Annotated in this window: 206 protein-coding genes (2 of these 206 only partly in view); 151 read left to right on the top strand and 55 right to left on the bottom strand. The window is 65.1% G+C overall.

Annotated elements, in window-relative coordinates; genetic code table 11:
• The 4 genes in view from ACZ1JV_RS23690 to ACZ1JV_RS23675 are tightly spaced (at most 19 nt apart) and all read left to right on the top strand, a layout consistent with a single transcriptional unit that may run on beyond the window.
• A protein-coding gene (locus ACZ1JV_RS23690) for an FAD/NAD(P)-binding protein (RefSeq protein WP_465150786.1) crosses the window boundary here: on the top strand, positions 1-214 show its 3' portion. Its footprint begins 1,253 nt before the window's first position; the window shows 214 of its 1,467 coding nt (coding positions 1,254-1,467); the start codon falls outside the window, past its left edge; it ends in the stop codon at positions 212-214.
• Positions 211-543, top strand: coding sequence for a hydroxyisourate hydrolase (gene uraH / locus ACZ1JV_RS23685; protein ID WP_465150785.1), 333 nt, complete (start codon positions 211-213; stop codon positions 541-543). Before ACZ1JV_RS23690 ends, uraH begins: the two co-directional genes overlap by 4 nt.
• 19 nt (positions 544-562) lie before the next feature.
• On the top strand, positions 563-1,849 hold the full coding sequence (gene guaD, locus ACZ1JV_RS23680) for a guanine deaminase (RefSeq protein WP_465150784.1): 1,287 nt from the start codon (positions 563-565) through the stop codon (positions 1,847-1,849).
• Positions 1,846-2,862, top strand: coding sequence for an adenosine deaminase (locus tag ACZ1JV_RS23675; protein WP_465150783.1), 1,017 nt, complete (start codon positions 1,846-1,848; stop codon positions 2,860-2,862). The genes guaD and ACZ1JV_RS23675 overlap by 4 nt, the downstream gene beginning before the upstream one ends.
• A gap of 96 nt (positions 2,863-2,958) precedes the next feature.
• On the opposite strand, the gene ACZ1JV_RS23670 is transcribed toward ACZ1JV_RS23675, so the two are convergent.
• Complete coding sequence (locus ACZ1JV_RS23670) at positions 2,959-3,492, bottom strand: phosphoribosyltransferase (RefSeq protein WP_465150782.1); 534 nt, start codon at positions 3,490-3,492, stop codon at positions 2,959-2,961.
• Positions 3,493-3,565: 73 nt separating this feature from the next.
• Positions 3,566-4,492: a LysR family transcriptional regulator gene (locus tag ACZ1JV_RS23665; protein WP_465137352.1), complete on the bottom strand. Its 927-nt coding sequence runs from the start codon at positions 4,490-4,492 to the stop codon at positions 3,566-3,568.
• Positions 4,493-4,740: 248 nt separating this feature from the next.
• Here ACZ1JV_RS23665 and ACZ1JV_RS23660 point away from each other — a divergent pair, with 248 nt between their 5' ends.
• From ACZ1JV_RS23660 to ACZ1JV_RS23645, 4 genes are all read left to right on the top strand, one after another.
• Positions 4,741-5,895, top strand: a complete 1,155-nt coding sequence (locus tag ACZ1JV_RS23660; RefSeq protein WP_465150781.1) for a purine nucleoside permease — start codon at positions 4,741-4,743, stop codon at positions 5,893-5,895.
• A complete protein-coding gene (locus tag ACZ1JV_RS23655) occupies positions 5,892-7,439 on the top strand; it encodes an adenosine deaminase family protein (protein WP_465150780.1) in 1,548 nt (515 codons plus the stop codon). Before ACZ1JV_RS23660 ends, ACZ1JV_RS23655 begins: the two co-directional genes overlap by 4 nt.
• Positions 7,440-7,580: 141 nt before the next feature.
• A complete protein-coding gene (locus ACZ1JV_RS23650; protein ID WP_465150779.1) occupies positions 7,581-10,094 on the top strand; it encodes a TonB-dependent siderophore receptor in 2,514 nt (837 codons plus the stop codon).
• A 66-nt stretch (positions 10,095-10,160) separates the two neighbouring features.
• Positions 10,161-11,267: a purine nucleoside permease gene (locus ACZ1JV_RS23645; protein WP_465150778.1), complete on the top strand. Its 1,107-nt coding sequence runs from the start codon at positions 10,161-10,163 to the stop codon at positions 11,265-11,267.
• Here the strand turns inward: ACZ1JV_RS23645 and ACZ1JV_RS23640 are convergent, their stop codons facing one another.
• Complete coding sequence (locus ACZ1JV_RS23640) at positions 11,268-12,155, bottom strand: LysR family transcriptional regulator (RefSeq protein WP_465150777.1); 888 nt, start codon at positions 12,153-12,155, stop codon at positions 11,268-11,270.
• Between the two features lie 112 nt (positions 12,156-12,267).
• Between ACZ1JV_RS23640 and ACZ1JV_RS23635 the strand changes: the two genes are divergently transcribed.
• Positions 12,268-13,428, top strand: a complete 1,161-nt coding sequence (locus ACZ1JV_RS23635; protein ID WP_465150776.1) for an isovaleryl-CoA dehydrogenase — start codon at positions 12,268-12,270, stop codon at positions 13,426-13,428.
• A 172-nt stretch (positions 13,429-13,600) separates the two neighbouring features.
• Here the strand turns inward: ACZ1JV_RS23635 and ACZ1JV_RS23630 are convergent, their stop codons facing one another.
• The 5 genes from ACZ1JV_RS23630 to ACZ1JV_RS23610 all read right to left on the bottom strand — a co-directional run bounded on the left by ACZ1JV_RS23630 (position 13,601) and on the right by ACZ1JV_RS23610 (position 18,545).
• The gene (locus ACZ1JV_RS23630) at positions 13,601-14,449 is read right to left on the bottom strand and encodes an acyl-CoA thioesterase (protein ID WP_465150775.1); all 849 of its coding nucleotides are present in this window, start codon (positions 14,447-14,449) and stop codon (positions 13,601-13,603) included.
• On the bottom strand, positions 14,442-14,840 hold the full coding sequence (locus tag ACZ1JV_RS23625; RefSeq protein WP_465152637.1) for a MerR family transcriptional regulator: 399 nt from the start codon (positions 14,838-14,840) through the stop codon (positions 14,442-14,444). The genes ACZ1JV_RS23630 and ACZ1JV_RS23625 overlap by 8 nt, the downstream gene beginning before the upstream one ends.
• Positions 14,841-14,923: 83 nt before the next feature.
• Complete coding sequence (locus ACZ1JV_RS23620) at positions 14,924-16,582, bottom strand: long-chain-fatty-acid--CoA ligase (protein ID WP_465152636.1); 1,659 nt, start codon at positions 16,580-16,582, stop codon at positions 14,924-14,926.
• An 86-nt stretch (positions 16,583-16,668) separates the two neighbouring features.
• The gene (locus ACZ1JV_RS23615) at positions 16,669-17,967 is read right to left on the bottom strand and encodes an OmpP1/FadL family transporter (RefSeq protein ID WP_465150774.1); all 1,299 of its coding nucleotides are present in this window, start codon (positions 17,965-17,967) and stop codon (positions 16,669-16,671) included.
• A 131-nt stretch (positions 17,968-18,098) separates the two neighbouring features.
• Positions 18,099-18,545, bottom strand: coding sequence for a DUF2147 domain-containing protein (locus ACZ1JV_RS23610; protein ID WP_465150773.1), 447 nt, complete (start codon positions 18,543-18,545; stop codon positions 18,099-18,101).
• Positions 18,546-18,733: 188 nt separating this feature from the next.
• Here ACZ1JV_RS23610 and ACZ1JV_RS23605 point away from each other — a divergent pair, with 188 nt between their 5' ends.
• The 4 genes from ACZ1JV_RS23605 to ACZ1JV_RS23590 all read left to right on the top strand — a co-directional run bounded on the left by ACZ1JV_RS23605 (position 18,734) and on the right by ACZ1JV_RS23590 (position 26,036).
• Positions 18,734-19,870, top strand: a complete 1,137-nt coding sequence (locus tag ACZ1JV_RS23605) for a thiolase family protein (protein ID WP_465137362.1) — start codon at positions 18,734-18,736, stop codon at positions 19,868-19,870.
• Entirely contained in the window at positions 19,867-22,194 is a 2,328-nt protein-coding gene (locus ACZ1JV_RS23600) for a 3-hydroxyacyl-CoA dehydrogenase/enoyl-CoA hydratase family protein (RefSeq protein WP_465150772.1), read from the top strand. The genes ACZ1JV_RS23605 and ACZ1JV_RS23600 overlap by 4 nt, the downstream gene beginning before the upstream one ends.
• Positions 22,195-22,364: 170 nt before the next feature.
• Positions 22,365-24,155: an acyl-CoA dehydrogenase C-terminal domain-containing protein gene (locus ACZ1JV_RS23595; RefSeq protein ID WP_465150771.1), complete on the top strand. Its 1,791-nt coding sequence runs from the start codon at positions 22,365-22,367 to the stop codon at positions 24,153-24,155.
• A 138-nt stretch (positions 24,156-24,293) separates the two neighbouring features.
• Complete coding sequence (locus ACZ1JV_RS23590) at positions 24,294-26,036, top strand: tannase/feruloyl esterase family alpha/beta hydrolase (RefSeq protein WP_465150770.1); 1,743 nt, start codon at positions 24,294-24,296, stop codon at positions 26,034-26,036.
• A gap of 59 nt (positions 26,037-26,095) precedes the next feature.
• Here ACZ1JV_RS23590 and ACZ1JV_RS23585 read toward each other — a convergent pair whose 3' ends face one another.
• On the bottom strand, positions 26,096-28,366 hold the full coding sequence (locus tag ACZ1JV_RS23585; RefSeq protein WP_465150769.1) for a TonB-dependent receptor: 2,271 nt from the start codon (positions 28,364-28,366) through the stop codon (positions 26,096-26,098).
• A 315-nt stretch (positions 28,367-28,681) separates the two neighbouring features.
• Between ACZ1JV_RS23585 and ACZ1JV_RS23580 the strand changes: the two genes are divergently transcribed.
• The gene (locus ACZ1JV_RS23580; protein ID WP_465150768.1) at positions 28,682-30,553 is read left to right on the top strand and encodes a hypothetical protein; all 1,872 of its coding nucleotides are present in this window, start codon (positions 28,682-28,684) and stop codon (positions 30,551-30,553) included.
• A gap of 225 nt (positions 30,554-30,778) precedes the next feature.
• Here ACZ1JV_RS23580 and ACZ1JV_RS23575 read toward each other — a convergent pair whose 3' ends face one another.
• Entirely contained in the window at positions 30,779-31,528 is a 750-nt protein-coding gene (locus tag ACZ1JV_RS23575) for a dienelactone hydrolase family protein (protein WP_465150767.1), read from the bottom strand.
• 236 nt (positions 31,529-31,764) lie between these two features.
• Positions 31,765-33,012: a LysR family transcriptional regulator gene (locus ACZ1JV_RS23570; RefSeq protein WP_465150766.1), complete on the bottom strand. Its 1,248-nt coding sequence runs from the start codon at positions 33,010-33,012 to the stop codon at positions 31,765-31,767.
• 451 nt (positions 33,013-33,463) lie between these two features.
• Here ACZ1JV_RS23570 and ACZ1JV_RS23565 point away from each other — a divergent pair, with 451 nt between their 5' ends.
• From ACZ1JV_RS23565 to ACZ1JV_RS23525, 9 genes are all read left to right on the top strand, one after another.
• Positions 33,464-34,453, top strand: coding sequence for an ABC transporter substrate-binding protein (locus ACZ1JV_RS23565; RefSeq protein ID WP_465150765.1), 990 nt, complete (start codon positions 33,464-33,466; stop codon positions 34,451-34,453).
• A gap of 193 nt (positions 34,454-34,646) precedes the next feature.
• Positions 34,647-35,672 (top strand): amidohydrolase family protein, encoded by a 1,026-nt coding sequence (locus ACZ1JV_RS23560; RefSeq protein ID WP_465150764.1) that lies wholly within the window; start codon positions 34,647-34,649, stop codon positions 35,670-35,672.
• A 244-nt stretch (positions 35,673-35,916) separates the two neighbouring features.
• The gene (locus ACZ1JV_RS23555) at positions 35,917-36,771 is read left to right on the top strand and encodes an amidohydrolase family protein (RefSeq protein WP_465150763.1); all 855 of its coding nucleotides are present in this window, start codon (positions 35,917-35,919) and stop codon (positions 36,769-36,771) included.
• A 44-nt stretch (positions 36,772-36,815) separates the two neighbouring features.
• Positions 36,816-38,114, top strand: coding sequence for an MFS transporter (locus ACZ1JV_RS23550; protein WP_465137372.1), 1,299 nt, complete (start codon positions 36,816-36,818; stop codon positions 38,112-38,114).
• A 133-nt stretch (positions 38,115-38,247) separates the two neighbouring features.
• Complete coding sequence (locus ACZ1JV_RS23545) at positions 38,248-39,246, top strand: DODA-type extradiol aromatic ring-opening family dioxygenase (RefSeq protein ID WP_465150762.1); 999 nt, start codon at positions 38,248-38,250, stop codon at positions 39,244-39,246.
• 324 nt (positions 39,247-39,570) lie between these two features.
• Positions 39,571-40,428, top strand: a complete 858-nt coding sequence (locus ACZ1JV_RS23540) for an HpcH/HpaI aldolase family protein (RefSeq protein ID WP_465150761.1) — start codon at positions 39,571-39,573, stop codon at positions 40,426-40,428.
• A 2-nt stretch (positions 40,429-40,430) separates the two neighbouring features.
• Entirely contained in the window at positions 40,431-41,984 is a 1,554-nt protein-coding gene (locus ACZ1JV_RS23535) for an acetolactate synthase large subunit (protein ID WP_465150760.1), read from the top strand.
• A 17-nt stretch (positions 41,985-42,001) separates the two neighbouring features.
• Complete coding sequence (locus ACZ1JV_RS23530) at positions 42,002-42,895, top strand: substrate-binding domain-containing protein (protein WP_465150759.1); 894 nt, start codon at positions 42,002-42,004, stop codon at positions 42,893-42,895.
• 53 nt (positions 42,896-42,948) lie between these two features.
• A complete protein-coding gene (locus ACZ1JV_RS23525; RefSeq protein ID WP_465152635.1) occupies positions 42,949-43,656 on the top strand; it encodes a siderophore-interacting protein in 708 nt (235 codons plus the stop codon).
• Positions 43,657-43,873: 217 nt separating this feature from the next.
• Here ACZ1JV_RS23525 and ACZ1JV_RS23520 read toward each other — a convergent pair whose 3' ends face one another.
• Positions 43,874-44,923: a Glu/Leu/Phe/Val family dehydrogenase gene (locus tag ACZ1JV_RS23520; RefSeq protein WP_465152634.1), complete on the bottom strand. Its 1,050-nt coding sequence runs from the start codon at positions 44,921-44,923 to the stop codon at positions 43,874-43,876.
• Positions 44,924-45,055: 132 nt separating this feature from the next.
• On the opposite strand from ACZ1JV_RS23520, the gene ACZ1JV_RS23515 reads away from it, so the two are divergent.
• The 6 genes from ACZ1JV_RS23515 (at position 45,056) to ACZ1JV_RS23490 (ending at position 53,169) form a co-directional block, all read left to right on the top strand.
• Positions 45,056-45,529: an Lrp/AsnC family transcriptional regulator gene (locus tag ACZ1JV_RS23515; protein ID WP_465150758.1), complete on the top strand. Its 474-nt coding sequence runs from the start codon at positions 45,056-45,058 to the stop codon at positions 45,527-45,529.
• Between the two features lie 117 nt (positions 45,530-45,646).
• Positions 45,647-46,267 (top strand): TetR/AcrR family transcriptional regulator, encoded by a 621-nt coding sequence (locus tag ACZ1JV_RS23510; protein ID WP_465150757.1) that lies wholly within the window; start codon positions 45,647-45,649, stop codon positions 46,265-46,267.
• 533 nt (positions 46,268-46,800) lie between these two features.
• On the top strand, positions 46,801-47,217 hold the full coding sequence (locus ACZ1JV_RS23505; RefSeq protein WP_465150756.1) for a hypothetical protein: 417 nt from the start codon (positions 46,801-46,803) through the stop codon (positions 47,215-47,217).
• Positions 47,214-48,497 carry an efflux RND transporter periplasmic adaptor subunit gene (locus tag ACZ1JV_RS23500; RefSeq protein ID WP_465150755.1) on the top strand — a complete coding sequence of 428 codons (1,284 nt, stop codon included), beginning with the start codon at positions 47,214-47,216 and terminating at the stop codon, positions 48,495-48,497. Before ACZ1JV_RS23505 ends, ACZ1JV_RS23500 begins: the two co-directional genes overlap by 4 nt.
• 59 nt (positions 48,498-48,556) lie before the next feature.
• On the top strand, positions 48,557-51,742 hold the full coding sequence (locus ACZ1JV_RS23495; RefSeq protein WP_465150754.1) for an efflux RND transporter permease subunit: 3,186 nt from the start codon (positions 48,557-48,559) through the stop codon (positions 51,740-51,742).
• Positions 51,743-51,759: 17 nt separating this feature from the next.
• Positions 51,760-53,169, top strand: coding sequence for an efflux transporter outer membrane subunit (locus tag ACZ1JV_RS23490; RefSeq protein WP_465150753.1), 1,410 nt, complete (start codon positions 51,760-51,762; stop codon positions 53,167-53,169).
• 76 nt (positions 53,170-53,245) lie between these two features.
• Here the strand turns inward: ACZ1JV_RS23490 and ACZ1JV_RS23485 are convergent, their stop codons facing one another.
• A complete protein-coding gene (locus ACZ1JV_RS23485) occupies positions 53,246-55,684 on the bottom strand; it encodes a TonB-dependent receptor (RefSeq protein WP_465150752.1) in 2,439 nt (812 codons plus the stop codon).
• A gap of 253 nt (positions 55,685-55,937) precedes the next feature.
• Entirely contained in the window at positions 55,938-57,251 is a 1,314-nt protein-coding gene (locus ACZ1JV_RS23480) for an MFS transporter (RefSeq protein ID WP_465150751.1), read from the bottom strand.
• Positions 57,252-57,447: 196 nt separating this feature from the next.
• On the opposite strand from ACZ1JV_RS23480, the gene cyoA reads away from it, so the two are divergent.
• From cyoA to ACZ1JV_RS23395, 17 genes are all read left to right on the top strand, one after another.
• A complete protein-coding gene (cyoA, locus tag ACZ1JV_RS23475) occupies positions 57,448-58,734 on the top strand; it encodes a ubiquinol oxidase subunit II (RefSeq protein WP_465150750.1) in 1,287 nt (428 codons plus the stop codon).
• A gap of 6 nt (positions 58,735-58,740) precedes the next feature.
• On the top strand, positions 58,741-60,747 hold the full coding sequence (gene cyoB, locus ACZ1JV_RS23470; protein ID WP_465150749.1) for a cytochrome o ubiquinol oxidase subunit I: 2,007 nt from the start codon (positions 58,741-58,743) through the stop codon (positions 60,745-60,747).
• 3 nt (positions 60,748-60,750) lie between these two features.
• On the top strand, positions 60,751-61,386 hold the full coding sequence (cyoC, locus tag ACZ1JV_RS23465) for a cytochrome o ubiquinol oxidase subunit III (RefSeq protein ID WP_465150748.1): 636 nt from the start codon (positions 60,751-60,753) through the stop codon (positions 61,384-61,386).
• The gene (cyoD, locus tag ACZ1JV_RS23460; protein WP_395393595.1) at positions 61,386-61,766 is read left to right on the top strand and encodes a cytochrome o ubiquinol oxidase subunit IV; all 381 of its coding nucleotides are present in this window, start codon (positions 61,386-61,388) and stop codon (positions 61,764-61,766) included. The genes cyoC and cyoD overlap by 1 nt, the downstream gene beginning before the upstream one ends.
• Before the next feature lie 22 nt (positions 61,767-61,788).
• Positions 61,789-62,529: an SURF1 family protein gene (locus tag ACZ1JV_RS23455; protein WP_465150747.1), complete on the top strand. Its 741-nt coding sequence runs from the start codon at positions 61,789-61,791 to the stop codon at positions 62,527-62,529.
• A complete protein-coding gene (locus ACZ1JV_RS23450) occupies positions 62,517-63,830 on the top strand; it encodes an ATP-binding protein (protein ID WP_465152633.1) in 1,314 nt (437 codons plus the stop codon). Before ACZ1JV_RS23455 ends, ACZ1JV_RS23450 begins: the two co-directional genes overlap by 13 nt.
• 29 nt (positions 63,831-63,859) lie before the next feature.
• Positions 63,860-64,411, top strand: coding sequence for a response regulator transcription factor (locus ACZ1JV_RS23445; RefSeq protein WP_465150746.1), 552 nt, complete (start codon positions 63,860-63,862; stop codon positions 64,409-64,411).
• 23 nt (positions 64,412-64,434) lie between these two features.
• The gene (locus ACZ1JV_RS23440) at positions 64,435-65,364 is read left to right on the top strand and encodes a LysR family transcriptional regulator (RefSeq protein ID WP_465137393.1); all 930 of its coding nucleotides are present in this window, start codon (positions 64,435-64,437) and stop codon (positions 65,362-65,364) included.
• Between the two features lie 97 nt (positions 65,365-65,461).
• Positions 65,462-66,697, top strand: coding sequence for an amidohydrolase family protein (locus tag ACZ1JV_RS23435; RefSeq protein WP_465150745.1), 1,236 nt, complete (start codon positions 65,462-65,464; stop codon positions 66,695-66,697).
• Positions 66,698-66,713: 16 nt separating this feature from the next.
• Positions 66,714-68,237, top strand: a complete 1,524-nt coding sequence (locus tag ACZ1JV_RS23430) for a bifunctional 3-(3-hydroxy-phenyl)propionate/3-hydroxycinnamic acid hydroxylase (RefSeq protein WP_465150744.1) — start codon at positions 66,714-66,716, stop codon at positions 68,235-68,237.
• Positions 68,234-68,665: a GlcG/HbpS family heme-binding protein gene (locus ACZ1JV_RS23425; protein WP_465150743.1), complete on the top strand. Its 432-nt coding sequence runs from the start codon at positions 68,234-68,236 to the stop codon at positions 68,663-68,665. The genes ACZ1JV_RS23430 and ACZ1JV_RS23425 overlap by 4 nt, the downstream gene beginning before the upstream one ends.
• On the top strand, positions 68,662-69,546 hold the full coding sequence (locus ACZ1JV_RS23420) for a VOC family protein (protein ID WP_465150742.1): 885 nt from the start codon (positions 68,662-68,664) through the stop codon (positions 69,544-69,546). Before ACZ1JV_RS23425 ends, ACZ1JV_RS23420 begins: the two co-directional genes overlap by 4 nt.
• 45 nt (positions 69,547-69,591) lie before the next feature.
• Positions 69,592-70,425 (top strand): fumarylacetoacetate hydrolase family protein, encoded by an 834-nt coding sequence (locus ACZ1JV_RS23415; RefSeq protein ID WP_465150741.1) that lies wholly within the window; start codon positions 69,592-69,594, stop codon positions 70,423-70,425.
• 41 nt (positions 70,426-70,466) lie between these two features.
• Positions 70,467-72,740, top strand: coding sequence for a TonB-dependent receptor (locus ACZ1JV_RS23410; RefSeq protein WP_465150740.1), 2,274 nt, complete (start codon positions 70,467-70,469; stop codon positions 72,738-72,740).
• A complete protein-coding gene (locus tag ACZ1JV_RS23405; protein WP_465150739.1) occupies positions 72,740-73,219 on the top strand; it encodes a hypothetical protein in 480 nt (159 codons plus the stop codon). The genes ACZ1JV_RS23410 and ACZ1JV_RS23405 overlap by 1 nt, the downstream gene beginning before the upstream one ends.
• A complete protein-coding gene (locus tag ACZ1JV_RS23400; RefSeq protein WP_465150738.1) occupies positions 73,216-74,061 on the top strand; it encodes an alpha/beta hydrolase in 846 nt (281 codons plus the stop codon). Before ACZ1JV_RS23405 ends, ACZ1JV_RS23400 begins: the two co-directional genes overlap by 4 nt.
• Positions 74,062-74,072: 11 nt before the next feature.
• Positions 74,073-75,398, top strand: a complete 1,326-nt coding sequence (locus ACZ1JV_RS23395) for a family 1 glycosylhydrolase (protein WP_465150737.1) — start codon at positions 74,073-74,075, stop codon at positions 75,396-75,398.
• 133 nt (positions 75,399-75,531) lie between these two features.
• Here ACZ1JV_RS23395 and ACZ1JV_RS23390 read toward each other — a convergent pair whose 3' ends face one another.
• From ACZ1JV_RS23390 to ACZ1JV_RS23375, 4 genes are all read right to left on the bottom strand, one after another.
• On the bottom strand, positions 75,532-76,305 hold the full coding sequence (locus tag ACZ1JV_RS23390) for a DeoR/GlpR family DNA-binding transcription regulator (protein ID WP_465150736.1): 774 nt from the start codon (positions 76,303-76,305) through the stop codon (positions 75,532-75,534).
• A 70-nt stretch (positions 76,306-76,375) separates the two neighbouring features.
• The gene (gene rhaT, locus ACZ1JV_RS23385; protein ID WP_465150735.1) at positions 76,376-77,452 is read right to left on the bottom strand and encodes an L-rhamnose/proton symporter RhaT; all 1,077 of its coding nucleotides are present in this window, start codon (positions 77,450-77,452) and stop codon (positions 76,376-76,378) included.
• 26 nt (positions 77,453-77,478) lie between these two features.
• Positions 77,479-78,624 (bottom strand): FMN-dependent L-lactate dehydrogenase LldD, encoded by a 1,146-nt coding sequence (gene lldD, locus ACZ1JV_RS23380; RefSeq protein ID WP_465150734.1) that lies wholly within the window; start codon positions 78,622-78,624, stop codon positions 77,479-77,481.
• A complete protein-coding gene (locus tag ACZ1JV_RS23375; protein ID WP_465150733.1) occupies positions 78,624-80,039 on the bottom strand; it encodes an FGGY-family carbohydrate kinase in 1,416 nt (471 codons plus the stop codon). Before ACZ1JV_RS23375 ends, lldD begins: the two co-directional genes overlap by 1 nt.
• A 110-nt stretch (positions 80,040-80,149) precedes the next feature.
• Here ACZ1JV_RS23375 and ACZ1JV_RS23370 point away from each other — a divergent pair, with 110 nt between their 5' ends.
• The 3 genes from ACZ1JV_RS23370 (at position 80,150) to ACZ1JV_RS23360 (ending at position 87,134) form a co-directional block, all read left to right on the top strand.
• A complete protein-coding gene (locus tag ACZ1JV_RS23370; protein WP_465150732.1) occupies positions 80,150-82,273 on the top strand; it encodes a bifunctional rhamnulose-1-phosphate aldolase/short-chain dehydrogenase in 2,124 nt (707 codons plus the stop codon).
• A gap of 81 nt (positions 82,274-82,354) precedes the next feature.
• Positions 82,355-83,647, top strand: a complete 1,293-nt coding sequence (locus ACZ1JV_RS23365; protein WP_465150731.1) for a sugar isomerase — start codon at positions 82,355-82,357, stop codon at positions 83,645-83,647.
• A 97-nt stretch (positions 83,648-83,744) separates the two neighbouring features.
• Positions 83,745-87,134: a glycosyl hydrolase gene (locus ACZ1JV_RS23360; protein WP_465150730.1), complete on the top strand. Its 3,390-nt coding sequence runs from the start codon at positions 83,745-83,747 to the stop codon at positions 87,132-87,134.
• A 161-nt stretch (positions 87,135-87,295) separates the two neighbouring features.
• Here the strand turns inward: ACZ1JV_RS23360 and ACZ1JV_RS23355 are convergent, their stop codons facing one another.
• Together ACZ1JV_RS23355 and ACZ1JV_RS23350 are read right to left on the bottom strand one after the other, a co-directional pair.
• Positions 87,296-88,912, bottom strand: a complete 1,617-nt coding sequence (locus ACZ1JV_RS23355; protein WP_465150729.1) for a SulP family inorganic anion transporter — start codon at positions 88,910-88,912, stop codon at positions 87,296-87,298.
• A gap of 64 nt (positions 88,913-88,976) precedes the next feature.
• Complete coding sequence (locus ACZ1JV_RS23350; protein ID WP_465150728.1) at positions 88,977-89,846, bottom strand: helix-turn-helix domain-containing protein; 870 nt, start codon at positions 89,844-89,846, stop codon at positions 88,977-88,979.
• A 133-nt stretch (positions 89,847-89,979) separates the two neighbouring features.
• Here ACZ1JV_RS23350 and pobA point away from each other — a divergent pair, with 133 nt between their 5' ends.
• Positions 89,980-91,149 (top strand): 4-hydroxybenzoate 3-monooxygenase, encoded by a 1,170-nt coding sequence (pobA, locus tag ACZ1JV_RS23345; protein ID WP_465150727.1) that lies wholly within the window; start codon positions 89,980-89,982, stop codon positions 91,147-91,149.
• Between the two features lie 321 nt (positions 91,150-91,470).
• Here pobA and ACZ1JV_RS23340 read toward each other — a convergent pair whose 3' ends face one another.
• Complete coding sequence (locus ACZ1JV_RS23340) at positions 91,471-91,782, bottom strand: 2Fe-2S iron-sulfur cluster-binding protein (protein ID WP_465150726.1); 312 nt, start codon at positions 91,780-91,782, stop codon at positions 91,471-91,473.
• A gap of 14 nt (positions 91,783-91,796) precedes the next feature.
• Positions 91,797-93,002 (bottom strand): cytochrome P450, encoded by a 1,206-nt coding sequence (locus ACZ1JV_RS23335; RefSeq protein ID WP_465150725.1) that lies wholly within the window; start codon positions 93,000-93,002, stop codon positions 91,797-91,799.
• Between the two features lie 281 nt (positions 93,003-93,283).
• Between ACZ1JV_RS23335 and ACZ1JV_RS23330 the strand changes: the two genes are divergently transcribed.
• From ACZ1JV_RS23330 to mdoH, 4 genes are all read left to right on the top strand, one after another.
• Positions 93,284-94,465, top strand: coding sequence for a TolC family protein (locus tag ACZ1JV_RS23330; protein ID WP_465150724.1), 1,182 nt, complete (start codon positions 93,284-93,286; stop codon positions 94,463-94,465).
• The gene (locus ACZ1JV_RS23325; RefSeq protein ID WP_465150723.1) at positions 94,458-95,675 is read left to right on the top strand and encodes an efflux RND transporter periplasmic adaptor subunit; all 1,218 of its coding nucleotides are present in this window, start codon (positions 94,458-94,460) and stop codon (positions 95,673-95,675) included. The genes ACZ1JV_RS23330 and ACZ1JV_RS23325 overlap by 8 nt, the downstream gene beginning before the upstream one ends.
• A 180-nt stretch (positions 95,676-95,855) precedes the next feature.
• A complete protein-coding gene (locus ACZ1JV_RS23320; protein ID WP_465150722.1) occupies positions 95,856-97,439 on the top strand; it encodes an OpgD/OpgG family glucan biosynthesis protein in 1,584 nt (527 codons plus the stop codon).
• Entirely contained in the window at positions 97,436-99,256 is a 1,821-nt protein-coding gene (gene mdoH, locus ACZ1JV_RS23315) for a glucans biosynthesis glucosyltransferase MdoH (protein ID WP_465150721.1), read from the top strand. Before ACZ1JV_RS23320 ends, mdoH begins: the two co-directional genes overlap by 4 nt.
• A 141-nt stretch (positions 99,257-99,397) precedes the next feature.
• On the opposite strand, the gene ACZ1JV_RS23310 is transcribed toward mdoH, so the two are convergent.
• On the bottom strand, positions 99,398-100,285 hold the full coding sequence (locus ACZ1JV_RS23310) for a LysR substrate-binding domain-containing protein (RefSeq protein ID WP_465150720.1): 888 nt from the start codon (positions 100,283-100,285) through the stop codon (positions 99,398-99,400).
• Between the two features lie 96 nt (positions 100,286-100,381).
• On the opposite strand from ACZ1JV_RS23310, the gene ACZ1JV_RS23305 reads away from it, so the two are divergent.
• From ACZ1JV_RS23305 to ACZ1JV_RS23295, 3 genes are read left to right on the top strand one after another with little or no spacing between them, the layout of a single operon-like run.
• Positions 100,382-101,494 carry an S-(hydroxymethyl)glutathione dehydrogenase/class III alcohol dehydrogenase gene (locus tag ACZ1JV_RS23305; RefSeq protein ID WP_465150719.1) on the top strand — a complete coding sequence of 371 codons (1,113 nt, stop codon included), beginning with the start codon at positions 100,382-100,384 and terminating at the stop codon, positions 101,492-101,494.
• Positions 101,494-102,327, top strand: coding sequence for an S-formylglutathione hydrolase (fghA, locus tag ACZ1JV_RS23300; RefSeq protein WP_465150718.1), 834 nt, complete (start codon positions 101,494-101,496; stop codon positions 102,325-102,327). The genes ACZ1JV_RS23305 and fghA overlap by 1 nt, the downstream gene beginning before the upstream one ends.
• Positions 102,324-102,737, top strand: coding sequence for a ketosteroid isomerase-related protein (locus tag ACZ1JV_RS23295; RefSeq protein WP_465150717.1), 414 nt, complete (start codon positions 102,324-102,326; stop codon positions 102,735-102,737). The genes fghA and ACZ1JV_RS23295 overlap by 4 nt, the downstream gene beginning before the upstream one ends.
• Positions 102,738-103,065: 328 nt before the next feature.
• Here ACZ1JV_RS23295 and ACZ1JV_RS23290 read toward each other — a convergent pair whose 3' ends face one another.
• The 4 genes from ACZ1JV_RS23290 to ACZ1JV_RS23275 are packed head-to-tail and all read right to left on the bottom strand — an operon-like array spanning position 103,066 to position 108,966.
• On the bottom strand, positions 103,066-104,604 hold the full coding sequence (locus tag ACZ1JV_RS23290; RefSeq protein WP_465150716.1) for a DcaP family trimeric outer membrane transporter: 1,539 nt from the start codon (positions 104,602-104,604) through the stop codon (positions 103,066-103,068).
• A 15-nt stretch (positions 104,605-104,619) separates the two neighbouring features.
• Positions 104,620-104,976 carry a GNAT family N-acetyltransferase gene (locus ACZ1JV_RS23285; protein ID WP_465150715.1) on the bottom strand — a complete coding sequence of 119 codons (357 nt, stop codon included), beginning with the start codon at positions 104,974-104,976 and terminating at the stop codon, positions 104,620-104,622.
• Positions 104,901-106,652, bottom strand: coding sequence for an arginine/agmatine antiporter (gene adiC, locus ACZ1JV_RS23280; RefSeq protein WP_465150714.1), 1,752 nt, complete (start codon positions 106,650-106,652; stop codon positions 104,901-104,903). The genes ACZ1JV_RS23285 and adiC overlap by 76 nt, the downstream gene beginning before the upstream one ends.
• Positions 106,653-106,665: 13 nt before the next feature.
• Complete coding sequence (locus ACZ1JV_RS23275) at positions 106,666-108,966, bottom strand: Orn/Lys/Arg family decarboxylase (RefSeq protein ID WP_465150713.1); 2,301 nt, start codon at positions 108,964-108,966, stop codon at positions 106,666-106,668.
• A gap of 397 nt (positions 108,967-109,363) precedes the next feature.
• Here ACZ1JV_RS23275 and ACZ1JV_RS23270 point away from each other — a divergent pair, with 397 nt between their 5' ends.
• The 4 genes from ACZ1JV_RS23270 to ACZ1JV_RS23255 are packed head-to-tail and all read left to right on the top strand — an operon-like array spanning position 109,364 to position 114,100.
• A complete protein-coding gene (locus ACZ1JV_RS23270) occupies positions 109,364-110,863 on the top strand; it encodes a TolC family protein (protein WP_465150712.1) in 1,500 nt (499 codons plus the stop codon).
• Positions 110,860-111,873 (top strand): HlyD family secretion protein, encoded by a 1,014-nt coding sequence (locus ACZ1JV_RS23265; RefSeq protein WP_465150711.1) that lies wholly within the window; start codon positions 110,860-110,862, stop codon positions 111,871-111,873. Before ACZ1JV_RS23270 ends, ACZ1JV_RS23265 begins: the two co-directional genes overlap by 4 nt.
• A complete protein-coding gene (locus tag ACZ1JV_RS23260; protein ID WP_465150710.1) occupies positions 111,873-113,003 on the top strand; it encodes an ABC transporter permease in 1,131 nt (376 codons plus the stop codon). Before ACZ1JV_RS23265 ends, ACZ1JV_RS23260 begins: the two co-directional genes overlap by 1 nt.
• Positions 113,000-114,100, top strand: a complete 1,101-nt coding sequence (locus tag ACZ1JV_RS23255; protein WP_465150709.1) for an ABC transporter permease — start codon at positions 113,000-113,002, stop codon at positions 114,098-114,100. The genes ACZ1JV_RS23260 and ACZ1JV_RS23255 overlap by 4 nt, the downstream gene beginning before the upstream one ends.
• Position 114,101: 1 nt before the next feature.
• Here the strand turns inward: ACZ1JV_RS23255 and ACZ1JV_RS23250 are convergent, their stop codons facing one another.
• Both ACZ1JV_RS23250 and ligK read right to left on the bottom strand, forming a co-directional pair.
• A complete protein-coding gene (locus ACZ1JV_RS23250) occupies positions 114,102-114,977 on the bottom strand; it encodes an amidohydrolase family protein (protein WP_465150708.1) in 876 nt (291 codons plus the stop codon).
• Positions 114,970-115,644: a 4-carboxy-4-hydroxy-2-oxoadipate aldolase/oxaloacetate decarboxylase gene (gene ligK / locus ACZ1JV_RS23245; RefSeq protein WP_465137432.1), complete on the bottom strand. Its 675-nt coding sequence runs from the start codon at positions 115,642-115,644 to the stop codon at positions 114,970-114,972. The genes ACZ1JV_RS23250 and ligK overlap by 8 nt, the downstream gene beginning before the upstream one ends.
• 141 nt (positions 115,645-115,785) lie before the next feature.
• Between ligK and ACZ1JV_RS23240 the strand changes: the two genes are divergently transcribed.
• The 14 genes from ACZ1JV_RS23240 (at position 115,786) to ACZ1JV_RS23175 (ending at position 128,143) form a co-directional block, all read left to right on the top strand.
• A complete protein-coding gene (locus tag ACZ1JV_RS23240) occupies positions 115,786-116,940 on the top strand; it encodes a LysR family transcriptional regulator (RefSeq protein WP_465150707.1) in 1,155 nt (384 codons plus the stop codon).
• A gap of 128 nt (positions 116,941-117,068) precedes the next feature.
• Positions 117,069-117,815 (top strand): hypothetical protein, encoded by a 747-nt coding sequence (locus tag ACZ1JV_RS23235; RefSeq protein ID WP_465150706.1) that lies wholly within the window; start codon positions 117,069-117,071, stop codon positions 117,813-117,815.
• Positions 117,812-118,330 (top strand): type II toxin-antitoxin system VapC family toxin, encoded by a 519-nt coding sequence (locus ACZ1JV_RS23230; RefSeq protein ID WP_465150705.1) that lies wholly within the window; start codon positions 117,812-117,814, stop codon positions 118,328-118,330. The genes ACZ1JV_RS23235 and ACZ1JV_RS23230 overlap by 4 nt, the downstream gene beginning before the upstream one ends.
• Positions 118,331-118,459: 129 nt before the next feature.
• Positions 118,460-119,323 (top strand): NAD(P)-dependent oxidoreductase, encoded by an 864-nt coding sequence (locus tag ACZ1JV_RS23225; RefSeq protein ID WP_465150704.1) that lies wholly within the window; start codon positions 118,460-118,462, stop codon positions 119,321-119,323.
• 2 nt (positions 119,324-119,325) lie between these two features.
• Positions 119,326-120,351 carry an amidohydrolase family protein gene (locus tag ACZ1JV_RS23220; protein WP_465150703.1) on the top strand — a complete coding sequence of 342 codons (1,026 nt, stop codon included), beginning with the start codon at positions 119,326-119,328 and terminating at the stop codon, positions 120,349-120,351.
• Between the two features lie 38 nt (positions 120,352-120,389).
• Complete coding sequence (gene ligA / locus ACZ1JV_RS23215) at positions 120,390-120,800, top strand: protocatechuate 4,5-dioxygenase subunit alpha (protein ID WP_465152632.1); 411 nt, start codon at positions 120,390-120,392, stop codon at positions 120,798-120,800.
• 1 nt (position 120,801) lies between these two features.
• Positions 120,802-121,701 carry a class III extradiol dioxygenase subunit beta gene (locus ACZ1JV_RS23210; protein ID WP_465150702.1) on the top strand — a complete coding sequence of 300 codons (900 nt, stop codon included), beginning with the start codon at positions 120,802-120,804 and terminating at the stop codon, positions 121,699-121,701.
• A 69-nt stretch (positions 121,702-121,770) separates the two neighbouring features.
• On the top strand, positions 121,771-122,727 hold the full coding sequence (locus ACZ1JV_RS23205) for a Gfo/Idh/MocA family oxidoreductase (RefSeq protein ID WP_465150701.1): 957 nt from the start codon (positions 121,771-121,773) through the stop codon (positions 122,725-122,727).
• Positions 122,727-123,716, top strand: a complete 990-nt coding sequence (locus ACZ1JV_RS23200; RefSeq protein WP_465150700.1) for an aldo/keto reductase — start codon at positions 122,727-122,729, stop codon at positions 123,714-123,716. Before ACZ1JV_RS23205 ends, ACZ1JV_RS23200 begins: the two co-directional genes overlap by 1 nt.
• A 162-nt stretch (positions 123,717-123,878) precedes the next feature.
• Positions 123,879-124,775: a formate/nitrite transporter family protein gene (locus ACZ1JV_RS23195; RefSeq protein ID WP_465150699.1), complete on the top strand. Its 897-nt coding sequence runs from the start codon at positions 123,879-123,881 to the stop codon at positions 124,773-124,775.
• Positions 124,776-124,810: 35 nt separating this feature from the next.
• Positions 124,811-125,647, top strand: coding sequence for a formate dehydrogenase accessory sulfurtransferase FdhD (fdhD, locus tag ACZ1JV_RS23190; RefSeq protein ID WP_465150698.1), 837 nt, complete (start codon positions 124,811-124,813; stop codon positions 125,645-125,647).
• 93 nt (positions 125,648-125,740) lie between these two features.
• Positions 125,741-126,958: a toxic anion resistance protein gene (locus ACZ1JV_RS23185; RefSeq protein WP_465150697.1), complete on the top strand. Its 1,218-nt coding sequence runs from the start codon at positions 125,741-125,743 to the stop codon at positions 126,956-126,958.
• A gap of 18 nt (positions 126,959-126,976) precedes the next feature.
• The gene (locus tag ACZ1JV_RS23180) at positions 126,977-127,702 is read left to right on the top strand and encodes a hypothetical protein (protein WP_465150696.1); all 726 of its coding nucleotides are present in this window, start codon (positions 126,977-126,979) and stop codon (positions 127,700-127,702) included.
• A 72-nt stretch (positions 127,703-127,774) separates the two neighbouring features.
• Entirely contained in the window at positions 127,775-128,143 is a 369-nt protein-coding gene (locus ACZ1JV_RS23175; protein WP_465150695.1) for an EthD domain-containing protein, read from the top strand.
• A gap of 142 nt (positions 128,144-128,285) precedes the next feature.
• Here ACZ1JV_RS23175 and ACZ1JV_RS23170 read toward each other — a convergent pair whose 3' ends face one another.
• Positions 128,286-129,077, bottom strand: a complete 792-nt coding sequence (locus ACZ1JV_RS23170; RefSeq protein ID WP_465150694.1) for an SDR family oxidoreductase — start codon at positions 129,075-129,077, stop codon at positions 128,286-128,288.
• Positions 129,078-129,272: 195 nt separating this feature from the next.
• Between ACZ1JV_RS23170 and ACZ1JV_RS23165 the strand changes: the two genes are divergently transcribed.
• Genes ACZ1JV_RS23165 through ACZ1JV_RS23150 form a run of 4 tightly spaced genes read left to right on the top strand, consistent with a single transcriptional unit; the run spans position 129,273 to position 134,060 of the window.
• Positions 129,273-129,986 carry a CoxG family protein gene (locus ACZ1JV_RS23165; protein ID WP_465150693.1) on the top strand — a complete coding sequence of 238 codons (714 nt, stop codon included), beginning with the start codon at positions 129,273-129,275 and terminating at the stop codon, positions 129,984-129,986.
• Positions 129,983-130,852: an FAD binding domain-containing protein gene (locus tag ACZ1JV_RS23160; protein WP_465150692.1), complete on the top strand. Its 870-nt coding sequence runs from the start codon at positions 129,983-129,985 to the stop codon at positions 130,850-130,852. The genes ACZ1JV_RS23165 and ACZ1JV_RS23160 overlap by 4 nt, the downstream gene beginning before the upstream one ends.
• Positions 130,849-131,340, top strand: coding sequence for a (2Fe-2S)-binding protein (locus ACZ1JV_RS23155; protein WP_465150691.1), 492 nt, complete (start codon positions 130,849-130,851; stop codon positions 131,338-131,340). Before ACZ1JV_RS23160 ends, ACZ1JV_RS23155 begins: the two co-directional genes overlap by 4 nt.
• Positions 131,337-134,060, top strand: a complete 2,724-nt coding sequence (locus ACZ1JV_RS23150) for a xanthine dehydrogenase family protein molybdopterin-binding subunit (protein ID WP_465150690.1) — start codon at positions 131,337-131,339, stop codon at positions 134,058-134,060. The genes ACZ1JV_RS23155 and ACZ1JV_RS23150 overlap by 4 nt, the downstream gene beginning before the upstream one ends.
• A gap of 224 nt (positions 134,061-134,284) precedes the next feature.
• Here ACZ1JV_RS23150 and ACZ1JV_RS23145 read toward each other — a convergent pair whose 3' ends face one another.
• From ACZ1JV_RS23145 to corA, 3 genes are all read right to left on the bottom strand, one after another.
• The gene (locus ACZ1JV_RS23145; protein ID WP_465150689.1) at positions 134,285-135,103 is read right to left on the bottom strand and encodes a ferredoxin--NADP reductase; all 819 of its coding nucleotides are present in this window, start codon (positions 135,101-135,103) and stop codon (positions 134,285-134,287) included.
• 2 nt (positions 135,104-135,105) lie between these two features.
• A complete protein-coding gene (locus ACZ1JV_RS23140; protein WP_465150688.1) occupies positions 135,106-135,489 on the bottom strand; it encodes a hypothetical protein in 384 nt (127 codons plus the stop codon).
• 320 nt (positions 135,490-135,809) lie between these two features.
• The gene (corA, locus tag ACZ1JV_RS23135; protein WP_465150687.1) at positions 135,810-136,775 is read right to left on the bottom strand and encodes a magnesium/cobalt transporter CorA; all 966 of its coding nucleotides are present in this window, start codon (positions 136,773-136,775) and stop codon (positions 135,810-135,812) included.
• 275 nt (positions 136,776-137,050) lie between these two features.
• Between corA and ACZ1JV_RS23130 the strand changes: the two genes are divergently transcribed.
• A complete protein-coding gene (locus ACZ1JV_RS23130; protein WP_465150686.1) occupies positions 137,051-137,392 on the top strand; it encodes a hypothetical protein in 342 nt (113 codons plus the stop codon).
• Between the two features lie 120 nt (positions 137,393-137,512).
• Here the strand turns inward: ACZ1JV_RS23130 and mprF are convergent, their stop codons facing one another.
• Genes mprF through ACZ1JV_RS23115 form a run of 3 tightly spaced genes read right to left on the bottom strand, consistent with a single transcriptional unit; the run spans position 137,513 to position 141,340 of the window.
• Complete coding sequence (gene mprF, locus ACZ1JV_RS23125; RefSeq protein ID WP_465150685.1) at positions 137,513-140,095, bottom strand: bifunctional lysylphosphatidylglycerol flippase/synthetase MprF; 2,583 nt, start codon at positions 140,093-140,095, stop codon at positions 137,513-137,515.
• A 31-nt stretch (positions 140,096-140,126) separates the two neighbouring features.
• Complete coding sequence (locus ACZ1JV_RS23120; RefSeq protein WP_465150684.1) at positions 140,127-140,564, bottom strand: DUF2147 domain-containing protein; 438 nt, start codon at positions 140,562-140,564, stop codon at positions 140,127-140,129.
• A complete protein-coding gene (locus tag ACZ1JV_RS23115) occupies positions 140,561-141,340 on the bottom strand; it encodes an AcvB/VirJ family lysyl-phosphatidylglycerol hydrolase (protein WP_465150683.1) in 780 nt (259 codons plus the stop codon). The genes ACZ1JV_RS23120 and ACZ1JV_RS23115 overlap by 4 nt, the downstream gene beginning before the upstream one ends.
• A gap of 182 nt (positions 141,341-141,522) precedes the next feature.
• Between ACZ1JV_RS23115 and ACZ1JV_RS23110 the strand changes: the two genes are divergently transcribed.
• The 3 genes from ACZ1JV_RS23110 to ACZ1JV_RS23100 are packed head-to-tail and all read left to right on the top strand — an operon-like array spanning position 141,523 to position 144,102.
• Positions 141,523-141,990, top strand: a complete 468-nt coding sequence (locus ACZ1JV_RS23110) for a PDZ domain-containing protein (protein WP_465137456.1) — start codon at positions 141,523-141,525, stop codon at positions 141,988-141,990.
• A gap of 43 nt (positions 141,991-142,033) precedes the next feature.
• Positions 142,034-142,720 (top strand): winged helix-turn-helix domain-containing protein, encoded by a 687-nt coding sequence (locus ACZ1JV_RS23105; RefSeq protein WP_465137457.1) that lies wholly within the window; start codon positions 142,034-142,036, stop codon positions 142,718-142,720.
• Positions 142,717-144,102, top strand: a complete 1,386-nt coding sequence (locus tag ACZ1JV_RS23100; RefSeq protein WP_465150682.1) for a sensor histidine kinase — start codon at positions 142,717-142,719, stop codon at positions 144,100-144,102. The genes ACZ1JV_RS23105 and ACZ1JV_RS23100 overlap by 4 nt, the downstream gene beginning before the upstream one ends.
• A 67-nt stretch (positions 144,103-144,169) precedes the next feature.
• Here the strand turns inward: ACZ1JV_RS23100 and ACZ1JV_RS23095 are convergent, their stop codons facing one another.
• From ACZ1JV_RS23095 to ACZ1JV_RS23085, 3 genes are all read right to left on the bottom strand, one after another.
• Positions 144,170-144,781: a hypothetical protein gene (locus ACZ1JV_RS23095; protein ID WP_465150681.1), complete on the bottom strand. Its 612-nt coding sequence runs from the start codon at positions 144,779-144,781 to the stop codon at positions 144,170-144,172.
• Between the two features lie 199 nt (positions 144,782-144,980).
• A complete protein-coding gene (locus ACZ1JV_RS23090; RefSeq protein WP_465150680.1) occupies positions 144,981-145,448 on the bottom strand; it encodes a lyase in 468 nt (155 codons plus the stop codon).
• A 185-nt stretch (positions 145,449-145,633) separates the two neighbouring features.
• Positions 145,634-146,272 carry a GNAT family N-acetyltransferase gene (locus ACZ1JV_RS23085; protein WP_465150679.1) on the bottom strand — a complete coding sequence of 213 codons (639 nt, stop codon included), beginning with the start codon at positions 146,270-146,272 and terminating at the stop codon, positions 145,634-145,636.
• Between the two features lie 124 nt (positions 146,273-146,396).
• Here ACZ1JV_RS23085 and tenA point away from each other — a divergent pair, with 124 nt between their 5' ends.
• Entirely contained in the window at positions 146,397-147,059 is a 663-nt protein-coding gene (gene tenA / locus ACZ1JV_RS23080) for a thiaminase II (protein WP_465150678.1), read from the top strand.
• Positions 147,060-147,125: 66 nt separating this feature from the next.
• Here tenA and ACZ1JV_RS23075 read toward each other — a convergent pair whose 3' ends face one another.
• Positions 147,126-150,521: a glycosyltransferase gene (locus ACZ1JV_RS23075; RefSeq protein WP_465150677.1), complete on the bottom strand. Its 3,396-nt coding sequence runs from the start codon at positions 150,519-150,521 to the stop codon at positions 147,126-147,128.
• Positions 150,522-151,070: 549 nt separating this feature from the next.
• Here ACZ1JV_RS23075 and ACZ1JV_RS23070 point away from each other — a divergent pair.
• The 4 genes from ACZ1JV_RS23070 (at position 151,071) to ACZ1JV_RS23055 (ending at position 157,067) form a co-directional block, all read left to right on the top strand.
• On the top strand, positions 151,071-153,332 hold the full coding sequence (locus ACZ1JV_RS23070; protein WP_465150676.1) for a S9 family peptidase: 2,262 nt from the start codon (positions 151,071-151,073) through the stop codon (positions 153,330-153,332).
• A 152-nt stretch (positions 153,333-153,484) separates the two neighbouring features.
• A complete protein-coding gene (locus ACZ1JV_RS23065; RefSeq protein WP_465150675.1) occupies positions 153,485-155,065 on the top strand; it encodes a toll/interleukin-1 receptor domain-containing protein in 1,581 nt (526 codons plus the stop codon).
• An 18-nt stretch (positions 155,066-155,083) separates the two neighbouring features.
• Entirely contained in the window at positions 155,084-155,560 is a 477-nt protein-coding gene (locus ACZ1JV_RS23060) for a nucleotide synthetase (protein WP_465150674.1), read from the top strand.
• 31 nt (positions 155,561-155,591) lie between these two features.
• Positions 155,592-157,067 (top strand): TRAFs-binding domain-containing protein, encoded by a 1,476-nt coding sequence (locus ACZ1JV_RS23055; protein WP_465150673.1) that lies wholly within the window; start codon positions 155,592-155,594, stop codon positions 157,065-157,067.
• Between the two features lie 13 nt (positions 157,068-157,080).
• Here the strand turns inward: ACZ1JV_RS23055 and ACZ1JV_RS23050 are convergent, their stop codons facing one another.
• The 3 genes from ACZ1JV_RS23050 to ACZ1JV_RS23040 form a co-directional block, all read right to left on the bottom strand.
• Positions 157,081-157,734, bottom strand: coding sequence for a Crp/Fnr family transcriptional regulator (locus ACZ1JV_RS23050; RefSeq protein ID WP_465135985.1), 654 nt, complete (start codon positions 157,732-157,734; stop codon positions 157,081-157,083).
• 345 nt (positions 157,735-158,079) lie between these two features.
• Positions 158,080-159,306, bottom strand: coding sequence for an NAD(P)/FAD-dependent oxidoreductase (locus ACZ1JV_RS23045; protein ID WP_465150672.1), 1,227 nt, complete (start codon positions 159,304-159,306; stop codon positions 158,080-158,082).
• 70 nt (positions 159,307-159,376) lie between these two features.
• On the bottom strand, positions 159,377-160,300 hold the full coding sequence (locus ACZ1JV_RS23040) for a LysR family transcriptional regulator (RefSeq protein ID WP_465150671.1): 924 nt from the start codon (positions 160,298-160,300) through the stop codon (positions 159,377-159,379).
• A 110-nt stretch (positions 160,301-160,410) separates the two neighbouring features.
• Here ACZ1JV_RS23040 and ACZ1JV_RS23035 point away from each other — a divergent pair, with 110 nt between their 5' ends.
• The 13 genes from ACZ1JV_RS23035 (at position 160,411) to ACZ1JV_RS22975 (ending at position 175,169) form a co-directional block, all read left to right on the top strand.
• Entirely contained in the window at positions 160,411-161,568 is a 1,158-nt protein-coding gene (locus ACZ1JV_RS23035) for a muconate/chloromuconate family cycloisomerase (protein WP_465150670.1), read from the top strand.
• Positions 161,569-161,571: 3 nt separating this feature from the next.
• Positions 161,572-161,862: a muconolactone Delta-isomerase gene (gene catC, locus ACZ1JV_RS23030; RefSeq protein WP_313442975.1), complete on the top strand. Its 291-nt coding sequence runs from the start codon at positions 161,572-161,574 to the stop codon at positions 161,860-161,862.
• Between the two features lie 40 nt (positions 161,863-161,902).
• Positions 161,903-162,823: a dioxygenase family protein gene (locus ACZ1JV_RS23025; protein WP_465150669.1), complete on the top strand. Its 921-nt coding sequence runs from the start codon at positions 161,903-161,905 to the stop codon at positions 162,821-162,823.
• Positions 162,824-162,850: 27 nt separating this feature from the next.
• Entirely contained in the window at positions 162,851-164,209 is a 1,359-nt protein-coding gene (locus ACZ1JV_RS23020) for an SRPBCC family protein (RefSeq protein WP_465150668.1), read from the top strand.
• Positions 164,206-164,730 carry a benzoate 1,2-dioxygenase small subunit gene (benB, locus tag ACZ1JV_RS23015; RefSeq protein WP_465150667.1) on the top strand — a complete coding sequence of 175 codons (525 nt, stop codon included), beginning with the start codon at positions 164,206-164,208 and terminating at the stop codon, positions 164,728-164,730. Before ACZ1JV_RS23020 ends, benB begins: the two co-directional genes overlap by 4 nt.
• 163 nt (positions 164,731-164,893) lie before the next feature.
• Positions 164,894-165,679 (top strand): benzoate diol dehydrogenase BenD, encoded by a 786-nt coding sequence (benD, locus tag ACZ1JV_RS23010; RefSeq protein WP_465150666.1) that lies wholly within the window; start codon positions 164,894-164,896, stop codon positions 165,677-165,679.
• 13 nt (positions 165,680-165,692) lie between these two features.
• On the top strand, positions 165,693-166,400 hold the full coding sequence (locus tag ACZ1JV_RS23005; protein ID WP_465150665.1) for a CoA transferase subunit A: 708 nt from the start codon (positions 165,693-165,695) through the stop codon (positions 166,398-166,400).
• Complete coding sequence (locus ACZ1JV_RS23000; protein WP_465150664.1) at positions 166,400-167,053, top strand: 3-oxoacid CoA-transferase subunit B; 654 nt, start codon at positions 166,400-166,402, stop codon at positions 167,051-167,053. Before ACZ1JV_RS23005 ends, ACZ1JV_RS23000 begins: the two co-directional genes overlap by 1 nt.
• Positions 167,053-167,829, top strand: a complete 777-nt coding sequence (pcaD, locus tag ACZ1JV_RS22995; RefSeq protein WP_465150663.1) for a 3-oxoadipate enol-lactonase — start codon at positions 167,053-167,055, stop codon at positions 167,827-167,829. The genes ACZ1JV_RS23000 and pcaD overlap by 1 nt, the downstream gene beginning before the upstream one ends.
• A 6-nt stretch (positions 167,830-167,835) precedes the next feature.
• Entirely contained in the window at positions 167,836-169,041 is a 1,206-nt protein-coding gene (pcaF, locus tag ACZ1JV_RS22990) for a 3-oxoadipyl-CoA thiolase (RefSeq protein WP_465150662.1), read from the top strand.
• A gap of 297 nt (positions 169,042-169,338) precedes the next feature.
• Positions 169,339-172,533, top strand: a complete 3,195-nt coding sequence (locus ACZ1JV_RS22985) for an efflux RND transporter permease subunit (protein WP_465150661.1) — start codon at positions 169,339-169,341, stop codon at positions 172,531-172,533.
• On the top strand, positions 172,526-173,752 hold the full coding sequence (locus ACZ1JV_RS22980) for an efflux RND transporter periplasmic adaptor subunit (RefSeq protein WP_465150660.1): 1,227 nt from the start codon (positions 172,526-172,528) through the stop codon (positions 173,750-173,752). The genes ACZ1JV_RS22985 and ACZ1JV_RS22980 overlap by 8 nt, the downstream gene beginning before the upstream one ends.
• Complete coding sequence (locus ACZ1JV_RS22975; protein ID WP_465150659.1) at positions 173,745-175,169, top strand: efflux transporter outer membrane subunit; 1,425 nt, start codon at positions 173,745-173,747, stop codon at positions 175,167-175,169. Before ACZ1JV_RS22980 ends, ACZ1JV_RS22975 begins: the two co-directional genes overlap by 8 nt.
• A gap of 133 nt (positions 175,170-175,302) precedes the next feature.
• Here ACZ1JV_RS22975 and ACZ1JV_RS22970 read toward each other — a convergent pair whose 3' ends face one another.
• Entirely contained in the window at positions 175,303-175,995 is a 693-nt protein-coding gene (locus tag ACZ1JV_RS22970; RefSeq protein ID WP_465150658.1) for a TetR/AcrR family transcriptional regulator, read from the bottom strand.
• Between the two features lie 85 nt (positions 175,996-176,080).
• Between ACZ1JV_RS22970 and ACZ1JV_RS22965 the strand changes: the two genes are divergently transcribed.
• The gene (locus tag ACZ1JV_RS22965; RefSeq protein WP_465150657.1) at positions 176,081-176,743 is read left to right on the top strand and encodes an O-methyltransferase; all 663 of its coding nucleotides are present in this window, start codon (positions 176,081-176,083) and stop codon (positions 176,741-176,743) included.
• A gap of 39 nt (positions 176,744-176,782) precedes the next feature.
• Here ACZ1JV_RS22965 and fumC read toward each other — a convergent pair whose 3' ends face one another.
• Positions 176,783-178,162 (bottom strand): class II fumarate hydratase, encoded by a 1,380-nt coding sequence (gene fumC / locus ACZ1JV_RS22960; protein WP_465150656.1) that lies wholly within the window; start codon positions 178,160-178,162, stop codon positions 176,783-176,785.
• Positions 178,163-178,411: 249 nt separating this feature from the next.
• On the opposite strand from fumC, the gene ACZ1JV_RS22955 reads away from it, so the two are divergent.
• Positions 178,412-179,569 carry a hypothetical protein gene (locus ACZ1JV_RS22955; RefSeq protein WP_465150655.1) on the top strand — a complete coding sequence of 386 codons (1,158 nt, stop codon included), beginning with the start codon at positions 178,412-178,414 and terminating at the stop codon, positions 179,567-179,569.
• A 9-nt stretch (positions 179,570-179,578) separates the two neighbouring features.
• Here the strand turns inward: ACZ1JV_RS22955 and ACZ1JV_RS22950 are convergent, their stop codons facing one another.
• Positions 179,579-180,097 carry a hypothetical protein gene (locus ACZ1JV_RS22950; protein WP_465150654.1) on the bottom strand — a complete coding sequence of 173 codons (519 nt, stop codon included), beginning with the start codon at positions 180,095-180,097 and terminating at the stop codon, positions 179,579-179,581.
• A 168-nt stretch (positions 180,098-180,265) separates the two neighbouring features.
• Here ACZ1JV_RS22950 and ACZ1JV_RS22945 point away from each other — a divergent pair, with 168 nt between their 5' ends.
• Both ACZ1JV_RS22945 and ACZ1JV_RS22940 read left to right on the top strand, forming a co-directional pair.
• Positions 180,266-181,447 carry a lactonase family protein gene (locus ACZ1JV_RS22945; protein WP_465150653.1) on the top strand — a complete coding sequence of 394 codons (1,182 nt, stop codon included), beginning with the start codon at positions 180,266-180,268 and terminating at the stop codon, positions 181,445-181,447.
• Between the two features lie 18 nt (positions 181,448-181,465).
• Entirely contained in the window at positions 181,466-181,831 is a 366-nt protein-coding gene (locus ACZ1JV_RS22940) for a glutathione S-transferase N-terminal domain-containing protein (RefSeq protein WP_465150652.1), read from the top strand.
• A gap of 258 nt (positions 181,832-182,089) precedes the next feature.
• Here ACZ1JV_RS22940 and ACZ1JV_RS22935 read toward each other — a convergent pair whose 3' ends face one another.
• The 3 genes from ACZ1JV_RS22935 to ACZ1JV_RS22925 all read right to left on the bottom strand — a co-directional run bounded on the left by ACZ1JV_RS22935 (position 182,090) and on the right by ACZ1JV_RS22925 (position 184,669).
• Entirely contained in the window at positions 182,090-182,764 is a 675-nt protein-coding gene (locus tag ACZ1JV_RS22935) for a cytochrome b/b6 domain-containing protein (protein ID WP_465150651.1), read from the bottom strand.
• Positions 182,761-183,270 carry a c-type cytochrome gene (locus ACZ1JV_RS22930; protein ID WP_465135961.1) on the bottom strand — a complete coding sequence of 170 codons (510 nt, stop codon included), beginning with the start codon at positions 183,268-183,270 and terminating at the stop codon, positions 182,761-182,763. Before ACZ1JV_RS22930 ends, ACZ1JV_RS22935 begins: the two co-directional genes overlap by 4 nt.
• Before the next feature lie 325 nt (positions 183,271-183,595).
• Positions 183,596-184,669, bottom strand: coding sequence for a 4-oxalomesaconate tautomerase (locus tag ACZ1JV_RS22925; RefSeq protein ID WP_465150650.1), 1,074 nt, complete (start codon positions 184,667-184,669; stop codon positions 183,596-183,598).
• A gap of 457 nt (positions 184,670-185,126) precedes the next feature.
• Between ACZ1JV_RS22925 and ACZ1JV_RS22920 the strand changes: the two genes are divergently transcribed.
• The 5 genes from ACZ1JV_RS22920 to ACZ1JV_RS22900 all read left to right on the top strand — a co-directional run bounded on the left by ACZ1JV_RS22920 (position 185,127) and on the right by ACZ1JV_RS22900 (position 192,684).
• The gene (locus ACZ1JV_RS22920; protein ID WP_465150649.1) at positions 185,127-187,604 is read left to right on the top strand and encodes a PhoX family protein; all 2,478 of its coding nucleotides are present in this window, start codon (positions 185,127-185,129) and stop codon (positions 187,602-187,604) included.
• A 446-nt stretch (positions 187,605-188,050) separates the two neighbouring features.
• Positions 188,051-188,932, top strand: a complete 882-nt coding sequence (locus ACZ1JV_RS22915; protein WP_465150648.1) for an OmpA family protein — start codon at positions 188,051-188,053, stop codon at positions 188,930-188,932.
• Between the two features lie 195 nt (positions 188,933-189,127).
• On the top strand, positions 189,128-190,624 hold the full coding sequence (locus ACZ1JV_RS22910; RefSeq protein WP_465150647.1) for a hypothetical protein: 1,497 nt from the start codon (positions 189,128-189,130) through the stop codon (positions 190,622-190,624).
• A 68-nt stretch (positions 190,625-190,692) separates the two neighbouring features.
• Positions 190,693-191,157 (top strand): hypothetical protein, encoded by a 465-nt coding sequence (locus tag ACZ1JV_RS22905; RefSeq protein WP_465150646.1) that lies wholly within the window; start codon positions 190,693-190,695, stop codon positions 191,155-191,157.
• Between the two features lie 156 nt (positions 191,158-191,313).
• Positions 191,314-192,684: an aromatic ring-hydroxylating oxygenase subunit alpha gene (locus ACZ1JV_RS22900; protein WP_465152631.1), complete on the top strand. Its 1,371-nt coding sequence runs from the start codon at positions 191,314-191,316 to the stop codon at positions 192,682-192,684.
• A 62-nt stretch (positions 192,685-192,746) separates the two neighbouring features.
• Here the strand turns inward: ACZ1JV_RS22900 and ACZ1JV_RS22895 are convergent, their stop codons facing one another.
• Entirely contained in the window at positions 192,747-193,172 is a 426-nt protein-coding gene (locus tag ACZ1JV_RS22895; RefSeq protein ID WP_465150645.1) for a VOC family protein, read from the bottom strand.
• 361 nt (positions 193,173-193,533) lie between these two features.
• Here ACZ1JV_RS22895 and ACZ1JV_RS22890 point away from each other — a divergent pair, with 361 nt between their 5' ends.
• Positions 193,534-193,932 (top strand): hypothetical protein, encoded by a 399-nt coding sequence (locus ACZ1JV_RS22890; protein ID WP_465150644.1) that lies wholly within the window; start codon positions 193,534-193,536, stop codon positions 193,930-193,932.
• 87 nt (positions 193,933-194,019) lie between these two features.
• Here ACZ1JV_RS22890 and ACZ1JV_RS22885 read toward each other — a convergent pair whose 3' ends face one another.
• A complete protein-coding gene (locus tag ACZ1JV_RS22885; protein ID WP_465150643.1) occupies positions 194,020-194,403 on the bottom strand; it encodes a hypothetical protein in 384 nt (127 codons plus the stop codon).
• 150 nt (positions 194,404-194,553) lie between these two features.
• Positions 194,554-195,528, bottom strand: a complete 975-nt coding sequence (locus ACZ1JV_RS22880) for a DUF1254 domain-containing protein (protein ID WP_465150642.1) — start codon at positions 195,526-195,528, stop codon at positions 194,554-194,556.
• Between the two features lie 286 nt (positions 195,529-195,814).
• Between ACZ1JV_RS22880 and ACZ1JV_RS22875 the strand changes: the two genes are divergently transcribed.
• The 4 genes from ACZ1JV_RS22875 to ACZ1JV_RS22860 are packed head-to-tail and all read left to right on the top strand — an operon-like array spanning position 195,815 to position 200,004.
• A complete protein-coding gene (locus ACZ1JV_RS22875; protein WP_465150641.1) occupies positions 195,815-196,366 on the top strand; it encodes a Csu type fimbrial protein in 552 nt (183 codons plus the stop codon).
• On the top strand, positions 196,366-197,100 hold the full coding sequence (locus ACZ1JV_RS22870; RefSeq protein WP_465150640.1) for a fimbrial biogenesis chaperone: 735 nt from the start codon (positions 196,366-196,368) through the stop codon (positions 197,098-197,100). The genes ACZ1JV_RS22875 and ACZ1JV_RS22870 overlap by 1 nt, the downstream gene beginning before the upstream one ends.
• Before the next feature lie 22 nt (positions 197,101-197,122).
• A complete protein-coding gene (locus ACZ1JV_RS22865) occupies positions 197,123-199,510 on the top strand; it encodes a fimbria/pilus outer membrane usher protein (RefSeq protein ID WP_465150639.1) in 2,388 nt (795 codons plus the stop codon).
• The gene (locus tag ACZ1JV_RS22860) at positions 199,507-200,004 is read left to right on the top strand and encodes a Csu type fimbrial protein (protein WP_465150638.1); all 498 of its coding nucleotides are present in this window, start codon (positions 199,507-199,509) and stop codon (positions 200,002-200,004) included. The genes ACZ1JV_RS22865 and ACZ1JV_RS22860 overlap by 4 nt, the downstream gene beginning before the upstream one ends.
• Positions 200,005-200,020: 16 nt before the next feature.
• Here the strand turns inward: ACZ1JV_RS22860 and ACZ1JV_RS22855 are convergent, their stop codons facing one another.
• Positions 200,021-200,611, bottom strand: a complete 591-nt coding sequence (locus ACZ1JV_RS22855; RefSeq protein WP_465150637.1) for a hypothetical protein — start codon at positions 200,609-200,611, stop codon at positions 200,021-200,023.
• Between the two features lie 469 nt (positions 200,612-201,080).
• Positions 201,081-201,461, bottom strand: coding sequence for an endonuclease domain-containing protein (locus ACZ1JV_RS22850; RefSeq protein WP_465150636.1), 381 nt, complete (start codon positions 201,459-201,461; stop codon positions 201,081-201,083).
• A gap of 659 nt (positions 201,462-202,120) precedes the next feature.
• Between ACZ1JV_RS22850 and rpsL the strand changes: the two genes are divergently transcribed.
• The 4 genes from rpsL (at position 202,121) to tuf (ending at position 206,641) form a co-directional block, all read left to right on the top strand.
• Positions 202,121-202,492 carry a 30S ribosomal protein S12 gene (gene rpsL, locus ACZ1JV_RS22845; protein WP_395390960.1) on the top strand — a complete coding sequence of 124 codons (372 nt, stop codon included), beginning with the start codon at positions 202,121-202,123 and terminating at the stop codon, positions 202,490-202,492.
• 195 nt (positions 202,493-202,687) lie between these two features.
• Complete coding sequence (gene rpsG, locus ACZ1JV_RS22840; RefSeq protein ID WP_379486881.1) at positions 202,688-203,158, top strand: 30S ribosomal protein S7; 471 nt, start codon at positions 202,688-202,690, stop codon at positions 203,156-203,158.
• Between the two features lie 117 nt (positions 203,159-203,275).
• Positions 203,276-205,360 carry an elongation factor G gene (gene fusA, locus ACZ1JV_RS22835; RefSeq protein ID WP_465135946.1) on the top strand — a complete coding sequence of 695 codons (2,085 nt, stop codon included), beginning with the start codon at positions 203,276-203,278 and terminating at the stop codon, positions 205,358-205,360.
• A gap of 90 nt (positions 205,361-205,450) precedes the next feature.
• On the top strand, positions 205,451-206,641 hold the full coding sequence (gene tuf, locus ACZ1JV_RS22830; RefSeq protein WP_465135945.1) for an elongation factor Tu: 1,191 nt from the start codon (positions 205,451-205,453) through the stop codon (positions 206,639-206,641).
• A 199-nt stretch (positions 206,642-206,840) separates the two neighbouring features.
• On the opposite strand, the gene ACZ1JV_RS22825 is transcribed toward tuf, so the two are convergent.
• Positions 206,841-207,341, bottom strand: a complete 501-nt coding sequence (locus ACZ1JV_RS22825; RefSeq protein ID WP_465150635.1) for a hypothetical protein — start codon at positions 207,339-207,341, stop codon at positions 206,841-206,843.
• Between the two features lie 213 nt (positions 207,342-207,554).
• Here ACZ1JV_RS22825 and rpsJ point away from each other — a divergent pair, with 213 nt between their 5' ends.
• The 32 genes from rpsJ to ACZ1JV_RS22665 form a co-directional block, all read left to right on the top strand.
• Complete coding sequence (gene rpsJ / locus ACZ1JV_RS22820; RefSeq protein ID WP_007011873.1) at positions 207,555-207,866, top strand: 30S ribosomal protein S10; 312 nt, start codon at positions 207,555-207,557, stop codon at positions 207,864-207,866.
• 347 nt (positions 207,867-208,213) lie between these two features.
• A complete protein-coding gene (gene rplC, locus ACZ1JV_RS22815; protein ID WP_465150634.1) occupies positions 208,214-208,969 on the top strand; it encodes a 50S ribosomal protein L3 in 756 nt (251 codons plus the stop codon).
• Positions 208,970-208,971: 2 nt separating this feature from the next.
• On the top strand, positions 208,972-209,598 hold the full coding sequence (gene rplD / locus ACZ1JV_RS22810) for a 50S ribosomal protein L4 (protein ID WP_465135943.1): 627 nt from the start codon (positions 208,972-208,974) through the stop codon (positions 209,596-209,598).
• Complete coding sequence (locus tag ACZ1JV_RS22805) at positions 209,591-209,902, top strand: 50S ribosomal protein L23 (RefSeq protein ID WP_465135942.1); 312 nt, start codon at positions 209,591-209,593, stop codon at positions 209,900-209,902. Before rplD ends, ACZ1JV_RS22805 begins: the two co-directional genes overlap by 8 nt.
• Positions 209,903-209,907: 5 nt before the next feature.
• Complete coding sequence (gene rplB / locus ACZ1JV_RS22800) at positions 209,908-210,744, top strand: 50S ribosomal protein L2 (protein ID WP_465135941.1); 837 nt, start codon at positions 209,908-209,910, stop codon at positions 210,742-210,744.
• A gap of 6 nt (positions 210,745-210,750) precedes the next feature.
• The gene (gene rpsS / locus ACZ1JV_RS22795) at positions 210,751-211,032 is read left to right on the top strand and encodes a 30S ribosomal protein S19 (protein WP_142635109.1); all 282 of its coding nucleotides are present in this window, start codon (positions 210,751-210,753) and stop codon (positions 211,030-211,032) included.
• Positions 211,029-211,406, top strand: coding sequence for a 50S ribosomal protein L22 (gene rplV / locus ACZ1JV_RS22790; protein ID WP_132386855.1), 378 nt, complete (start codon positions 211,029-211,031; stop codon positions 211,404-211,406). The genes rpsS and rplV overlap by 4 nt, the downstream gene beginning before the upstream one ends.
• 3 nt (positions 211,407-211,409) lie before the next feature.
• On the top strand, positions 211,410-212,105 hold the full coding sequence (rpsC, locus tag ACZ1JV_RS22785; protein ID WP_142635107.1) for a 30S ribosomal protein S3: 696 nt from the start codon (positions 211,410-211,412) through the stop codon (positions 212,103-212,105).
• Between the two features lie 22 nt (positions 212,106-212,127).
• Complete coding sequence (gene rplP, locus ACZ1JV_RS22780) at positions 212,128-212,562, top strand: 50S ribosomal protein L16 (RefSeq protein WP_465135940.1); 435 nt, start codon at positions 212,128-212,130, stop codon at positions 212,560-212,562.
• A 12-nt stretch (positions 212,563-212,574) separates the two neighbouring features.
• The gene (gene rpmC / locus ACZ1JV_RS22775) at positions 212,575-212,775 is read left to right on the top strand and encodes a 50S ribosomal protein L29 (protein ID WP_465135939.1); all 201 of its coding nucleotides are present in this window, start codon (positions 212,575-212,577) and stop codon (positions 212,773-212,775) included.
• Positions 212,776-212,787: 12 nt separating this feature from the next.
• Positions 212,788-213,057, top strand: coding sequence for a 30S ribosomal protein S17 (gene rpsQ, locus ACZ1JV_RS22770; protein ID WP_021233437.1), 270 nt, complete (start codon positions 212,788-212,790; stop codon positions 213,055-213,057).
• A 204-nt stretch (positions 213,058-213,261) separates the two neighbouring features.
• Positions 213,262-213,630: a 50S ribosomal protein L14 gene (gene rplN / locus ACZ1JV_RS22765; RefSeq protein ID WP_395331271.1), complete on the top strand. Its 369-nt coding sequence runs from the start codon at positions 213,262-213,264 to the stop codon at positions 213,628-213,630.
• The gene (gene rplX / locus ACZ1JV_RS22760; protein ID WP_465150633.1) at positions 213,630-213,947 is read left to right on the top strand and encodes a 50S ribosomal protein L24; all 318 of its coding nucleotides are present in this window, start codon (positions 213,630-213,632) and stop codon (positions 213,945-213,947) included. The genes rplN and rplX overlap by 1 nt, the downstream gene beginning before the upstream one ends.
• On the top strand, positions 213,940-214,521 hold the full coding sequence (rplE, locus tag ACZ1JV_RS22755) for a 50S ribosomal protein L5 (protein WP_142635097.1): 582 nt from the start codon (positions 213,940-213,942) through the stop codon (positions 214,519-214,521). Before rplX ends, rplE begins: the two co-directional genes overlap by 8 nt.
• A 26-nt stretch (positions 214,522-214,547) precedes the next feature.
• Complete coding sequence (gene rpsN, locus ACZ1JV_RS22750) at positions 214,548-214,853, top strand: 30S ribosomal protein S14 (protein WP_086490047.1); 306 nt, start codon at positions 214,548-214,550, stop codon at positions 214,851-214,853.
• A gap of 12 nt (positions 214,854-214,865) precedes the next feature.
• The gene (rpsH, locus tag ACZ1JV_RS22745; RefSeq protein WP_465135938.1) at positions 214,866-215,261 is read left to right on the top strand and encodes a 30S ribosomal protein S8; all 396 of its coding nucleotides are present in this window, start codon (positions 214,866-214,868) and stop codon (positions 215,259-215,261) included.
• Positions 215,261-215,794 carry a 50S ribosomal protein L6 gene (rplF, locus tag ACZ1JV_RS22740; protein ID WP_465135937.1) on the top strand — a complete coding sequence of 178 codons (534 nt, stop codon included), beginning with the start codon at positions 215,261-215,263 and terminating at the stop codon, positions 215,792-215,794. Before rpsH ends, rplF begins: the two co-directional genes overlap by 1 nt.
• On the top strand, positions 215,794-216,132 hold the full coding sequence (rplR, locus tag ACZ1JV_RS22735; protein WP_465135936.1) for a 50S ribosomal protein L18: 339 nt from the start codon (positions 215,794-215,796) through the stop codon (positions 216,130-216,132). The genes rplF and rplR overlap by 1 nt, the downstream gene beginning before the upstream one ends.
• Positions 216,133-216,134: 2 nt before the next feature.
• Positions 216,135-216,839, top strand: coding sequence for a 30S ribosomal protein S5 (gene rpsE, locus ACZ1JV_RS22730; RefSeq protein ID WP_465135935.1), 705 nt, complete (start codon positions 216,135-216,137; stop codon positions 216,837-216,839).
• Between the two features lie 6 nt (positions 216,840-216,845).
• On the top strand, positions 216,846-217,022 hold the full coding sequence (gene rpmD / locus ACZ1JV_RS22725; protein WP_395331284.1) for a 50S ribosomal protein L30: 177 nt from the start codon (positions 216,846-216,848) through the stop codon (positions 217,020-217,022).
• A gap of 150 nt (positions 217,023-217,172) precedes the next feature.
• Positions 217,173-218,720, top strand: a complete 1,548-nt coding sequence (locus ACZ1JV_RS22720) for a hypothetical protein (RefSeq protein ID WP_465150632.1) — start codon at positions 217,173-217,175, stop codon at positions 218,718-218,720.
• Positions 218,721-218,835: 115 nt separating this feature from the next.
• Positions 218,836-220,209 (top strand): hypothetical protein, encoded by a 1,374-nt coding sequence (locus tag ACZ1JV_RS22715; protein WP_465150631.1) that lies wholly within the window; start codon positions 218,836-218,838, stop codon positions 220,207-220,209.
• A 153-nt stretch (positions 220,210-220,362) separates the two neighbouring features.
• Positions 220,363-220,842: a 50S ribosomal protein L15 gene (gene rplO / locus ACZ1JV_RS22710; protein ID WP_465135932.1), complete on the top strand. Its 480-nt coding sequence runs from the start codon at positions 220,363-220,365 to the stop codon at positions 220,840-220,842.
• A gap of 237 nt (positions 220,843-221,079) precedes the next feature.
• Positions 221,080-222,447 carry a preprotein translocase subunit SecY gene (gene secY, locus ACZ1JV_RS22705; RefSeq protein WP_465150630.1) on the top strand — a complete coding sequence of 456 codons (1,368 nt, stop codon included), beginning with the start codon at positions 221,080-221,082 and terminating at the stop codon, positions 222,445-222,447.
• A 35-nt stretch (positions 222,448-222,482) separates the two neighbouring features.
• Positions 222,483-223,130: an adenylate kinase gene (locus tag ACZ1JV_RS22700; RefSeq protein ID WP_465150629.1), complete on the top strand. Its 648-nt coding sequence runs from the start codon at positions 222,483-222,485 to the stop codon at positions 223,128-223,130.
• 105 nt (positions 223,131-223,235) lie between these two features.
• A complete protein-coding gene (locus tag ACZ1JV_RS22695; protein ID WP_465150628.1) occupies positions 223,236-223,928 on the top strand; it encodes an SRPBCC family protein in 693 nt (230 codons plus the stop codon).
• A 398-nt stretch (positions 223,929-224,326) separates the two neighbouring features.
• Positions 224,327-224,695: a 30S ribosomal protein S13 gene (rpsM, locus tag ACZ1JV_RS22690; protein WP_142635077.1), complete on the top strand. Its 369-nt coding sequence runs from the start codon at positions 224,327-224,329 to the stop codon at positions 224,693-224,695.
• Between the two features lie 51 nt (positions 224,696-224,746).
• Complete coding sequence (gene rpsK / locus ACZ1JV_RS22685) at positions 224,747-225,136, top strand: 30S ribosomal protein S11 (RefSeq protein ID WP_007011846.1); 390 nt, start codon at positions 224,747-224,749, stop codon at positions 225,134-225,136.
• A gap of 105 nt (positions 225,137-225,241) precedes the next feature.
• Complete coding sequence (locus tag ACZ1JV_RS22680) at positions 225,242-226,309, top strand: DNA-directed RNA polymerase subunit alpha (RefSeq protein WP_465150627.1); 1,068 nt, start codon at positions 225,242-225,244, stop codon at positions 226,307-226,309.
• Between the two features lie 144 nt (positions 226,310-226,453).
• Positions 226,454-226,849: a diacylglycerol kinase family protein gene (locus ACZ1JV_RS22675; RefSeq protein WP_465148395.1), complete on the top strand. Its 396-nt coding sequence runs from the start codon at positions 226,454-226,456 to the stop codon at positions 226,847-226,849.
• Between the two features lie 148 nt (positions 226,850-226,997).
• The gene (gene rplQ / locus ACZ1JV_RS22670) at positions 226,998-227,420 is read left to right on the top strand and encodes a 50S ribosomal protein L17 (protein WP_465135926.1); all 423 of its coding nucleotides are present in this window, start codon (positions 226,998-227,000) and stop codon (positions 227,418-227,420) included.
• 237 nt (positions 227,421-227,657) lie between these two features.
• Positions 227,658-228,010, top strand: the 5' end (the start) of a protein-coding gene (locus ACZ1JV_RS22665) for a prolyl oligopeptidase family serine peptidase (RefSeq protein ID WP_465150626.1). The gene runs 1,813 nt beyond the window's last position; the window shows 353 of its 2,166 coding nt (coding positions 1-353); the start codon lies at positions 227,658-227,660; its stop codon lies off the right edge, out of view.

The following is a 228,010-nucleotide window of genomic DNA, read 5'->3' as shown; positions in this document are numbered from 1 at the left end:
CGTCAGCCTTGGCCTCTCCGCATCGGCGCTGTCGGGCTTGCAGAACGCGCTGCCAAGATTGGTGCGGGGCGTGGCGGACCAACTTTTCCTGGACGATCGAGAGGCTCTGGTGGCCGATTTCCTGACTTACGACGAACACGAATTCCTCGGAAACTGGACGCCGGACGGGCAGGGGCCAGGGCAGGGGCCAGCGCAGGGAATGGCCGCCGCATGAGCAGCCTTTCCACCCACGTGCTCGATACCGCCCACGGCTGCCCGGCACAGGGCATCGCGCTGGAACTGACCGATGCGGCGGGCACGGTGCTGTTCGCCGGCGTGACCAATGGCGATGGCCGCTGCCCCGGCATTCCGGCGCTCGATCCGGGCACTTATGCGCTGACTTTCGCCGTTGCCGACTACTTCCGGGCCAAGGGGGCGGCGCTGTCGGACCCGCCGTTCATCGATCGGGTGCCGATCCACTTCGGCGTGGCCGAGGCGGGCGGGCATTATCACGTGCCGCTGCTGGTATCGCCCTTCGGCTATTCGACGTACCGAGGCAGTTGATGTTCAAGAGGTTTTCCGCATGATCCGCGCCTTTCGCGGCGAATTCCTGTCCGTATCCCGTGACCCCCGCACCGACCCAGAAGCGGTTCGGCATGAAGCCGACGGCCTGCTGGTGGTGGAAGACGGCGTCGTCATTGCGCGCGGGGCTTACGCCGATCTTGCCGGGCGCCATGGCGATGTGCCGGTGGAAACCCTGCCCGGCCTGATCGTGCCGGGCTTCGTCGATTCGCATATCCACTATCCGCAGACGGACCGCATCGCCTCGCACGGCGAGCAACTGCTGGACTGGCTGGAACGGCACATCTTCCCCGCCGAAAAGGCCTTCGTCGACAAGGCCCACGCGGATGCGGTCGCGGGGTTCTTCCTCGACGAATTGCTCAAGAACGGCACTACCAGTGCGCTGGTCTTCCCCACCGTGCACGAACAGTCCGTCGATGCGCTGTTCGAGGCGGCCCTGGCGCGGGACATGCGCGTGATTTCCGGCAAAGTGCTGATGGACCTTGGGCCGGAAGGGCTGAAGGATACCGTCGCCTCCGGCCGGGCGGAGAGCGAGGCGCTGATCCGCCGTTGGCGCGGTCGCGGGCGGCTGGGCTATGCCGTTACGCCCCGGTTTGCGTTGGCCTCCAGCGATGCGCAGCTTGCGGACGCCGGCGCGCTATTGGCCGACCATCCCGATGTGCTGATGCACACCCACCTTGCCGAGAACCTACGCGAATGCGCCGAAGTGGAGGCGCGCTTTACCGAGGCGGCGGACTATCTCGACGCCTACGACCGGTTCGGCCTCGTCACCGATCGGTCGGTCTTCGCGCATGGCGTCCACTTGTCCGACCGGTCCTGCGCGCGGCTGCACGAAAGCGGCGCGGGCATTGCCGTCTGCCCCAGTTCCAACCTGTTTTTGGGTTCCGGCTTCTTCGATTTCGGGCAGGCGGATCGCCATGGCTTGCGGCTGGGGCTGGGCACCGATGTGGGCGCGGGGACGACGTTCTCGCTGCTGCACACGCAGGGCATCGCCTATCAGGCGGCGCTGTTAAAGGGAGAGCGGCTGGACCCGTTCCGCGCGCTCTGGCTGGCGACGGCTGGCAGCGCGGGGCTGCTGCATATCGATGACCGCGTGGGCAGTCTGGAAGTGGGGCAGGAGGCCGATTTCGTAGTGCTCGACCCGACTGCGACACCGCTGCTGGCGCGGCGCACGCACGGCGCCACTCTTGCCGAACGGCTGTTTGCGTTGCAGGTGCTGGGGGACGACCGCGCGGTTGCGCGCACTTATCTGCTGGGCCGCTGCGCCTGGAACAGGGACAAGACATGACCGACCTCGACCATTTCATCGCCGGCCTGCCCAAGGCGGAGCTTCACCTCCACATCGAAGGCAGCCTTGAGCCCGAACTGATGTTCGCGCTGGCCGAACGCAATGGCGTGGCGATCCCCTTCGCCACCGTGGAGGAAGTGCGGGCGGCCTACGATTTCTCGAACCTTCAGGACTTTCTGGACATCTACTACGCCGGCGCGAACGTGCTGCTGAAGCGGCAGGATTTCCACGATCTGGCCATGGCCTACTTCGCCCGCGCGGCGGCGGACGGCGTGCTCCATGCGGAAATCATGTTCGATCCGCAGACCCACACCGATCGCGGCGTGGCGTTTTCGGAAGTGATCGAGGGGCTGCTCTCCGCGATGGCGGCGGCGGAGGCCGAATATGGCCTGACCAGCAGCCTGATCCTCTCGTTCCTGCGCCACCTTTCCGAAGAGGCCGCCTTCGCCACGCTGGGCGAGGCGGAACCCTGGCTGGATCGGATCGAGGCGGTGGGGCTGGATTCCTCCGAAGTGGGCCACCCGCCCGAAAAGTTCGCCCGTGTCTTCGCCGCCGCGCGCGACAAGGGGCTGAAGATCACCGCCCATGCCGGTGAGGAAGGCCCGCCCGAATATGTGCATCAGGCACTAGACCTACTGGGCGTCCACCGCATCGACCACGGCAATCGCGCGCTGGAGGATCCGGCGCTGATCGAACGGCTGGTGCGCGAAGGGATGACGCTGACGGTCTGCCCGCTGTCCAATCACAAGCTCTGCGTGGTGGACGATCTGGCCGATCATCCGATCGACGCGATGCTGGCGCACGGGTTGAAGGCCACGATCAATTCGGACGATCCGGCTTATTTCGGCGGCTATGTGGCGGACAATTACCGCGCCGTGGCCAAGGCGCGCGGGCTGGACCGCGATGCGCTGGCGCTGCTGGCGCGGAACAGCTTTACCGGATCGTTTCTGCCGGCAGAGGTTGTGGCGGTGCATTTGGAACGGATCGACGCCTACATGGCGGCGAAGGCTTGACGCGGTACGTCGGGTGCCCGGCCGAACGCTGAACCAGCACCTTGTCGCCCCCGCGAAGGCGGGGATGACGAGGTTTTGATTGGGGAGGCTGGCCCTTCAGGCCAGCCGTTCGGGAACCGATCGCGCTTCCTCGATAATCGCATCGCGCGTGCCCACCGATTCCCACGGGAACACGAACCAGCGCTTGTCCTCGGCGCGGTCGATCATGTCGACCCAGAGGTCCACTTCCACCTTGGAGCTTTTGTTGTTGATCAGCACCGCGAAGTGCAGGTTTTCCTGCACGCCGCCGTTGCTGGCCAGCAGTCCGCGAATGTATTCGATGGTGCCACCGGAATCGTTGATGTCATCGATGAACAGCAGCCGCGTGCCCGCCGCGCTCATCGCCGCGACTTTGGCCAGCAGTTCGTCCGCGAAGCCGGGGACTTTGGCCGAATGGTCGATCGACAGCATCGGCAGGTCAAGCTGCTGCGACATGTAGACCGCCGGCACCAGCCCGCCGCGGCCGATGCCGATCACGAAGTCCGGCTGCCATTCGCGTTCCTGCACCTTGCGCGAAAGCTGGCGGACCTTGGCCAGAAAATCCTCGTAGTATTCGAGGAAGTGGAGCTGCGGCTCGGCGTGATCGGACATCTATCGAATTCCTGGAAGAAGGGAGTTGAAGCGGAAATTATCGGGTTCGCGCGGTGCGATCAATCCGCAGGGCTTATGCGGGTGCGACGGAGGCCGCATAGCTGAGCTGGGCGAAGCTGTTCTCGATCTCGCCCAGCACCATCGCTGCGGCATAGGAGGGCGTGCGGGCGGAGGCGGTGCAGAGCGCCAGCGTCATCGGCCGCAGCAGCGGGTCGGAAATGCGGGTGAAGTTCAGCAGGCCGCGCTGCACTTCAGTGGCGACGTCCAGCGAGGTGAGCACGCCCACGCCCACGCCGCGCATCACCAGAGAGGTGATCATCTGGATATTGTCGCTGGTCACCTTGCGTTCGGGCACGACGCCGGTGGCGCCTTCCAGCACGGCGATCTGCTGGCACACCGCCAGCGGTTCGGCCGGCGCGATCAGCGGCTCGCCGGCGCAGACGGAAAAGCGCGCCTCACGCTTGTCGCCCAGCGGATGGCCGGGCGGGGTCAGGAAGCCCAGCACCACTTCGACGAAGGCGCGCACGGTGAGGTCGCGGTAGGAATGCGGTTCGAACAGGATGCCGAAATCCACCTCACCCTCGGCAATGGCGCGGCGGACGTGCTCGTTGCCGATCACTTTCACGCCGATGGAAATGCCGGGATAGCGCTGCTGGATCGCGTGGATCATGTCAGGCACGTAACCCTTGGCCAGCGCGTCGATCACGGCGATGTCGACATGGCCGCGCTTCAGCCCGCGCAGGTCCTCGATCCGCGCGCGCAGGCTGGTCATGCCCTGCTGCCACTGGCTGCCCGAGGCCATCATCATCTCGCCCGCCGCCGTCAGCCGCAGGCCGGTGGGCAGGCGTTCGAACAGCGGCAGGCCCAGTTCCGCCTCCACGTTCAGAATCTGCCGATCGATCGCCGAGGCGGAGACATTCAGCTCGTCCGCCGCCTTGCGGATCGAGCCCAGCCGGCCAACGGCCATGAAATAGCGAAGAAAACGCGAAAACGCCGGCATGTGACCCTATACCTGCTCTAATTTTTGCAACGCTGCGTGGAAATCATTGCGTTTGCTCGCACCAAGTCAAGCCCTTACGCATTGGGAAACGTCGAAAGGTGCGACACGGCCAGCCCTCTGCATGGCGCGGTTTTCCGCGCCTTAGGCGGCGGCCGAACAGTGTGCCGTCGGCACGGGGGCGCAATTTCCATAAAGGGTTTCCCAACACCCTGGCCGGGGTCGCGCCCCCTCATGGGGTTCAGGGGTTCATGAGCACGATTCAATCGATTGCGTCCCGCTGGGGACGATGGCTGGCGCCTGCGCTTGCGACGCTTGCCGTGTCCACCACGGCGCAGGCTGCGGAGCCCGCCATTCCCGCACTGCCCAAAGTCGCGCCGATCCCGGTGAAGGTGGTGGTCGTCGCGAACTTCGAACCCGGCGCCGATACCGGCGATGCGCCCGGCGAATTCCAGCTTTGGGCGGAACGCGAACATCTCGATGAAAAGATCGCGGTGCGCGGCGTGCTCCACCCGCTGCTGCGCAACAAGGACGGACTCTACGGCATCGTTTGGGGCAGCGCCGGTTCCATGTTGAGCGGCGTGGGTGAGCAACTGACCGCGCTGACGCTCGATCCGCGTTTCGATTTTTCAAAGACTTACTGGCTGTTCACCGGCATTTCGGGCGTCGATCCCGAAGTCGCATCGGTGGGCAGCGTCGCATGGTCACGCTGGGTGGTTTCGGGCGATACCCTGCGTGAGTTCGACGACCGCGCGGTGCCCAAGGGCTGGCCCTATGGCCTTTTCGCGATTGGCGCGAAGGCACCGAACCAGCTTCCCGACAAACCGGACAGCTTTGCCGGGATGACCGATGCCGGCGCTCTGTCGATGTCCGCGCCGCTCAATCGGGGACTGGAAAGCTGGGCTTTCACGATGACGAAGGACGTGGCGATCCCGGACAGTCCCGAACTCGCCAAGGCGCGCGCGGCGTGGAGCGGCTATCCCAACGCGCAGAAGCCGCCCTTCGTGCTGCAGGGCGAGACGCTGGGCACGGTGCGATACTGGCACGGGCCGGAACGCACGCAGTGGGCGCGCGATTGGGTGAAGTTGTGGACTGGTGGCAAGGGCCGGTTCGTCATGACCAACATGGAAAGCCAGTCGATGCAGGGCGCCATGCTCAACGCGGCGGCGCAGGGGCTGGTGGATCTCAATCGTGTGCTGGTGCTGCGCAGTGCCAGCAATCCCTCGATGCCGCCGCCGGGCGTGGATGCGCTGGCCAGCGTCGGGGATGAGGGGCCGGGGCAAGTGGCCGCCTACGAAGCGAACTACCGCGTCGGCGCGCCTGTGGTGCACGAATTGCTGGCGCATTGGGAACGGTACAAGGACGCCATTCCCGGAGGCGCCGCCCCAGGAAGTGCAGGCAAGTGAAGCGGCTTGTCGCCTCGATACTCTTGGCCGGATCGGTACTGGCGTCTGCCTCGGTGGCGCGGGCCGATGCCGCCGGGGAGGCCCGCGCGGCGACGGTGATGGGCCAGCTTTCCGGCAATGCCGCGATGCTGCGCACGTTCCTTCAGGCGATGCCTAAGGGCGGCGACCTGCACAACCATCTGGGCGGCACGCCTTCGGCCGAGGACTGGCTGGGCTGGGCCGGCAGCAAGGGGTTCTGCGCCACCGCCGATCTCGCGCTCGTCCCGCCGCCTTGCGCCGATGCCGACAAGATCACCCGCATCGCCAGTGACCGGCCGTTCGATTACGCCAGGCTGGTTGACCACCTCGGCACGCGCGGCTGGCAGCACGGTGTGGGTGCGGACGCGGTTTCCGGCCATACCCAGTTCTTCATCAGCTTCGAGCGTTTCGGCCCGGCCGCGCGCGGATCGATGGCGCAGGCGATGATGGTGGCTCTGCGCACGACGGCGGGCGACCACGCGCTTTACCTTGAGCTGATGCACAATCCCGAGGTCATGATGGCATCGATCCTCGCCGCGCCGGACGCGCCGCTGGACGAGGCCGGGCTGGCGGCGCGCTATGCCACGGAAGTGAAGGCGCTGGCCCCGGTGATAGCGCAGGCCCGCGCCGAACTGGACCGCGACGAAGCCACCGTGCGCAAGGGCCTTGCTTGCGGCACTCCTGCCGCCGATCCGGCTTGCGGCGTGGCGCTGCACTACCTCGCCAGTGGGTTCCGCGCGCTGCCGCCGGCGCAAGTGTTCCGCTCGCTGATCCTCTCCTTCGCGCTGGCCGATGCGGATCCGCGCTATGTCGGCATCAACCTCGTTCAGCCCGAGGACTGGCCGATTTCACTGCGCGACTACGACCTGCACATGGCGATGGTGCGCTTCCTGGTGGCGAAATACCCGCGCGTCCATCGCACGCTCCACGCGGGGGAATTGGCCTTCGGGCAAGTGCCGCCCGCCGCGATGAAGAACCATATGCGCAAGGCTATCGACGCCGGGGCGGAGCGCATCGGCCACGGCAGCGGCATTGCCTATGAGGACGACGCCACCGCCACTTTGCACCGCATGGCTGCTGAGCATGTCGCGGTGGAGGTCAACCTCACCAGCAACGATGTGATCCTGGGCGTGACGGGCGGCGAGCATCCGATCAATCTCTACCGTCGCTTCGGCGTGCCGGTGACGCTCTCCACCGACGATCAGGGCATCCTGCGCACCGATCTGACCAACGAATACCTGCGTGCGGTGCGCGAGCAGGGGCTGACTTACGCCGACCTCAAGAAAGTGGCGCGCGACAGTCTGGAGTTCGGTTTCATGCCCGGCGCCAGCCTGTGGCGCGATCGCCGCTCGGGCGAGCGGGCAGTGCCATGTGCATCGGGCTTTGCCGCGCCGGCCTGCCGCGCACTGATCGCGGGCAGCGAGAAGGCCCGGCTGGAAGCCGAACTCGAAACCCGGTTCGACCGGTTCGAGGCGCAGGCGAACGACTGGAATCCAACGCCGAAAACGGCGGGAACTACCGAATAAGAACAAGCGAGTGGGTGCCCGGCGCGCCACGCAAGGACGCGCCGCAACAAGAACAGCCCTTTGGGAGAGGAGGGACACACAAAAGCAATTCCGGCCCGCATCAGGGGTGCGCGGCGCTGGGGTTCAGGGGGTTTCGGCACGATGACCGCAACGAACAACAATGAGGTGCTTTTCCGCTCGGCCATGAAGTTCAGCCCGAAGAGGATCAGGGGGCGACGGGGGGCCATTCTTGGCCTGACCGCCGCGCTGCTGTGCGGATCGGCAATCGCTTCGCCCGCTTTTGCCGCCGATGCGCCGGCGGCCGATCCCGCGCCGGCGCCGGCCGAGGAACCGGCCCAGGACATCATCGTCACCGGATCGCTGGGCGCGCTTCCCGTGGCCGACGTCGGATCGGTATTCGGTTTCGACAAGACGCTGACCGAAACGCCGCGATCGGCATCGACGATCAGCAGCGAACAGATCGAACGCTTCGGCATCAGCGACATCTACGATCTGGTCGCGCAGGCGCCGGGTACGTTCACCAACTCGTTCTTCGGGGTCGGCGGTGCGCTCGACATTCGCGGAACCCCGGGCGAAGTCTACTTCCGCGGCATGCGTCGTCTGGACAACCCGGGCAACTACCCGACGCCGATCGGCGCGTCTGACCGCATCGACATCGTGCGCGGCCCTGCCTCGCCGATCTATGGCCCGTCGAAGACCGGCGGCTACATGAACTTCGTGCCCAAGTCCGCGCGCGTGGCGGGCGGTTCCTATCTCTCCGAACCCGAAGGCGAAGTGACCTTTACCGGCGGGTCTTGGGAGAAGGCCGATCTGAAGGCCGAAATCCGTGGGCCTGGCAAGCTGGGCAGCCAGGAATTCGGCTATAGCCTGTTCGCCGAAGTCGAGGATTCGGGCAGCTACTACCGCAACATCTCCACCAAGAACACGGTGCTCCAGGCCGCCTTCGATACCGATTTCACGCCCAACTTGCGGCTGGAATTCGGCGGCATGTACCAGAACTACAAGGGCGTGCAGAATGGCGGCTGGAACCGCCTGACGCAGGATCTGGTCGATAACGGCACCTATATCACCGGTGCCGCGCAGGCGGTCGATGCCAACGGTGATGGCCAGATTTCCGCCGGTGAGTTCAACGCCATCGGCAGCTTCGGCCCGTTCGGCGTTCCGGCAGCCTCGTTCACCGATGCCACGTTCAAGGATAATTACCCGTGGCTGGCGCTGACCAACACCGGCACCACGAAGCTCAGCCGCAAGGACGTGCTGGCAGGCAAGGACGACCGGCTCGATACCCGCTCCACCACGCTTTACGCCGACCTGATCTGGGACGGTGAGGACGACCTGCAGATCAAGAACCAGGCGTTCTACGACAGCTATGAGAACATCAACGAGAACGCTTACGGCTTCGCGCAATTCCACGATTCCTGGGTGTTCGAGGACAAGATCGTTCTCGCCAAGAAATTCACCACCGATATCGGCAAGTTCGCGTTCCAGGTCTCGCCCTCGATCCGCTACACCAAGTTCAAGCACGGTGACGATTTCGACTACGAATACTTCCACCGCGTCGACTTGACGGTGGGATACAATGCCTTGTCCGATCGCCTGCTCGCCACGGAATGCCCGTTCAGCACCGAGCCCGGCTACACGGCGGCGGACTGCGGTTATTCGAACTACGTCAGCGGCCACTACACCGACTATGCGATGGCCGGCCTTGCCGACCTGGACTTCGACTTCGGTCTCGATATCACGCTGGGCGGCCGGTACGACTACATCAAGGCCAAGTCGACCTACGATCCCACCAAGATGCTGGTCGCCCCGGCGCTGGTTTCGGCCAGCAACAGCAAGGGCGCATGGTCGTGGTCGGCCTCCGCCAACTACAAGCTGCCCTATGGCATCATCCCTTATGCGACCATCGCCCGCCAATCGACGGTGATCGCCGGGCAGGGCGCCGAACTCTACGCGGGCGACGTGGCGGCCGGCACCTTCGTCTCTGCCTCGAAGCTCTACGAAGGCGGTATCAAGGGCAGCTTCCTCGAAGACCGGCTCTATGCGGCGCTGTCGGTCTACAAGCAGAAGCGTACCGATTATAACATCCAGTCGATCACCGTGAACCAGTCGGTGGAGACCAAGGGGCTTGAGGCCGAGGCGCGCTGGTCGGTGAACAAGCACCTGCTGGTGACCGGCGGCTACACCCGCACCAAAGTCTACAACCTGACCGCGATCGAGGATGGTTCGCTATTCAGCTTCTTCGGTATCGAGGATCTGGTGAACGTCTCCGACCCGACGCTGTACCTCGGCGGTCAGCCGATCGGCCTCGTGCTGGTGGACAGCAAGGAGAAGTCACGCCGCGCCGGTATCCCGACCAACCTCTACTCGCTGACGGCGACCTATGCCTTCGACATGGGCCTCGCGCTCAGTGCCAGCGCGGTGAAGGTGGATTCGGTCTATTCCGGCCAGTCGCAGGCGGTGAAGCTGCCGGCCTATACCAAGGTCGACCTCTCGGCTTCGTATGAGACCGGGCCGTGGCTGTTCCGCGTGGTGGTGAAGAACGCCACCAACGAACGCTACTTCCGCGCCAACTTCACCGAACTGTTCGGTTCCACCATCGTGCTGCCGGAAACCCCGCGCAGCTGGCAGGGCTCGATCGTCTACAAGTTCTGATTTTTCCTCTTCCGGGGGCGCTTCCCTACTGGCGCCCCCGGTACCTTTCTGCAGGCGCCGCTTTTGATGATGTTTTCGAAGACTTTTTGCGTGTTCGCCGCCGTTGCCGCCGCCTCCCTGGCCGCGCCGGCGCTTGCCGCTCCCGCCGTTCCCGACATTTCCGCTTGCCTGCCCGGCAAGCCCTGCGCCGCGCCGCTGCTGGTGAAAGTGGTGGTCGTCTCGCTGTTCGAGATCGGCAAGGACGAAGGCGATACGGCGGGCGAATTCCAGCTCTGGAAGGAGCGCGCGCACCTTACCCAGCGCATTCCTTTCCCGCAGTCGTTTCATGACCTCTACTACAACCCGGAAACGCAGGTTCTGGGCATGGTGACCGGCGTCGGCACCGCGCGCTCGACCGCTGCGACGATGGCGCTGGGCCTCGATCCGCGCTTCGATCTGTCCAAGGCATACTGGCTGGTGGCGGGCATTGCCGGGATCGATCCGCAGGACGCCTCGATCGGTTCGGCGGCATGGGCGCGCTATGTGGTCGACGGCGATCTGGCGCACGAGATCGACGCGCGCGAAATCCCCAAGGACTGGAAGAGCGGCTACTTCCCACGCCACCTGAAGGGGCCGAACGACAAGACTACGCCGATCGATACCTCGGGCGGTGAAGTTTATGAGATCAACCCCAAGCTGGTCGGCTGGGCGTTCAATCTGACCAAGGATGCGACGTTGCCCGACAGCGACGCGATCCGCACCGAACGCATGCGCTTCACCGGCTATCCCAATGCGCAGAAGCCGCCTTTCGTGCTGGAGGGGGAGACGCTTTCGGCGATGACCTTCTGGCACGGCAAGCTGCTGACCGACTGGGCCAACGACTGGGTCCACTACTGGACGCAGGGCAAGGGCGAGTTCGTGACGTCCGCCATGGAAGATACCGGCGTGCTTCAGGCGATGACTTATCTCGACCGGATCGGGCGGGCGCAGAAGGACCGCGTGCTCGTGCTGCGTGCAGGTTCCAACTACACCATGCCGCCGCCGGGCGTGGATGCGGCGTCTTACCTCCTGCGTGAGAACGAGGGCTATGCCGGGCTCGAAGCCTCTGTGGAGAGCCTTTACGTGGTCGGCTCCAAGGTGGTCGATACGTGGTTGAAGAATTGGGACACGTACAAGGACACGCCGCCGGAGTGATCAGGAACCGGGAAGGTTGGCGGCGATCGTCTCCAGTATCGCCGCCAGCTTTTCCGCTTCTTCCGCGCTTCCGGGATGGGCCGGAGCGCGGACGAAACCCAGGCGCCGCGTCAGGCCGAAATCCCTCACTTCGGCCGTCGCCGTCCCTTTCGGGGCCAGCGAGCGCGGCGCCACTGTTATGCCAAGGCCCGCGGCGACCATGCGCAGGCAGCGATCTTCGTTCTCGCTGCGCAGGGCAAAGCGCGGGCGCACGCCGGCATCGGTGAAGAAGCGGCTGGTGCGCTGCAGCGCCTCGCAAGAGCGGCGGGCGATCATGATCTCGCTCGCCAGTTCGCCGGCCGCGATCTCGGCAGTTCCGGCCAGCGGGTGGTGGCCTGCCATCACCACGACATAGGGCTCTTCCAGCAGGGGCGTGACCTCTGGCCCGACTTCGCCCTTGCCCAGCAGGGTGAGCGCCAGCTGGATCTTGCCGCTGGCCAATTGGCTGCGCAGATCGTGATCGTCGCCCTCCACCAGTTCCACGCCGTAGTGCTCCGCCAACTGCCCGGCCACGGCCTGCAGCATCGGGCCGGACACGGTGGGGATCACCCCCAGCTTCAGGTCGGGCCACTGTTGCAGGACGGGGTATTGCGACGATTTGGCGAACTGGTCGGCGCGGCGGAAGCCGGCTTCCAGGTCGCGGGCGATGGGCAGGAAGGCACCGCCCGGCTCGGTAAGGCGGACATGGCGCCGGTCGCGCACGAAGAGCGGTGATCCGACCAGACGCTCCAGTTCGGCGATGCTGGTGGAGACGGTGGGCTGGGTCACGTGCAGCCGCGCCGCCGCCTGCTTGAAGCTGCCGGAATCGGCGACGGCCAGAAAGTGCCGGATGTGGGCGCGCTTTATCATTGGTAAAATCTATTCAACGGCCGTGGAAGTTTCAATTTGTTTGCATCGGGGCGTTCCAGTAGTTTGCGTGCAAAGGCCGCACCGACGCGCCGTGGAATTTTGGGAAGACGACATGAAAGCCACCCCCGACTTCGATTTCGCGCTGGGTGAAAGCGCCGAGATGATCCGCGAAAGCGTTGCCCGCTTCGCCGATGAACAGATCGCGCCGCTGGCCGCCCGGATCGATGCGGAAGACTGGTTCCCCCGCGACCTTTGGCCCGCCATGGGCGAACTCGGCCTCCATGGCCTGACGGTCGAGGAAGAATGGGGCGGCACCGGGCTCGGCTATCTGGAGCATGTGATCGCGGTGGAGGAAGTCAGCCGCGCTTCGGCCTCGGTCGGCCTGTCCTACGGCGCGCATTCGAACCTTTGCGTCAACCAGATCCGCCGTTGGGGCAATGATGCCCAGAAGGCGAAGTATCTGCCCAAGCTGGTTTCGGGCGAGCATGTGGGCAGTCTGGCCATGTCCGAAGTCGGCGCCGGGTCGGACGTCGTCAGCATGAAGCTGCGCGCCGATGCCGTAGAGGGCGGTTTCCGTCTCAACGGCACCAAGTTCTGGATCACCAACGGCACCTGTGCCGATGTGCTGGTGGTCTATGCCAAGACCGATGCCGAAGCCGGATCGAAGGGCATCACCGCCTTCCTGATCGAGAAGGACATGCCCGGTTTCTCCATCGGGCAGAAGATCGACAAGATGGGCATGCGCGGCTCGCCCACGTGCGAACTGGTGTTCGACGATTGCTTCGTGCCGGCGGAAAACGTGATGGGCCCGCTGAACGGCGGCGTGAAAGTGCTGATGAGCGGCCTCGATTACGAGCGCGTGGTGCTTGCCGGCCTCCAGATCGGCATCATGCAGGCCTGCCTCGATACCGTGATCCCCTATGTGCGGGAACGTCGCCAGTTCGGTACCGCCATCGGCACGTTCCAGTTGATGCAGGCCAAAGTGGCGGACATGTACGTGGCGCTGCAATCCGCGCGGGCCTATGTCTATGCCGTGGCGCGTGCTTGCGATGCCGGGCAGACCACGCGTTTCGACGCGGCCGGGGCGATCCTGCTGGCCAGCGAGAACGCCTTCCGCGTCTCTGGCGAGGCGGTGCAGGCGCTGGGCGGGGCGGGCTATACCAAGGACTGGCCGGTCGAGCGCTATCTGCGCGATGCCAAGCTGCTGGATATCGGCGCCGGCACGAACGAGATCCGGCGGATGCTGATCGGGCGGGAACTGATCGGGGCCTGAGTTCGCTTCTTCCCAGACCTGTCTCAATACACCCTCGTCATCCCCGCGAAGGCGGGGATCCCGCTTATTGTTGCGCACGAGGCAAGAAGGAAGCGGGGCCCCCGCCTTCGCGGGGGCGACGAGTGGTTTTTTAAAAGTAGTGGCGGGTAGGGGAAGGTTGCCCCTACCGCGCTCAATCCTGCGGCTTCACCCGAAGCAGGCCTTCCTGCGCCACACTCGCCACCAGCGTCCCGCCGCGCGAGTAGATCGCGCCGCGTGCGAAGCCGCGGGCGTGGCCGGACCAGGGGCTATCCATCGCGTAGAGCAGCCAGTCGTCGATCGGCGGGGTCTGGTGGAACCAGATCGCGTGATCGAGGCTGGCGCCGGAGACGCCCGGCGAGAAGAAGCCCATGCCGTGCGGCATCAGCGCGGTGGAGATCAGCGCGAAGTCGCTGGCATAGGCCAGCACCACGCGCTGCATCACCGCATCCTTGCCCATCGGCGCGGCCATGCGGAACCATTGGCAGCGCAGCGGCAGGTCGCCTTGAGGTAGCGGGGGGCAGGGGCGGATGTCGAAGGCGGCCAGGCGTTCCAGCAGGAAGCCGGGAAGCTTCTGTCCGGCAGCGGCTAGCGCGGTCTTGAAGTCTGGGCACTGTTCGGGCGCGGGCACGCCCGGCATCGGCACTGCGTGGGCCAGCCCCTCTTCGGGACGGTGGAACGAGGCGGCCAAGTTCAGGATCGGCTTGCCGCCCTGCATCGCGACGACGCGGCGGTTGGAGAAGCTGTTGCCGTCGAAATCGGGCAGCACGCGGTAGATGATCGGCCGCCCGGCGTCGCCCGCGCGCAGGAAATAGGCGTGGAGCGAGTGCGCCTGCCGGTCCGGTTCGATCCCGCGCGCGGCGGCGGCGAGCGCCTGCGCCACCACTTGCCCGCCATAGACGCGGCCCGGCTGCTGCGACACGGCGGCGCCGCGAAAGATGCCGGTATCGATTTCCTCTACGGAGAGCAGACCGATCAGGTCTGCGACGGCGGCGTCACTCACCGGCTGGCTTCTTCACGGGCTTGACCGGGGTGCCTTCCAGCCAGGCGAGCGACTGGCGTTCGATGGAGAGCATTTCCTCCAGCGTCTGGTCGATCGCGGTGCGCTGCTGGCGCAGTTCGTCGATGCGGTCGCGGATGCGCGAGAGCAGGGTGCGGATCTGCTCCTGATGCTCCGGGTCGACGTCGTAGAGGTCAAGGAACTCCTTGATCTCGCGGATCGAGAAACCCAGCCGCTTGCCGCGCAGGATCAGCTGCATCCGGCCCATCTCGCGCTTCGAATAGATGCGCGTGGTGCCGGCGCGGTGCGGGGCGATCAGGCCCTTGTCTTCGTAGAAGCGCAAGGTGCGCATCGTCACGCCCAGTTGCGTGGCGGCTTCCTGAATGCCCAGCATGTCGGCGGCCAGCATATCGGCGGGGCGACCGCTTTCGCCTGCGCCCTGCGGCCCGTCCCCGTCCAGCGCTGCCCCCATGCCGTTCATATCGCCTGTTCCGGGGCCGGATCCGAAGCGGCGCGCTTGGCGGCCTCTTCCTCGACCAGTTCCTTCTTGGAAAGCTTGCCGACCAGCGTCTTGGGCAAAGTATCGCGGAATTCGATGGCGCTGGGCATTTCGATCTTGTTCAGCCGTTCGCGCAGGAATTCCATCAGTGTCGCCTCATCGAGCACGTCGCCCGGATGCAGCGCGACGAAGGCCTTGGGGCTCTGGCCGCGATAGGCGTCGGGAACGCCGATCACAATCGCCTCATGCACCAGCGGATGCTCGTAGAGCGCATCTTCGATCACGCGCGGATAGACGTTATAGCCACCGCACAGGATCATGTCCTTGATGCGGTCTACCAGGAACAGATAGCCGTCATCGTCCAGATAGCCGATGTCGCCGGTGCGCAGGGCACCGAAGATGAAGGTCTTTTCCGATTCCTCGGGCCGGTTCCAGTAGCCGGACATGACCTGCGGGCCGCGCGCGCAGACTTCGCCGCGCTCACCGGGGCCAAGGACCTTATGCGTGTTGTCCGGGTCGCGGATCTCCAGCACGGTGCCGGGGAAGGCGGGGCCGCAGGAATTGTCCTTCACCAGGCCTTCCAGCGGGTTGCAGGCGATGATGGGCGAGGCTTCGGAGAGGCCGTAGCCTTCCACCACGCGCACGCCGGTGCGCTGTTCGAAGCGCTGGCGCACTTCCAGCGGCAGCGGCGCACCGCCGGAAATGCAGACGCGCACCTGATCGAACTCGCCATGGAGTTCCTGCTTGTTCAGCGCGGTGTAGAGCGTCGGCACGCCGAAGAACTGCGTGGGCTTGGTGCGCTTGGCGGTCGCCAGGAACGACTTCATCTCGAAGCGCGGCAGCAGGATCATCTCGGCAGCGGTGTCGACCGAGTAGTTCAGCACCGTGGTCAGCGCGAAGACGTGGAATAGGGGGAGGACACCCAGCGTGCGTTCCTGCTGTTCGGGCATGTGGCCGACATGGGCGATCATCTGCGCGGAGTTCGCCGCGAGGTTCGCGTGGGTCAGCATCGCGCCCTTGGGCACGCCGGTGGTGCCGCCGGTGTACTGCAGCACGGCAAGGTCGGAAGGCGAGCGCTCCACGGGATCGGGATCGGCATTGCGCGCGATCAGATCGGCAAAGCGCAGGAAGCGCAGGTCGTGCGGCTCATGCGCGATGTCCTTGCGCTTCAGCAGGCGATAGGCGCGCCCCTTGAACTTGGGCAGGGCATCGGCGATCGGGCAGACCACCACGCGCTTCAGCGCGCCGCCGCAGCTGGTGGAGCCGACCAACGGCTCGATCTTCGGCAGCGACAGCGCCAGGTCGGAGGCGATGATGATTTCGGCGCCCGAATCCTTCACCAGATGCGCCATCTCGCGCTCGGTGTAGAGCGGGTTGAAGTTCACCACGATCCCGCCGATGCGCAGGATCGCGAAGTAGCAGACCACGTAATAGGGCGTGTTCGGCAGGCAGAGCCCGACGCGCGTGCCCTTTACGACGCCAAGGTCCTGAAGGCCCCGCGCGGCACGCCGCGCGAGGTCTCCGACTTCGGCATAGGACCACTTGCGGCCCATGAAGTCGATCGCCGGCCAGGCGCCGTGGGCTTCCACGGCGTGGTCCAGCAGATCGGTAAGCAAACGCGGCGAGATTGGCGGCATTTCATCCGCAACGTGGGAGGAGAGGGGCGTTTCCAAAATACCTCCATTCACGGGAGAGTTGTCGTCAATCGTCGCCGCAGTGCTCATTAGAAGCTCACCCGTGCGCCGAGCGAGAAGACCATCGCATAGGCGTCCTGAAGCGAACCGTTGGTCAGGATCGGGGTCTGCACCGCGGTACCGGCATAGGCGGCGGTGATGCGGTCGATCGGGGCATCCTTGAACGTGATGTACGAGGCGGCCGCGTCGATCGCGATCTTGCTGGTCATGTTGTAGGTGGTACCGGCCGAGAAGTTCCAGCGGTTGCTGTCCGGAACGCGCGCGTCACGGTTGCCGTCGCTGGTCGGGGTTTCGCCGTACTGCACGCCGCCGCGCACCGTCCACTTCGGGCTGACGTCGTAATCAAGGCCGACCGCGTAGGAGAAGCCGTCCTTGTAGTTTTCGGGAAGCGACTGGTTGATCGGCGCGCCAAGGGTGATCGCGTCGAACTTGCTCCAGCCATAGGCCACGACCTGGCCGTTCACCGTCAGCTGCTTGGTGGCCTTCACGCGGGCCGACATGATCGCCTGCCAAGGGGTGGAGAACTCTGCAGTGGCGTCCAGCGAACGGTTCTGCGCGGCGAGCGGGCCGAGCAGGCCGTCGATGGTCAGCGAACCGTCAAGCTTGTGCTTGATGGCCGACTTGTAGGCGACGCCGATCGAGGCGGGGCCGTTGTGGTACTGGGCGCCGACCGACCAGCCCACATCCCAGCCGCTGCCCTTCAGCTGCTGGTGACCATCGGCCAGAAGCGGCGAAAGGTTGGGCAGGTAGTTGCCGAGCGTGGCGTCGACATGTTCGACGTTCACCGCCGCGCCGACATAGAGGCCTTCCACCGGCTGGAAAGCGACGCTGGGCTGGATGTCGATGGTGCGCAGCTTGGTCTTGTCCGCAGAATAGCGGGCCCAGCTGTCGGCATCGTAGTTGGTGGTGAACGAATAGGGCGAAGTGACGGTCAAGCCGAAGGCGACCTTGCCGAAGCCATAGGCGATAGAGCCCGAGGGCAGCACGCCGTTATCGATCGGGTTCTTGGCAACCGGGTTGCCGCCCACCGAAGTGGCTGCCTGGCCGGGGCGCTTGATCAGCGTGCCATCGTCCACGACCTTGCCCTTGGGGATGATCACGCTGGCATGCACCGATGCCTGGCCGCCTTCGAGGCCGCCGATCGATGCCGGGTTCCACCAGAGCGAATCGACGCCGGTATCGGCGGCTTCACCCGAAAAAGCGCGGCCCTGTGCGCGCACCGACTGTTCCTGCAGATAGAAAGCCTGGGCATGGGCAGCGCCGGCAGCGCCGAGTGCCATGGCCGACGCGGTGCCCGCCAGCAGGATACGGCCCGAAATCTTTTTCATTTTCATCTCCCTAAATCTTGTCCCTGAATGTTCTCGATGATCGGACTACCGCGCATCAGGGGGCGTGCGGGCAGTCTCTTCCCCTGTCAGAATCGGTCACTCCGGAAATGGCTCCCGGTACTTGCCGAATTTCAGGGAATACGCTTCCAGGTCTGCGTCTTGCACAGCGGCCAGACGATGCAGCCCTTCAGCTTGAGCGTGTTGGCGTCCACCGGCGTGATCGTCGCCTTGTAGGTGCCGCCATCTTCGGGATTGTAGATCTGGCCTTCAACCCACTCGTTGCCCTGGCGCTTGAACCCGCCAACCATCTGCATGCCCTTGAGCTTGCGACTGCGCTGGCTGGTGTCCTTGTTGTTCACGTCGCGGATGTCGGGATTGGCCTTGATGCCATCCGAATCGACGATGTGTCCGCAGACCGATTCGCCGCAGCGGCTGAGTTCGATGACGCCGTGCTTGGAAGGGGTCAGCCACTTGCCGACAACCTGATCGGCACTGGCCGCCAGAACGGGACTAGCGCCCAGAATTACGGGCATGACGGCGGCAACCAGTGCCGTCCCCACGGGTTTCCAAAGTCTCATGTGCGACCTTTCCATCAACTCTCCATCGAGCACCTTCTGTACCCCAGGGTTTGCGCCCATAAGGTGAGGTGTCGCATTCTCGTAACCGAAAATTTGCTTGACGTATAGGGAAAGAATTGCACCCTTAGGGAAGAACGGTGACGCCCCCCGATCGGTGGTGGGGCGTGAGGCTCCGACGGAGAGAATGCATGAAGAGTGTCGTGATCGCGGGTTATGCCCGCTCGCCCTTCCATCTGGCCAACAAGGGTGCGCTGGCCCGCGTCCGTCCCGACGATCTTGCGGCGCAGGTGATTCGCGGCCTGATCTCCAAGACCGGCGTCGAAGCTGCTGATATCGAAGACGTTGTCGTCGGTTGCGCGTTCCCGGAAGGCGAGCAGGGCTTCAACATCGCGCGCCTCGTGGCACTGCTGGCGGACCTGCCGATCTCGGTCGGCGGCATGACCGTGAACCGGTTCTGCGGCTCCTCGATGAGCTCGATCCACTATGCCATGGGCCAGATCGCCATCGGCGCGGGCGAAGTCTTCGTCTGCGCGGGCGTCGAATCGATGAGCCGCGTACCGATGATGGGCTTCAATCCGCTGCCGAACCCGGAACTGGCCAAGCGCAGCGCTGCCTACATGTCGATGGGCGAAACGGCCGAGAACGTCGCCACCAAGTACCAGATTTCGCGCGCCGAACAGGAAGCGCTTGCCGTCTCCAGCCAGCAGAAGGCTTCGGCTGCACGTGACGCCGGCAAGCTGACCGACGAAATCGTGCCGATCCAGACCAAGGCCGGCCTCGTCAGCGAAGACGGCACCATCCGCGGCGAAACCACCGCAGAGGGCCTTGCCGGCCTGAAGCCCGCATTCGATGCGGCCGGTTCGGTGACTGCCGGCACGTCCTCTCCGCTGACCGACGGCGCCAGCGCCGTGCTCGTCACCACCGAGGATTATGCCCGCGCCCACGGCTTGCCGATCCTCGCCCGCATCAAGTCGGTCGCGATTTCGGGCTGCGCGCCGGAAACCATGGGCCTTGGCCCGATCATTTCCAGCCAGAAGGCGCTTGAGCGCGCGGGCATCGCTGCCGGCGATCTCGACGTGGTGGAACTGAACGAAGCCTTCGCCTCGCAGGCGCTGGCTTGCATCAAGGACCTCGGCCTCGACGTGGCCAAGGTGAACATCGACGGCGGCGCGATCGCCATCGGCCACCCGCTGGGCGCCACCGGCGCGCGCATCGTTGGCAAGGCGGCTTCGCTGCTGAAGCGCGAAGGCGGCAAGTATGCGCTCGCCAGCCAGTGCATCGGCGGCGGTCAGGGCATCGCGACGATCCTGGAGTCGGTGGAATGAGCGACAACACGATCAAAAAGGTCTGCGTGATCGGCGCCGGCACCATGGGTGCCGGGATCGCCGCTCAGGTCGCCAATGCCGGCGTGCCGGTGCTGCTGCTCGACATCGTTCCCAAGGACGCCACCAACCGTAACGTGGTGGCCGAAGGCGCTGTGGCGAAGATGCTCAAGACCGAGCCTGCGCCGTTCATGAGCAAGTCGGCCGCCAAGCTGGTCGAGACCGGCAACATCGAAGATCACCTCGACAAGGTTGCCGAGTGCGACTGGGTGATCGAGGCGGTGATCGAGCGTCTGGATATCAAGCAGGGCCTCTACGCCAAGCTGGAAGCGGTGAAGCGTGACGGCACCGCCGTTTCGTCGAACACCTCGACGATCCCGCTCGCCAATCTGGTCGAAGGGCGTTCGGACGCGTTCAAGCGCGACTTCCTGATCACGCACTTCTTCAACCCGCCGCGCTACATGCGCCTGCTGGAGATCGTCACCGGTCCGGCGACCGACGCGGCCGTTGCCGCCAAGGTCGAACGGTTCGCCGACGTGTCGCTGGGCAAGACGGTGGTCACGGCCAAGGATACGCCGGGCTTCATCGCGAACCGTATCGGCACTTACTGGATCCAGCTTGGCCTCAACGCCGCGTTCGACATGGGGATCACCGTCGAACTGGCTGACGCCATTGCCGGAAAGCCGATGGGCGTGCCCAAGACCGGCATCTTCGGCCTTGTCGATCTGGTCGGCATCGATCTGATGCCGCACTTGCAGGCCAGCCTCACCTCGACGCTGCCCGCAGGCGACCTCTATCACGGCATCGCCCGCGACATTCCGCTCATCAACAAGATGATCGGCGAAGGCTATACCGGCCGCAAGGGCAAGGGCGGGTTCTATCGCCTCAACAAGGAGGCCGGTCGCCGCAAGGAAACCATCGACCTCCAGACCGGCGAATACCGCCCGACGATCACCGCACAGGGCCCGCGAGGCGCGGCTGCCAAGGGTGATCTCAAGGCACTGGTCGAAAGCAAGGGCGATATCGGCGCCTACGCCTGGGCCGTGCTCGGTGCCACGCTGGCCTATGCCGCCAGCCTCGTGCCCTCGGCCGCGGATGACGTCGTTGCCGTCGATGATGCGATGAAGCTGGGCTACAACTGGAAGGCCGGCCCGTTCGAGATGATCGACAAGCTGGGCGCCAAGTACCTTGCCGAACGTCTTGCCGCCGAAGGCAAGGCCGTGCCGGAGATTCTGACCGTGGCGGGAGACCGCACGTTCTACCGGATCGAGAACGGCAAGCGCCAGTTCCTCGGCCTCGACGGCGAATACCGAGACATCGTTCGCCCCGAAGGCGTGATGCGCCTTGCCGACGTGAAGCTTTCGTCCAAGCCGATCCTCAAGAACGCCTCGGCGGCGCTCTGGGACATTGGCGATGGCGTCGTCTGCCTTGAATTCACCGGCAAGATGAACGCGCTCGACGGCGAAGTCATGAAGCTGATCGGGCAGGCCATCCCGCTGGTGGCGGCGCAGTACAAGGCGCTTGTCGTCTACAACGATGCCGATACCTTCTCGGCGGGCGCCAACCTCGGCCTCGCACTCTTTGCGGTGAACATCGCGGCGTGGGGTGAGATCGAGAAGCTCGTTGCCGGTGGCCAGCTCGCCTACAAGGGCCTGAAGTACGCCCCGTTCCCCGTCGTCGGCGCGCCTGCCGGCATGGCGCTGGGCGGCGGCTGCGAGATCCTGCTGCATTGCGACGCGATCCAGGCCTATGCCGAACTTTACTGCGGTCTTGTGGAATGCGGTGTCGGCCTCGTTCCGGGCTGGGGCGGCAATGGCGAGATGATCGACCGCTGGCGCAAGGCCCCCGGCATGCCCAAGGGTCCGATGCCGGCGGTGGCCAAGGTGTTCGAGATGGTCTCGACCGCGCAAGTCTCCAAGTCTGCCCAGCAGGCGCGCGAGATGATGATCCTGCGCAAGGATGACGGTATCTCGATGAACCGCGATCGCCTGCTTTACGATGCCAAGCAGAAGGCGCTGTCGCTGGTGGAAGGTTACACCCCGCCCGAAGCGCCCGAGTTCAAGCTGCCCGGCGCCGGTGGCCGCACGGCGCTTGGCCTTGCGGTGGAAGGCTTCCACAAGCGCGGCATGGCGACCGACTACGACGTGGTCGTCTCCGGTGTGCTGGCCGATGTGCTGACCGGCGGCGAGTTCGACCTCGTTGACACGGTGAGCGAGGGCGAACTGCTCAAGCTGGAACGCGATGCCTTCATGGGCCGCCTGCGCGACGACCGCTCGGTCGCCCGCGTCGAGCATATGCTCGAAACCGGCAAGCCGCTTCGCAACTGATAGAACTGAGAAAGGATCGCGACGTCGCCTAAACCCACTCGTCGTCCCCGCGTAGGCGGGGACCCCGCTTTTTTCTTCTGGCGGTGTGCATGCCGCAAGAAGCGGGATCCCCGCCTGCGCGGGAATGACGGGTAAAATGGAACGACGTCTCGACCCGCGAGGAGAGTGACATGCAAGTCTACGAAGCGCCCCTGCGCGACATGAAGTTCGTGCTCCACGAACTCCACAACGATGACGGCTTCGGCAATCTCGAAGCCCTGGCCGAATTCACGCCTGATCTGGTGGACGCGGTGCTGGAAGAGGCCGCAAAGGTGGCGCAGGAAGTGCTGCTGCCGCTGAACCGCAGCGGCGACATCGAGGGCTGCACGCTGGAAAACGGCGTGGTCCGCACCCCCAAGGGCTTCAAGGAAGCCTACGACATGTTCCGCGAAGGCGGCTGGTGCGCGCTGGCGTCCGACCCCGAATGGGGCGGTCAGGGCCTGCCCGAAGCGCTGAACAAGTTGACCGAGGAGATGATCTGCTCCTCCAACCTGTCGTTCAGCCTCTATCCCGGCCTCACCCACGGCGCGACCACCGCGATCGAGGGCTATGCCAGCGACGCGCTGAAGCAGGCCTACCTGCCCAAGATGGTCGAGGGTACGTGGTCGGGCACGATGTGCCTTACCGAACCGCACTGCGGCACCGACCTTGGCATGCTGCGCACCAAGGCCGTGCCTCAGGGTGACGACAGCTACAAGATCTCCGGCGCGAAGATCTTCATTTCGGCAGGCGAGCACGACCTGACCGAGAACATCATCCACCTCGTCCTCGCGCGGCTTCCCGATGCGCCGGAAGGGGTGAAGGGGATCAGCCTGTTCCTGGTGCCGAAGTACCTGCCGAAGGAAGACGGCACGCCCGGCCCGTCCAACGGCGTTTCGGTTGCGGCGATCGAGCACAAGATGGGCCTCAAGGCTTCCGCCACCTGCCAGCTCAACTTCGACGATTCGATCGGCTGGCTGGTCGGCACCGCGAACAAGGGCATGGAAGCCATGTTCAAGATGATGAACACCGAACGCGTTTCGGTGGGCATTCAGGGCCTTGGCGTGGGTGAAGCTGCCTATCAGTCGGCCGTGTGGTACGCCAAGGAGCGCGTGCAGGGCCGCTCGCTTTCGGGCGTGAAGAACCCCAAGGGCCCGGCCGATCCGATCATCGTCCACCCCGACGTGCGCCGCATGCTGATGACCGCGCGTGCCTACAACGAAGGCAGCCGCGCCGTCGGTGCATGGGTCAGCCGCGCGCTCGATGCCGAAAAGCACGCGACCGATCCGGCCGTGAAGGCCCGCGCGGAAGACTTCATCGCGCTGATGACCCCGGTGGTGAAGGCGCTCTTCACCGACTGCGGTTATGAAAGCGCCAATCTGGCCGTGCAGGTCTATGGCGGCCACGGCTACATCGCCGAAAGCGGCGTGGAACAGTTCGTGCGCGATGCCCGCATCGCCATGATCTACGAAGGCACCAACGGCATTCAGGCGCTCGACCTCGTTGGCCGCAAGATGCCTGCGCACGCTGGCCGCTATCTCCGCTCGTTCTTCCACCCCGTCTCGGACTTCATCGAGGCGAACAAGGCGGACGAGACTTTCGGCAAGATGATCGAGGGGCTGGAAAAGGCCTTCGGCGCGCTGCAGCTTTCGACCGGCACGATTGCCCAGAAGGGCATGAAGGATCCCGAGGAAGCCGGCGCCGCCGCCACCGACTACCTGCGTCTGCTGGGCCTTGTCGCCATGGGCTACACCTTTGCCAAGGCGGCACTGATCGCCAAGGCCAAGCTGGATGAAGGCACCGAGGACGCGGCGTTCTACACCGCCAAGATCGCCACTGCGCGGTTCTTCTTCGACCGTCTGCTGCCGCAGGCGACCGCCGCGTTCCTGGCGATCAAGTCGGGCAAGGCGTCGATGATGGCGCTGGAAGTCGACATGTTCTGATTCAGGTCAGGTCCGGCAGCGGCGCGAAGTTCGCTGAATTTTCGGTTGCTGTCGGCCGGCTAATTTCATTTAAGTCTCCCAACGGGGGGACGGGATGCCCAGGCGTCCCGTCCCCTTCGTCGTTGTGTGGGAGACACCATGGCGCGCGTGTGGGATCGAATGGTTGGCCTGCTGGCTGGCCTGTTTGCCGTTTTGGCGCTGGCAAGCTGTTCGGGCATGGGCGATGCGCCTGCGGCCACGACTCGCAATCGCGGCCCGGCCGATCTGGCCGCCGTGGCTCCGGTCGTCACTTGCGCCTCGCTGACCGGCACGGACATGACCGCGATCGGCGGCGCCGGCAGCCGGATTACCGAGGCCACCGAAACCACCAGCGACGGTATCGGCGTCTGCTCCGTGAAGGGCACGCTGGCCCCGGCGGTCAATTTCCATGTGCTGCTGCCGCTGAAGACCTGGACGCAGCGCTACCTGCAAGTCGGCTGCGGCGGTCTGTGCGGCACGATCACGCTGCGCTCCGGCGCGTCGGACGGGTGCAAGGTGCTGAACGATGGCGGCTTCGTCATGGCGGCTACCGACATGGGCCATTCGATGGCCGAAAGCGACGGCGCCTGGGGGCTGGACCCGCAGCGCCGCGCCGATTTCGCATGGCGCGCACAGCACATCACGTCGCAAGCCGCCAAGGCGTTGATCCGCACGTTCTACGGGCAGGAAGTGCGCTATTCCTACTTCAACGGCTGTTCGGACGGCGGGCGAGAGGCGCTGATGGAGGCGCAGCGCTTCCCCGACGATTTCGACGGCGTGATCGCCGGCGCCCCGGCCATGCTCTTCACGGTGCAGAACACGCTCTATCACGGCTGGATGGCGCGTTCGAACATGGATGCGGCGGGCAATCCGATCCTGCTGGCGGACCGTCTGCCGATCCTGCACAAGGCGGTGATCGCCGCGTGTGACCGCAACGATGGTGTGGTGGACGGCCTGATCTCGCTGCCCGCAGCTTGCCGTTTCGATATGGACAGCGTGACCTGCGGACCGGGCGCGACCGATACCGCCAACTGCCTGACCCAGGCGGAGGCCGATGTCGCCCGCAAGTTCTATGAAGGCCCGCGCGATCCCAAGACTCATGCGTTCCTGACCGCTGGACAGCCGCTTTACGGCTCCGAGCTGGAATGGCCCGGCGTCTTCGTGCCCGGGCAGGGCGGCACGATGATGAGCCCGATGGTGGTGCCGCCGGTCATGCGCTACCTCGCCTTCGCAGAGCCGCGACCCGATACGACGCTGGCCGATCTGGAATTCACGCGCGATACGCTGGCTGCGCTCTATGCCCGCCACCACTTGTTCGATGCGACGAACCCCGATCTCGGCGCCTTTGCGGCCAAGGGCCACAAGCTGATCCTCTGGCACGGCCTTGCCGACCAGCACATCGCGCCTGCCGTGACGGTTTCGTATCAGAAGGCGATGCTCTCGACGATGGGCGGGCGGGCGGTCAACGGGTTCGAGCGGCTCTACCTGCTGCCCGGCGTCGGCCACTGTGGCGGCGGCGAAGGGCTGGCAAGCATCGATCTGCTGACCGCGATGATGGTCTGGGTGGAAAGCGGACACGCGCCGGAAGCACTGATGACCGGCACCACCCGCCACCGCAGCAACTTCGGCCAGCCGCAGGGCATTGCCGGGCAGCCCGCCGCTGCCGCACCTGCCGAACCGGCATCGGACCGGCCGGAAATGACGCGCCCGGTCTATCCCTGGCCCGCAGTTGCCAGCCACACCGGGCTTGCCAGCTATACCGACGCCGCCAGCTGGACACGCAGCGCATCCACGCATGTGGTGGCGACGCGCGACTGGCAGGGCACCGATCTTTTCGCGCCTTACGTTTTCGTCGATCAGTAACAAAAATGGCCGGAGTCCTGGGACTCCGGCCAAGAGGGTGGATCGAATAGCGGGCTCGATCAGAAATCGAAGCCTGCGGTGACACCGTAAGTACGCGGCGCGGCGTAAGTGCCGTTGTCGCCGCTGTTGGTGGCGCCGATCTGGCTCCAGTAGAAGGCGTTGGTCAGGTTCTTGCCCCAGAGGCGCACGAACAGGTTGTCGTTCGTGGAGTGCCAGGTGAGCGAGGCGTCTGCCGTATTGTACGAACCCTGCTTCACGCGCTCGTCCGGCGAACCGACGAAGCCAGAGTTGTAGTAGTAGTTGCCCGCCAGCGTGAAGCGGCCGATCCCGGTTTCCAGATCGTAGGAACCGCCCAGGCTGGCCGTGAAGGTGGGCGTGTTCTGCAGCTTGTTGCCGGTGGCGCTGCCGATCAGCAGGCAGTTGCCGCCCAGCTGCGTGAACGGGTTGCCCAGCGTGCCCAGGCAGGACTGGCCCGGCGGGATCGTGAAGCCGGCAGGCAGCGGATAGGGCGTCGTGATCACGGCCGTATCGAAGTCGGTATAGCGGGCGTGGGTCCAGTTCAGACCGCCGAACAGGCGGAACGCGCTGGTAACGCGCCAGGTCAGGTCGGCGTCGAGGCCGTAAATCTCCGCCGCATTGGCATTGTAGACCGTCTGCGCGCCGGAGATGACCTGCATCACCTGGATGTTCTTCTCGTCATAGTAATAGCCGGCAAGGTTCAGGCGTACTTTGCGGTCGAACAGGTCGGACTTGATGCCCACTTCAAAGGCATCGACCTGCTCGGGCTTCAGCAGCACGATCGGCGTGGACTGGGTGATGTAGGTACCGCCACGGAAGCCGCGGTTGTAGCTGGCATAGGCCAGCAACTCCGGCGAGAAGCGGTGATCGAGCGACAGGCGCCAGGTCAGCTTGTTGAAAGTGTGGCTTTCCGACGGGATCGTGGTGATGGTGGTTACGCCCGAGGGCGGGACATTGCCGTTGAACTGCGTCACCGTGGCATCCAGCGAGCGATGATCGCTGGTAAAGCGCAGGCCCGCCGTCAGGTTGGTGCTTTCGCCGAAGGTGTAGGTGCCTTCCGCGAAGCCGGCGTAGGAGTCCAGCTTGACCGAGTTGTCGTCCTGCGAATAGCCGTTGTTGCCGAAGGTGAAGATGCCGGTGGTGCGCGATGCGTCGTTGCCGGCGTTGTCGTGCATGTAGAAGCCGCCCAGCACCCACTTGAACGGGCCGCCGTCCTTCGAGATCAGGTTCACTTCCTGGGTGAACTGCTTGTCGAACTGGTGATTGTCCACGATGATGCGCGGCGCAGTGGTGCCGTCCGGGTCGAAGTTGTAGCTGAACTTCGAATGGCGATAGGCGGTGATGGATTTCAGCGTGGCGAAGCCCACGTCCTGCTCGATCGTCAGGCTGGTGCCCCAGGCGCGGGTGGACATCTTGGGATCGACATCGGCCAGGATGTCGCGGTGCGGATCGCCGCCCAGCGCGGTGATCGCGGCAGGCACGTTCACGCCCAGCGCGTTGAGGCCGAAGTTGCGGAACGCCGGCGCGGCGGCGTCACGGCCGTTGAAATCGCCCGACAGTAGCACCTTGGTGCCCTCTGTCGGCTGCCACAGTAGCTTGCCGCGGCCGCCCCACGACTTCGAAGTCTGGATGTCGTTGCCGGTGTAGAGGTTCTTGCCGAACCCGTCCTGCTGATTGTCGTACTGACCCGAAAGGCTGATCGCGACCGTCTTGGTCAACCCGCCCGAAACATAGGCGGCGGTGTGGATCGTGTCGTAGTTGCCGTAGCCGATTTCGGCTTTGCCGTTCCAGTCGAAGTCCGGACCCAGCGTGGTGGTCTGGATCAGGCCGCCGGTGGCGTTGCGGCCGAACAGCGTGCCCTGCGGCCCCTTCAGCACGGCCACCTGATCGGTGTCGTACATCGACTGGAGAATGCCGAAAGAGGCGCCGTAGTATACGCCGTCGACATAGACCGCGACCGGGTTTTCGATGCTGGGGCCCTGGCCGGTGGCGCCGATGCCGCGAATGCGCGGCAGGCCGATGCCGCCGGTGCCGGTGGTGATGTTGAGCGCGGGGACGGCGGCCTTGAGGTCCAGCGTGCTCTGCACGCCCGCGCTGCGCAGCTGTTCGTTACTCAGCGCGGTGATCGCGATCGGCACGTCCTGGGCCGACTGGTCGCGCTTCTGGGCGGTGACGATGATCTCCTCTACGCCGCCGCTGTTGGCCTGATCGCCGGTGGCCTGCGCAAGGGCAAGCTGCGGCAGCAGCGCCATGGCGGCCGCTCCCCCAAGCAGCATATGGCGCAGGTTTACGGATGTGGTCTGATGTCTCATCGCTTCCTCCCAGTTCCCGGCCTCATCCGTGCCGGTGCGATATATCCCCTCCGCTCCTGCGGGCCGTCGTTTTATCTTGGCGCGTGCAAGGCTTGCCTGCTGGGCAGTAGCGGTATGCCGTCGATGTAGTTCGGGAAGCGTGCAAGGTGGCTATAGGCACTTGCGCCGCGCCGATAACTTCAACGACAGCCATGATGCAATGCCCGGGGCGCTGTCCTATTGAGAGCCTCTGCACAGGAACCGGGCCGTTCAGCCCGCGCCAGGAATTGCGAAGCCCCCAAACGGCAACCTGGGACATGCAGGGAGAGTTCGAAAGTGAAACGTAGAGATTTTCTGGCCGCGGTTCCGGCCTCTGTGCTGCTCAGCCAGGTCGGTATCGCCAAGCCGGTGCCCACCAAGAAGGGCGTGATGATGATGAACCGCATCGCGCCTTCGGTGTCCGAACTGTACGTCGCCGGCCTTGACGGCACGGGTGAGCGCAAGGTGCTGGCGGAAAGCACTTACGACTACAACGCGCACCTTTCGCGCGACGGTTCGCGCATAGCCTTCACCTCTGAACGTCTGGGGGATGGCAATTCCAGCCTGTTCGTTGCCAAGGGTGACGGTACGGGCGCCAAGGCGATCGCGGGTGGCTCCAGCGTGGACGATGCCGCCGCCATCTCGCCGGACGGCAAGTGGCTGGCCTTCGTTTCGACCCGCAACGGCTACAAGGCCAATGTCTGGGTGATGGACCTTGCGAACGGCAAGGTGAAGCAGCTGACCGGCGTGGGCGACGTGAAGGGCAATCCGGACAGCCCGGACTGCTATTTCCGCCCCGCCTGGTCGCCAGACGGCAAGTGGATCGCCTTTTCCAGCGACACCAACACCAGCTGGCGCGGCCATGACGAGAATCGCGGGTGGGAACACACGCAGGAACTGGCGATCTACAAGATCCGTCCGGACGGCACGGGCTTTGCCAAAGTCTCCTCGCGCAAGAACTGGTGTCAGGGTTCGCCTTCGTGGTCACCCGATGGCACGCGCATCGTCTTCTACGAACTGACCACCGAGGCCACCTGGGGCGCGCGTCGCCCCGAATGGATCGGCCGCGTGGATTCGCAGATCGTCTCGGTCGACGTGGAGACCGGCGCGCGCATCGAACATACGCGCGGTGCCAATCTCAAGGTCTCGCCCCAGTACGTGACGCAGGACGAGATCGGTTACGTCGTGAAGGGCGGCCCGGACGAGGGGATTGCCTATACTTCGGGTCGTCCTGGCTTCAAGCGCAAGGGCCTGCGTTCCCCGCACTGGACCGCCGATGGCAACTCGGTGATGTATGAAGTGCAGGAATTCCGCCCGGTCCGCCCGCTGGACAAGCCGCTCTTCAGCTGGGACGCGGACTACGACTATCGCTTCATGGACGTGTTCCCGATCCTCTCCAATCAGGGGATGCTGGCCTTTACGGAGAAGCAGACCGGCTTCTCTTCCATCGTCACCTGCAAGCCCGACGGGTCGCAACGTCGCGTGGTGTTCGACAATACCAAGTCCGGTCTCAATGTGGAGATGGTGAAAAAGGGCCTTGCCGGTGCCTTCCAGCCCTGCTGGTCGCCCGATGGCGAGTGGCTGGCCTTCGGCGTCGGCACCTGGTTCGCCGAACGCAGCTATGCCAAGGCGGTGGTCGTGCGCGTGCGCAAGGACGGCAGCGACCTTGAAGTGCTGACCGACGGCACCGTGCATTCCGGCTTCCCCAGCTTCTCGCACGACGGCAAGGAACTGGTGTTCCGCGTCTGGGGCCAGAGCGAGGAACGCGGCCTGCGCGTGATGAACCTGGAAACCAAGCAGGTGCGCGTGTTGACCGAACAGCTGGACAACCTGCCGGGCTGGTCGCCCGATGGCCAGCGCATCGTCTTCACCCGCAAGGTGGATGACAAGGACTATCAGGTCTGCACCATCCGCCCGGACGGTTCGGACTACCGCGAACTCACCACCAGCAAGGCCAGCGATGGCCACGCCGTGTGGTCGCCGGACGGACGCATCATGTGGTCCGGCTCCGAACACGGCTTCCGGGATGAGGCCGCGCTCTACGACAATACCTTCCAGCAATATGGCCAGATCTACATCATGGACGCGGACGGCGGGAACAAGCGCCTGCTGACAGACAGTAAGTGGGAGGACTCGATGCCTCTTTACATTGACAAGTCTTTGATCTGAAAAGCTCTCTCCCCCTCTGACGGGGTGAACCTTGAGGGAGGATGGCCACTGGCCGTCCTCCCTTTTTTCGTGGCGGGGCGGACTGGTTTCCGCTCTTCCCTCGTGACGCCCACTTTCGTCATTGCGAGCGTAGCGAAGCAATCCAGAGCGGCGCCAACCGCCCCTGGATTGCTTCGCTACGCTCGCAATGACGAAAGGCGGGTTGAGGGCGGTGGAGCCGAACCTTCAGTTCTGTTTGAACACGCCGTCAAGGAACGGCACCAGCGTCTGCCAGTGGTGTTCGGCCTCGGCGGGATCGTGGACGGCGGTGTCGCGCGGCACCCAGCCGTGTTTGGCGGGATACGTCTCGACCACGTGATCGACGCCGGCTTCGGCAAGCGCGGCGGTGAGGATGGCCTTCTGATCCTCGGTGAAATTGGCATCCTCGATAGCGCCGCCGATGTAGACTTTCGCCCTGATCTGCGGGGCGAGGAGGTGGGGGCTACCCGGCTTGTCATTGGCGAGCCCGCCGCCGTGATAGCTGGCGATGGCGGCGATCCGGTTGGGGAAAGTGGCCGCCGCGATCAGGGCAAGGCGACCGCCCATGCAATAGCCGACCACGCCGATGGGGCCGCTCGCCGCTTCGGGTACTGCATCGATGGCGGCGATCAGGGCCTGGGTATCGGCCATGACTGCCTTGGGCGTCGCGGTGGCCATGAATGTCTCGCGATGGGCTTCGCGCAGGGTGGGGTTGGTGAAGACCACTTTGGGATCGACTGGTGCGTAGGGACCGGCGCGGTAGAACAAGTCGGGGAGGAACACCGCGTAGCCAGACGCCGCTAGGCGCGCGGCGATTTCATGGACGGAGGGGCGGATGCCGGGGCCGTCCATGTAGAGGATCACGGCTGGGAAGGGGCCGCCGGTTTCTGGATAGTGCAGGGTTACGGGGCAGGTGCCGTCGGGCGTCGGGACGGTCAGTTCGCGGGTTAGGGTCATCGCTTGTCTCCTTTGACGAGCGATTTGACCATGCGCGGCGTGGGTGGGTGATTGGAGTTCGGTTAGGTTCTATCGAAAGGGCGTCGCGGGCTCAGTTCCTCCCCTGCAAGGGGAGGGGGACCACCCGAAGGGTGGTGGAGGGGTGTCAGCCTCTCAGCGGCGTACTACCGAACCGGTTACACCCCTCCGTCAGCGCTACGCGCTGCCACCTCCCCTTGCAGGGGAGGACAGCAACCTCACCCCACCTGCCGCAGCGGGGTCGGCGGGGCGCAGACATGCGCGCGGATCACGTCGATGAAGGCGGATTGCACCGGCGTGGGCATCCAGTCCTCACGCGTAGTGATCCCGATGGCGGGCACCGCCTCGATCTGCCCGCAATGGAGCGTGCGCAGGCCTTCCTCATGCGTCAGCTCGTAGGTGGTCATCAGCGTCAAGCGGTCCGACCGCTTAAGCAAGTGGCGAATGATCGGCAGCGCGCACGTGGCAACATGGGTTTGCGGGCCCTTGGTGCCTTCGAAGATCCGGTCGAAGCAGGCGCGGCGGCTGGAGCCGGGGGTGCCGGTGATCCAGTCGTAGGCCATCAGTTCCTCGACCGAGACTTTGCCCGCACGGGCGAGCGGGTGGCCGGCACGCGCCACCACGGCATAAGGCGTTTCGATCAGCGGCTCGCAGACCAGGCCCGGCGCCACTTCCTCGGGCAGCAGGCCGACCACGAAATCGACTTCGCCCGCGCGCAGGCACTTGGTCATTTCGACCGCACTTTCGTTCATGATCCGGATGTCGGCGCTGGGGTACTTTTCCAGGAACTGGTCCAGCACCGATGCCAGCAGCACGCTGCCGCCGAAAGGCATGGCGCCGATCACGATGGGGGTGCTGGTGCCGTCCAGCGCGGCGTCGATTTCCGCGACGCCCCATTCGATTTCCTGCAGCGCCAGCTTGATCATCTGGCCCAGCTTGATCCCCTGCGGGCTGACCAGCATCCCGGCGGCGGTGCGATAGAACAACGAGACGCGCAGGTTCCCCTGCAAATCGCGCGCGGCGCGCTGGAGCGAGGCGGCGGAAATGTCGAAGCTCTCGCTCGCCTGTTCGAACGATCCGTGTTCCATCACGCCGACCAAGGTGCGCAGTTGCGACCGGGTGAGGCGATTGACGATGGCGCGGGCGCCGTCGGCATTCACGGCGGCGCCGATCTCGATCACGGCGCGCTCGGTCTGTTCGAAGAAGCGCTTCACGCGGGCATGGAACACCATGCCGAATTCGTTGAGGTAACTGCCGCTGGCGCGCCGGTCGACCAGAGTGGCGCCAAGCTGCGCTTCCATCTTGGCCAGCGCCTGCGTGACGGCGGGCTGCGACAGGCTGCATGCTTCCGACGCGCGGCGCACCGACTTGAGATCGCCGATCGCCTCGAACAGGCGAAGCTGGCGGAAGCTCAGGCTCTGGGCGCGCTCGGCACCCGGGGTCTTGTGACTCGTTTCGTTGGCCATGTTCAGGTCCTCTCTCCACTCCGGACCTAGCGCAAAATTTATCGGGTCTGCAACGGGCCGGGCTATCACCCCAGCCTTCGCGGTTGCGACATGATGTGGCGATGGTGGGCGATCGGTCGATTTTGGACTTGGCGAAAAAGCACAGTAATACAGCCATTTTATCCACGAATTGCCATCGTCATGGCGGAGTCCGCACTGCGTCATCCTGCGACAGTCCTGCCTGCGAACCTATTGCGCGCGGCGCTGGATTTATAGGGCTGCCGGCATAAATTCTATCACTTGGCGGGCCGTGAAAGCGGTGAGCCTCTATAAATTGTGCGCTCGTGCCGACCGGTTCGGATGGGGGCTGCGTTGACTTGGGACCGGGCCGGGCGCTTTTCGCGGGTCAACCGGCATCGGACGTTGAGCAGACGTCGATAGCCATGTTTACTCATCCCTGAGGAGAGCGACCTTGAGCCAGAAAGTCCGCCTGAAGTTGGCGATTGCCGACCATCCGCACACCGCCGCGATCCGCGACGGCAGTATCGAGATCGAAGGCGTCGATGCCGAATTCGTGACGGTGAAGCCGCAGATCGGTGCGTTCCGCCGCATGGTCCGCGATCTTGAGTTCGACGTCTGCGAACTGGCGCCCACCACCTACATCATCGCCCGCGCCTATGGCCGCCCGTTCAAGGCGCTGCCGATCTTCGTGGTCCGCCGCTTCCACCACGGCGGCATGCTGGTGAAGCCGGATTCGGGCATCCGCCACCCCAAGGACCTTGAAGGCAAGAAAGTCGGCGTGCGCGCCTATTCGGTGACCACCGGCGTGTGGATCCGTCAGGTCTTCATCGACGAATACGGCATGGACAACGACAAGGTCACCTGGATCGTCGACGACGAGGAACACGTGACGCAGCTGCAGCTGCCCGCCAATGTGCAGCACACCCCCGAAGGCGTGTCGCTGGCGGACATGATGGCCAGCGACCAGATTCAGGCCGGCGTCGAAGCTGCTGCCGGCATCGGCCGCACTGGGGCGCCGACCGGCGGCTGGCAGGAAGTCGATACCAGCATGTATGTCGACCTGATCCCCAATGCCGCCGAGGCCGAGGCGGAATATTATGCCCGCACCGGCGTCTATCCGATGCACGGCACCATCGTCGTCAAGGACGAGATTCTGGAGCAGCACCCGTGGATCGCGCGTTCGCTGAACGATGCCTTCACCCGCGCCAAGGACGAGTGGCTGGCCAAGCTCAACTCGGGCGAGGCGACCGGCAAGGGCGCGGACAAGTACCGCGCGCTGCAGGACATCGTCGGCGCCGACCCTCTGCCCTATGGCATCGAAGAAAACCGCGCGACCATTGAGGCGCTGGAGCAGACCGCCTTCAGGCAGGGCCTGACGCCGCGCCGCATGACGATGGAAGAGCTGTTCGTCGATCCCGCCAAGGCGCCGGTTCGCGTTTGATAGCGTAGAGTTGCAACCATAAACCCTCGTCGTCCCCGCGAAGGCGGGGACCCCGCTTGTCCTTCCGGCCTCGCGCTGTGGGGCAGAAAGGAAGCTGGGCCCCCGCCTTCGCGGGGGCGACGGGGTGAGGTTGGCACTGAGATTTTGGACTCGATCCTTTGCCGGTCGGGCAGAAAATTCCACGGAGAATCCCATGATTATCGACTGTCACGGTCACTTCACGACGGTCCCCAAGCACTTCCGCGAATGGCGCAGTGCGCAAGTCGCGGCGGCGGACGACGTGGCGAATGCGCCGCTCGTTGCCGACGCGCATGTCAGCGACGACCAGATCCGCGAAGGCATCGAGGGCGGCCAGCTCAAGCTCCAGCAGGAGCGCGGCAGCGACCTCACCCTGTTCTCGCCGATCGCTGGTCTGATGAGCCACCACCTCGGCAACGAGCGCACCAGCCTTGAGTGGGCGAGCGTTTCCAACGACCTCGTCCACCGCGTTACCGAGATGTATCCGGACAACTTCGTGCCGGTTGCCATGCTGCCGCAGAGCTCGGGCGCCCCGCCGAAGAACTCGATCCCCGAGCTTCGCCGCGTGGTGGAGGAACTGGGCTTCGTGGGCGTCAACGTGAACCCCGATCCCACCGGCGGATACTGGACCGGCAAGCCCTTCACCGACAAGGAATGGTATCCGCTGTTCGAGGCGATGTGCGACCTGGACGTGCCGGGCATGGTCCACGTTGCCGCATCGTGCAATCCGAACTTCCACGGCACCGGCGCGCACTATCTGAACGCCGATACCTCGGTGTTCATGCAGATCCTGCAGAGCGATCTGTTCAAGGACTTTCCGACGCTGCGCCTTGTGATTCCGCATGGCGGCGGCGCGGTGCCATACCACTGGGGCCGCTATCGCGGCATGTCGCTGGAGATGATGGACCGCCCGCTGGAAGGGCTGTTGGGCAACATCTACTTCGACACCTGCGTCTATCACCATCCCGGCGTCGAGCTTCTGACCAAGGTGGTGCCGACTTCGAACGTGCTGTTCGGTTCGGAAATGATCGGCGCGGTGCGTGGCACCGATCCGAACACCGGCCACTATTTCGACGACACCAAGCGCTACGTCGATGCCTGCGAGGCGCTGTCGGATGACGACCGTTTCGCGATCTACGAAGGCAATGCCCGCAAGGTCTATCCGCGCCTCGACGCGCGGCTGAAGGCCAAGGGGCTTTAACAATACCGTCGTCCCGGACTTGATCCGGGACCGCTGGCAATTCTTTAGGCGCTTGCTCGCGAGCAAGGTGCGGTTCGGCCAGCGATCCCGGATCGAGTCCGGGATGACGAATTTGGCAGCGGCGGAAGTTATGCCTCACGGCTGACAATCAACTCCCGCCGCCGCCGCCCACCCCGCACATTGACAGCAACCAGAACAGAGCCCCGGCAGCGCGATGCACGCTTCCGGCAGCGGAGACAGGTGCATGACGTCCAAGTTTGTCGATATCCATCCCCACGTCATTTCCGACGACGAGGGCGCCTATCCGCCCGCACCGCTGTTCGGAAAGCGGTCTGACTGGTCGCAGGAGCGGCCGAGCACCGTAGAGACGCTGATCGCCTCGATGGATGAAGCCGGCGTTGCCAAGGCTGCCGTCGTCCATTCGTCCACCACCTATGGTTTCGATAACAGCTACGTGGTCGACGCCTGCAACCGCTATGCGGACCGGCTGATCGCGGTGGGTTCGGTGGACGTGCTGGCACCCGACGCCGTCGACACCATCCGCTCGTGGGTGGACAAGGGCCTCAAGGGCCTGCGCGTCTTCACCGGCGGGTCGACCAAGGAATTCGATCCCAGCGAACTCGACGATCCGCGTGCCTATCCGGCGTGGGAACTGCTGGGCGAACTGGGCCTCACCATGTGCATCCAGACCGGCCCGGTCGGCCTTGCCGCGGTGACCGCGCTGGCGGGGCGCTTCCCGAATGTGCCGATCATCCTCGACCATCTCGGCCGTCCCGATGTGACCGACGGCGCGCCTTATGCGAATGCACAGAGCCTGTTCGACCTTGCGCCGATCGAGAGCATCTATCTGAAGCTGACGCCGCGCATCATGGGCGATTCGACGAAGGGTGATGCCACGCCCGAGACGCTGTTCCCCAAGCTGGTGGAGGTGTTCGGCGCGCAGCGTCTGGCCTGGGGTTCGAACTACCCGACCTCGCCCGGCACGCTGGCCGAGATCAAGGCGACTGCAGAAAGCCGCCTGGCTTCGCTGACGGATGCCGACCGCGAATGGATCTTCGCTAAGACGGCGCAGAAACTCTACCCCGCTCTGGACGACTAAGCGCCAGACGCGACAATAGGTGACATAAAGTGGAGAGAGACGAGATGGACAAGGCACTGGAACGGGGCGGGGCAGGCAGGGCGGCGAATACAGCCGCACCGGCAAGCGCGGCCGCCTGGGCGGTGCTGCTGCTGCTGGCGCTGGGCGTGATGATCGCCTTCGTCGACCGCACCAGCATCTCGTCGGCTCTCGCCGATGCGCCGTTCATCCAGCACTTCGGCATGACCGACATCGACCGGGGCTGGGTGAACGCGGCGTTCTTCTGGTCTTACGGCCTGATCCAGATACCCGCCGGATGGCTGGTCGACCGATACGGCGTCAAGACGCCCTACACGATCTGCTTCGTGCTGTGGTGCCTGGCGACGGCGGTGACGGGCCTGATCTCGACGCTATTCGCGCTGGTTCTGATGCGCGTCATCGTCGGCGCGGCGGAGGCGGTGGTGATGCCCGCCAGCTATCGCTGGATCCGCAACAACTTCAAGGAAGGGCAGAGCGGCACCGCCGTCGGTATCTTCGCGATGGGCAACAAGTTCGGCCCCGCCATCGGCGCGCCGATCGCGGCATGGCTGATTACTGCCTACGACTGGCGCGTGATGTTCATCGCCACCGGCGCCGTCGGCCTGATCTGGCTGCTGCCGTGGATGTTCCTCGTCAAGAACGACCTGCCGCGCCGGGAAGATATGGCGGCGATCAAGCGCAAGGCGTCGTCCGTCACTTTCGCCAGTATCCTGTCCAGCCCGCTGGTCTGGGGCACTCTAGTGGTGAACTTCTGCTACGGTTACTTCACCTTCTTCTGCATGACCTGGATGCCCAGCTATCTGGTCGAGGAACGCGGGCTGAGCCTTGAGAAGTCCGGCCTGTTCACCTTCTTCAGCTTTGCCGGCATCGCCATCGTTGCGGTCATTGCCGGATGGCTGGCGGACAAGATGATCGCGCGCGGCGGGGATCCGGTGTTCGTGCGCAAGGCCTTCGTGATCGCCGGTTTCATCGGCGCCTGCACCGTGCTTTTGGGCGCCAAGGCGGACTCGCTGAACGCGGCGCTGTTCTGGAACGTGTTCTCGCTCTCATTCCTGGGCCTTGCCACCGCCAACAACCTTGCGCTCTGCCGCCTGACTCTGATCCCGGCGCCTGCCGTGGGCCTTGTCACCGGCGTGCAGCAGGTGGCGACCAGCCTTGCCGGCGGCGTCGCGGCGAGCCTTTCGGGCTGGTTGCTCCATGTCTCGGGCAGCTACGATCTGCCGATGATGGTGATCTTCGTCTTCCTGGTGATCGGCGCGCTGACCACCTGGCTGGTGCTGCGCCCGGAGTGGGCGCCGAAGATTTCGCTCGCAGCAGGCGAGTGAGCTACGCTCCGGGTGATGCTTTCCCGTGGGGGCGGGTTGCATCACCCGGAGCGTAGATTGGATTGGCCGCGTGGGCGGCGGCTCCCTAGTGCTGCGACAGGTTCGCAACAGATTTTGACTGAAAGAGGATGCAATGGCGCAGATCGTATTCGGCATGGCCGTTCCGCACAGCGGGATGCTGGGTCAGGCCCCCGAGGACTGGCTGAACAACGGCGATCGCGACCGCAAGAACCCGGAACTCTGGTATCAGGGTCGCACCTGGACCTACCCGGAACTGGAGGCTGAACGCGGCGCCGCTTTTGCCCCGTTCCTGACGCTTGAGGAACGCACCGAGCGTGCCACCCGCTGCCGCGCCGCGCTGGACGAGATGGCGGAGGCGTACAAGCGCGCCAAGGTCGATGTCGCTATCGTGCTGGGCAAGGATCAGAAGGAAATCTGGCCCGACCAGTCGCCCTCGATCACCATCTACACCGGCGAAGACGTGCACAACGGCCCGCCGCAGCGCCCGGTCTATGCGCCCGACCATCATGTCGTGCATCAGGCCTATCCGGACTTTGCGACCTATCTGATCAAGACGTTCCAGGAGCACAGCTTCGACCTCAACGATCTGCAGAAGTGGCCGCAGAACACCTGGATGGAATCGCGGCAGGGCTACGCGCCGGACTATCCGGTGGTCCCGCACGCCTACAGCTTCGTCTATCACCAGATCATGGGCGACGACGTGCCGCGCCATGTGCCGGTGCTGTTCAACCTGTTCTACCCGCCGACGCAGCCTTCGATGGCGCGCTGCATCGAATTCGGCCGCGTGCTGCGCGAGGCGATCGAGGCCTGGCCGGAAGACGTGCGCGTGGCGGTGATCGCCAGCGGCGGCCTGTCGCACTTCGTCAACGACGAGGAGTTCGATCGCGACGTGATGGAGAAGCTGGCGAGCTACGATTACGAGGGCCTCGCGGCGATCCCGGACGGCTACTACCAGTCGGGCACGAGCGAGGTGAAGATCTACTCGATCGTGATGATGGCTCTCCAGCACACGGGGGCGAAGATGACTCTGGTGGACTACGTGCCCTGCTGGCGCACGGAGGCCGGCACGGGCGAGGGCATGGGCTTCATGTACTGGCAGCCGGAGGAGTAGAGCCGGCGTGATCAGTACTCCCTCCATTGCGTACTGATCACTGTTCCATCGTCGCCCCCGCGAAGGCGGGGGCCCCGCTTGCTTCTGCGACCTCTCGTGTGGCGCAAGATAAGCGGGATCCCCGCCTTCGCGGGGATGACGGACTAATTTGTTGAGCCGTGGGTGATATTTCTCGCGGTCGGACGGGAGAGTGAGGGATCTCTCCCGGGCAGGTTCCAAAACGGAACTGCCGGTTTTTCGATGGCGGCGGTCGCCGGATCAATCGCGCGATGCCGCCCGGGACGAGGTACGGGCAGAGCAAGCCCGAAAGGAAAGATCCAAGCAATGACCCAGACGCGCCTCAACGGCATCATCCGCGCTCTCGAAGCCGGCAAGCCCGCTTTCACCTGCTTCTCGAAGGTCGACAAGCTGACCGCGCAGGAACTGACCGATGCCCCCTATGACGGCGTGGTCTTCGAGATGGAGCACAATCCCTACGACGTCGCGGCGCTGGGCGATGCTCTCCAGTACATGCTCAACCGCAAGAAGATCGCCGAAAGCGGCTCGGTCGCACCGTCGGTCACGCCCATCGCGCGCATCCCGGCGAACGGCGGCGAGATGAACCAGTTCCAGGCCAAGCAGGTGCTGGATCGCGGCGTCTACGGCGTGATCACCCCGCACGTCTCGACCGTGGAGCAGGCCTACAACATGGTCGCTTCCGCCCGCTATGCGAAGCCGACTGGCGCCGCGCTCTACGAGCCCAAGGGCATTCGCGGCGACGGCCCGGCCACGGCCGCGCGCTATTGGGGCCTGTCGCAGCCGGAATACTACGCCAAGGCCGATGTCTGGCCGCTGGCGCCGCATGGCGAGCTGCTGGTGGGCATGATGTGCGAGAGCCCCGAGGCGATCGAGAACCTCGACGACATTCTCGCCAATGTTCCCGGCATCGGCCTCGTGCTGATCGGTGAGGGCGATCTTTCGCAGGCGCTTGGCTACCCGCGCCAGTACGATCACCCCGAAGTGGTCAGCGCGATGAACAAGATCGTCGAGGTCTGCAAGAAGCACAACGTCGTCGTCGGCAACCCGCACACCAATGCCAAGAATGTCGAGCGGCTGATCGGCGAAGGCTACCGCTTCCTGATGTCCGCGCCGACGCGCAGCTACGGCGTGGTCGGTCAGGGCCGCGAACTGGCGGGGTACTGACCATGGCCAATGGCGCAGAAACCCTCGTCAACACGCTGGTCGACAATGGTGTGGAGGTTTGCTTCGCGAACCCCGGCACTTCGGAAATGCACTTCCTGGCGGCGCTCGACAATCCGCGCATGAAGTCCGTGCTGTGCCTTTACGAAGGCGTCTGCACCGGTGCGGCGGATGGCTGGTATCGGATGAAGGACGTGCCGGCATCGACCCTGCTGCATCTGGGGCCGGGCCTCGCCAACGGCCTGTCCAACATCCATAACTCCAAGCGCGCCTCGTCCGGTATGGTCAACATCGTCGGCGAGCATTCGGCATCGCACCTGAAGTACGATCCGCCGCTGACCTCCGACATTGAGGGGCTGGCCCGTCCGCTCAGCCACTGGGTGCGCCGTGCCGAATCCGCGACGACCATCGCCTGGGACACGGCCACTGCCTGCGCCAAGGCCAGCGAGCATCCCGGCCAGATCGCCACGCTGATCCTGCCCGGCGACACCGCGTGGAAGGACGCGGGCACCCCGGTCGTGCCGCAGGGCCTGACCCGCGCCCGCCCCGCGCCCGATCAGGCGCGCGTGGATGAAGTGGCCAAAGTGCTCCGCTCGGGCGAACCCACTTTGCTGATCCTCGGCAACAAGGCGACGCGCGGCCGTGCGCTGGACCTTGCCGGCGTGGTTGCGGCCGGAACCGGTTGCCGCCTCGGCTCGCAGTTCTTCACCGCACGGATCGAGCGCGGCGCGGGGCGCACGCCGCTGGAGCGCATTCCTTACGCGGTGCCGCTGGGGCAGGCCTTCCTCAAGGACTTCAAGCACATTGTCACGCTGGAGACCAAGGAGCCGGTCGCGTTCTTCGCCTATCCGGACAAGCCCAGCCTGCTGAAGGCGCCGGGCACCGTGGTCCACTCGCTGGTAGTGGATGATGAGGACAGCGCGCTCGGCCTCGAAATGCTGATCGACGCGCTGGGCCTGAAGGGTACCGCGCCGCTGGTGCAGGAACGGATCGAGGCAGCGGCGCCCACCGGCGCGCTCAATCCCGAAAGCATCGCGCAGGCCCTGTCCGCCGCGCTGCCGGACAACGCGATCCTCGTCGACGAATCGCTGACCACCGGCCGCCAGACCATGGGCCTGACGATGGGCGCGCGTCCGCACGACCTGATCAACAACATGGGCGGTTCGATCGGTTACGGCACTCCCGTCGCCACCGGCGCCGCGATGGCCTGTCCGGATCGGCGGACCTTCTGCATGGTGGGCGATGGCTCGGCCATGTACACGATCCAGTCGCTCTGGACGCAGGCCCGCGAAGGGCTGCCGATCACCACGATCATCTTCGCGAACAACCAGTACGCGATCCTCAAGGCCGAATACACGAACATGGGGGCGGGCCAGCAGCCCGGCCCGCAGGCCATGGCGATGATCGATATCGACCGTCCGACCATCGACTGGGTCGCCATGGCGAAGTCCATGGGCGTGCCCGGCGTGCAGGTCGACAATGCCGAGGACTTCCACAAGGCGATGGCCCGCTCCACCGAGATGGACGGCCCCTGCCTGATCGAAGTCAAGCTCTACTGATCGGGAGAAGGAAAACCATGACCATGACCGAAGTGCTGACGTTAAAGGCCAACGTACAGGACTATCCGCAGACCAAGGCGCTGAAGGACGGGCGCGTCTCGTCCGATATCGTTGCCCTCGATTTCTGCGGGCCGGAAAAGGCGCACAACGGCTTCAAGGCCATGCTGCGAGAGAATGCCTTCGATTGCGGCGAACTGGCGATCGTCACCTGCCTTCAGGCGAAGATCTACGGCAAGCCGTTCGTACTGCTGCCGGTGCCGATCTCGGGCCGTTTCCAGCACCACTGCGCAGGCTTCAACCGTGAACTCGGCCATCTCGATCCCAAGGATATCGAGGGCAAGCAGGTCGGCGTGCGCACCTATGCGCAGACCACCGGCCTTTGGGTGCGCGGCGTGCTTCAGCATGAGTACGGCGTCGATCTCGACAAGGTGACGTGGATGACCGTGGGCGACGGCCACCTCCTTGAATACACCGATCCGGCGAACTGCGTGCGCCTGCCCCAGGGTTCGGACATCGGCCAGATGATGCTGGACGGTGAGCTGGGGGCCACGCTTCAGGGCGTCGATCTGCCCAAGGATCCGCGCGTGGAACGGTTGATCCCCGATCCCTTCAACGCCGCCAAGGACTGGTTCGCGCGCGAAGGCGTGGTGCCGATCAACCACATGTTCGTGGTGCATCAGGACCTGACGAAGACCCGCCCCGACGTGGTGCGCGAACTCTACCGCATGGTGGTGGAAAGCCGCGATCTTACCGAAGGCGGCCTGCCCGATCCGTTCCCGCCGGTCGGCCTTGAGGCCAATCGCAAGGGGATCGAGCTTGCCATCGACTGGGCCTTCGAGCAGAAGATCATCCCCCACAAGATCACTGTCGACGAGCTTTTCGACGACGTGACGGCAAGCCTCGGAGCCTGACCCTGAGCGAAGAACAGCAAGCCCGCCATTCGGTTCAACGCGTTCGCCGGGAAATCCGGCGGCGCAGCCTTACGGTCAGCCGGGTCGAGCCTTTGGGCTCGGCCATGCTGCGGGTCTGGCTGGAGGGGGACGATCTCGCCGATTTCGAAAGCGGATCGCCCGATGATCATATCAAACTGTTCTTCGCCGTCGAAGGCGCTGGCCCTGACGAAAAGCCGGAGATGCGCGACTACACGCCGCGCCTGTTCGATACGGCCGCGCGCACGCTCGCCATCGATTTCGCGCTGCATGAACCCGCTGGTCCTGCCACGGCATGGGCCAAGGCGGCCATGCCCGGTGACGTGCTCAATATCGGCGGTCCGCGCGGTTCGGCGGTAGTGACCGACGATTTCGACTGGTATCTGCTGATCGGCGACGAGACGGCGATCCCGCAGTTCTCCCGCCGGATCGAGGAACTGCGTCCCGGTATCCCCGTCACCGCGCTGGTTTCGGTTGCCCCGGGGATCGAGCGTGCGCCGGTTCCCGAGCGGGAAGGGCTGAACTGGGTCTGGGTAGAACACGATGGCCACGGCGAAGACGCCGCGCCGCTGCTCGCCGCGCTGGGCGATGCCGGGCTGCCGGAAGGCGAGGGCTATGCGTGGATCGCGGCGGAAGCGGCAGTGGCGCAGGCCATTCGCGCCAAGTTGACCGACGAGATGGGCCATCCGTTGGGCTGGCTGCGCTCGTCCGGTTATTGGACGGTAGGCGAAGCGCAGGGCTGAGCGACGGTCTGGCCAACGCACGGCCCCGGCTAACCCCCAACCTCACACCACTTACTCCGTCATCCCCGCGAAGGCGGGGATCCCGCTTGTTCTTGGCGGCGGGGAGAAAGGAAGCGGGGCCCCCGCCTTCGCGAGGGCGACGAAGCGTGTTCGGGGAGGTTGGCCTAAAGGCCAAAGGTGCTGGGGCAGGGCACATGGCCCCGCCCCAAACTCAATATTACGCTTCGACCAGACGGCCGCGAGCGACCAGCTTCTGCGCCATTTCGTCGGCGACGACATGGCTCGGACGGCCTTCGCTTTCGGCGGTGGCGAGGATTTCGCCCAGACGCTCGGCGATCAGGTCGATGCGGCCGCCAACCTGGTCTTCGGTCTCACCGAGGTATTCGGCCACCACGTTGATGATGCCGCCAGCGTTGACCACATAGTCCGGCGCATAGGCGATGCCGCGCGCGGCCAGACGCTCGCCGTCCTGCTCGGTCGCCAGCTGGTTGTTAGCGCCACCGCAGATCAGGCGGGCGCGTAGCACGGGGATGCTGACTTCGTTCAGCACCGCGCCCAGCGCGCAGGGGGCGAAGATTTCGGCTTCGGCAGCCAGGATCTCGTCGGCGGAGACGACACGGCCACCGAACTTGACGGCAAGCGCTTCGGCGCGGGCCGGATCGGCATCGGCGAGCACCAGCTTGGCGCCAGCTTCATGCAGCAGTTCGGCCAAGTGCGAACCGACATTGCCGGTGCCCTGAAGCGCCACGGTCAGCCCGCGCACGTCCGAACCGAAGGTCACGCGCGAGGCGGCCTGCATCGACTTGAAGATGCCCAGCGCGGTCCAGGGCGAAGGGTCGCCACCGGCAAAGCCCGGCTTCTTGTCGAGCCCGGCCACGTGGCGGGTTTCCTCGGCAATGGCGCGCATGTCGGCGATGGTGGTGCCCACGTCTTCCGCCGTCACGTACTGGCCGCCCAGCTTTTCGACCGCGCGGCCGAAGGCGCGGAACATGGCGGCGCGATCGAACACGCCTTCGGGACGCTGAAGCACGGCCTTGCCGCCGCCGAAGGGCAGGCCGGCAATGGCGTTCTTGTAGGTCATGCCGCGGGCAAGGCGCAGGGCGTCGGTCGCCAGCGCATCCTGATCGGCATAGCTCCAGAAACGGCAGCCGCCAGCCGCCGGGCCAAGCGACGTGGAATGAATGGCAATCACGCCCTTCGCGCCGCTTTCGGGGTCGTCGATTACCACGAACTGTTCGCCCAGTTCGCAATCCACCGTGTTCACCATCTCGTCTTCGTCCTCACTTTGGGGGAGCATCGGAAATAGCAGTGTTTGGCCTGATAAAAATTGCGATTTTGGCGCCACTGGCGCTATGTATGGCGTTATCTATTCGCTGATCGTGAAATTTTGGAATTGAATATGTCAGGCGGGCTCGACGAGTACGAAAAGAAGATCCTTGCGATTCTCCAGGTGGACGCCTCCCGATCCTCGGCCGATATCGCACAGGAAGTCGGCCTGTCGCAGGCGCCGTGCTGGCGCCGCATCCAGCGGTTGAAGGACGAAGGCTACATCCGCAGTGAAGTCTGCGTGCTCGATCGGCGCAAGATCGGCCTGCGCGCGCAAGTCTTCGCGCAAGTGAAGCTGACCGCGCATGGTCGCGCCAACTTGTCGCAATTCGCCGATGCCATGAACGCCTTTCCCGAAGTGCTCGATTGCTTCGTGCTGATGGGCGCGGTTGATTTCATGCTGCGCATCGTCACCGAGGATATCGAGGCCTACGAACGGTTTTTCTTCGAGAAACTGTCGCAGGTTCCCGGCGTACAGGAAGTGAACTCGATGGTCGCGCTGTCGGAGATCAAGTTCACCACCGCGCTCCCGCTCGACCATCTGTGACGAAAAATTACAGGGGCATTTTGACCGGGGATTGCGGGGATTATCGGCGGCTATGACTTATCATAGCTCGCAACGCCTCTGGACGCCGGGGGTGTGGATAACTATATACCGACCGGTATGAAATGCTCCGATTCCATTGTCGCCCCCCGTGGTCGCCCGCGTGAATTCGATCCCGAACAGGCCCTTACATCGGCTCTGCGCGTGTTCTGGGAGCGTGGCTACGAAGGCGCGTCGATGGCCGAACTGACCGAGGCGATGGGCATCACCAAGCCCAGCCTCTATGCTTGTTTCGGGAATAAGGAGGCGCTTTTCAAGAAGGCGCTGGATCTCTACGAGCGCGACAAGCTGGCCTATGTGGGCAAGGCGCTGGAAGCGCCGACCGCGCGCGGCGTGGCAGAGCGTTTGCTGAACGGGGCTATCACGACTCACTGCGGCGGCAGCGGTAATGACCCGAACGGGTGCCTCAGCGTGATTTCCACGGTGGCCTGCACGATGGAGGATGCCTCGATCCGCGATTTCGTGGTTGCCCGCCGCGTCGCTACCGAGGAAGCGCTGATCGAACGTTTCGCTCGCGCCAAGGGTGAGGGCGATCTGCCTGAAATCGTTGATCCCCGCGCGCTGGCCCACTGCCTGACGACCGTGCTTCAGGGCATGTCGGTGAAGGCGCAGGGCGGGTCCTGCACGCAGGAAGCGAAGGCCGTGGTGGATACGTTCCTGGCCATGTGGCCGGGCAAGTAAAGGTCGTTTGAAAATCCGTCGCAGACGGATTTTGGCGGCGCCGGCCCTCTCCCCCACCCGACCTCCCACGAGTGTACCCTGATGGGAGGTCGGGTGGGGGAGGGGGCCGGCGCCGCCACGAAATGCGCTGAAAGCGCATTTCCAAACCAGGGCGCGAATTTTTTCATTCACCCGCCATTCACGCCCTTGAAATTGCTGCGTTGCACCTAATTTTACCGAGCGGTACAGAAAACTGCTTGACGATTTCTGTACCGCTATATATACCAATCGGTACAGAACGAGGGCATAGCCGACTCGCCGTTTAGACGGGAGCACGGGGCCGGAGTTCCTCCCCGGCGCCGCCCGACCCCCCGCGGGCGGTTCCATTGAAAATGACAAGGCGGTCCACGCGGCGGAACCCTGTTTCCGTGCGGTGTCGGGCTGCATCCCAATGACTTTCCGGTGCCCCTTGCGCCGGAGCCCGCCGGCGCGCGCCCTTACCTCCCCCTCCTGTCCCGGGGGCGCGCGCCGGTTTCTTTCCAGGGAGCACAGACATGGCCTTCATCGATTTCTCCGATGCAGCGCACCCGGCGCTGCCCGTCGCAAATTCAAACGTGGTTCCGATTCCGGCCGCCCGCGCAACCGACGCGGAAGGTGGCCTGCTGAGCCGCCTCGAACGCCGCGTCGTCGAACTGGCGCGCGAGGATGGGCTTGCCAGCCTGATCCCGCAGCGCCCGCGCCGCTGGTTGACCCGCCTGATCTTCGGCCCGACGCCGCCCTCCAAGATGCTCGCCAACGAGCAGCTTGAAGCGCTGCGCCAGCTGGCCGTGCAGGCCTGGCACCACGGTTATACCCTGCCGCTCTCGGCGATCCGTGACGCGCAGGCTGCGGGTCACAGCGAAGCCAAGGTCGGCGCCGTCATCGATTTTATCGGGCGCCTGCGCGCCCCGGTCCGGAGGCTTGCTGCGTGAATTTCCCCGTAAAACTGGAAGAACCGGCCACGGTGTCGTCGCCCATTGGCGACACCGGCCGCAAGCGAGGAAGCGGTCGCCAATTGGCGATCGGTGCCATCGCTCTCGTCGCGGTGGCGGGGCTGGGGTGGAAGGTGTTCCACGAAGCCCCCGCCGATGCCGCGCCCATGCCGCCCGCCATCGTGCAGGCCGCCAATCCGCTGGTGAAGGACGTGACCGAGTGGGACGACTACGTCGGCCGCTTCGCCCCCAGCAAGACCGTTGAAGTGCGTCCGCGCGTCTCGGGCGCGGTGACGCAGATCCTGTTCCGCGATGGCGACTATGTGCAGGCCGGACAGGCGCTGTTCGTCGTCGATCCGCGCCCCTACCGCGCCGCTCTTTCGGAAGCGCAGGCGGACGTCGCTTCGGCCCAGAGCGCACTGGCGCTGGCCCGTTCCGACTATGCCCGCGTTGCCGGCCTGAAGGGTGACGAGGCCATGGCCGCCAGTGAGGTGGACCAGCTCAGCGCCAAGGTTCGCGCCGCCAGTGCGCAGCTTGCCGCCGCGCAGGCCCGCGTCACCCAGCGCGCGCTTGATGTCGAATTCTCTACCGTGCGCGCCCCGATTTCGGGCCGCATCTCGGACCGCCGGGTGGACGTGGGCAACCTCGTCTCTGGCGAGAACGGCACCGGCGCCAGCCTGCTGACCACGATCAACGCGGTCAGCCCGATCTACTTCACCTTCGATGCGTCCGAAGCGCTGTTCCTCAAGACCCAGCGCGAAAAGGCCGAGCACAAGGATGCGGCGAACGTGCAGGTTCGCCTGCAGGATGAGGCCGAGTATCGTTGGAACGGCAAGCTGGACTTCACCGATAACGGGCTGGACCCGCGTTCGGGCACGATCCGCGTGCGCGCCGTGCTGGATAACAAGGACGGGTTCCTGACGCCGGGCATGTTCGGCAACATGCGTCTGGCCGAAGGCGGCACGGTCAAGGCCATGTTGGTGCCCGACGATGCGATCCAGTCCGACCAGGCCCGCAAGGTGGTGCTGACGGTCGGCAAGGACGGCACCGTCGCCGCCAAGCCGGTGGAACTCGGCCCGCTGGTCGATGGCCTGCGGGTGATCCGTGCGGGCCTTGCCCCCAGCGACCGCGTCATCATTTCCAACTATCAGGCTGCCGTTGCCGGCGCCAAGGTCAATACCCGTCGCGGCCAGATTGCGCCCGACACGAAAGCAGCCAGTGCCGCTGCCGCTTCCGGTCCTGAAACGCCCGCCGCGGCGCAGGCCACTATCGCCCATTGATCCACCCATCCGGGGGGCGGTCCATACCGTGACCGCTCCCCCCAGAGGGGCACATTCCCATGCGATTTTCCCGGTTCTTCATTGACCGGCCGATCTTCGCGGGCGTCATCGCGGTGCTCATCACCGTGGTGGGTGCGCTTGCGTTCTTCGGCCTGCCGGTCAGCCAGTATCCCGACATCGTCCCGCCGACGGTGACGGTGACCGCCCAATATCCCGGCGCTTCCGCCGAAACCGTTGCCGATACCGTGGCTGCTCCCATCGAGCAGGAGATCAACGGCGTCGACAACATGCTCTACATGAGTTCGCAGTCCACCGGTGACGGCAAGGTGACGATCACCGTTACCTTCAAGATCGGTGCCGACCTCGATGCCGCGCAGGTTCTGGTGCAGAACCGCGTCGCCGTGGCCGAACCGCGCCTTCCCGAAGCGGTGCGTGCCATGGGCGTGGTCACTCGCAAGACCTCGCCAGACTTCCTGATGGTGGTGAACCTGCAATCGCCCGATGGCTCGCTGAACCGCGACTATCTCTCGAACTATGCGCTGACGCAAGTGAAGGACCGCCTTGCGCGCCTTGACGGCGTGGGCGACGTGCAGCTGTTCGGCTCGCGCGATTACGGCATGCGCATCTGGATCGATCCCAACAAGGCCGCCGCCATGAACCTGACGGCGGGTGAGATCGTGGACGCGCTGAAGGCGCAGAACGTGCAGGTTTCGTCCGGCTCGATCGGCGCGCCGCCGTTCGATCGCGGCAATGCCTATCAGGTCGGCGTCGAAATGCAGGGCCGCCTGAACACGCCCGAACAGTTCGCCGATATCGTCGTGCGGACCGATGCCGATGGCCGTCAGGTCCGCGTGCGCGACGTCGCGCGTGTCGAGCTGGGCGCGCAGGACTACACCACCAACACCTACCTTTCGGGCAAGCCCACCGTCGTGATCGCGGTGCTGCAGCGCCCGGGATCGAACGCGCTCGACGCTGCCAAGGCCGTGCGCGCCGAGATGGACGATGTCGCCAAGTCCTTCCCCAAGGGCCTGGAATATTCGGTGATCTACAACCCGACCGAATTCATCGGCCAGTCGATCGACGCGGTCTATCACACGCTGTTCGAGGCGGTGATCCTGGTCGTGCTCGTGATCCTCGTCTTCCTCCAGAACTGGCGCGCGGCGGTGATTCCGATCATCGCGATCCCCGTGTCGCTGGTCGGCACCGCGATCATGCTCGCGGCGGTCGGCTACTCGCTCAACAACCTCTCCCTGTTCGGCCTCGTCCTCGCCATCGGTATCGTCGTCGACGACGCCATCGTCGTGGTCGAGAACGTCGAACGCTATATCGAAGAAGGCATGAAGCCGATCGAGGCCGCCCGGCGCTCGATGGACGAAGTGACCGGCGCGCTGATCGCCATCGTCCTGGTGCTCTGCGCGGTGTTCGTGCCGACGCTGTTCATCACCGGCATGTCGGGGCAGTTCTACAAGCAGTTCGCCGTCACCATCACCACGGCGACCGCGATCTCGCTGCTGCTCTCGCTCACGCTTTCGCCTGCTCTCGCCGCGCTGCTGCTGAAGGACAAGCACGGCCTCCCGGCCAATGCCCCGCGCTGGAAGCAGGTGCTGCAAGGCGCGGCGGACAAGTTCAACCACGGCTTCGACCGGATGAGCGATCGCTATGCCGCGCTGACGCTCAGGCTGGTGAAGGCGCCGGTGAAGATGATGGCGACTTATGCCGCCCTGATCGCCGCCACCGTGGGCATGTTCTGGGCAACGCCGACCGGCTTCATCCCGCAGCAGGATCAGGGCTACTTCCTGGCCGCGATCTTCCTGCCGCCGGGCTCCTCGCTCAGCCGCACAGATGAAGTGTCGCAGGACGTTGCCAAGCGTCTGCTGCCGATCAAGGGTCTGCGCGGTGCGGTGATGTTTGCGGGTTTCCACGGCCCGTCACAGACCGCAGCCCCCGATGCCGCCGCCATCTACTTCCCCTTCAAGAGCTTCGAGGAGCGCAAGCAACTCGGCGTCACCTACGAAGGGATCATGGCGCAGGCGCAGGAGGCCATGAAGGGTTACGACAAGGCGCAGGTCCTGCTGATTCCGCCGCCGACCATCAACGGCATCGTCCCCCCGGGCGGTTACCGCATGATCGTGGAGGACAAGGAAGGCCGCGGTCTGGGTGAACTCCAGAAGGCAGCCGGCGCCCTGATCGCGCAGGCCAACCAGCAGCCGCAGCTCCAGCAGGTCTACACCCTGTTCAGCATGAACACCCCGCGTGTCTATGCCGACGTGGACCGCCGCAAGGCCGACATGCTGGGTGTCTCTCCGTCGAAGATTTTCGAAGCGATGCAGGTCTACCTCGGTTCGTCCTACATCAACGACTTCAACCTCTTGGGCCGTACCTATCGCGTCACCGCGCAGGCCGATGCGCCCTATCGCGGATCGACGGCGGATATCGCCAACCTCAAGGCCCGTTCGGACTCGGGTGCGATGGTGCCGGTCGGCTCGGTCGCGACTTTCAAGGACGAGACCGGACCCTACCGCGTGGTGCGCTACAACCTGCACCCGGCGGTGGAAATCGACGGCAGCTATGGCAAGGGCTACTCCTCGGGCCAGTCGCTGGCGACGATGGAGAAGGTGGCGGACGAAACGCTCCCCTCGGGCTACGGCCATGAGTGGACGGGTATCGCCTATCAGCAGGCCACCGCGGGCAACACGGCCGGAATCGTCTTCGGCATGGCGGTGCTGTTCGTCTTCCTGGTCTTGGCTGCCCAGTACGAGAGCCTGACCCTGCCGCTGTCGATCATCCTGATCGTGCCGATGTGCCTGTTCGCGGCCATGCTGGGTGTGAACTTGCGCGGGATGGACAACAACATCCTCACGCAGATCGGTCTGGTCGTGCTGATTGCACTGGCGGCCAAGAACGCGATCCTTGTGGTCGAATTCGCCAAGCAGGCCGAGGATGAGCGGGGCTACTCGCCGGTGGAAGCAGCCGTCTATGCGGCCCGCACCCGCCTGCGCCCGATCCTGATGACCTCGTTCGCCTTCATCCTCGGCGCCGTGCCGCTGGTGATCGCGAACGGTGCAGGCGCCGAGCTTCGCCAGGCGCTGGGCACGGCGGTGTTCTTCGGGATGGCTGGCGTTACCGCCTTCGGCCTGCTGTTCACGCCCACCTTCTACGTCGTCTGCCGCAAGCTCGCGGCGGCCCTGCGGCGCAAGCCAAAGGAACCGCACCATGAGAGCCACGCGGTGATCCCGGCGGAATGAAAGGACGGATGATGTCCATGAATATCAATACCTTGGTCGCGGCTCTTCTTGCCGCGACCAGCCTCTCGGCCTGCGCCGTCGGACCCGACTATGTCGCGCCGACGCCGCCGGCCACGGCGAACGCGCCCTTCGCGGGCGTCCAGTCCGCCGAAGTGACCAATGCATGGCCGGACGACAACTGGTGGCGGCTCTACAAGGACCCGGTGCTGGACGGTCTGGTGGCCGATGCACTGGCCGCCAATACCGACGTGCGCGTGGCGGTGGCCCGGATCGAGAAGGCACGCGCGAACTTGCGCGGTTCGAAGTCCGACGCGCTGCCGCAGACCGGGATCGATGCCAGCGGCACCTATGGCCGCGTCTCGGAAAGCCAGGTGCTACCGGGCTATGATCGCGAAGGGCGCCGCGTCGATGGGGAGCTTTCGGTCAATTACGAGCTGGACCTGTTCGGCCGGGTGAAGCGCGGGATCGAGGCGTCGCGCGCCGATCTCGCCGCCGCGCAGGAGGATGCCGATGCGGTGCGGGTGACGGTCGTTGCCGATACCGTGCGCGCCTATGTCGATGCCACCAGCTCGGCCGAGCAGATCGCGGTGGCGCAGGATACCGTGGCGCTGCTCGACAAGTCGGAGCGGATCACCAACGCCCGCTTCGAGCGCGGCCTCAACCAGAAGCTGGACGTGATCCGCGTCACCCAGCTGCGAGAGCAGCAGGCGGCGGCGATCCCCAGCCTGCAAGCCGCGCGTGATGCGGCGCTGTTCCGGCTGGCGACGCTGACCGGGCGCACGCCGCAGGACCTGCCGGCTGCAGTGCGCGATCGGACGACCACGCCCGATGTCGGCCAGCCGATCCCAGTGGGGGACGGCGCCACCTTGCTGGCGCGCCGTCCGGATGTGAAGGCGGCCGAGCGCCGTCTGGCCGGCGATACTGCACGGATCGGGGTGGCGACGGCGGACCTCTATCCCCGGATTACCTTGGGCGGTTCGGTGGGCACCACGGCGGTGGGCGCGACCGATATCTTCGGTGGCGGTCCGCTGCGCTGGTTGATCGGTCCGATGATCTCCTGGGCCTTCCCCAATCAGGAAGCGATCCGCGCGCGGATCGGCGGGGCGCGGGCCGATGCCAAGGCGGACCTTGCGACCTTCGACGGTACTGTGCTGACCGCCTTGCAGGAAACCGAGACGGCGCTTTCCGCCTATCGCAACGCGCTGCTGCGCAAGGACCGGCTCGCCTCGGCCCGCGATGCGGCCAAGCGCGCGGCGGATGTCAGCATGGCGCGGCAGAGCAGGGGGCAGATCGACTCGCTCGACGTGCTCGACGCGCAGCGCACGCTGGCCAGCGCCGATGCCGACTATGCGGCGGCAACGCGTGCGGTGGCCTTCGCGCAAGTGGACCTGTTCCGCGCGCTGGGCGGAAACTGGCAGGAAACCTGATCCAAAGAGATGGGGCCAAAAAGAAAGGGCGGCAAGGCTGATGCCTTGCCGCCCTTTTTCGTGTGCGTGGCAGCTATCAGCGCGAGCCGAAAGCGTAGCGCACGTTGATGCCGAATTCGCGCGGGATCGTGGTGGTCACGCCCGTGTAGGTGCTGGTGTAGGTCGCACCGGTCGGGCCGGTCGTGATCGGACGGCCGGTGGTCGGGTCGAACTGACCCGCGAAGCCAAGCTGCTGATACGAGGTATACAGCGGCGTGGTGCGCGTGAGCGTTTCGACTGTGTTGAAGATGTTCTTGGCGTAGAGGCCGATTTCCCAGGCACCATCGTCCGCGCGCAGGCCGGCGAAGAGGTTCACCAGCGCATAGTCCGGCACATCGTCGTAGATGTTGGTCGGATCGCCCTTCGACTTGCCATAGTAGGTCAGCAACCCGCGGACGTAGGCGCTGCCGCCCTTGATGACGCCGAAGCTATACTCGCTCTGTACCGTGGCGTTGAACGGCGCCTGGAAACCGGAACGCTGGTTGACCTGGCACGACGCGATGTTGTTCGTGCCGACGGCGGCCTGCATCTGGGCCAGGGTAGGCGCGCTGGTGACCGCGTCCGGCACACCGTCGCCATTGAGATCGTTACACGGCACCGTGCCGTTCTTGATCTTGCCGATCGAATAGCTGGCCTGGGCGCTGAGATCCCAACCCTTCAGAATGGTGTAGGACACATCGCCTTCCACACCGTTTACTTCGACCGGGACAGCGCCCACGAAGTTGAAGTTGCTGACCTGCTGCGCCGTGCCGGTTACCGCTCCGGTGGTCGCATCGCGCACGGCCACGGTGTTGATGTAGAACACGCCCGAGCCGGGTGCACGGTAGGGGTAGTTCTTGAACTTCTGGTGGTAGCCGGAGAGGTTGAAGCGGAGCTGGCCGTCGAGCATCGTCGACTTGAGGCCGATTTCATACGACTTCGAGGTTTCCGCCGGCAGGTGCAGGAACGAGTTTTCCAGGGCGGAAGGCGCGATGTTGAAGTCACCCACAACGTCGATACCCGGACGCCAGGAACTGCCGGTAGAGGCATAGACCATGAAGTCGTGCGAGAAGTTGTACTTCAGCGATCCGCTGTAGATCCACTTCTTCTCCTTCTGCGGGCGATCGGAAATGACATTGCCGCCCACGGTCAGGATGTTGTTGTTGTTGTAGTCGATATGGCGCACGCCGCCGGCGACTTCGAAGTTGCCGAAGTGCCCGGTCAGGTTGCCGAAGAACGACTGTTCGTGCGACTTGCCTTCGCTGCGCACCGGCGTCTGGACGATGGTGGCGATGCCGCCTCCGAAAGCCACCGGCAGGCGCACGACGGTCGGGCTGTTGAGCGACGTGTCCGGGTGGTTGCGGTTGTCGAAGAAGCCGACGACATAGTCGAACATGTCGAACAGGCGTTCGTCGTTCTGCAGGCGGACTTCATGCGAGGTCGAGGTCGAGAACGTGTCCGTGACCTGGTTGATGTCGCCGGGGAAGAAGTTGCCATCGTCGATGTTGTCGGTCGAATGGATCTTCTGGGTGTAGTGCTGGCCTTGATAGATCAGGCGCTGGCCCCACTGGCTGGCTTCGGCGCGCCAGTTGTAGATGTCGAAGCCCTGGCGGATGATGCGGGGGTCTTCCTGGATCGACAGGCGATCCTTGGTCGAGATGAAGCGCGGGCTGGGCGTCGCGTTGGGGTTGACCTCGGAGAACGAGGCGACCTGGTCGTAGGTGCGGCCCTGAACGTCGATGCGCTGGTACGTGCCTTCGAAGCGCAGCCAGTCGGTCGGCGTGACGAGGGCGGAGATGCGGCCGCTCTTGGTACGCCAGAACGGATCGGGATTGTTGTAGATCGAACGGACGCGGTCGCCCTCGTTCTCATCCCAGACGCCAGCGGCGCGGATCGCGGCAATGCCTTCGATCACGGGCACGTTCAGCGCGCCCTTGAAGTTGAGCGTGCCGATGTTGTTGGCGGTCATGTCCATGACGCCGCCGAACGAATAGAGATCGGGCTTCTTGGTGGTGACGGTGATCGAGCCCGACGGGGATGCACGGCCGCGCAGGGTGCCCTGCGGGCCACGCAGCACTTCGACCTGACCGATGTCGTACATCTGCTGCAGCACGACGCCGGCCGTGGTCGGCGCGTCGTTCATGTAGAATTCGACGGTCGGGTTGTTGCCGCTGGCGTTCACGTCGAAGTTGATGCCGCGCATCGTGGCGTTGCCGCCGATGCCGTTGGCATTGGTGGTCAGTGAAAGACCCGGAGCCAGCGTCTGCACTTCCTTGAAGTCGCGCATGTTGAGCTTGGAGAGGTCATCCGCCGTTACGGTGTCGATCACCGCCGGCACGTCCTGCACGTCTTCGTCGCGGCGACGTGCGGTAACGATGATGACGTTGGTAGCCTCGTTGGCAGTAGCTTCCGGCTGCTGTTGTTCCTGAGCCAGGGCCGGGGAACTGACCCCCAGAAGCCCGACCGAAGCCAGCAGAAGCTGCTTGTAAGCGCGCATGAATTCTCCCTCCATTTTATATCGATTTTTCTTGCGCGTATGGGTGCTAGGCGGGACACTTCATTGTCAAATGAAATGCCTTCATTTTTACCAAACTACGGCAGGGCGTTATTTGAACAGGTGGTCAAATCCGGACAAGTGGCGGAAATTTCCGGTTTTCCCCTCTATGAAACAGGGTGGATCAGACTGATCGGGGGCAAAAAAAGGGGCGCCGGAGCGCCCCTTTTCCGAATCTGCAGAGAATCTCCTGCCGTCAGTTGCGGCTGGCCAGTCCCTTGTTCAGCCAGAGCGCTGCCAGCGTGGCGAGCGCGCCCGAGAGCAGGTAGCCGCCCGAGGCGATCAGGCCGAAGTTGGCCGAGAGCAGCAGTGCGGCCAGCGGCGCGAAGCCGGCGCCGAACAGCCAGGCAAGATCGCTGGTGAGCGCGGAGCCGACATAGCGGTGCTCGCTGGCGAAGCCCGAGGCGACGACACCCGACGACTGGCCGAACGAGAGGCCGAGCAGGATGAAGCCCAGGATCATGAAGGTGATCTCGCCAAGCGGGCCGGCATCCAGCAGCTGCGGTGCGAAGCCCGAGAACACGGCGATGCCGACGGCGCAAGTGCCGAGCAGGTTGCGGCGGCCATAACGGTCCGCAATCACGCCCGAAGCGACGATCGCGACGACGCCGAACGCGGCGGCCACAGCTTCGATCAGCAGAAAGCCGGTGGGCGAATCGTTGGTGAACAGGAACACCCACGAAAGCGGGAACACGGTGTCCATGTGGAACAGCGCGAAGCTGGCGAGCGGGGCGAGGGCGCCGACGAGGATCGTACGCCATTCGCTGCGGATCGTCGCCGAAACGCTGACGGCCTGGAGGTCGCGGGTGGAGAACAGGGTCTCGAACTCGTCGGTGACGACGATGCGCAGGCGGGCGAACAGGGCGACGACGTTGATCGCGAACGCCACGAAGAACGGATAGCGCCAGCCCCAGTCCAGGAAGTCGGCCGCAGGCAGTTCGCGGATCATGTAGGCGAACAGCAGGCTGGCGACGATCAGGCCGATCGGCGCGCCCAGCTGCGGGATCATGGCGTACCAGCCGCGCTTGTTCTCAGGCGCGTTGAGCGCGAGCAGCGAGGCGAGGCCGTCCCAGGTGCCGCCGAGCGCGAAGCCCTGGCCCAGGCGGAACAGCATCAGCAGCCAGATCGAGGTGGCGCCGGCCGAGGCATAGGAGGGCAGGAACGCGATCGCCGCGGTCGATCCGCCCAGCATGAACAGCGCGATCGTCAGCTTGGTGCCGCGGCCATAGGCCCGGTCGATCACCATGAAGATCAGCGAGCCGAACGGACGGGCGACGAACGCCAGCGCGAAGATCGCGAAGGAATAGATCGTGCCGGTCAGCGCATCGACGAAGGGGAAGAACAGCTTCGGGAAGACCAGCACCGAGGCGATGGCATAGACGAAGAAGTCGAAGAATTCCGAGGTTCGGCCGATGATGACGCCGATGGCGATCTCACCGGGGGAGGGCTGGTGATGCTCCTTGAACGTCGGCAGGCCCAGGGCGTCTCTGGACTGGGGTGTGCTGGTCATTTCGATTCTGCGGCCTTCGTCTCGGGTCCGGTCGCGACCCACGCGGAACGCGCAAGGCCGGTCGCGGACGAATCAAAGCGGACGCGCGAAAACGCCCGTGTTCATTGTGGGGCCCTATCGGCATTGATTGGCGTCAAGGGGATTGGACAAAATGTCCTATGTTCGCACTCGCGGCATCGGCTTAGGCGCTCCACCCATGCGCCCACCCGAGTCCAGACCGAAGCCGCGGCACATGCCCGCGCTCGCCAAGATCGCTGCCGCCCTGTCCCTGACGGGTGCGCTGTCCGCCTGCAATGCCGTCGTGCTGCACCCGTCCGGGGATGTCGCGCAGCAGCAGGGTGACCTCGTCGTCGCCTCTACCCTGCTGATGCTGCTGATCATCGTCCCCGTGCTGGCGCTCACCGGCTGGTTCGCCTGGCACTATCGTGCCGCGAACCGGACCGCGAAGTACGACCCGCACTGGGATCACTCGACCCAGCTTGAACTGCTGATCTGGGCAGCGCCGCTGCTCATCATCATCTGCCTTGGTGCGCTCACCTGGGTAAGCACCCACCTTCTCGATCCCTACCGCACCATCGGCCGCATCGACGCCAAGACCCCGGTCGCCGCCGATGTGAAGCCGCTGGAAGTCGAAGTCGTCGCGCTCGACTGGAAGTGGCTCTTCATCTATCCGGAGCAGGGCATCGCGACGGTGAACGAGCTGGTCGTGCCCACCGGCCGCCCGCTGCAGTTCAAGATCACGTCGTCGAGCGTGATGAACTCGTTCTACGTGCCTGAGATGGCCGGCCAGATCTACGCCATGCCCGGCATGGAAACGCGCCTGCACGCAGTGATGAACCGCGCCGGCGATTCGGTGGGCTTCTCGGCCAACTATTCGGGCGCCGGCTTCTCGCACATGCGCTTCGCCACCCATGCGGTTTCCGATGCGGACTTCACAAATTGGGTGAAGAACGTGCAGACCGCCACTCCGCAGGGCGGGGCCGCCGGTTCGGACGATGCCAATGCCGGCACGCTCGACCGCACCGCCTATCTCCAGCTCGAAAAGCCGAGCGAGAAGGTGCCCGTCACCCGCTTCGCCGCCGTTTCGCCCGACCTTTATAACGCCATCCTCAACATGTGCGTTCAGCCGGGTAAGATGTGCGCCAGCGAAATGATGGCCATCGACGCGCGCGGCGGCCTGGGCAAGGCGGGCATCCGCAATGTCGAGATGCTGTCCTACGACCGCGGCGGCCGCGAAGCCGTTGCCGCCGTCAACCCTTCCGCCGCTGTCCAGCGCGAACTCGCCTGGGTCCGTGCGCTGTGCCGCCAGAACCCCGGTTCCGCCCCCGATCACTCGGTGAAGGCGCCGGCTTCGATGAAGACGCTTTCGGGCGCCGGCATTTCGGAGCCGCAGGAAGCCGTGCCTTTCCTTTCGCGGGATAAGGAAGCGCTTGCCGCTCCCATCTCCATGCCCGCGCATTCCTCCCAGATTTCCCGGAACTGACAGAACATGGAAGCCGTAGACCATTCGCACTGGAGCCCGTTATTGGGCCGCCTGTGGTGGGACGCCCTGCCACAGGAACCGATCGTGCTCGCCACTTTCGTCGTCGTCGCCCTTGGCGGCGCGGCGCTGGTGGCCGGCCTCACCTATTTCAAGCTCTGGGGTTATCTCTGGAAGGAATGGTTCACCAGCGTGGACCACAAGAAGATCGGGATCATGTACATGATCCTGGGCCTCATCATGTTCCTGCGCGGCTTTGCCGACGCGGTCATGATGCGCATCCAGCAGTCGATCGCCTTCAACGGCAGTGAGGGGTACCTTACCGCCCACCACTACGACCAGGTCTTCACCGCCCACGGCGTGATCATGATCTTCTTCGTGGCGATGCCTTTCGTCACGGGCCTCATGAACTACATCGTGCCGCTGCAGATCGGCGCACGCGACGTCAGCTTCCCGTTCCTGAACAACTTCAGCTTCTGGATGACGACGGCGGGCGCGGTGCTGGTCATGGCCTCGCTGTTCATCGGTGAGTTCGCGCAGACCGGCTGGCTGGCCTATCCGCCGCTGTCCAACCTGGCGTACAGCCCGTGGGTCGGCGTCGACTACTATATCTGGGCACTGCAGATCGCCGGTGTCGGTACGCTGCTTTCGGGCGTCAACCTGATCGCGACCATCGTCAAGCTGCGCGCGCCGGGCATGACCATGATGCGCATGCCGATCTTCACCTGGACCGCACTCTGCACCAACATCCTGATCGTTGCCGCCTTCCCGGTGCTGACGGCGGTGATGGCGATGCTCTCGGTCGACCGTTACCTGGGCTTCAACTTCTTCTCGAATGACTTCGGCGGCTCGCCGATGATGTACGTCAACCTGATCTGGATCTGGGGCCACCCCGAGGTCTACATCCTCATCCTGCCGCTGTTCGGCGTCTTCTCCGAAGTCACCGCCACCTTCTGCGGCAAGCGCCTGTTCGGCTATTCGTCGATGGTCTACGCGACGCTGGTCATCACCATCCTTTCGTACCTCGTCTGGCTGCACCACTTCTTCACGATGGGTTCGGGCGCGAGCGTCAACTCGTTCTTCGGCATCACCACGATGGTGATCTCGATCCCGACCGGCGCGAAGCTGTTCAACTGGCTGTTCACGATGTACCGTGGCCGCATCCGGTTCGAACTGCCGATGATGTGGACGGTCGCCTTCATGATGACCTTCACCATCGGCGGCATGACCGGCGTTCTGCTCGCGGTGCCGCCGGCCGACTTCGTCCTCCACAACTCGCTGTTCCTGATCGCCCACTTCCACAACGTCATCATCGGCGGCGTGCTGTTCGGCATCTTCGCGGCGATCAACTTCTGGTGGCCCAAGGCCTTCGGCTTCAAGCTCAACCAGTTCTGGGGCAAGGTCAGCTTCTGGCTGTGGGTTCCGGGCTTCTGGTTCGCCTTCATGCCGCTCTACATCCTGGGCCTGATGGGCGTTACCCGCCGTATGCGCGTGTTCGATGATCCGTCGCTGCAGCCGTTCTTCATCGTTGCCGCCTTCGGCGCTCTGATGATCGCGGGCGGTATCGGTGCCATGCTCGTCCAGTTCGCCGTGTCGATCTGGAAGCGTGAGGAACTGAAGGACGAAACGGGCGATCCGTGGGACGGCCGTACCCTTGAGTGGTCGACCAGCTCGCCGCCGCCGGAATACAACTTCGCCTTCACCCCGATCGTGCACGACATCGATGCCTGGGACGACATGAAGCGTTGCGGCGTGGAACGTCCGACCGCCGGCTTCCGTCCGATCCACATGCCCAAGGGCACCGGCACCGGCATCATCCTTGCCGGCCTGTCGACCGCGCTTGGCTTCGCGATGATCTGGTACATCTGGTGGCTCGCGGCCGTGTCGTTCCTCGGCGTGATCGGTTACGCGATCTTCCATACCTTCAACTACAAGCGCGATTTCCACATCCCGGTCGAATCGGTCGAAGCGACCGAGGCCGAGCGGACGCGCCAGCTCGCTGCAGCAGGAGCTTGATCGATGACTGCGACTGCTGAAGTGAAACTCACCCAGCCCCAGCTTCAGGCCGCGTTCTACGACCTGAACGAGCATGACCATCCTGAAGGCGGCAGCACCATGCTGGGCTTCTGGATGTACCTGATGAGCGACTGTCTCATCTTCGCCATGCTGTTCGCCGCCTTCGGCGTGCTGGGCGGCAACTTTGCGGCGGGCCCGGGGCCGAAGGATCTCTTCGACCTCAAGCTCGTTGCCGTGAACACCGCGATGCTGTTGTTCTCGTCGATCACCTACGGCTTCGCCATGCTGGCCATGGAGAAGAACAAGGTCGGCGCGACGCAGCTCTGGCTGCTCGTCACCGCCGTGTTCGGCGCGGCGTTCCTGTCGATCGAACTCTATGAGTTCCATCACATGATCGCCGAGGGCGCGACGCCGATGCGTTCGGGCTTCCTCACCGCGTTCTTCTCGCTGGTGGGCACCCACGGCCTTCACGTCACCTTCGGCCTGATCTGGCTGTTCACGCTGGTCGTCCAGGTCGGCACCAAGGGCCTGATCCCGGCGAACAAGCGCCGCCTCATGTGCCTTTCGCTGTTCTGGCACTTCCTCGACGTCATCTGGATCGGCGTCTTTACCTTCGTCTATCTCATGGGAATGCTGTGATGAGCGACCACGTCCACCCCAACGAGCACGTCGACGACGTGCACGCCAGCGGCCATGGCACGATGCGCGATTATGTGATCGGCTTCCTGCTCTCGGTCGTCCTCACCGCCATCCCGTTCTGGCTGGTGATGACCGGCGCCATCGCCGACAAGTCGACCACCGCACTGGTCATCATGGCCTTCGCGATGGTGCAGATCGTCGTCCACATGATCTACTTCCTGCACATGAACACCAAGTCGGAGAACGGCTGGACGGTCATGGCGCTGATCTTCACGATCGTGCTCCTGGTGATCACGCTCTCCGGTTCGCTGTGGGTCATGTACCACCTGAACCACAACATGATGCCGATGAACGCGCACGACATGGGCCAGCTGCCCTGATCGTCACGGTTTCAAACGTATCATGCACAAGATGATCGAAACCAACGAAGCGCGGCGGCCCTGGGGGCTCGCCGCGTTTCTGTTGTTGGCCATGGCGGCGTTCGTGGCGCTGGGCGTCTGGCAGGTGCAGCGCCTGCAGTGGAAGCACGCGCTGATCGCCCGCGTCGATGCGCGCGTCCACACCGCACCGATCCCGCTGCCCGCCGACGACAAGCTGGCGCGGGTGAAGGGGTCGGACCTCGACTATCTGCGCGTTTCGCTTCAGGGTCGGTATCAGGGGGAGGCGACCGCGCTGGTGCGGGCCGCCACCGATCTGGGCACCGGGTACTGGACGATGACGCCTCTGCGGCTTGAGGATGGACGGCAGGTTTGGGTGAACCGCGGCTTCGTGCCGGCGGGCACGACTGCCAAAGTCGCCGCCGCGACCACGCCGGAGGGCCCGGTTTCCGTCACCGGCCTGCTGCGTTCGGACGAGCCGAAGGGCAGCCTTCTCCAGTCCAACCAGCCGCAGGTCGATCGCTGGTACTCGCGCGACGTCAACGCCATGGCGCAGGCGCGGGGCATCGGCGCGGTCGTGCCGGCCTTCGTCGATGTGCAGGTGGAGCAGGCGAACCGTCCCAAAGGCCTGACACCGGTACCGGGGCTGACCCAGATCCACTTCCCCGACAACCATCTCAGCTATGCGCTGACGTGGTTCGCAATGGCGGCGATGTCGGCCATGGCGCTGGTCTTCGTCTGGCGCCGCCGCCGATGGAACGGCTGATCGATCTGTTCGCGCCGAGGGGGCTTCCGGGAAGTTCCGCCAGCCGCGCGAATATCGTCCTGCTCACGCAATTGCGCTGGACCGCGGTGATCGGCCAACTGGTTACCATCGTCGTCGTCCAGCAGGTGCTGGGCGTGAAACTGTCATTGGCGCCGCTGCTGCTGGCGCCGCTGCTGCTGATCGTCGTCAATCTGGTTTCCGCCAGCGTGGTGCTGCGAAGGCAGTCGTTCTCGCAGGGGGAGCTGTTCTCGGCGCTGATGATCGATGTCGTAGCGCTGTGCTGGCAGCTCTACCATTCGGGCGGGGCGACCAATCCCTTCACCTTCCTGTTCCTGCTGCAGATCGTCATCGCCGCGGTCATTCTGGACCTCCGGTGGAGTTCGCTGGTGGCGGTCAATGCCTGCCTCTGCGTGCTGCTGCTGACGTTCTACTACCAGCCGCTGCGCCTGCCGGTGCAGCACGTGGGCGACCCGTTCCAGCTCTATATCTACGGCAGCCTGCTGTGCTTCGTGCTGGCGGCGGTGCTGCTGATCGTCTTCGTCGCCCGCCTCGACCTCACGCGGCGTGAGAGTGATGCCAAGCTGGCCGCGCTGCGCCAGCAGGCGGCGGAGGAAGACCATATCATCCGCTTGGGCCTGCTCGCCTCCGGCGCGGCGCATGAACTGGGCACGCCGCTATCGTCGATCTCCGTCATCCTCGGCGACTGGACGCACGAGCCTGCCATCGCCGAAGACCCCGATCTTTCGGCCGACCTTGTCGACGTCCGCCGCGAACTCGATCGCTGCAAGACCATCGTCAGCGGCATCCTGATGTCGGCGGGCGAAATGCGTGGCGTCGCACCCGCCGTCACCACCTTGCGCGGCTTCATCGGCGAGATTCTGGAAGAATGGCGCCCGCGCATGCCCGGCGAATTGCGCTTCCTCGATTCCATCGATGAGGACCGCTCGATCGTCTCCGATCCGGGCCTCAGGCAAGTGATCGGCAACGTCATCGACAATGCCGTGGAAGTCTCGCCCGACTTGGTGGTGATCGAGGCATGGGTGGAATCCGGCCGTCTCGTCCTCACCGTCAGCGACCGTGGTCCCGGCTTCGATCCGGACATCCTGCCGCGCGTCGGCCAGCCCTATGCCTCCACCAAGGGGCGTGACGGCGGCGGGCTGGGGCTGTTCCTGGTGGTCAACGTGATCCGCAAGCTGGGCGGCAAAGTCGCGGTCGACAATCTGCCCGATCGCGGCGCAAGGGTGCAACTTGCGATTCCCCTTGCTACACTGGCCTATGAGCCCAGAAAGGGCGACGAATAAGCCGGGGCCCCCTTTTGACCGAGCCAGCCATGACCGAGAGTGCCGCGAGTGACGCGGAGAGTGCCACACTGCTGATCGTCGAGGATGACCCCACCTTCGCGCGCACCCTGCGCCGTTCGTTCGAACGGCGCGGCTATCTCGTCAGTTCCGCCGCCAGCCCGGAAGAAGCGGAAGGGCTCTGCGCCGCGGCCGATTTCGACTATGCCGTGGTGGACCTGAAGCTGGGCGCCTCGTCCGGCCTTTCGGTGGTGCAGACGCTGCACGCGCGCTCGCCCGAGACGCGGATCGTGGTGCTGACCGGCTATGCCTCGATCGCGACGGCAGTGGAGGCGATCAAGCTGGGCGCCTCCCACTACCTCGCCAAACCGTCCAACACCGACGATATCGAGGCGGCTTTCGCTAGCGTCGATGGCGATGCCAGCGTGCCGGTGGACGGGCGCAAGAGTTCGATCAAGACGCTGGAGTGGGAATATATCCACCGCACCTTGGTCGAATGCGAATTCAACATTTCCGAAGCGGCGCGCCGTCTGGGCCTCCATCGCCGCACTTTGGCGCGCAAGCTCGAAAAGCGTCAGGTCTAGGCCGGAACGGGGAGGGGCGACTCATGGCAGACCATTCCGCGCCCAGAAAGGCGCGTCTACCTGCGGTCGATCCGCGCGCGCTGCTGACCTTTCGCGCGGTCTGCGAAACCGGCTCGATCAGTGCGGCGGCGCGGGCGCTGAACCTGTCGCAGCCTTCGGTCTCCAACACCATCGCCTTGCTCGAAAGCCGCCTTGGCACTGTGCTGTTCGAGCGCGGGCGCGGCGGCATCGTGCTGACGCGCGAGGGGCTGGTGCTGCAGCGCCGCTCCGAGGCGCTGGCGACGCTGCTGGCCGATGCGGTGAGCGATGTCGAACATGCCCGCCACCGCATCTCCGGCCCCTTGCGCATCGGCGGCACCCCCGGGGCGTTGCTGACGCTGCTGCCCGGCGCGATCATGCGGATGGAAGCGGCCGTGGGCGATTTTGCGCTCAGCGTCGTCGAGCGGCCCGATGCCGAGCTGCACGAGATGCTGCGGCAGGGTGAGATCGAACTCGCCATGGTGACGACGCGCATCGAGTCCATTCCCGAAGGCATGGTGGAAGTGACGGCGGCGCGCGATCCTTTCGCGTTGATCGTCGGCCGCCATCACGCCGCGCTGGGCGACCGTGTTTCGCTGCGCGAGGTCGAGGGGCTGCCATGGGTCCTGCCCGAAGCGCGCGGCGCGTTCCGCCGTCAGGTCGATGCGCTGTTCATCGCGGCGGGCGTTTCGGTGCCGCGCATCACTATCCGCTGCGACTCGCTGCTGACCACTCGCGCCATCGTCCGCGATACCGACCGTGTGACCGTGCTGCCGCGCACCGTCGCGCTGGACGGCACTTCGGACGGCTCGATCCGCGCCATCGCCATTGCCGAGGCCGTGTTCGAACGCAGCGTCGGCGTGCTGCGGATGGAAGGCGGCGCCCTTTCCCCGCTGGGCGAGGCGATGCTGGCGGCGCTTCCACCCGTTCCATAGTTTTTGACTATGGTGATCCGAAATATCATTATTTTACTTTGGATGCGCTGACCCGCTAAATCGCTCTCAACTCGAAAGACAAAAACGGGAGAGAGCGATGCGGACCCTGATCCGCGATGTATCCATCTTCGACGGTAGCGGCAGCGCTCTCCAGACCGGCTCGGTGCTGGTGGACGGCGAGCGGATTGTCCGTGTCGCCTATGGCGCCGATGCGCTGGCGGGTGAAATCGCCGACGTGACCATCGACGGGCGCGGCAAGACGCTGATGCCGGGTCTGGTAGACGCGCACACGCATCTCACCTGGGGCTCTTCGGTCGAGAAGATCTACCACCAGTTCATTCTACCGCCCGACGAACTGAAGGTCGCGGCCTGGCGCAATGCGCGCGTGCTGCTCGATCATGGCTTCACCTCGATCTACTCGGCCGGCGCGCTGGGCGACATGATCGAGCCGGAACTGGCGCAGGCCATTGCGGCGGGCGAGACGCCGGGGCCGCGCATGGTGCCCTCCACGCTCGAACGCAGCCCGGAAGGCGACGAAGGCGTCGAGACCGGCGACGTGTTCAACGGCCGCGGGCCCGATGCGATGCGCAAGTTCGTGTCCTACTGCAAAGACGAGGGCGTCCAGTCGATCAAGCTGGTCGTCTCCGGCGAGGATGCGCTGAAGCCCGGATCTGCGATGCAGGTGCTCTACACCCGCGAGGAAATGCTGGCGGCCGGAGAGGCGACCCGCGAGGCAGGCATGTGGATCGCCACGCACGCCTATTCGCCCGAAGCCATCGGCCTTGCCCTCGATGCCGGTGCGCGCATTCTCTACCACTGCTCGTTCGCGGACGCGGCGACGGTCGATCGGATGGCGGCAGACAAGGACAAGTTCTTCTACGCGCCCGGTCCCGGCGTTTCGGTGGCGGCGATCGAGGCCAACCCGCCGCCGCATGTCGACATGACGCATATGAAGGCCAGCGCGCATGAGCGCATGGGCCTTGAAGGCAAGCTGGTGCCCGAACTGAAGGCGCGCGGCGTGCGGATCCTGACCGGCGGCGACTACGGCTTTCCGTTCAATCCGCATGGCCGCAATGCCCGCGATCTGGAGCATTTCGTCCAGTACTTCGGCTTCACCCCCGCCGAGGCCCTGCGCTCCGCCACCCAGTACGGCGGCGAGTTGATGGGCCTTGAGGTCGGACTGGTGAAAGAGGGCTGGCTGGCCGACCTGCTGCTGGTCGATGGCGATCCCACGGCGAATGTCGCGGTGCTGCAGGACAAGGACCGGCTGACGATGATCATGAAGGGCGGGGCGTTCCACAAGGCGCCCGCCGAGATCGAAACGACGGGTTAAATCAGGGGCTAAATCGATGTCGCACGACGTGGTTGTCGTAGGCTGCGGCCCTGTGGGCGCGCTGGCCGCGAACCTTCTCGGCCTGAAAGGGCTCAAGGTACTGGTTCTCGAACGGGAACTGGAACACTATCCGCTGCCGCGCGCGGTTCATCTCGATCACGAGATGATGCGGCTGTTCCAGTCCGCCGGGGTGATCGATCGGGTGCAGGGCGACATGATCGCCACCGACGGCCACCTGCATGTCGGCGCCGACCATGGCGTGATCCGCTACATGGGCACCGTGGGCAAGCCGCGCCCGTTCGGGTGGGCCAACGATTACTTCTTCTACCAGCCCGAACTCGAAGCGCACTTGCGCGAGGGCTTTGCGGCGATGCCGAATGTCGAGCTCTCGCTGGGCGCCAGCTTCACCGGACTAACGCAGGACGCCGAGGGCGTTACGGTCGAGTATCTCGACGGAGCCGAAACCCGCACTGCGCAGGCCCGCTGGGTCATCGCCTGCGACGGCGCGCGCAGCACGGTGCGCAAGGCATTGGGCGTCGCGCTGGACGATCTCGATTTCGAAGAGCCCTGGCTCGTCGTCGATGCCGAAGTGGAAGGGCCGGTCGCGTTTCCGCCGCTTTCGGGTGTGCCGGAGGGCGCCGATCTCCAGCGCCTTTCGGTGATGATGTGCGATCCCTCGCGTCCCGCCACCGTGGTCCCCGGCCGCCGCGACCATCGCCGCTGGGAGTTCATGCTGCTCCCCGGCGAGGACGACACCGCGATGTCGGCGCCGGAAAAGGTGGCCGAACTGGTCGGCGCGTGGATGGCCGATGTGCCGCACCGGATCGTGCGCGCCGCCACCTATCGCTTCCACGGCCTCGTCGCGCATCAGTGGCAGGTCGGCAACGTCTTCCTGGCCGGAGACGCCGCGCACCAGACGCCGCCGTTCTTCGGGCAGGGCATGTGCCATGGCCTGCGCGATGTCGCCAATCTGGCGTGGAAGATGGATGCGGTGGCCAACCACGGCGCCGAGCCTTCCGTGTTGGGCACCTACCAGCGGGAGCGCGATCCGCATGTCCGCGCGGTGATCGGCGCCGCCGTCGCGGCCGGTCGCTACATCTGCGAACTCGATCCCGCAGCGGCTGCCGCCCGGGATGCCCGCATCCGCGAGGAAGCGCGCCAGAAGGCCGGCGAGACCGCGCATGACCTGATCCCTGCCATCGCCGAGGGCGTGGTTCTTGGCGAAACCTCCGGCGCGGGCGTTCGCTTCGTGCAGCCGGTGCTGGCCGATGGCCGCAAGCTCGATGACCTGACCGGCGGCGACTGGCGCCTCTTCGTCCGTGACGATGCCGTGCCGGGCCGTACCGAGGGCGTCACGCGTATCTCCGCCGGCACCCTGCCGGACAATGGCGCGGTCACCGCATGGCTCGACGAACACGGCGTGGATGCCGTGCTGATCCGCCCCGACCACTACGTCTTCGGCACCGCCAGCCACAGCGCCGAAGACCTCCTCGCCGCCCGCGCGGCGCAGCTTTTCAGCCATCAGGAGCTTGCCGCATGACTCTCACGCTGGCTCAGGCCCAGACCATAATCACCGGTACCCTCGCCGAAGCGCGGGCCCGCAATGCCAAGCAATTGGCGGTGATCGTGCTCGACGCGGGTGCGCATCCGGTCGCCTTCGCCCGCGAGGACGGGGCGAGCCTCTACCGTTTCGACATTGCCAAGGCCAAGGCCGAGGGCGCCGTGGGCATGGACGCGGATACCGCCGTTCTGGCCGAGCGGGCCAAGGGCAACCCGACTTTCTTTCAAAGTGTCACCGCTGCCGTCGGCGGCCGCATCGCGTTCTCTCCCGGGGGTGTAGTGATCCGCGATGCCGCCGGCACCCTGATCGGCGCCGTGGGCGTCAGCGGTGACACCGGCGAGTGCGATGCCGATTGCGCTCGCGCCGGCATCCGCGCCGCGGGTCTTCTTCAGGAGCCAGAAGCATGAAACTGCGCAGCATCGAACTGGCGCTGCCCGATCCGGCCGCCGCCGCCACATTCATGACCGAAATCTGGGGCATGGCTGCTGCCGAGGTTCAGGGCGACACGCATTACCTGCGCGGCTCCGGCCCGTTTCCCTACCTCGTCGCGTTCGAGGAGTCGGAAGACGAATTCGTTCGCTCGACCACCTTCGTCTGCACGGGCGAGGAACTGGAAGCGCTGAAGGCGCGCATCGCCGCCTCGGGCTGGACTGCAAGCCTGACGGTCAGCCACGATCTTGGCGGCGGGCACGGCCTGCTGGTCGAACTGCCCGAAGGCACGATCCTGCGCTTTCTGGTGGACGCAACCGAAGTCGAACCCATCACCGGGCGCGACCTGCCGGTGAAGCTGACCCACGTGGTGTTCAACGCTGCCGATGCCGAAGCCTGCGGCCACGCAGTGGAGGACATTCTCGGCTTCCTCGTTTCCGACCGTACCAAGGGCATGGTCTTCGTGCGCTGCAACGACAGCCACCACTCCACCGCCTTCGCCCGCGCCGGTTTTGCCTCACTCAACCATGTCGCCTTCGAGATGGAGGACATCGACGCGGTGATGCGCGGCATCGGTCGTCTGCGCGATCACGCAATGGTTCCCGCATGGGGCCCCGGCCGCCACGGCCCGGGCGCAAACGTCTACGCCTACTTCATCGCCCCGTTCGGCCCGGTGATCGAGTTCTCGACCGCCGTCGAAAAGGTGCCGGAGGACTACAAGGCCGGGGCTCCGGAAGACTGGACCTGGCCGCCGAACCGCATCGACCAGTGGGGCATCTCGGATAAGGATTTCGACGGTCTTCGCCGTGCCGAAGAACGCTTCCGTTTCCGCCGCGACTGGGAAGCCGCGCCGCTCTGACCATTTGACCGCCGCCGCGCCGTCGCGGGGCAGGGGAGACTACGCATGAACCGCTATATCAGCTTCGAACGTCCCGATGGCACCAAGAGCTTCGGCCGCCTCGAAGGGGACAAGGTGATCGATCTGGGCAAGGCCGGCGCTGACGCATGGCTGAAGGACGTGCTGGCCGATGACCTTGCCGCGCTGCCCGCCATCGGTGAGTTCGCCTTTGCCGCAGTTAAGCTGCTGCCGGTCGTTCCGAACCCCGAAAAGATCCTCTGCGTCGGCCTCAACTACGCCACCCACGTGGCCGAGACCGGCCGCGAGCAGAAGGAACACCCGGCGATCTTCACCCGCTGGGCCGACAGCCTGATCGCCGATGGCGAGGCCATGGTCCGCCCGCCCGAAAGCGAGCGCTTCGACTACGAGGGCGAACTGGCCGTCATCATCGGCAAGGGCGGCCGCCGCATCGCGCCGGAGAACGCATGGGAGCACATCGCCGGCTTCGCGCCGTTCAACGACGGGTCTATCCGCGACTGGCAGCGCCACAACATCCAGTTCACCCCCGGCAAGACCTGGCCCGGCACCGGCGGCTTCGGCCCGTCGATGGTGGTCGCCTCCGATGTGGAAGACCTGTCCTCGCAGCGCGTGCAGACCCGCGTGAACGGCGAACTGGTGCAGGATCAGCCGGTGTCGGACATGATTTGGGATATCCCCACGGTCATCGCCTACTGCTCCACCTTCACCGATCTGAAGCCCGGCGACGTGATCGCCAGCGGCACCCCCGGCGGCGTCGGCGATAAGCGCAAGCCCCCGCTCTACCTCAAGGCCGGAGACACGGTGGAAGTGTCCATCGGCGTGATCGGCACGCTCACCAACCCCGTCATCGACGAATCCTGACCCCATCCAAGCGACATAAGAACACAAGGGAGAGAGACATCATGAACACCATTCACAAGGCGCTGCTGCTCTCGGGAATAGCCGTGGGTGCCCTCGGCACGCCCGCCATGGCGCAGGACGCCGCGAATACGACCGCTCCTCAGGCGGCGCCGCAAGCTGCCGACACCGGCGAGATCATCGTCACCGCCCAGCGCCGCGCGGAGAAGGTGACAGAGGTTCCGATCTCGATCACTGTTGCCAGCGCCGCGCAGCTGGAGCGGCAGCAGGTCAACACCGTGAACGACCTTGCCCGCATCGCGCCGAGCCTCGAAATCCAGCAGGCACCCGGCCAGAACACCGGCGGCGGCGGCTCTATCCGCGGCATCGGCACGCAGACTTTCTCGCCCGGTGCGGTGGCCTCTGTCGGCGTCGTCGTCGATCAGGTCAGCCAGGGCAATGCCAATATCTCCGACCTGTTCGACATCGCCCGCGTCGAAGTGCTGAAGGGCCCGCAGGGCACGCTGTTCGGCCTGACGACCTCTGCCGGCGTCATCAACATCACCACCAACAAGCCCGATTTTACCCAGTTCTCCGCCCGTCTGCGCACCGAGCTTTCGGACGCCGGCACTGCTGGTTCGAAGTACGGCAATCAGGTGATTCAGGGCCTCGTCAACGTGCCGATTGCCGCCAATGCCGGCCTGCGCGTCTCCGGCGTTGCCAACTTGCGGCAGGGCGTGAACCGCAATGCCACGACCGGCGATCTTAACGACACCAACCGCTACAGCGTGCGCGGCCGCTTTCTGTGGGAGCCGACCGACCGCGTTACCGTGAACCTGAACGGCGACTACGCGCATAGCAGCATCGAGAACGGCGGCGATTTCTTCACTTTCGTGAAGACCGGAGGCCCGGGGCCGTTCCTCGGCGGGGCCGGATACGATTCCGTGGGCATCACCGATCGCCTTGCGTCCTGCGGTGTGACCCCGGGCGTTGGCAACCGCAACTACTGCACCGATGAAAGCTACACCGGAAAGGCAGAGAATTACGGCGGATCGCTGCAGGTCGATTACGCTGCCGATCCCTTCACGCTGACCGCGATCACCGCCTATCGCAAGTCGACCGAGACCGGTCTTGGTGCCTCCTCTAACGTGTTCCGCGCCGATCCGCTGGAACTGCAGGTCCACAACGATGCGGTGAATCGCGATCTGAGCCTGTTCACGCAGGAATTCCGCATCAGTTCGGCAGCGGGGCAGCCCATCGAATATACCGTGGGCGCCTTCTATTCGAACCAGAAGCAGACCCGCGATCCAGAGACGGTGGACGTTACGCTGATCCCGGTGCCGGGCGTCACCATTCCCATCGTTTCCACTACCACGCCGCAGTTGACGATCCGCGATGAATCGCTGGCCTTCTTCGGGCAGGCGACCGGCCATGTCACCGACCAGTTCCGCCTGATCGGCGGCGTACGCTACACCACCGACAGGCTCTCCCTCGATACGTTCGACACCACCGGCATCATCACGGACAAGACCGTGCTAAACACCGAAAAGTGGTCCTGGCGCCTTGGCGCGCAGTACGATCTCACCTCGCGGGCGATGGCCTATGCCACCGTGTCGCGCGGGTTCAAGGGCGGCCAGATCGCGGTGCCGACCGGCGCCACGCCCTATGTGGTGCTGCCCGAAATCCCGACTTCGTATGAGGCCGGCGTCAAGGCCACGCTGTTAGGTTCCTGGGTGGCCGATCTCAGCGTGTTCTACATGAAGATCGACAACTTCCAGGCGCAGCAGTGCACGGTGGATGCTAACGCGATCATCTCGTGCGATCAGAAGAACATCAACGGCGTGAAGACGCGCGGTGCCGAGATCAACTTCTTCGGCAACGTGACCCACAACTTCTCGCTCAACACCGGCTTCATCTTTGCCAAGGCGACCTATCCGAACAGCTTCATCGGTACGGACGGCACCGATATCGGCGGCAGCCAGCTGGCCTATTCGCCGCGCTACAAGTTCACGCTGTCCGGCCAGTACGACATTCCGCTGGGTGAACGTTTCGGCGGCTTCGTCTCAGTGGACACGGTCTGGAAATCGCGCATCCGCTATGAGGCGAACTCGGTGGAGGACACCACCTACAGGCCGCACTGGATGGTCGGCGGGCGCATCGGCGTGAAGACGGCGGACGATCGCTACAGCGTCGCGGTCTTCGTGCGCAACGCCTTCAACGTGCACGAGCCCAGCCTGATGCAGAGCGACTTCCCGTACAACGGCGTGTCCAACATCGGCGCGATCTACGGCCCGCAGTCGTACCGCAATGTCGGCATCAGCCTGGACGCCAAGTTCTGATGCCTTCCACGCTGAACCGCCTGCTTCGACAGGAGCAGGCGGTGAGTGCGGCGATCAACGCGGTTCTCAGTGCTGCGTTCTTCGCTCTGGTGTTCGGGCTTTCGGAAAGGACTTTGGCGACCGGTGCGCCGGATCGCTTCGCGCTCGATTTCCTGCCACAAGGACTGATGGTTTCGCTGATGGCATCGCTGGTTCCCGCGCTTCTGATGCGCGCGAAGTTGCGCAAGGCAGGCCTGATCGGCGCGGATGCGGGGCCGGACGCCGGCGAGATCGCGCGCACCGTGTCTTTCGGCGTGCTGGCCGGCCTTGGCAGTGCGGCATTGCTGGCGGCGCTGGCACAGTTCGGTCCGTTCGGGAGCGTGCCCAGCCATCCGGCGCTCGTTTTCAAGATCGTCTATGGCGCGGCGCTGGGCCTCGTTTGCACGCGCTATGCGCTCGCCGCGTTGTACGCCAGCAGGATCGAAAGGCAGGGGGCATGAGCGATGTGATCCGAGACATCGGCACCCGGCTCGGCCCGGATGTGGTTGCGGCGATGCGCGATCTCTACGATGCCGAACAGGCGGCGCTGGCCGAGGCCATGGCTCCGGTCGCGCTGGACTGCGCCTATGGGCCGGACGTGCGCAACCGGCTGGACCTCTATCGGCAGGGTGAGGCGGCGGAACTGTGCCCGGTCGTTCTTTTCGTCCATGGCGGCGGCTTCCTGCTCGGCGATAAGGGCGGCCCGGAAAGCTGGGCCAATGCCCATGTCGGCCGCTGGGCGGCGGCGAACGGCATGGTGGGCGCGGTGATGAATTATCGCCTTGCACCCCAGCACATGTGGCCATCGGGAGCGGAAGACGTGGGCCTTGCGGTCGATTGGCTGCGCGCCACTGTCGCCGGCCATGGCGGCGATCCGGACCGGATCTTCCTGCTCGGCACATCGGCGGGGGCGGTCCACGTCTCGGCCTTTCTGAACGCGCGGGAGGATCATGCTGATCTGGTGCGCGGGGCGGCACTGCTCTCCGGGCTCTACGGCGTAACCCCGCTGGATGAGCGGGACATGCGCTATTACGGCCCGCAGGACTGCTATGCCCTGCGCATGCCGCTGACGGCGGTGATGGAAACGCGCCTGCCGCTGTTCATGGCCAGTGCGGAGTTCGATCCGCCACGCTTCCAGACCGAATGGGCTAGCATGTTGCAGGGCCGCCTGGGCCGCCACGGCCGCCTGCCGCGCGCGCATTATGCCAGCGGGCACAACCACTATTCGATGGCGATGCATCTGGGCACGGCGGACCGCCGCCTGTCCGACGAATTGCTCTCCTTCTTCGCAGACCATTCCTGAGGGGCTCCACGATGACCGATGCTTTCAGTCTGAACCGCCGCGGCGTGCTTGCCGCCGGCGCCATGCTCGCCGCTGCGCCGATGGCCGCCCGTGCCGCCGCCAAGCGCCTCAATCCGGCATTCCCGAAAGGCTTCCTTTGGGGTGCCGCCACCGCGCCGCACCAGGTCGAGGGCAACAACACCGCTTCCGACCTCTGGTTCATCGAAAACCAGCAGCCGACCATCTTCGCAGAGCCTTCTGGCGATGCCTGCAATAGCCTGGACCTTTGGGCGACCGACCTGGACATCGTGAAGTCGCTGGGGCTCACATCTTACCGTTTCGGCGCCGAATGGTCGCGGATAGAGCCGGAGAAGGGCCTGTTCTCACAGGCTATGCTCGATCACTACAAGCGCATCGTCGAAGGCTGCCACGCGCGCGGCCTTGCCCCGCTGGTGACGTTCAACCACTTCACCGCGCCGCGCTGGTTCAGCGCGCAGGGCGGCTGGACCAACCCGGAAGCGCCGCAGCTTTTCGCGCGCTATTGCGACAAGCTGGCCCGTGCCATCGGTGCCGATATCGCCATGGCCATGACGCTCAATGAGCCGAACCTGCTGCTGATCCTCAAGAACATGCTGCCGCCGCCGGTGTGGGACATGCAGAAGAAGACGCTGGACGTGGCCGCCAAGCGCCTCGGCGTCGAGAAGTTCGTCTGCGCCAACGTCGCGGGCGCAGAGGACATTCCTGCGCTCGAACAGGGCCTGCTCGCTGGGCACAAGGCTGCTCGTGCCGCGATCAAGGCGGTGCGCGGCGACCTGCCCGTGGGCTTCACGCTTTCGGTGCTGGACGATCAGGCCGCCGGCAAGAACTCGATGCGCGACAAGGTCCGCGCCGAACTCTACGGCGCATGGCTGGATGTCGCCAAGGGGGACGACTTCATCGGCGTGCAGAACTACGAACGCGCCGTCTGGAACGACAAGGGTCGCCTGCCGACGCCTGCGGACGGCGATCACAACTGGTCCGGTACCGAAGTCTGGGCACCGTCACTGGCCGGCGCGGTGCGCTATGTCCACGCCGAGACCAAAGTTCCGGTGCTGGTTTCCGAACACGGCGTCGGCACCGAAGACGACAGCCTGCGCGCCCGCTTCATTCCGGCGGCGCTGGAAGGGCTGAAGCAGGCGATGGACGATGGCGTGCCGGTGCTCGGCTATATGCACTGGTCGTTGATGGACAACTTCGAGTGGATATTTGGCTACAAGCCGCGCTTCGGCCTGTGCAGCGTGGATCGCACGACGTTCGCCCGCACGCCGAAGCCGAGTGCTTCGGTGCTGGGCGGGATTGCCAAGCGCAATTCGTTGTAAGGGGAACCGGTTCCTCCCCTGCAAGGGGAGGGGGACCATGCGAAGCATGGTGGAGGGGTATCCGCGCCGGCGGTGACACCCCTCCGTCAGCGCTTCGCGCTGCCACCTCCCCTTGCAGGGGAGGATTGTGGCCTCACGCCACCACAACCCGAACCCCGGCTTCCCTGAGCCGCTCGGCCATATCCTCGGGAATGCCGGCGTCGGTGACCACCACGTCCACCTCGTCCAGCCCGCAGACGATCGCGCCGGAGGAGGAGCGGAACTTGGAACTGTCGACGAGGAGGATCACTTCCTCGGCCCGGTCCATGAAGCGGCGCTCGGCGGCGACGAGGATCACGTCCTGCTGCATCACCCCCTGCGGCCCGACGGCGGCGGCGCCCATGAACAGCTTGGGTGCGTGGAAGCGCGGCATCGAATCTTCGCCAGCCGGGGCAAGCACGATGTTCTGTTCGCGGAAAACCGTGCCCGATGGCAGCAATACGCGCGTGCCCGGCTGAGTCAGCAGGGCCTGCACGATGTGCAGCGAATTGGTCAGCACCTGACAGTCCAGCCCGTCCAGATGCGTGCACATCTGCAAGGTGGTGGTACCGCCGTCGAGCATGATCGCCTCACCCGGCTGGCAGAGCGCGGCGGCGGCCTTGCCGATCGCCTGCTTGGCGGGAAGCTGCTGGGTGATCGACTGTTCGAACGGCGTGCCGGCAAGGCCCGGCTGGCGGTCAGCGCGTTCCTCCGGCAGCTTGGCGCCGCCGTGTACGCGCAGCAGCTGGCCTTCCTCCTCCAGTCGCGAGAGGTCGCGCCGGATCGTCGCCGGTGAGGCGGCAAGCTGCGCTTCCAGATCGCGATAAGTCACGAAGCCGGTGGGCCGCAGGGCTTCGAGGATCAGTCTTTCACGCTCGGTCGAATGCATCGTTACCCTGTCGCCAAAGAGGGGGCGGCCTCTCGGCAACCCCCATGCCGCCAATTTCGCTCAAAATCCATCAAATCGATCCACCGGCATCGAGCATGTTGCCTGCGCCGATCACGATCGTTGCACCCAGCAGCATGCCGATGCCGGTCAGCACCATGGTCCGCGTGCGGGTGCTGGCGCCGCGCCATTCCTTCAGCGCAAAGCCCCAGAGCGTGGAGAACAGGATGATCGACGCCATGTGCAGCGTCCAGGATGAGAAGCCGTAGCGGCCCATCTGGCTCTCCCCCATCGTGTAGAAGAAGAACTGGAAGTACCATAGCGTCCCGCCCAGCGCGGCCAGCAGATAGTTGGCCAGCAGCGGCGCGCGGGCGTTACCGCCTTCCGCGTTGCTGGCGCCGAAGAACTGCCCGAAGCTGCGGTTGCGGCGGATCAGCAGGGCGCACCAGATCAGGTTGGTGGTGAGCCCACCCGCCAGCACCACGCAGAGCACCGGCAGACCCTGGCTCAGCGGATCGGTTCCGGCGGCGAGGGTAAGGTCGCGGATCGGCTGGCCGGCGTCGAGACCCCAAGCGAAGCAACCCGACATCACGCCGGAAAATACCGCGATCAGCAGGCCCTTGCGCAAGTTGAACTCGGCGACGCCTTCCGATGCCGCTCCGCCCAGATCCTTGTCCTTCGAATGCCCCGCCCGTGCGACGACGACGATGGCCACCAGCGTGATCAGGATGCCCAGCAGGGTCAGTTGGCCGCTGGTGCGGCTGGCGATTTCACCGATGGTGCCGTGGAAGATCGGCGGCCCCATCGTTCCGATCACCGTGGTCAGGCCCAGTGCCACCGCCATGCCCAGCGAGAGGCCGAGGTAGCGCATGGTCAGCCCGAAGGTCAGCCCGCCGAAGCCCCACATCACGCCCCAGAACCAGCACCACAGTAGCGTGGAAGTCGGCGTGGCGGAGAGCACGCCCAGCAGGTCCTCGGTCCGCAGCGAGGCGAAGACCCACGGCGCGATCAGCCACGAGAAGATGCCCCCGGCCAGCCAGAAAATCTCCCAGGACCACAGCTTGATCCGCTTGTAGGGCACGTAGAAACTTGCCGAGGCAAAGCCGCCCAGCCAGTGAAACACGACGCCGAGCGCCGGATTGCCTCCCATCGGTGTGTTATCCTCTCGTCTTGTCGTTATGTGTCAGCAAGGCAGCTGCGGTTGATCTCGGAGATTTTCGTGGTGCCGGTCAGTGCCATGGCGACGCGCATCTCGGCCTCGATCAATTTGAGCATCTTGGTCACGCCCGCTTCGCCGCCGGCGCCCAGCGCCCAGGCCCATGCACGGCCCAGAAGCACGCCCTTCGCGCCCAGCGCCAGCATGCGCACGACGTCGAGGCCGGAGCGGATGCCGCCATCGGCCAGCACCGTCATCCGGTCTCCCACCGCATCGGCAATCGGCGGCAGTGCGCGGGCGCTGGACAGCACGCCGTCCAGCTGGCGGCCGCCGTGGTTGGAAACGACCAGCCCGTCCGCGCCCAGCGCGGCGGCCTCCTTGGCGTCCTCCGGATCGAGAATGCCCTTGATAACCAGCGGACCTTTCCATTCGGAGCGGATGAAATCGAGGTCGCGCCAGTTGATCGAGGGATCGAAATTGTTGCGCATCCAGGCGAAGAAATCCTCGATCCCGGTCTTGCCCTGCAGCACTGGCGCGACATTGCCCAAAGTGTGCGGGCGGCCGTTGATGCCGACGTCCCAGGCCCAGTCGGGCTTCACGGCGGCCTGGGCGAAGCGCCACGCCGCGCCTTTCAGGCCGCCGGTGCCGGCTAGGCCGGTGTGATAGTCGCGGTAACGGCTGCCGGGCACGGGCATGTCCACCGTGAAGACCAGTGTGGAGCAGCCGGCCTCCACCGCCTTCGCCAGCAGGTCCTTCATGAAGGCGCGGTCGCGGATCATGTAGAGCTGGAACCAGAACGGCTTGGCTGCAGCCGCCGCCACTTCGCCGATGGTGCAGGCGCCCACGGTGGAGAGCGTGAAAGGAATGCCCGCCTTGTCCGCCGCACGCACTGCCTGACATTCGCCGCGCCGCGCATTGAGCCCGGCCAGACCGATGGGGGCAAGGGCGACGGGCAGGGCCAGCTTCTGGCCGAACAGTTCGGTCGAGAGGTCCAGCGCGGAAACGTCGCGCAGCACACGCTGGCGCAGGGCAAGGCCGGCAAGGTCCGACACGTTGCGGCGCAGCGTTTCCTCGGCATAGGAGCCGCCGTCGATATACTCGAACAGGAAGCGCGGCAGGCGGCGGCGCGCGGCCTCGCGGAAATCGGGGATCGAGGCAGTGATCATCAGGCAGGTTCCCGCAGGTGTTCGCGCCACTTCGCGCGGTAGGCTTCAAGGCGGCCTTCCAGCGGCTCGACGCGCCGAAGGCCGCCTTGCGCCTGCAGCAGCGGGTTGATCAGCCGCAAGGCACCGAACGAGACGTCGTTATGGGCATTGGCGACATAGACCTTGGTGTCCGGCCGCAGCGCGGCGAGGGCGCGCACGAAGACTTCGGCATCGGCGAAGCGCCCTTCGATCAACAGGCGCTCCTTCGATCCGATCAGATCCAGCGAGGTATCCGCGACCATCGCCGCGTAGAGGCAGATCGCGGCGCGGCGGGCATACCAGGTGCCGGCCCATTCCTCCGGCCGGTTCATCCACTCGGCCTTGCCGTCGGGGAAGGGGCCGAAGCCGGGGGCGAGTGTGGGCAGCATCATCGTGCCGCGTTCCAGCAGGGCGGGCACGGCCTCCATCAGCTTTGGCTGGTCGGGCCGGATATCGACGCGGCGGGTGTCGATCTGGATCACCGATTCGATCTCGCGCCCGCCCATGAAGCGGGCGGAGGGCACCGGCCAGCCATAGGCATCGACATTGACCAGCGTGTCGCGCGCCTCGGGCAAGGCGGAAATCGCGAACGGCTCTGCCGCAAGGCGCATGGCGATGAACCATGTGCCGGTGGAAAGGATCGTCGCTTCCTGCCGGGCGATCTCGGCAAACCCGCGCGCGGCGAGCAGGGCGGCGTTCGAATCGTGCAGGCCCGCCAGCACTTTGGCGCTGGCCGGAAGCCCGGTTTCGGCGGCGATTTCAGGGCGTAGGGTGCCGACGACATCGCTGGCCTTGGCAAGCGGCGCAAAGCGTTCCGCCCAGCCTAGCCGCTCCGCCATCGGCGAAAAGCGCGCATCTGCCGGGCACCAGAGGTCGCTGTGGCAGCCAAGGCTGGTCACTTCGCTGGCAAGCCCGCCGGAGAGGAACCACGCCCAATACTGTGCCCAAGGCACCAGCGTCGCGCGTTCCATGGCCTCGGGATGACGCTGCGCCATCCAGTAGACTTGCGCGCCAAGGTTCAGGCCATCGGGCAGGGCGGGCGATCCGGTCAGCACGAATCGGTCCCGCTCCTTGCGGTAGGCCGCCATGACGTCAGCGGGGACCTGTTGTTCGTAGTCGAGCGGGGGGAACAGCAGGCCCTCTTCATCAAGCGCGGCGAAGCCCGCGCCGTGGGCGACCGGGATCAGCGCTTCCACCGGATGGCCGGACCAGCCGCGCAGCGTGGCGCGCAGCCATTGGCCAATTCCTGCGGCATCCAGGCAGCGCACGCCGTCGACTTCGCAAGGCATGTTGGGCCGCACCTGACGGTCGATCATGCGCCCGTCGCGCGTCCACAGCGTCAGCTTGCTGAGCGTCTTGCCAATATCGACGACAATGAAAGTGCCGCTTCCTGCCATTCTCTCTGCCCGTTTGTCGCCATGCTTGAACATGGTGTTGTTTGATTGGATTTGATCGTTTAGTATCGAATCAGATTGAACCTGAAAAGAGGTTTCGTTAGAGGATGCCCATGGACACTATCGCACCGGCCAAACCGGCGGCTCTCAGCGCCGCGCTTCCCTTCTCGGTCCCCTCCAGCCGCTGGGACGACTCGGTTGCAGCCACGCTCTCCCCCGCTGAATTGCTGCTCTACCGTTCGAACCTGCTCGGTTCGGACCTGACCGTCACCAATTTCGGCGGCGGCAATACCTCCGCCAAGCTGGAAGAGATCGACCCGCTGACCGGCGAGACGGTGGAAGTGCTGTGGGTGAAGGGTTCGGGCGGTGACATCGGTTCGATGAAGCTGGACGGGTTCGCCACGCTCTACCAGCACAAGCTGCTTGGCCTTGAAAAGCACTACGGCGGGCCGGACGATGACGACAAGATGGTCGGCTTCCTGCCGCACTGCACGTTCAACCTGAACGGCCGCGCTGCCTCCATCGATACGCCGCTGCACTCGCTGCTGCCGTTCGCGCATGTCGATCACGTCCACCCCGATGCGATCATCGCGCTGGCTGCCAGCTCGGGCGGCGAGGCGGCGACGAAGGAAATCTGGGGCGGCAAGATCGGCTGGCTCGGCTGGAAGCGCCCCGGCTACACGCTGGGCGTGATGCTGCGCGACTATGTGGCGGCCAACCCCGGCGTCGAGGGCGTCATGCTCGCCGGTCACGGTATCATCTGCTGGGCGGACAGCGCCAAGTCCTGCTACGAACATACCGTAGAGCTGATCGCCGATGCGGCGAACTACCTCAACGCGAAGCTTTCCGAAAAACCTGCTTTCGGTGGTGCGGTCCATTCCTCCTCCTCGGACCGCGCGGCCATTGCTGCCGACCTTATGCCCCGCCTTCGCAGTCAGATGACCGGGGCGCGGCGTAAGGTCGGCCATTTTTCGGACGATGCCGAAGCGCTGGAATTCGTGAACTCGGCCGAGTTCGAGCGGCTTGCCGCCCTCGGCACCTCGTGCCCCGATCACTTCCTGCGCACCAAGATCGCTCCCCTGACGCTCGATCCCGCGCGTCTTCAGGACGATGCCTACCTGGCGCAGAAGATTGCCGATTATCGCGACATGTACGCAGCCTATTACACGCGCTGCAAGCGGGCTAACTCGCCGGCGATGCGCGATGCCAACCCGGTGGTCGTGCTGGTGCCGGGCGTGGGCCGCATCACTTTCGCCACCGACAAGACCACCGCGCGCCTTGCCGGGGAATTCTATGGCAACGCCATCAACGTGATGCGCGGCGCCGAGGCGATTGGCGATTACATCGCGCTCGACGAGCAGGAAGCGTTCGACATCGAATACTGGCTGCTTGAGGAAGCCAAGCTCCAGCGCATGCCCGCGCCCAAGCCGCTGGTCGGCCGCGTGGCGCTGGTGACGGGCGGTGCGGGCGGCATCGGCGCCGCCACCGCCGCGCGCCTGATGGCGGACGGCGCCTGCGTGCTCCTGGCCGACCGCGATGCGGGTGCCGTGGAGGAAGTCCGCGCCGGTTTCGCCAAGCAGTTCGGCAAGGACGTTGTCCACGCCGCCGTCTGCGACGTGACCGACGAAGCGCAAGTCTCCGAGGCCTTCGCCGTGGCGGCGCGGGAATTCGGCGGGCTCGATATCCTGGTCGCCAATGCCGGTATCGCCTCCTCGGCCCCGATCGAGGAGACCACGATCGAACTGTGGAACCGCAATTACGACGTGCTGGCGCAGGGCTACTTCCTCACCAGCCGCGCCGCATGGCCGCTGCTGAAGGGCATGAAGGAGCAGGGCGGCACTTCGGTGGTGTTCATCGGTTCGAAGAACGGCGTGGCGGCGGCCACCAATGCCTCCGCCTATGCCTCTGCCAAGGCGGCGGCGAACCACCTTGCGCGCTGTCTGGCGCTGGAAGGCGCGCCGCACGGTATTCGCGTCAACGTGGTCAACCCCGATGCGGTCATCAAGGGCAGCAAGATCTGGGACGGCGACTGGCGCAAGGAACGCGCGGGCGCCCACGGCATCGATACCGGCAAGGAACTGGAAGAGCACTACCGCAACCGCTCGATGCTGAAGCGCGACGTGCTGCCTTCGGACATTGCCGAGGCGGTCTATTTCCTGGCCGGCGACCAGTCGGCGAAATCCACCGGCAACATGATCAATGTCGATGCGGGTAACGCGCAGGCGTTCACGCGCTAAGAGGTCTATTCGGGGAATGTGCGAACCGGCGCATTCCCCTTTTCCGGTACTGCGGTGCCGGATGCGGAAGAGGATACAAGAATGAGCAGACTGCCGATTTCCGAAGAGCTGATCGCCGAAGCCAACGCCCGCGCGGCGGATGCGCTGGAGGACGAATACGCCTCGCTCGGTCGCAAGCTGGAACGTTCGGGCATCGCCATCGATGCGATCAAGGACAAAGTCGCCGGTTTCTCGGTCGCCGTACCTTCGTGGGGCGCGGGCCGGGGCGGCACCCGTTTCGCCAAGTTCCCGCTGGCAGGCGAGCCGACCACCATTCACGAAAAGCTGGAAGACTGCGCCGTCATCAACCAGCTTTCGCGCCTGACCCCGCGCGTCTCGCCGCATTTCCCGTGGGACAAAGTGAGCGATTACAAGGCGCTGCGTGAGGAGGCCGCCAGCCTTGGCCTCGGTTTCGATGCGGTGAATTCCAACACGTTCCAGGACCAGAAGGATCAGGCGCATACCTACGCCACCGGTTCGCTTTCCTCGACCATCGAGGCCACGCGTCAGCAGGCGGTGGAACACAACATCGAATGCATCGAGATCGGCAAGCAGCTCGGCTCCACCGACCTGACGGTGTGGGTGGGGGACGGCACCAACTTCCCCGGCCAGCAGGACCTTGGTCGCAGCCTCGACCGCTATCTGGATGCCGCCGCGCAAGTCTATGCCGCGCTGCCGGATGACTGGCGGATGCTGCTGGAACACAAGATGTTCGAACCGGCATTCTACTCCACCGTCATCAGCGACTGGGGTTCCTCGATCCTCGCCGCGCAGGAACTGGGCCCCAAGGCCAAGTGCCTCGTCGACCTTGGCCACCATGCGCCGAACGTGAATATCGAGCAGATCGTGGCCCGCCTCCACCGCTTCGGCAAGCTGGGCGGCTTCCACTTCAACGACAGCAAGTACGGCGACGACGATCTCGATTCCGGTTCGATCAACCCGCACCAGCTTTTCCTGGTGTTCAACGAACTGGTCGAGGCGGAACTGGCGCCGCGTGACGGTTTCCGCCCCGCCTACATGATCGACCAGTCGCACAACGTCACCGATCCGATCGAGTCCATGCTCTCGTCCGCCGAAGCCATCGGCTCCTGCTATGCCAAGGCGTTGCTGGTGGACCGTGAGGCGCTGCATCTGGCGCAGGAAGCCAACGACACGATGATGGCCTTCCAGGCGCTGCGCCGGGCCTACAACGTCGATGTCGCCCCGATCCTCGCCAAGGCGCGCGTGGAGGCGGGCGGCGCGGCGGACGTGCTGGGCGTCTACCGCGAAAGCCGCTGGCGCGACCGCAAGGCGCAGGAACGCAAGGCCGTGGGCCTGGGCGCCGGGATCGTCTGATCCGCCTCGATACCTGAACTGCCGCCGGGAAGGGCAAAAGCCCTCCCGGCATCGCCACTGCGCGAAAAATCACAACCATCTGGATCCGGGAGGGACTATGCCGATCCACACGCTGCGTACTCTGCTGTGCGTTGCCACCGCACTTGTTGCCGTTCCCGCCATCGCGCAAGAGCAGGCGCCTGCTTCTGCCGATACCGCTGCTGCGCCGCTGGAAGACCAGTTCCGCGATCCGCCCAATTCCGCCCGCCCGCGCGTCTGGTGGCACTGGATGAACGGCAATATCTCGAAGGACGGCATCGCCAAGGACATGGCGTGGATGAAGCGCGTCGGCATCGGCGGGCTTCAGAACTTCGATGCCAATCTGCAGACGCCGCAAGTGGTCGATCACCGCCTCGTCTACATGACGCCCGAGTGGAAGGACGCCTTCCGCTTCGCCGCGCATGAGGCGGACCGGCAGGGACTGGAACTGGCCATCGCGGCCTCGCCCGGCTGGTCCGAAACCGGCGGGCCCTGGGTCAAGCCCGAGGATGGCCTGAAAAAGCTGGTCTGGAGCGAGACGGAAGTCACCGGCGGCAAGCGCTTCGCTGGCAAGCTCACCGCACCGCCGGTCTCGACCGGGCCCTATCAGGACCTGCCGATGGGCAGGAGCATCGAGGAGATGATCTCCGGCAAGAAGGGTGAGGAGCCACCGCAGCACTATCAGGATGTGGCCGTGCTGGCGGTGCCGATGGCGACCCCCGCGCTGGTGATGCCGCGCGCGACGATGGCGGATGGCACCGCGATCGACGGTCAGGCCATCGGCGACGGCAACCTCAACACCGGGATCGATGTGCCGCACGGCTCCCCGGACAATCCCAGCGCGATCCTGCTTTCCTACGCCAAGCCGCAGACGATCCGCTCCGCCTCGATCTTCCTGCCTGGCGCGCGGCAGATGTTCGGCGGGCCTTCGGTCGCGCCCAGCCTCGAAGCCAGCGACGACGGCAAGACCTGGCGCAAGGTGGCCGATTTCCATGTCGAGCAGGTGCCCACCACCATCGCTTTCGCGCCGGTCACCGCGCGCCAGTTCCGCGTGGTGCTGACGCCGCTTTCGCCGTCGATGTCCAACATGGGTGCGCCCGCACCGGGCATCGCCATGGACTTCGGTGCGATGATGGGCGGGGCCGCGAAAATGCCGTTCCGGCTGGTGGACCTGCGGCTTTCGGGCGAGGCGGTGATCGATCAGTCGCAGCTTAAGGCCGGCTATGCCACCGTGCATGACTACTATGCGCTGGCCAATCCGGCCGACGGCGCCAAGGGCCCCGATGCGGCGAAAGTGATCGACCTTACCGGCAAGATGCGCGCAGACGGCACGCTCGACTGGACGCCGCCTGCCGGCAACTGGCGCGTGATCCGCATGGGCTATTCGCTGCTGGGCACCACCAACCATCCCGCACCGCCCGAGGCGACCGGGCTTGAGGTGGACAAGTTCGATGGCGACGCGGTGCGCCGCTACCTCGATCACTACCTCGGCATGTACAAGGATGCCGCCGGGGCGGACATGGTGGGCCAGCGCGGCGTGCGCGCATTGCTGACCGACTCGATCGAAGTCGGCGCCGCCAACTGGACGCCGAAGATGGTGGAGCAGTTCAAGCGCCTGCGCGGTTACGATCCCACGCCGTGGCTGCCCGCGATCACCGGCACCCTGATCGGCAGCCGCGAGGACAGCGACCGCTTCCTCTACGACTATCGCCGCACTCTGGCGGACCTGATGGCCAGCGAACACTACGGCACCGTTGCCAAGGTGGCGCATGAGAATGGCCTGAAAGTCTATGGAGAGGCGCTGGAGGACCATCGTCCCTCGCTGGGCGACGACATGACCATGCGCAGCCACACCGATGTGCCGATGGCGGCGATGTGGACCCACTCGCGCGAGCAGGGGGCGAACCCCAGCTATCTGGCCGACATCAAGGGCGCGGCTTCGGTCGCGCACCTCTACGGGCAGAATCTGGTGGCAGCGGAATCGATGACCGCGGCGCTCAATCCGTGGAACTTCGCGCCGAAGGACCTGAAGCGGATCATCGATCTGGAGTTCATCACCGGCGTCAACCGGCCGGTGGTGCACACATCGGTCCACGTGCCGGTGGATGACAAGAAGCCGGGCCTCTCGCTGTTCATCTTCGGCCAGTATTTCAACCGGATGGAAAGCTGGGGCGAGATGGCCAAGCCCTGGGTGGACTACATCTCGCGCTCCTCACTGCTGCTTCAGGAAGGGCGGAACGTGGCCGATGTGGCCTATTTTTATGGCGAGGAAGCGCCGCTGACCGGGCTTTACGGCGATAAGCCGGTGGCCGATGCGCCGGTTTCGCATGCCTACGATTTCCTCAGCTACGATGCGCTGACCGGGCTGCTGTCCAATGACGGAAACGAAGTCGTCGCACCCAGTGGTGCACGCTATCGGGCGATCTACCTTGGCGGATCCTCGCAGCGCATGACGCTGGGGGCGCTCAAGAAGCTGGCGGCGCTGGTCGAAGGCGGTGCGACGGTGATTGGCAATGCGCCGGTCTCGACGCCCAGCCGAATGGCTGCGCAGGACGCGGAATGGTCCGCGCTGGTGGCGAAGCTCTGGCCGGGCAGCGGCGATGCGACGGTTGGCAAGGGCCGCGTGATTGCGGGCAAAGACGTGGAAAGCGCGCTGGCGACCATGAGCGTCGCGCCGGACTTCCGCTTCACCGGGGCGGCGGCAGGGGCGAAAATCCCCTTCGTCCACCGTCGCGACGGGCAGGGGGAGATCTACTACCTCTCCAACCCGCAGGCGACGCCGCAGACGATCGAGGCGCACTTCCGCGTCACCGGCAAGGTGCCCGAACTGTGGCACCCCGAAACCGGCAGTGCCGAGCCGGTCAGCTACCGGATCGAGAATGGCGAGACGGTGGTGCCGCTGTCGCTGGTGACGGACGATGCCGTCTTCGTGGTGTTCCGCAAGGCGGCCACGCAGCAGAGCCTGACCCTGCCGGCCAAGCCGGTGCAAAAGCTGGCCTCGCTAGACGATGGCTGGACGGTGCGCTTCCAGGCCGATCGCGGCGCGCCTGCCTCTGCGCAGATGGCGAAACTGGCGCCGCTTAACGAAAGCAGCGATCCGGGCGTGAAGTACTTTTCCGGCGAGGCGACTTATGCGCGCAGCTTCACGCTGCCGAAGGGGGCCAAGGCGGGGCAGCCGCTGTGGCTCGATCTTGGGCAGGTGGGCGATCTGGCCGAAGTGCGGGTGAATGGCCAACTGGTCGGCGCGGTCTGGCATGCGCCTTACCGGATCGACATCGGCAAGGCGGTGAAGAAGGGCGCCAATACCATCGAGGTGAAGGTGGCCGATCTTTGGGTGAACCGCCTGATCGGCGATGCCCAGCCGGGCGCCAAGCCGATCACCTGGAGTGCGATGCCGACTTACAAGGCGGATGCGCCTTTGCGGCCCACGGGTCTGATCGGGCCGGTGGTGCTGGAAGGCGGGAAGTAGACCCGGCAGACGGTCCCTTAAAACACCACGTCGTCTCCGCGTAGGCGGGGACCCCGCTTTCTTGCGTGTCGGCGATAGGCTGAAGAAGAAAGCGGGACCCCCGCCTACGCGGGGGCGACGTGTTTTTGTTTTGAGCTATCGGTTGGTCTTTGAGGTATCACTCAATCTGAGCCTAAACCCGAAACCTCCGCCGCGCGCCGCGCCGCCTGCGCCACGCTGAACGTGGACCCTTCCGCCAGCACATCGCATCCCGCCGCCGCCAGCACATCACGCACCCGGTCATGCGCGCGGGCGAGGATCACGTGCTTGCCGGCTTTCTCCAAAGCTTGCGTGAACTCGGCGACAACCTCGATGGCGGTGCTGTCGAGATCGTTGCTCTCCTCAAGGCTGAGCACCACCACTCGCGCGGCGCTGGCCCGAGCGCGGCGGGCGATCGTGCCCAGCACCGTCTCGGCATTGGCGAAGACGAGTTGGCCGTTGGGCCGGAAAATCACGACGCCCGGCAGCCGATGCGCCTGCGTATGGCGCGTGAGATCGACGAACTCATGCCCGTCGCCCAGCTGGCCCAGTTCGCTGATCGACGGGTTCGCCAGTTCGTACAGCATGTGCATGATGGATAGCACCACCGCCAGCAACATGCCGTTGAGCACGCCCAAAGTCAGCACGCCCAGAACGGCGGCCAGCGCGATCCAGTGGTCGCGGCGGATGCGGAACAGGCGCAGCAGCGGCCCCGGCGAAAGCGCGTGGGTCAGCGCGGCGATGACGATGGCCGCCAGCATCGGCTGCGGAATGCGCGCGATCCAGCCGGAAGCGAACAGCGCCATCGCCAGCAGCGCAAGGCTGGCCGCCGTCGCCGCCCAGCGGCTGGATGCGCCGGCTGCCTCGTTGGCGGATCCGGCCGAGAAACCCGCGCCCACCGGCATTCCCTGCACCAATGCGGAGGCGAGGTTGGCGGTGCCGATGGCGGCCAGTTCGCGATCGGCCGAAAGCGCGTCGCCATGGCGCAGGGCCAGCGTGCGCATGGTGCCCCAGCTTTCGGCAAAGAGGATCAGCGCAATCGGCGCGGCAAGCTGGATAAGGTGCGAGAGCGTGGTGGTGGAGAACGGCCATGCGCTGTCCGGCCATTCCAGCCCGACCGGTCCGGCGATGGCGATGCCATGAGCGGGCAGGTCAACTGCGGCCCCTAGCGCGACGGCAGCGACCAATACGATCAACGCGCCGGGAATCTGCGGCATCCGGCGCAGCGCCAGCAGCACCGCCAAAGTCGCCATGCCGAGCAGGCAACTGAGCACGTGCCACTGCGTCACCCGCCCTGCGAGACCGGTTAGAACCGTGAAGATCGTGCCCGATGGCACCGAGATGCCCGCTATCGCCGGCAACTGCCGCACGATGATGGTGATCGCGAGCCCGAAAGCAAAACCCCGCAGCACCGGGCGCGAGACGAAGCTGGCAAGGCTCCCCAGCCGCAGCAGCGACAGCAGCAGGAAGATCAGCCCGGTCATGCCCACCAGCACCGTCGCCAGCCCCTCCCGCGCGGGGCCGGTGGCGGAGAGGCTGGCGAGCGTCGCGGCAAGGATCGCGGCGGCGGAGGAGGTGGGGGAAACCACGGCGAAGCGGCTGCGCCCCACCAGCACATAGGCCAGTCCCCCGGCAATCGCCGCCGCCAGCGCGCGGCCGGGCGCAAGGCCGGCGATCTCCGCATAGGCGACGCTTTCCGGCAGGATCAGCCCGGCCATGGCCAGCCCGGTCAGTCCATCGCGCCAGACGGGTTTGCTCATCGCGGGAATGCGCCTTTCATCTCTCTCGGACATCCATCTTAACCCGATGCAGAAGCGGAATAAATCAGGCTTCTGCCGTGTGGCCGTGGGTGGATTTGTCCAGATGCGGCCGGTGCCCGGTCATCCGCAGGTAGAAGCGCGAGAAGTACGAAGGGTCCGAAAAGCCCAATTCGTTGGACACTTGCACCACGCTAGCATTGGCGAAGCAGAGCAGCCGCTGCGCCTCCAGCGCCAGCCGGGCGTGCAGCATGTCTTGCGGAGTGCAATCCAGGCGCGCGCGGGTGAGGCGGGTCAAAGTGCGCGTGGTCATGCCCAGCCGCTCCGCATACCAGCCCACCGGCAACTGGTCGCGAAAGTGCAGTTCGACCAGATGGCGCAAATGCGAAATGCGCTGGTCGCCGCTGCCGTCGTCCGCTGCTTCTTCCTCTGGCAGCAGAGAGCGCAGCAGCGCCTCCGCCATCGACAGGAACAGCGCATTCGGCCGTCGCCAGTCCTGCGGGATGGCGAGCATCTCGGCGCAGAGAAATTCGATCCGCCCCAATATTTCCAGCGGCGTCGATGCGAAACGGCCGTGGGTCGCGGCGTGGAGCAGTGGATCGCCCGCTCCGCTGCGCCGCTCCGCAAAACCGCTGCTGAGCATCAGCACATAGCCGACCGTCTCGGGCCGAAAGCGGAAACCGTGGATGCTGCCGGCGGGGATGACGATGTGGCAGGGCGCTTCCAGAGTCTCGGTCGTATCGTCGATGGTGAGCGTCACCTGTCCCTTCGATACCAGCATGACCTGCACGCCGCGGACATGGCGATGCGGGGCAATTTCCCAGTCGTGCAAGGAACTTCGCGCCGCAATCGTCTCGATATGTCCGAATTCCGCTAGGCTTTCGGCGATCTCCTCACCGTAGAGGACGTAGCTGGGAACGGGGCGAGAGGTGGGCATGACCGACTCGGGTTTGTCCTGAAAGTACCTGAACAATGGCCGTCCGGTGCATTCCGCCAGAACCGCCGCGGTGTCAATCCAAGGGCAAGTATTGCGGTGGCCCCAGCGGCGCACCCGATCGGGAGAAGGATCTATGCGTACCCAAGTCGCCATCATCGGCGCAGGCCCTGCCGGCCTGCTTCTCGGCCACATGCTGCGTGCCGACGGGATCGACTGCGTCGTCCTCGAACGCCAGACCGGTGACTACGTCCTCTCGCGCATCCGCGCCGGCGTGCTGGAACAGGGCACCGTCGCGCTGATGGAGCGGCTGGGCCTCGATGCCCGCATGAAGGAAGAGGGGCTGCCGCACGATGGCTTCAATCTTGCCGACGGCGAACGCCTGATCCGCATCGACATCAAGGCGCTGACCGGCAAGCAGGTCATGGTCTACGGCCAGACCGAACTGACGCGCGACCTGATGGAAGCGAGCGAGGCACGCGGTCTTGAAGTGATTTATCAGGCCGCCGACGTTGCCCTGCATGACATCGAAAGCGACGCGCCCTACGTCACCTATACCAAGGACGGCGCCGAGCACCGCATCGACGCACGCTTCATCGTCGGCTGCGATGGCTTCCACGGCCCCTCGCGTCAGGCGATCCCCGCCAGCGTCGGCCAGACCTTCGAACGCGTCTATCCCTTCGGCTGGCTGGGCATCCTTGCCGATGTGCCGCCGTGCAATCACGAACTGATCTACGCGCACCACGAACGCGGCTTCGCGCTCGCCTCGCAGCGCAGCCACACGCGCAGCCGCTACTACATCGACGTGCCGCTGACCGAGAAGCTGGAAGACTGGAGCGACGACCGGATCTGGGACGAACTGGCGATCCGCCTCGGCCCCGATGCCGCCGCCAACATTACGCGCGGGCCTTCTATCGAGAAGTCGATCGCGCCGCTGCGCTCCTTCGTGTTCGAACCGATGCGCCATGGCAGCCTGCTGCTCTGCGGTGATGCCGCGCACATCGTGCCGCCCACCGGCGCCAAGGGCCTGAACCTCGCCGCCAGCGACGTCTACTACGCCCACGAAGCGCTGACCGGCTTCTTCAGGAACGCTGATAACGACGCGATTCCGGCCTATTCGACCAAGGCCCTGCGCCGCGTCTGGGCAGCTGAGCGTTTCAGCTGGTCGCTGACCAAGCTGATGCACCGCTTCCCCGAAGACGGGGCGTTCGAGCGCCGGATGCAGCTGGCCGAGCTGGACTACATCGCGTCGAGCGAGCACGCGCGGCGGGTGATTGCCGAGAATTATGTGGGGCTGCCGGTTTAAGGGGGCCGGTTTTGACGCGGTAGCGTCCCGGTTCTGAAGACCATGCTCTACGCTCACACCTAACGCTCGTCGCCCCCGCGCAGGCGGGGGCCCCGCTTTTCTTCTGCGACGTTGCGCGAAGGAAGCGGGATCCCCGCCTTCGCGGGGATGACGAAAAGGGGGCAGGCAGTGGTGGATCGGTTGTTTCGGCAACCCAAACCTTCCTCGTCATTGCGAGCGCAGCGAAGCAATCCAGGGCAGCACCACGCCGCTCTGGATTGCTTCGCTGCGCTCGCAATGACGAGGGATGCGTGAGGCCGGGCGGGCTAAACCCGCAACGTATCAACTCTGCGAAGCAGGCGTTTCCACAACCAGCCCCTCAAACGCCTCCGTCACCTGAAGCTGGCACGAAAGCCGCACACGCGGATGCTCGTCGCCTGATGCCTCGATCACCGGCCCTTCGTAGTCCCCCAGTGCCCCCAGCCGTTCGAACCACTCGGGCGTCAGATGCACGCGGCACGTGCCGCAATAGCAGTTCCCCCCGCAGACCGCCTCGATAGCCTCGATCCCTTGCGCGACGGCGTTCTCCATCAAGGACATGCCCGCGCTCGCCTCGATTTCGCGCACGGTCCCCCCGGCGTCGATGAACCTCACACACACCATAAGCGTCAGGCCGGATCGCAGGCGACGAGCGCGCCGCGCAGTTCGTAGCCCTGGATGAAGCTGTTCCAGATTATCCGAGGCTCCGAAACCAGGCGGATGCCGGGCAGGCGGAACATCCGGTCCAGGAAGATGCGCGTCTCATGCAGCGCCACTTGCGCGCCGGGGCAGCGGTGCGGGCCGTCGCCGAAACTCATGTAGGGCCCGACGACTTTCATCCGCTTCGCCCGGTCAGGATCGAGCTCGAAGGGACAGGGGCCGGTGATCGCTTCATCGACATTGGCCTCCCGGATGGAGATGCAGACCACTTCGCCTTCCGCCATCATCCCCGGCTGATCCTCCACCGCGCGGCGATGGAGCATCGAAGCGACCGGCTCCAGCCGCAGGATTTCCTCCAGTATCGCGGATTGATCCGCCTCGCTGCCCGACAGGTAGCGTTCGCGTAGGTCCGGTTTGTCGAACAGGTGCCAGGCGGCCATGACGATGAATTCGCGCGTGGTCATCATCCCGGCCCCGCCGTAGCTGAGGCATTCCATGATCATGCCCTTGCGCGAGTAATTCTCGCCCACCATGAACGAGATCACGTCCTCGCGCGGTTGCTTGCGGCGTGCCTCGATCGCCGGAACCATGTCCTTGCGGTAGAACTTGCCGACGCGCAGCAGCATCTTGGCATTGAAGATCAGGTTGCCCAGCCGGCCGGGGCGGCGCTCCAGCGAACTGTCCAGCACGGCCTTCACCCGCTTTGCGAGGTTGCGATTGCTGTCGCTGTTCGTCAGGCCGACGATTTCCGCCGTAACGTCCACCGCCATCTGGAAGCTCAGTTCGTCCAGCGGCAGCGGCTTGCCTTCGCGCAGCCGGGCGACGAGTTCGTCCATCGTGCGGTGCATCACCGCCTGATGGCGGGTGACGATGGTCTTGGGCGCGAACAGCCCGGCCACGGCGGCGCGGCGCTTGCGGTGCAGATCGCCGTCGAGGAAGAAGAAGGAGACTTCGTCCGGGTTGGCGATGTCGGTGTCTTCGGCATGGGCGCCGGCCTGCTTTACCTTGGGCGATCGCAGGACGTCGCGCCCCATGGCGAACGAGCCGACCACGCGCGAACCGGCCTGCGGGGTCAGGTTTGCCTCGGCAATGCGGGCGCTCTTGCGGTCATCCCGCCCTGCGTAAGGGCACGTTTTGGCACTATCGGCCAGTCCGGGTGCGATTTCGGCGTTCATGGCCGCTCTCCTTCCGACAACCCTACTTCTCCCCGTGCGTTTGTACTTGCACGCGCCCGTCTCCGGGGCGCCGATCAGAGGATATGATACGCAATGGATCAAAAGTTAGCCAGCGGCAAATCGGCTTGTGCGGGTGGCATCGGTGGTACCGTCATGCCTGCGCCGGTGATCCGTTTTTGTCCCCGGCTGCAAGAACTTGTGGCCTTCGCACGCGCAGTATGATTGCCTCTCGGGACTTTGCTGCTATCGCTGCGCGCGTGCGAAATGTTGGAGCATCGAACTTGAGGCGCCTGCCCCTGGCCGTTTCCTTAGCCCTGTCGTGCGCGCTTGCGGCGTGCACGGGCCAGGAAGCGCCGGCCGCGCAACTGCCGGCCGCGCCGGAGCCTGCGGTAGAGGCGCCTGCTGACGGCGATTGGTGGAAGAATGCCAGCGACCCGCTGCTGGCCGATCTGATCGCGCGCGGCATTGCCGCCGACCACGATCTGGCTTGCCGCGCCGCGCGGTTGAATGCGCAGATGCAGGAAGATGCCTCCGCCGATCGCCGCCTGACCGGAAAGATGCGCAAGCTGGTGGGCGCCGATCAGGGGCTCTCGCGCGCGGCAGCGCTGCGGGCGGACTCCTATGCCTATGCTCAGGCCCGCGCCGACCGCGCGGCCACCGTGGCGCTGGCCTATGTCGAAGTGCGGCGGCTGCAGAAAGTGCTGGTCCTGCGTACCGAGCGGCTGGACCAGTTCCGCGACAATGCCGCGATTGCCGAATTCCGCCGTCAGGCCGGGCTCGTCACGGCGATAGACGGCGGCATCGGCAGCAGCATGGCCGGCGTCGCCGATGCCGATCTGGCCGCGACGCGCGCCCGTTTCGATCGCGCGCGCGCCGAACTGGCGCGCATGACCGGGATGGAAGACGCCGCCCTGCTTTCCCTGCTGGGTGAGACCGGCGACGTGCCGGATCTGGGCCGCGATCCACCGGGCGTTGCCGATGAGGGGCCGCTTCACCGGGCGGACCTGCTGGCGCTGCGCTATCGCCTGCTGGCCCGGATCGAGCAGGAGAAGATGACCCAGGCCGATATCGATGCGGCGGAGGCGAAACCGGCGGATCCGGCCACGCCGCCACTGCTACGCGAAGGTCTGACCGAACTGGACAAGGCCGAACTGGACGCGCGGGCAGAGATCGGCCGCACGCGTCAGGCGCTCGTCGCGCTCGATACGCGCGAACCGGCGCTGGCGCAGAGTGCGGAACGTTCGCGCCGGGCGGTGCAGGATGCGCGCTCCGCCTATCGCGCCGGCATGGGCGATTTCGCGACGCTCTATGTGTCGGAGGCATCGGCGCTTTCGGTCGAGGAAGCGCGGCTGGGCCTGCGTGCCGAACGCGCGTCGGGCATGATCCGCCTGCATCTCCAGCGCGGCGATGGCTGGTCGGCCGCCGACCTTGCGCCAGCGGCGGGAGATGCCAGCTGTGACTGAGAGCGATGAGGTCGCCCTCGACAGTTTTCTGGGTTTCGGCGCCCGGCGCGGGCGCACGCACCTCTTGCGCATCGCCCTGCTGGCGGCTGCGGTGGTGGCGCTGATCCTGCTGCTGGTGCGCTTTCTGGGCGGCAGCGATACGCCCTACTACACCGCGCTGGTGGAGCAGGGGAGCATTACCCCGCTGCTGTCCGAACGCGGCACGGTGCATGGCAGCGGCGAAGTGGCGCTGGCCGCCGCGCTGGACGGCACCGTGACGGCGGAGGGCGTTCCGGCGGGCGGCAAAGTGGAGAAGGGTCAGGTCCTTGCCACCATCGATGCCGAACCGCTGCGCAGCACACTTACTGCCGACCGCGCACTGGTGGCCGCGGCCGAGGCGGATCTTGCTGCCGCACGCGGCGCGCGGGATGAGGCGACGGCGAAGCTTGCCCGGTTCGAGGATGTGTGGCGCCGGTCCGGCCACCGCGTGCCCGCGATCAACGAACTGGAAGCCGCACGCGCCGCAGCGGAACGCACCTCGCGCGAAGTTGCCGCCGCGCAGGCGCGGGTTTCAGCCGCGCGCAGCAGCCTGAAGGCGGACAGCGAGAAACTGGCCGCCGCCGTGGTGACCGCGCCCTTTGCCGGCTATGTGGTCGAACGCAATATCCGCACCGGGCAGCGCGTGCGCGTGGGCATGAAGCTGTTCACACTGGCCGCCAGCGGCGAGACGCTGGAGATCGAGATTCCGCTGGCCCGTGCAGGCAATGCCGGGCTGGAGGCAGGCACCGTGGCGCAAGTGCGGCTGGATGCCATGCCGGACGAAGCGCAGCAGGCCACGCTGGCCCGCATCCTGACCGACCGCGCCGACGCGCCCGGATCGCGCCGCGCTGTCTTCACGCTGGAAAACCCCACCGAGGCGATCCGCCCGGGCATGGGGGCGACAGTGGAAGTGGCTCTGCCGGAACGGAAAAACGTGCTGCTGGTGCCAGACGCGGCGCTGACTTTCGAGCCGGGTAGCCCGGGGGCCGGCAATGGTGAGGCTCGTCCGGGGGGCAACTCGACTGGTCGCAATCAGCCGCGCATCTATCTCGTCTCGGGCGACGGAGAGCCGCGCCGCGTCTATGTTTCGGCCGGCGCTGGCGACGGCAAGCGCACGGAAGTCTTCGCCAACGACCTTCGGCCCGGTGCCGAAGTCATCGTTGGATGGCGCAACCAGCCGCAGAAGCCATGAAACCCTACGGACCACGTCGGCACCAGCCGGTCATGGCCCGTTCATTCGCATTTGCATAATGTCTCCGACATTCGGGCCGCGCGTCCGGAATCGGATTGAACTGGAAGAAGGACCCTTACGACGCACTGCAGCGCAACTTTGCGATCGCCGGTGCGTATAGAGCCCATGACACGAAGCAACATGAGGGAAACGGGCCCGCAGACGGGCAACCCGGTCGCTGCCGAGCGCGGCTCCGCACTAGGCCGCCGCGAATTTTCGGCCATGCTGGCCTCGATAGCCGGGATTTTCGCGATTCCGCGTCTGGCGGAAGCTGCGGTGGCAGCGGGCCGCGCCCCAAATCTCGGGCCGAATTTCGGACCTTCGCAGCCATTTTCTTGGGATAATCTGGTCAACAATGCCCAGAGTGCGGCGGCGCGTCCGTGGGCGGCACCGGCGGCCTCTGCCCATGCTGCGGCAGACTTCGACACGGCGGTGAAGCTGACTTACGGCAACGCGCAGTCGCTGGCCGGCGATGTGCGCCTGTTCCCCACCAGCCGCGGCGTCGCGCCGCAGGCCGTGAAGATCCACCTCGTCGAAAATGGCGCAGCCCGCCAGCTGATCGACACGAGGGGTTTCTTCGTCGGCAACAACCGCGCCGATCCGGCGGGTTTTCGGGTGATGACGGCCGACCAGCATTCGGACTGGCTGGCGTTTCTGGGTGCGTCCTACTTCCGCGCATCCGGTTCGCGCGATCAATACGGGCTTTCGGCGCGCGGTGTCTCGATCGACACGGCCATGCCCAAGGCAGAGGAATTTCCTGCCTTCACAGAGTTCTGGATAGAGAAGCTGGGGCCGGAACGGGTGCGCATCCACGCCGCCCTTGATGGGCCTAGCGTGACCGGCGCTTATGCGTTCGACTGCACGCACGGTGTTTCAGGCGGCAAGCAGGCCGTCACCCAGGACGTGCGCGCCAGCCTGTTCCTGCGCCGCGATGTCGAGCGGCTGGGCTTGGCGCCGATCACCAGCATGTTCTGGTACGACCAGTCCGACCCCGCCAAGCGCGGTGACTGGCGCCCGGAAATCCACGATTCCGACGGTCTTGCCATCCACGCCGGCAATGGTGAGCGGATGTGGGTGCCGCTGAGCAATCCGCATCTCACCCGCACCAACGCCATGCGGGCGGACGGTGTGAAGGGCTTCGGCCTGTTGCAGCGCGATCAGCGCTTCGATCACTATCAGGACGACGGGGCGTTCTACGACCGTCGCCCCTCGCTCTGGGTGGAGCCGCAGGGAGATTGGGGCAAGGGCGCCGTCATGCTCTATCAGATGACCACCAATACCGAGACGGTCGACAATATCGCGGCCTTCTGGCTTTCGGACGAGGCGGCCAAGGCCGGGCAGCGGCGCGATCTGGCCTACAAGCTGACCTGGACGTCCGACGATCCCAGCCAGACCGCCTCCGCCCGCTGCGTCGATTCGTGGCAGGGCGCGGCGGGCAAGCCGGGGGACAGCAATGTCCCGAAGGACGCGCGCAAGTTCGTGTTCGATTTCGAAGGCCCCGCGCTGAAGGGGCTGACCCGCGACAGCGGCGTTACCGCCGTGACCGGGCTGCCCGCCGCTGCCGTGGTGGCATCGGCCGCCTATCCGGTGGTGGGCGAGCAGAACCGCTGGCGCGTCACGCTGGACTTGCGCCCATCGGCCATGCCGTCTCCCGAAGTCAGGGTCTACCTATCTCGCGGAGGACAGGCGCTTAGTGAGACCGTGATTCAGGGAGTGCAGGCATGAATCGCAAGCTTTCCCCGCTTCCGCCGGAAGCGCCGCTGGCGATGCCGGTGCAGGACCTTTACGGCATCGCGCCCGGCTCCATCGCCGTGCGCACCAGCCCCCACGGGATGCAGGTGAAGCGCCTGCTGCTGCTGGTGGTCACCGCCGTGATCGCGCTGGCCGCGTCGAGCGAGGTGCGCTTCGCATTGTCCCGCGATGGACTGAGCGTGCTGGATGTGGTGCTGCTGCTGTTCTTCGTGCCGCTGTTCGCGTGGATCTCGTTCGGCTTCGTCACCTCGGCAATCGGTTTTCTGCAGCTGATCACCGGCAAGCACCCCGGCTTTACCGCCGTGCCCAGCCCGGCCTCTTCGCTGCGCCATCGCACTGCGGTGCTGATGCCGGTCTACAACGAGAGCGTGGAAGCCACCTTCGGCCGCGTGCGCGCTATGGCTGCATCCATCGCGGCGTCGGGCGGCGCCGAGTGGATCGACTTCTTCGTGCTCAGCGATTCCAACGCCTTCCACGGCAAGCGCGAGGAAGCGGCCTGGCGCGAAGTGGCCGCCGAAGCGCCGATCAACGTCTATTACCGCCGGCGTGAGAAGAACATCGCGCGCAAGCCTGGCAACATCGCCGAATGGGTGCAGCGCTTCGGCGCGGCTTACGAGAACATGCTGATCCTTGACGCCGACTCGCTGATGAGCGGCGATGCCATCATCGGCATGGCGGCAATCATGGAGGAACGTCCCTCCATCGGCCTGCTCCAGACCGTACCGATGATCATCAATGCGCAGACGCTGTTCCAGCGCTGGATGCGTTTCGCCAGCGAGGCTTACGGGCCGATTGCTTCGGCTGGACTGCTCTGGTGGTCGGGCGCGGAGGCGAACTTCTGGGGCCACAACGCCATCGTGCGCACGCGTGCCTTTGCCGAGTCCTGCGGTCTGCCCGAACTGCCGGGCAAGCCGCCGTTCGGCGGGCACATCCTCAGCCACGACATGTTCGAATCCGCGCTGCTGCGGCGCCGGGGCTGGGCCGTCCACATGGTGATGATCGACGGCAGCTATGAGGAATTTCCGCCCACCATCGTCGATCACGCGATCCGCGACCGGCGCTGGATGCAGGGCAATCTCCAGCATTTGCGCCTGCTCGATGCATCGGGCCTGCACTGGACCAGCCGCCTGCATTTGCTGATCGGTGCCTCGGCCTATCTGACCTCGCCGGGCTGGCTGCTGCTGTTGATCACCGCGATCGCGCAGGCGGCCATGGCGCGGGGCGGACAGGGCTTCGTGGGGGCGACCCCGCCAAGCGTTTTGGGGCTGACCGTGCTGCTGCTGTTCGGCCCCAAGGCGATGGGTACGCTCTGGGTGCTGGCCGACCAGACCCGCCGCCGCGCGTTCGGCGGCTGGGGCGGCGCGTTGCGTTCGGTCGCGCTGGAGGTGCCGCTGGCCATCCTGCTGGCGCCGGTGACCATGGTCATGCAGGTGAAGGCGCTGTTCGGGCTGGCGCTGGGCATTCCCGTGCACTGGAACACGCAAGACCGCGACGCCCGGCGCATTGGCGTGCGGGAGGTTCTGCCGGACCTGAAGGAACACATCGCGCTGGGTCTGGCCTTCGCCGCGACGGTGTTCATCGATCCGATGACGGCGCTGTGGCTTTCGCCGCTGACGCTGGGCTTGCTTGCCTCGCCCTGGCTGATCAGCCTGACCTCACGCGCGACCGTGGGTTCGCAGGCAGAGGCGGGCGGCTTCTTCACCGTGCCCGCGCCGACGATCGTTGCCGCTGACGAGCACCGTCTGCTCAACGACGACGAGGCCGACGACGCTCCGCTGGCGATTGGGTGAGCTGGCTGACTTACGCACCCTGACCTAAACTCTTCGTCCCCGCGTAGGCGGGGACCCCGCTTTTTCTTGCGGTGTAGCGAAAAGGTTAGCGGGGCCCCCGCTTACGCGGGGGCGACGGAGTGTTGCTGGAGGATGTTGGGCCTAGGCGCTCGCCTCCGCCAGCCGCGCGGGCAGTGCGGCGCGCAGATGTGCCACCAGCGCGCCGACTTTGGGTGAGAGATGCCGGCGCTGCGGATAGACCGCCCAGATCGGCTCCTCTTCCGGCGCCAGTTCCGCCAGAACCGGCTCCAGCCGTCCCGCCGCGACGTGGTCGCCAAGGTAGAAGGCGGGCAATTGGCATAGGCCCATGCCCGCCAGCGCAGCTTCCAGCAGGGCATTGCCGCTGTTGCAGCGCCAGCGGCCTTGCGGGCGGAAGGTCTTGCCCCCGATGAAATGCCACTGCGCTGCCGAACCGACGAGGCATTCGTGGTGCCGAAGGTCCGCCAGATCCTGCGGCCGCCCATGCGCGTCCAGGTACGCGGGCGAGGCCAGCGTCACCAGCGCGCGGCTCGCCACGCGCGTCGCCACCAGCCGGCTATCGTCGAGATGTCCGGTGCGGATCGCCAGATCGTACCCCGCCGCGATCAGGTCCACGAGCGCGTTGTCGAGGTCCAGCGTGACCGAAATCGCCGGATAGGCCTGCGACAGTTCGCGCACCAGCGGCGCCACGAACTTCTCGCCGAGCGCGTAGGAACAGGTAACGCGCAAGTGTCCGCGCGGCTCGCCTTGCGAGGTGATGGCGGCAATCGCCTCGTCCCGTTCCTCGATCAGGCGGCGGCAGGTTTCGAGGAAGATCTGGCCGGTTTCCGTCAGCCGCAGGGTCCGCGTCGTGCGCAGCATCAGCTGGACCTGCAGCCGCGTTTCCAGTCGCGCCAGCGCCCGGCTCATATGTGTGACGCTGGCCCCATAGGCCTCTGCTGCCAGCGTGAAGCTGCCGTGGCGCGCCACCATCACGAACTCCTCGATCCCGTCCCACTGGCCGAGCATCATTTTCCCCATATGGTGATAATACTTTTCAGAACGGGCGCTTTATCACAGAACTCGCCGGTCCTACAAAGCGCGCCAGCAGTTCAAGGAGCATACCCAATGAAGACCCGCGCCGCCGTTGCCTTCGAGGCGAAGAAGCCGCTCGAAATCGTCGAACTCGATCTTGAAGGCCCCAAGGCGGGCGAAGTCCTGGTCGAGATCATGGCCACCGGCATCTGCCACACCGATGCCTACACGCTGGACGGTTTCGACAGCGAAGGCATCTTCCCTTCGGTGCTCGGCCACGAAGGCGCGGGCATCGTGCGCGAAGTGGGCGCGGGCGTCACCTCGGTGGTGCCGGGCGACCATGTGATCCCGCTCTACACCCCGGAATGCCGCCAGTGTAAGTCGTGCCTTTCGGGCAAGACCAACCTCTGCACCGCGATCCGCGCCACGCAGGGCAAGGGCCTGATGCCGGACGGCACCACGCGCTTTTCCTACAAGGGCCAGCCGATCTACCACTACATGGGCTGCTCGACCTTCTCGAACTTCACCGTTCTGCCCGAGATCGCCGTCGCCAAGATCCGTGAAGACGCGCCGTTCCAGTCCTCGTGCTACATCGGTTGCGGCGTCACCACCGGCGTCGGCGCGGTCATCAACACTGCCAAGGTGCAAGTGGGTGACAACGTGGTGGTCTTCGGCCTCGGCGGCATCGGCCTCAACGTGATCCAGGGCGCGCGCCTTGCCGGGGCGAACAAGATCATCGGCGTGGACATCAACCCGGACCGTGAGGAATGGGGCCGCCGCTTCGGCATGACCGACTTCCTCAACACCAAGGGCATGAGCCGCGAGGACATCGTGGCGAAGATCGTGCTGATGACTGACGGCGGCGCGGACTATACTTTCGACGCCACCGGCAATACCGAAGTGATGCGTACCGCTCTGGAAGCCTGCCATCGCGGCTGGGGCACCTCGATCATCATCGGCGTGGCCGAAGCGGGCAAGACCATCGAGACGCGCCCGTTCCAGCTCGTGACGGGCCGCAACTGGCGCGGCACCGCGTTCGGCGGCGCCAAGGGCCGTACCGATGTGCCGAAGATCGTCGACATGTACATGACCGGCAAGATCGAGATCGACCCGATGATCACCCACGTCATGGGTCTGGAAGAGATCAACACTGCGTTCGACCTGATGCATGAGGGCAAGTCGATCCGTTCGGTCGTCGTCTACTGATGGAGACGGTCTCCACCAACCGGGCTTTCGGCGGGGTGCAGGGTGTCTACACCCACGCCTCCGCCGAAACCGGCACACCGATGACCTTTTCGGTCTTCGTGCCGGATCATGCTCCGGGCACGAAGCTGCCGGTGCTGTGGTATCTCTCGGGCCTGACCTGCACCCACGCCAATGTCACCGAAAAGGGTGAGTTCCGCCGCGCCTGCGCCGAGCATGGCGTGATCTTCGTCGCGCCGGATACAAGCCCGCGCGGCGACGATGTGCCGGACGACGAAGGCTACGACTTCGGCAAGGGCGCGGGCTTCTACGTCGATGCGACGCAGGAACCGTGGAGTGCGAACTTCCGCATGCGCTCCTACATCGAGACCGAGCTTCCCGCCGTGATCGCCGAGCACTTCCCCGCCGACATGGCGCGGCAGGGCATTACCGGCCACTCGATGGGCGGCCACGGCGCGCTGACGATCGCGCTGCGCGATCCCAGCCGGTTCCGCTCGGTCAGCGCCTTTGCGCCGATCGTATCGCCGCTGAACTGCCCCTGGGGCGAGAAGGCACTGACGGGCTACATCGGTGCGGACCGCTCGGCATGGCGTGAGTACGACGCCTGCGCGCTGATCGAGGACGGCGCGCGCCTGCCGGACCTGCTGGTGGATCAGGGCACGGCGGACGGCTTCCTCGAAGGCCAGCTCAAGACGCATCTGCTGGAAGAGGCTTGCGCCAAGGCCGGTCAACCTGCGACGATCCGGATGCAGGAGGGTTACGACCACTCCTACTACTTCATCTCCAGCTTCATGGCGGACCATGTGGGCTGGCATGCGGAGAGGCTGAAGGCATGAGCGCACACGACAGCATCGCCCTGATCGCGAACTACTACGACGCATTCAATCGCCGCGACGCGGAGGCGATGCTGGCGTTGTTGGCGGAGAATGTCGTCCACGAACCTAGTCAGGGGCAGCCGCGTCATGGCAAGGCGGCCTTTGCCGAGTTCATCGCGCATATGAACCGCTGCTATCGCGAACATGTGCACGAGCCGGTCGTGCTGGCCACGCCGGATGGTTCGCATGCCTCGGCCGAGTTCCGGCTGACCGGCGAATATATCGAGACGGACGATGGACTGCCGGCGGCTTCGGGGCAGGCCTATGCCTTGCGGGTGGGGGCGTTCTTCGATGTCGATCAAGGGCTGATCGCGCGGGTTTCGAACCACTACAACCTTGCCGACTGGATCGCGCAAGTGGAGCGGGGGTGAGCGCTGTAAACCAAGGCGATTTTGAAGGGCTCTTTTCAAGCAGAACCCGTCGCCCCCGCGAAGGCGGGGGCCCCGCTTTTCTTTGCGACGGTGGCGCGAAGGAAGAAGGAAGCGGGATCCCCGCCTTCGCGGGGATGACGCGTTTGTTTTGGCGAATGAGGGTTTGCCGAACTGGCACCCAACTCCTCCCCTGCAAGGGGAGGGGGACCGCCCGAAGGGTGGTGGAGGGGTGATATGCTCTCGGTCGCGCGCGACTGGGCCGGTTACACCCCTCCGTCAGCCCTGACGGGCTGCCACCTCCCCTTACAGGGGAGGATCTGGGTACCCTCTACCGCACGAAATCGTACTTGATTGACGCCTGGATTCGGCTCGCATTGCGCGAGGAACCGTCCTGTCGCTCCAGCCGGCCCCACAGGCCTTCCAGCCCCACCGAGAACGAGGTAGCCGGCGCCCAGATCACGTTCGCCGCGCCGTATTCGCTGCTGGAGAAGTCATCCGCTGCCAACAACCCACCGTCGCGGATGCCGAGCGCGCCGAACACGAAGTTGGAGCGCACTTTGTCCGTCCAGTAATGCGTATAGGCACCGAAGCCGCCGATGTGTTCGATCAGCCGTAGCGACCCGTCGGCACGCAGCGCGGCGTCGAGGCCGTAGCCATTGATGTCGTTGACGTAGTGCGTCGCGCCTTTGCCCCAGGTGCCGCCCAGCGCGATCGAATCCTGCCCGAAAGTCGTGAGCGAGCCGGAGGCGGAAAGCGCGAAGCCGGTGGCGTCCGCGCCGTTGCGCTCACCCTCGGCCGGGTCCGATACGCGGTAGCCGATGCGGCGGACCACGCCGCCCAGCTGCAGGTGGCCCTTGGCATCCTCGTACCGGGCGACCAGCACCACATCGGGAATGGTTTCCGCCGTGCTCTGGTTGTCGGCCAGCGTCAGGTCGGAATCGGGCTGCTCCAGCGAGAGCGTGAGGTGGGTGTTGGTGGCCACCTTGAACGACTGGCGCACCGATGCCGTGCGCAGGAACACCGCGCCGCCGGGGCCCCAGTTGTCCAGCGTATCGGGCAGGGCATCGGCATCGACCAGCGCCGAATAGCCGAAGCCGCCGTAGGTATTGCCCACCTGCCCATAGGCATGGTTGAGGTGGAACTGATAGCTGGATCCGTCGCCGTAGAAGTCGTTCTCGACATAGAAACGCAGGTTGCCCAGTGCGGACGGGCGGCGCACTTCCAGACTGAAGCGGGTGGCGCGGGCGCTGACGTCGGCGCGGTTGCGGCCGTGCGTGTCGAAGGGGATTTCGGGGACGGCGAACTCGTCCCGGTCGCCGCCGGCGGTCTTCGGATCGTAGATCAGGTCCACTTTGGCGAAGCCGCCGATGCGCACGGCGGTTTCGGTGCCGGGGATCGGGATGAAGCCCTTGAGGTCGGGGTCGTTCGGCGGGCTCTGGTTGTTGGGGCGCGAGGCGCCGGTAATGCGGTCGCCAATGGTGTCGCGGCCCGGCAGGGGGGAGGCAGTGACGCCAAGGTTGTTGGCGGCGCTGGCGACTTGCGCACTGTCGAGATGGGCCGGTGGTGCGGGCGGTGTTTCGAGCGGGGCGGCGGGCGTGCGGTCGGATGCGGTGATGGTGCCGGGAGCGGTGGCTGCGGCGGCGGGTGCGGAGACTGCCGCAGGGGCAGCTTGCGCCGGGGACGTGCCCGTTTGCTTCATCGCCGCAATCTCGGCCTTCAGCGCCTCTACCGTGGCCCTGAGGTCGGCCACTTCGCCGCGCAGTGCGGCGACGTCCTGCGCGTTATCCTGCGCCTTTGCAGGCAGGGCGGCGGTCGCAGAGACTGCCGCGCAGGCCAGAGCAAGGCTCCGGCCGGAAGAGTGGATCATGCATTACCCCCTTCATCAGACAGGGCGCACGAGCATCCTCGCTTCGGGGCCGTAGCCCTTGGCGGGATCGAGCAGCCCGTCGCCGAGCAGGCCGAAGCCCTGCTTTTCCCAGAAGCCGTGGGCGTCCCCAACGGCGATCAGCACCACGCGGGAAAGCCCGCGCGCCTTGGCCTCGTCCACCGCGATCCGCACCGCCTCGCCCGCAAAACCCCGCCCGCGCGTGGAGGCGCCAAGGGCGAGGTCGTGCAGGAAATAGCAGTCGAACGGTTCGGCAAGGCCGGCCATCGGCGTGTCTATCACCGGCGGCCGATCCTGCCGGCCGGGGTGGGAGACGAGGTAGCCGGCAACCTTTCCGTCATCCCCTTCCAGCACGTGGCAGCCGGAAGGGTAATGCCGGAAGCAGGCGGCGAAGACTTGCGCGTTCTCGGGGTAATCGAGGTGGACGATGTCCGCCACGTCCGCCACGTGAGCCACGTCGTCTTCGCGCATTTCCCGCCAGTGCATCGTCTTGCCGTTCCTTTAGTTCGCGCCTGCCCCCAGTTCGTACCAGACGGCGCCATCTGCTGCGCGGTCTCCCCGGCCTCCGCCGGCGCCTGTTCGCGCGAGTGGAGGTCGAGATCGTTGTGCCGGCCGACCGATAGCCAGAACATCACGATCAGGGCAACGACAGTGACGACGAGCGCCAGGTAGCGCACCCAGACCGGGGCCACGCCGCCGGGGTGGATGTGCTTCTCCTCAAGATCGCGCTTGCGGGTGATGGAGGCGGAATAGAACACGATGGTGGCGATCACGAAGATCAGCGACCAGCGCGTCTGCTCGCCATCCGAACCGACCAGCGCGATCATGCAGTAGACCGCACCGGCAAGGCCCGCCGCTACGAAGAAGGTGTATTGGCCGTGCGGCATCTTGCCGTAGCCCAGCACCTTAATCGCGATGCAGGAGTAAATGTAGGGCAGCAGTGTCATGATGACGGCGATCGAGGCGATCTTGCCGAATTGCTGGCTGGCCGTGGGCGACATCGTGGCGAGCACTTGCACGCTCATGATGACGGCCACGATCACCAGGCCGAGCGAGGGCACGCCGCGCTTGTTCACTTTGGCGAAAATGCCGGGGAACAGCCCGTCGTCCGCCGCCGCCTTGGCCGACTGGCCGACCAGCAGGGTCCATCCCGCCAGCGAGCCGAGGCAGCCCACCGCCGCGCAGAGCGCCACGGTGCTGCCGGCAAAGTCGCCGAGGGCAAGGCGCGCTGCGTCCGCGAACGGCGCGGAGGAGGCGATCAGTTCCTTGTTGGGGATCATGCCCATGATCACCGAGGAACTGAGCACATAGGCCACCGAAGCCAGCACCACACCGCCCACGGTCGCGATCGGCACGTTGCGGGAGGGGTTGGCGACGACGCCGGCCGAAACCGAGGCACTCTCCACGCCGATGAAGGCCCAGAGCGTGAAAGTCAGCGTGGCCATCACCGCGTTCGGGCTGGACTGGCCCGAGACGTTCCAGGCGGACGAGAAGATCTCCGGCTTGAACCAGAACCAGCCGAACAGCGCCATGCCGAAGATCGGCACCAGCGCGAACACCGTGGTGAAGCTCTGGAGCCGCCCGACGACCTTGGGGCCGAGGATATTGGCATAGGCGAAGAACCAGATGATCGCGATCGATCCGAAGGCCATGACGATCGGGATCTTCAGCGCCGGGAAGAAGTGCGAGAGATAGCCCAGCCCCGCGACGGCCAGCGCCACGTTGCCGACCACGTTGGCCAGCCAGTAGATCAGGTTGGTCTGGTACCCCATGTAGTCGCCATAGGCCTTGCGGGCATAGGCGTAGGGCCCGCCTGCCGCCGGATCGATGGCGGACAGCTTGGCGAAAACCAGCGCCAGCGCAACGGCGCCCACCACGGTCAGAAGCCAGCCGATCAGCGCGATGGAGCCGATGGCCGAAAGGTTGGCGGGCAGCATGAACACGCCCGATCCCATCATGTTGCCCGCCACCATCAAGGTGGCGGGAACGAGTCCGATCTTGCCGCTGTCGTCGGCCGCTGCTGTTGCCATCACCGGTCTCCCTTTACGACTTCTTGGCTGAGTTCTTGACCACCAGGACGTTGTAGACGCCGTCCTCCGCCTCCACCCCGTGGGTATCGTGGCCGAACCCGGGGAAGCGCAGGTCGAAATGCTCCAGCGCGCGCAAGTAACCGATCAGCGCGCCCTTGGCGGGGCCGGCGTTCTCGCCCGGCATCAGCAGCGGAATACCCGGCGGATAGGGCACGATGCCGGTGGCCAGCGTGCGCCCGGCCAGGCCGTCCAGCGTCACCTTCTCGATATTGCCGCGCACCAGTTCCTCGTAGGCGGAAACCGGGCTCATGTCGGGGGTGGGCAGGATGCCGAAGGCTTCGGACATGGTGGCGGTGGTCTTGAGGTCACCCATTGCCGCGAACATCAGGTCCGCCAGTTCGCGCAGGCCCATGCCGGAATAACGCTCCGGATAGTCGGCCACGAGCGAAGGGATCGTGCGTTCCAGCGAGACGTTGGCGTCGTAGTCCTGGCGGAAGTCCAGCAGGGCGTTGACCAGCGTGCCCCACTTGCCCTTGGTCACGCCCAGCGAGAACAGGAACAGCACGGTGAAGTCCGTGGTCTTCTCCACCACGATCCCCCGAGCACCGAGGTAGGCGGTCAGGATGCTGGCCGGAATGCCAACGGCACGCAGCGAACCGTCCGGGTCCATGCCGGGCGTCAGCACCGAAACCTTGATCGGATCGAGCATGCAATAGCCCGGCTCGATATCGCCGAAGCCATGCCATTCGGCGTTGGGCACCAGCTGCCAGCAGGTGGGATCGGTGGCCAGATGCTCGGGATCGCATTCGTGGAACGGCACCGTACGGCCGCGCGCGTCATGCACTTCGTCGGGCTGCCAGATGTCGAAGAACCAGGCGTTGTCGTCCGCGCTTTCGGCATTGAGGCGGGCGATCATCTGGCGGAAAGCCACCGCCTCGCGGATCGACACATCGGTCAGATGCTCGCCCGAAGAGTCCATCATCGCTGCAGATACATCGTTGGACGCGATGATCGGATAGCAGGGCGAGGTGGAGGCATGCATCATGAACGCCTCGTTGAAGCGGGCATGATCGATCGGATTGCGGCCGTCGCGCACGTGGATCATCGAGGCTTGCGACAGTGCGGCGAGCAGCTTGTGCGTCGATTGCGTGGCGAAGACCGATGGCTTCGACTTGTCGCGCGTTTCCGGATCGCCGTGCATGCCGAAGCGTTCGCGGTAGATCGGGTTGAAGCGGGCATAGCCGTACCACGCCTCGTCGAAATGCAGGCGGTCCACAGTGTCGCCCAGCAGTTCCTCGACACGGGCGACGTTGTAGCAGAGGCCGTCGTAAGTCGAATTGGTGATCACCGCGTGGACGGGCTTGGCCCCCTCCGGTGCCAGCGGATTGTCGGCCACCAGCAGGCGGAGGTGCGCGGGCGTCAGATGCTCGGGCGGGATCGGGCCGATGATGCCCAGCGCATTGCGCTTGGGCATCAGGTAGCACGGGATCGCGCCCGAAAGCGTCATCGCGTGCTCGACCGACTTGTGGCAGTTGCGGTCGCACAGCGCCACCTGATCGCGGGTGACCGAGGCCATCAGGATCACGCGGTTCGATGTGGAGGAACCGTTGGTGACGTAATAGGTGCGGTCCGCCCCGAAGACGCCCGCCGCATAACGTTCACCCGCGCCGATCGGCCCTGAGTGGTCGAGCAGCGAGCCGAGATCGCCGACCGAGATCGACAGGTCCGACCGGAACAGGCTTTCCCCGAAGAATTCGAAGAAGGCGCGGCCGGCGGGGGAGGTGAGGAAGGCGGTGCCGCCGGTATGGCCGGGGGTGTGCCAGGAATATTCGTACGTCTGCGCGAACTTCACCAGCGCGCCGAACATCGGCGGCAGCACGGTGGAGCGATAGCGCTCGATCGCGGCGCGGATGCGGCCGCCGATGAAATCGGTGGTGTCTTCCAGCAGCCAGACGAAATCGTCCGCCTTGGTCATCGCGTCCACCGGGATTACCGATGCGGCCGAGCGGTCGGCCAGCAGGAAGATCGGCACATCGGCATTGAATTCGCGCATGGCGTCCAGCACGCGGTGCGCCTCCGCATGGTTTTCATCGGTGCCCAGGTCCCAGTCGAGCAGCAGGCACTGGATCGAGGGATCGGTGGAGACGACGGCCACCGCATCCTCCACATGGTCCGAGACGATCACCTCGATCTCGCGGCGGTCCAGTTCCTCCACCAGCGCGGTCAGCGCGCGGCCGGGGGCGGAAACATCCTCGAAATCCTCGCGCACCAGCAGCGCGCGCATGGCCAGCCTCAGGCTCGAACGTGATACCATTGGATTGGGCTCCTCAATCTTGCGATCCGGGCCTTCGGGAATGATGAGGGCGAACGATTACGATGCACGGGCACGACAAGGCGCGCTCGACACCCTCCGGATCGAAGAATTTAAACAGTATTGTGTGAAAACGTCATCGTGCATTCGCCAAGTAGCGATTGCCTATTGAAGTCCATCTGTTCGGAGACGTGTCAAAGTCGGGCACCTCCATGCGTTCGCGATACTTCGCGATTCGGTTCCCCCAACCACCGGCGGAACATTGAACGAAATGTCTTTCGGTTCAAGGGGAAATGTGCAAACCATTGCCTAGAACATTCTCCGGTGGAATAGGATGGTCGCCTCGGGAATTCGTAATCGAACCGTCATTGTTGGGGCAGGACTACTTTCGCTTCTGGCGATGAACCCTTCCGAACTACATGCGCAGAACGCGGATGGAGCGGGTGCTGTTGGGCAGGATGCTTCGGTTAATTTTGATCCCAATTATCCCAATGCTGCTGCACTCAGTTTCGATGCAGCGCGGCGGCGGCTCGATCAGGTCTCTTCGGCGCTCGGTGCAGCGTCGGACGATGTGAAGGCGGCCGAATCCATGGCCCATTCGCTGAAGGCGCTGAACCGGCCGCTGGTCTCCACTTCGGTCTCGGTGATCACCTATCAGAAGACGCTGTCGGTCGACCTCACCGGCCAGAAGGACAGCTTCAGCAATTCCGCCAACGAGTACCTGAGCGGCCTGCCCGGCCAGTTTCCGGCAGAGTTCGCCGGCATCGTCGAACAGGTGACGGGCCGGGTCAGTCAGGCGCTACCGGGGCTGCTCTCCGCGATCCCGGACGAACTGGACTATACCGCGCGCCAGACGGTGATCCGCCCGAACGTAACGGCGGTGATGCCGCTCTATTCGGGCGGGGCGATCCCGGCGATCCAGCACGGCGCGGAGGCAGGCGCGGAACTGGCGCGGGCCAAGCAGGCGGGCGCGCAGGACCTGTCGCAAGTGCGGCTGGTGCAGGCCTATTTCGGGCAGCAACTGGCCGCCGCGCTGCTCACCTCCGCCACGCAGACGCGCGATGCCTTCGACACGCATCTGTCGAACGCGCAGGCGCTGTTCCGCGAAGGGGTGATCCCGCGATCGCGCGTGCTGGAAGTGCAAGTGGCGCGCGATGCCGCCCAGCGCGCGGTCGAACGCGCGACGATGGAGCAGGCGAACGCGGCGGACACGCTGGCCCGTCTGCTCGACGCTTCAGGGGGCGTGCAGCCGACGACGCCGCTGTTCGTGAACCGCAATCCGCTTGAACCGCTGCCGGGCTTCCTCGCCAGCGCCACCTCCGAAGGCCAGCCGCAGATGCGCGTGGCCGCCGCCGCCGAACATCTCGCCGATTCCGGCGTGGACCTAGCCAAGTCGCGGATGCGGCCGCAGGCCTATGCTTTCGGATCGTACAACTTCAACCGCAGCGATGCGATCCCGATCGACCCGGACTGGATCGCGGGGGTGGGCGTGCGCTTCACCCTGCTTTCCAACATCGACCGCAAGGACACGCTGGACGCCGCCCGCGCCCGCCAGCGCTCCGCCGCGCAATCGGCGGACGACACCAAGAAGACCATCGAGATCGAGACCAGCCGCGCGTACAATCTGGTCGAAACCGCGCGGCGGTCATTCCTGCTGCTGGACAGCAATATCAAGGCGGCTGAGGAGAACCTGCGCGTCCACGAAGTGGGCTTTCGCGAGGGGGAGGATACCGCCAGCCAGTTGATCGACGCACGCACGGCGCTGTCCGTCGCGCAGACGCAGCGGATCGCCACGGCTTACGAATATGTGATTGCGCTCAGTGCCTTGCTGGTCGCCAGCAATCGCGGCACCGACTTTCCCGCCTATGTCCTCCGCCCCGACAGGATAACCGCTCCATGACCGAAGACGCTGGCGAGCTGGCGCGCACATCGCCCGTGAAGAGCCGCCTGCTGGTCGGCGGGCTGGTGCTGCTGGGCGTGGTGCTGGCACTGGGCCTCTGGGTCGCGGCAAGGCCCGCGCCGGAACAGTTGCAGGGCATGGTCGATGCGGACGAAGTGAACGTTGCCACCAAGGCGCTGGCGCGGGTGGATACGCTGCTGGCGGAAGAGGGCGATCCGATCCGCAAGGGCACCATGATGGCCACGCTCTCCAGCCCGGAGATCGATGGCGGCAGACAGCAGGCCGAAGGCGCGCTGAAAGGGGCGGAGGCCATGCGCGATCTGGCCGACAACGGGCTGCGCAAGGAAGACGTCGCTTCGCTGAAGGCGGTGTGGCAGGCGGCGCAAGCGGGCGCGGATCTGGCTGCCGTTACCGCGCGGCGGGCGGACAGCCTCTATGCCGAAGGTGTGATCGCCGCCCAGCGCCGGGACGAGGCCCATGCCGCCCGCGATGCCAGCGCGAAACAGGCCGAAGCGGCGAAGCTTCAGTATCTGAAGGCCCAGTCCGGTGCGCGGGTGGAGGAAAAGGCCGCCGCCGCCGCGCAAGTGCAGGTGGCGCAGGGCGGCGTTTCCATCGCCGATGCCCTGACCACCGAAAAGCGCCTTGTCGCCCCCATCGACGGTGAAGTGACGCGCAAGCTGGCCGAGCCGGGCGAGATCGTCGGCCCCGCCGTGCCGGTGTTCCAGATCATCGACGTGGCCCACCCGTGGGTCTCGCTGAACTTGCGCGAAGACCAGTTCCACGGCCTCGCCAAGGGCAAGGTGATGAAGGGCACGGTGCCGGCGCTGGGTGGCAAGACTGCCTCGTTCCGCGTCAGCTACATCAGCCCGCAAGGCGATTTCGCCACATGGCGGGCGACGCGGCAAAGTTCCGGCTTCGACGTGCGCAGTTTCGAAATCCGCCTGCGCCCCACTGCGCCGGTGGAGGGGCTGCGGCCGGGCATGAGCGTGCTGTTCGACTGGCCCCAATAATGGGCTTCATCGCTGCCCTGCGGCGTGAGCTTGCGCATCTGGCGCGCGACCGTTGGGATCTTGGCATGCTCACGCTGTTCCCGGCTTGCGCGATCACGATAGTCGCCGCCATGCTGATCGCCGCCGTGCCGCGCGGACTGCCGGTGGCGGTGCTGGACCAGAGCAACGGCAGCGTCAGCCGCGCGATCGTCCGCGCCGTGTCCGCCTCGCCCGCCGTGACCATCGCCGCGCGCCCCACATCGATGGCGGAGGCGGAAAGGCTGGCGCGCGCCGGGCAGGTCTGGGCGATTCTGGCGATCCCAGATGGCGTCGACAAGGGCCTCACGCGCGTCGACACCCCCGCGATCCAGATCTTCTACAACGCCTCCTTCCTCACCATCGGCGGCAGCGCTGAATCTGCGCTTCAGTCGGCGGTGAGCGCGGTGCTGGCGGAAAAGGGGCTGGACGCCTTGCGCGCGCGCGGGCTGCCGGCGATCCGCATCACGCCGCCCGCCGTGCAGGCGACCGTGCTGTTCAACCCGCAGACCAGCTTCGAATGGTACTTGCAGGCACTGATACAGCCCGCCGTGCTGCACCTCCTGACCGCCTGCGTGGTGGTGATGGCGATGGGGCGGGAGCTTCAGGGCAAATCGCTTGCCACATGGAAGCGGGAAACGAGGGGAGGGCTCGCGGCGCTGCTGGGCAAGCTGACGCCCTACCTCACCGCGCTGACGTTCTGGGGGGCGGTCTGGCTGATCTGGCTCTGCGGCGTGCGCGGGTGGACGATGAATGGCAGCCTGCTGCTGACCCTGTTCGCGCAAGCCCTGCTGTTCGCGGGCACGGCGGCGATCTCGCTGCTGCTGGTGATCGGCGTGCGCAAGGCCAGCTTCGCCTTCTCCGCCAGCGCGCTCTATGCCGGATCGGCGCTGGCCTATTCGGGTGGCACGCTGCCGCTGGATGGCGGCTCCGGTTTTGCCCGCAACTGGAGTGCGGCGCTGCCCTTCACGCACTACCTGCGGTTGCAGATGGACCAGTTCCTCGGCGCGCCGCTCTCGGTCGCGCTGCCGCAACTGGGTGTGCTGTCGCTCTATCTCGTGGTGCCGTTGGCGCTGGTCCTGCTGCTGCTTCGGCGGCCGGAGGTGGCAGCGTGACGTTTGGGCAGGGATTCCTCGGCGTGTTCCGCGAGGTCATTTCCACTTTCGCGCTGGCCTCGATCATCGTGCTCGCGGTGGTGCTCTACGGCTTCTATTACCCCGCGCCCTATGCCCACCAGACCGCCACGCAATTGCCCGTCGTGCTGGTGGATGAGGAGAACTCCACGCTCACCCGCGCGCTGGCGCGCAAGCTGTCCGACACCCGCGAAGTCCGCATCGTTGCGGAGGTCCAGTCCACCGACGAGGCGGAGCGCATGGTGCGACACCGTGAGGCGGATGGCATCCTGATCGTCTCGAAAGGCTTTACCCGCAGCCTGCTGACCGGCGCGCCCGGCGGCGGCATCGGCATATTCGTCAACGGCACCTACCTGATCCGCGCGCGCGATATCGGCAGCGGCGTGCAGGCGGCGATCATGGCGGTGGCGATGGAGCAACTGGGCCCCGTGGCGCAGGGCCTGCACTTGCGCGCGCCGGTGGAAGTGGTGGAGCGCCCGCTGTTCAACACGCGAGAGGGCTATGCCGATTACGTGTTCCCGGCGGTGGCGGCGATCATCCTGCAACAGACGCTGCTGTTCGGCACCGCCATGCTTGCCGCCGACCGCCGCAAACGGGGGGAGAGGCACTGGTCCGCGCCGGGCTTCCTGGGCACATGGAGCGGGCTGGCGCTGATCGGCTGCTTCGGCGCGACGTTCTACTTCGGCTGGATCTTCTGGTTTCAGGACGTGCCGAGGGCGGGCAACCTTGCCGGACTGGCACTGGCCGTGCCGCTGTTCGCCTTCGCGGTGACGGGGCTGGGCCTGATGCTGGGCAGCGTGTTCGACAGTGCCGAGCGCGCGCTTCAGGTGTTGATCCCCACCTCGATCGTGCTGTTCTTTCTGGCGGGGGCGGCCTGGCCGCTATCCTCGATGCCGCGCTGGGTTTCCGCGCTGGCGCACTTGTCGCCCGCGACATGCGGCGCGCAGGCCTTTGTGCGCCTGAACGAGATGGGTGCGCCCTTGCGCGATGTCGTGGGATATCTCGCCGGACTTGCGGCTTTGGCCGCGATCTACGGCGCGATCGCCGCGCGGCGCTTGTGTGCGCCGCGCGGCGAATAGCTCAGAGTTCTTCCGGCCAGTAAAGCCGCATCGGGTTGGTCACGAGCAGCTTGCGCTGAAGTTCCGCCGTGGGCGCGATGCGGGGGATCATGTCGACGAGGTGGCCGTCGTCGGGCACGTTGTCCTGCATGTTCGGGTGCGGCCAGTCGGTGCCCCAGATCACGCGGTCCTGATAATCCGCCACCAGCGGCGCCACCGCTTCGGCGAACTTGTCCCACGGGTCATTCGTCGGGTCGAGGCGGTCCGGGCAGGTGGCCTTGAACCAGATGTCGTCCCGGCTGTCGAGCAAGCTGCGGAACGCCTTCATGTCCACGCCGTCCGGGCCCTGCGTCACGTCCGGGCGGCCCATGTGGTCGATCACGACCGGCACCGGGATCGCGGCGATGAAGGCACGCATTTCCTCAAGGATATCCGCCTCGAAGTAGATCACCACGTGCCAGCCTTCGGGCAGGCGGCTGGCGACTTCGAGGAACTTGTCCTTCGGCGCATCGTCGACAAGCCGCTTCAGGAAGTTGAAGCGGATGCCGCGAATGCCGCCTTCATGCAGCTTGGCAAGGTCCGCGTCCGAGATCGCCGGATCGACCACGGCCACACCGCGTGCTTTTCCGTCCGACTTGGCGATGGCGTCCAGCGTCGCCGCATTGTCGGTGCCGTGGCAGCTGGCCTGCACGATCACGTTGCGGGCAAAACCCAGATGATCGCGCAGCGCGAACAGCATGTCCGGACCGGCGTCTTCGGGCAGGTACTTCGCCTTGGCGCTGAACGGGAACTCGGCCATCGGGCCGAAGACGTGGCAATGCGCGTCTACCGCGCCGGCGGGCGGCGTGTAGAGCGGTTTGCTGGGGCTGGCGTGCCAGGAGGTGATCCGGTCAGACATACTTCAGACCTTCCTTCTCCAGTCGCTCCCGCATCTTGTACATGTCGAGGCCGAGCACGCCGGCGGCCAGCTTCTCGCGCTTTTCGCCTTCGTTGGCTTCGCGGGCTTGGGCTGCGGCGAGCACTTCGGCAGCCTTTTCGCGCGGCACTACCACCACGCCGTCATCGTCCGCCACGATCACGTCGCCCGGGCGCACCGCGGCATTGGCGCAGACGACCGGGACGTTGACCGAACCGATGGTGTTCTTGACGGTGCCCTGCGCGCAGACGGCCTTGGACCAGACGGGGAATTCCATCTCGGTCAGGTCGCGAACGTCGCGCACGCCGGCATCGATGATGAGGCCGCGGCAACCGCGGGCGATGGCGCTGGTGGCCAGCAGGTCGCCGAAGTAGCCGTCCTCGCACGGGCTGGTGGGGGCGAGCAGCAGCACGTCGCCTTCCTTCAGTTGTTCGATGGCGACGTGGACCATCCAGTTGTCACCCGGAGGCGAGCTGATGGTCACGGCCGAACCGGCGATGCGGGCGCCGGCGTAGATCGGGCGCATGTAGCTGGCGAGAAGGCCGGTGCGGCCCTGTGCTTCGTGGACGGTGGCGACGCCGCACTTGGCGAGGCCGTCGATCACTGCGGGATCGGCGCGTTCGATGTTCTGGACGACGATGCCACTCATGATCTGCTCTCCTTCGATCTTTGGGTTCCGGCGCGCGGGGATCGTCTGGGCCGGATGGGGCGACGATGTCTTGGGCCTGTGGCCGTTCAAGGGGAAAGAGAAACTTTGGACACGTGATAGGATTTGGCTAATAACCCTGCCATGGATATCTGGAGTCTCAACCTTCGGCACTTGCGGGCTGTCGCAAAAATCGCGGAATTGGGCACGGTCAACGCCGCTGCCCTGGCTGTGAACCTCAGTCAGCCAGCCATAACACAGGCGTTGGCCCGCCTCGAGTCGCAGATCGGCCTGCCGCTGTTCGAGCGCCGTCATGACGGCATGGTGCCGACCAAGGCCGGAGAAATTCTCGCCCCCCGCATCGATGCCGCGCTGGGCCATGTGAACAGCCCCCACGTCACCATGTCGCGCCTGCGCGCGCTGCTGGCGCTGGTGGAGACGGGCTCCTACGCCGGGGCAGGGCAGGAGACCGGGCTGTCGCTCCCCTCGATCCACCGCGCGGTCAACGACCTGTCGCTGGCGCTGCGCCGCCCGCTGGTGGTGCGCCGGGGCAAGTTCGTCATCACCACGGAGGCGGGAACCCAGCTCGCCCGCGAGTTCCGCCTTGCCAAAGTGGAGCTGGAGGCGGGCCTGTCCGAAGTCGCCGCGCTGCGCGGGGTGGAGACGCGGCATATCGCGGTGGGCGCCATGCCGCTCTCCCGCGCGCGCATCCTGCCCGCCGCCGTGGCGCGCTTCCTTGCCCGCCGGCCGCATGTGAAGCTGACGATCGTGGAGGGCTCGCGCTCCGAACTGGTGGAGCCCTTGCGCGGCGGCGTGCTGGACCTGATGGTCGGCGCCTTGCGCGATCCGCTGGTGGAGCCGGACCTCGTCCAGCGCCCGCTGTTCGAGGATCGCCCCGCCGTCTATGGCCGCAAGGGTCATCCGCTGGAAGGCACCGACCCCACGCCGGCGGACCTCGCGCGCTATCCCTTTACGCTGCCGCCGAAAGGCACGCCGCTGCGCGATTCCTTCGAACGCTATTTCGAGGCGAACGGCCTGCCGCATCCCAAGGTGCCGGTGGAATCGGGATCGGTGATGATGATCCGCCAAGTGATGATGGGCGGCGATTTCCTCACAGTGCTGTCGCCCGATCAGGTGACGGTGGAACTGGAGGCCGGCTGGCTCTGCGAACTGGCGCGCCTGCCGGAGAACTTCACCCGCCTGATCGGCATGACCACCCGTTCATCGCTACGCCCGACCGAAGTGCAGGCGGAATTTATCGCGGACCTTGAGTGGGCGGCGAAGCGGGTGGGGGATTAGAGGCGTCCGCTGATGTTGGGAGCTTAAGCGGCTGCCTGAGAGTTGAGTATCGTGCTCCCGTTGAGTTCATGCATAATTGACGGATTCATGCTTATTCTATACTCGGACCGCCGCAAGGTGTGAGATCAATGACCGACCAATACGTCTTCCACATCAGCGATAGCTATACGCCTGAGACAATACCTATGGAGCGGCTGGCCGAGTATATGGCGGCCCTAGCCAAGCTTCTCGGTGAGGCCGCAAGCGTTCACTTCACCGAAGTATTTGATGCTTCGACTGCGCTACGAGCGGATGTCGATAGTCCTGCTCAGCCCAAGGTACATGAGCGAATTAGTGGCTTGCGGACCGGTGATCCCGCGCCTGATGTAGCCAAAGCCTTCAATGTTCTAGATGAAATGCTCCGTAAGGATAATGCGTTTGGCTCTCTAACGGATGGTGACCGTCCCGATGGAGTGGTGATCCCGTTTCCGGGGAAAAGGAAGCCACAACCAGCTCCGTTCGGCCCGTTCCGACAGGAAGGAAGTCTTGATGGGCGCGTCCACCGGATTGGCGGAAAGGATGCGACGAAGCACGTGGCAATTGGTGATGGCAGTCGGGAGTTTAACCTCACGACCAACGAGGCGCTTGCCTTGGAGCTGAGGCATCATCTTTTTGGCGAGACCCTACGTTTCCACGGTACTGGCACTTGGTATCGGCAAGCTGATGGCGAATGGGATCTGCGGTCATTTAAAGTCACTAGTTTCGAGATTTTGCAAGATCCCCCCCTTCAGGATGTGATCGCACGTCTGAGAAGTGTGCCAAGCGAACTACGAAAACTTGATGATCCATCGAAGCAATTGCTGGAAGATCGTTACGGCTCGGAGGTTAAGCATTGAGAGTCGCGATTGATGCCAGCGTTCTTGCCTTTCTATTCGATGATTCTGCTTCTGCTCCAATCGGTGCGGATGGAAAAATGGTCAGTGATTGCCAGGCGCGAGTAGAGTATCTGATTGCAGAGCTTCAGCAGGCCAAGGCGACGCTAATCGTACCAACTCCAGCTCTTTCAGAAGTGCTGGTATATGCTGGTGAGGCTGCGTCGACTTGGCTTGGCGAGCTTGCGGGGCTTCGTAGTGTTCGGATTGCTCCGTTTGATACACTTGCTGCGGTAGAATGCGCTGCGTTGGCTCGCGACCGTCAGGCCCAAGGGCGTCCGGTAGATATCAGCAAGCGCAAGGCCAAATTTGACGAGCAGATCGTCGCGATTGCGCTCGTCGAGCGTGCGGACGAAATCCTTTCCGATGATGACCATATACGTCGTCTGGTCGGCAAAAAAATAATTGTGCGCGGCATCGCAGATCTAAGTTTGCCGCCGCAAGATCCGCAATTGGGGTTGGACTTGAAGCCTCGGTAAAATCTCACCGAAGCAGCTGGCCGATAACTTTGAAAAGTCCGCTTCCCTGTTAGGACAAATTACACCAAGCTTATAGCTGAAAGCCGCTTCCGATTGGCCCATTCCCTGCCGTGCGGGCAGGGTGGCGTAATGGATAGATCGATCGCCCTTATCGGGTTCGGAGAAGCCGGATCGACGTTCGCGGGAGCTGGAGACTGGTCGGCGCAGGCTCGTGCCTTCGACATTCTTCCCGCGCGTCGTGACGACATGGCCGAACTTGGCATCACCGCTTGCGACAGCGCCGCCGAAGCGCTTGCGGGCGCGTCGCTGGTGCTCTCGCTTGTCACCGCAGATGCCGCGCCGCTGGTGGCGGAAGCCGTCGCGCCGCTGCTCGGCGAGGGTGCGTTGTTCTGCGATATGAACTCGGTCGCGCCGGGCACCAAGCGGGCCGCCGCCAAGGCCATTGCCGCCGGTAAGGGGCGTTACGTCGATGTGGCCGTGCTCGCACCCGTGAACCCCGCACGGATGAAGGTTCCGCTGCTGGTTTCCGGCCCCGATGCCGCGGAGGCCGAAGCGGCGCTGACGGCGGTGGGCTTCACCAATGTGGGTGTCGTCGGCGATGCGGTGGGCCGGGCTTCAGCGATCAAGCTGGTGCGCTCGGTCATGGTCAAGGGGCTTGAGGCGCTGACGGCCGAGATGATGATGGCCGCCCATGCCGAAGGCGTGGCGGACGAGGTGCTGTCCTCGCTCGACGCCAGTGAGAAGACCATTCCCTGGGCGGAGCGCGCGGACTACAATCTTGACCGTATGTTGGTCCACGGCCGCCGCCGCGCCGCCGAGATGGACGAGGCTGCGGAAATGCTGCGCTCGCTGGGCATTCCGCCGCTCATGACCGAAAACACCGTCGCCTGGCAGCAGGCGCTGGGCGCGCTGGGCATCGTGCCGCCGCCCGAAGGATTCGAAGCCAAGCTTGCGGCAGCCGTCGCGGCAGGCGTACTCAAGGGAGAGAATTGAGCATGTCGCTCATCATCGACTGTCACGGACATTATACCGTCCTGCCCAAGGCGCATGACGCCTGGCGCGAAGCCCAGATCGCTGCGTTCAAGGCGGGTGAAGCTGCGCCGCCCTACCCGGAAATCTCGGACGCCGAGATCCGTCAGACCATCGAGGACAACCAGCTTCGCCTCATCAAGGAGCGCGGCGCTGATCTTACCGTGTTCAGCCCGCGCGCCAGCGCCATGGCGCACCATGTCGGCGATCAGGCGGTGTCAGAGGCATGGGCGGTCCACTGCAACAATCTTATCGCCCGCGTGGTCCACATGTTCCCCGAGACGTTCGTGGGCGTGTGCATGCTGCCGCAGAGCCCCAAGGCGGACCTTTCCGCCTCGGTGAAGGAACTGCGCCGCTGCGTCGAGGAACTGGGCTTCATCGGCTGCAACCTCAATCCCGATCCGGGCGGCGGCCACTTCGAGCATCCGCCGCTGACCGACGAATACTGGTTCCCGATCTACGAGGCGATGTGCGAGCTGGACGTTCCGGCGATGATCCACGTCTCGGGTTCGTGCAACCCGGCGATGCATGCCACCGGCGGCTTCTATATCGCGGCGGACACCGTGGCCTTCATGCAGCTGATGCAGGGTGACCTCTTCGCCCGGTTCCCCAAGCTGCGCTTCATCATCCCGCATGGCGGCGGCGCGGTGCCGTATCACTGGGGCCGCTATCGCGGTCTGGCGGACATGCTGAAGAAGCCTTCGCTTGACGAATACATCATGAACAACGTGTTCTTCGACACTTGCGTCTATCACCAGCCGGGCATCAACCTGCTGGCCGACGTGATCGACAACAAGAACATCCTGTTCGGCTCCGAAATGGTCGGCGCGGTGCGCGGGATCGACCCGCAGACCGGCTTCTACTTCGACGACACCAAGCGCTATGTCGACGCGCTCGACATCTCCGATGAGGAGCGCCACGCGATCTTCGAAGGCAATGTGCGCAAGGTCTTCCCGCGCCTTGACGCCAAGCTCAAGGAACGTGGCCTGTGACCGATAAAAATCCTTGCGAGAACGGCCCCTTTCAGAAAATTGGCGGTCCGATCGACATCCACGCCTATCTCGGTGAGTTCGACGATATTCCGGGCACGCGCGTCTACACCGCGAAGCGTGCACGGCAGGGCTATCACCTGAACCAGTTCGCGATGAGCCTGATGAAGGCCGAAAACCGCGAGCGCTGGAAGGCGGACGAGCGTGCCTATCTCGACGAATGGCCGATGACCGAGGACCAGAAGCTGGCCGTTCTCGCCCGCGACTACAACCGCCTGCTCGATCTGGGCGGCAACATCTACTTCCTCGCCAAGGTCTTCTCGACCGATGGCCTGAGCTTCCTTCAGGCCGTCTCGACGATGACCGGCATGTCGGTGGAGGATTATCAGGCGATGATGATCGCCGGCGGTCGCTCGCCCGAAGGCCAGCGGTCGATCAAGGAGCACCGCTAAGATGGCCCGCATTACGCACGGCATCGCCTGCAGCCACATCCCGGCGCTGGGCGTCGCGTCCGACTTCGACAAGTGGGAAGATCCCTACTGGAAGCCGATCCAGGAAGGCTTCGCGCCCACCCAGAAGTGGGAAGCGGAGAACCTGCCGGACGTCGTGATCCTGGTCTACAACGATCACGCCTCGGCCTTCGACATGAAGATCATCCCGACTTTCGCGATCGGCTGCGGTGAAAGCTACAAGCCGGCGGACGAGGGCTGGGGCCCGCGCGCGGTGCCCGATGTGGAAGGCCATCCGGACCTTGCCTGGCACATCGCCCAGAGCCTGATCCTCGACGAGTTCGACATGACCATCATCAACGAGATGGACGTCGATCACGGCCTTACCGTTCCGCTGTCGATGGTGTTCGGCAAGCCTGCGAAGTGGCCGGTGAAGGTGATCCCGCTCGCGGTCAACGTCGTCACTTATCCGCCGCCGTCGGGCAACCGCTGCTGGGCGCTGGGCGAGGCGATCGCGCGTGCCGTCGAAAGCTTCCCCGAAGACCTGAACGTGCAGGTCTGGGGCACCGGCGGCATGAGCCACCAGCTTCAGGGCCCGCGCGCGGGCCTGATCAATGCCGAGTGGGACAACATGTTCCTCGACAAGCTTTCGGGCGACACGCAGGAACTGCGGTGCATTCCGCATATCGAATACCTGCGCGAAACCGGCAGCGAAGGCATCGAGATGGTCATGTGGCTGATCATGCGCGGCGCGCTGGGCAAGGAAACCCGCGAACTACTGCGTTTTTACCACGTGCCCGCCAGCAACACGGCGGTCGGCCATATCGTGCTGGAGCCGGTGAACGGCGATGTGCCGCCCTCGGCCACCGTCGAAGGCGCGGCTTCGCAACACCTCGTCGACTGATCGATTCCGCGTGCCGGTGGTTGACGCCGGCACGCTCCTTCCCTTGATAGAGTTTCCAAGGAGATTCCCATGCGTATTGCCCTCGTCGGCGCCGGCGCTTTCGGTGAAAAGCACCTCGACGGCCTCAAGAACATCGACGGCGTAGAGATCGCCTCGGTCATCAGCCGCTCAGCCGAGCAGGCTGCCGAAGTCGCCGCCAAGTATGGCGCGCCGCACTCCGGCACCGATCTGGCCGAAGTGCTGGCCATGCCCGATGTCGATGCCGTGATCCTCTGCACCCCCACGCAGATGCACGCCGAACAGGCCATCGCCTGCATGAACGCCGGCAAGCACGTTCAGGTCGAGATTCCGCTGTCGGACACCTGGGCCGATGCCGAAGCCGTGGTGGCGAAGCAGAAGGAAACGGGCCTGGTCTGCATGGTCGGCCACACCCGCCGCTTCAATCCTTCGCACCAGTACGTGCACAACAAGATCACCGCGGGTGAGTTCAACGTCCAGCAGATGGACGTGCAGACCTACTTCTTCCGCCGCAAGAACATGAACGCCAAGGGCCAGCCGCGCTCGTGGACGGACCACCTGCTGTGGCATCACGCCGCGCACACGATCGACCTGTTCGCCTATCAGTCGGGCAAGATCGTCGCCGCCAACGTGCTGCAGGGCCCGAAGCATCCGGAACTCGGCATCGCCATGGACATGTCGATCCAGCTGAAGGCAGAGACCGGCGCGATCTGCACGCTCTCGCTCTCGTTCAACAACAACGGTCCGCTCGGCACCTTCTTCCGCTATATCGGCGATAGCGAGACCTACATCGCGCGTTACGACGATCTGGTGAACGGCCGTGAAGAGCCGATCGACCTTACCGGCGTTACCGTGTCGAACAACGGCATCGAGCTGCAGGACCGCGAATTCGTCGCTGCCATCCGCGAAGGGCGTGAGCCTAACTCGTCGGTCGGCAAGGTGCTCGATTGCTACCGCGTGATCGGTGAACTGGCCGAGAGCCTCGAAGCACAGGATGGTTGGTCCTGATGACGAAACGCTTCCTCGCGGGCCGTCCGGTCCACTCCGTCGGTCTCGGTTGCATGAATGTGGCCTGGGCTTACGGCAATCCGCCGTCTCGCGAGGAGGCGGTCGCGCTGTTCCGCCATGCCTTGGATGCGGGCTGCGATCACTTCGACACCGCCAACATCTACGGCATGGGTCTCAGCGAAGAGATCCTCAGCGAAGCGATCATGGACCGGCGCAGCGAGTTCCTGCTGGCCTCCAAGACCGGCATCCTGATCGACGGCGCCCGCCGCGGCATCGACTGCGCGCCGGAGAGCATCACCGCTTCGCTTGACGCCAGCCTGAAGCGGCTCGGCACCGATCACATCGATCTGTTCTACATGCACCGCTTCGATCCGAAGGTGCCGATTGCCGACTCGGTGGGCGCCATGGTGCGCGCGATCGAGGCTGGCAAGATCGGCGCCTATGGCGTGTCCGAATGGTCTACCGCGCATATCCGTGAGGCGCACGCGGTGCACCCCGTGGCGGCGGTCCAGACCGAATATTCGCTCTGGACGCGCAACGTCGAACTGGGCGTACTGGACGCTACGCGCGAACTCGGGATCGCGCTCGTCGCCTTCTCGCCGGTCGCGCGCGGGGCGCTGGGCGGCGAACTGACCGATGTGAACACGCTCACCGAGAAGGACCTGCGCCGCAATTTCCCGCGCTTCATCGGCGAGAACTGGGCGCATAACCTCGCACTGATCGAGGAGTTCAACGCACTCGCCTCGTCGATCCGCGTCACGCCTGCTCAATTGGCGCTGGCCTGGGTTCTCGCGCAGGCCGAGCATGTCCACGCAATCCCCGGCACCCGTTCGATTGCTCACTTCGACGACAACCACGCGGCCACCGCGCTGGAAATCGACGCGGGCATTCTGGAGAAGGCGGGCGAACTGATGAACCAACAGACCATCGCCGGTCATCGCTATCCGGACATGATCAAGCCGACCATTGACACCGAGGACTACGTCTGAGGCGTTCGATCTAATCGCTCTGGATTGCTTCGCTTCGCTCGCAATGACGAAGCAAGGGGCGCCTTACGCTCCCCCTTCGTCATTGCGAGGAGCGTAGCGACGAAGCAATCCAGGGTAATAAAGCGCCACGGAACATCCCCCCTCCGGGTCGGTTCTGTGGGCATGGAAGATGCCCGAACCGACCCCGAGCCGGCTGAAGAACTGGCCCACGACGACCCCGATCGCCGCAAGAGCGACCGCGAGATCGAGCGGGACGAGGCCGGCCTGACCCGCCACGAACGCGGGCAGATCAAGGACAATCTGCGGCTTTCCGCCCGCACCGTGTTCTCGGTGATCCGGCGAGAGGGCGAGGAGGAACTGCACCGCCCGGCGATGTCGCTCTGGTGGTCGGGCATTGCCGCCGGGATCGGCATTTCCACCTCGATTTTCGCGCAGGGCCTGCTTCACAATGCGTTCGAAACCCATCCGCAGCGCGAACTGATTGCCGCCTTCGGCTATGCGATGGGCTTCGTGCTGGTGGTGCTTTCACGCCTGCAACTCTTTACCGAGAATACGCTGACGGCAGTGCTGCCGCTGCTCGCCGGGCCGAATGGGGAGCGGCTGTGGCGCACCGCGCGGCTCTGGGGCGTGGTGCTCGCGGCCAATCTCTTCGGCACGTTCCTGACCGCGCTCTTGATCGACATTCTGGTCGACCCCGGGCACCCCACGCTGGCCGGAATGCTGGCCGTCTCCAGCAAGGCGGCGGAGGCGAGCGGCACGGTGGCCATGCTGGACGGCATTCCCGCCGGCTTCTTCATCGCCGCCTTCGTCTGGATGCTGCCCAGTTCGAAGGGCTTCGAGATCTTCGTCGTCGCGCTGTTCACCTGGCTGATCGCGGCGGGCGGTTTCACCCATGTCGTCGCGGGGTCCACCGAGATGTTCCTGCTGGCGCTTCACGGCGAAATGGCGATGATCGAGGCTTTCACCTTGCATCTGCTACCCACGCTCGCGGGCAATGTGCTGGGCGGCACCGGACTGTTCGCGCTGCTGGCCTATGCGCAGATCAAGGCGGAAATCTGAATGACCCGAGCAACGGGCTGGGCTACGTCGGGCATATGAACGGTGCCGAACTCATCCCCGTTTCCCGCAGCCACTACCGCGCCGGGCACGAGGCGGGCGAGCGCCTTGCCGTCCCGGTCGAAGCCCCCATCGCCATAGAGACCAACGGCATCGCCTATGCCGTGATGATGGCCACCCCCATTGAGATTGAGGATTTCGTCACCGGCTTCCTGATGGCCGAAGGGCTGGCGGCGGCGGGCGAGATCGGCGAAGTCGCCGTCCACACGGTAGAAAACGGCGATTGGGGAACCGGCTACGTCGCTCGCGTAAATCTCCCGCCCGGACGCCTTTCGATGATCGTCGAACGTGCGCGGCGGCGTACGGGGGACAGTTCCTGCGGCATCTGCGGGATCGAGGGTGTCGAAGCCGCCTTGCGCCCATTACCACCCCTCTCACGCCAAAGTGCGGCGAGCCCGGAGGCGATCCGGCGCGGTCTCGATGCGCTGGATGCCGCGCAATGGCTGGGCCGCGAAACCCGCGCCACGCATGCTGCGGCGTTCTGCGACGAGGAGGGGGCCTTGGTGGCGATGCGCGAGGACGTCGGCCGCCACAACGCGCTCGACAAACTGGTGGGCGCGCTGGCGCGCAGCGGCATCGATCCGGCGCAAGGCTTCGTCGTCATGACATCGCGCTGTTCTTACGAACTGGTCGAGAAAACCGCGCGCGCGGGCATTCCGCTGCTGGTGACGATCTCCGCCCCCACCGATCTGGCCGTGCGGCGGGCGCAGGCGGCAGGGCTTTCGCTCTGCGTCGTCGCGCGCGACGATGCCATGCTGGTGGTGGGCGATACCCAGCCTTCCGACGAAGATGCCACGCCGCTCGTCGAACCGTAACGCGGGCCGTTCCTGTTTTGCTTGTAGTTTTTTCGGCCCAACCTAGATTCGTGTGAGACGACACCATTTCTTGAAGGACGGGGATTTTCTTCCATGGCCACTACGACCGATCAGGCGACCGCGGGCGAGCTGAAGCTGACGCCTCCCGATCCGGTGCCGGTGGTCCAGCCCGAACGGGCGGCTGGCCTTGTGCCGGTGGGCGATGAGCAGAAGTCGAAGCTGCAAGTGCGCGTCGACGAATTCGTTGAGGATCTCGTCACGCAGGACGTGAATTCGCCCGAATTCGGCCGCCGCGTCGATCAGATCACCAATATGGGCCGTAAGGAAATCTCGGAAGCGTCGGGCCAGTCCAATCGCTTCCTCGACCGGCCGGTGCGCGCGATGGACAAGGATGCCGGCGTCGGTGCCGACCTTGCCGAACTGCGCCGCACGGTGGAAGACCTCGACCCCTCGACCAAGGGCGATCTGCTGTCGCGCCGCAAGATCTTCGGGATCATCCCGATGGGCAACAAGCTGCGCAATTACTTCGACAGCTACTCGAGCGCGCAGGGCCACATCAGCGCGATCCTCGCCCGCCTGCAGGGCGGCAAGGACGAACTGCTGATGGACAACGCCGCCATCGATGTGGAGCGCCAGAACCTTTGGGCGGCGATGGGCAAGCTCGAACAGATGATCTTCATGTCGAAGGCGCTGGACGAGACGCTGGAGCAGAAGGCGAACGACCTTGACCATACGGACCCAGCCAAGGCCAAGGCCGTGCGGGAGTCTGCGCTGTTCTACGTGCGCCAGCGCACGCAGGACCTGCTGACGCAGATGGCGGTTTCGGTGCAGGGCTACCTCGCGCTCGATCTGGTCAAGAAGAACAATGTCGAGCTGATCAAGGGCGTCGATCGCGCCTCCACCACCACGGTCGGCGCGCTGCGCACGGCGGTGACGGTGGCGCAGGCGATGGCCAACCAGAAGCTGGTGCTGGACCAGATCACCGCGCTCAACACCACGACTGCGAAGATTATCGACGGAACCGGCCAGATGCTGAAGGACAATACCGCGCGCATCCATCAGCAGGCGGCGAACTCCACGATCCCGCTGGAAACGCTCAGCCGCGCGTTCCAGAACATCTATGACACGATGGATTCGATCGACACCTTCAAGATGCAGGCGCTCGATTCGATGAAGCAGACGGTGCAGTCGCTGGAAGGCGAAGTCACCAAGTCCAAGGCCTATATCGCCCGCGCCCAAGGGCAGGCCGAAGGGGCCGCAGCGCTGGGCGATACGAAGGCGGCCAAGGCGCTGCTGGAGGCGCTGGACTGAGCCTGATAGATTAGCACGATGCCAGACCCCACCTCGCGCGCGGTTTCGACGCGCAATGCCATTAACCAGGAGATCATCCGCGCCGCCCGCCGCCAGCGGGCCGCGCGGCTCTACACCGCGCGCCGCGAACGCTGGGCATTCCGCTGGCGTCGTATCCGGCGGGCGTTTCTGGCGGTGGCGGGCATCTTCATCGTCGCGCTGACCGCGGGGCTTATCCTTGGCGGGCTCTCCTTCGCGACCACGGTGCTGACCACGCTGCTGGCTTTCGCGGTGTTCTGCTTCCTGTCGATCTACCCTTCGAGCCCGCGCCTCAATGCCGGCGATTTGGGCAACGCGACCCTGCCGGAACTGGCGGGATCGACCGAAATCTGGCTGGAAAACCGCCGCCGCGCACTGCCCAGCGCCGCCGTGGACGCGGTGGACATGATCGGCGTCCGCCTCGAACAGATCGCCCCGCAATTGGCCTCGCTTCAGGAAAACGGCCCCGCCGCGCATGAAGTGCGCAAGCTGCTGTCCGAACATCTGCCCTCGCTGGTGGACAGCTACACGCGCATCCCCGCCGAACTGCGCAACAAGCCCCACGCAGGCGGCACGACCCCGTCGCAGCAATTGGTCGAAGGGCTGGACGTGATCGCCGGCCAGATCGAAGCGATGAGCCTGGATCTCTCGCGCAACGACCTTGACGCGCTGGCCACGCGCGGCCGCTTTCTGGAAGCCAAGTACATCGATTCCCGCGACGAATAGCGGCCATCGCTCCAGCGGTTGGGGCGGGCAGGGGGCGGGTGTTACCGCTGCCCTCCAACCGGGAGAGAAGGCATGGCGGGTACGGTGTTCAAGATTCTGCTGTTCATGAAGCGCCGGCCAGACCTGACGCCGCAGCAGTTCCGCGACTACTACGAAACGCGCCATGCGCCTTTGGCGGAGCGCTATTCGCAGGGCCTTTCGCGTTATGTGCGGCGCTATCTGGAGCCGCAGGTCCATCCGGAGACGGGCGCTTTCACCGATGGGCCGGACGTCATCACCGAACTTTGGTTCGAGGACGAGGCGACCTTTCGCGGCACCTTGCGCTATATCACCACCAGCCTGATGCCCGAGGAGATCGTGGCGGACGAGGCGAACTTGTTCGATCGAGGCTCGTTCCGGATTGCCACGGTCGTGGAATGCGAGAGCGACCTAGGAACCTGACGCTGGCTAAAAGATCCTCCCCCACCGGGGGAAGTGGCAGCACGAAGTGCTGACGGAGGGGGCTTTCGGCAGCGTTGCGCTTACCCCCTCCACCACCCTGCGGGCGGTCCCCCTCCCCCGGTGGGGGAGGAACTGCGCCGGCTCAAATCCCCAACCGGCCCAGAATTCCGCCGTCCACCTTGATATCGCACCCGCTGATATACGAAGCCCCCGGCGAGCACAGGAATTCCGCCACCGAGGCGATCTCGTCCCCCACGCCAAGCCGACCGGCGGGCGTCATGGTGATCATCTGGCGCATCTGTTCGCTTTCCTGCTGCTCGGCGCGGCTCATCGGGGTGTCGATAAAGCCCGGCGCGATCGAGCAGATGCGCAGGCCCCGCGCGCCATAAGCTGCGGCTTCACGCCCGACGAGGCCGATCACCGCGCGCTTGGACAGGGTATAGCCCATGCCCGGATCGGTAGCGAAACGCTCCACGCCGTCGCTGCCCTTGCCGGCCAGCAGGTCCTGCACCGCCTCCACCATCACCGGATCGCGGAGCAGATAGCCCGACATCGAGGATATCAGCACCGCGCAGCCGCCCTCTTCGAAACGGGGCAGCAGCGCGGCGACAAGGCGTTCGGTGGCGAAGTAATTGACTTCGAGAATGCGCAGCGGATCGGCCATCGTCGGCGACAGGCCGGCGGTGTGCACCAGCGCATGTAGCGCCGCGTCGCCCAGCGCGTCGATCAGGTCCTGCGGGAAGGAGGGCGCGGAAATATCGCCCGCCAGTGTCGTCACGGTCGCTCCGCCCGCGCGCAGTTCTGCCGCAAAGGCCCCCAGCTTTTCGGCGCCGACATCGCAGAGCAGCAGCGGTCGGCCCTGCGCGGCGAAGCGCTTTGCCGTGGGGATGCCCATGCCGCCGGCCGCGCCGGTGATGATGACGGTTGCGCTCATGCCTCTCCTCCTGCCTCGCCTTTCGCGGGATTTGCGGGGAGTCGTAGTGGCAGCGCCGGTGGACCGCCAGCGAGGGTAACAGTCATCGCCCGGGGGAATAAGATACAGCGATGCTCATAACTCTTGCGCAGGGCGGCAAGATCGCGTTCACTCCGCGGCCGAAGACATAAGACGGCCGAGCGGGGAGAGCGCGGGATGCAGATGACGGGCGAGCAGCGGGTTGCGGCGCCGCGCCAGCGGGTGTGGGAGGCGCTGAACGATCCCGCCGTGCTCGCGCAGTGCATTCCGGGCTGCCAGTCGCTCGACCGTGATGGAGACAACCGCTTCGTGGCGGCGGCGGAAGTGAAGATCGGCCCCATCGGCGCGCGGTTCAAGGGCGCGGTGGAACTGTCCGATCTGGACGCGCCGAATGGCTACACGATCACCGGTTCGGGCAACGGAGGTGTTGCCGGAACCGCGAAAGGCGGGGCGAAAGTAAGGTTGAGCGATGCAGCGGACGGGGGGACGCTGGTCGCTTACGAGGTCGATGCGGAAGTCGGCGGGCGCATGGCCCAGCTTGGCGGACCGATCATCGATGCCACTGCGAAGAACCTGGCCGGCAAGTTCTTCGCAAAGTTCGGTGAGGTGGTTGCTTCCGGGGGGAAAGCAAGCGCCTTGACCGAACAAGGGGCGACGGCACCGGTCGTAGCGGTCGGGGGACCTGCGGCCGGTGCCGTTCCTGTTTCCGTTTCGACGGGATCGGCGCCAGGCGGCCTGTGGGGCTGGGTGGCGGCGCTGGTGCTGGCCGTGCTCTCCGGGTTTATCCTGGGCCAGCGGCATATGCCGGCCGAATTGCTGGTGCTGCTGGCGCTGCTGATCGTCACTGCGGCCGCCGCGTTCGAGGCAGGCCGCAGGGGAGCCCGGCGATGAAGCCCGCGCCTTTCGATTACGAGCGCCCCGCCAGCGTAGCGGAGGCCTGCCGTATCCTCTCCGAAGCGGGCGGCGGTGCGACGGTGATCGCCGGTGGGCAGACACTGATGCCGCTGCTGAACTTGCGGATGAGCCAGCCCTTCATCCTTGTCGACATCAGCCGGATCGCGGCCTTGCAGGGCATCACCCGCGTGGAAGGCGGCACGCGCGTCGGCCCGATGACGCGGCAGGCCGATGCCTTGGCCGATCCCGTGCCGGCGGCGCATCTGCCGGCGCTGGTCACGGCGCTGGGCCATGTCGGTCACCATCAGACCCGTAATCGGGGCACTGTGGGCGGCTCCATCGCGCTGGGCGAACCGGCGGCGGAAATGCCCGCGACGGCGATGGCACTGGGCGCGATGCTGGAACTGACCTCAGTGCGGGGGACGCGCACCTTGCCCGCCAGCGAATTCTACATCGGCCCTTACATGACCGCGCTGGAGCCGGACGAACTGCTGACCGGGATCATCTATCCCGACTGGCCGGACGGGCATGTTGTGCTGTTCCGCGAAGTGGCGCAGCGGCCGGGCGACTTTGCGCTGGTCGGCATGGTCGGCGCGGCGGTGGTGGAGGGCGACACGATAACCCGTATCGGCCTCGCATGGTTCGGCATGGGGCCGACGCCGATGCGGATGCAGCAGGTGGAGGCGGCTCTGACCGGCGCTTCTCTCTCCGGCCTCGATCCGCGCGCCATGGCCGATCTTGCGGTGGCAGACACAGCGCCGTTCGACGATCACCACGCCAGCGCCGAATATCGCCGCACCGTCGGCCGCCGCATTTTCGCGCGGACCTTGCGCGAAGCACTGCAATTGAGGGAGGCTGCATGAGCGAGCACGTCCTTGCATTGACGCTCAACGGCCAGCGCCGCGACGCGGTGGTGGAGGCGCGCACCAGCCTTGCCGATTACCTGCGGCTCGATGCCGGGTGCACCGGTGTCCACCTCGGTTGCGAGCACGGCGTCTGCGGCGCCTGCACGGTCATGGTGGACGGGCGCGCGGTGCGATCCTGCCTGATGCTGGCAGTTCAGGCGGATGGCAGCACGGTCACCACGGTGGAAGGCCTCGCTGCGCCGGATGGCACGTTCCATCCGGTCCAGCAGGCCATGCGAGAGGCGCACGGGCTGCAATGCGGGTTCTGCACCCCCGGCGTGCTGATGACTTTCGCCGCGCTCACTGGAGGCGAGGCTAAGGCGAGCGAGGACTCGCTGGTTTCGGCGATGAGCGGCCACATCTGCCGTTGCACCGGCTATCAGGGTATCCGCCGCGCCGCCAAGGCACTGGCCGAAGGTTCCGTTGGTAGTGGAGCGGCCGAATGAACGCCCCCGGTTCCAACCTTGGCGCCACCCGCTGGATCGGCAAGCGCGTCCCCCGCAAGGAAGACCCGCGCCTGCTGACCGGACGCGGCCAGTTCGTCGACGACGTAACGCTACCCGGAATGCTGCATGTTGCCTTCGCGCGCAGCCCGATCGCGCGTGGGCGGATCGTCTCGATAGACACTGCGATCGCGCGCGAGATGCCCGGGGTCCATGCCGTGCTGACCATGGCGGACCTGGCCGCGCGGCCGATCAAGATGCTCTCGTTCTTCTTTACCGAGGGCGAGATTGCCAACACGCCGCTGGCCGACGGCCACGTGTCCTACGCAGGCGAGCCGGTGGTGCTGGTCGCCGCCGAAACCCGCGCGCAGGCGGAAGACGCGGCCTCGCTGATCGAGATCGAGTACGAGGAACTCGACCCGGTCGTCACCATCGCGCAGGCCAAGGCAGCCGGGCCGATCCATCCCGGCATGGACAGCAATGTCGCGGCCGAAATCGGGGACGAGGAGATCGAGGACGAGTTGGAGGACACGCTCGCCGGATCGGCCCTGCGCCTCAGCCATCGGATCGTCCACCAGCGCATCTCGCAATCGCCGATGGAAACGCGCGGCGTGCTCGCCTCGCGCGATGGACCGGAGGAACTGACGCTCTGGATCACCTGCCAGAGCCCGCATCTGGTGGCGCGCTGGGTCAGTCTGGCGCTTGGTCTGCCCGATACTGCGATCCGGGTGATTGCCAAGGATGTGGGCGGGGCTTTCGGCCTCAAAAACCATCCGTGGAAGGAAGAGAGCGCGGTGATCGTTGCCGCGCTGCTGCTGGGCAAGCCGCTCAAGTGGATCGAGGACCGGTACGAGGCGCTGACCGCCTCCAATCAGGCGCGCGAGGCGGAAATGACCTTGCAAGCCGGGTTCGACGCGGAAGGGCGGCTGACCGGATCGCACGGCATCTATGACTGCAACAACGGCGCGTTCCCGCAGGGCGCGGACAGCAATATCGCCGTGCATATGTTCGTCTGGGCGGCCTATCGCGTGCCCGCCTATGCCTTCGTTTCGCGCGGGTGGTACACCAATACCAATGGGCTGGCGGCCTATCGCGGGCCCTGGGCGATGGAATCGCTGGCGCGCGAGATCCTGCTGGACCGGGCGGCGCGGCAACTGGGTATCGATCCGATCGAGATCCGGCGGCGTAATCTGGTCTATCTGACGGACCAGCCCACCGTCACCTCGATGGGCATCCCGCTGGACGATATCACCCCCGGCGAGTGCCTCGAAAAGCTGCTCGACCATTTCGATATCGCGGCATTTCGGCGCGAACAGGCGGCGGCGCGGGCGGAAGGGCGCTATCTGGGCGTCGGGATCGCTTCCTATGTCGAGCCGACCGGATCGGCCGGGTCGATGGCGCCGATGACGGGCGAACTCGCGCAAGTCCGGATCGAGCCGACCGGCAAAGTCACCGCCACGCTCTCCACCCATTCGCAGGGCCACGGCACGGCGACGACGATGGCCCAGTGCATCGCCGACCGTCTGGGCGTCCGTTACGAGGACGTGACCGTGTTCGAGGGCGATTCCACGCGCGGCGGCTTCGGCCCCGGCGCGGCGGGCAGCCGGCAGGGGGTGATCGCCGGCGGCGCGGCAATCCGCTGTTCGGAAATGCTGGCGGACAAAGTGCGCACGCTGGCCGCGCACTTGCTCAACGCCAGCATCGAAAGCGTGGTGATCGACGATGGCACGGTGCGCGTGGAAGGCGCGCCGGAAATGGCACGCCCGCTCTCGGAGATCGCCGCGATTGCCTATGGCGAGCCGGACCGCTTGCCGCCCGGTTTCGAAAGCGGGCTGGAAATGCAGTTCCGCTATCAGCCGCCGCCGATGACCTTCACCAGCGCCACGCATCTGGCCGTGGTGGAAGTGGATTCGGAGACCGGCTTCGTGAAGATCCTGCGCTGGATATCCTCGGAGGATTGCGGGACGGTGATCAATCCGGCCGTGGTTGAGGGGCAGATCTCCGGCGGTCTGGCGCAGGCCATCGGCATGGTCCTGCTGGAAGAGATGCCGTACGACGCGCGCGGCAATCCGCAGGCGGCGACGTTCAAGGACTACATGCTGCCATCGATCAGCGATGTGCCGATGTTCGAATTCGTCCATGCCAACACCCCGTCCAAGACCATCGGCGGCATGCGCGGCGTGGGGGAGGGCGGGGCGATCATCGGCCCGCCGACTTTGGTGAACGCCATTGCCGACGCGCTCACGCCCTTCGGCGAACTGGGCGACGTGGTGCTGCCGCTGACGCCGGCGCGCATCCTCGACGTGATCGAACAGCGCGACGTTTCGGGCGTCCATGCGCCGGAGCCGGTGAAGGTTGACCCGGTGGTTGCGGAGCCAGTCGCAGCGGCACCGGAGCCGGTGGCGGAAGCGCCTGCCGCGTCTTCAGCTGGACCGGAGGGCGACTGGAATATGGTGCTGAAGACGCCGATGGGCCCGCAGGCGATGGTGGCGCACTTCGATATCGAGGGCACGGCGCTCAGCGGCTATCTCTCCGCGCCGGAGGGGCGTCAGGATTTTGCCGGGGGCACCGTGGAGGGCAAGCGGCTGCGCTTCGATCTCAAGGTCGAGAAGCCGATGAAGATCACGCTGAAGTACGATCTGGAGATCGGCGGCGATACCATCACCGGCAAGTGCAAGATGGGCATGTTCGGCTCGGCCAAGGTGACCGGCGAGCGGGCTTAGCGCTTTCGCATTCCACCGACGGCGCCAACCAAACCATCCCGTCATCCCCGCGAAGGCGGGGATCCCGCTGATCTTGCGGCAAAACGAGAGGTTGCAGAAGAAAGCGGGGCCCCCGCCTTCGCGGGGGCGACGGGGGTTTTGGGTGGAATGTGGGGCGCGGAGAGCACAAAAGAAAAGGGGCGCATCGCTGCGCCCCTTTTTCCGTATTCCATCGGTCGATCCGATCAGTCGACGAACGCGCGTTCGATCACGAAGTCGCCCGGCTTGTTGTTCGACCCTTCCTCGAAGCCCATGGCTTCCAGGCTGTGTTCGAACTCGCGGATCATCGCCATCGAACCGCAGAGCATGATGCGGTCGGTCTCGGGATCGAGCTTGGCCGGGCCGCGCAACTGCGGGATGAACAGGCGGCCATCGTCGATCAGGTTGCCGATGCGGCCCTGCGTGTGGAAGTCCTCACGCGTGACGGTAGGCAGATAGTGGAACTGCAGCAGCGCTTCGTCGGCGATCAGCGGATCGTCGGCCAGCTGGCTTTCCAGTTCGGTGCGGAAGGCCAGATCGCTGACGCGGCGGACCGAGTGGACCAGCAGGATCTGCTCGAAACGCTCATAGATGTCCGGATCGCGGGCCAGGCTGAGGAACGGCGCAAGGCCGGTGCCGGTCGAGAACAGGAACAGGCGCTTGCCCGGGCGCAGCGCGTCGGCGACGAGCGTGCCCACCGGCTTGCGGCCGAGGTAGATCTGGTCACCCGGCTGGATCTTCTGCAGGCGCGAGGTCAGCGGACCGTCCTGCACCTTGATCGACAGGAATTCCAGTTCCTCGGCATAAGCCGGGCTGGCGATCGAATAGGCGCGCAGCAGCGGCTTGCCGTTGTCGCCCGGCAGGCCGATCATGATGAACTCGCCCGAACGGAAGCGGAAGGTCGAGGGGCGGGTGATCTTGAAGCTGAAGAGGTGGTCGTTCCAGTGATGGACCGACAGCACTTCCTCAACCGTCAGTGCGCCGGTGGGGGTCAGGGTCGCCGTATCGGCGGCGCTATCGCTCATTACTATCGAATCCTTCGGAAAAAATGCTGTGTCCGGGAAATACTGTCGGCGGCGGTCTTCTTGGGGCGGCTGACCCTGCATTGCAGGGTGTGAAGTCGCCGCGTGGACCGTGTGGTCCGCAGGCCGAACAGGATCGCCTCGTCCTCGCCAATGATGCGCCCATCCATCGGCGTGAGTCGAAACCGTTCGCGCGAATGACCTGTCATTGGCGGCATGGCAAGGCGAAAATGGCCGGCCTCCGGAGTGCGCGGCCCGCGCCGAACCTTAGGGAAAGCGCGGATTGCATCGCCTGTACTGCCAGAGATGACGCGCCCGCGCGCCGTCGCGAGCGCGAGACGCCCGGAATTGCGTGGGTTTGGCGCCGGCTGTCCGGCAAATGCAGGCATGGCTCACTCCTTGGCTGACCTCGTTATAGCTAATGATAACGAGTTGCAATAATGGAGCGAGGATTTCTAACAGGCCGGCAAGTTGGGGTTTCGGGGGCGGGGCTGGCAGTGTTTCGGATAGGTGAATCGGATTTCGGAACTTCGCCCAGATCCGCGTGTTTATCTTATGTGTCCCCTGATGGCTCCGGGCAGGTCGGTCTGCTCGGAGCCATTTCGTTTAGAGCAGTTTTCAACCCGACTGCGCCGGGTTGACTGCTCTAAGTTTTTGGTTTGGCGCATTTTCCGAGTCATCAGGTGATTCCACCTGATTAGAAAATGCTCTACAGCCACCTGGTGTGCTTGAACCAGCTGAACAGGCCGCCGCACAGCACCGCGATCACGCCCAAGACGATGAAATAGCCATAGCGGGTGTGCAGTTCGGGCATGTTCTCGAAATTCATGCCGTAGATGCCGGCGATGGCGGTCGGCACTGCCAGGATCGCCGCCCAGGATGCGAGCTGACGGGTGATCTCGCTCTGGCGCTGTGATTCCAGCAGGTGGCTGACTTCGAAGACCGAGGTGAGCACTTCGCGCAAGTTCGCCACCATCGATTCCACCCGCCGGACATGGTCGAACACGTCGCTGAAATAGGGCTTCACCGCCGCATCCAGGAACGGCATGTCGAGGTGGACCAGCTTGCTGCACACTTCGCCCATCGGCCCCAGCACGCGCTGGAAGCGGATCAGTTCGCGGCGCAGCGCGAAGAGGCGCATCACCTGCTCGCGATCGAGAAATGCGTCGAGCGCCTGCCGTTCGATCTCCAGCACTTCCTCCTCGATGGTCTCGACGATCGGCAGGTAGCCATCGACGATGAAGTCGAGGATCGCGTGCAGCACATAGTCCACCCCGTGCTGCAGCAGCGTCGGCGCCGCCTCCAGCTGGGCGCGCAGCGTGGTGTGCGCGCGGGCGGAGCCGTGGCGAACGGAAATCACGTGATGCGGGCCCACGAACATCGAGGTTTCACCGTAGACGATCGTGTCGTTTTCCAGATGCGCGGTGCGGGCAACGACGAACAGCTGATCGCCATAGACGTCCACCTTGGGCAGCTGATGCGCCTTCAGCGCGTCTTCCACCGCCAGCGGGTGCAGGCCGTAGGTCTTCTGGACGGCCCGCAGTTCGGCCTCGCTGGGTTCGTAGAGGCCGATCCACACGAAGTCCCCGTCCTGCCGCATGGGCGGGCAGCTTTCGAGCGACACGGGCTCGGCAGAGCGGCCGTTGTGGTAGAGCTGGGCGGCGATGACGGTCATTTCTGGTCCCGGTTGAGGGGCTTGGGGCGTGACATTAGCGACAGGTCACGGTGCGGGACAACTGTCTGTGCGGTGGGCGAAGTGGAGAAGTTCTTTGTTCGGAATGGGGGAGGTGATGAAAGCTCAGCCCCGGCCCCTCCATCTTGCGGGAGAGGGGCGAAACTTGCGAAGTGTAGCGGTGTGAGTCCCAGCGGTGTGGGGGAACGCTACGGCTGCTAAAGCCTCCCTAGCCGCTGTTACCCGATATGATATTATGCGGTCTCGGAGGTTGGCGCATGGCCCTGGTCATTATTGCTGTTCTCTTTGCTTTGGCGCTTTTCGGTCTGGCGCGATCGGCAAACGTTCGGTTTCGTCTTGAAGATCGATTGCCGATGCAGTGGTGGCTGGACGGTAACGTGACGTGGTCAGCGCCGCGGCCAGTGGCCCTTGCGTTTATTCCGACGTTGGCAATCTGCGTGCTTCTGAGTTTTGTAGTTTTGTCACTCTGCGTGCAGCCCAGGCTTGGCCAAGAAGGCATGGTGGTTCCGACACTCATCGGGATTGGCGCTTTATTCGTTGTCATCCAGCTCCTTCACGTCTGGATGATCGACAAGACGCTCCGCAGGAACGGCAGCTAACCATCCTCGTCATCCCCGCGAAGGCGGGGATCCCGCTTCCTCTCCGGCCTCGCAAAGACAAGCGGGGCCCCCGCCTCCGCGGGGGCGACGGGAGTATTTGGGTTGGTCGTTGGGACGACCTTACGAACCGGTCTTCCTCTGCCCTCCGCGCAGTCTCCCCACACTTCGTCCGTCGCCGATCAGCGCTTGCAGGTCCAGCAGCGCGCGGCCGGTTGCGACGCCGCCGTTGCAGGCGATGAAGCGCGGTTCCCATACCGGAGAGAACTTCTCCTTGTAGTTGCGCAGGCCCTCGAAGCCGTAGAACGCGGCGCCGTGGCGGAACAGCATCCCGGCCGCGCGGGCCCATGTCGGGGCGAGGCGGCGGGCCTCGATGCCCGATAGCGGGGCAAGGCCGAGGTTGAACCATGCATAGCCCTCCTGCCGGCCCCAGAGCATCAGGCGGGTGAACAGGAAGTCCATGCAGCCATAGGGCACTTCGGCGCGGTGGCGCATGAGGTCTACCGAAAGTTCCTCGCGCCCCGCCGTCTTCCAGAGGTTGGCGAAAGCGACGATCGTGCCCTGCTTGCGCACCACGGCAATGTCGCAGCGGGCGATATAGGCCTCGTCGAAGCGGCCGACGCTGAAGGCTTTCTCTCGCTGGCCCTTGGCGTGGAGCCACTCGTCGGAGACCATGCGCAGTTCGCCCATGATCGCGGGCACGCGGGCGGCGGGAACGATGGCGAATTCCGCGCCCTCGCGCTCGGCGCGGCGCATGGCGTGGCGCAGCGGGCGGGCGCCGGGGCCGTCCAGCGAGAAGTGGGCGAGGTCCACGCGCGCTTCCTCTCCGTACTTCATCAGTTGCAGGCCCATGTCGATGGCGATGGGCAGCACGGCGGGGGTCACCTGATAGAGCAGCACGCGGCCCTGATTGGCGTCCGCCCGTTCGCGCAGGCGCCAGAGCAGGTCGGGCCAGTCGGCCTCATCGCCCACCGGATCACCCATGACGATCCACGAATGGCCGCGCACCTGATACATCAGCAGGCTGCGGCTGTCCGGCCCGGCCAGGAACAGCTTGTCTCCGGTCAGCGCCAGCATCGATTCCGAACGGACGGCGTGGGTCAACGCCTCGTCCACGTCCACCGGCGCCTCGTCGGGCCGTGCGCAGTGGCTGGACGGGCGCAGCAGGGCCAGCACGACGAAGGCGCCCGTCGCCACCGCCACCGCGAAGCTGGCGCGCATGTAGCGGGAGGCATCGCCCGACCATGCGAACTTCCACCAGAGGCTGCCGCGATAGGCGGGGAAGGTCTGGGTGAAATAGCCGATCACGATCACCAGTGTGATCGTCGCCACCATGGCGAGGATCCAGTTGGCGCTCATCACATCGGTGGTGAGCGCGGTGCGCCGCCAGAAGCCCTTGCGTGCCAATTGCAGAACGCCGGCGACGGCCAGCAGGGTCATCGCCTCTTCGTAGTCCAGGCCCTTGACCAGCGAGAACACCGCGCCTGCCACCAGCAGCGCGCGGGTCAGGATGAAGGCGGCGTCCAGCCGGCGGTAGAGCGCCGGGGCCAGCACCAGCAGCAAAGTGCCGACAAGGCTGGCGGCGATCTGGCTGGCTTCGACGAAGGGTAGCGGAACGATACCACGGATGGCGGCCATGCGCTCCGGCAAGGCAGGCGTCGCGCCCGAAAGCAGCAGCACGCCGCCGCCGAGAAAGACGAGCAGCGCGATCACGCGTGGGGCGAGCGCGGTCAGCATCGTCTCGCCCGCTTTCAGGGCAAGGCCGGCAGGACGCTTCCAGCGGGCATGTTCGTGATGCAGCAGCAGAACCAGCGCACCGGCCAGCGGCAGCAGGTAGTAGACGATGCGGTAGACCAGCAGAGCGGAGAGCAGCATCCCCGGCGGCACTTGCGGGCAGAGCGCGACCACGGTCGCCTCGAACACGCCCAGCCCGCCGGGAACGTGGCTTACCAGCGCGACGACGATGGCGAGTACATAGGCCAGCAGCAACGGCGCATAGAGCGCGGGGGCAGCATGGGGAAGCAGCACGAACAGCGCGGCGCAGGCGGCGCCGATATCGGCCAGCGCCACCGTGGTCATGCGCGCCATGCCGGCGGGGCCGGGCAGGTGCCAGCGCCTGCCGATCAGCGCGACGATCCCCAGCAGCGCCAGCAGACCGGCGCCGGTGGCGTGCTGCATCGCCAGCGGCAGGACATGGCCTGCCACCACCAGCGGGCGCTGATGCACCAGCAGCGCCAGCGCGGCGGAGGCCAGCACGCCGGCCCAGAACGTGACCCCGGCGATGGCGGTCACGCGGGCGACATCGCCCGTCGTCAGCCCGCGCGCGCCATAGACGCGCAGGCGCGCGGCGGCGCCGGTGATGATGCCGAAGCCCAGATTGTGGCTGACGGTATAGCTGGTGAAAGAGGCCAGCGCCGCTGTGCGCCAGGGCAGCGGTTTGCCGATCGCGCGCAGGGCCATGACGTCATAGATGGTCAGCAGCAGGTAGCTTGCGGCCGTGAAGCCCAGCGCTGCCGCCAGCCGCCACGCGGGCAGGGCGCGGGCATCGCGCAATACGGCGTGAAGGTCCAGCCGGGTCGCCATGTGGTGCAGGCAGATCCCGGCCAGCAGCAGCACCAGCGCCGCCAGCGCCAGTTGTGCGGGAACCGCCAGCTTATGAGCCAGCGGTTTCAGGTGCGTCAGGCGTTTCTGCAATGGCATGGTCATCGTTGTCGCATCCCCGTTCCCCCCGGATCGCTTATCGTCTCGTCCAGACCTGGGACTTGCAGAGCAGTCCATGCAGGATGCAGCCGCTGATCTTCAGGTGGCCGTCATCGGGCTGGTGAATGCGCGAGAAGAAGGTGGAGCCCATGTCGGGCACGAAGACCTGCCCCTGCCAGTTGCCGGCATCCTGACGGCGATAGCCTTGCAGCAGCTGGGTGCCGACAAGGTGCTGCACCCCGGCATCCGACGCGTCGGCCAGCGCTTGTCCGCCTACCCATGTCACCGTGCCGCAGAGCAGTGCGCCGCAGGGCGCGACCGAGACTTCCACGTCGCCCGCCGGATTGAGCCAGCGGCCAAACGGATTGAGCGTGGCGGGTTGTGCCACCGTCGGCACGGCCCCGGCGGGAGCGACTGTCGCCAGTGCAAGACCCAGAAGAAGGGTGCGGAAGGGGGCGGTCATGCGGCGGGTCATGAAGTGGACTCCGGGAAATTCAGGCTCTTGGCGGTTTGGAAATGGCCGGCGATCACGGTGCGCAGGGTCGTGAACAGCCGGTCGGCGTCGTGTTCGAGGTAGTGGTCGCCGGGCAGGGCAAGCTGGGTAAGGTGGGGAAGGTGCAGCAGCGGGCAGAGGCTGTCGGTCTCCTGCGCGCCGCGGATGCAGACCACGGGCACCCAGTCCAGCTTGCGTGCGGTGACGATGGCGGGCGCGTCGGGCGTGGTCTTGTCCAGCCATTCCAGCGGGGATACGCGCAGGAACACCGTGCGTGTCGGCACCGTCAGCACCACCAGCGCAACGTGGGCGCGCAAGTCTGCCGGCAGGTTCTCCAGACCGACATGGACCATGTCTGCTCCGAACGACTGGCCCAGCACGACAACCTTGTCGACATGGCCCAGCGCCATCGCATCGCGGATCGCCTGCGCCATCATCGCGGTCACTTCGGCGGGGGTGCGGCGCACGCGGAAATAGTTCAGCGAATTTACCGAGACGGTGGCGACGCCGTGTTCGGCAAGGCCCTGTGCCACTGGGGCGCCCATGCCGGCACGCGGGCCCATGTCGCCCGAAATCAGCACGGCGGCATAGTCCTTGCGGGCATCGCCGCCTGCGGGAAGCTGGCGGAACGGGCTGGCGTCGAAAGCGCCCAGCCATGCCAGCCAGCCGATCACGCCCAGCACGATCACCACGATCGCGACAAGCGCGTAACGCCCTTTCCTTCGGCTCTTTCGCTGAAATGTTGCAGCCCTGTTCATGCTGCCTCCCTGCGCCCACGGTCCTTGCCGCAGCGTGGAGCGAACATGGAATTTCCTTAATGTGACAATCGCCGCTGGCACTGCGATACGTAAGGGCAAGGGTGTGCTTGAGCCGCCGGCTTTCGCGTATCGACCATCGTGTATCGACTATCGCGTGCCGGAGGCGTGGATTTTTCCGTTCGATGACCGAAGCTGACGACACCCATAGAGATTCCGACGCCAAGAACCGCGTGTTGGACCTCCTGCCGATGCTGGGGGCGCTGCTGGTCGTGACCGGCGCGCTGACCTGGGGCGACCTTTGGGCGCAGCACCATTTCGGGCTGGGCGGCCCCGATGCCGTATCCGTGCAGGACAACACCGCGCGGGACGAGGCGAGCCACCGCGTGCTGGACTTCACCGCCGACGATCTGCCTGATGGAAAGCCGGGGCTGGTGATCACCTCCGTCCGCTCGGACGGCTATGCCGAACATGCCGGGCTGGTGGTGGGCGATCGTATCGTCCATGTCGATGGCCGGCAGCCGACCTCGTTCTCGTCGCTGGCGGAGGAGTTGTCTGAGCGCGGGCGGCAGCCTATGCATCTGGATGTGGTGCATCTGGGGGCGGTCCGCAGGATCGACCTTGCCGGTACGCCGCAGTCCGGCAATCCCTGATCTGCCGGAGCGTTCAATGCTGGCGGAGGCGGGAAAGCAAGGCATGGGGCACAAGCTGCTGGTGGTCGAGGATGACGAGGCCACTGCCATCTACATCGTCAAGGGTTTTGCCGAGGAAGGCTTCGTGGTCGACCGGGCCGGCAACGGGCGTGACGCGCTGTTCCTTGCCAGCGACGGCACGTACGATGCGATCGTGCTGGACCGGATGATCCCGCAGATGGATGGCATGTCGGTCCTCGGGGCCTTGCGCGCGGGCGGGATCGAGACGCCGGTGATCGTGCTTTCGGCGCTGGGATCGACCGACGACCGCGTGACCGGGCTGACCTCCGGCGCGGACGACTATCTCACCAAGCCTTTCGCCTTCGCCGAACTGCTGGCCCGCGTGCGCCTGCTGGTGAAGCGCGGCGTCAGCCAGCCGGCGGTGGAGACGCGGCTGACTTGCGGCGATCTGGAAATGGACCTGCTGGCCCGCAAGGTGAAGCGCGGCAGCCGCGCCATCGATCTGCAGCCGCGCGAATTCCGCCTGCTGGAATACTTCCTGCGCCATGTCGACGAAGTGGTGACGCGTACGATGCTGCTCGAAGCGGTGTGGGACTATCACTTCGACCCAGGCACCAATGTGATCGACGTGCACGTCAGCCGTTTGCGCCGCAAGCTGGATGAAGACGGGGCGAGCCCGCTGCTGCACACCGTGCGCGGGGCCGGGTATCGGCTGGGCGTTTCGGCTTGAGGGAAAAGGTCCGGCGGCGCGTGGCGCGGCTGCTGCGCTCCACCTCGTTTCGCCTGTTCGTTCCGGTGGTGCTGTTCCAGCTGGTCGCCACCGGCGGCGTGCTGGCCTTCGTATGGATTTCCAGCCAGCAGAGCGTGCATGACGAACAGCACGCACTGGTGGAGGATTTGCGCGACGACCTGCTCGCCGCCTTCGAGGATGGCGGGCTGGCAGGCCTGCGCACTACCATAGACACCCGCTTGCGCGCCGAAGGGCGGCGCGCGCCGGTAATGCTGCTCACCGCGCCGGACGGTCAGCGCGTGACCGGCAATCTGGACGCGCTGCCGCCCCGCGGAGACCAGCGGGGCGACTGGTTTTCGACCACGCTCTACCGCAGCGACTATCCCCAGCCCGAGCAGATGATGCTCACCGAAGTGCGCCTGCCCGATGGATCGATGCTGCTCGCGGGCGTCGAAACCGGGCGCGACCTAAGGCTTCAGCGCAGTTTTGAACAGGCCCTGTTCGCGGCGCTGTTCCTGGCTCTGCCATTGACGATGCTGGTGGCGGTGCTGACCTCGCGGCTGGTGGGGCGGCGCGTGCACGACATGGCGCAGACCGCGCACCGCGTCGGCAGCGGCGCTTTCGACGCGCGCGTGCCGCTGGACGGTTCGGGCGATGCCTTCGATGAACTGGCGGGCGAGATCAACGTGATGCTCGCCCGCATCGAAACGCTGGTGGGCGAATTGCGCGTGGTGGCCGAAGGGCTGGCGCACGACTTGCGCTCGCCCGTCACCCGCCTGCGCGCCGCGCTGGAACAGGCGGCGGTGGAGGCGCACGACCCGGCAGCGGAAGCGGCGATGAACCGCGCACTGGCCGAAGCCGATACGCTGACCCGCATCCTGACGACCGCGCTGCAGATCGGCAGGGCGGAGGCCGGCATCGGCCGCGAACGCTTCGAGCAGACGGCATTGGCCCCGTTCCTGGAAGACCTTGCAACGCTTTACGAGCCTTATGCGGAGGACGAAGGCTTCACCCTCTCTGCCGAGGCGCCGGAGGGACTGACCTGCCTGCTCCACCGCGAACTTATGGTGCAGGCGCTGGGCAATCTGGTCGACAACGCGGTGAAATATGCCGAGGGCGGCAGCCGGATCACGCTGTTCGGTCACCGGCAGGAAGGCCAGATGGTGCTGGGCGTGCGCGACGACGGCCCGGGCATCGCGGAAGCACAACGCGAAGCCGCCCTCCAACGCTTCGGCCGCCTCGACCCCACGCGCGCAGTGGCGGGATCGGGGCTGGGTCTTGCCTTGGTGGAAGCGGTCGCCAAACTGCACGATGGCCGGGTCGAACTTGCCGATGCCTTGGGCGGAGGGCTGGAAGTGCGGCTAGTGCTGGGCGCGGGTTAATCGTTTTGGGCGGAAAGCAGCCAGTCCGCATCCGCCGACAAAGCGGACGCAGAAATGCTTGTGACAATCATTTCAAGTCAGTGAGAGGGTAGAGTAACTTCTCATTTCCAAGTGCGTGGATCATGTCCCGCTTAGATGACCAATAGGCTTCCACGCTATCGACCGTAGTATGAGGTTCGGTGCGAAAGGCACCGTCATTATTCCACCCCCCTAATTCAAGCGCAGACAAGATATGGCAAGCTCCTCGGACGGCCCAAATCAGGTATTCTTTCCATTCCTGTGAGAAATGGCCGAGAACACTGAAATGAGGATCTGGGGAATCCGGGCATGCGCGACTGGCGCCACTAGAATAGTCTGAAAACCAATGTATCCAAAATGTAAGGCCAAGCCACAAATCATGGGCTAGGGGCTCTCCTGGATGGCGAACTAGAGCGAAATCATCAGTCGGAGACCAGCCGGCGGGGAAACTATGGCTGAGCGGCCACCCGTCGACGATAACCGACACTTCCATGACGCCTAACCGCGAAAGCATGTCGCAAGGTGCATTGTGATTGTTGTCACCAAGGTGATCGACGATCCGCACCCTATCTACTTCGTTGTCGCACATACCCCATTCAATTCGCGCGAGTTGTCGCGCGAGGGCTTCGTAATGCTCATTGAGGATGGTTTCCAATTGCATCGGAAACTTATGCCGCGAATTCGATTAATTCTCTCTGAGTAGGTCTTAGATTTCTCGACGCCTACGATTCCAATTTTGAGGAAAGGAGGCGGCGATGGGGAGCCGATGGTGAACGTCATACCTCCACCAAACCCGATGCCAGCGTTGCGGGGGTTTAATCCGAAACCGGCCTGACCGGACCCGCCGACCTTGCGGACGCTCACTGGCCAGCTTCGCAGGCCGCAATGGCCTCTGCCAGCACATTATCGGTCCAGTCATTCTCAGAGCGTAACGCAAACCTCTTCAACGACTCCACCAGGGATGGGTGCGCTATAATCGCCGCTGCCTCGAATATGTTTATCATGGCACGTGGACGCGCAAGCGCGCGCTGGACGTAAGGAAGTGCAAGATCCTTGTCCTTCTGGGCCAGCCCACGGATCGCCTCTGCGCTAACCCGTTCCACGGGGTCATCGGCGCCAGCGATTAAAGCAGCTCTGATAGCAGGAGTATCAACGTCGAGATCCCTAATAATCAGCACTGCACAGTCTCGGTTCGTCTCGTCCTCGTCAGCAACGAAGCCGATCACACGACGCAGGTTTGCTTCCGCAAATTCACTTCCAACCAACGGTACTTCGCCGTTCAATACTTGGACGAGAAATGGTGATGAGGGCTCGTAGGCAGCTTGCATTTGACCGTGTTAATCCGAATTCCGTTTATGTCCGCTCCCCCATAATTCCTGCCATCCAAATCCGCTCAGGCTGAGCTTGTCGAAGCCCCGAGGAGCGGCGCCAGGTTCCCATGCTTCGACAGGCTCAGCATGGGCGAGGGTGGTACCGGGCGGGGGGCGGGAAAACCGGAGGTCTTCGCCTCTGATCAGCCTGGTATTGCTGCCGTCGAAAACGGGGAAAGCACGCTCCAGCCCAGCGTTTCGTAAAGCTCGCGGCCTTCCTCCGTCGCGACGAGAAGTTGGGGCAGGGCGGTATCTCTCCGTTGCGCCCTCAGTGCGTTCATGACCGCATTACCCAACCCCTTCCGCTGGTGTTCGGGGGCGGTTTCGATCCGGTCGTAGATGAACACGCCTGCGGCTTCGACCCCGTGGCCGCTCGCTGCCGGATCGCCGTCCGGGGCCAGTACGCGCAACGAGATCGCCGCACCGTTCCGCTCGGTTTCCAGACGGTAGCCGGCGGGCAAGGGCCTTGGAGTGCCGCTCGCTTCGCGCCAGACCATGAAATAGCCTTGCGGTTGAAGCTGCCACCCCGCCGGCAGCGCTGCCATCAGTTCGTCGGCAGGGCCGCTCAGTTTGATCGGGTGGCGCGGCAGCGCCACTTCGCGGCCGATTTCGCGCAGCCCTTCGCAGAGGCTGGTGAAGACCCAGCGCCGCGTCTCGGCGGGAAGGCCGGTGTCCACCCGCAATCCGCCTCGGTCGGCAACGGGCAGGGGCAGCCCCCGGCCTACGGATCGCGCCGAAAGCCACGCGGCGACCAGTGAGGGGAGGTTGGAATCGTTCGACATTTTTCCAGACTATCAGAGGCCTGCATCCCGTCCATCGCAATGTCTACGCCGCGCGATTGACGGCTTTTCATCCGCTTCCTAAGCGCGGCGGGTTCGTCATTTGCCGCCGAAGGAAGTCCGCGCCATGAGCTTTTGCGACACGATCTGGGAAGAACTCACCTCGCTGCGCCGGGCGATCCTGGACCATCCGTTTCTGACCGAGCTGGCCGAGGGCACGCTGGAGGGCGAGAGTTTCCGTCACTACATCGTGCAGGACAGTCTCTATCTGGCCGAATATGCCCGTGTGCTGGCGCTGGCTGCAGCACGGGCGCCTTCGGCGGCCGGGCGGCTGGAATTTTCGGACGGCGCGAAAGTGGCGGTGCAGGTGGAGGAGGCGCTGCATCAGGCCTTTTTCGCGCAGTTCGGCGTCACCCCTGAAATGGCGCACGGCAGTGCGCCGTCGCCCGAATGCCTGGCCTATACCAGCTATCTTTCCGCGTTGGCGGCGACGCGCAGCTATGAGGAACTGATCGCCGGAATCCTGCCGTGCTTCTGGATCTACTGGGAAGTCGGCTGCCATGTGAAACCGCGCGCCGCCTCGCCCAATCCCTATGCCGCGTGGATCGAGACTTATGCCGCGCCTTCGTTCGGAGAGGCGACGGACCGTGTGCGCGCGCTGGTCGATGCGGCGGCGGAGGCGGCCACCCCGGCCACGCGTGAGGCGATGGCGACGGCCTTCCGCTATGCCGCCCGCTACGAATGGATGTTCTGGGATTCCGCCTATCGCCGGGCCGGCTGGCCGATCTGATCGCCGCATAAGAAAAGGGGCCCTCCGCTCTGGCGAAGGGCCCCTTCCTGGTCGGGAGGCCGAGGGTTAGCCTGCCGTTTCAAGTTCGGGACGGGTGTCCGTCGCGGCCAACGGAACCGCGGGGCTGGCGGCCGGGGTTGCTCCAGCCGGCATGGCATTGACGCGGCCGGTGCGTTCCAGCTTGCCCCAGCCGATGCCCTTGCCGGCAAAGGCGGCGCCCACCGCGCGGATCACCACGCTGTACATCAGCTGACGATAGATGAAGCGCTGGGCCAGCAGCAGGAACGGACGGAACCGCTCCTTGCGCGGGTCAAGCCGATAGGCAACCCAGCCGCAGGCAAGGTCCACCAAGGTGAAGCCCAGCCAATAGGCGCCCATGCGCAGCACATCGGTCTGCGTCTGGGCCCAGCCATGCTGCGAGATGCGCAGCGCGGTGCCGCCGATCGAGATCAGCAGGGCCAGGTCGATCGCGGGGGAGATCACCGCGAAGACGATCTGGAACAGCCAGGCCTGCGGCATGCCGATGAAGGCCAGGCCCGAGGGACGGCCCTTCCTCAGCGTGCCGCGATGCTTCCACAGGCACTGCAGCGTGCCGAACGACCAGCGGAAGCGCTGCTTGGAAAGCGCGTGGAAGCTTTCCGGCGCCTCGGTCCAGGCCACGGCCTCTTCGTCGTAGGCGACCTTCCAGCCCTTGCGCTGGATGGCGATGGTCAGGTCCTGATCTTCCGCCAGCGTGTCTTCGGGATAGCCGCCGACTTCGTCCAGCGCTTCCCGGCGCCATGCACCGACCGCGCCGGGCACGACCATGATGGCATCGAGCTTGGTCAGCGCGCGGCGTTCGAGGTTCTGCGCGGTGACATATTCCACGCCCTGCCAGCGGGTGACGAGGTTGACGCGGTTGCCCACCTTGGCATTGCCGGCCACCGCGCCGATGGCGGGATCGGCGAACCAGCGCACGAGGCGGGAAATCGTCTCCGGCTCGAACTGGGTATCGGCGTCCAGCGCGACCACGATCTCGCCCCGCGCCTGTTTTAGCGCGCGGTTGAGTGCGGCGGCCTTGCCCCCGTTCACCAGCGTCAGCAGTTCGACGCGCGGGTTGTCGGCGAAGGCATCGGCGATGATCGCGCTGGTGCGGTCCTTCGAACCGTCGTCCGCCACGATCACCTGCAAGTGGCGATAGTCGCTTTCCAGCACGCGCCGCACGGAGGCTTCGATCACCCGCTCCTCGTTATAGGCGGGGATGATCACGGTCACGAGCGGATCGCAGGTATCGGCCGGCGCCGCCATCGGCTGCGGGCGGCGCAGCATGGTGGCGAGCGAGGCCAGTCCGATGGAGCGCAGCACGCCCAGCGAGATCGCGAAGAAGAAGGTCCAGTTCAGCGCCGCCAGAATGCCCGCCAGCACCGCGAAGAGGGCGACGTCGGCACGCACGGCGGCAAGGTCCACGCCGTCCACCTTGGGCATGACCTGATCGTGGGTCAGACCGGCCAGCTTGGAGGTCGGCACGAAGGTATAGCCGTCCTGGCGCAGCCGCTGGATGATGATCGGCAGGGCTTCCACGGTCTGCGAACGGTCGCCGCCGCCATCGTGCAGCAGGATCACGTTTTCGCTGCGGTCGGGCGAGGCCGATTCCACCTGTTCGATGGTGCTGTCGATGATGTGCTGGACGCCGGGGCGCTTCCAGTCGTCCGGATCGACGTGCAGGCCGACCACGGTGTAGCCGTGCTGCTGCGCGACGACGACGGGGCCGAGTTCGTCGGCCGTCGTCGGCTCGGCGTCTCCGAAGTAGGGCGCGCGGAACAGGCGGATCGAGTGGCCGGTGGTCGCCTCGATCAGGCGCTGGGTGGCGTTCAGTTCCAGCCCGATCCCTGTGGCGGCTTCTTCCGCCATGTTGGGGTGGGTGTAGCTGTGGTTGCCGATCTCGTCGCCATCGTCGGCGATGCGCTTCACGAGGTCGCGATTGGTCAGCGCGTTCTCACCCACCATGAAGAAGGTGCCGGGGACGTGGTTCTGTTCCAGGATCGCGAGGATCTTCGGCGTCCAGGTCGGGTCCGGGCCATCGTCGAAAGTCAGCGAGACCTGCTTGTTGAGGGCGCCGGTGCGCTTCACGACATAGGGGGTGGGCAGAACCTGATAGGTTTCGGCCGAGACCATGCCGCTGGTCTTGTCGAAGCTGACGGCGCGGGTGCCGTCCTGCGGCGTGGCGGTGACGCGCAGGATTTCGCCCTGGCCTTCCACGTCGACATTGGCGGCCTGCACCAGCGGCTTCAGGTTGGGCAGCTGGCCACCGGTGTGCCACGCCTTGACCGCGCTCCAGAAGCCGGGGTCTTCCGAACCCAGGCGCCAGAGGGCGATGTCGCCCACGCCCAGGCGCGAGAGGATCTTCATCTGGTTCCACGAAGCGGCGGCGTCCAGCATCCACACGTCATGGCGGCTGCCGTCGACGAAGGAGTAACCGGCATTGCCGCTCATCGGATCGTATTGCGGCGTGGTGCTGCTGTCATGCGCGGAGAGCCAGGCTTCTTCGACCGTCAGGCTGTCTGCCTTGCCGTCGTGCCAGTCATAGGCGTATTCGCCCAGCGCCACGATCGCCTTGCCGCGCGGCAGGCCGGCGAGCGCGCCCTGCAGCTTCTGCACGAACCACGGGTTCGAGGCGATCGGGCCGGGGGTGCCGCCCTGCCAGTGTTCGTCATAGGCCATCAGCACCAGACGGTCCGCCACTTGCGCGAAGGCGCGGGTGGACCAGTCCGGGTTGTCGATCGGCATGGTGACCGAGACGAGGCGGTGCTTGGGCGCAATCTGCGCGCGCAGTTCGCTCAGGAACACACGCAGGCTGGGCAGGCTGGCGGCGGGCATCGTTTCGAAGTCGACCATCACGCCGGCGGCGTTGGTCTTGTCGAGATAGGCGACCGTCTGCGCTTCCAGCGCATGGCGGCGCGCGGGGTTGGCCAGCAGCGCGGCGGTCTGCGGGCCCTGCCATTCGCCGTCCTGCGTGTTCTGCAGCACCGGCATCACCAGCGGGCGGTGCAGCGCGGTGGCCATGATGCGGTCGAAACGGGCGTCCGCCTCGATCTTCAGAGCGCCCTTGTCGTCTACCGAGAGATTGGCCGGGGCCACCCAGTCCAGCCGGTCGATATGGCGTTCCAGCGAGGTGGCGCTGTCATCGTTCCACGGGGTGTAGAAGCCCACGGTGATCGGCTTTGCCGCCGGGGTCGGTGCGGGGGTGGCGGGGCCGAACAGGAACTTGCGTGCGCGGCGGGTCAGGTGCCCGATCTGCGCGCGGAAGGGCAGGGGCTGTGCGTGCTCGTAAGCGATCGGCAGCGGCGGCGGCGCCGGCACGGTGGCCACGGTGGTTGCGAACACGGCCGAGGCGGCCAGCGCCACCAGCAGCATGAGCAGCCCGAACCTGCGGACACGGACACGGCGGTTTCCGGTGGGGTCGAAGAAGATCGGTGCAGACACGGCCAGTCTCGCAAGTGCCCCCTCGAAAGGGGACCGGGCGGCTAAGGGGAGCCGCCCGGTTTCAGGGTTTTTCGGGGGTGCGATCCGGGAACCAGGGGCAATGACGAGGGTGCGACTGTCAGACTGTGGTTCCCGGATCGCATGGTCCTTTTGCCCGTCCGGGGATGGAGCGGCGGTGGAGGCGAGGTTACAAAAGATTCATGTGATGGTTTCGCAGCGGATTTTTGCATCCATCACTGGCTCACCAAATCCCGTCATCCCCGCCCTTCGGCTGGCCGGCAGGCCGGCCGCTCAGGGTAAACTGCCCGAAGGGCATGCGGGGATCCCGCTTTTCTTGCGGCGGGGCGGAAAGGAAGCGGGGCCCCCGCCTTCGCGGGGGCGACGAGGTGTTGGTCGAGTGGGAAGCGATGCTGCGTCCTTCATGGGTGCAATTCCGCCTCGGCCCCGCTATCGCTGCTGCGTTCCCCCTCGGGTCGTCCGCATCTGAGGGTTCTCGCGTCGCGCCGCCGGTTCTCGGTCGGTCAGGACGAAACCACGGAGAGATACCCAGTGACCACGCGTTTGACGTTCCGGGCGGGGCTGGCCAGCCTGCTGCTGGCGACGACCGCTTTCGCCCCTTCCGTCGCCTATTCGGCAGAGCCTGCAAAGAGTGCGCCCGCCATGCAGAACACCCTTACGTTCGAACGCGTCTTCGCCAGCCCCTCGCTGGACGGTCCGGCCCCGCGCGAAGTAAAGATTTCGCCCGATGGCCGCTGGCTGACCTTGCTGCGCAACCGCACCGAGGATCGCGAGCGCTACGACCTCTGGGGCTACGACCGTCAGACGGGCGAATGGCGGATGCTGGTCGATTCGCTCAAGCTCGGCTCGGGCCGCGAACTCTCCGAGGCTGAGAAGATGCAGCGCGAACGCAAGCGCGTGGGCAGCCTGAAGGGTATCGTCAGCTATAGCTGGACCAAGGACGGCAAGGCGATCCTCGTCCCGCTCGATGGCGACCTCTGGCTCGCCACGCTCGACGGTTCGATCCGCCGCCTGACCGACTCGCCCGAGGACGAGCTGAACGCCGCGCTCAGCCCGCGCGGCCGCTACCTCTCGTTCGTGCGCGACCAGCGGCTCTGGGTTGGCACGCTGTCGGGCGATGCGAAGGCCGTGACGCCTGAGGAATCCGCCAAGACCGTCCACTGGGGCGAGGCGGAATTCGTCGCGCAGGAAGAAATGGACCGCTTCGCCGGCTACTGGTGGAGCCCGGAGGAAAGCCGCATCGCCGTCGAACGCTTCGATGAAGCCCCGGTGGGCGTCGTCACCCGCGCCGCTATCGGCGCGGAGGGCACCAAGACTTTCGAGCAGCGCTATCCCGCCGCCGGCACGCCCAATGCGCTGGTCTCGCTGCACCTGATGAACCCGGACGGTTCGGGGCTGGTGAAGGTGGACCTCGGCAGCGATCCCGACATCTACCTTGCCCGCGTGGACTGGGCGCCCGATGGCCGCACGCTCTACGTCCAGCGCGAGGACCGCGCGCAGAGCCGGATCGACATGCTTGCGGTCGATCCGCAGACTGGCAAGAGCCGCGTGCTCTTCACCGAGAACGCGCCGAAGGGAAGCTGGGTAAACCTTTCCAGCAATTACCGTTTCCTGAAGGACGGCAGCCTGATCTGGTGGTCCGAACGGGACGGTTTCGGCCACCTCTATCGTTTCAAGGACGGCAAGTTCAGCCAGCTGACTTCGGGCCGCTGGGTCGTCACCGGCCTTGTCGGCGTGGATGAAGGAAAGGGGCGCATCTACTTCACCGGCACCAAGGACAGCGTGCTGGCCCCGCAGCTTTACGCGCTCGATCTCACCAAGCCGGGTGCGCCGGAGCGCCTGACCGATACCGGCTTTGCCAATGCCGCCGTCGCCAGCGCCGATGCGACGACGTTCTACATCACCCGTTCCTCCTCCACGCAGCCCTCGCAGAGCTATGTCGCCGATGCCGCCGGCAAGCGTTTGGCCTGGGTCGAGGAAAACCGCGTGGAGGGCACGCATCCTTACGCGCCCTACATGGCCGCGCACCGCGAAACCACGTTCGGCACGGTCAAGGCCGATGACGGGTCGGACCTGCACTGGCTGATGATCACGCCGAAGATGGAGCCGGGCAAGCGCTATCCGGTGTTCTTCGAACACTACGGCGGCCCCCACGCGCAGACGGTCTCGAAGGGCTGGCTGGGCGCGCTGCCGCAGGCGATCGTGGCGAAGGGCTACATCTACTTCCGCCTCGACAACCGGGGCAGCGCCAATCGCGGCGTCGCCTTCGAAAGCCAGATCCGCAATGCCATGGGCACGGTGGAAGTGGCCGACCAGCGCGCGGGCGCGAAATACCTGAAGACGCTGCCTTTCGTCGATCCGGCCAAGATCGCGACTTATGGCTGGTCCTACGGCGGCTACATGACGCTGAAGATGCTGGAAACCGATCCCGGCCTCTACGCCGCGGGCATTTCCGGCGCGCCGGTGACGAAGTGGGAACTCTACGACACCAGTTATACCGAGCGTTACCTGGGTGATCCGCGCAAACAGCCCGAGGTCTACCGCGCGGCAGATGCGGTGGACAATGCGCCGAAGATCGCCGATCCGCTGCTGCTGATCCACGGCATGGCGGACGACAACGTGGTGTTCGAAAACAGCACCGCGCTGATTGCCAAGATGCAGACCTCGTCCACCCCGTTCGAAATGATGCTCTATCCGGGGCAGACGCATTCGGCCGTGCGCGGCAGCACCGCGCGACACGTGTGGGAGACGATCTTCGCCTTCCTCGGCCGGCACGGCGTGAAGCCGGACTAACAATTGGCGGTCCGCGCGGGCTGACTGGCCCGTGCGGACCGCTACCTTGCGGACACGCAACGGTTATTTGCGCAGACGAATGCATCTGATAGGGGATTCGCGACTCCGGATGGGCCCGGAGGGGCAATCTGCAGGGGCGCAGGCGCAAGGCAATGGTTAACGAGGGCATCGTTACAGCGGCCGAGCCGCGCAGTTATCGGGCCTTCCTGAGCTATAGCCACGCCAACGAACGCTTTGCCGGCAAACTGCACCGCTGGCTGGAATCCTATCGCATTCCCGCGCGCCTCGTCGGCAAGACCTCGTCGCGCGGGACGGTGCCCAAGCGGCTGACGCCGATCTTCCGCGATCGCGCCGAACTGGCGGCGGCCAGCAGCCTGGATCACGAAGTGCGCACCGCGCTTTCGCAATCCGAGGCCTTGCTGGTGCTGTGCTCCCCGGCGGCGCGCGCTTCGCGCTGGGTCGATGCGGAAATCGCGCTGTTCCGCAGCCTCTACCCCGACCGGCCGGTGATCGCCGCGCTGGTGGAGGGGGAGCCGGCCGACAGTTTCCCGCAAGCGCTGCTCCAGCCCGATGCGAACGGCGTGGTGCACGAACCGATCGCCGCCGATTTCCGGGCCATGGCGGACGGGCCGAAACTGGCACGGCTGAAGATCGTGGCCGGACTGACCGGCGTGGCGCTGGACCAGATCATCCAGCGCGATGCGCAGCGCCAGTTGCGCCGCGTGATTGCCATCACGCTCCTGACCGTGCTGCTGACGCTATCGATGGCGCTGATGCTGATCTTCGCCGTGCGCGCGCAGATGGAAGCGCAACGCCAGAGGCAGCAGGCAGAAGGACTGATCGAATTCATGCTGACGGACCTGCGGCAAAAGCTCGAAGGCGTCGGCCGACTCGATGTGCTCCAGACCGTGAACCAGCGGGCGCTGGCCTATTATGCCGACCAGCCGAACCTGAAGGATCTGCCGGCCGATTCGCTCGACCGGCGCGCCCGCATTCTCCATGCCATGGGCGAGGACGATCAGAAGCGCGGCGACGCGGCCGGGGCGCTGGCCAAGTTCCGCGAGGCGCACCGTGTGACCGGGGCGTTGATGGACGCCGAACCTACCGATCCTTCGCGCGTCTATGCCCATGCGCAGAGCGAATACTGGCTCGGCTACGTGGACTTCATCGCGTATCGCTACGATGCCGCGCTGGCGCATTTTACGGCCTATCGTGATCTTGCCCGCCGACTGGTGAAACTGCGGCCCGAGGATCGCAGCTACTTGCGCGAACTCGGCTATGCACAAGGTAACATCTGCTCGGTCGCGGTGACGCGCAAACGCGCGCAGGACAGCGTCTCGGAATGCGGCAAGGCATTGGCGACGATGGAGCAGGTGGGCCGCATGGCGCCCGGTGATGCCGGCGTGCAGCAGGATATCGCCAATCGCCACGGCTGGCTGGCGGACGCGCTGCGCGTGGGCGGGCATGACCGCCAGGCGCTGGACCAGCGCAAGAAGCAGGCGGAGATCGTCCGCAACCTGCTGCGCGAAGATCCGAAGAACGCCAGTTTCCTGGAGGACTGGATGCTCGTCCGCTATTCCACCTCGCAGCTGCTGCACGCGATGGGCGAACAGCACGAAGCGGAAGCGATGAGCGACGAGGCCCGGGCGGATGTAGACCGGTTGATCGCATCCGACCCTGAGAATAACGATTGGCGTATTTGGCGGCGTAAGTTCGATCAACCGTTCAACTGAGTGCAAAGGGGAAGCATCATGTCGACAGTGAACTATACCGAATACGGCCTGGCGCCGTGGATCGATTTCGAAGGCGTGGACAGCACCTGGGCGGCGAAGGACGAGGTGGTTTTCGTCGTCAAGTTCACCGGCACCGAATGCGGGAAAATATCTCTCGAATACTCGCAGGATTATATCCCCATCAAGCGCGACACGAACGTCTGCATCAAGCTTGAGGGGGATCAGATCTGGTTCTCGAAGGAATTCGAGGGGATCACGATGAAGGAATCGCTCGCCTCATTCTACGGCAGCCTAGAATATTTCGACTACGACGACACGACCGAACGCTACAAGACGGTGCGGTTCAAGGCACGTGCCAACAAGGGCGGTAAGTACAACACCTGCCATCGTTTCAACATTAACATTGACCTGCACCAGAAGGCGGCGGATCATACCGATCGGTGGATCGGATTGACCATCGATCCCGATATCAAGAACCCGCCGCCCCATGCCTGACCGCGAATAACTCCTGCAAGGCGGCGCTTCCGTGATCCTTCCTCTTCTTGTCCGTATTCGGCAGATCGCACGATCGGGCGACGTGCTGCGTGCATGGCGCCTGTTCGAAGGCGCGGGCCTGCTAGAATCGCGGGATAGCGAGGCGCTGAGCCTCAAGGGAAGGCTGCTGAAGGATCGCGGCTTGCGCAGTCTTGGGCCTGATCGCAGCGAACTGCTCGATCAGGCGCAGGACGCCTACATGCGCGCCGCCGGCGGGCGGCGCGCCACCTATCCGCTGATCAATGCGGCGACCATCGCCTTGCTCAATGGCAAGCCGGATGAGGCGCAGACATTAGCCCGGCAGGTGCTGGACCTGCTGGAAAGCGGCGATTACGAGCCCGAGACTCGCTACTGGCTGGGCGCCACCGCGGCGGAGGCCAAGCTGCTGCTGGGCGATGCCCGCGCTGCGCGATTGGCTTTGGAAGAGGCGGTGAAAGCCGCGCCGGACGCCTGGGAAGACCAGGCCGCCACCTTGCGCCAGTTCCAGCAGATCCTCGAATGGACCGGGGCTCCGTTCGGCGTGTTCGATCACTTGCGCCCGCCGGCCAGCCTCTATTTCAGCGGCATCATCGGTTTGCCGGAGGATGCCGATCGTGTGCGGCAGGAGATCGGCTCCATGCTCGATCGCGTGAAGCCGGGCGTAGTGTTCGGCGCGCTGGCGGCGGGATCGGATATTCTCATCGCCGAAATGGCGATTGCCGCAGGCGCGCAGCTCCATGTGGTGCTGCCCACCCATGTCGAGGCGTTCCGCGAGATTTCGGTCGCGCATTTCGGCGAGGATTGGGGCGAGCGCTTCGACCGCCTGCTCGATGCCGCCGAAGTGATCGACATTCTGGAAGGGCCGGGCCGGCTTTCCGGCGCGGCGGTGCATCTGGCCGCACAAGTGGCGATGGGCCTGGCGATCCGCCGCGCGCGCGTGCTGGCGACAGAGGCGTTGGCCTTCCACGTGGGCCGCGCGTTCGACGAACTTTCCCCACCCGAAGTCGAATGGCGGCGGCAGGGGCGGATGCTGCACGAACTGGTGCTGGACGAATCGCTGCCCGCGCGCGGCGCCGATTTCGATCCGGCGGTGAACCGCGCGGTGCTGGCGATTGCCGGCACGGTGCCCAAGGTCTGCGATCTGACGTTCGTGACCCGGCAGACCACGTTCGAGGGTTTTTCGCTGCTGCAGTTCGACGATCCGGTGGCGGCAATGGACCAAGCTGCCGCGATCCTGCGGGTGGCGCCGGAAAGCCGGCTGGGTCTCGATTACCGCCCGGTCTGCCCCGAGAAGGGCCTTGTCGAGATTGCCGATCCGGCGATCGTGCTGGCCCGTTCGGCCAACGAGGGCAGCGTCTGCGCGCATTGGCCGCAGATCGCGGTGCTGGAACTGCTGGCCCCGCGCTATCGGTTCGAAACGGCGGGTGAAGTCGTCACCCCGCTCGGGGATTTCCCGATCGGGCTGTTCTGTCAGGATTCGCAGGGCTGACGGCCCACCCCTTTCAGCAGACCAATTCCATCAACATGCGCGGGGAGTGGATCACCAGTTCGCGGTCGTCGCGGCTGATGATGCCGCGGCGGATCAGCGCCGCGATCGCGCGCGAGGCGGTTTCGCGCGTGGTGTTCGCCGAAAGCGCCAGCATCGTCACCTTGGGGGGCGGGGCGATCCGCTCCGCACTGCCGGCCAGCGAGAGCAGTTCGGCATAGACGCGGCCGGCCGCCGAGTAGGTAGTGCGCGCCATCATCCGGTCCAGCGCGCGGTCGAGCTGGCGGGCCAGCAGCCGGGCCATGCCGGCGCCGACTTGCGCGTCTTCCGCCACCAGATCGGCCACCCGCGCGGCATCGGCGCGCAGCAGGGTGGTGTCCATCAGGCAGGCGATTTCGGCGCGGTGGATGGTGGGGGAGGGGTAGGCGCCGAAAAATTCGCCGGGGCCGTACTGCGCCAGTTGCTGGCGCTGACCCTCCAGCCCGAAAGCCTCTATCCGCATCCCGCCTTCGATCACCAGCCAGCAGTGGTGCGACTCTTCGCCCTGCCGCGCCAGAATCTCCTTGGCGGCGACTTTCTGGGGGGCAAGCAGACGCGCGAGCTTCTCGGCCGCGGGGCGGTCGCACCGGAAGATCGTGCCGATGATCTCGATTTTCTCGTCGGAATCCAAAAACGCTGCCCCTGTCGTGCGGCCTTGCGGCCGAACCCATTCCATCGCGCTTAACCGATTTTGCCCGGAAGGCGGAAGCCTGTGATTCCCTTCGCGGCGTGATTTCGGTCACGCGGTTTGGATTTTGCCTCCGCTAGTAAGAGTGCGCGACCCGAAGGCGGCTCTGAAAGGAGCAGCCACATTACTTGGCCCGGAAGACCAGCTCTTCCGGGCCTTTTTTCTGGAATTTCGGGATGTTGCCCGGTGCCGGGCAAGGGCGCGGGCCATATCCGCCGCGAATCGGCAGTGGCGCGCGGAAAGGCGAAAACGGCGGATGCATCGCAGCCCCGCCGTTTTCCCTCTCGATCAGATCAGTTCCTTCAGCGGCGTGCCGGCATCGGCCAATGCCGCGACATCCGGCGAAGCGCCGGCTTCCACCAGCTTGCGGCCCTGCACATAGTCCTTGACCATGTTCACGCAGTCCAGCGCGACCACTTTGCCCTGCTTCAGGTAGACTACCGAGAACGACCGCGCGGCGGTGTCGCCACGGATCACCGTCTGGTCGAAGCCCACGTTGATGCCGGCGGTCTGCAGTCGCAGGTCATACTGGTTGGACCAGAACCACGGGAACGCCTTGTAGGGCTTCTCGTCACCGCAGATCGCCTTGGCCACGCAAGTCGCCATGTCGTTGGCGTTCTGCACCGATTCCACGCGCATCACGTTGCCGCCGGCGAAGTCGCAGGCGAAGGAGGCGCAGTCGCCAATGGCGTAGACGTCGGGCAGCGAGGTGCGGCAATATTCGTCCACGTCCACGCCGTTGGCACCCGCCGCGCCCGCCAGGATCAGCGGGCCCACGGCCGGCACGATGCCGATGCCGACGATCACGGCTTCGGCCGGAACCACTTCGCCATCCGCCAGCTTCACGCCCGTCACGCGGTGGCCGTCGCCCTCAAGACATTCGACGGCAACGCCGGTTCGCAGATCGACGCCGTGGTCGCGGTGTTCGTTCTGGTAGAATTCGGACAGTTCCTCACCCGCCACGCGGGCCAGCACGCGCGGCAGCGCTTCCAGCAGGGTGACGTTGAGCTTCATCTTCGACAGCACCGCCGCCGCTTCCAGCCCGATGTAGCCGCCGCCGATCACGACGATGTTCTTCGTGCCGGCATCGACTTCGGCCATCAGCGTGTCGCAATCCTCACGGGTGCGCACGGCGTGGACGCCGGCGAGTTCGGCCCCGGTGCAGGAGAGGCGGCGGGGATCGCCGCCGGTCGCCCAGACCAGCTTGCCGTAGCCGTAAGTCTCTCCGTTCGAGAGCGTCAGTTCATGGGTGGAGGGATCGACCGCCGTGACTTCGGTGCCCAGCTTGAAGGTCACGTCCTTCTCGGCCCAGAACGTGGGAGGGCGGATGTAGAGGCGATCGAAGGTCTTTTCGCGCGCGAAATATTCCTTGGAGAGCGGCGGGCGCTCGTAAGGATATTCCGGCTCGCGGCCGATCACGGTGATGGTTCCGGTGAAACCGTTCTGGCGCAGGGCGATGGCGCACTGCGCACCGCCGTGGCCGGCTCCTACGATAACGACGTCTGCCTTGCTCATGAGCCGATCCGTTCGGGCAATTTCATCTCTCCGTCAATGTCTGGTGTGGAAGAATCTTGCTTGCAGGTGATCAAAGAGCCGCCTCCAGCGCCGGGGACACATCGTATCCCCATTCGCGGTACTTGCGGGCGATCACCGCGATCATCTGCTGCAATTCGGCCGAGTGATCGCCGGCACGGTGGCTCATGATGATGGGGGACGTCACCGGCTCCGCCAGTTCGCGATAGGCGACATCGTGGCTGCGCGCGCGGTGGACCGATTCGGGTACGATGGCCACGCCTTCCTCGGCCGCGACCAGGCCGATGGCGATCTGCAATTCGCGCGCCTCATGGATCACGCGCGGCTCGATCGAATGGTCGCGCAGCAGCGAGAGCACCTGATCGGCATAGCTGGGCCGGGGGGAGCGGGGATAGATGATCAGCGGCTCATCGGCGATGTCGTGCAGCGAGACCGGCCCGTCGCCCTGCGCCAGCCGGTGGGTGAAGGGGAAGGCGGCGACCAGCTTCTCATGCCGCAGCACTGTGCGGCGGACCGAGGGATCGTCGAAGCGGATGCGGCCGAAGCCGACATCGATGCGGCCTTCCTTCAGCGCGGCGATCTGGTCCAGCGTGGTGCTTTCCACCAGCACCAGTTCCACGTCCTGCGCCTCCTTGCGGAATTCGCGGATCAGTTCGGGCAGGCGGGCATAGATCGTGGAGGAGACGAAGCCGACCACGAAGCGCCGCCGCTCGCTGCCGACGGCGGCCTTCACCATCGATTCCATGTCCTCCATCCGCGCCAGCATCTGCAGCGCCTGATCGTGGACCAGCTGGCCCACCGGCGTCAGCTTCAGCGGGCGCTGCGCCCGGTCGAGCAGCGGCGCGCCCACTTGCGCCTCAAGCTGCTGGATGGCGCGGCTGAGGGGCGGCTGGGCGATGTGGAGCCGCTCTGCGGCCCGGTTGAAATTGCCTTCGTCGGCAACCGCGACGAAGTACCTCAGCAGGCGAAGGTCCATGATCGAAATACCTGTCAGGTATCGAAGCGCAACCACATCGGTCTTTGATGCGACTCGGCCTCATCCCTAATTTGTTGCCGAAACCCTAAGCATACCGGAGAGGTTCTGCAATGGCTGCGCTCGATCGCGCTGATACCTTAATCGTCGATGTACCGACGATCCGCCCGCATGTGCTGGCCATGGCCACGATGCATTCGCAGGCGATGGTGATCGTCCGCCTGACGGACAGCGACGGCGTCGAAGGCATTGGCGAGGGCACCACGATCGGCGGCCTCAGCTATGGCGAGGAAAGCCCGGAAAGCATCAAATCCGCCATCGACACTTATATCGTCCCGGTCCTGAAGACCTGCGACATCGCCCATGTCGGCGCGACGATGGCGAAGGTGGCCAAGTGCGTGCGCGGCAACCACTTCGCCAAGTGCGCGGTGGAAACGGCGCTGCTGGACATGGCGGGCAAGCGGCTGGGCGTGCCGGTTTCCGAACTGATCGGCGGCGGCCGCGTGCGGGATGACATGCCGGTGGCCTGGACCCTGGCCAGCGGCGACACCGCGCGCGACATTGCCGAGGGCGAGGAAATGCTGTCCCTGCGCCGCCACCGCATCTTCAAGCTGAAGATCGGCAAGCGCGATGTGCGGGCGGACGTCGCCCACGTGGGCGCGATCTGCAAGGCACTGGGGGACCGCGCCAGCGTGCGCGTGGACGTGAACCAGAACTGGAGCGAGGCGCAGGCCAAGCTGGGCATGGCGATGCTGCAGGATGTCGGCTGCGATCTGGTGGAACAGCCCATCGCCGGGGACGATATTGCGGCGATGACCCGCCTTGCCACCACGCAGGCGGTGCCGCTGATGGCGGACGAGGCGCTGCACGGCCCGCGCACCGCGCTGCGGATTGCCTCTGCCGGGGCGGCGGGCGTCTTCGCGCTGAAGATCGCGCAGTCGGGCGGCCTTTTCGCCACTGCCGAAGTGGCCGCCATCGGCACCGCGGCGGGTATCGGCCTCTATGGTGGCACGATGCTGGAAGGCGGCGTGGGCACGGCGGCTTCGGCCCATGTCTTCGCCACCGTTCCCGAGCTGGCCTGGGGCACCGAACTGTTCGGCCCGCTGCTGCAGACCGAGGAAATCCTCACGCAGCCGCTCGGCTACGGCGATTTTTCTCTGAAAGTGCCGACCGGCCCCGGTCTCGGCATCGCGCTCGATCCCGACAAGATCGCCTTCTTCCGGCGCGACCGTTCAGGTCCCCGCCTTCACGCCGTAAACGCAGGAGCCTGAGCCATGCTGTTCATGGTCGAAATGGACGTAAACATCCCGCTGGATTTCGACGCGGAAGAAGCCGCGAAGATCAAGGCCGCCGAAAAGGCGTACTTCCAGAAGCTCCAGCAGGCGGGCACCTGGCGCCATATCTGGCGCAAAGTCGGGCTCTATTCCAACGTCTCGATCTTCGATGTCGAGAGCAATGCGGCGCTGCATGACACGCTGATGGCCCTGCCGCTCTACCCCTTCATGACCATGAAGGTCACGCCGCTCGCCCGGCACCCATCCTCCATCCATGACGACGATCGCTGATCGCCGGAGCCACTGAATACAGTCCTTGGGAGAGAATAAAATGGACGTCAGCTTCGTAAAGACCCCGGAAATCCAGCAGCTGCTCGACCGCGCCGCCGGCGTGAACGAGAGCGGCGGTAGCCTGCGCCTGAAGGCGATCATGCGTGACCTCACTGAATCGGTGATGGAGCTGATCGTCCGCCACGACATTTCCGAAAGCGAGTTCTGGCTCGCCATGAAGTACCTTTCGGACAGCGCGGGCGAGATCGGCCTGATCGTGCCGGGCACCGGCCTTGAACACTTCCTGGACCTCTACATGGATGCCAAGGATGCCGAGGCCGGCCTGACCGGCGGCACCCCGCGCACCATCGAAGGGCCGCTCTACGTTGCCGGCGCGCCGCTGGTGGAAGGCAATGCGAACCTTTCCGTCGACGAGGACGAGGGCACCACGGTCCTGCACATGACCGGCAGCGTCACCGGCCCGGATGGCGAGGCGGTGGAGAACGCGATCGTCCACGTCTGGCACGCCAATTCGAAGGGTTGGTATTCGCACTTCGACCCGACCGGCGAACAGACCCCGTTCAACAACCGCCGCCGCATCAAGCTGGGCAAGGACGGGCGCTATGCGTTCCATTCCAAGCAGCCGAGCGGCTATTCGGTGCCGCCGGGCGGATCGACCGACCAGCTGATGCAGGCGCTGGGCCGCCACGGCAATCGCCCCGCCCACGTCCACTTCTTCATCGAGGCGCCGGGCTATCGCACGCTGACGACGCAGATCAACTTCGGCGACGATCCCTTCGCGGCCGACGATTTCGCCTTCGGCACCCGCGAGGGTCTGCTGCCGGTGCCCAGCCGCCAGGGCGACAGCGCCTACATCCAGTTCGACTTCCAGATGCAGCGCGCCGCCGATGCGGATGACGAGCACTTTTCGAGCCGCACGCGCGCCGAGGCCGAACCGCAGAAGCAGACCGAAACGGCCTGACCACACAAGAATACGGGAGACAGGATCATGTACGAACGCCTCATGCACCGGGTCTCGACCGCCGTGGTCGATGACGTCGAAACCGGAGAGTTCCGCTGCCGCCGGGACGTCTTCACCGATCCGGCGCTGTTCGAACTGGAAATGAAGTACATCTTCGAAAGCAACTGGGTCTATCTGGCCCACGAAAGCCAGCTTCCCAGCAAGAACGATTACTTCACGACGTTCATCGGGCGCACGCCCGTGATCCTGACCCGTGCCAAGGACGGCGCGATCAACGGCGTGGTCAATGCCTGCGCGCATCGCGGCGCCAAGCTGTGCCGCCGCAAGCGGGGCAACCAGCCGCTGTTCGTCTGCCCGTTCCACGGCTGGAGCTTCAAGCCCGACGGCAAGCTGCTGCGCGCCAAGGATGCCAGCACCGGCGCCTATCCGGAAAGCTTCGACCACGAAGGCTCGCACGATCTGACGCGCCTGCGCGTCGAGAGCTATCGCGGCTTCGTGTTCGGTTCGCTGAACCACGATGTGCTGCCGCTCGAAGATCATCTTGGCGAAGCGAAAGTCATCATCGACCAGATGGTCGATCAGGCGCCCGAAGGGCTGGAAGTGCTGACCGGCAATTCCACCTACACTTTCGACGGCAACTGGAAGATGCAGATGGAGAACGGCTGCGACGGCTATCACGTCAGCTCCGTTCATGAAAATTACCAGTCCACCATGGGCCGCCGGGCCGAGGGCGGCACCAAGGCGGTGGACGCCAACGGCTGGTCGAAGGCGCCCGCCAGCGGCGTCTACGGCTTCGAGCATGGCCACATCCTGCTCTGGACGCAGGTCATCAATCCCGAAGTGCGGCCGATCTGGAACCACAAGCCGGAACTCGATGCCCGGCTGGGCGAGGAACGGGCAAAGTTCATCATCGAACAGACTCGCAATCTGGCGCTCTATCCGAACGTGTTCCTGATGGACCAGTTCTCGACGCAGATCCGCGTCGTCCGCCCGATCGACGTGCACACCACCGAAGTGACGATCTACTGCTACGCCCCCAAGGGCGAGAGCGCCGAGGACCGCGCCCACCGCATCCGCCAGTACGAGGATTTCTTCAACGTCACCGGCATGGGCACGCCCGACGATCTGGAGGAATTCCGCAGCTGCCAGAAGGCTTACGAAGGTGCGGGCGAGCTGTGGAACGACCTCAGCCGTGGGGCCAAGCGCTGGATCCACGGGCCGGACGCCAATGCCGCTGCCATGGGCATGAACCCGTTGCTCTCCAGCGAGCGCAGCGAGGACGAGGGCCTGTTCGTGCGCCAGCATGAGTTCTGGGCGCAGATCATGCTGGACGGTCTGGCGAAGGACGCGGCCAATCAGCCGCCGATGATGGAGGCGGCAGAATGAGCACGCTCGACATGACTCGCGCTACCGAATCTGGGGCGCTGTCCTACCGCGAGATCTGCGCCTTCCTCTACCGCGAGGCGCGGCTGCTGGACGATCGCCGGTTCGACGAATGGCTGGAATGCTATTCAGAAAGCGCCGAATACTGGATGCCCGCGTGGACCGACGACGATGAACTCTGCACCGACCCGCAGACCGAAATCTCGCTGATCTACTACGCCAACCGGAAGGGGCTGGAAGACCGCGTCTACCGCCTGAACACGGAACGCTCCTCCGCCTCGACCCCGGAGCCGCGCTCGGCACACTTCATCGCCAATGTGGAAGTGCTGGACAGCCGCGAGGGGCAGGTGGACTTGCGCTACAACTGGCACACGATGAGCCACCGCTACCAGCAGACGCAGCAGTTCTTCGGAACCACGTTCCTGACGCTGGATACCTCTGGCGATGCGCCCTTGATCCTGAAGAAGAAGATCGTCCTGAAGGACGACTACATTCATCAGGTCATCGACATCTACCACGTGTGATGGGGGCGGGCATGTCCGTTGACGCAGGCGACCCCCAACCCTCGTCATTGCGAGGAGGCGAAGCCGACGCGGCAATCCAGAGCGGCGTGGGCCAGAGCCGCGCAGAGCCGCCCCTGGATTGCTTCGCTACGCTCGCAATGACGAAGGACGCGGAGGCCCGGCCATGATCTTCGCAGGACGTTTCGCAGGCAAGGTCATGGTCGTGACCGGCGCGGCGCAGGGCATCGGCGCCGGTGTCGCCAGTCGCGCTGCCGCCGAGGGAGCCAGCGTGGTGCTGGTGGACCGCGCCGAATTCGTGACCGAGGTGGAACAGGCCATCGTGACGGCGGGCGGCAAAGCAGTCTCCGTCTGCTGCGACCTTGAGACTTACGAAGGTGCGGCCATGGCGATGGCCAAGGCGGTAGAGGCATTCGGGCGGATCGACATCCTGATCAACAATGTCGGCGGCGCGATCCGGATGCGGCCCTATGCCGAATTCGAGCCCGCGCAGATCGATGCGGAAATCCGCCGCTCGCTGATGCCCACGCTTTACTGCTGCCACGCGGTGCTGCCGACCATGCTGGGGCAGGGGGCGGGCACCATCGTCAACCTCTCGTCCAACGCCACGCGCGGCATTCGCCGGGTGCCCTATTCGGCGGCCAAGGGCGGGATCAACGGCCTGACCCAGAGCCTCGCCATGGAATATGCGGAAAGCGGCATTCGTGTCGTCGCGACGGCACCGGGCGGCACGAGCGCTCCCCCCCGCCGTGTCGCCCGCAACGCCGAAGGCGACAACGCGCAGGAGCAGGCGTGGATGGCGGAAGCGGTGGAGCAGGTGACCTCCTCCGCCTTCCTGAAGCGCTACGGAACCCTTGAGGAGCAGATCGCCCCGATCCTGTTCCTCGCCTCGGACGAGGCCAGCTACGTGACCGGCACGGTACTTCCGGTTGCCGGTGGCGACCTCGGCTAAACGGAGACACTCGATGTCGAAAATCTACGATAGCCCCGCCGCCGCCCTTGAAGGACTGCTGTTCGACGGCATGACGATCATGTCGGGCGGTTTCGGCCTCTCGGGCAATCCCGAGAGCCTGATCCCGGAGATCCGCGCGGCGGGTGTGAAGGACCTGACGGTCATTTCCAACAACGCCGGCGCGGATGGGTTCGGGCTGTGGATGCTGCTGGAAAGCCGGCAGGTGCGCAAGATGATCTCGTCCTACGTGGGGGAGAACAAGCTGTTCGAAAGCCAGTACCTCTCGGGCGAACTGGAACTGGAACTGAACCCGCAGGGCACGCTGGCCGAACGCATTCGCGCGGGCGGGGCGGGCATTCCGGCGTTCTACACCAAGACGGGCGTGGGCACCGTGGTTGCCGAAGGCAAGCCGGTGGACGTGTTCGAGGGCGAGGAATACGTGCGCGAAACCTGGCTGCGCGCGGACCTGTCGATCATCAAGGCCTGGCGCGCGGACGAGGAGGGCAACCTGATGTTCCGCAAGACCGCGCGCAACTTCAACCCGAACATGGCCACCGCCGGTAAGGTCACCGTTGCCGAAGTGGAAGAGATCGTGCCCGCCGGTACGTTCGATCCCGACTGCATCCACACCCCCGGCATCTATGTCGACCGCGTGGTGCTCTCCACCATCAACGAGAAGCGCATCGAAAAGCGCACTGTGCGCGAAAGGGAGGCCGTCTGATGAGCTGGACCCGCGATGAAATGGCCGCCCGCGCCGCAAAGGAACTGCGCGACGGGTACTATGTGAACCTGGGCATCGGCATCCCCACGCTGGTCGCGAACCATGTGCCGGCCGGCATCAAGGTCACGCTGCAGAGCGAGAACGGCATGCTCGGCATCGGCCCGTTCCCGTATGACGAAGATGTCGATCCTGACCTGATTAACGCCGGCAAGCAGACGATCACCGCGCTGCCCACCAGCAGCTTCTTCTCCAGTGCGGACAGCTTCGCGATGATCCGCGGCGGCCATATCGACATGGCCGTGCTGGGCGCGATGGAAGTTTCGGCCGATGGCGACCTCGCCAACTGGACGATCCCGGGCAAGATGGTGAAGGGTATGGGCGGGGCGATGGACCTTGTCGCCGGGGTGAAGAAGGTGATCGTGGTGATGGATCACGTCTCCAAGCACGGCGATCTCAAGATCCTGCCCGCCTGCACCCTGCCGCTGACCGGCAAGCGGGTGGTGGACATGATCGTCAGCGATCTGGCCGTCTTCGCGATTGATCGCAAGGCGGGCGGGCTCACGCTGGTGGAACTCGCCCCCGGCGCGAGCCTTGAGGAAGTCACCGCCAAGACCGGCGCCCCGTTCGTTTCCGTGCTGGAAGAGGCCCTCTGATGTTCACCAGTGTTCCCGGTGCGCGGCTCTACTGGAAGCTGGAGGGGCGGGAGGGCGCCCGTCCGCTGGTGCTGCTCAATTCCATCGGCACCGACATGGACTTGTGGGACCCGGTGCTGCCGCTGCTGCGCGCGCGCTTTCGGCTGCTGCGCATCGACACGCGCGGCCATGGGGCCTCGACCGCCGAGCCCGGCGACTTCTCGATGCAACTGCTGGCGCGCGATGTTCTGGCGGTGGCGCACGATGCCGGGATCGATCGGTTCGCGCTCGCGGGCGTGTCGCTGGGCGGGATGATCGGCATGGAACTGGTGCTGGCCCGTCCGCAGCAGGTGGAAAAGCTGGTGCTGGTCTGTACCTCGGCGACGATGGACGCGGCCGCGTGGAACGACCGCATTGCCAAAGTCCGGGGTTCCGGCATGGCCGCCATCGCCGATCTGGCGATGGGCCGCTTCCTCTCCGACGAGCTGCGCGAGGAGAACCCCGCGCTCTACGAGACGGTGCGCCGCCAACTCGTGACCATGGGCCCGCAAGGCTATGCCGGCTGCGGGGCCGCGATCCGCGACATGGATCTTGGCGAACGGATCGGCGGGATTGCCGCACGCACCTTGGTCGTCACCGGCACGCGCGACACTTCCACCCCGCTCGAAGGCCACGGCGAGCATTTGCTGGCGCGCATTCCCGGCGCCAGCCATGCCGAACTGACCGCCGCGCACCTTGCCCCGCTGGAAGCGCCCGAGGCGCTGGCCGCCGCGCTCATTCCGTTTCTCGAAGGCTGATCCCTCATGTCCGAAGCCTACATCTGCGACGCCATCCGCACCCCCATCGGCAAGCTGAACGGCTCGCTCTCCGGCGTCCGCGCCGATGACCTTGCCGCCATCCCGCTGCGCGCGCTGGTGGAGCGCAATCCGGGCGTGGACTGGAATGCCGTGGACGATGTGATCCTCGGCTGCGCCAATCAGGCGGGGGAGGACAACCGCAACGTCGCGCGCATGGCCGTGCTGCTGGCGGGCCTGCCGGAAACGGTGCCGGGCGTGACGGTCAACCGCCTGTGCTCCTCCGGCCTCAATGCGCTGGGCATGGCGGCGCAGGCGATCCGCAGCGGCGATGCCGACCTGATGATCGCCGGCGGCGTCGAATCGATGACCCGCGCGCCCTATGTCATGGGCAAGGCGGGCAGCGCCTTCGGCCGCGATCAGAAGATCGAGGACACGACACTCGGCTGGCGGTTCGTAAATCCGGCGATGAAGGTTGCGTACGGCGTCGATACGATGCCCCAGACGGGCGAGAATGTGGCACGGCAATGGCAGGTCAGCCGTGAGGATCAGGATCGCTTCGCTCTCGCCAGCCAGGAGAAGGCCGCGATCGCGCAAGGGAACGGCCGTCTCGCGGCGGAGATCGTGCCCGTCACCATTCCGCAAAGAAAGGGTGATGCGCTGGTCTTCGATCGCGACGAACACCCCCGTGCCACCAGCCTTGAAGCGCTCTCCAAACTGAAGCCGGTGGTCGCGGCCGACGGCACGGTGACGGCGGGCAATGCCTCAGGCCTCAACGACGGTGCAGCGGCAATGCTGGTCGCCAGCGAGGAGGCGGCGAAGCGCCACGGGCTGACCCCGCGCGCCCGGGTGATCGGCATGGCCGCATCGGGTATCGCGCCGCGCGTGATGGGGGCAGGGCCGATCGAGGCCGCCCGCAAGGTTCTGCGGAAATCCGGGCTTTCGATGGACCGGATCGACGTGATCGAGCTGAACGAAGCTTTCGCCAGTCAGGCCGTCGCCACCTTGCGCGATCTGGGCGTCGACCCCTTCACCGACTCGCGCGTCAATCCCAATGGCGGCGCCATCGCTCTGGGCCATCCTTTGGGCATGTCGGGCGCCAGAATCGCGATGAGTGCGGTCGAACAGCTCAGCCGAACGGATGGCCTCTACGCCCTTGCCTTCATGTGCATCGGCGTGGGACAAGGCTTGGCGGTCCTGCTCGAACGCGTGTGATCCGCAGTATACTGCGGATTTTCCGTCACAAACGGCTCCCAGCCACAGTTTGTGACGCGCCAGTCATGAACGGGCTTCATGACAGCAATCAAAACTAAGTATCTATTTCCCCGCGTCCCAAGCTGATAGTCGCCTGATTCTCGAAAAAACGGGATGGGTCGAAGCGGGTTTCCGGCCGCGCCGATGGCGTGGCCTTTCCGGCGTCCGGCCCTTCATAAAAACCATCACTCGGGGTGAGGCGTTCTGGCCGGTGAGCCGTGCATGTCTGCGCGGACCGTCCGGCGACTGGAGTATTCGATGCTGGGAATCGTCAAGACCGCGTTGCATCGCCCTCTGACGTTTATCGTCATGGCCATTCTGATCGCGCTGGGGGGCCTGATCGCCGCCTTCCGCACCCCGGTCGACATTTTTCCGGACATCAAGATCCCCGTCATCGCGGTTGCCTGGACGTACTCGGGCCTGTCTCCGCAGGACATGTCCGACCGCATGGTGACGCCTTACGAGCGCATCCTGACCACGACGGTCAACGATATCGAACATATCGAAAGCCAGTCGCTGCAGGGCACCGGCATCGTCAAGATCTACTTCCAGCCCGGCGTCGACATCCGCACCGCCACGGCGCAGGTCACCTCCGTCTCGCAGACGGTGCTGCGCCAGATGCCGCCGGGCGTGAACCCGCCGCTGATCCTGAACTATTCCGCATCGACCGTGCCGATCCTGCAGCTGGCCTTGTCCGGCAAGGGCCTGTCCGAACAGCAGCTGTTCGATATCGGCCAGAACCAGATCCGCACCGGCCTCGTCACCATCCCCGGCCTTGCCATGCCCTATCCCTCGGGCGGCAAGCAGCGCCAGGTGCAGGTCGACCTTGACCCCAACGCACTGCAGGCGCGCGGTCTTTCGGCGCAGGACGTCGGCACCGCCATCGCCGCGCAGAACCAGATCAACCCGGCCGGCTTCGTGAAGATCGGCCCGGCGCAGTACACCGTGCGCCTGAACAACACGCCTGGTTCGATCGAGGCGCTGAACGATCTGCCGGTGAAGGTGGTCAACGGCGCGACGATCTACATGCGCGACGTCGCCTTCGTACGCGACGGCAGCGCCCAGCAGCAGAATGTCGTGCACGTGCAGGGCAGCCGCTCGGTGCTGCTGACGGTGCTGAAGAACGGCGCCACTTCCACGCTTTCGGTGGTGGACGGCGTGAAGAACGCGCTGCCCAAGATCACCTCCACCCTGCCGGATACGCTGAAGGTGCTGCCGGTCGGCGACCAGTCGCTGTTCGTGAAGGCCGCCGTTTCGGGCGTGGTCCACGAAGGTGCGATGGCCGCCGCGCTCACCTCTCTGATGATCCTGCTGTTCCTCGGCTCCTGGCGCTCCACCGTCATCATCGCCGTCTCCATCCCGCTCGCCGTGCTGGCCGCCGTGGCCGCGCTGGCCATGTTCGGGCAGACGATGAACGTGATGACGTTGGGCGGCCTCGCGCTCGCGGTCGGCATCCTGGTCGACGACGCGACGGTGACGATCGAGAACATCAACTGGCACCTGGAACAGGGCAAGGGCGTGATGGAGTCCATCCTGGACGGCGCCGCCCAGATCGTCACCCCGGCCTTCGTCTCGCTGCTCTGCATCTGCATCGTCTTCGTGCCGATGTTCTTCCTGCCGGGCGTTGCCGGTTACCTGTTCGTGCCGATGGCGCTTTCGGTGGTCTTCGCGATGATCGCCTCGTTCATCCTGTCGCGCACCTTGGTGCCGACCATGGCGATGTACCTGCTGAAGCCGCACACCCCGCATGGCGAGAATTCGCACAACGCCGGCAGCCCGGAATCGCGCAATGTCTTCGTGCGGTTCCAGCGCGGCTTCGAAGCGAAGTTCGAAAAGATCCGCGACGGCTACCTCGGCATGCTGGCCCGCGCGCTGCGCTCCCGCAAGCCGTTCATGATCGGGTTCCTCGCCGTGGTCGTGCTCTCGTTCGGGCTGCTGCCGCTGCTGGGCAGCAACTTCTTCCCGGCGGTGGACTCCGGCCAGATCGCCATGCACGTGCGCGTTCCCGTCGGCACCCGTATCGACGAATCCGCGCGCAACTTCGAAGAGATCACCGCGGAAGTCCGCAAGATCATCCCGACTGCCGAGCTGAAGTCGGTTACCGACAACATCGGCCTGCCGGTCAGCTCGATCAACACCGTCTACAACAACTCGGGCACGATCGGCCCGCAGGACGGCGACATGCTGATCACGCTGGAGGAAGGCCACAAGCCGACCGAGGGCTACGTCAACCAGCTGCGCCGCGAACTGCCGCGCCGCTTCCCGGGTACGCAGTTCGCGTTCCTGCCGGCGGACATCACCAGCCAGATCCTGAACTTCGGTTCGCCGTCGCCGATCGACGTGCAGATTTCCGGCAAGGACCCGGTTGCCGCGCGTGAATATGCGCACAAGCTGATGGTCAAGCTGGCCCGCATCCCCGGCCTTGCCGACTTGCGCATCCAGCAGCCGCAGAACTCGCCGCAGATCGACGTGGACGTGGACCGTTCGCGCGTGGGCCAGTACGGCCTTACCGAAAAGGACGTGACCACCAGCCTCGGCAACTCGCTGGCAGGCACTTCGCAGACCGCGCCGGTGTTCTTCGTGAACCCTGACAACGGCGTGCAGTACGCGGTTGTCGCCCAGGCGCCCGACTATGCGCTCGATTCGATGAGCAAGCTGGCCAACCTGCCGGTTTCCGGCGCCGCCGCCACCCGTCCGCAGCCGCTGGGCGCGCTGGCCACGCTCACCCGGTCCAGCACCGCGCCGATCGTTTCGCACTACAACATCGCCCCGGTTCTCGACATCTATGCCACCACGCAGGGCCGTGACCTTGGCGCCGTGGCCGGTGAAGTGCAGCACGCGATCAACTCGCTGAAGGCCGAAGTGCCCAAGGGCGCCACCGTCACCATCCGCGGCCAGTACCAGACGATGAACACCGCATTCTCCGGCCTTGGCTGGGGCCTGCTGGGCGCCGTCGTGCTGATCTATCTGCTGATCGTGGTGAACTTCCAGTCCTGGCTCGATCCGTTCATCATCATCACCGCGCTGCCCGCCGCGTTGGCCGGCATCGTCTGGATGCTGTTCGCCACGGGGACCACGCTTTCGGTCCCGGCCCTTACCGGCGCGATCATGTGCATGGGCGTGGCCACCGCCAACTCGATCCTGGTCGTCAGCTTCGCCCGCGAAAAGCTGGCCGAGCTGGGCGATCCGGTGAAGGCGGCGATGGAAGCCGGCCTGGTCCGCTTCCGCCCGGTGCTGATGACCGCGCTGGCGATGATCATCGGCATGGCGCCGATGGCGCTGGGCCTTGGCGAAGGCGGCGAGCAGAACGCTCCGCTGGGCCGCGCCGTGATCGGCGGCCTGATCTGCGCCACCATCGCCACGCTGTTCTTCGTCCCCACCGTCTTCGCTTTCTTCCATAGCCGTCGCAAGCACCATGAAGCCCCCACGACGATGGAGGCAGCCCATGCTTGATCCCCAGATGCACCAGATTCCCGAGGCCCCCATGGACAACGACACTCCCACCGGTCCCAGCTCCCGCACCCTGAAGCGCGTGGGCATCGGCGCGGCCATCGTCGCGCTGGCCGTGGTCGGCATCGGCACCGCCACCCGCATCCAGGCGACGCGCGACCTGAAGACCGTGGCCGAAGACTCCGCGCTGCCCACCGTCGCGGTGATCGCGCCGAAGACGGCGGCGGGTGAGGGCGGTCTGACCCTGCCCGGCACCGCGCAGGCGTGGAACAGCGCCGCGATCAACGCGCGCACCAACGGCTATGTCAGCAAGTGGCTGGCCGACATCGGCGATCACGTGAAGGCCGGCCAGCCGCTGGCCATTCTGGACGCGCCGGAAATCGACCAGCAGCTGGCGCAGGCCAAGGCGGACTACCAGACCGCGCTGGCCAACCAGCGCCTTGCCGCGACGACCGCCAAGCGCTGGAGCGCGATGCTGGCGAAGGACGCCGTCTCGCAGCAGGAAGTGGATGAGAAGGCGGGCGACCTTGCCGCCAAGACCGCGCTGGCCAATGCCGCGCTGGCGCAAGTGCGGGAGCTTCAGGCCCAGCACGGCTTCACCCAGCTTTCCGCCCCGTTCGCGGGCGTCGTCACCAGCCGCTCGGCCCAGATCGGCGCACTGGTGGTGGCCGGCAATGCCGCCGCGCAGCCGCTGTTCACGGTTTCCGACGTGCACCGCATGCGCGTCTATGTCCGCGTGCCGCAGATCTACTCATCGCTGGTCAACGCCGGCGTCAATGTGGACCTCAGCCTGCCCGAATATCCGGGCCGCACCTTCCCGGGCACCGTCAGCCGCAGCGCCGGCGCGGTCGATGCGCAGTCGGGCGCGGTGCTGGTCGAAGTGCAGGCGGACAACAACGATGGCGCGCTGAAGCCGGGCGCCTTCGTGCAGGCCCACTTCGACGTGGACGCCACGCTGAAGGGCGTGACGCTGCCGGGCAGCGCCATTCTCTATACCGACAAGGGCCCGAGTGTGGCCGTGCTGGGCGCGGACAACAAGGTTACCGTCCGCCCGATCACCATCGCCCGCGATCAGGGCAAGTCGGTGATCGTCTCGGTCGGCGTCAATCTGGGCGACCGCGTGGTGGACTCGCCGCCGGACTCGATGCGCACGGGCGACCGCGTGCAGGTGCAGGCGCCCGATGCTGCTGCGCCCGCGAAGGGAGCCGCGACGCATGGCTAAGCGGGCGCTCCTCGCGCTGTCCCTCCTGGCGGGGACGGCGTTGGCGGGCTGCTCGATGGCGCCCACGTATACGCCGCCGCAGTCCAGCCTGCCCGCCGCGCCGCAGCAGTTCGCAGAGATGCAGGGCTGGGCCCCCGCCGCGCCGCAGGATGGCGATATCCGTGGGGACTGGTGGACGGTGTTCGGCGATCCCGTGCTGAACGATCTGGAGGCCAAGGCCGCCGATGCCAGCCCGACGCTGGCTGCCGCGCTGGCCCGTTACGATCAGGCGCGCGCTGCCGTCGGGCTCGATCAGGCGGGCCTCTATCCGCAGATCGGCGTTTCCGCCGATGCCTCGCGCAACCGCGTTTCGGCGGGCCGTCCGCTCTCCTCGGGATCGTCGGCGACGTACAACAACTACATCGTCGGCGGCAGCGTCTCCTACGAGCTGGACCTCTGGGGCCGCGTGCGCAACAGCGTGAAGGCGGGCAAGGCCGATGCGGATGCCTCGGCCGGCGATCTCGCCTCGGCCCGGCTCAGCCTGCAGGCCTCGGTGGCGGATGCCTACTTGCGGTTGCGCGGGCTGGATGCGCAGGCCGAACTGCTGGACCGTTCGGTGGACGCCTTCCAGCGCGCCTACCAGCTGACCGAGACGCGTCATGAAGGCGGCGTGTCCTCCGGCATCGACGTCAACCGTGCGCGCACGGTGCTGTCCAACGCCCGCGCGCAAGTGGCCTCCATCGCCAACGACCGCGCGCAGACCGAACACGAGCTGGCGGCGCTGACCGGCGCCATCGCTTCGGACTTCCACATCGCCCCGCAAGTCGCGCCGTTCGACGTGCCGGTGCTGGCGGTCGATACCCCGTCCACGCTGCTCCAGCGCCGGCCGGACATTGCCGCCGCCGAACGCCGCGTCTTTGCCGCCAATGCCCGCATCGGCGTGGCCCGCGCGGCATGGTTCCCGACTATCGGCCTTGGCGGATCGGGCGGGTGGCAGACCACCGGCGGCAACCTGCTCAGTGCGCCGAACTCGATGTGGGCGCTGGGCCCGCTCTCGGCCCTGCTGACGGTGTTCGACGGCGGCGCCCGCCGATCGCAAGTGAAGATCTCGCGCGCCGAGTATGACGAGGCCGCTGCCGACTATCGCACCACCGTGCTGGGTGCCTTCCGCGAAGTGGAAGACTCGATCGCGGCGATGCGCCAGTTGGAAGCACAGGGCAAAGCGCAGCAGGACGCTGCGCAGGCCGCCCAGCGCACCAGCGAGATCGCCATGTCCCGCTATCGCGACGGCGCTTCGGACTACCTCGACGTGGTGACCGCGCAGACCGACGCGCTCGACGCTCAGCGCTCCGCCATCGCGGTGGAGACCGAGCGGATGCGCGCGGCGGTGGATTATGTGAAGGCCATTGGCGGCCCTGCCGAACAGGCGGGCGGCTAAGGTCTCATTACCCGGGCCCTCCACGCCCCCTTCGTCATTGCGAGCGGCCGCAGGTCGCGTGGCAATCCAGGGCGGTTAAAGCTGCAATAGATCGCTTCCCCCGCTTCGCGGGCTCGCGATGACAAAAGAAAAGTCAGGATTGGGCAGGGGCCACCCCTGCCGTCACCCCCTTTCGGCGCTCGCGGATCCCCCCGTCGCGGGCGCCGAGACTTTCCAGATAGGCGCAGAGCATGTCCGCCATCGCGTCGGACCATGCGATGATCTCCTCCTCGCTGCGCGGGGTTTCGGAGAAGGTCTTCGCCACTTCGCGCATGGTCGATTTGATCAGCCGCGCCGCCAGATCGCGCACTTCCTCCGACGCATCGGGCAGCGCTTCGGCGAAAAACCGGCGCATCACCCCCTGACTGCCGGCCCGCGCCGCCTGCGCCTCTGGCGCGTCGCGGTAGAGCGGGGCGGCGTCGCTCAGTGCCTGCCGCAAGTCGGCCTCCGCACATTCGGATCGCACGAAGGCATGGACCAGCCGGCGCACGCGTTCGGCCGGGGTCCGGCTGGTGTCCGACAGGATTTCGCCCAGCATGTCGCGCGTCTCGGTCCATTCCTCGCTCTGCAGGCGGAACAGGATCGCCGCCTTGTTCGGGAAATACTGGTAGAGCGAACCGATGCTGACGCCCGCCCGCCCGGCCACGCGCGCGGTAGTGAAGCGAGTGGCGCCCTCGCTCGCCAGAACCTGAGCGGCGGCTTCCAGGATGACCTTTACGGTGGCCTCCGAACGGCTCTGGCGGGGACGCTTTCGCGTGGAAATCTGCGGGGTTTCGGCGGCGGCCATTCGTGCCCTCGGGAATGCGATTAGAAAACGTGATCAATTGCTCATATTTTTCTCTCCGACGCAACGACGCGTCACGGAGAATACGATGACCACCTTGACCCAAAGCCCGGTCGCCCCGCTGCTGACGCGGCTGTTCGCGGAGTCCGACCGCCTGCGCGCCGAGATGCTGCGCGCTTTCGAAGGCATGTCGGAACAGGAAACCACCGCGCTGATGCAGGACAAGACCGCCTGGCGCACGATGTACGGTGCGCTGCGCGAAGTGCCGCTGCCCGTCTCGCCCGAAGCGGGCCGCCTGCTCTACATGCTGGCGCGCAGCGGCAATGCGCGCACCGTGGTGGAGTTCGGCACGTCCTTCGGCATTTCCACCATCCACCTTGCCGCCGCGCTGCGCGACAATGGCGGCGGCCTGCTGATCACCACCGAGTTCGAACCGGCCAAAGTGGAAAAGGCCCGCGCGCACCTCGCCGAGGCCGGTCTGGCCGACCTCGTCGAGATACGCGTGGGGGATGCGCTGGAAACGCTGGCCGACGGTCTGCCGGACAGCATCGATCTGGTGCTGCTGGACGGCGCCAAGTCGCTCTATGGCGATGTGCTGGACCGGCTGGAAAGCCGCCTGCGCCCCGGTGCCTTCGTGCTGGCCGACAATGCCGACTATTGCCCCGAATACCTCGCCCGCGTGCGTGCGGCGGATGGCGGCTATCTCTCGGTGCCGTTTGCCGAGGATGTCGAGCTTTCGATGAAGCTGTGACGGGGAAGGGGCGGCCTGATTGCAGGCCGCCCCCTCGGTTCAGACCATGCTTTCGGGCCGTACCACGCGGTCGAACGTCGCCTCGTCCACCAGCCCCAGATCGAGCGCTGCCTCCTTCAGGGTCAGCCCGTCCGCATGGGCATGCTTGGCGATCTTGGCGGCATTGTCGTAGCCGATCTCGGGCGCCAGCGCGGTCACCAGCATCAGCGATCGTTCCACCAGTTCGGCGATCCGGCGGCGGTTGGGCTCGATCCCGTCCACGCAGCGCTCGGCAAAGCTGACCATGCCGATCGCCAGCAGACTGATCGAGCGGATCACGGCAGAGCCGATCAGCGGCTTGAACACATTGAGTTCGAACGCGCCCTGCAGGCCGCCCACGGTCGCCGCCTGATGGTTGCCGATCACTTGCGCGGCCACCATCGTCAGCATCTCGCACTGGGTGGGGTTGACCTTGCCGGGCATGATCGAGCTGCCGGGCTCGTTTGCGGGCAAGTCCAGCTCGCCAAGGCCGGAGCGCGGGCCGGAACCGAGCAGGCGGATGTCGTTGGCGATCTTGGTCAGCGCCACCGCCAGCGTGGAAAGCGTGCCCGAAAGCTGCACCAGCGCATCGTTGCTGGCCAGCGCTTCGAACGTGTTGGGCGCGGGCACGAAGGCAAGTCCGGTCTGCGTGGCGAGGTCCGCCGCCACGTCCACCGCAAAGCCCTCCGGCGCGTTGAGCCCGGTGCCGACGGCGGTGCCGCCTTGCGCCAGCCGCAGCACGCCTTGTTCGGCATGGACCAGCCGCTCCCGCGCATCGCGCAATTGCTGGACGTAGCCGGAAAACTCCTGCCCCAGCGTCAGCGGCGTCGCGTCCTGCAAGTGGGTGCGGCCGATCTTGACGATCTCGGTCCAGGCCTTGGCCTTGGCGTCCAGCGACTGGGTCAGCCGCTCCAGCGCGGGCAGCAGCGCCCGTTCCACTTCGACCGCCGCCGCCACGTGGAGCGCGGTGGGAAAGCTGTCGTTGGAGGATTGGCCGCGATTGACGTGATCGTTGGGGTGGACCGGGCTCTTGCCGCCGCGCTTGCCCGAAAGCAGCTCGTTGGCGCGGCCGGCGATCACCTCGTTGACGTTCATGTTGCTCTGGGTGCCCGATCCGGTCTGCCAGATGACGAGCGGGAACTGATCGTCCAGCGTGCCCGAAATCACTTCGGCAGCAGCAGCCTCGATGGCTTCGGCAAGGCTTGCGTCGAGCCCGTGCTTCGCATTCACCCGCGCCGCGGCCAGCTTCACGCGGGCAAGGGCATGGACGATGGCAATGGGCATCCGCTCGGTCGGCCCGAAGGGGAAATTGTGCAGGCTGCGCTCGGTCTGCGCGCCCCAGTAGGCGCTGGCGGGAACGTCGATTTCGCCGATCGAGTCCGATTCGCGACGGAATTCCATGAGGACAGCCTCCTTTATCGCCGCGCCCGAGCCCGTGTGGGAGGGGGAGAGGGGAAGGGCGCGCGGGAGTAACCTAAGTATCGGAACGGGCAGGCGCAACGCCTCTCGCACAAGGTCCTGCACGTGCCTGTCACGCCCATTTGAATCGCGCCCGCGATGATTGAAGCCGCTCCCGCCGCGATGGCCAAGGCGCCGTCCGCCGGGCAGGTCCACTTTCAACAAGCATCCAGCAATCGGAGCATACGGGTCGTGAGAAGGATTTCGGGCGGGTTCCGCCCCGGCGTGGCTGCCGCAGCCGTCGCCGCGATGGCATTCGTGAACAGCATTCCGGCCATGGCACAGGACACAGCGACGGACGGCGCGGAGCAGGCCGCTTCTCCGCCGCCAGCTACCCCGCCAGCAGCGCCTCAAGCAGGCACCCCCGGCTACGGCATCGCCGATTTCATGCGCACGTTCGCCGGGGTGGGCATCATCGGCGAGATGAACTCGTCCGAGACGTACGGCGCCGTCCAGCAGCGCATCGGCCAATACACCGCCCACGACGCGCAGGCCGCTCAGTATGGCGACGATCTCAACGAAGTGCGTGACAATGCCACGTCCTACGTCGTGCCTGCGCATGTCACCTTCGAACTGCCGGGCGACGGCAACACGCTGCTGAAGGTCGGCGGCGCGGCGATCTACGCGCGTGGCAACGAAAGCGCGCCCACCGATCAGGACAGCGACGGCTACAATTTCCTGGCCGAAGTGCTGCGCCGCATCTCGCCCAATCAGGCCATCGGCGTGGGCTTCGCCACCGAGGTTACCGATGTGGACCTGAAGGACAGCGGCGGCCACATCGACAGCCGGGGCACCGGCGTGCGGCTCGATTACGTCAACCGTCTCAGCCCCACCACGGGCCTTGCCGTGCGAGCCATCGTGCTGGACGGCCGCGATGTGACCACGATGCCAGCTAGTACCGAGACACGGCAGAAATGGCGCCGCTACTTCACCGAAGCCAAGCTGATGAAGACGCTGGACCACCGCGCCGCCAGCTTCGTGCCCGATGGCTGGTTCCTGCGCCCGGCGGTGGAGGCGGTCTATCAGGCCTCACGCGGGTACGGTGCGAATCCCGCGACAGACGAGAACTACGGCTTCGTCGAAGGCAGCGTACGGCTTGAGAAGCAGGAATTCCGCAACTGGCACTTCGCGCCTTATGTGGAGGGCGGGCTGATCCGGGAGTTCGTGCAGGACATCAGTCCCAGGGGCACGGATGCCGGCAACGATCCCATGGTGTTCTACAGCAAGATAGGCGGCTCCACCCGGCTGGGCGGGCATGGCCGGCTAGACCTCTATTACGCGCGGCGGGATGGGGCCAAGGGGATCTACAACCAGCAGACGATCAACCTGCTGATCTCGATCGATCTTTGAGCGGCATGGCTACTGCGTAAGCAGCAGCATCTCGCGAAGTGCGGGGTCGAGCAGGAGATGCACGGCCCCATGCCCCACCAGTGCCGACAGGAAGCCATGCCGCCAGTAGAGCAGGCCCCACACGCAGCCCACCAGCCAGTACCGCAGGGTGCCGTACAGCGGGTAATGCGAAACCGGGATCCATGCGTTGAACATCTGCACGCCGCCAATGATGAGCAGAACGCCCCAAGGCGGCAGACGCTTGCGGGTGAGGGCGGTTGCCAGCACGACCAGCGCCGTCATCACCAGCAGGCGGTACTGGATCTCCTCGATCATCGACCCGGTGGCGGAAAACAGCATGCGCGGCAGCAGGGGCGTGGTGAACAGCGCCTCGTAGCCGGCGGGCAGCGATCTGCGGAACAGCAGGCCGTCGAGGATCAGCACGAAGACGGTGACGCCGACCACGCAGCCCAGCGTCGCCAGCAGCGCCGCCTTGCGGTCCTTCGGGAAAAGCCGCAGGCCGGTCCGGTCCAGTATCGTCTCGATCATCGCCTTGCCCGCCTACCCGCGAAGTCTTGAAATATCGTGATGTTGCGCGGGCGCAGCCGATGCACCGGACCTCGATTTCGCGCCGTCCCCGATAGATTGCGCGCGGCGGCGTGGCCCTGCCGACGGACCTTCGCTAGCGTGCCGGCAATGACCGGGAAAGGAAGCGAAATGAAAGCGAAGCTCTGGGGCGCGGCCCTGTGCGGCATAATGGGCTGGGCGCTGGCCGGATGCGCCACCGTGTCCGCGCCCGAAGCGCCGCGCCAGACGCTGGCCTATGTCGGTACGCAGGGCAGCGGGCCGGGGCAGGGCATTGTCGGCGTGCGGCTCGATCCGCAGACCGGCGCGCTCGCTTCGCTGGGTGTGGTGGGGCAGATGGAGCGGCCCACCTGGGTTCTGGCCGATCCCGCCCGCCATCGCCTTTTCGCCGTGAGCGAAACCGGCAATGACGGCGTGACCCACGGCACCGTGACCGGCTTCGCCTACGATCCCAAGACCGGCGCGCTGACCCCTAAAGGCCGAGCGGACTCGGGCGGTGGCGGGCCGACGCATTTGGCGCTCTCGGCAGACGGACGCACGCTGTTCGTCGCCAATTACGGCACCGGACAAGTCTCCGCGATCCCGGTCGCCGCGCTGCTGGCAGCGGGGGACGGCAAGCCGGCGGCTCAGCCTGCCAGCGTCGATACTCATCAGGGTTCCGGCCCGCACAAGCGGCAGAAGGGCCCGCACGCGCATGGCGTGACGCTCGATCCCTCAGGCCGCTGGGTGCTCTCGCCCGATCTCGGCGCGGACAAGGTTTTCATCTACCGCTTCGATGCCGCCAAGGGCACGCTTGCGCCCGCGCGCGAACCGTTCGTGACGCTGCCGCCCGCTTCGGGCCCGCGCCATATCGTCTTCGCGCCGGACGGCCGCCATGCCTTCCTGATCACCGAGATGGGCGGTTCGATCGTCAGCTTCGCGTGGGACGCCCGGCAGGGCAAGCTGACCCCGCTGACGACCACCCAACTCGATCCCGCCGACTTCGCGGGCACGCGCAGCGGTTCCGAAATCGCCGTCTCGCAGGATGGACGTTTTCTCTATACGGGCAATCGCGCGGCCAACCGCATCCAGATCTATGCCGTGCGGCAGGACGGCGGTCTGACCCCGGTGGACGCAGTCGATTGCGGCGGCCAAGTGCCCTGGGGCTTGTCGCTCTCGCGCGATGGCAAGTGGTTGGTGGTGGCCAATCAGGGCGGGGCGCAGTCGTCGGGCCATCTCGCCGTCTTCGCGGTGGACCGTGCCAGCGGAAGGCTGACCGCCACGGGCAGCGGGCTTGACGTTGCCAAGCCGACCTCCATCTCATTCACGGAATGACGATCCCCGAGGAAATCCATGGCTGACAACGACTTTCGCCCCGTTCTCTACCTGAAGGCGACATGCCCGCACTGCCTCAAACTGCGGATATTCCTGCTGGAAGCGGATCTGCTGGACCGGTTCGAGCAGCGCATCTTCACGGCGGGGGATGAGAACGAGGCGGCGATCCGCGCCGAACTCGCCCCGCATTTCGAGAAAGTGACTTTCCCGACAGTGCAGTACGCGCCGGGCAAGTACATGAACGATTCCGATGCGATCATCGCCCACTATGCCGACGTGGAAACGATCGACCGGGCGCACCTGCCGATCTTCGGGACTTATGCGGGCAGTGTCTTGCCGAACTACATGGCGGCGCGGAAGGAGTTGCGGGAGTTGAAGGAGTAGGGGGCGGTTCGATAGTCCGCCTAAGGCGCAGGAAAACCCATCGCCCCAAATCCTCGTCATCCCCGCGAAGGCGGGGATCCCGCTTCTTCCTTCAAGGCCGCGATTAGCGCGACGGTGACCCGCGCGGGGCATATCAGTCCGACACGATCTCTCTGCGCCTCTGCCTCTCCACCTGAACCAAGAAAAGCGGGCCCCCCGCCTTCGCGGGGGCGACGGGCGTTAGGGCGAAAGTGCGGCTTTGGTTTGGCCTAAACGAACCTAAACCTTCACCCCGCTCCAGATCGCCCAGCCGACCAGCCATGCCACCACCACGCAGGCGATGAACCGCCATGCCGGTGCGCGGACCAGCCCCGGCGTGCCGGCAGGAAGCACGCGCTTGCCGGTGACCATCGGTGCGATCAGGTTGTCGCGCTTGACCAGACGGTACCAGAGCACCGCGCCGATATGCGCCGCGATCAGCGCCAGGATCAGGTAGAACACGATCCCGTGCAGATCGGTCGCCCGGTCCGCGGTGGTGAACGAGACGAGGTGGTTGAGCGGCCCGGTCACGCCGTCGTCCTCGTCTCCTGAAAACAGACCCAGCGTTACTTGTAGGCTCATCAGGCCCAGCAGCAGGATCACGCTCCAGCCGCCGGCCGGATTGTGCCCGGCACTTGGTCCGGCCCTGCCGCGAAAGTAATCCAGCACCGCACCGGGGCCGCGCACGAAGGAGGCGAAGCGGGCGGTCGATCCGCCGACGAAGCCCCAGAGAATACGGATCACCAGCAGTTGCAGCAGCACCGTGCCGATCTGCATGTGCAGGGCCATCTTGCCGTTTTCCGCCGTCCACCACAGAGCCGGGATCAGCACCACGAAAGCCCAGTGGATGAAGCGGACGGGAAGATCCCAGAGCGGGGTGCGGACCTTATCCGCACCCTCTGCCGATGGGCTCACTTGTCCTTCTTTCGGAACTGCTCGTGGCAGCCCTTGCAGGCGCCGCCGATGTCGCCCATCGCCTTGGTGGTGGCGGCAAGGTCCTTGGCGTCGGCGGCGGTCTTCAACTCGTCGGCGGCGCTGGCCAGCTTGGCGGCGGCGGCCTTGAACTCGCCGCTCTTTTCCCAGATCGCGGGCAGGGCTTCGGTCTTGGAACTGGCGTCCGGGCCGGTGCCTTCGGGGAAGAAGCCGACGATCTTGCCGGCATCGTCCTTGATCGATGCGGCGGCGGAGGCGGCGGTGGTGAAGTCCGGCGGGGTGCTTTCCAGCGCGGCCTTGGCCACCTTGTTAGACTTGCCGATGTCCTTGAAGTTCGCCTTGCGCTCCTTGACGATCGTGCCGACGTCCACGGCGGCATCCGATGCGTCGGTGGAACTGTCGGGCGCGGTCTGCGGGCCCTTGCAGCCGGCAACGGCAAACAGCGCGGCGGCAGCAATGGTCGTGGTCAGGGCGAGTGTCTTGGCCATGGTCGCAACTCCTTGTCGGGCGGGATGCTTATGAATCCCTTGAAGCCCTGATAACGCGGAATGTTGCGTTGCGGCGAATAGATTCTGAAATCGTTGGGAAAATGGCGAGTGAAGGCGCTGGGCGGCGATCACGCCATCCGCTCAGGCCTTGCCCGAATCCTTGTCATTGCGAGCGTAGCGAAGCAATCCAGAGCGGCGTGGGACTGCCCTGGATTGCTTCGCTACGCTCGCAATGACGAAGGAGGGATGGGGACGGGGACGGGTTTCGTGGTCGGCTTTCCCGACGCGCCGACGCAGCGAATACGGCTCAGCGCCGCATCGTTCGTCAGCCCGCGAAAACGACGCCGTCCATCAGCTTTCGCGCCGTGCGAAGGAGGGCGGCGCTCACAACGGCGCCGCCCTCGTCCACTTCGAGGACACAGGACATTTCTCCGGTCGGATGTTCGACCGATAGCGTCTTGCGGCGACCCTCGGGGCTTATGGCGACTTCGGCGGCGGGCGAGCCTTCGATCAGGCAGGCCGTCGCCACCGAGACTGCGCCCAGCACGCCGATGGTGGCGTGGGCGCGGTGGGGAATGAAACTGCGCACGGTCACCGCGCCGCCATGCTTGGGCGGGGCGACCAGCATCATCTTGGGGACCGACTTGTCCTTGACGTCGCCCAGGTTCATCCGCTCGCCCACGGCAAGGCGGATGGCCTCGATCTTCGCCTTCAGCTCGGTATTGGCGTCCAGGCTTTCGCGGTCTTCGTAGCCTGTGATGCCGACATCTTCGGCCTTCATCACGACGCAGGGCATGCCGTTGTCGATCAGCGTCACGCGCACGCCGTTCACTTCGTCCACGGCATTGCCGGTGGGAAGCAGCGCGCCGCAGGAGGAGCCGGCGGTGTCGCGGAATTCCAGCGGGATCGGCGCGTGGCTGCCGGGCACGCCGTCGATCTTGGCGTCACCCTTGTACGTCACCTTACCGCCCGGCGTCTGCACGGTGGCGACGGCGACCTGGCCGGTGTTCTCCATGAAGATGGCAACGTTGGTTTCGTCGCCCTTGGGCTCGATCAGCCCGCGCTCGATGGCGAAGGGGCCGATGCCGGCAAGGATGTTGCCGCAGTTCTGCTGATCGCTGACGAGCGCCTGATCGACGAAGACCTGCAGGAACAGGTAATCGACATCGATCCCCTCGCGCGCAGACTTGCTGACGACCGCAACTTTGCTGGTCAGCGGATCGGCGCCGCCCATGCCGTCGATCTGGCGCGGATCGGGCGATCCCATGATGGAAAGCAAAAAGGCATCGCGCGCGGCCGGATCGGCGGGGAGATCGGACTTGAGGAAGTAGCCGCCTTTCGAAGTGCCGCCGCGCATCCACATGCAGGCCACACCCTCGATAACGCGTACTTCACTCATGGCGAACTCCCGGCAAGATCGATTCGAAGAGGGGCACATGCCCTGAGGGACGCGCGAAGGGGAAGCCGGTTGCCGTGCGCGGCGATTGGTTCTGGCTAATCGTGGCGGTGGCTGGGAGCGGGAAGCGTGTCGGAAAATCGCGCAAATCGACCGTAAAACCCGGAAATATGAGCGGCTTGGTCGTCATAGCATCGATGGTTCGCGCCTGCCCTGCATCGATGCGCAGTCTTGTCCGCGCAGGCACAAGGCATCGCGAAGACTTTTGCGAAATCCCTGTTCGCCACCTGAACTGCCCGCTGCGTAACATCGAAGTAGAGCCGAAATGGCGAAGGGCCGGTCTTGTCGTAATTGTCGTGAAACCGTCCGCGAACTGCCATCGAACTTGCGCCAGATTGCCATGTTTTCCCCCTAGCAATCGCCCCGCGACTGAAAGACCTGCAATACTAGGGGCACATCCATGACACATGACCTGCCGGCCAACGGCTATACCGACGGCGACGTCGATACCAATTCCACTTCCGTCACCTCGCTCGAAGAACTGGCCGACCAGCGCTATTCGCGCCGTCAGGCGCTGTTTCGCGGCGCCGGCGCCACGACCATGGCCTTCATGGGCACCGCGCTGCTGGCGGCCTGCGGCGACGATGACGACAACGCCAGTTCGTTAACGATTTCCGCCGGGGCCAATGCGGCCACCAGCTCGGGCCGCGTGGTCACGCTGACGGGCACACCGGCCAGCGGCACCAGCGGTATCGCGTCGACGGCGTGGGCGCAGAATTCGGGCACCGCCGTCACGCTGACGGGCACGGGATCGACCGTCAGCTTCATCGCGCCGGCCGTCAGCGCCGCCACCGATCTGGTGTTCACGTTCGCCGTGGTCGAAACCGGCGGCCATTCGCAGACCGCCCAGACCACCGTGCGCGTATCGCCCAATACGCTGGGCTTTACCGCCGTGCCGCACAGCCTTGCCGACGTGGTGGCGGTGCCCACGGGCTATTCGGTCACTGTCATGACCCGCCTGGGCGACCCGCTCTCCGCCGCCACGCCCGCCTATGCCAACAATGGCACCGATACCGACTTCGCCCACCGCATCGGCGACCATGGCGACGCGCTGCACTTCTTCGGCCTTTCCACCGCCGGCGCGCGCGACGATACCAGCTCCACGCGCGGGTTGATGGTGCAGAACCATGAGAACCTGAACGTGCAGTACCTCCATCCCAACGGCCCCACCAACGTCTCCACCGGCCCGCGTCCGGCGGATGAAGCGCTGAAGGAGATCGAGGCGCACGGCGTTTCGGTGTCGGAATATCAGGACGCCGGCAGCCGCAAGTGGGCCTATGTCCGGAACAGCGCCTACAACCGCCGCATCACCCCAAACACGCCGATGGCGTTCAACGGTCCGGCGGCCGGTTCGGCCCTGCTGTTCACTGCCTATTCGCCCACCGGCAAGACCGGGCGCGGCACCATCAACAACTGCGCCAACGGCATTACCCCCTGGGCGACGAACCTGACGTGCGAGGAAAACTGGGCCGGCTACTTCCGCCGGGACGCGGCCGACGATGCCAAGCGCACCGTGCGCGAGATGACCGCGATCAGCCGCTACGGCGTCACCAGCCGTACCGGCAACTTCGCCTGGTCCACTGCGAACAGCACGGATTCGATCTACACCAAGTGGAACGCGACGATCACCGGCGCCACCGCGGCGGACGACTATCGCAACGAACCCAACCAGTATGGCTGGGTGGTCGAGATCGACCCCTACGATCCGGCATCGACCCCGCGCAAGCGTACCGCACTGGGCCGCATGGGCCATGAAGGCGCTTTCGTGCGCGCCGTCGCCGGGCAGAAGCTGGGCGTCTACATGGGTGACGATTCCCGCCGCGAATACCTCTACAAGTTCGTGTCGAGCACCACTTACGCCGCCGCCGACGCCGCCAGCACCAGCCGCCTGGCCATGGGCGACAAGTATCTGGACGCCGGTACGCTCTATGTTGCCAAGTTCAATGCCGATGGCAGCGGCCAATGGCTGCCGCTGGTGTTCGGATCGGTGCCGAACCGTGCGGCCAGCGGCTCTACGCCGGCCTATGTCTTCGCCGATCAGGCCGACATCCTCGTCAACACCCGCCTTGCTGCCGATGCCGTGGGTGCAACGCCGATGGACCGTCCGGAATGGACCGCCGGCAACCCGGTGAACGGCGAAATCTACCTGACGCTCACCAACAACAACGCCGCCGGTCGCCCGCTGAACGGTACCGATGCCGCCAACCCGCGCCACTACAACGATCCCAAGGGCACGGCGAACACCGCGCAGTACGGCAATCCCAACGGCCACATCATCCGCCTGCGCGAAGATGGCGACACCACCGCCGCCACGACGTTCAAGTGGGACATCTACCTGTTCGGCGCCGATGCCGCAGATGCCGATCCCGCCAACGTCAACATTTCGGGCCTGACGGCCGACAACGACTTCTCCAGCCCGGACGGTTGCTACTTCTCGCGCGACACCAACCCGGCGGGGCAGATCAATCCGGTGCTCTGGGTGGAGACGGACGACGGCGCGCTGACCGACCGCACCAACTGCATGCTGCTGGCCGCGCTGCCGGGCAAAGTGGGTGACGGCGGCGCCAAGACGATCACCAACAAGGACTCGACCGGCGCCACCGCCACGCAGGCGACCATTGCCGGCAAGGCGGCGACGGCGGCCACGCTGCGCCGCTTCCTGGTCGGCCCGGTCCAGTGCGAGATCACTGGCATCGACATGACGCCGGATGGCCGCACGCTGTTCGTGGGCATCCAGCACCCGGGTGAGGAAGGCGCGGTGACCGCCCCGTCCAGCCACTGGCCCGACAGCCAGACCGGCACCGCGGCGGCCACCGTGCGTCCGCGTTCGGCCATCGTGGCGATCACCAAGGACGATGGCGGCGTGATCGGCCTCTGACCGATCGGCTCAAAGCATGAAGGGGGGAGGGGGCCTTGCGTCTCCTCCCTTTCGTTTTGCCCGTCCGGATCGATCCCGCAGGAGGGAATCGGGGTCGATTCGACGCCGCTCCGAAACGGCTCGCGGCGGGTCTGCAGAGCGTAATTTGAGGGTTCATTGCGGCTCTGTGACAGCTTGTGAACGCCGTTCACGCAGCACACTTCGCTTCGGTTCGTCGCACGGCCCGCCCGCATAGACGGCGCAAAGACCCCTGCTGCGGGGACTGTTCATGTACGCGCAAGCTAAAGCTGAACACGCAGGAAATCGATCCGGATGCAGCAACCATTTTCCGCTCTTCCGGACACCGAAATTGGAGGGGGTTCCGATCGCACACACGCCACCGTCGGCGTGCCGGTCGGACGAGAAGCCGCGATCGGCGCGGGCCCACCTGTGTGAAGGAGCAGCCAATGAAAAACATCTCGAAAAGCCCCAAAGCCCTTCTGCTGCTTGCCGCGCTGGCCGGCACCGCTTCTGCCAGCGTTTCCGCGCAGCAGCAGGACGGCCTGGAAGGCAGCGTTACGGCAGACGCCTCCAGCCAGCAGCCGGTCGACACGGCCGGCATGACCAAGGGGCCCAAGGTCGAAGGCATCATCTCCGCCCGCAGCGGCGACCGGGTCCAGGTTACCAGCGCCAACGGCAACAAGACCATCGTCACCCTTACCAATGCCACCAAGATCAAGTCCAGCGGCGGCTTCCTCGGCATGAACAGCAACAAGCTGGCGGCAAACCAGCTTCTCAACGGTCTGCCGGTTTCGATCGACACCTTGCAGGGCGGCGGCGCGCTGGTGGCCAGCTCGATCGACCTGAAGAACAAGGACATGAAGGTCGCCTCCATGATCCACAACGGCACGGATCAGCGCTTCGCGTCGAACGAGGCGGCGACCGAGGCACTGCGCGGCCGCATGGCCGACATCGACAAGTACAACATCAAGGGCACGACCAACGTGAACTTTGACACAGGCAAGTACGATCTTTCGCCCGAAGCGAAGCAGAACCTCTGCTCGGCGGCGACTTCGGCCGATGGCATGGATAATGCCCTTCTGCTGGTGGTCGGCTACACCGACTCCGTCGGCAGCGACGATTACAACCAGACGCTCAGCGAAAAGCGCGCCACCCGCGTGGTGAACTACCTCCAGCAGGTTTGTCACTGGAAGCCCTATCGCATGTTGACCCCCACCGGCATGGCCAAGGCCGACCCGCTGGCGGACAACACCACCGAAGAAGGCAAGGCGCAGAACCGCCGCGTTGCCGTGAACATCATGGTCAGCAAGGCCGTGGACGGCTTCTGATCGGCGTACTCCGACAGAAAACGGGCGGGCTCCGAGCAATTCGGGGCCCGCTTTTTTTATGTTCGGCACGGATACGCCAAAGGCCAAGCGCGTGCGCGATAGCGGGCACTTGCACGCTGACGCTCTGCGGCTAAACATCGGCCCGAACATCCGGGGGGATGGGGGACGCTGCGTGCGCTCCCTCGGGGGAAACGAATGTACGCCAGGCTGCAATCGCGTTCGGTGCTCGCAGGACTGCTGCCGCTTGGCGCGCTGGCGGCCACTTTCGCGCTGACGCTGGCCTTGCGGCTGCGGCAGGAACCGGCGCCGCTGGGTTTCGACGAATATGCCTCGCTCTATTTCTCCGGCCGATCCTTCGCGGAACTGTGGGGGCCGTGGATGCTGCGGGAGACGAACCCGCCGCTGTTCTACACACTGCTGAAGCTGTGGCGCATGGCGGTGCCGGACAGCCAGCCGGCGCTGCGCCTGCTGCCGCTGCTGCTGTCTCTGACGCAGATCGGGCTGGTCGCGCGCCTTGCCGGACGGCGCTGGGGCTGGGCGGCGGCGGCGATGGCGGTGCTGCTTTTCGCGCTGTCGCCCTCCGACATCTATCAGTCCGAATATCTGCGCGGCTATGTGCTGGCGAAGCTGGCGGTGACGGTCTCGTTCATCGGCCTGCTGGCGGCTTTGGAGGAGGAGGGGCCGCATCCGCTGCGGGGCTGGGCGCTCTATGCCGGGGGCGCGGTGGTGGCGATCTACAGCCATACGACGATGCTGCTCTGGCCGCCGGTCGCAATGCTGGCGGTGCTGGCGGAAGCGGCCTTGCGCCGGGGCGTCGGGCGCGGCGCGCTGGTACGGCTGTTCGCGGCGAACCTTGCGGTTGCGCTCCTGTCCGGCTGGGCGCTGTGGATCGCGGCGGCACAGGTCCACGCCGCCTCCGCCAATATCGCCTGGATAGAGCGGCTGTCGTTCGACGACTGGCTCTCCAGCGTGAACCTGCAATTGCTGCTGGATGGCGAGATCGGTTCGGGGCTGATGGCGGCGCTGATGGCGGTGGGCGTCATCCGCACCTTCCGCGACCGTGCGACGCGGTTGGCGCTGTTCATCGTCCTTGGCGCGTTGATGGCGTTCAAGGTGGCGGACCGGATCCATCCGATCATCTCCGACTACACCTTGCACTGGTGCGCCAGCTTCACCGTCCTGCTCGCTGCTGCCGCGCTGGCGGGGAGGGGTAAGATCCTCGGTACCACGGCGCGCGGCGCGACGCTGGCGGTGATGGCGGCGGTGGGGCTCTACGAACTGGTCACGCTCGTCTGGATACCCGAGCCGCAGGACTGGCGCCGCACCGTGCAGACGGTCGCGCAGACACCCCATGCGGCGTTGCTGGTCTCGCACGAATCGGTGGGGCTGGTGGTCCAGCAGGCCTGCATGCTGGAATTCCGGCGCGGCGGCTGCCCGTTCCCGCTGGTGGTCATGGCCAGCCGCGCCCCGACCGACGCCTGGGCCTTCGGCGGCTATCGCGGCCGCATCACCCCGGTCCGGCAAGTCCGTGCCGCGCTGCTGCCGGCGCGCCGGGTCTATGCCTTCAGCCGCTATGTCTACACCCCGCTGCCTCCGCTGGGCCTGGACGAGAACCGCTACCGCCGCGTCGAGTGGGACGATGGCGAACTGATCGGCCCGATCCCGGCGGCGGATTTCCGGAAGCACGCCTGACGGCGCTGGCGCTGGACGCACCGAGAGGGCATGATCCGCGCATCGCTTTGCTTGCTGCGGGGGCCACGATGACTGCTACGACGCTCGACGATTGGGCTGCGCTGTGGAAGCCCTGGACCGATTTCGGCACGAAACTGGTGCTGGCGCCGCAGGCTCTGGCGCAGTCGATCAATTCCGGCTGGTCGTTCGGCAATGTGATCGTCAACCCGCAGAACTCCAGCGCGCCGGGTACCGAGCAAGCGATCCTAGCGCAGGAAAGCTATGGCCGGCAGATCGGCAAGATGCTCGATGCGCTGAGCCTGCTGGTGGAGCGGCAGCCGGATCACGAGACGGACAAGGCGTTCAAAGAGGTCGCCACCCTCAAGAAACGCATCGATACGATCAAGAAGGACACCGCCCTCCACAGCGTGAAGCAGGTGAGCAGCGACCTTAAAACCCTGCGCACGTCAGATCGCAAGGAGGACAAGGAGGCCCTTCGCGCCGCCCTCAAGCAACTGCGCACCCTGGTGGAAGAACTGGAAAACCGCGCCTGAATCGCGTCCTTCGCGCGCATCCATCCCGGCAGCGATCATGCGCAGAAGCCCTCTGGCCCTCGCCCCGGCGATGGCTTAATGAACAGTCCTGTTGATAACAGGAGAGGCCACGTGAAAGAGACGGGCACCAAAACGGCCACGCTGACCGCCAAGGACATGGACGAGGAACGCCTCGCCACTTATCCCACCACCGCCTTCCTCTCGAAGGACTACCTTGCAGCGGAAAAGAAGCTGCTCTGGCCCAAGGTCTGGCAGATGGTGGAGCGCGAGAGCGACCTGCCCAATCCCGGCGACTGGATGACTTACGACGTCGCCGACGAATCGATCATCGTGCTGCGCAAGGACGATGGCACGCTGAAGGCCTTCCACAACGTCTGCCCGCATCGCGGCCGCCAGCTCGTCTCGGTGCCCAGCATGTTGCCCGGCAAAGTCCACGATGTGCGCGGCAACAACCGCAAGAGCTTCATCTGCGGCTTCCACGGCTGGACCTTCGATCTCGACGGCCAGAACACCTACATCCTCGACCCGCAGGACTGGCACAACAAGCTGACGCCGGAAATGACCTGCCTGTCGGACGTGCAGGTCGATACCTGGGGCGGCTACATCTACATCAGCATGGACCCCGATGCGGTGCCGCTGAAGGAATGGATGGGCCGCGCGGGGGAGATCCTCGATCATTTCGACCTTGCCGGCATGCACTACAAGTGGCGCCAGTGGGCGATCTACGACTGCAACTGGAAGACCGCGATCGAGGCGTTCCTGGAACCCTACCACGTCGCCGGCACCCACACGCAGCTCTTGGCCTATGGCGATTACTACGCGCTGTCCAAGCAGTACGGCCTGCACTCGGTCTCCAGTTACGACACCCGCGACAGCAAGTTCCAGATGAGCGAAAGCGCCGGCACCACCCGCGCCGGGAAGGGGGATGACGCCCGCGTCTCCACCTACGAACTGATCCGTGAAAACTACGAGACGGTGAACTACTCCGCCTCCACCGAAACGCTGGTCAACGCCGCCAGCCGTCTGGTGGACGAACTGCCCGAAACCGCCACGCCGGGCGAGATCATCGCCCACTGGCTCAAGTCGGCGAAGGCGGACGACGCCGCGCGCGGGGTGGTCTGGCCGGAAGTCCCGCCGGAGATCAAGAAGGAAGGCGGCCTCGCCTGGGGCCTGTTCCCCAACCAGAACATCCTCCACGGCGAGACTTTCGCGCTCTGCTACCGCGTGCGCCCCTACGGCGACGATCCGGACAAGTGCGTGTTCGAAAGCTACGCCCTAGAACGCTTCCCCGAAGGCGAGGAGCCGGTGACGGAGTGGGTCTATGCCGATCCGATCGGTGAGAACTGGGGCTCGGTTCTGGCGCAGGACTTCTCCAACATGCAGTTCGTGCAGAAGGGCATGAAGTCCTCCGGCTTCCGCGGCCCGCTGCCCAACCCGCATCAGGAACAGAAGGTCATCAACCTCCATCGCAACCTTGCCAATTTCATGGATGGCATGAGCGCGCCAAGGCTGCTGGATATCGACTGAGGGGGCCGACCCGCACGGCAGGGGAAACGCGGAGCGAGCGGGCTTCCCCGCGTACGGCCGCATCACGCGCCGGCTTCACCGTCCCGACTGGCTATGACCACGACATAGCCGTCGGGATCTCTCAGCCAGATTTCCCTGTGCATGGGCGCAGGGTTTACCAGAGGTCCTTCGACGATGTCTGCCTTCAGCGTGTAGACCCGATCCAGCGCGGCATCGAAATCGGTGACTTCAAACCACAGGAGAACGCCGTGTCCCGGTCTGGCTTCCCGTGGATTGACGAGGTTTGGGTGGTTCTCGACATCCCAACCATGCAGTTGCAACACCAGCCTGCCGCCGCAAAACAGGCGGTCGTACCGGTCGCGGTGGGGATGTTCCGGCAGTGCGTCGGCGTTCAGCAGCGACGTATACCATCGGCTGCTTGCTCGAACGTCCTGCACCGCGATGAGGGGTTGCGCTTCGATTGAGGTTTCTCGGAAGGTATCGCTCATTGGCCGCGCTCCGATGGTCGCTCGCATGATAGCGCCAGGTGCGTGACGCGGACAATCGGGGTGCCGGGAGTCCGCTCGCTCCATTTCGAACATCGAGGGGCTCACCGGCAACCCCTCCCGCCTTGTGATAACGAGGAAGTTTGCTCGCAGCAGCCCGCGGCACACTCTCCCCACCCCGCTCAGGCTGAGCGGGGTGGGGCTAAAACCCAGCAAGTCAGAACAGAGGCCGCTTGCCCGCAATCCCGATCATAGAGACGGCGCGCCCAAAATCGGACTGGCAGATTGCACGATTTTAATCTGAAACCTGCCTTTCCGGATCGCCCACGTTGCGGACACGAAGGTCTTCTGAAATGTTGCACGGATGGCGATCATCAATTGTGACTGGAGCCTTTCGAACCCCGGGCCGGATGAACTCGTCGTCTGGCTTGAGCCATGGGCTGAAGAATTCGTGATCCCGGCGAAATCCACTGTCGCCTTAAAGGCATCAAGCAATCTCGAAGAGAATGCGATCGGTGACATCGAATGGGCATCGGACCATGTCGTCGTGTGGGCAAGTGCGAAAACCGTTGAAGTTTTCATCGATGGCCAGCGTCAAGATTCTACTTCGGCAATTGTGGCGATCCCTGACGGCCTCACCAAAGATATGCTGAACATCTTGTTTGCGGGCCAGCCGTCCGCTCGCCTTGGAGGCGTGGAAGGTCGTGCAGTCAATCAGGTGTCTTGGAGCGAAAGGCTTCGGCGTTTATTCCGCTTAAACTGATGCCCGCTTGCCCCGACAAAGCGAATGGCGGATTTTCAGAAATTTATTCCGAAACTTGCCCTTCCGGACACGCCGACTTTGCGGATGTTAATGCCAAGGGTCACCCCCCATATGAAATTCCTTGGCGACCTCGTAACACTGACCACACATGATCTTCGGTTTCAGGTGCTCTCCAGCTTCCCCAATCCATTCACCATCGGTCAATTTCACCCTTTCCTCACATTCCGAACACCACGCGTCTGGATGAGGATTTGTCGGATCTTCTTGCGTCCAGAAGAAGCCCACGCGGTCATGCTGAATGAGACCGACGGCAATATGCTGACAAACAAAGGTTTCAGGTTGCGGTCCATGTGTTTCACAATGGACTGGGCTCGATAGAACGGCCTTGACCTCTGGGTTTTGCGTGGTTGGGCGTTTGCGAAAGATTGCGCTTAGCTTCTCGAGTTTCATACCGAAAAGGTAGCGAAACACTGGTGTTTTTCTAGCTTGAAGATCGTTTCGTGAAACACATCATGAATGTCTGCTTGCCCCGCAAAAGCGGTCAGTACAGAAAGCTGGCACAACAACCCCACCTTCCCGTAAAACCAAGGCATGATCCGTGCCGCTGGCCTCCGCGCGCGATCACCCCACCGGCTGCGCCGCCGGGAATGTCCACGATCCGTCCAGCACTTCGCGGCGCGGGCGGTAGAGGCGGACCATGTAGTTCCAGCCCGGCACGATCGGGATGCAATTGCCGCCGGTGTCCTCTCCGCCGAACTGGATCGTGATCGACCCATCGGCATCCTTCTTCGCGGTGATGCTGTTGAAGGAATAGACGCCCTTGTCATTGGCGGGGATGAAGCCTTTCTCGTCATAGACGATCACCGACCAGAAGGCGTCCACCGGCACGTCCCTGACCGTCAGGCGATAGGCGGTCTGGCCATCGTTCTGTGGCGGCGTGGCATTGACGTACATTGCATCCTCGGGCGGATTGGCGCCCCAGCCCATGGCGCCGCCGATCAGCCGCTGCACGGGGTCGACCTTGCCGCGCGGGCCGAAGCCCTTGCTGGTATCGGGCATGTGCCGGGCCAGCGTCAGCAGTGCGCTGCGCACTTCGTCCTGGCTCGCGTGGTCCCAGGTGGGCGGCGCGAAGCTGCCGATATCGATCTGATCGACCCTGATGGCGTCCTGCAGGGCGTGGGCCGCGGCAAGATCGGCGGGATCATCGGGATCGACCAGCGTGCGCACGGCGGCCATGGCATAGCGGGTGCCGATCTCTTCCCGCACCAGCCGGTGCGGCCGGGCATCGTAATAGACACCCGGCACGAACTGATCCTCGTCGATGATCTGCAAGGACATGAAGCGCCCGCCCGCATCGGGCATGGTGATCGTCACCGGGCCGGCTTCGAGATCGAAGACGGCGGCCGAATAGAGCGTATCGCGGTTCTGGCGGATCACGTTTTGCTGATCGATCGGGGAAAGCTCTCGCTTATGTTCGAATTTGCCGAAGCCGCCTTCGCGCACGGCCACGGCGGTGAAGTAGAGATCGGATTCGGCCCGCAGGAAGTTTTCCGGTGTCACCGGGATCGGGGGGGCGAAGGCGGATCGATCGGACATAGTCGCAAACTCCCTTTTCCGGCCAATCTGGTCCGGCCAACTTTGGGGGCCGGCCGGGAAGCGGGAAATCGGGGAATACCCGGAAGCGGTGGTTCGGCGGATCGGTAGGTCGCATATCGGGCCTTTCCACAGCCGGATAGGCGGCAGGGCGAAAGCGCCTGCCGGCCGCCCCGCGATCTTTCCCCGGCTCTTAACCCTTCAAGTCACGGGGAACACAGGCAACTAGGTAGAGTCCGCAGGGGCGCCAGCCAGCCAGCGTCAAGGATTTTCAAGCATACTCCTGGGCATGGAAAATCTTGTCTTTCAATTCGCCACGCGTCGGAAGCGGCTTTTCACAAACGTTTGCAAGGCCGGTTTCCTTACGCTTGCGGTAACCGCGTTCGCGATCGCATCACCCGATTCTGCGCAGGCGGCCACCACCACCACCACGATCGCCGTCACGGCGACGGTCCAGCCTTCGTGCACCGTTTCGGCAACGGCCCTGGCCTTCGGATCGTACAACCCGCTGTCGGCAACGCCGCTGGACGGGACCAGCACCATCACCGTCAACTGTACGACTGGCACTGTCTACACCGTGGGGCTCAATGCCGGCACCACTGGCGGCGCCACGGTGACGACGCGGCAGATGCTGCTGAGCGCCAACGCGCTGAACTACACGCTCTATCGCGATTCCGGCCGCACCAACAATTGGGGCAACACGCCGGGCACCGATACGCCGGCCTCCGCCACGGCGACGACCTCGGCCGCCTCGCTCACCGTTTACGGCCGGATTCCCGCGCTGCAGAATGTGCCGGCGGGCGCCTATACGGATACGGTCACGGTCACGGTCAACTATTGATGCCCGCGCGCGGTGGCCGGGCGCTGGCTGTGGCGATCGCGGCGGCTGCGGCGGCCGGCATTTCCCCATCGGCACAGGCAGGCAGTCTGCGGATCATGCCGATCCGCGTTGAAGTGGCGGCCGATGCGCGGTTCTGCAGCCTGAAGATCTCCAATGACGAGGATGCGCCCGTCTCGGTGCAAGTGCGCGGCTTTGCCTGGTCGAAGGATGCGGCCGGCGCCGATGTGCTGAGCGACGATCCGGGCTTTCAGATCAACCCCACGATCGTAACCCTGGGCGGCAAGGAGGAGCGGCTGGTGCGTTGCGGCCTGCCCCCCGTCAGCGGCGCGGGCGAACAGAGCTGGCGGATGGTGCTGGACGAGCTGCCCCGGCCCGGCCCGGCCAACGGGGGGATCCGCACATTGCTGCGGATCAGCGTTCCCGTCTTCCGCGCGCCGGCCGATGCGCAACCCGATCTTGTCTGGTCCATCGGTGACGGCGGCGGCGACGGCGGCGGACTGGCCCCGGGCGGCGCGCTGGTGGTGGAGAACCGGGGGCGGCGGCATGCGCAAGTGCTCTCGCTGGATCTGACGCGCCGCGGCGGCGGAAACGCGGCGATTGCCAAGAGCTTCTACGTCCTCGCCGGCGGGCGCGTGGAATTGCCCCTGCCGGCCGGATTTGTCGGTGCGCCCGAATCGGTGCGCGCCAGCACGCCCGACGGTTCGCTTGACCTGCGCGCACGCGCGGGGCCTTGAGCGGCGTCATGGGCCATTCCCGGTGTCTTCCCGCCATGTTTTCCTGCTTGCGGTGGCCGTGCTGGCCCTTTCGGCCCGGACGGCGGGTGCCGCAGCCGGCGCGCCGGCTTCCGTACCGGCGGCAATGCCGGTGGGCGTGGTGGTCAACGGGCAGGATCGCGGCTGCAACGGGCTCTTGGTGATGATCGGGAAGCGACTGCATCTGCGCCGGGCCGATCTTGCCGCCTGCGGGGTTCCGCTTCCTGCCGGGGGCACGCAAAAGGCAGTCTCGATCACGCTGGCGGGGGAGGATTACGTCGCGCTGGACGAAGTGCCGGGGGTGAGCGCGCGGCTGGACGCCAGCGGCACGCTGCTGCTGATCGAGGTTTCGGCAGAGCGCTACGGCCCGTTGCGGATCGGGCCGCCCGATAGCCCGGTTGCGGTCAGCCGGTCGATCCCGGCGGCCTATATCGACTATGACCTGACCTTCACGCAGGACCGCCGGACCACCGCCTTTTCCGCGCTGCTCGATGCGGGGGTTTCGGGGGGCTGGGGGGTGCTGGCGGCCACCGGCCTTGTCGGCACCGGCAGGACGCCGAACGTGCGGCTGGACACGGCCTATACGCTGGACTTTCCCGGGCGCCGCATCCGGCTGGTGGTGGGCGATACGCTGGGCAACGGATCGGCATGGAGCCAGCCCGTGCGCTTCGGCGGCATCCGCATCGGCACCGATTTCTCGCTCGACCCCTCGCGCCTCACATATCCCTTGCCGGTGCTGCAGGGGGGATCGGCGCTGCCATCGACCGTGGAGCTGGCCGCGCGGGAGGGGGTGCGCGATTTCGCGGTGGAGCCGGGGCTGTTCAGCTATGCCTACCGCCCGCAGTTCAGCGGCGCGGGGGACGTGACGATGATCGTGCGCGACGTCGCCGGCAACCAGCGCGTGGTGACGCGCAGCTTCTACGCCAGCACCAGCCAGCTACGCGACGGCCTTGCCGATTTCTCGCTGGAGGGCGGGCTGCTGCGGCGGAACTACGGCATCCGCAGCTTCGATTACGGCGCCGGCTTCGGTGCGGCGTCGCTGCGGTACGGCCTGACTTCGACCCTCACGCTGGAGAGCCGGCTGGAAAGCGGCGCGGGGGTGACGGTCGGCGGTTTCGGCGGGCAACTGGTGGTGCAGCCGCTGGGCGAGATCCGCCTTGCCGGCGCGCTCTCCACCAGTGGGGGGCGGACCGGCACCTTGTTCCAGGTTCAGGCCCAGCGGCTGACGCACGCTTACGGCGTCACCGCCAGCTACCGCGCGATGAGTGCCGACTATCGTCAGGTAGGCGACCCCTGGATCACCCCCGGCGCCCGGCGCGAACTGGCGTTTTCGGGCAGTCTGGCGATGGGCCGCGCGGGGTCGGTCAACCTTGGCTACCTTTCCACCCGCACCGGCCCTTCGCGCAGCACGCTGGCCTCCGCGAGCTATTCGATCATGCTGGGCGACGCTTTCGTCAGCTTCGGCGCGCAGCGGCAGAGCGGCGACGATGGCCGGTCGAACTGGCTGTTCGGCATGGTCACCCTGCCGCTGGGCCGCACGCGCCACCTCTCTTTCAGCGCGGATTCACAGCAAGTCTCCGCCCTTTACGACAAGGCCGTGCCCACCGACGCCGGCCTTGGCTACCGCGTGGGTATCGGCCGCGAGAACCATGGCGCGGGCTGGGCCGAAGGCATGGCGACGCTGCGCACTACCGCCGGAGATATCGAAGTGGCCGGCCTCTACCGCGAACAGGCCCTGTTCACCCGGGTCGAGGCGCGCGGCGCGCTCGTCGCCGCGGGGGGAGGGCTGGCCGCCACGCAGCGCGTGGGAGACGCCTTCGCCGTGGTGGACATCGCCGGCGATCCCGGCGCGGTGGTCATGCTGGAAAACCGCCCGGTACCGATGCCCGACACCATGCCGGAGAGCGCTGGCAAGATCGGCAAAGCCAGCCACGTCATCGTCACCGGCCTTGCGCCCTATGTCGCCAATCGCGTCGGCATCGATCCCGCCAGAATCCCCATCGAAGTGCCGCTGGGCGATGTGGAGCAGACCGTCACCCCCGGTTGGGGCAAGGCGGTGAAAGTCACCTTCGGCAAGCGCGATACCCACCCCGCGCGCTTGCGCGTGGTGGACCTTGCCGGCGTGCCGCTCGAGGCCGGCCGCGAAGTGGTGATCGAACCGCAGGGCCGCCCCCGCCCCACAGCCGCCACCGCCAGCCCCGCTACGGTAACGCTCACCGGCCACGACGGCGAAATCTACCTTGAGGACTTCGTTCCCCACGCCGTGCTGCGCATTGCGGACGGGCGGGGCGGCCACTGCATCGTCCGCCTGGGAGGCGCCGCCCCCGCCGACGTGCTGGCCCATCCGATCGAGGCCGCCTGCCAGCCCGAACCGCGGATCGCCGGGCCATGATCCCGATCCGGCGCAAAGCTACCGGTCTCCTGCCCGCTATGCTCGCCCTCTGCGGCTTGATCCTGCCTGCCGAACCGGCGCAGGCGCTGTGCCTCTGTTCCTGCACCGTCAGCACCACGCCCATGGCCTTCGGCACTTACGACCAGACCTCCGCCGCCCCCAGGGACGTCAACGCCACCGTGACCATCAGTTGCACCAGCGTCGCCAGCGTGCTCAGCACCGCCGACATCGCCCTCAGCACCGGCGGGTCCAACAACGTCGCCGCGCGGCGCATGATCTCAGGCAGCAATCTGCTCTATTACAACATCTATTCGGACCCGGCCTACAGCATCATCTGGGGCAACGGCACCGGCGGCGCGCCCATCGTGCAAGTGCCGCTCAACGGCCTGCTGAATTTCACGTCCAGCGCCACGGCCTATGGGCGCATTCCGGCGCTCCAGAATGTTCCCATAGGCAGTTATTCGGATACGGTGACGATCACCGTCACGTATTGAAGCCTGCGGGCCGCGCTCAGTCCAAAGCCTCGCGTGCATCGGCAGCCTCACGCGCCTTGCGCGCCTCCACTTCCTCGCGCAGCCGCGCCACCTTGGCCTGGATCGAGGCGCGTATTTCTTCCACCGAGGGATATTCCGCCTCGATCTCCGCACGAATGCGCTCATAGGTGGGCGAGCCCGGCCGCAAGTCCACATCCGCGCCATAGCGGTGCGCGCGGCGCTGGCGCAGCAGGAACAGCATCAACGGCGTATCATGGCGGATATAAGTGGCCACCACTTCCCCCCGGCTGACCACCGGCCGTTCCTCGCCCCGGATCGCGCGCTCCAGCGCGCAGTCCTCCAGCCGGGCCATGCCCCGGTCGATGGCCATTTCCCACGCGGCGGCGAAGCCTTCGGCGCCGGGCAGGGCGCGCAGCTTGTAGAGCGCCTCCATGGAGGCGCCCACCGTCCGCGCCGCCTGCGTGACGATGCCGGTGGCCGCGAGCGCGGCGATAAAGGCGCGCTGCCGCTCCGGCGTGATCGAGTTGCCCCGCGGCGCCTTGTGGAGATAGGGCGCAAAGCCCAGCAGCGGATCGTCGGCGTCGGGTTCATCCTCGAAGAACGCCACCCGCGAAGTCCGCCGCCCCGGCCGCTTCGAAGCGCAAAACAAGTCCTCCCCGATACGGGGAGGGGGACCATCCGCATTGCGGATGGTGGAGGGGACTCGCGGCCTAGCCCTACCAGCGCCGGAACCCACCAGATCCTCCCCCTCTGGGGGAGGGGGACCGCCGCAGGCGGTGGAGGGGGCGCGGCCAAGCGCTGCCCTATCAGAAGAGTTCAAACCCGCCCGGGCACCCGAACGTTTCGTGGAGGACATGAGGCAACCTCGCTCACGCTGTTGGACCTGATTTCCCCTTGGCGGGACGGTGTACCGTGAGCGGCAGTGTGTAGGAAAATGGTTTGTCACGAGGGGGCATTGAAAGCCCACCCCCAACCCCTCCCGCCTGCGGGAGGGGAGTTCCAGCGCTACGGCTAGATGGCAGAGCAATTCAGCCCTCCCGCAGGCGGGAGGGCCGCGAGACTTGGCAGCTTGCTGCCTAGTCGCAGCGGGGTGGGCCCTCCCGCCGCCGCAGCAACCCCGCAACTTCTTCCCGGATCGCAGTAACCACGCTTTCCAGATCGCCCCGCACCATCGCGTTCGAGAACCGCAGCACGCGAAGTCCATGCGCGATCATCCAGCGATCACGGGCAACGTCATGCTCAACCCGGACTTCATGCGACCAGCCATCGAGTTCGACCACAAGACCCAATTCCCGGCAGAGGAAGTCCGCGAAATACGGGCCCACCGGCATCTGCCTGCTGAACTTGGCGCCCAGCTGTGATCGCGAAAGGTAGTGCCAAAGCAGCCGCTCCGCCGGTGTGGCTTGGCGCCGAAGTTCTCGGGCGCGAACGGTGTTGCGAGGCTGAAAAGGGCGCATCGCGAGAGGGTGATGGAAGAGCCGATGCGCTAGTAGTTAAAGTGCTGAAACGGGTAAGGGCAGCGAAAGCCCACCCCCAACCCCCCCCGCTTGCGGGAGGGGAGTTTCAGCGCAACAAAGCCCTCCCGCAGGCGGGAGGGCCGCGAGACTTACGAAGCGTAGCGAAGTTAGTCGCAGCGGGGTGGGCAAACTCACCCCAACCTTGACCCCAACCCCCAAATCTCCTAAGGGCGCGCATCTCCTGTGGGTCTGCCCTCAGGAAACGACATAGAGCTGAACATTGTCACGTCAGCTTTTCCGGGGGCTTTACCGCTGTTTGGCGGTGGATCGGCCCATCCGAAACCATCATGCCCGATTCGGGGTGAGGGCTTCGCGGAAGCGGTGGCAAAGTAATCCGGCGCCTTATCGGCCGGGTGGAGTGTTTTTCGGCTCACGTGCGACGGTTCCCGCCGAAAGGTGGGCGTAAACCGGCAGCGGTCCCAGCTTTCGCTGGGATGACGATGCGGTTTTCGAAACTTCCGCCGTACGTGACCTCACTCTTCCTTTTCGAAATGCGTCGGCCCGTGGACCACGGGGTGCGACGGGTCCGTGCCGATCCGGTCTATCCGGGCGTTTCGGCCCGGATCCATCGCACTCCACATTTCGAAAGAAGAGTATAGATGCCCACTATCAACCAGCTGGTCCGCAAGGGCCGCGAACCGCAGAAGACCAAGTCGAAGGTCCCTGCGATGGAGCAGAACCCGCAGAAGCGCGGCGTTTGCACCCGCGTTTACACCACGACCCCGAAGAAGCCGAACTCGGCTCTCCGTAAGGTTGCCAAGGTGCGTCTGACCAACAGCCGCGAAGTCATTTCGTACATCCCCGGTGAAGGCCACAACCTTCAGGAGCACTCGGTCGTGCTCATCCGCGGCGGCCGCGTTCGCGACCTTCCCGGCGTGCGCTACCACATCCTGCGCGGCGTGCTCGACACGCAGGGCGTCAAGGATCGTAAGCAGTCGCGCTCGAAGTACGGCGCCAAGCGTCCGAAGTAAGCCGCTCGCAAGGCTCGCGGCAGGAAGCCCGTCATCCCAGCGCCAAGGAAACTTCGGACTGGGACCGCTGGCAGCCTGAAGCGACCTTGAAGACAGGAAACATACCGAGCGCCCAGTGAGGCCAGCGGTCCCAGCTTTCGCTGGGATGACGGTTGAAGACCTCCGCTACGCTCCGGACCTTTTGGAGTTTAAAAAATGTCACGTCGTCGTCGTCCCGAGAAGCGGGAAATCCTGCCTGATCCGAAGTTCGGTGATCAGGTTCTGTCGAAGTTCATGAACAACCTCATGCTCGATGGTAAGAAGTCGGTCGCTGAATCGATCGTCTACGGTGCCATGGAAACCATGGAAACCCGCGCCAAGGCCGATCCGGTCCAGCTGTTCCACGATGCCCTGAACAACGTGAAGCCGCAGATCGAAGTCCGCAGCCGCCGCGTCGGTGGTGCGACCTATCAGGTTCCGGTCGAAGTCCGTCCGGAGCGTGCCCAGGCTCTCGCCATCCGCTGGCTGATCACGGCCGCCCGCAACCGTCCCGAGACCACCATGGCGGCGCGTCTGTCGGGCGAGCTGCTCGATGCTGCCAACAACCGCGGCAATGCCGTGAAGAAGCGCGAAGACACGCACCGCATGGCGGACGCGAACCGCGCCTTCTCGCACTACCGCTGGTAATGCGCGTGTGTGGGCCCGGGTGATCGGTCATCCGGGCGTCACACTTTTATTTCAGGGGGCGAGGTCTTATCTGAAGGCCGCCTCGCTCCCGAAACACTCCTGCTAAGGATTCTCACCATGGCACGCAGCCATCCGCTCAATATGTACCGTAACATCGGTATTATGGCGCACATCGACGCCGGTAAGACCACCACTACCGAGCGTATCCTCTACTACACCGGCAAGTCCTACAAGATCGGCGAAGTCCACGACGGCGCTGCTACCATGGACTGGATGGAGCAGGAGCAGGAACGCGGCATCACCATCACCTCGGCTGCGACCACCTGCTTCTGGACTTCCGAGGGCCAGGAATACCGCATCAACATCATCGACACCCCCGGGCACGTCGACTTCACCATCGAAGTCGAACGCTCGCTGCGCGTGCTCGACGGTGCGGTCGCATGCTTCGACGGCGTTGCCGGCGTTGAGCCGCAGTCGGAAACCGTGTGGCGCCAGGCCGACAAGTACGGCGTTCCGCGCATGTGCTTCATCAACAAGCTCGACCGTACCGGTGCGAACTTCAAGTACTGCGTGCAGTCGATCATCGACCGCCTCGGTGCGACCCCGGCCGTGCTCTACATTCCGATCGGCCTCGAATCCGACCTGAAGGGCCTGGTTGACCTGGTCAACAACCGCGCGATCATCTGGAAGGATGAATCGCTCGGCGCCGAATTCTTCTACGAAGAAATCCCGGCCGACCTCGTCGACGAAGCTGCCGAATACCGTGAAAAGCTGCTCGAACTCGCTGTCGAGCAGGACGATGCGGTCATGGAAGCTTACCTCGAAGGCAACGAGCCCGATGTAGCCACCCTGAAGTCGCTGATCCGCAAGGGCACGCTGAACCACTCGTTCGTCCCGGTCGTTTGCGGCTCGGCGTTCAAGAACAAGGGCGTTCAGTCGCTGCTCGACGCCGTTGTCGACTATCTGCCTTCGCCGCTCGACATCGAAGACGTCCAGGGCGTCAAGGTCGACAGCGACGAGGCCGACAGCCGTCCGCCGGAAGACAACGCTCCGTTCTCGGCGCTGGCCTTCAAGGTCATGAACGACCCGTTCGTGGGTTCGCTCACCTTCATCCGCATCTACTCGGGTACGCTCTCGAAGGGCACCTACCTGAACTCGGTGAAGCAGAAGAAGGAAAAGGTTGGCCGTATCCTCGAGATGCACGCCAACGAGCGTAAGGACATCGATGAAGCCTTCGCGGGTGACATCGTTGCGCTTGCCGGCATGAAGGAAACCACCACGGGCGACACGCTCTGCGCGGAAAAGGCGCCGATCGTTCTCGAACGCATGGAATTCCCCGAACCGGTCATCGAACTCTCGGTTGAGCCCAAGACCAAGGCCGACCAGGAAAAGATGGGCGTCGCCCTCAACCGCCTCTCGGCGGAAGATCCCTCGTTCCGCGTCACCACCGATCACGAGTCGGGCCAGACGATCATCAAGGGCATGGGCGAACTTCACCTGGACATCATCGTCGACCGCATGCGTCGCGAGTTCAAGGTCGAAGCCAACGTCGGCGCTCCGCAGGTTGCCTATCGCGAATACCTCGCGAAGCCTGTCGATGTGGACTACACCCACAAGAAGCAGTCGGGTGGTACCGGTCAGTTCGGTCGCGTGAAGATCAAGGTCACGCCGGGCGAGCGCGGTTCGGGCATCACCTTCAAGGACGAGATCAAGGGCGGTAACATTCCGAAGGAATATATCCCCGCGATCGAAAAGGGCATGCGCGAAACCGCTGCCTCGGGCTCGCTGGTCGGCTTCCCGATCATCGACTTCGACATCGTCCTCTACGACGGTGCGTACCACGACGTCGACTCGTCGGCCCTGGCCTTCGAAATCGCCGGTCGCGGTGCTATGCGTGAAGTCGCCCAGAAGGCCGGCATCAAGCTGCTCGAACCGATCATGAAGGTTGAAGTCGTCACCCCCGAGGAATACCTCGGCGACGTCATCGGCGACATGAACAGCCGTCGTGGCCAGATCCAGGGCACCGACAGCCGCGGTAACGCTCAGGTTGTCGAGTCGATGGTTCCGCTGGCGAACATGTTCGGCTACGTGAACCAGCTCCGCTCGTTCACCCAGGGTCGTGCGAACTACTCGATGATCTTCTCCCACTATGACGAGGTCCCGGCGAACGTCGCGGCCGAGGTCAAGGAGAAGCTTGCCTAAACGGCAAGATCATTCTAGGGGCGGCGCCTGTTTCGGCGGGCGCTGCCTCACATCCCGCAGATTACAATTCAAGCAAAGAAGGTTTGAAAGATGGCGAAGGCAAAATTCGAGCGGAACAAGCCGCACTGCAACATCGGCACCATCGGTCACGTTGACCACGGCAAGACCACCCTGACGGCCGCCATCACCAAGGTGATGTCGGAAACCTTCGGCGGTGAAGCCGTTGACTTCGCGAACATCGACAAGGCTCCGGAAGAGCGCGAGCGCGGCATCACGATCTCGACCGCTCACGTTGAGTACGAGACCGAAGCCCGTCACTACGCGCACGTCGACTGCCCGGGTCACGCTGACTACGTGAAGAACATGATCACCGGTGCTGCCCAGATGGACGGCGCTATCCTGGTCGTGAACGCTGCTGACGGCCCGATGCCGCAGACCCGCGAACACATCCTGCTCGCTCGCCAGGTCGGCGTGCCGCAGCTGGTCGTGTACATGAACAAGGTCGACCAGGTCGACGACGCCGAGCTGCTCGAGCTCGTCGAACTCGAAGTTCGCGAACTGCTCTCGTCGTATGACTTCGACGGCGACAACATCCCCGTCGTCAAGGGTTCGGCTCTGGCCGCTCTTGAAGGCCGCGACGACAACATCGGCAAGAGCTCGATCCTCGAGCTGATGAAGGCCGTTGACGACTTCATCCCGCAGCCGCCGCGTCCGACCGACAAGCCCTTCCTGATGCCCGTCGAAGACGTGTTCTCGATCTCGGGTCGTGGTACGGTTGTTACCGGCCGCGTCGAAACCGGCATCGTCAAGGTTGGTGAAGAAGTCGAAGTCGTCGGTATCCGCGACACGCAGAAGACCACCGTCACCGGCGTCGAAATGTTCCGCAAGCTGCTCGACCAGGGTGAAGCCGGCGACAACATCGGTGCTCTGGTTCGTGGCCTGAAGCGCGACGACGTTGAGCGTGGCCAGGTTCTCGCCAAGCCCGGCACCGTGACCCCGCACACCGAGTTCTCGGCAGAAGTTTACGTTCTGTCGAAGGACGAAGGTGGCCGTCACACGCCGTTCTTCGCGAACTACCGTCCGCAGTTCTACTTCCGCACCACCGACGTGACCGGCGAAGTGATCCTCCCCGAGGGCACCGAGATGGTCATGCCCGGCGACAACGTTTCGCTGTCGGTTAAGCTGATCGCTCCGATCGCCATGGACGAAGGTCTCCGCTTCGCAATCCGCGAAGGCGGCCGCACCGTCGGTTCGGGCGTCGTTGCCACGATCACGAAGTAATTCGTCGATCGTCAGCTTCGGCTAACGTGATTGGCCCGGGCTTCCGAAAGGAAGTCCGGGCTTTTCGCGTTGATGGGGCTCGAAGTCTTGGCGGGCGCCCTTAGAGCATTTTCTAATCAGGTGGCATCACCTGATTAGAAAATGCGGCAAGCGAGAAACTTAGAGGGGTCGAGCCGATGCAATTGGATCGGAAACCGCACTAGTGCGCTCGCAACTCACCCTGTCCGACCTTCCAGGCATCCGAACCCTTGGGGGTCTCGGGGATGGATTTGAGGTCGATGTAGTAGACCGGTTCCGGCACGCGGCCGAACGGTATGGTGATGCAGGGGCCAAGGCAGCCGGGCAGGTGCCCGACGTCCGGTGGGTACGCAGCGCCCGTGCGCGTGCTTTCGTCTACGGACTTCGATGCCGGGACGCGCGGGTCCGTGCCGTCGCCGCCGTGGGAGCAGACGACGATCGTGCCGTCATTGCCGCCATTGCTGGCGCGGGCGGCTGCCCGGCAGGCGTCGTCCACTGGGCCGCCCGTTGCATCGGGTATGCCGACGTGGGCGGTCAATACGTCGGTCTCGTCGAGGTTGATGGGGGTCCCGGTTTCGCTTTGGGCGTAGGTTGGGCCATCGGCTGCAAGGGCATTGGGGGCCAGGCCTGCAAGAGTCAGCGCGGCGAACGCGCTCGAAATTGTCGTGATGATGGAGGGCATTGAGAGCGGCTTCTGTTAGGCGTCGCGCTTTCAACGTAGGAAGCACGCAGAGGGTAGGGAAGGGCGGATGCGACGAACGGCGTCGGCGGCCTGCGAAAAACCTGCCGTGCTACGTGAAATCAGGGGTTGCCCGACTCGCATTCCGCGTGTAGGGGCGCGGTTCGAATTTGACGGGGCGTATGCCCTTTGGCTCTTTCTCATCGGTAGTAGGTAATGGAAGCTCAGAACATCCGTATCCGCCTCAAGGCGTTTGACCATCGCGTGCTCGACCAGGCCACTGGCGAGATCGCCGACACGGCCCGCCGCACCGGCGCTCTGATTCGTGGGCCCATACCCCTGCCGACGAAGATCGAAAAGTTCACGGTTAACCGTGGTCCGCACATCGACAAGAAGTCGCGTGAGCAGTTCGAAGTCCGCACCTACAAGCGTCTGCTTGACATCGTGCAGCCGAACGCAGCTACCGTCGACGCTCTGATGAAGCTCGACCTGGCTGCCGGCGTGAACGTCGAGATCAAGCTGGCCTAAGCCGGTTTACGGGGCGACCGCCAAGGTTGCCCCGACAGTCTTTTTGATCGGACTTAAAATGATCAGGTGAAATTCGGATCCTCGGATCCAAATTACCTTGTCGGCCTCGCGGCCGGCTTTGCGAACAGCAGTTCGCAGAGACAGCGCCCCTAAGGGAAACCGAGGGGACACAAGGGATACCTCCGCCGCCTCTTTCGGGAAGCGTCGGGAATGCGTCCCCCGTCTCGTTTCCGCTGCCCGTTGTGGGTTTGCAGGGAACACCTGACCCGGACGGGGTTCGTATCATAACAGGGTTGGACACGCGTACGGGGGATGGTCCTGCGTACGCCTCTGTAAGGAGAAAGGTCATGCGTACAGGCGTGATCGCCAAGAAAGTCGGGATGACCCGCCTGTTCCAGGAGGACGGTCGCCACGTGCCCGTCACTGTCCTGGCACTTGAAGACTGTCAGGTGGTTTCTGTCCGTACCGCTGATCGTGACGGCTACGTCGCGGTTCAGCTCGGTGCAGGCGAAGCAAAGCAGAAGAACGTTGCCAAGCCGCAGCGTGAGCACTTCGCAAAGGCTCAGGTCCCCCTCAAGATGCGCGTCGCGGAATTCCGCGTCGCCGACGACGCCCTCCTCGAAGTTGGCGCCACGATCGCTGCCTCGCACTTCGTGCCCGGCCAGCTGGTCGACGTAGGCGGCCACACCCAGGGTAAGGGCTTCCAGGGCGCCATGAAGCGCTGGGGCTTCGGCGGTATGCGCGCCACCCACGGTGTTTCGATCTCGCACCGTGCCCACGGTTCGACGGGTAACCGTCAGGATCCGGGCAAGGTGTTCAAGAACAAGAAGATGGCCGGCCACATGGGCGACCGTCAGCGCACCCAGCAGAACCTCGAAGTCGTCCGCGTGGACGACGAGCGTGGCCTGATCTTCGTCAAGGGCTCGGTCCCCGGTTCGAAGAACGCCTGGCTCACCGTTTCGGACGCCGTCAAGGTCGACCGTCACGTCGAGGCTCCGTACCCCGCCGGCATCAAGTCGGTTGCCAACACCAATGATACGGCCGCTGCCGTGACCCCGGCTGAAGCCGCGGCTCCCGAAGCGACCGAAGGCCAGGAGGGCTAATCATGAAGGTTCAGGTCCTCAATATCGACGGCACTGCCGGCAAGGGCGACATCGAACTGTCGGACGACGTGTTCGGTCTCGAGCCGCGCGCCGACATCCTGCACCGCGTCGTCACCTGGCAGCTCGAAAACCGCCGCGGCATCGCCCGCGCGACCCGCGAGCGTTCGGACGTTGCCCGTACCGGCAAGAAGTTCGGCCGCCAGAAGGGTGGCGGTACTGCCCGTCACGGCGACCGCGCTGCTCCCGTCTTCATCGGCGGTGGTAAGGCTCACGGTGCCCGTCGCCGCGAGTTCAACGTCTCGCTGAACAAGAAGATCCGCGCGCTCGGTCTGAAGATGGCTCTGTCGTCGAAGGCCCAGAACGGCCTCGTCGTCGTCGACTCGCTCGATGTCGCCGATGCCAAGACCAAGGTGCTCGTCGGTCAGCTGGCCAAGGCCGGCTTCGGCAAGAAGGTGCTCGTGGTCGATGGTGAGCAGGTCAACGAGGGCTTCGCCCGCGCTGCCCGCAACATCGTCGGCATCAACGTGCTCCCCGCCGTGGGCGCCAACGTCTACGACATCCTGAAGCACGATACGCTGGTGCTGACCCGCGCCGCTGTCGAAAAGCTGGAGGCACGTTTCAATGGCTAAGACCAACGTGGACATCCGTCATTACGACGTGATCCTCTCGCCGCACATCACCGAGAAGTCGACCCTGCTTTCCGAGCAGAACGCCGTCGTCTTCAAGGTTGCTGACAAGGCGACCAAGCCCGAGATCAAGGCCGCCGTCGAAGCACTGTTCGACGTCAAGGTCACCGGCGTGAACACGCTGAACGTCAAGGGCAAGACCAAGCGCTGGCGCGGTAAGGCTTACCGCCGCAGCGACGTGAAGAAGGCGATCGTCACGCTGGCCGAAGGTCAGTCGATTGACATCACCGAAGGCGTGCGGGGTTAATTCCGATGGCACTTAAGAGCTACAACCCGACCAGCCCCGCTCGCCGCGGCCTGGTCCTCGTCGACAAGTCGTCGCTCTGGAAGGGCAAGCCCGTCAAGGCGCTGACCGAAGGCAAGAGCAAGACTGGCGGCCGCAACAACAAGGGTCATGTCACCTCGCGTGGCATCGCCGGTGGTCACAAGCAGAAGTACCGCTTCATCGACTTCAAGCGTCGTAAGTGGGACATGGAAGCTGTTGTGGAGCGTATCGAATACGATCCCAACCGCACCGCTTTCATCGCGCTCGTGAAGTACACCGACGGTGAACTGGCCTACATCATCGCGCCGCAGCGTCTGGCCGTTGGCGACGTTGTCGTCGCCGGCGAAAAGACCGACGTGAAGCCCGGCAATGCCATGCTTCTGTCGCAGATGCCGGTCGGCACGATCTGCCACAACGTCGAAATGAAGCCCGGCAAGGGCGGTCAGATCGCACGTTCGGCAGGCACCTATGTTCAGGTCGTCGGTCGTGACCGCGGCATGGTCATCGTTCGCCTCAACTCGGGCGAGCAGCGCTACCTGCGTGGCGACTGCATGGGCACCGTTGGCGCCGTGTCGAACCCCGACAACGCCAACCAGACGCTTGCCAAGGCCGGTCGCGGCCGTTGGCTGGGCCGTCGCCCGCTTACCCGTGGTGTTGCCAAGAACCCGGTCGATCACCCGCACGGCGGTGGTGAAGGCCGTACCTCGGGCGGCCGTCATCCGGTCACTCCGTGGGGCAAGCCGACCAAGGGCGCTCGCACTCGCAACAACAAGCAGACGGACAAGATGATCATCCGTTCGCGCCACGCCAAGAAGAAGAGGTAAGACACGATGGCACGTTCCGTCTGGAAAGGCCCCTTCGTCGACCTGTACCTTCTCAAGAAGGCCGAGGTCGCGCAGGATGCCGGCACCCGCGCTGGTCCGATCAAGACCTGGTCGCGTCGCTCCACCATCCTTCCGCAGTTCGTTGGTCTGACCTTCCAGGTCTACAACGGGCACAAGTTCATCCCCGTTGCCGTCAACGAGGACATGGTTGGCCACAAGCTCGGTGAATTCGCGCCCACGCGCACGTTCCCGGGTCACGCTGCCGACAAGAAGGGTAAGCGCAAGTGAGCAAGCAGGCAGCACCCCGCCGCGTAGGCGAAAAGGAAGCTCTGGCTGTCGGCACCACCATTCGTGGTTCGGCCCAGAAGCTCAACCTGGTCGCCGCGCTTATCCGTGGCCGCAAGGTCGAGGACGCGATGAACATCCTGGCCTTCTCCAAGAAGGCGATGGCCCAGGACGCTCGCAAGATCCTCGCTTCGGCGATCGCGAATGCGGAAAACAACCACAACCTCGACGTCGACGCTCTCGTCGTCGCCGAGGCGTCGGTTGGCAAGTCGATCACCATGAAGCGTTTCCACGCTCGTGGTCGCGGCAAGTCCACCCGTATCCTCAAGCCGTTTTCGCGCCTGCGGATCGTCGTTCGCGAAGTCGAGGAGGCCTGATCCATGGGTCATAAGAGCAATCCGATCGGTCTGCGTCTGCAGATCAACCGTACCTGGGACAGCCGCTGGTTCGCGGAAGGCCGGGACTACGGCAAGCTGCTTGAGGAAGACCTCAAGATCCGCAAGTTCATCGTCGCGAAGCTGCCCCAGGCCGCTATCTCGAAGGTGGTCATCGAGCGTCCGGCCAAGCTGTGCCGCATCTCGATCTACGCAGCCCGTCCCGGTGTGATCATCGGCAAGAAGGGTGCTGACATCGAGAAGCTCCGCAAGGAGCTGGCCACGATGACCGGCAGCGAAGTGAAGCTGAACATCGTCGAAATCCGCAAGCCGGAAATCGATGCCAAGCTCGTCGCTCAGGGCATTGCCGATCAGCTGATCCGTCGTGTGGCGTTCCGCCGTGCGATGAAGCGTGCGATGCAGTCCGCGATGCGTCTGGGCGCCGAAGGCGTCAAGATCATGTGCGGTGGCCGTCTCGGCGGCGCTGAAATCGCCCGTGTCGAACAGTACCGCGAAGGTCGCGTGCCGCTGCATACGCTGCGTGCGAACATCGACTATGCCGAAGCCGAAGCGCTGACTGCATACGGTATCATCGGCATCAAGGTCTGGATCTTCAAGGGTGAGATCCTGGGCCACGACCCGACGGCGCAGGACCGCCTGATGCTGGAGGCTCAGACCTCCGGCGTTCGTCCCGCGCGTTGAGGCTTAGGATAGAGTAAGCACCATGCTGCAACCAAAGAAGACCAAGTTCCGCAAGGCCTTCAAGGGCCGGATCAAGGGCGAAGCCAAGGGTGGCACCGACCTGAATTTCGGTTCGTACGGCCTCAAGGCCCTCGAGCCGGAGCGGATCACCGCCCGCCAGATCGAAGCGGCTCGCCGCGCGATCACGCGTCACATCAAGCGCCAGGGCCGTCTCTGGATCCGCGTTTTCCCCGACGTGCCGGTTTCGAAGAAGCCTGCTGAAGTCCGTCAGGGTAAGGGCAAGGGTTCGATCGAATACTGGGCAGCTCGCGTCAAGCCGGGCCGCATCCTGTTCGAACTGGACGGCGTCGCTGGCCCCCTCGCAGCGGAGGCTTTCAGCCGCGCTGCGATGAAGCTGCCGATCAAGACCAAGGTCGTTGCTCGCCTCGGCGACACTTCGCACCTTGGCGGCGAGTAAGGAAGTCGAATCATGGCAAACAAGATCGAAGACCTTCGTGCCAAGACCGACGACCAGCTCACTGCTGATCTCGTCGAGCTGAAGCGCGAACAGTTCAACCTGCGGTTCCAGGCCGCGACCAGCCAGCTTGAGGCGCCCGCGCGCATCAAGCAGGTGCGTCGTGACATCGCCCGCATCAAGACGCTCCAGGCCGAGCGTTCGGCGCAGGCCTAAGGAGGAAACACGATGCCCAAGCGTATTCTGATCGGGACCGTCGTTTCCGACAAGACCGACAAGACCGTGACCGTACTGGTCGAGCGCAAGGTGAAGCACCCCCTCTACGGGAAGATCATCCGTCGCTCGAAGAAGTATCACGCTCACGACGAAGACAACGCCTTCAAGACCGGCGAACGCGTCCGGATCGAGGAGACGAAGCCCTTCTCGAAGACCAAGACCTGGAAGGTTCTTGACCGTCTTCAGGCGAGCAAGGGTACGGCGCTCGAAGCCGAGGTATAAGATCTGAAACGGAAATGTCCTTCGGGGCATTTCCGGATCAAGTCAGCCTCGGCCTCAGGGCCGGACAAGAGTGTTGACCTGGGCGGGTGAATGCGGCAAAGGGCCGCACTTCGCCCGTCGGGGCGACTCGGGCCCCTCGTGGGCCTGTCTTTTTAGGAACTGCCGGACTGGTTCCGGCAAGCCAGTTGAGAAGGACTCGGATCGATGATCCAGATGCAATCCAATCTCGACGTCGCGGACAACAGCGGCGCAAAGCGCGTCCAGTGCATCAAGGTGCTGGGTGGCTCGAAGCGTCGTTTCGCAGGCGTCGGCGACATCATCGTGGTGTCGATTAAGGAGGCGCAGCCCCGCGCTCGCGTCAAGAAGGGCGACGTTCACCGTGCGGTGATCGTGCGTACCAAGAAGGACGTGCGTCGCGCTGATGGCAGCGTGATCCGCTTCGACGGCAATGCCGCCGTGCTGATCAACAAGAACGAGGAGCCGATCGGCACCCGTATCTTTGGCCCCGTCGTGCGCGAGCTTCGCGGCAAGGGCTTCATGAAGATCATCTCGCTTGCTCCGGAGGTGCTGTAATGGCTGCCGCGAAGATCAAGAAGGGTGACTCCGTCGTCGTCCTGTCCGGCAAGGACAAGGGCCGCACCGGCACCGTGCTTCAGGTTATGCCGAAGGACGCCAAGGTCGTGGTCGAGGGCGTGAACGTCGCTACCAAGCACCGCAAGCCGACCCAGCAGAACCCGCAGGGCGGCATCGAGCGCACTCCGGCTCCGATGGCGATCAGCAAGGTTGCCGTTGCCGACAAGGACGGCAAGCCGACCCGCGTTCGCTTCGAAGTCAAGGACGGCAAGAAGGTCCGCGTGGCCGTGAAGTCCGGGGAGACCATGGATGGCTGATTACACTCCGCGTATGCGCACCCGCTATGACGACGCGATCGTCAAGGCGATGACCGAGAAGTTCGGTTACAAGAACGCGATGGAAGTGCCCAAGATCGAAAAGATCACGCTCAACATGGGCGTGGGCGAGGCGAGCCAGGACAAGAAGAAGGTCCAGACCGCCGCTGTCGAAATGGAAGCCATCGCTGGTCAGAAGCCGGTGATCACCAAGGCCCGCAAGTCGATCGCACAGTTCAAGCTGCGCGAAGGCATGCCGATCGGCTGCAAGGTGACCCTGCGTCGCGAGCGTATGTACGAATTCCTCGATCGCCTCATCACGATCGCGATGCCCCGCATTCGCGACTTCCGTGGCCTGAACCCCAAGTCGTTCGACGGCCGCGGCAACTACGCGATGGGTCTCAAGGAGCAGATCATCTTCCCAGAGATCAGCTACGACAAGATCGAGAAGGTGCGTGGTATGGACATCATCGTCACCACCACCGCGAAGACCGACGAAGAAGCACGCGAACTGCTGCGTCTTTTCGGTTTCCCGTTCCCGGCCGAAGCGGCTTCGGAACAGAAGGAAGCGGCGTGAGCCGCTGATAGAGAGAGCTTAAGTCCATGGCGAAACTGAGTTCCGTGAACAAGAACGAGCGTCGCAAGAAGCTCGTCAAGAAGTATGCAGGCAAGTACGAGCGCCTCAAGGCGGTCGCTGCTGATGAATCGCTCGACGAAACCGAGCGCCTCATCGCTCGCCTGAAGCTGGCCGAGATCCCGCGCAACGGCAACCCGACCCGGGTTCGCAATCGTTGCGCCACGACCGGCCGTCCGCGCGGTTATTACCGCAAGTTCGGCCTCTGCCGCGTCGAGCTGCGTGATCTTGCCAACAAGGGCATGATCCCCGGCGTGACCAAGTCGAGCTGGTAAGGGTTAGAAGCAATGGCATTGACCGATCCCCTGGGTGATATGCTCACCCGCATCCGCAACGGCCAGCAGGCGAAGAAGGACTCCGTCCTTTCTCCCGCCAGCAAGCTGCGTGCGCGCGTGCTCGAAGTTCTGCAGCGTGAAGGTTACATCCGTGGTTTCAGCGATGACACCACCGGTGCCCACCCGCAGCTGCGCATCGAGCTGAAGTATTTCGAGGGCGAAGCCGCTATCAAGCACATCGCCCGCGTCTCCAAGCCTGGCCGCCGCGTCTACTCGGGTTCGAAGGAACTCCCGGTTGTGCGCAACGGTCTTGGCATCACCATCGTCTCGACGCCGCGCGGCGTGCTTTCGGATGCCGAAGCACGTTCGCAGAACGTCGGCGGCGAAGTGCTTGCGGAGGTGTTCTGATGAGCCGCATCGGCAAAAAGCCGGTTGTGATCCCTGGCGGGGTCACTGCCGCCATCGATAACGGCACGCTCAGCGTGAAGGGCCCCAAGGGCACCCTCACCATGGGTCTGTCGGACCTCGTGACCTACTCGGTCGAAGAAGGTTCGATCGCCGTTCAGCCTGCCAACCAGACCAAGGCTGCCCGCAGCCACTGGGGCATGCAGCGTACCCTCGTTTCGAACCTGGTCGAAGGCGTTACCAACGGCTTCTCCAAGGTCCTCGAAATCAAGGGCGTCGGCTACCGCGCCGCGGCTCAGGGCAAGAACCTGAAGCTGCAGCTCGGCTACTCGCACGACGTTGACATCGCTGTGCCGGAAGGCATCGAGGTCAAGACGCCGGACAACACCACGGTCGAGATCTCCGGTATCGACAAGCAGAAGGTCGGCCAACTCGCGGCCGAAATTCGTCGCTGGCGCAAGCCCGAGCCTTACAAGGGCAAGGGTATCAAGTACCGCGGCGAATTCATCTTCCGCAAGGAAGGGAAGAAGAAGTAATGGCCAAGCTTTCTCTTTTCGCGCGCCGCGCTCGCCGCGTCCGCACGGCCCTGAAGGCCCGTTCGGGCGGCCGTCCTCGCCTGTCGGTGCACCGCACCGGCCGTCACATCTATGCGCAGATCATCGACGATGCGCAGGGCCGTACGCTGGCCGCCGCCAATACTCTTGGCGCTAAGGGCACCGACATGGATGCCGCGACCCGCGTTGGCAAGGAACTCGCCGAGGCCGCCAAGAAGGCGGGTGTTACCTCGGTTGTGTTCGACCGTGGCGGTTTCCTCTTCCATGGCCGCGTCAAGGCGCTGGCCGAAGCCGCCCGTGAAGGCGGGCTGGAGTTCTGATCATGGCTGACGCAAACACCGAAATCCAGACCGAGGCTCCGGCCGCTGAAGGCCAGGAAGTCCGCGAAGGTCGTGGTCGTGGTCGCGGCCGTGGCGAACGCGGCGAGCGTGGCGGCCGTGGCCGTCGCGACGACCGCCGTGGCGGCCGTGGCAACAACGAGGAAGAACAGGGCGAGGAGCTCATCGAGAAGCTCGTCCACATCAACCGCGTTTCGAAGACCGTGAAGGGCGGCAAGCGCTTCGGTTTCGCAGCTCTCGTCGTCGTTGGCGACGGCAAGGGTCGCGTCGGCTTCGGCCACGCCAAGGCACGCGAAGTGCCTGAAGCGATCACGAAGGCCACTGCTTCTGCAAAGAAGAAGATGGTCCGCGTGCCGCTGAAGGACGGTCGCACGCTGCACCATGACGGCAAGGGCCACTTCGGCGCCGGTAACGTGAACGTTCGTACGGCTCCCGCCGGTACGGGCATCATCGCCGGTGGTCCGATGCGCGCCGTGTTCGAAAGCCTCGGCGTCCATGACGTCGTGACCAAGTCGGTCGGCACCTCGAACCCGTACAACATGATCCGCGCCACCTTCGACGCGCTGACCAACCAGACTTCGCCGAAGTCGGTTGCCCAGCGTCGTGGCAAGAAGGTTGCCGACCTGCTGGGTCGCGGCGGCGCGAATGAGGCAGAGGCGGAAGCCGCTGCCGAAGCCATCGCGGAGTAAGCAGTCATGGCGAAGATCAAGATCAAGCAGATCGGTTCGCCGATCCGTCGCCCCGAGAACCAGAAGAAGATCCTGATCGGTCTGGGCCTCGGCAAGATGCACAAGGTCGTCGAGCTGGAAGACACTGCGGAAGTCCGCGGTGCGATCGCCAAGCTGCCGCACATGGTTGCGGTGATCGACTGATCGATCCTCCGGTCTCGAACCGAAAGGTTCGGAACAGGAACATGAAAGGGCCCCGGTGGAAACGCCGGGGCCTTTTTCTTTGTGCCAAGTAGATGTGCGTGGGTGTTCGTTAACCATGCGGCCTTATGCGGATAGCGGAAAGGGGGCCGCGTGGGGCAGGCAGGCGTATTCCAGCGCAGGACGTGGCAAGCGGGTGCCGGTTTCGGTTCCGAAGCCGACGACATCGCCAGGCTCACGGGCGGATTCGCGCGGGGCTGGACGATAAGGCGGGCGCCGACCGCGCTGCTGTTCCTTTGCGTGGCGGTCTTGCTTCGAGCCAGCACTTACGGTGACCCCAACGTCCACGGCGACGAGGTGTTCTACCAGACGGTGGGCCTGGCCATGCATCACGGCGCCGTGCCCTATGTGGATGTGTGGGACCGCAAGCCCTGGGGCCTGTTCTTCCTCTATTACCTGATCACCGCGATTTCGGATCAACCGATCGCCTACCAACTCGCCTCAACGGCTTTCGCAGCGGCGACGGCCTGGGTCATCAGCCGCATCGCGCGCCGGTGGCACGGCGGGCAGGGGGGTATATTCGCAGGCCTGGCTTATCTGCTCTGGCTGGAGCAGGCGCAGGGTTTCTTCGGTCAAGCGCCGGTCTGGTACAACCTCTTCGTCGCGATCGCCGCGCTGCTGATCCTGCAATCGGCGCAGGAACTCCGCGAGGGTAGGGCGGGGTGGCGTTGCTGGCTGGCGATGGCGCTGGGCGGCTGCGCGATCACCATCAAGCAGACCAGCCTGTTCGAATGTGCATGGCTGGGCATTTACGCCGCGCATGCGCTCTGGCGTTCTCCTCTCGCCACGCGGCGCAAGCTGCAGACTATCGCTGGATGGGCGTTGGTGGGCGCCGCGCCGACGCTGGCGATCGCTTTCGGTTACGCGCTTGCCGGCTATGGCCCGATCTGGTGGCATGCCATGGTCGGGGCGAACCTGCACAAGACCATCGATCCCACGTCTTCCGCGATCCGCGCGCTTATCATGTTCGTCATGCTGGCGCCTTTCGCGATTCTCCTTGTCTTGAGCCTTCCCAGGATGGCGCGGGGCGAGCGCGTGTTTCTATTCGGATGGCTCGCGGCGGCGGGACTTGGGCTGCTGTCGGTGCCGAACTTCTATCCGCACTATGCCTTGCCGATCCTGGTTCCGCTGAGCATCGCCGGCGCCGGTTTTCTGGCCGGCCGCTGGACTGGGCCGGTGGCGCTCGCCTTCATGGCGCTGCTGGCTTTCCGCGACACGCAGGCGTTCGACTTCGATCACGCCGCCCGATCCCGCGCGGCGATTGCGGAACTGGCGCAGGCCGTGCACAGCCACGACGATGGCGGCCCGCTATTTGTCTATGATGGCCCCTTCCAGCTGTATCCGATGACCGGCCACCGCTTCGTCACCCCGCTGGTTTTCGGCCCCCATCTTGCGCAGGGCATCGAGAAGGACGTCAGCCATCTTTCCACGCTTGGCGAGGTCCGCCGGGTACTCGCCGAGCGGCCGAGCACGCTGGTCACGGCCAGTAAGCCCCGACAGGGTCCGGTGAACTGGGAAACCATGGTGCCGGTCCGTGCCTATGCCCTGCGCAACTGCCGCCTCGTTGCCCGCGTGCTCACGCCGGAATGGCTGCACGAAGAGACCATCGACGTCTGGGCGGACTGCAATCGAAGCCGTTGATCGGCCGGCTGCGGCACGAAAAGCTGTGCGTTGGTGCAAGTTCATCTCCACCCGAGCCCGAATCCTGTGCTAAGCGCCCCCCATTCCGGCACACTGCACTTCCCTGGGGGATACCTTGCTTCGCAGGACAATCGCGGCCTCATCGCTGATTCTCGCCACGCTTGCCGTCACCGGCTGCAGTGGCGGCACCTCGGGCGACGACGAGACTTACGTTGAAGAAAGCCCCGCTGCCGAGCCGCCTTGCGCCGATCCCTTGGCGGATCCCGCGATGCTGGAGCGCAATCGCAATGCCGATCGCGCGCTGAAGGCGGCACTCGCTTCCGGTCGCGCCGATCCGATCGAGGAAGCGCAAAAGGCTGCCGCTGCCGGCGATTTCCGTCTGGTCGCCGCCGTTACCGTCGAGGGAATCGACACGCGCGAATTTGGCGCGATCTGCGCGCTGCGTGGTGGGCTCAATCCGCGCATGGCCCGCGTGGTCACGTATTATGGTGAGGATGGCGAGCCGTCGCCCGAACCCTCCGACACCGCGAGCGGGTCTGCCGAAGGTGGCAGCGAGGATAAGCTGGTCGCCTTTGCGCGCGCCTTCAACCAAGCGCTGATCGCCGATCCGGCCTATCCCTATCGCGATATCTGCCGGCCGCTCGCGGCACAGGAGGCCGATGCGGCCGGCAAGGATGTGGGGTCTGCGCGCGGCGCGGTCGTTCGCGCTGTCAGCGAGGCGCCGACGCGCGCCTATGGCTTCCCGGATCTCGGCCCGCTGCAGACCGGTGCGACGCTGGCGGACGCGGCGCGGCGCGGAAATGTCGCGGCGATGCGCCGGATGCTGGATGAAGAGGCGCGCGAACTGAAGAAGGCTGCGGCTGCCGCGACGGACAAGCCATCTGCAAAGCCCAATGAAAAGGGCAATGAAAAGCCTGCGGATCAGTCCACGGGCAGGCCGATGCCGATGGGCATGATCGATGCTCCGGATCTCTTCGGCATGACGCCGCTGGCCTGGGCCATGGCCTATCACCGGGATGAGGCGGTGCGCTTTCTCCTCTCGCGCAAGGCCAGCCCCTCGGGCGCGCAGTGCCAGGCGCTGGTCGACCGCGATTCGCCGATGCAGATCGCGCGCAGATCGGGATGGGTCGGCATGGTGCGCCGGATGAAGCCGATGGTCTCCGATGAGGATTACGCCGCCCTGGCGGAGGAGCCGAAACTGGCCGACGGCAGCAAGGCGGACTTCAACAACGAATTGGGCAAGCTGGGCGAACGCTACGGCACGATCTTCCATAAGGACGAGATGACCCGCCATTCGTTGACCTTCAAGGTGGACGCGCGCGGAAAGATGACCTCGTGCGAATTCGCGCCGAAGACCATTTCGCCGGAGTTCGACACCGATATCTGCAAGCTGGGCCGCGACGTGCTGGAATGGCAGCCCGGCCGCGATTCGGAAGGCCGGCCGATTGGCGGCGAGGGCAAGGTGATGATCCGCCTTCGCGGCACCTGAAAGCCGGCAAACGGACCAGTGTAGGGCTGGAAATGGGCAGAAACGGGCGGTTTGCGCAGCGATCACCGGATTAGGGGGTGACAGCCCGACGGCTTTCCCCTAAGGGCCCGCCTTCCTTTCAAGCGCGATTTAAAGCGAAAGCGAGTGCAGATTATGAAACTGAATGACATCCGTGACAACGCCGGCGCCCGTCACCGCCGCATCCGCGTGGGCCGTGGTATCGGTTCGGGCAAGGGCAAGACCGCTGGCCGCGGCCAGAAGGGTGCCAAGGCACGCTCGGGCGTTTCGATCAACGGCTTCGAAGGCGGCCAGATGCCGCTCCACATGCGACTGCCGAAGCGTGGCTTCAGCAACAAGAAGTTCGCCAGCGACTACGCTGAAGTGAACCTCGGCATGGTGCAGAAGGCCATCGATGCGGGCAAGCTGGACATCGCCGGCACTGTCGACCACGCCGCTCTCAAGGGCGCCGGTCTGGCTCGTGGTGGTAAGGACGGCGTGCGCCTCCTCGCCAAGGGCGAACTGACCGCCAAGGTCACCTTCAACGTTGCCGGTGCCTCGAAGGGCGCCGTTGCCGCGGTTGAGAAGGCTGGTGGTTCGGTGATCGTTCCTGCCAAGGAAGCCGCCGAGGCCTGAGGCCCGTTGGCATCGCATCCGCGATAAGCTCATAGGAGAGGGCGGGCGCCATGCGCTTCGCCCTCTCTTTGTTCCCGGACCCGCATTATGACGGATGATATGGGAACAATGACAAGGGCGGGTCTTCCAGACCCGGGACGAATGTCTATATGAGCGGACCAGAACCGGGGTTCGACAAGCCTGCGCGCAGTCGCTAAGGCAAATGCGAACCGACTATTCGAGGCATTACCAATCGTCATGGCTTCTCGCGCCGACAACGTTGCCAGCTCGCTGAACCTGGCCAATTTCTCGAAGGCCACCGAACTGAAGAACCGTATCTGGTTCACGGTCGGTGCGCTGATCGTCTTCCGCTTCCTGAGCTTCGTGCCGCTCCCGGGTGTGAACCCGGTGATTCTCGCCAAGCTCTATGACAAGACGCAGGGCGGCATTCTCGACCTCTTCAACACTTTCTCGGGCGGTTCGCTTTCGCGCATGAGCCTGATCGCGCTTGGCGTGATGCCGTACATCACCGCCTCGATCGTGGTCCAGCTTGCCGCTGCGCTGCACCCGGCGCTGATGGCGCTGAAGAAGGAAGGCGAAGCTGGCCGCAAGAAGCTGAACCAGTACACGCGCTATGGCGCGGTCGTGCTCTGCGCGATCCAGGGCTGGTTCCTTGCCGTCAGCCTTGAAGCCTATGGCGCTTCCAGCGGCCTGGCTGCTGTCGTCGATCCTGGCATGGTCTTCCGCATCGGCGCGGTGATCTCGCTCGTCGGCGGCACCATGTTCCTGCTGTGGCTGGGTGAACAGATCACCTCGCGCGGCATCGGCAACGGCGTTTCGCTGATCATCATGGCGGGCATCGTCGCCCAGATGCCGACTTTCGCCAGCAACGTGGGCCAGGCCTACAGCGCCGGCGACACCGGCTCGATCCTGATCATCTCGCTGATCGCGCTGGTCGTGCTCATGATCCTGGGCATCTGCTTCTTCGAGCGCGCGACCCGCCGCCTGCTGATCCAGTATCCCAAGCGCGCCACCCAGCGCGGCATGATGCAGGCGGACCGCAGCCACCTGCCGCTCAAGCTGAACACGGCCGGCGTAATCCCGCCGATCTTTGCCAGCTCGCTGCTGCTGCTGCCGCTGACCATCACCCAGTTCGCTGGCAAGTCGCTGAATCCGGATTCGGTCGGCGGCAAGATGGTCGTCACGCTCAACCAGTACCTGGGCCACGGCAAGCCGCTCTACATGGCGCTCTATGCCGCCGGGATCATCTTCTTCTCGTTCTTCTACACTGCCGTCGTCTTCAATCCCGAAGAGACTGCCGATAACCTGAAGAAGAATGGCGGCTTCATTCCCGGCATCCGTCCCGGCAAGAACACCGCGAACTATCTCGATTACGTGCTGACGCGCGTGACCGTGATCGGTGCGCTGTACCTGACCGTGGTCTGCACCGTTCCCGAGTACTTCCTCTCGATGACGGGTCTGCCGCTGCTGTTCATGGGCGGCACCAGCCTCCTGATCGTCGTCAACGTGACGGTCGACACCATCACCCAGATCCAGTCGCACCTGCTGGCACACCAGTATGGCGACCTGATCAAGAAGGCCAAGCTGAAGGGACGCATGCGCTGAGGGGCGCAGGCACAGGGATAATTGAGGGGTAAGGCGTGAATATCATCCTGTTGGGCCCGCCGGGGGCGGGCAAGGGCACCCAGGCACAGCGTCTGGTCGAGAAGCATGGCATGCGCCAGCTCTCGACCGGCGACATGCTCCGCGCCGCGGTCAAGGCGGGCACGCCGACCGGGCTGGAGGCCAAGGCCGTGATGGATCGTGGCGAACTGGTGTCCGACGCGATCGTGTCGGCGCTGATCGGGGATGAGCTGGACGCAATGGGCGCCGGCACCGGCGCGATCTTCGACGGCTATCCGCGCACTGCCGCGCAGGCCGAATCGCTGGACGAGATCCTGGCCGCGCGCGGCCGCAAGCTTGACCATGTGATCGAACTGGAAGTGAACGAGGATGCGCTGGTAGAGCGCATCACCGGCCGCTTCACCTGCGCCACGTGCGGCAAGGGCTATCACGACAAGTTCGAACAGCCCAAGGTTCCGGGCGTCTGCGACAAGTGCGGTGGCACCGAGTTCAAGCGCCGTCCGGACGACAATGCCGAAACCGTCCGCACCCGCATGGCCGAATATCGCGCCAAGACGGCGCCGATCCTGCCGGTCTACGAGGAACGGGGGATCGTCGCCAAGGTCGACGGAATGGCCGAGATGGACAATGTCACCGCCGGCATCGAGGCGGTGCTCAAATCCTAAGCATCGAAGGGCTCGCGGCACACCGCGGGCCCTTTTCGTATCTGGCCGGGCAGAGTGGTTCGCAGCGTCAGGGCAGGCGCGGGGCCGACAGGGGGATCCACGAATATGAAGGTAGCTGTGATTGCCGCTCTGGCTCTGGCGGGGCTGGGTCCGATCGCCGCCGCACCGGCGGCGGCGCGGGTGCAGGAGGCAAGCGAGCGCGGCATGGTCGTGCGCTATGTCGCGCATGTGCCGGTCGGAGCGGACGAGGCGTGGGCGGTGCTGGTGAAGCCCGCGCAGTGGTGGGATTCGGATCACACCTATTCGGGCGATGCGGCGAACCTCTCGCTCGATGTCCGGCCGGGCGGCTGCTTCTGTGAAGTGCTCCCGGGCAAGGATGGGGCCAAGGGTGGGCCACGGGGCGGCGTGGAGCACATGCGGGTGATCTATGTGGACAAGGGCAGGGCGCTGCGGATGTCCGGCCCGCTGGGGCCCCTGCAAGCCGATGCGGCGGTCGCCACGCTGACGTTCCAGTTCAAGCCCGATGAGACCGGCACCCAGATTCTGGTGGAATATGTCGTCGGCGGATTCTTCCGTGGCGATGCTGCAAAACTGGCACCTATGTTTGACGGGGTGCTGGGCGGGCAGGTCGACCGCCTGGTCGAAAAGCTGGGCGGCAGTTTCGCGGCGGCGTTCAAGCCGGGGACGCTGGATTTGCAATCAGCCCCGCCAGCAGATCCGGCCGCTGTGGAGAGCGCGGAGCCGGCAGGTCCGCCTGCGCCCGAACCGGATACGAAGGGAAGGATCATCGGGCGTTGAACCGGTTTGCTGGGCAATCGTGCAGGGCAGGTGCTTGCCCTTGCAGCGGTTTCTTTGACTGGCCGGCGCGGATGAGTTACAGTCCGCACATAGCGGGGTTCCGATCGACCGTACAAAGGCGGCGACGATCCCGTCGGCCATGGAGCGCGGCACGCTGCGCACATCGGGTCGCAGTCCGGGCCCAGTCGCCCGAGCGCTTGAAAGCGACTTCGCGGGCGTTGACATGCCTTGCGAATCGTTCTAAGCGCGCCGTTCACTTGACACTTGCGGCAAGTCCGGATGGTACAGGCAATCATGTTGCTGTGCTCCGGACCTTTTGCCATTTCAGCAGTTTCAGGTGCATGAGCGTTGAGATGGGAAAGCCCGAAGGGGCATTCCTGTGGAGCATGGAGAATTAAGTGGCTCGTATTGCAGGGGTAAATCTCCCCACCAACAAGCGCGTTATCATCGCGCTGACCTATATCCACGGCATCGGTCGTACCAAGGCCCTGGAAATCGCCGACAAGCTGGGCATTGACCACAGCCGTCGCATTCAGGACCTGTCGGACGCCGAAGTCCTGCAGATTCGCGAAACCATCGACGCCGAACACACCGTTGAAGGCGATCTTCGTCGCGAAACCGCGATGAACATCAAGCGTCTGATGGACCTCGCCTGCTACCGCGGCCTGCGCCATCGCAAGGGTCTGCCGGTTCGCGGCCAGCGCACGCACACCAATGCGCGCACCCGCAAGGGCAAGGCCAAGCCGATCGCCGGCAAGAAGAAGTAAGTCGCCTTTCGGCTTCTTTCCCGCAGCGACTAATCTACAGGATATACGGACATGGCACGCGAACCCCAGCGCATTAAGCGCCGCGAACGCAAGAACATCACCAGCGGCATCGCCCACGTGAATGCTAGCTTCAACAACACCATGGTGACCATCACCGACGCCCAAGGCAACGCGATTTCGTGGTCCTCGGCCGGCATGATGGGCTTCAAGGGCAGCCGCAAGTCGACTCCCTACGCCGCGCAGGTCGCCGCTGACGACGCCGGCAAGAAGGCCGCCGAGCACGGCGTGCGCACCCTCGAAGTCGAAGTTAAGGGCCCGGGTTCGGGTCGTGAGAGCGCTCTGCGCGCCCTCCAGGCTGTCGGCTTCACCATTACCTCGATCCGCGACGTGACGCCGATCCCGCACAACGGTGTTCGTCCGTCGAAGCGCCGCCGCGTCTGATCGAGCTAATACGGGCGGCGAACCGGTCGTCGTCCGACTTCGGAACGTCCCGGGCCTTTCCACCAGGCTTCGGGGCGTAACCGCCATCACTCCCAGGGGAAGTCCATGACTGTCAACATCAAGAACTGGCAGGAACTCAAGAAGCCGAACAGCCTTGAGATCAAGCCGGGACCCGACCCCAAGCTGAAGGCGACGTTCGTCGCCGAACCGCTGGAGCGTGGCTTCGGCCTGACGCTCGGCAACGCGCTGCGCCGCGTGCTGCTCTCCTCGCTTCAGGGAGCCGCGATCACCTCGATCAAGATCGAGAACGTCCTTCACGAATTCTCGTCGCTGGCCGGCGTTCGCGAAGACGTCACGGACATCGTCCTCAACGTCAAGCAGATCGCGCTCAAGATGCAGGGTGAAGGCCCGAAGCGTCTCCAGCTCTCGGCCACTGGCCCGGGCGAAGTGAAGGCCGGCGACATCGCCGTGTCGGGCGATATCGAGGTCATGAACAAGGACCTCGTGATCTGCCATCTCGACGATGGTGCGGTCCTGAACATGGAACTCACCGCCGACACCGGCAAGGGCTACGTCCCCGCCGTGTCGAACCGTCCTGTTGACGCGCCGATCGGTCTTATCCCGGTCGACTCGCTCTACTCGCCGGTCCGTCAGGTCAGCTACAAGGTCGACAATGCCCGTATCGGTCAGGAACTCGACTACGACAAGCTGAGCCTCGCTGTCGAAACCGACGGCACCGTCACCCCGGAAGACGCCGTGGCATACGCCGCGCGCATCCTTCAGGACCAGCTGGCGCTGTTCGTCCACTTCGAAGATATCGCCCCGGTTGGCGCCTCGCCGATGATCGGCATGGCTGCTGGCGGCACTGCTGCTTCGGAAGAGAGCGACACCAACCAGCTCAACCGCTACCTTCTCAAGAAGGTGGACGAGCTGGAACTGTCGGTCCGTTCGGCCAACTGCCTCAAGAACGACAACATCATCTACATCGGCGATCTGGTTCAGAAGACCGAAGCCGAGATGCTGCGCACGCCGAACTTCGGCCGCAAGTCGCTCAACGAGATCAAGGAAGTCCTTTCGTCGATGGGCCTGCGCCTCGGCATGGACATTCCGGGCTGGCCGCCCGAGAACATCGAAGAGATGGCGAAGAAGCTGGAGCAGGAACTGCTTGGCTGATCGGCACCTTCGGTACCGAATTGAAGAGGGCCTCGCGGGAAACCGCGGGGCCTTTTTCTTTGGGCGGCGTCTGCACGCATAGTGCACCGGATCTCCACGGAAAGATCGCTGTTCGCGCGCTGGGTTTGGCGGCTAGCAGGCGGTATGGACGATCGGCACAGGTACGGTATCCGGTTTAGCCCACGCGCCCGTCTCGCCAGCTTTGGTCATGCCTGGCGCGGGCTTTGTCGCATGGTGCTGCGCGAGCACAATGCGCGGGTGCATCTGGCAGCGACAATCGGCGTGGTGGCCGCTGGACTGTTTCTAAAGGTTTCGGCAGGCGAATGGCGCTGGCTGTTGCTCGCCATGGGGCTCGTCTGGCTGGCCGAAGCGTTCAACACTGCGGTCGAAGCGTTGTGTGACCGGATCGAGCCCGGCTTCGATGTGGCGATAGGTCGCATCAAGGATATTGCGGCGGGCGCGGTTCTAGTTGCCTCGATCTCGGCTGCAGGCATCGGATTTCTGACGCTTGGGCCGCCGGTCTTGGCCTTGCTAGGGTAAGGGGGAGGGCATCAATCCTTGACTCTCCCGCCGTTTTCGTATTGAGGGCGCCCTTCACACGTAAGTGAACCGGCTTGGGGCGGTGGCCGTACCACATCGCCCGGCAGGCAGTACCTTGAACGGCTGCCTGACGAACGGAGAAGAAGACATGCGTCATAAGTATGGCCAGCGCAAGCTGCAGCGTACCTCGGGCCACCGCGCCGCTCTGCTGCGCAACATGGCTGCCGCGCTCATCAAGCACGAGCAGATCCAGACCACCACGCCCAAGGCGAAGGAACTGCGCCCCTACATCGAAAAGCTGATCACGCTCGCGAAGCATGGCGGCCTTTCGAACCGTCGTCTGGCGCACGCCCGCCTGATGGACGAGGCTCAGGAACAGAAGCTCTTCGAAGTGCTCGCCGAGCGCTATGCAGGCCGCAGCGGCGGTTACACCCGCATCATCAAGGCCGGCATCCGCGCTTCGGACGCCGCTCCGATCGCGATCATCGAACTCGTTGACCGCGACGTTTCGGAAAAGGGCAAGGACTCGGGTCCGGTCCTGACCGAAGAAAACGAATACGCCGAAGCGTAATCGGGCTTGGGAAGATGCGCTGAAGCGCATCTTCCTTGCGGCACCGGCCCTCTCCCCCACCCGACCACCCATAGGGTACTATTGTTGGGTGGTCGGGTGGGGGAGAGGGCCGGTGCCGCAATCCGGCATAAGCCGGATTAAAGCCCGGGCTTTCCAACAGGAAAGCCGCTGGCGAGATTGAAAGGGCGGTCGTGAGTGCTAGGCTCACGGCCGCTTTTTTCATTCTCGGAGAATAACATGGTGCGTTTGGCCGGCCGTAAGTGGCTTCTTGGCGGGGCTGTCGGCATGGCGTTTCTGGCGGCTACTTCTCTCTCGGCACAGGACAAGTCGGCAATGAGCTACCCCGAAACGCGCCGTGGCGACGTGGTGGAAACGCAGTTCGGCGAGAAGATCGCCGATCCCTACCGCTGGCTCGAAGCGGATGTGCGGCACGATGCCGATGTGGCCGACTGGGTAACGCGCGAATCCGGCTTCACCGAAACCTACCTGAAGACGCTGCCGCAGCGCGCCTGGTTCCAGAAGCAGATCAGCACCCTGACCGACTTCGAGCGCTTCGGCCTGCCGCAGAAGGCGGGGAAGCGCTATTTCTA

It is taken from the genome of Novosphingobium sp. BL-S-19 (genome assembly GCF_055521675.1).
This window is presented reverse-complemented; position numbering and strand designations above follow the sequence as displayed.

Bases quoted from the DNA above. Each gene is read 5' to 3' on its own strand.
- ACZ1JV_RS23620 (WP_465152636.1), bottom strand. From the start codon at position 16,582: ATGCCGCCAATCTCGCCGCGTTTGCTTACCGATCTGCTGGACCACGCC.
- corA (WP_465150687.1), bottom strand. From the start codon at position 136,775: ATGACCGTCATCGCCGCCCAGCTCTACCACAACGGCCGCTCTGCCGAG.
- ACZ1JV_RS23045 (WP_465150672.1), bottom strand. From the start codon at position 159,306: ATGAGCAAGGCAGACGTCGTTATCGTAGGAGCCGGCCACGGCGGTGCG.
- cyoD (WP_395393595.1), top strand. From the start codon at position 61,386: ATGAGCGACCACGTCCACCCCAACGAGCACGTCGACGACGTGCACGCC.
- ACZ1JV_RS23220 (WP_465150703.1), top strand. From the start codon at position 119,326: ATGTCGCTCATCATCGACTGTCACGGACATTATACCGTCCTGCCCAAG.
- rpsE (WP_465135935.1), top strand. From the start codon at position 216,135: ATGGCTGACGCAAACACCGAAATCCAGACCGAGGCTCCGGCCGCTGAA.
- ACZ1JV_RS23645 (WP_465150778.1), top strand. From the start codon at position 10,161: ATGATGTTTTCGAAGACTTTTTGCGTGTTCGCCGCCGTTGCCGCCGCC.
- ACZ1JV_RS23600 (WP_465150772.1), top strand. From the start codon at position 19,867: ATGAGCGACAACACGATCAAAAAGGTCTGCGTGATCGGCGCCGGCACC.
- rpsL (WP_395390960.1), top strand. From the start codon at position 202,121: ATGCCCACTATCAACCAGCTGGTCCGCAAGGGCCGCGAACCGCAGAAG.
- fusA (WP_465135946.1), top strand. From the start codon at position 203,276: ATGGCACGCAGCCATCCGCTCAATATGTACCGTAACATCGGTATTATG.
- fdhD (WP_465150698.1), top strand. From the start codon at position 124,811: ATGAACGGTGCCGAACTCATCCCCGTTTCCCGCAGCCACTACCGCGCC.
- ACZ1JV_RS23495 (WP_465150754.1), top strand. From the start codon at position 48,557: ATGCGATTTTCCCGGTTCTTCATTGACCGGCCGATCTTCGCGGGCGTC.
- ACZ1JV_RS23260 (WP_465150710.1), top strand. From the start codon at position 111,873: ATGGGCTTCATCGCTGCCCTGCGGCGTGAGCTTGCGCATCTGGCGCGC.
- ACZ1JV_RS22695 (WP_465150628.1), top strand. From the start codon at position 223,236: ATGAAGGTAGCTGTGATTGCCGCTCTGGCTCTGGCGGGGCTGGGTCCG.
- ACZ1JV_RS23445 (WP_465150746.1), top strand. From the start codon at position 63,860: ATGACCGAGAGTGCCGCGAGTGACGCGGAGAGTGCCACACTGCTGATC.
- ACZ1JV_RS23185 (WP_465150697.1), top strand. From the start codon at position 125,741: ATGGCCACTACGACCGATCAGGCGACCGCGGGCGAGCTGAAGCTGACG.
- fghA (WP_465150718.1), top strand. From the start codon at position 101,494: ATGGAGACGGTCTCCACCAACCGGGCTTTCGGCGGGGTGCAGGGTGTC.
- ACZ1JV_RS23455 (WP_465150747.1), top strand. From the start codon at position 61,789: ATGCACAAGATGATCGAAACCAACGAAGCGCGGCGGCCCTGGGGGCTC.
- rplC (WP_465150634.1), top strand. From the start codon at position 208,214: ATGCGTACAGGCGTGATCGCCAAGAAAGTCGGGATGACCCGCCTGTTC.
- ACZ1JV_RS23000 (WP_465150664.1), top strand. From the start codon at position 166,400: ATGAGCTGGACCCGCGATGAAATGGCCGCCCGCGCCGCAAAGGAACTG.
- cyoA (WP_465150750.1), top strand. From the start codon at position 57,448: ATGCGCCCACCCGAGTCCAGACCGAAGCCGCGGCACATGCCCGCGCTC.
- ACZ1JV_RS22675 (WP_465148395.1), top strand. From the start codon at position 226,454: ATGGACGATCGGCACAGGTACGGTATCCGGTTTAGCCCACGCGCCCGT.
- ACZ1JV_RS23675 (WP_465150783.1), top strand. From the start codon at position 1,846: ATGACCGACCTCGACCATTTCATCGCCGGCCTGCCCAAGGCGGAGCTT.
- ACZ1JV_RS23150 (WP_465150690.1), top strand. From the start codon at position 131,337: ATGAACGCCCCCGGTTCCAACCTTGGCGCCACCCGCTGGATCGGCAAG.
- ACZ1JV_RS23605 (WP_465137362.1), top strand. From the start codon at position 18,734: ATGAAGAGTGTCGTGATCGCGGGTTATGCCCGCTCGCCCTTCCATCTG.
- ACZ1JV_RS22870 (WP_465150640.1), top strand. From the start codon at position 196,366: ATGCCCGCGCGCGGTGGCCGGGCGCTGGCTGTGGCGATCGCGGCGGCT.
- ACZ1JV_RS23520 (WP_465152634.1), bottom strand. From the start codon at position 44,923: ATGGTGAACACGGTGGATTGCGAACTGGGCGAACAGTTCGTGGTAATC.
- ACZ1JV_RS23375 (WP_465150733.1), bottom strand. From the start codon at position 80,039: ATGGCAGGAAGCGGCACTTTCATTGTCGTCGATATTGGCAAGACGCTC.
- cyoB (WP_465150749.1), top strand. From the start codon at position 58,741: ATGGAAGCCGTAGACCATTCGCACTGGAGCCCGTTATTGGGCCGCCTG.
- rplN (WP_395331271.1), top strand. From the start codon at position 213,262: ATGATCCAGATGCAATCCAATCTCGACGTCGCGGACAACAGCGGCGCA.
- ACZ1JV_RS22890 (WP_465150644.1), top strand. From the start codon at position 193,534: ATGGCGATCATCAATTGTGACTGGAGCCTTTCGAACCCCGGGCCGGAT.
- ACZ1JV_RS23440 (WP_465137393.1), top strand. From the start codon at position 64,435: ATGGCAGACCATTCCGCGCCCAGAAAGGCGCGTCTACCTGCGGTCGAT.
- ACZ1JV_RS23665 (WP_465137352.1), bottom strand. From the start codon at position 4,492: ATGCCGGCGTTTTCGCGTTTTCTTCGCTATTTCATGGCCGTTGGCCGG.
- ACZ1JV_RS23510 (WP_465150757.1), top strand. From the start codon at position 45,647: ATGAAATGCTCCGATTCCATTGTCGCCCCCCGTGGTCGCCCGCGTGAA.
- ACZ1JV_RS22900 (WP_465152631.1), top strand. From the start codon at position 191,314: ATGGACGAGGAACGCCTCGCCACTTATCCCACCACCGCCTTCCTCTCG.
- ACZ1JV_RS22945 (WP_465150653.1), top strand. From the start codon at position 180,266: ATGAAAGCGAAGCTCTGGGGCGCGGCCCTGTGCGGCATAATGGGCTGG.
- ACZ1JV_RS23435 (WP_465150745.1), top strand. From the start codon at position 65,462: ATGCGGACCCTGATCCGCGATGTATCCATCTTCGACGGTAGCGGCAGC.
- ACZ1JV_RS23180 (WP_465150696.1), top strand. From the start codon at position 126,977: ATGCCAGACCCCACCTCGCGCGCGGTTTCGACGCGCAATGCCATTAAC.
- pobA (WP_465150727.1), top strand. From the start codon at position 89,980: ATGCGTACCCAAGTCGCCATCATCGGCGCAGGCCCTGCCGGCCTGCTT.
- ACZ1JV_RS23450 (WP_465152633.1), top strand. From the start codon at position 62,517: ATGGAACGGCTGATCGATCTGTTCGCGCCGAGGGGGCTTCCGGGAAGT.
- ACZ1JV_RS23200 (WP_465150700.1), top strand. From the start codon at position 122,727: ATGACGAAACGCTTCCTCGCGGGCCGTCCGGTCCACTCCGTCGGTCTC.
- ACZ1JV_RS23350 (WP_465150728.1), bottom strand. From the start codon at position 89,846: ATGCCCACCTCTCGCCCCGTTCCCAGCTACGTCCTCTACGGTGAGGAG.
- ACZ1JV_RS23155 (WP_465150691.1), top strand. From the start codon at position 130,849: ATGAGCGAGCACGTCCTTGCATTGACGCTCAACGGCCAGCGCCGCGAC.
- ACZ1JV_RS23660 (WP_465150781.1), top strand. From the start codon at position 4,741: ATGAGCACGATTCAATCGATTGCGTCCCGCTGGGGACGATGGCTGGCG.
- ACZ1JV_RS22920 (WP_465150649.1), top strand. From the start codon at position 185,127: ATGACACATGACCTGCCGGCCAACGGCTATACCGACGGCGACGTCGAT.
- ACZ1JV_RS23365 (WP_465150731.1), top strand. From the start codon at position 82,355: ATGAGCAGACTGCCGATTTCCGAAGAGCTGATCGCCGAAGCCAACGCC.
- ACZ1JV_RS23670 (WP_465150782.1), bottom strand. From the start codon at position 3,492: ATGTCCGATCACGCCGAGCCGCAGCTCCACTTCCTCGAATACTACGAG.
- ACZ1JV_RS23370 (WP_465150732.1), top strand. From the start codon at position 80,150: ATGGACACTATCGCACCGGCCAAACCGGCGGCTCTCAGCGCCGCGCTT.
- ACZ1JV_RS23205 (WP_465150701.1), top strand. From the start codon at position 121,771: ATGCGTATTGCCCTCGTCGGCGCCGGCGCTTTCGGTGAAAAGCACCTC.
- mprF (WP_465150685.1), bottom strand. From the start codon at position 140,095: ATGACCATGCCATTGCAGAAACGCCTGACGCACCTGAAACCGCTGGCT.
- rpsK (WP_007011846.1), top strand. From the start codon at position 224,747: ATGGCACGCGAACCCCAGCGCATTAAGCGCCGCGAACGCAAGAACATC.
- ACZ1JV_RS23225 (WP_465150704.1), top strand. From the start codon at position 118,460: ATGGATAGATCGATCGCCCTTATCGGGTTCGGAGAAGCCGGATCGACG.
- ACZ1JV_RS22680 (WP_465150627.1), top strand. From the start codon at position 225,242: ATGACTGTCAACATCAAGAACTGGCAGGAACTCAAGAAGCCGAACAGC.
- ACZ1JV_RS23195 (WP_465150699.1), top strand. From the start codon at position 123,879: ATGGAAGATGCCCGAACCGACCCCGAGCCGGCTGAAGAACTGGCCCAC.
- ACZ1JV_RS23590 (WP_465150770.1), top strand. From the start codon at position 24,294: ATGGCGCGCGTGTGGGATCGAATGGTTGGCCTGCTGGCTGGCCTGTTT.
- ACZ1JV_RS22850 (WP_465150636.1), bottom strand. From the start codon at position 201,461: ATGCGCCCTTTTCAGCCTCGCAACACCGTTCGCGCCCGAGAACTTCGG.
- ACZ1JV_RS22895 (WP_465150645.1), bottom strand. From the start codon at position 193,172: ATGAGCGATACCTTCCGAGAAACCTCAATCGAAGCGCAACCCCTCATC.
- ACZ1JV_RS23610 (WP_465150773.1), bottom strand. From the start codon at position 18,545: ATGAGACTTTGGAAACCCGTGGGGACGGCACTGGTTGCCGCCGTCATG.
- ACZ1JV_RS23005 (WP_465150665.1), top strand. From the start codon at position 165,693: ATGTCGAAAATCTACGATAGCCCCGCCGCCGCCCTTGAAGGACTGCTG.
- ACZ1JV_RS22930 (WP_465135961.1), bottom strand. From the start codon at position 183,270: ATGGCCAAGACACTCGCCCTGACCACGACCATTGCTGCCGCCGCGCTG.
- ACZ1JV_RS23555 (WP_465150763.1), top strand. From the start codon at position 35,917: ATGACGTCCAAGTTTGTCGATATCCATCCCCACGTCATTTCCGACGAC.
- rhaT (WP_465150735.1), bottom strand. From the start codon at position 77,452: ATGGGAGGCAATCCGGCGCTCGGCGTCGTGTTTCACTGGCTGGGCGGC.
- ACZ1JV_RS23405 (WP_465150739.1), top strand. From the start codon at position 72,740: ATGCCTTCCACGCTGAACCGCCTGCTTCGACAGGAGCAGGCGGTGAGT.
- rpsJ (WP_007011873.1), top strand. From the start codon at position 207,555: ATGGAAGCTCAGAACATCCGTATCCGCCTCAAGGCGTTTGACCATCGC.
- ACZ1JV_RS23175 (WP_465150695.1), top strand. From the start codon at position 127,775: ATGGCGGGTACGGTGTTCAAGATTCTGCTGTTCATGAAGCGCCGGCCA.
- rpsH (WP_465135938.1), top strand. From the start codon at position 214,866: ATGGCATTGACCGATCCCCTGGGTGATATGCTCACCCGCATCCGCAAC.
- ACZ1JV_RS23115 (WP_465150683.1), bottom strand. From the start codon at position 141,340: ATGAACAGGGCTGCAACATTTCAGCGAAAGAGCCGAAGGAAAGGGCGT.
- ACZ1JV_RS23320 (WP_465150722.1), top strand. From the start codon at position 95,856: ATGAGGGAAACGGGCCCGCAGACGGGCAACCCGGTCGCTGCCGAGCGC.
- ACZ1JV_RS22940 (WP_465150652.1), top strand. From the start codon at position 181,466: ATGGCTGACAACGACTTTCGCCCCGTTCTCTACCTGAAGGCGACATGC.
- ACZ1JV_RS23420 (WP_465150742.1), top strand. From the start codon at position 68,662: ATGAAACTGCGCAGCATCGAACTGGCGCTGCCCGATCCGGCCGCCGCC.
- rplP (WP_465135940.1), top strand. From the start codon at position 212,128: ATGCTGCAACCAAAGAAGACCAAGTTCCGCAAGGCCTTCAAGGGCCGG.
- ACZ1JV_RS22860 (WP_465150638.1), top strand. From the start codon at position 199,507: ATGATCCCGATCCGGCGCAAAGCTACCGGTCTCCTGCCCGCTATGCTC.
- ACZ1JV_RS23360 (WP_465150730.1), top strand. From the start codon at position 83,745: ATGCCGATCCACACGCTGCGTACTCTGCTGTGCGTTGCCACCGCACTT.
- ACZ1JV_RS23505 (WP_465150756.1), top strand. From the start codon at position 46,801: ATGGCCTTCATCGATTTCTCCGATGCAGCGCACCCGGCGCTGCCCGTC.
- ACZ1JV_RS23560 (WP_465150764.1), top strand. From the start codon at position 34,647: ATGATTATCGACTGTCACGGTCACTTCACGACGGTCCCCAAGCACTTC.
- ACZ1JV_RS23595 (WP_465150771.1), top strand. From the start codon at position 22,365: ATGCAAGTCTACGAAGCGCCCCTGCGCGACATGAAGTTCGTGCTCCAC.
- rplQ (WP_465135926.1), top strand. From the start codon at position 226,998: ATGCGTCATAAGTATGGCCAGCGCAAGCTGCAGCGTACCTCGGGCCAC.
- ACZ1JV_RS23295 (WP_465150717.1), top strand. From the start codon at position 102,324: ATGAGCGCACACGACAGCATCGCCCTGATCGCGAACTACTACGACGCA.
- ACZ1JV_RS23615 (WP_465150774.1), bottom strand. From the start codon at position 17,967: ATGAAAAAGATTTCGGGCCGTATCCTGCTGGCGGGCACCGCGTCGGCC.
- ACZ1JV_RS22910 (WP_465150647.1), top strand. From the start codon at position 189,128: ATGTACGCCAGGCTGCAATCGCGTTCGGTGCTCGCAGGACTGCTGCCG.
- rplR (WP_465135936.1), top strand. From the start codon at position 215,794: ATGGCCAAGCTTTCTCTTTTCGCGCGCCGCGCTCGCCGCGTCCGCACG.
- rpsS (WP_142635109.1), top strand. From the start codon at position 210,751: ATGGCACGTTCCGTCTGGAAAGGCCCCTTCGTCGACCTGTACCTTCTC.
- ACZ1JV_RS23535 (WP_465150760.1), top strand. From the start codon at position 40,431: ATGGCCAATGGCGCAGAAACCCTCGTCAACACGCTGGTCGACAATGGT.
- ACZ1JV_RS22915 (WP_465150648.1), top strand. From the start codon at position 188,051: ATGAAAAACATCTCGAAAAGCCCCAAAGCCCTTCTGCTGCTTGCCGCG.
- ACZ1JV_RS23235 (WP_465150706.1), top strand. From the start codon at position 117,069: ATGACCGACCAATACGTCTTCCACATCAGCGATAGCTATACGCCTGAG.
- tuf (WP_465135945.1), top strand. From the start codon at position 205,451: ATGGCGAAGGCAAAATTCGAGCGGAACAAGCCGCACTGCAACATCGGC.
- ACZ1JV_RS23105 (WP_465137457.1), top strand. From the start codon at position 142,034: ATGGGGCACAAGCTGCTGGTGGTCGAGGATGACGAGGCCACTGCCATC.
- ACZ1JV_RS22985 (WP_465150661.1), top strand. From the start codon at position 169,339: ATGCTGGGAATCGTCAAGACCGCGTTGCATCGCCCTCTGACGTTTATC.
- ACZ1JV_RS23430 (WP_465150744.1), top strand. From the start codon at position 66,714: ATGTCGCACGACGTGGTTGTCGTAGGCTGCGGCCCTGTGGGCGCGCTG.
- ACZ1JV_RS23305 (WP_465150719.1), top strand. From the start codon at position 100,382: ATGAAGACCCGCGCCGCCGTTGCCTTCGAGGCGAAGAAGCCGCTCGAA.
- ACZ1JV_RS23250 (WP_465150708.1), bottom strand. From the start codon at position 114,977: ATGTCTGACCGGATCACCTCCTGGCACGCCAGCCCCAGCAAACCGCTC.
- ACZ1JV_RS22950 (WP_465150654.1), bottom strand. From the start codon at position 180,097: ATGATCGAGACGATACTGGACCGGACCGGCCTGCGGCTTTTCCCGAAG.
- ACZ1JV_RS23355 (WP_465150729.1), bottom strand. From the start codon at position 88,912: ATGAGCAAACCCGTCTGGCGCGATGGACTGACCGGGCTGGCCATGGCC.
- mdoH (WP_465150721.1), top strand. From the start codon at position 97,436: ATGAATCGCAAGCTTTCCCCGCTTCCGCCGGAAGCGCCGCTGGCGATG.
- rplO (WP_465135932.1), top strand. From the start codon at position 220,363: ATGAAACTGAATGACATCCGTGACAACGCCGGCGCCCGTCACCGCCGC.
- ACZ1JV_RS23275 (WP_465150713.1), bottom strand. From the start codon at position 108,966: ATGGTATCACGTTCGAGCCTGAGGCTGGCCATGCGCGCGCTGCTGGTG.
- uraH (WP_465150785.1), top strand. From the start codon at position 211: ATGAGCAGCCTTTCCACCCACGTGCTCGATACCGCCCACGGCTGCCCG.
- ACZ1JV_RS22980 (WP_465150660.1), top strand. From the start codon at position 172,526: ATGCTTGATCCCCAGATGCACCAGATTCCCGAGGCCCCCATGGACAAC.
- ACZ1JV_RS23130 (WP_465150686.1), top strand. From the start codon at position 137,051: ATGGCCCTGGTCATTATTGCTGTTCTCTTTGCTTTGGCGCTTTTCGGT.
- ACZ1JV_RS23120 (WP_465150684.1), bottom strand. From the start codon at position 140,564: ATGACCCGCCGCATGACCGCCCCCTTCCGCACCCTTCTTCTGGGTCTT.
- ACZ1JV_RS23490 (WP_465150753.1), top strand. From the start codon at position 51,760: ATGAATATCAATACCTTGGTCGCGGCTCTTCTTGCCGCGACCAGCCTC.
- ACZ1JV_RS22965 (WP_465150657.1), top strand. From the start codon at position 176,081: ATGACCACCTTGACCCAAAGCCCGGTCGCCCCGCTGCTGACGCGGCTG.
- rplB (WP_465135941.1), top strand. From the start codon at position 209,908: ATGGCACTTAAGAGCTACAACCCGACCAGCCCCGCTCGCCGCGGCCTG.
- guaD (WP_465150784.1), top strand. From the start codon at position 563: ATGATCCGCGCCTTTCGCGGCGAATTCCTGTCCGTATCCCGTGACCCC.
- ACZ1JV_RS23025 (WP_465150669.1), top strand. From the start codon at position 161,903: ATGGACGTCAGCTTCGTAAAGACCCCGGAAATCCAGCAGCTGCTCGAC.
- ACZ1JV_RS22970 (WP_465150658.1), bottom strand. From the start codon at position 175,995: ATGGCCGCCGCCGAAACCCCGCAGATTTCCACGCGAAAGCGTCCCCGC.
- benD (WP_465150666.1), top strand. From the start codon at position 164,894: ATGATCTTCGCAGGACGTTTCGCAGGCAAGGTCATGGTCGTGACCGGC.
- ACZ1JV_RS23160 (WP_465150692.1), top strand. From the start codon at position 129,983: ATGAAGCCCGCGCCTTTCGATTACGAGCGCCCCGCCAGCGTAGCGGAG.
- ACZ1JV_RS23410 (WP_465150740.1), top strand. From the start codon at position 70,467: ATGAACACCATTCACAAGGCGCTGCTGCTCTCGGGAATAGCCGTGGGT.
- rplD (WP_465135943.1), top strand. From the start codon at position 208,972: ATGAAGGTTCAGGTCCTCAATATCGACGGCACTGCCGGCAAGGGCGAC.
- ACZ1JV_RS23585 (WP_465150769.1), bottom strand. From the start codon at position 28,366: ATGAGACATCAGACCACATCCGTAAACCTGCGCCATATGCTGCTTGGG.
- ACZ1JV_RS23390 (WP_465150736.1), bottom strand. From the start codon at position 76,305: ATGCATTCGACCGAGCGTGAAAGACTGATCCTCGAAGCCCTGCGGCCC.
- ACZ1JV_RS23240 (WP_465150707.1), top strand. From the start codon at position 115,786: ATGGATATCTGGAGTCTCAACCTTCGGCACTTGCGGGCTGTCGCAAAA.
- rpmD (WP_395331284.1), top strand. From the start codon at position 216,846: ATGGCGAAGATCAAGATCAAGCAGATCGGTTCGCCGATCCGTCGCCCC.
- ACZ1JV_RS22880 (WP_465150642.1), bottom strand. From the start codon at position 195,528: ATGTCCGATCGATCCGCCTTCGCCCCCCCGATCCCGGTGACACCGGAA.
- ACZ1JV_RS23650 (WP_465150779.1), top strand. From the start codon at position 7,581: ATGACCGCAACGAACAACAATGAGGTGCTTTTCCGCTCGGCCATGAAG.
- ACZ1JV_RS23425 (WP_465150743.1), top strand. From the start codon at position 68,234: ATGACTCTCACGCTGGCTCAGGCCCAGACCATAATCACCGGTACCCTC.
- rpsC (WP_142635107.1), top strand. From the start codon at position 211,410: ATGGGTCATAAGAGCAATCCGATCGGTCTGCGTCTGCAGATCAACCGT.
- ACZ1JV_RS23635 (WP_465150776.1), top strand. From the start codon at position 12,268: ATGAAAGCCACCCCCGACTTCGATTTCGCGCTGGGTGAAAGCGCCGAG.
- ACZ1JV_RS23165 (WP_465150693.1), top strand. From the start codon at position 129,273: ATGCAGATGACGGGCGAGCAGCGGGTTGCGGCGCCGCGCCAGCGGGTG.
- secY (WP_465150630.1), top strand. From the start codon at position 221,080: ATGGCTTCTCGCGCCGACAACGTTGCCAGCTCGCTGAACCTGGCCAAT.
- ACZ1JV_RS23095 (WP_465150681.1), bottom strand. From the start codon at position 144,781: ATGCAATTGGAAACCATCCTCAATGAGCATTACGAAGCCCTCGCGCGA.
- ACZ1JV_RS22875 (WP_465150641.1), top strand. From the start codon at position 195,815: ATGGAAAATCTTGTCTTTCAATTCGCCACGCGTCGGAAGCGGCTTTTC.
- rplE (WP_142635097.1), top strand. From the start codon at position 213,940: ATGGCTGATTACACTCCGCGTATGCGCACCCGCTATGACGACGCGATC.
- ACZ1JV_RS23060 (WP_465150674.1), top strand. From the start codon at position 155,084: ATGTCGACAGTGAACTATACCGAATACGGCCTGGCGCCGTGGATCGAT.
- ACZ1JV_RS23035 (WP_465150670.1), top strand. From the start codon at position 160,411: ATGGCTGCGCTCGATCGCGCTGATACCTTAATCGTCGATGTACCGACG.
- ACZ1JV_RS23530 (WP_465150759.1), top strand. From the start codon at position 42,002: ATGACCATGACCGAAGTGCTGACGTTAAAGGCCAACGTACAGGACTAT.
- adiC (WP_465150714.1), bottom strand. From the start codon at position 106,652: ATGGCAACAGCAGCGGCCGACGACAGCGGCAAGATCGGACTCGTTCCC.
- rpsN (WP_086490047.1), top strand. From the start codon at position 214,548: ATGGCGAAACTGAGTTCCGTGAACAAGAACGAGCGTCGCAAGAAGCTC.
- ACZ1JV_RS23085 (WP_465150679.1), bottom strand. From the start codon at position 146,272: ATGTCGAACGATTCCAACCTCCCCTCACTGGTCGCCGCGTGGCTTTCG.
- pcaD (WP_465150663.1), top strand. From the start codon at position 167,053: ATGTTCACCAGTGTTCCCGGTGCGCGGCTCTACTGGAAGCTGGAGGGG.
- ACZ1JV_RS23625 (WP_465152637.1), bottom strand. From the start codon at position 14,840: ATGCTGGGCATTCAGGAAGCCGCCACGCAACTGGGCGTGACGATGCGC.
- ACZ1JV_RS23170 (WP_465150694.1), bottom strand. From the start codon at position 129,077: ATGAGCGCAACCGTCATCATCACCGGCGCGGCCGGCGGCATGGGCATC.
- rplX (WP_465150633.1), top strand. From the start codon at position 213,630: ATGGCTGCCGCGAAGATCAAGAAGGGTGACTCCGTCGTCGTCCTGTCC.
- ACZ1JV_RS22925 (WP_465150650.1), bottom strand. From the start codon at position 184,669: ATGAGTGAAGTACGCGTTATCGAGGGTGTGGCCTGCATGTGGATGCGC.
- ACZ1JV_RS23270 (WP_465150712.1), top strand. From the start codon at position 109,364: ATGAACCCTTCCGAACTACATGCGCAGAACGCGGATGGAGCGGGTGCT.
- ACZ1JV_RS23090 (WP_465150680.1), bottom strand. From the start codon at position 145,448: ATGCAAGCTGCCTACGAGCCCTCATCACCATTTCTCGTCCAAGTATTG.
- ACZ1JV_RS23480 (WP_465150751.1), bottom strand. From the start codon at position 57,251: ATGACCAGCACACCCCAGTCCAGAGACGCCCTGGGCCTGCCGACGTTC.
- rpsQ (WP_021233437.1), top strand. From the start codon at position 212,788: ATGCCCAAGCGTATTCTGATCGGGACCGTCGTTTCCGACAAGACCGAC.
- lldD (WP_465150734.1), bottom strand. From the start codon at position 78,624: ATGATCACTGCCTCGATCCCCGATTTCCGCGAGGCCGCGCGCCGCCGC.
- ACZ1JV_RS23065 (WP_465150675.1), top strand. From the start codon at position 153,485: ATGGTTAACGAGGGCATCGTTACAGCGGCCGAGCCGCGCAGTTATCGG.
- fumC (WP_465150656.1), bottom strand. From the start codon at position 178,162: ATGGAATTCCGTCGCGAATCGGACTCGATCGGCGAAATCGACGTTCCC.
- catC (WP_313442975.1), top strand. From the start codon at position 161,572: ATGCTGTTCATGGTCGAAATGGACGTAAACATCCCGCTGGATTTCGAC.
- ACZ1JV_RS23395 (WP_465150737.1), top strand. From the start codon at position 74,073: ATGACCGATGCTTTCAGTCTGAACCGCCGCGGCGTGCTTGCCGCCGGC.
- ACZ1JV_RS23290 (WP_465150716.1), bottom strand. From the start codon at position 104,604: ATGATCCACTCTTCCGGCCGGAGCCTTGCTCTGGCCTGCGCGGCAGTC.
- tenA (WP_465150678.1), top strand. From the start codon at position 146,397: ATGAGCTTTTGCGACACGATCTGGGAAGAACTCACCTCGCTGCGCCGG.
- ACZ1JV_RS23515 (WP_465150758.1), top strand. From the start codon at position 45,056: ATGTCAGGCGGGCTCGACGAGTACGAAAAGAAGATCCTTGCGATTCTC.
- ACZ1JV_RS23140 (WP_465150688.1), bottom strand. From the start codon at position 135,489: ATGCCTGCATTTGCCGGACAGCCGGCGCCAAACCCACGCAATTCCGGG.
- pcaF (WP_465150662.1), top strand. From the start codon at position 167,836: ATGTCCGAAGCCTACATCTGCGACGCCATCCGCACCCCCATCGGCAAG.
- ACZ1JV_RS23550 (WP_465137372.1), top strand. From the start codon at position 36,816: ATGGACAAGGCACTGGAACGGGGCGGGGCAGGCAGGGCGGCGAATACA.
- ACZ1JV_RS22975 (WP_465150659.1), top strand. From the start codon at position 173,745: ATGGCTAAGCGGGCGCTCCTCGCGCTGTCCCTCCTGGCGGGGACGGCG.
- ACZ1JV_RS23310 (WP_465150720.1), bottom strand. From the start codon at position 100,285: ATGATGCTCGGCCAGTGGGACGGGATCGAGGAGTTCGTGATGGTGGCG.
- rpsG (WP_379486881.1), top strand. From the start codon at position 202,688: ATGTCACGTCGTCGTCGTCCCGAGAAGCGGGAAATCCTGCCTGATCCG.
- ACZ1JV_RS23545 (WP_465150762.1), top strand. From the start codon at position 38,248: ATGGCGCAGATCGTATTCGGCATGGCCGTTCCGCACAGCGGGATGCTG.
- ACZ1JV_RS23415 (WP_465150741.1), top strand. From the start codon at position 69,592: ATGAACCGCTATATCAGCTTCGAACGTCCCGATGGCACCAAGAGCTTC.
- ACZ1JV_RS23540 (WP_465150761.1), top strand. From the start codon at position 39,571: ATGACCCAGACGCGCCTCAACGGCATCATCCGCGCTCTCGAAGCCGGC.
- ACZ1JV_RS23640 (WP_465150777.1), bottom strand. From the start codon at position 12,155: ATGATAAAGCGCGCCCACATCCGGCACTTTCTGGCCGTCGCCGATTCC.
- ACZ1JV_RS23210 (WP_465150702.1), top strand. From the start codon at position 120,802: ATGGCCCGCATTACGCACGGCATCGCCTGCAGCCACATCCCGGCGCTG.
- ACZ1JV_RS23575 (WP_465150767.1), bottom strand. From the start codon at position 31,528: ATGACCCTAACCCGCGAACTGACCGTCCCGACGCCCGACGGCACCTGC.
- ACZ1JV_RS22805 (WP_465135942.1), top strand. From the start codon at position 209,591: ATGGCTAAGACCAACGTGGACATCCGTCATTACGACGTGATCCTCTCG.
- ACZ1JV_RS23110 (WP_465137456.1), top strand. From the start codon at position 141,523: ATGACCGAAGCTGACGACACCCATAGAGATTCCGACGCCAAGAACCGC.
- ACZ1JV_RS23020 (WP_465150668.1), top strand. From the start codon at position 162,851: ATGTACGAACGCCTCATGCACCGGGTCTCGACCGCCGTGGTCGATGAC.
- ACZ1JV_RS23265 (WP_465150711.1), top strand. From the start codon at position 110,860: ATGACCGAAGACGCTGGCGAGCTGGCGCGCACATCGCCCGTGAAGAGC.
- ACZ1JV_RS22905 (WP_465150646.1), top strand. From the start codon at position 190,693: ATGACTGCTACGACGCTCGACGATTGGGCTGCGCTGTGGAAGCCCTGG.
- cyoC (WP_465150748.1), top strand. From the start codon at position 60,751: ATGACTGCGACTGCTGAAGTGAAACTCACCCAGCCCCAGCTTCAGGCC.
- ligK (WP_465137432.1), bottom strand. From the start codon at position 115,644: ATGAGTGGCATCGTCGTCCAGAACATCGAACGCGCCGATCCCGCAGTG.
- ACZ1JV_RS23570 (WP_465150766.1), bottom strand. From the start codon at position 33,012: ATGGCCAACGAAACGAGTCACAAGACCCCGGGTGCCGAGCGCGCCCAG.
- ACZ1JV_RS23145 (WP_465150689.1), bottom strand. From the start codon at position 135,103: ATGAGCGATAGCGCCGCCGATACGGCGACCCTGACCCCCACCGGCGCA.
- ACZ1JV_RS22825 (WP_465150635.1), bottom strand. From the start codon at position 207,341: ATGCCCTCCATCATCACGACAATTTCGAGCGCGTTCGCCGCGCTGACT.
- ACZ1JV_RS23485 (WP_465150752.1), bottom strand. From the start codon at position 55,684: ATGCGCGCTTACAAGCAGCTTCTGCTGGCTTCGGTCGGGCTTCTGGGG.
- ACZ1JV_RS23335 (WP_465150725.1), bottom strand. From the start codon at position 93,002: ATGAACGCCGAAATCGCACCCGGACTGGCCGATAGTGCCAAAACGTGC.
- rplF (WP_465135937.1), top strand. From the start codon at position 215,261: ATGAGCCGCATCGGCAAAAAGCCGGTTGTGATCCCTGGCGGGGTCACT.
- ACZ1JV_RS23400 (WP_465150738.1), top strand. From the start codon at position 73,216: ATGAGCGATGTGATCCGAGACATCGGCACCCGGCTCGGCCCGGATGTG.
- rpmC (WP_465135939.1), top strand. From the start codon at position 212,575: ATGGCAAACAAGATCGAAGACCTTCGTGCCAAGACCGACGACCAGCTC.
- ACZ1JV_RS23040 (WP_465150671.1), bottom strand. From the start codon at position 160,300: ATGGACCTTCGCCTGCTGAGGTACTTCGTCGCGGTTGCCGACGAAGGC.
- benB (WP_465150667.1), top strand. From the start codon at position 164,206: ATGAGCACGCTCGACATGACTCGCGCTACCGAATCTGGGGCGCTGTCC.